Annotated in this window: 169 protein-coding genes, 6 tRNA genes, 1 other RNA gene and 19 pseudogenes (2 of these 195 running past the window's edge); 94 read left to right on the top strand and 101 right to left on the bottom strand. The window is 69.5% G+C overall.

The window, feature by feature from the left end; translation table 11 throughout:
- The 8 genes and pseudogenes from ACN28I_RS12350 to ACN28I_RS12315 all read left to right on the top strand — a co-directional run.
- On the top strand, window positions 1-1412 hold the 3' portion of the coding sequence (locus ACN28I_RS12350) for a type I polyketide synthase (protein ID WP_420942235.1). The gene continues 1177 nt to the left of window position 1, outside the view; only the last 1412 of its 2589 coding nucleotides appear in the window; its start codon lies off the left edge, out of view; the stop codon is at window positions 1410-1412.
- Window positions 1295-3469, top strand: a pseudogene (locus ACN28I_RS12345) (acyltransferase domain-containing protein); the annotation flags it as partial. The gene ACN28I_RS12350 and the pseudogene ACN28I_RS12345, both read left to right, overlap by 118 nt.
- A gap of 89 nt (window positions 3470-3558) precedes the next feature.
- Window positions 3559-6531 (top strand): SDR family NAD(P)-dependent oxidoreductase, encoded by a 2973-nt coding sequence (locus ACN28I_RS12340; RefSeq protein WP_420942234.1) that lies wholly within the window; start codon window positions 3559-3561, stop codon window positions 6529-6531.
- Window positions 6532-6606: 75 nt separating this feature from the next.
- Window positions 6607-7956 (top strand): polyketide synthase, encoded by a 1350-nt coding sequence (locus tag ACN28I_RS12335; protein ID WP_420948627.1) that lies wholly within the window; start codon window positions 6607-6609, stop codon window positions 7954-7956.
- Window positions 7844-12628, top strand: a pseudogene (locus ACN28I_RS12330) (SDR family NAD(P)-dependent oxidoreductase); the annotation flags it as partial. The gene ACN28I_RS12335 and the pseudogene ACN28I_RS12330, both read left to right, overlap by 113 nt.
- A 298-nt stretch (window positions 12629-12926) precedes the next feature.
- Window positions 12927-13883: pseudogene (locus ACN28I_RS12325) on the top strand (polyketide synthase dehydratase domain-containing protein); the annotation flags it as partial.
- A complete protein-coding gene (locus ACN28I_RS12320; RefSeq protein WP_420942233.1) occupies window positions 13837-16098 on the top strand; it encodes a type I polyketide synthase in 2262 nt (753 codons plus the stop codon). The pseudogene ACN28I_RS12325 and the gene ACN28I_RS12320, both read left to right, overlap by 47 nt.
- A gap of 7 nt (window positions 16099-16105) precedes the next feature.
- Entirely contained in the window at window positions 16106-18376 is a 2271-nt protein-coding gene (locus ACN28I_RS12315) for a type I polyketide synthase (protein ID WP_420942232.1), read from the top strand.
- Here the strand turns inward: ACN28I_RS12315 and ACN28I_RS12310 are convergent.
- The 7 genes from ACN28I_RS12310 to ACN28I_RS12280 form a co-directional block, all read right to left on the bottom strand.
- Window positions 18351-18854 carry a response regulator gene (locus ACN28I_RS12310; RefSeq protein ID WP_420942231.1) on the bottom strand — a complete coding sequence of 168 codons (504 nt, stop codon included), beginning with the start codon at window positions 18852-18854 and terminating at the stop codon, window positions 18351-18353. The two genes, ACN28I_RS12315 and ACN28I_RS12310, sit on opposite strands and share 26 nt — an antisense overlap.
- A 99-nt stretch (window positions 18855-18953) precedes the next feature.
- Window positions 18954-19469 (bottom strand): response regulator, encoded by a 516-nt coding sequence (locus tag ACN28I_RS12305; protein WP_420942230.1) that lies wholly within the window; start codon window positions 19467-19469, stop codon window positions 18954-18956.
- Window positions 19466-21667, bottom strand: coding sequence for an ATP-binding protein (locus ACN28I_RS12300; protein ID WP_420942229.1), 2202 nt, complete (start codon window positions 21665-21667; stop codon window positions 19466-19468). The genes ACN28I_RS12305 and ACN28I_RS12300 overlap by 4 nt, the downstream gene beginning before the upstream one ends.
- 267 nt (window positions 21668-21934) lie before the next feature.
- Complete coding sequence (locus tag ACN28I_RS12295) at window positions 21935-24133, bottom strand: ATP-binding protein (RefSeq protein WP_420942228.1); 2199 nt, start codon at window positions 24131-24133, stop codon at window positions 21935-21937.
- A 186-nt stretch (window positions 24134-24319) separates the two neighbouring features.
- Window positions 24320-25150, bottom strand: coding sequence for a hypothetical protein (locus tag ACN28I_RS12290; protein ID WP_420942227.1), 831 nt, complete (start codon window positions 25148-25150; stop codon window positions 24320-24322).
- Between the two features lie 14 nt (window positions 25151-25164).
- Window positions 25165-28197, bottom strand: coding sequence for a CehA/McbA family metallohydrolase (locus tag ACN28I_RS12285; RefSeq protein WP_420942226.1), 3033 nt, complete (start codon window positions 28195-28197; stop codon window positions 25165-25167).
- Between the two features lie 14 nt (window positions 28198-28211).
- Window positions 28212-29294: a hypothetical protein gene (locus ACN28I_RS12280; protein ID WP_420942225.1), complete on the bottom strand. Its 1083-nt coding sequence runs from the start codon at window positions 29292-29294 to the stop codon at window positions 28212-28214.
- Between the two features lie 76 nt (window positions 29295-29370).
- On the opposite strand from ACN28I_RS12280, the gene ACN28I_RS12275 reads away from it, so the two are divergent.
- Together ACN28I_RS12275 and ACN28I_RS12270 are read left to right on the top strand one after the other, a co-directional pair.
- Window positions 29371-30510 carry an acyl-CoA dehydrogenase family protein gene (locus tag ACN28I_RS12275; RefSeq protein ID WP_420942224.1) on the top strand — a complete coding sequence of 380 codons (1140 nt, stop codon included), beginning with the start codon at window positions 29371-29373 and terminating at the stop codon, window positions 30508-30510.
- Between the two features lie 151 nt (window positions 30511-30661).
- The gene (locus ACN28I_RS12270) at window positions 30662-32902 is read left to right on the top strand and encodes an ATP-binding protein (RefSeq protein ID WP_420942223.1); all 2241 of its coding nucleotides are present in this window, start codon (window positions 30662-30664) and stop codon (window positions 32900-32902) included.
- Window positions 32903-33028: 126 nt separating this feature from the next.
- Here the strand turns inward: ACN28I_RS12270 and ACN28I_RS12265 are convergent, their stop codons facing one another.
- From ACN28I_RS12265 to ACN28I_RS12255, 3 genes and pseudogenes are all read right to left on the bottom strand, one after another.
- Entirely contained in the window at window positions 33029-33496 is a 468-nt protein-coding gene (locus tag ACN28I_RS12265) for a hypothetical protein (RefSeq protein WP_420942222.1), read from the bottom strand.
- A 187-nt stretch (window positions 33497-33683) separates the two neighbouring features.
- A pseudogene (locus ACN28I_RS12260) lies at window positions 33684-33972 on the bottom strand (hypothetical protein).
- 62 nt (window positions 33973-34034) lie between these two features.
- A complete protein-coding gene (locus tag ACN28I_RS12255; RefSeq protein WP_420942221.1) occupies window positions 34035-34442 on the bottom strand; it encodes a hypothetical protein in 408 nt (135 codons plus the stop codon).
- 73 nt (window positions 34443-34515) lie between these two features.
- Between ACN28I_RS12255 and ACN28I_RS12250 the strand changes: the two genes are divergently transcribed.
- Complete coding sequence (locus tag ACN28I_RS12250) at window positions 34516-35163, top strand: SAM-dependent methyltransferase (RefSeq protein ID WP_420942220.1); 648 nt, start codon at window positions 34516-34518, stop codon at window positions 35161-35163.
- Window positions 35164-35211: 48 nt separating this feature from the next.
- Window positions 35212-35418 carry a hypothetical protein gene (locus ACN28I_RS12245; RefSeq protein WP_420942219.1) on the top strand — a complete coding sequence of 69 codons (207 nt, stop codon included), beginning with the start codon at window positions 35212-35214 and terminating at the stop codon, window positions 35416-35418.
- 23 nt (window positions 35419-35441) lie between these two features.
- Here ACN28I_RS12245 and ACN28I_RS12240 read toward each other — a convergent pair whose 3' ends face one another.
- From ACN28I_RS12240 to ssrS, 7 genes and pseudogenes are all read right to left on the bottom strand, one after another.
- A complete protein-coding gene (locus ACN28I_RS12240) occupies window positions 35442-36134 on the bottom strand; it encodes an SOS response-associated peptidase (protein WP_420942218.1) in 693 nt (230 codons plus the stop codon).
- A gap of 111 nt (window positions 36135-36245) precedes the next feature.
- A complete protein-coding gene (locus ACN28I_RS12235; protein WP_420942217.1) occupies window positions 36246-38204 on the bottom strand; it encodes a hypothetical protein in 1959 nt (652 codons plus the stop codon).
- A 33-nt stretch (window positions 38205-38237) separates the two neighbouring features.
- The gene (locus ACN28I_RS12230) at window positions 38238-39263 is read right to left on the bottom strand and encodes a hypothetical protein (protein WP_420942216.1); all 1026 of its coding nucleotides are present in this window, start codon (window positions 39261-39263) and stop codon (window positions 38238-38240) included.
- A 52-nt stretch (window positions 39264-39315) separates the two neighbouring features.
- On the bottom strand, window positions 39316-40578 hold the full coding sequence (tyrS, locus tag ACN28I_RS12225; RefSeq protein WP_420942215.1) for a tyrosine--tRNA ligase: 1263 nt from the start codon (window positions 40576-40578) through the stop codon (window positions 39316-39318).
- Between the two features lie 67 nt (window positions 40579-40645).
- A pseudogene (locus ACN28I_RS12220) lies at window positions 40646-41438 on the bottom strand (TIGR00282 family metallophosphoesterase).
- Window positions 41435-42058: a 5-formyltetrahydrofolate cyclo-ligase gene (locus ACN28I_RS12215; RefSeq protein WP_420942214.1), complete on the bottom strand. Its 624-nt coding sequence runs from the start codon at window positions 42056-42058 to the stop codon at window positions 41435-41437. Before ACN28I_RS12215 ends, ACN28I_RS12220 begins: the two are co-directional and overlap by 4 nt.
- A gap of 31 nt (window positions 42059-42089) precedes the next feature.
- Window positions 42090-42281: non-coding RNA, 6S RNA (gene ssrS / locus ACN28I_RS12210), on the bottom strand.
- A 240-nt stretch (window positions 42282-42521) separates the two neighbouring features.
- On the opposite strand from ssrS, the gene ACN28I_RS12205 reads away from it, so the two are divergent.
- From ACN28I_RS12205 to ACN28I_RS12195, 3 genes are all read left to right on the top strand, one after another.
- Window positions 42522-43379, top strand: coding sequence for a tetratricopeptide repeat protein (locus ACN28I_RS12205; protein WP_420942213.1), 858 nt, complete (start codon window positions 42522-42524; stop codon window positions 43377-43379).
- A gap of 4 nt (window positions 43380-43383) precedes the next feature.
- Window positions 43384-44325, top strand: coding sequence for a serine/threonine-protein kinase (locus ACN28I_RS12200; RefSeq protein WP_420942212.1), 942 nt, complete (start codon window positions 43384-43386; stop codon window positions 44323-44325).
- A 211-nt stretch (window positions 44326-44536) separates the two neighbouring features.
- A complete protein-coding gene (locus ACN28I_RS12195; protein ID WP_420942211.1) occupies window positions 44537-44707 on the top strand; it encodes a hypothetical protein in 171 nt (56 codons plus the stop codon).
- Between the two features lie 71 nt (window positions 44708-44778).
- Here the strand turns inward: ACN28I_RS12195 and ACN28I_RS12190 are convergent, their stop codons facing one another.
- The 10 genes from ACN28I_RS12190 to ACN28I_RS12145 all read right to left on the bottom strand — a co-directional run bounded on the left by ACN28I_RS12190 (window position 44779) and on the right by ACN28I_RS12145 (window position 58247).
- Window positions 44779-46029, bottom strand: coding sequence for an ISAs1 family transposase (locus ACN28I_RS12190; protein ID WP_420940826.1), 1251 nt, complete (start codon window positions 46027-46029; stop codon window positions 44779-44781).
- A gap of 241 nt (window positions 46030-46270) precedes the next feature.
- Window positions 46271-47419, bottom strand: a complete 1149-nt coding sequence (locus tag ACN28I_RS12185) for a cysteine desulfurase family protein (protein WP_420942210.1) — start codon at window positions 47417-47419, stop codon at window positions 46271-46273.
- Complete coding sequence (locus ACN28I_RS12180) at window positions 47416-48543, bottom strand: DHH family phosphoesterase (protein WP_420942209.1); 1128 nt, start codon at window positions 48541-48543, stop codon at window positions 47416-47418. Before ACN28I_RS12180 ends, ACN28I_RS12185 begins: the two co-directional genes overlap by 4 nt.
- 11 nt (window positions 48544-48554) lie before the next feature.
- Window positions 48555-49388 (bottom strand): deoxyribonuclease IV, encoded by an 834-nt coding sequence (locus tag ACN28I_RS12175; RefSeq protein ID WP_420942208.1) that lies wholly within the window; start codon window positions 49386-49388, stop codon window positions 48555-48557.
- 3 nt (window positions 49389-49391) lie between these two features.
- Window positions 49392-50228, bottom strand: a complete 837-nt coding sequence (locus tag ACN28I_RS12170) for a Fic family protein (RefSeq protein ID WP_420942207.1) — start codon at window positions 50226-50228, stop codon at window positions 49392-49394.
- A 130-nt stretch (window positions 50229-50358) separates the two neighbouring features.
- Window positions 50359-51693: an AAA family ATPase gene (locus ACN28I_RS12165; protein WP_420942206.1), complete on the bottom strand. Its 1335-nt coding sequence runs from the start codon at window positions 51691-51693 to the stop codon at window positions 50359-50361.
- Between the two features lie 81 nt (window positions 51694-51774).
- A complete protein-coding gene (locus tag ACN28I_RS12160) occupies window positions 51775-52722 on the bottom strand; it encodes a branched-chain amino acid transaminase (RefSeq protein WP_420942205.1) in 948 nt (315 codons plus the stop codon).
- Window positions 52723-52797: 75 nt separating this feature from the next.
- The gene (locus tag ACN28I_RS12155; protein ID WP_420942204.1) at window positions 52798-54219 is read right to left on the bottom strand and encodes a patatin-like phospholipase family protein; all 1422 of its coding nucleotides are present in this window, start codon (window positions 54217-54219) and stop codon (window positions 52798-52800) included.
- An 11-nt stretch (window positions 54220-54230) separates the two neighbouring features.
- Complete coding sequence (glnE, locus tag ACN28I_RS12150) at window positions 54231-57275, bottom strand: bifunctional [glutamate--ammonia ligase]-adenylyl-L-tyrosine phosphorylase/[glutamate--ammonia-ligase] adenylyltransferase (RefSeq protein ID WP_420942203.1); 3045 nt, start codon at window positions 57273-57275, stop codon at window positions 54231-54233.
- A 63-nt stretch (window positions 57276-57338) separates the two neighbouring features.
- Window positions 57339-58247 carry an AAA family ATPase gene (locus ACN28I_RS12145; protein ID WP_420948626.1) on the bottom strand — a complete coding sequence of 303 codons (909 nt, stop codon included), beginning with the start codon at window positions 58245-58247 and terminating at the stop codon, window positions 57339-57341.
- Window positions 58248-58466: 219 nt separating this feature from the next.
- On the opposite strand from ACN28I_RS12145, the gene ACN28I_RS12140 reads away from it, so the two are divergent.
- Entirely contained in the window at window positions 58467-58685 is a 219-nt protein-coding gene (locus ACN28I_RS12140) for a hypothetical protein (protein WP_420942202.1), read from the top strand.
- A gap of 160 nt (window positions 58686-58845) precedes the next feature.
- On the opposite strand, the pseudogene ACN28I_RS12135 reads toward ACN28I_RS12140, so the two are convergent.
- Together ACN28I_RS12135 and ACN28I_RS12130 are read right to left on the bottom strand one after the other, a co-directional pair.
- A pseudogene (locus tag ACN28I_RS12135) lies at window positions 58846-63019 on the bottom strand (response regulator).
- A gap of 124 nt (window positions 63020-63143) precedes the next feature.
- The gene (locus tag ACN28I_RS12130; protein WP_420942201.1) at window positions 63144-65450 is read right to left on the bottom strand and encodes a glycosyltransferase; all 2307 of its coding nucleotides are present in this window, start codon (window positions 65448-65450) and stop codon (window positions 63144-63146) included.
- A gap of 131 nt (window positions 65451-65581) precedes the next feature.
- Between ACN28I_RS12130 and ACN28I_RS12125 the strand changes: the two genes are divergently transcribed.
- From ACN28I_RS12125 to ACN28I_RS12115, 3 genes are all read left to right on the top strand, one after another.
- A complete protein-coding gene (locus ACN28I_RS12125; protein ID WP_420942200.1) occupies window positions 65582-67114 on the top strand; it encodes a DUF4912 domain-containing protein in 1533 nt (510 codons plus the stop codon).
- 9 nt (window positions 67115-67123) lie between these two features.
- Window positions 67124-68713, top strand: a complete 1590-nt coding sequence (locus ACN28I_RS12120; RefSeq protein ID WP_420942199.1) for a glycoside hydrolase family 57 protein — start codon at window positions 67124-67126, stop codon at window positions 68711-68713.
- A 158-nt stretch (window positions 68714-68871) separates the two neighbouring features.
- Window positions 68872-70323, top strand: coding sequence for a trypsin-like peptidase domain-containing protein (locus tag ACN28I_RS12115; protein WP_420942198.1), 1452 nt, complete (start codon window positions 68872-68874; stop codon window positions 70321-70323).
- A gap of 162 nt (window positions 70324-70485) precedes the next feature.
- On the opposite strand, the gene ACN28I_RS12110 is transcribed toward ACN28I_RS12115, so the two are convergent.
- Window positions 70486-71706, bottom strand: a complete 1221-nt coding sequence (locus tag ACN28I_RS12110) for a diguanylate cyclase (RefSeq protein WP_420942197.1) — start codon at window positions 71704-71706, stop codon at window positions 70486-70488.
- A gap of 803 nt (window positions 71707-72509) precedes the next feature.
- Here ACN28I_RS12110 and pgeF point away from each other — a divergent pair.
- The 9 genes and pseudogenes from pgeF (at window position 72510) to ACN28I_RS12065 (ending at window position 81352) form a co-directional block, all read left to right on the top strand.
- Window positions 72510-73283: a peptidoglycan editing factor PgeF gene (gene pgeF / locus ACN28I_RS12105; protein ID WP_420942196.1), complete on the top strand. Its 774-nt coding sequence runs from the start codon at window positions 72510-72512 to the stop codon at window positions 73281-73283.
- Window positions 73284-73365: 82 nt separating this feature from the next.
- Window positions 73366-74199: a tetratricopeptide repeat protein gene (locus ACN28I_RS12100; RefSeq protein ID WP_420942195.1), complete on the top strand. Its 834-nt coding sequence runs from the start codon at window positions 73366-73368 to the stop codon at window positions 74197-74199.
- Between the two features lie 22 nt (window positions 74200-74221).
- Complete coding sequence (locus tag ACN28I_RS12095; RefSeq protein ID WP_420942194.1) at window positions 74222-75466, top strand: LysM peptidoglycan-binding domain-containing protein; 1245 nt, start codon at window positions 74222-74224, stop codon at window positions 75464-75466.
- Between the two features lie 126 nt (window positions 75467-75592).
- Window positions 75593-76603, top strand: a complete 1011-nt coding sequence (locus ACN28I_RS12090) for a DNA-processing protein DprA (RefSeq protein ID WP_420942193.1) — start codon at window positions 75593-75595, stop codon at window positions 76601-76603.
- On the top strand, window positions 76575-76718 hold the full coding sequence (locus tag ACN28I_RS12085; protein ID WP_420942192.1) for a hypothetical protein: 144 nt from the start codon (window positions 76575-76577) through the stop codon (window positions 76716-76718). Before ACN28I_RS12090 ends, ACN28I_RS12085 begins: the two co-directional genes overlap by 29 nt.
- 8 nt (window positions 76719-76726) lie before the next feature.
- Window positions 76727-79350, top strand: a pseudogene (gene topA, locus ACN28I_RS12080) (type I DNA topoisomerase).
- Between the two features lie 127 nt (window positions 79351-79477).
- Window positions 79478-80233 (top strand): MotA/TolQ/ExbB proton channel family protein, encoded by a 756-nt coding sequence (locus tag ACN28I_RS12075; RefSeq protein ID WP_420942191.1) that lies wholly within the window; start codon window positions 79478-79480, stop codon window positions 80231-80233.
- 6 nt (window positions 80234-80239) lie between these two features.
- Window positions 80240-80761, top strand: a complete 522-nt coding sequence (locus ACN28I_RS12070; protein WP_420942190.1) for an ExbD/TolR family protein — start codon at window positions 80240-80242, stop codon at window positions 80759-80761.
- Entirely contained in the window at window positions 80762-81352 is a 591-nt protein-coding gene (locus tag ACN28I_RS12065) for an ExbD/TolR family protein (protein ID WP_420942189.1), read from the top strand.
- Between the two features lie 46 nt (window positions 81353-81398).
- Here ACN28I_RS12065 and ACN28I_RS12060 read toward each other — a convergent pair whose 3' ends face one another.
- Window positions 81399-81581, bottom strand: coding sequence for a TraR/DksA family transcriptional regulator (locus ACN28I_RS12060; protein WP_420948625.1), 183 nt, complete (start codon window positions 81579-81581; stop codon window positions 81399-81401).
- A 471-nt stretch (window positions 81582-82052) separates the two neighbouring features.
- Between ACN28I_RS12060 and trmFO the strand changes: the two genes are divergently transcribed.
- Genes trmFO through ACN28I_RS12045 form a run of 3 tightly spaced genes read left to right on the top strand, consistent with a single transcriptional unit; the run spans window position 82053 to window position 85955 of the window.
- Entirely contained in the window at window positions 82053-83408 is a 1356-nt protein-coding gene (trmFO, locus tag ACN28I_RS12055; protein ID WP_420942188.1) for a methylenetetrahydrofolate--tRNA-(uracil(54)-C(5))-methyltransferase (FADH(2)-oxidizing) TrmFO, read from the top strand.
- Entirely contained in the window at window positions 83405-85003 is a 1599-nt protein-coding gene (locus tag ACN28I_RS12050; RefSeq protein ID WP_420942187.1) for a gliding motility protein, read from the top strand. Before trmFO ends, ACN28I_RS12050 begins: the two co-directional genes overlap by 4 nt.
- Window positions 85004-85046: 43 nt before the next feature.
- The gene (locus tag ACN28I_RS12045; RefSeq protein ID WP_420942186.1) at window positions 85047-85955 is read left to right on the top strand and encodes a tyrosine recombinase XerC; all 909 of its coding nucleotides are present in this window, start codon (window positions 85047-85049) and stop codon (window positions 85953-85955) included.
- 68 nt (window positions 85956-86023) lie between these two features.
- On the opposite strand, the gene ACN28I_RS12040 is transcribed toward ACN28I_RS12045, so the two are convergent.
- From ACN28I_RS12040 to ACN28I_RS12030, 3 genes are all read right to left on the bottom strand, one after another.
- On the bottom strand, window positions 86024-86830 hold the full coding sequence (locus ACN28I_RS12040) for a transposase (protein ID WP_420942185.1): 807 nt from the start codon (window positions 86828-86830) through the stop codon (window positions 86024-86026).
- A complete protein-coding gene (locus tag ACN28I_RS12035; protein ID WP_420942184.1) occupies window positions 86817-87233 on the bottom strand; it encodes an IS110 family transposase in 417 nt (138 codons plus the stop codon). Before ACN28I_RS12035 ends, ACN28I_RS12040 begins: the two co-directional genes overlap by 14 nt.
- 296 nt (window positions 87234-87529) lie before the next feature.
- Entirely contained in the window at window positions 87530-88558 is a 1029-nt protein-coding gene (locus ACN28I_RS12030) for an Rpn family recombination-promoting nuclease/putative transposase (protein ID WP_420942183.1), read from the bottom strand.
- A gap of 161 nt (window positions 88559-88719) precedes the next feature.
- Here ACN28I_RS12030 and hslV point away from each other — a divergent pair.
- The 4 genes and pseudogenes from hslV to ACN28I_RS12010 all read left to right on the top strand — a co-directional run.
- A pseudogene (hslV, locus tag ACN28I_RS12025) lies at window positions 88720-89244 on the top strand (ATP-dependent protease subunit HslV); the annotation flags it as partial.
- Window positions 89245-89260: 16 nt separating this feature from the next.
- Window positions 89261-90659 (top strand): annotated as a pseudogene (gene hslU, locus ACN28I_RS12020) (ATP-dependent protease ATPase subunit HslU).
- A 35-nt stretch (window positions 90660-90694) separates the two neighbouring features.
- Window positions 90695-91930 (top strand): aspartate aminotransferase family protein, encoded by a 1236-nt coding sequence (locus ACN28I_RS12015; protein ID WP_420942182.1) that lies wholly within the window; start codon window positions 90695-90697, stop codon window positions 91928-91930.
- A gap of 212 nt (window positions 91931-92142) precedes the next feature.
- Complete coding sequence (locus ACN28I_RS12010) at window positions 92143-93120, top strand: hypothetical protein (protein ID WP_420942181.1); 978 nt, start codon at window positions 92143-92145, stop codon at window positions 93118-93120.
- On the opposite strand, the gene ACN28I_RS12005 is transcribed toward ACN28I_RS12010, so the two are convergent.
- From ACN28I_RS12005 to ACN28I_RS11990, 4 genes and pseudogenes are all read right to left on the bottom strand, one after another.
- A complete protein-coding gene (locus tag ACN28I_RS12005) occupies window positions 93121-94071 on the bottom strand; it encodes a hypothetical protein (RefSeq protein ID WP_420942180.1) in 951 nt (316 codons plus the stop codon).
- Window positions 94072-94073: 2 nt separating this feature from the next.
- Complete coding sequence (locus ACN28I_RS12000; RefSeq protein ID WP_420942179.1) at window positions 94074-95258, bottom strand: SDR family oxidoreductase; 1185 nt, start codon at window positions 95256-95258, stop codon at window positions 94074-94076.
- 23 nt (window positions 95259-95281) lie between these two features.
- Window positions 95282-95879 (bottom strand): annotated as a pseudogene (coaE, locus tag ACN28I_RS11995) (dephospho-CoA kinase).
- A 9-nt stretch (window positions 95880-95888) separates the two neighbouring features.
- Window positions 95889-96359 (bottom strand): hypothetical protein, encoded by a 471-nt coding sequence (locus ACN28I_RS11990; RefSeq protein ID WP_420942178.1) that lies wholly within the window; start codon window positions 96357-96359, stop codon window positions 95889-95891.
- A gap of 131 nt (window positions 96360-96490) precedes the next feature.
- Between ACN28I_RS11990 and ACN28I_RS11985 the strand changes: the two genes are divergently transcribed.
- From ACN28I_RS11985 to ACN28I_RS11955, 7 genes are all read left to right on the top strand, one after another.
- A complete protein-coding gene (locus ACN28I_RS11985; protein ID WP_420942177.1) occupies window positions 96491-96997 on the top strand; it encodes a cytochrome c3 family protein in 507 nt (168 codons plus the stop codon).
- A gap of 1 nt (window position 96998) precedes the next feature.
- Window positions 96999-97607, top strand: coding sequence for a ribosome biogenesis GTP-binding protein YihA/YsxC (gene yihA, locus ACN28I_RS11980; protein ID WP_420942176.1), 609 nt, complete (start codon window positions 96999-97001; stop codon window positions 97605-97607).
- Between the two features lie 48 nt (window positions 97608-97655).
- Entirely contained in the window at window positions 97656-99323 is a 1668-nt protein-coding gene (locus tag ACN28I_RS11975) for a DUF6178 family protein (protein ID WP_420942175.1), read from the top strand.
- A gap of 194 nt (window positions 99324-99517) precedes the next feature.
- On the top strand, window positions 99518-100804 hold the full coding sequence (locus ACN28I_RS11970; RefSeq protein ID WP_420942174.1) for an O-antigen ligase family protein: 1287 nt from the start codon (window positions 99518-99520) through the stop codon (window positions 100802-100804).
- Window positions 100794-101942, top strand: coding sequence for a glycosyltransferase (locus ACN28I_RS11965; RefSeq protein WP_420942173.1), 1149 nt, complete (start codon window positions 100794-100796; stop codon window positions 101940-101942). Before ACN28I_RS11970 ends, ACN28I_RS11965 begins: the two co-directional genes overlap by 11 nt.
- A 387-nt stretch (window positions 101943-102329) precedes the next feature.
- Window positions 102330-104189, top strand: a complete 1860-nt coding sequence (locus ACN28I_RS11960) for an ATP-binding protein (protein ID WP_420942172.1) — start codon at window positions 102330-102332, stop codon at window positions 104187-104189.
- Window positions 104190-104258: 69 nt separating this feature from the next.
- Window positions 104259-104945: a DUF4097 family beta strand repeat-containing protein gene (locus ACN28I_RS11955; RefSeq protein ID WP_420942171.1), complete on the top strand. Its 687-nt coding sequence runs from the start codon at window positions 104259-104261 to the stop codon at window positions 104943-104945.
- A 98-nt stretch (window positions 104946-105043) separates the two neighbouring features.
- Here the strand turns inward: ACN28I_RS11955 and ACN28I_RS11950 are convergent, their stop codons facing one another.
- From ACN28I_RS11950 to ACN28I_RS11935, 4 genes and pseudogenes are all read right to left on the bottom strand, one after another.
- Window positions 105044-105889 (bottom strand): hypothetical protein, encoded by an 846-nt coding sequence (locus tag ACN28I_RS11950; protein ID WP_420942170.1) that lies wholly within the window; start codon window positions 105887-105889, stop codon window positions 105044-105046.
- 32 nt (window positions 105890-105921) lie between these two features.
- Window positions 105922-107046, bottom strand: coding sequence for a quinone-dependent dihydroorotate dehydrogenase (locus ACN28I_RS11945; protein WP_420942169.1), 1125 nt, complete (start codon window positions 107044-107046; stop codon window positions 105922-105924).
- 5 nt (window positions 107047-107051) lie between these two features.
- Window positions 107052-108048, bottom strand: a pseudogene (locus tag ACN28I_RS11940) (adenosine deaminase).
- Between the two features lie 36 nt (window positions 108049-108084).
- Complete coding sequence (locus ACN28I_RS11935) at window positions 108085-108771, bottom strand: Smr/MutS family protein (RefSeq protein WP_420942168.1); 687 nt, start codon at window positions 108769-108771, stop codon at window positions 108085-108087.
- A gap of 546 nt (window positions 108772-109317) precedes the next feature.
- On the opposite strand from ACN28I_RS11935, the gene thrA reads away from it, so the two are divergent.
- The 3 genes from thrA to ACN28I_RS11920 all read left to right on the top strand — a co-directional run bounded on the left by thrA (window position 109318) and on the right by ACN28I_RS11920 (window position 113005).
- A complete protein-coding gene (thrA, locus tag ACN28I_RS11930; protein WP_420942167.1) occupies window positions 109318-111825 on the top strand; it encodes a bifunctional aspartate kinase/homoserine dehydrogenase I in 2508 nt (835 codons plus the stop codon).
- The gene (locus tag ACN28I_RS11925; RefSeq protein ID WP_420942166.1) at window positions 111822-112004 is read left to right on the top strand and encodes a PLP-dependent transferase; all 183 of its coding nucleotides are present in this window, start codon (window positions 111822-111824) and stop codon (window positions 112002-112004) included. The genes thrA and ACN28I_RS11925 overlap by 4 nt, the downstream gene beginning before the upstream one ends.
- Before the next feature lie 419 nt (window positions 112005-112423).
- Window positions 112424-113005, top strand: a complete 582-nt coding sequence (locus ACN28I_RS11920; RefSeq protein ID WP_420942165.1) for a hypothetical protein — start codon at window positions 112424-112426, stop codon at window positions 113003-113005.
- 12 nt (window positions 113006-113017) lie between these two features.
- Here ACN28I_RS11920 and ACN28I_RS11915 read toward each other — a convergent pair whose 3' ends face one another.
- Window positions 113018-113152: a hypothetical protein gene (locus ACN28I_RS11915; protein ID WP_420942164.1), complete on the bottom strand. Its 135-nt coding sequence runs from the start codon at window positions 113150-113152 to the stop codon at window positions 113018-113020.
- Between the two features lie 173 nt (window positions 113153-113325).
- Here ACN28I_RS11915 and ACN28I_RS11910 point away from each other — a divergent pair, with 173 nt between their 5' ends.
- Genes ACN28I_RS11910 through ACN28I_RS11900 form a run of 3 tightly spaced genes read left to right on the top strand, consistent with a single transcriptional unit; the run spans window position 113326 to window position 116277 of the window.
- Window positions 113326-114600: a DUF2254 domain-containing protein gene (locus ACN28I_RS11910; RefSeq protein WP_420942163.1), complete on the top strand. Its 1275-nt coding sequence runs from the start codon at window positions 113326-113328 to the stop codon at window positions 114598-114600.
- A gap of 10 nt (window positions 114601-114610) precedes the next feature.
- A complete protein-coding gene (locus ACN28I_RS11905) occupies window positions 114611-115141 on the top strand; it encodes a DUF421 domain-containing protein (RefSeq protein WP_420942162.1) in 531 nt (176 codons plus the stop codon).
- A gap of 26 nt (window positions 115142-115167) precedes the next feature.
- Complete coding sequence (locus ACN28I_RS11900) at window positions 115168-116277, top strand: AI-2E family transporter (protein ID WP_420942161.1); 1110 nt, start codon at window positions 115168-115170, stop codon at window positions 116275-116277.
- On the opposite strand, the pseudogene ACN28I_RS11895 reads toward ACN28I_RS11900, so the two are convergent.
- Window positions 116271-117937 (bottom strand): annotated as a pseudogene (locus ACN28I_RS11895) (ATP-binding protein). The gene ACN28I_RS11900 and the pseudogene ACN28I_RS11895 overlap by 7 nt on opposite strands.
- A gap of 168 nt (window positions 117938-118105) precedes the next feature.
- On the bottom strand, window positions 118106-118669 hold the full coding sequence (locus tag ACN28I_RS11890) for a hypothetical protein (RefSeq protein WP_420942160.1): 564 nt from the start codon (window positions 118667-118669) through the stop codon (window positions 118106-118108).
- 232 nt (window positions 118670-118901) lie between these two features.
- Here ACN28I_RS11890 and ACN28I_RS11885 point away from each other — a divergent pair, with 232 nt between their 5' ends.
- Together ACN28I_RS11885 and ACN28I_RS11880 are read left to right on the top strand one after the other, a co-directional pair.
- Entirely contained in the window at window positions 118902-120611 is a 1710-nt protein-coding gene (locus ACN28I_RS11885; protein ID WP_420942159.1) for an alkaline phosphatase family protein, read from the top strand.
- Between the two features lie 104 nt (window positions 120612-120715).
- Complete coding sequence (locus tag ACN28I_RS11880; RefSeq protein ID WP_420942158.1) at window positions 120716-121978, top strand: mechanosensitive ion channel family protein; 1263 nt, start codon at window positions 120716-120718, stop codon at window positions 121976-121978.
- Between the two features lie 10 nt (window positions 121979-121988).
- On the opposite strand, the gene ACN28I_RS11875 is transcribed toward ACN28I_RS11880, so the two are convergent.
- Entirely contained in the window at window positions 121989-122336 is a 348-nt protein-coding gene (locus ACN28I_RS11875; protein WP_420942157.1) for a DnaJ domain-containing protein, read from the bottom strand.
- Between the two features lie 76 nt (window positions 122337-122412).
- Window positions 122413-122745, bottom strand: a pseudogene (locus ACN28I_RS11870) (TerB family tellurite resistance protein); the annotation flags it as partial.
- Window positions 122746-122824: 79 nt separating this feature from the next.
- Here ACN28I_RS11870 and folD point away from each other — a divergent pair.
- The 3 genes from folD to ACN28I_RS11855 all read left to right on the top strand — a co-directional run bounded on the left by folD (window position 122825) and on the right by ACN28I_RS11855 (window position 125347).
- Entirely contained in the window at window positions 122825-123670 is an 846-nt protein-coding gene (folD, locus tag ACN28I_RS11865) for a bifunctional methylenetetrahydrofolate dehydrogenase/methenyltetrahydrofolate cyclohydrolase FolD (RefSeq protein WP_420942156.1), read from the top strand.
- Window positions 123671-123680: 10 nt separating this feature from the next.
- Entirely contained in the window at window positions 123681-124223 is a 543-nt protein-coding gene (locus ACN28I_RS11860) for a hypothetical protein (protein WP_420942155.1), read from the top strand.
- Between the two features lie 110 nt (window positions 124224-124333).
- Window positions 124334-125347, top strand: a complete 1014-nt coding sequence (locus tag ACN28I_RS11855) for a DUF3592 domain-containing protein (protein WP_420942154.1) — start codon at window positions 124334-124336, stop codon at window positions 125345-125347.
- A 16-nt stretch (window positions 125348-125363) separates the two neighbouring features.
- On the opposite strand, the gene ACN28I_RS11850 is transcribed toward ACN28I_RS11855, so the two are convergent.
- The 5 genes from ACN28I_RS11850 to metF form a co-directional block, all read right to left on the bottom strand.
- The gene (locus tag ACN28I_RS11850; protein ID WP_420942153.1) at window positions 125364-127430 is read right to left on the bottom strand and encodes a TonB-dependent receptor; all 2067 of its coding nucleotides are present in this window, start codon (window positions 127428-127430) and stop codon (window positions 125364-125366) included.
- A 206-nt stretch (window positions 127431-127636) separates the two neighbouring features.
- Complete coding sequence (locus ACN28I_RS11845; RefSeq protein ID WP_420942152.1) at window positions 127637-128065, bottom strand: hypothetical protein; 429 nt, start codon at window positions 128063-128065, stop codon at window positions 127637-127639.
- Between the two features lie 78 nt (window positions 128066-128143).
- The gene (locus tag ACN28I_RS11840; RefSeq protein ID WP_420942151.1) at window positions 128144-129031 is read right to left on the bottom strand and encodes an alpha/beta fold hydrolase; all 888 of its coding nucleotides are present in this window, start codon (window positions 129029-129031) and stop codon (window positions 128144-128146) included.
- A gap of 145 nt (window positions 129032-129176) precedes the next feature.
- A complete protein-coding gene (locus ACN28I_RS11835) occupies window positions 129177-129575 on the bottom strand; it encodes a hypothetical protein (protein ID WP_420942150.1) in 399 nt (132 codons plus the stop codon).
- Between the two features lie 11 nt (window positions 129576-129586).
- Entirely contained in the window at window positions 129587-130459 is an 873-nt protein-coding gene (gene metF / locus ACN28I_RS11830; RefSeq protein ID WP_420942149.1) for a methylenetetrahydrofolate reductase [NAD(P)H], read from the bottom strand.
- A 108-nt stretch (window positions 130460-130567) separates the two neighbouring features.
- Here metF and gcvT point away from each other — a divergent pair, with 108 nt between their 5' ends.
- The 6 genes and pseudogenes from gcvT (at window position 130568) to agmC (ending at window position 144190) form a co-directional block, all read left to right on the top strand.
- The gene (gcvT, locus tag ACN28I_RS11825) at window positions 130568-131653 is read left to right on the top strand and encodes a glycine cleavage system aminomethyltransferase GcvT (RefSeq protein WP_420942148.1); all 1086 of its coding nucleotides are present in this window, start codon (window positions 130568-130570) and stop codon (window positions 131651-131653) included.
- A 43-nt stretch (window positions 131654-131696) separates the two neighbouring features.
- The gene (gcvH, locus tag ACN28I_RS11820) at window positions 131697-132086 is read left to right on the top strand and encodes a glycine cleavage system protein GcvH (protein ID WP_420942147.1); all 390 of its coding nucleotides are present in this window, start codon (window positions 131697-131699) and stop codon (window positions 132084-132086) included.
- A gap of 83 nt (window positions 132087-132169) precedes the next feature.
- Window positions 132170-135074 (top strand): annotated as a pseudogene (gene gcvP, locus ACN28I_RS11815) (aminomethyl-transferring glycine dehydrogenase).
- Window positions 135075-135331: 257 nt separating this feature from the next.
- Window positions 135332-138466, top strand: a complete 3135-nt coding sequence (locus ACN28I_RS11810) for an HYR domain-containing protein (RefSeq protein ID WP_420942146.1) — start codon at window positions 135332-135334, stop codon at window positions 138464-138466.
- Between the two features lie 324 nt (window positions 138467-138790).
- On the top strand, window positions 138791-142324 hold the full coding sequence (locus ACN28I_RS11805; protein WP_420942145.1) for an HYR domain-containing protein: 3534 nt from the start codon (window positions 138791-138793) through the stop codon (window positions 142322-142324).
- Between the two features lie 108 nt (window positions 142325-142432).
- The gene (gene agmC / locus ACN28I_RS11800; RefSeq protein WP_420942144.1) at window positions 142433-144190 is read left to right on the top strand and encodes an adventurous gliding motility protein AgmC; all 1758 of its coding nucleotides are present in this window, start codon (window positions 142433-142435) and stop codon (window positions 144188-144190) included.
- A gap of 4 nt (window positions 144191-144194) precedes the next feature.
- Here agmC and ACN28I_RS11795 read toward each other — a convergent pair whose 3' ends face one another.
- Entirely contained in the window at window positions 144195-144341 is a 147-nt protein-coding gene (locus ACN28I_RS11795) for a DUF885 family protein (protein ID WP_420942143.1), read from the bottom strand.
- On the bottom strand, window positions 144338-144646 hold the full coding sequence (locus ACN28I_RS11790; RefSeq protein WP_420942142.1) for a hypothetical protein: 309 nt from the start codon (window positions 144644-144646) through the stop codon (window positions 144338-144340). Before ACN28I_RS11790 ends, ACN28I_RS11795 begins: the two co-directional genes overlap by 4 nt.
- 331 nt (window positions 144647-144977) lie before the next feature.
- Between ACN28I_RS11790 and ACN28I_RS11785 the strand changes: the two genes are divergently transcribed.
- The 3 genes from ACN28I_RS11785 (at window position 144978) to ACN28I_RS11775 (ending at window position 148613) form a co-directional block, all read left to right on the top strand.
- Window positions 144978-145199 carry a hypothetical protein gene (locus tag ACN28I_RS11785; RefSeq protein ID WP_420942141.1) on the top strand — a complete coding sequence of 74 codons (222 nt, stop codon included), beginning with the start codon at window positions 144978-144980 and terminating at the stop codon, window positions 145197-145199.
- Between the two features lie 45 nt (window positions 145200-145244).
- Window positions 145245-146342: a hypothetical protein gene (locus ACN28I_RS11780; RefSeq protein ID WP_420942140.1), complete on the top strand. Its 1098-nt coding sequence runs from the start codon at window positions 145245-145247 to the stop codon at window positions 146340-146342.
- A gap of 99 nt (window positions 146343-146441) precedes the next feature.
- Complete coding sequence (locus ACN28I_RS11775; protein ID WP_420942139.1) at window positions 146442-148613, top strand: hypothetical protein; 2172 nt, start codon at window positions 146442-146444, stop codon at window positions 148611-148613.
- A gap of 10 nt (window positions 148614-148623) precedes the next feature.
- Here ACN28I_RS11775 and ACN28I_RS11770 read toward each other — a convergent pair whose 3' ends face one another.
- From ACN28I_RS11770 to ACN28I_RS11750, 5 genes are all read right to left on the bottom strand, one after another.
- On the bottom strand, window positions 148624-150879 hold the full coding sequence (locus ACN28I_RS11770) for an ATP-binding protein (protein WP_420942138.1): 2256 nt from the start codon (window positions 150877-150879) through the stop codon (window positions 148624-148626).
- A gap of 133 nt (window positions 150880-151012) precedes the next feature.
- Window positions 151013-151195, bottom strand: coding sequence for a hypothetical protein (locus tag ACN28I_RS11765; RefSeq protein ID WP_420942137.1), 183 nt, complete (start codon window positions 151193-151195; stop codon window positions 151013-151015).
- 86 nt (window positions 151196-151281) lie between these two features.
- The gene (locus ACN28I_RS11760) at window positions 151282-152199 is read right to left on the bottom strand and encodes a cation diffusion facilitator family transporter (protein WP_420942136.1); all 918 of its coding nucleotides are present in this window, start codon (window positions 152197-152199) and stop codon (window positions 151282-151284) included.
- A 48-nt stretch (window positions 152200-152247) separates the two neighbouring features.
- Window positions 152248-153486, bottom strand: coding sequence for an energy transducer TonB family protein (locus ACN28I_RS11755; RefSeq protein ID WP_420942135.1), 1239 nt, complete (start codon window positions 153484-153486; stop codon window positions 152248-152250).
- Window positions 153487-153544: 58 nt separating this feature from the next.
- Window positions 153545-155302: a SpoIID/LytB domain-containing protein gene (locus tag ACN28I_RS11750; protein WP_420942134.1), complete on the bottom strand. Its 1758-nt coding sequence runs from the start codon at window positions 155300-155302 to the stop codon at window positions 153545-153547.
- 136 nt (window positions 155303-155438) lie between these two features.
- Here ACN28I_RS11750 and ACN28I_RS11745 point away from each other — a divergent pair, with 136 nt between their 5' ends.
- From ACN28I_RS11745 to ACN28I_RS11735, 3 genes are all read left to right on the top strand, one after another.
- The gene (locus ACN28I_RS11745) at window positions 155439-157067 is read left to right on the top strand and encodes a right-handed parallel beta-helix repeat-containing protein (RefSeq protein ID WP_420942133.1); all 1629 of its coding nucleotides are present in this window, start codon (window positions 155439-155441) and stop codon (window positions 157065-157067) included.
- Between the two features lie 122 nt (window positions 157068-157189).
- A complete protein-coding gene (locus ACN28I_RS11740) occupies window positions 157190-158335 on the top strand; it encodes a mannosyltransferase family protein (protein ID WP_420942132.1) in 1146 nt (381 codons plus the stop codon).
- A gap of 11 nt (window positions 158336-158346) precedes the next feature.
- Window positions 158347-158562: a hypothetical protein gene (locus tag ACN28I_RS11735; protein ID WP_420948883.1), complete on the top strand. Its 216-nt coding sequence runs from the start codon at window positions 158347-158349 to the stop codon at window positions 158560-158562.
- Here ACN28I_RS11735 and mrdA read toward each other — a convergent pair.
- From mrdA to ACN28I_RS11590, 29 genes and pseudogenes are all read right to left on the bottom strand, one after another.
- Window positions 158490-160408: pseudogene (gene mrdA / locus ACN28I_RS11730) on the bottom strand (penicillin-binding protein 2). The gene ACN28I_RS11735 and the pseudogene mrdA sit on opposite strands and share 73 nt — an antisense overlap.
- Window positions 160409-160426: 18 nt before the next feature.
- On the bottom strand, window positions 160427-161920 hold the full coding sequence (locus ACN28I_RS11725; RefSeq protein WP_420942131.1) for an MFS transporter: 1494 nt from the start codon (window positions 161918-161920) through the stop codon (window positions 160427-160429).
- Window positions 161921-162373: 453 nt separating this feature from the next.
- Entirely contained in the window at window positions 162374-164440 is a 2067-nt protein-coding gene (locus ACN28I_RS11720) for a hypothetical protein (protein ID WP_420942130.1), read from the bottom strand.
- 12 nt (window positions 164441-164452) lie between these two features.
- Window positions 164453-166141 (bottom strand): hypothetical protein, encoded by a 1689-nt coding sequence (locus ACN28I_RS11715; RefSeq protein WP_420942129.1) that lies wholly within the window; start codon window positions 166139-166141, stop codon window positions 164453-164455.
- Window positions 166142-166147: 6 nt separating this feature from the next.
- Window positions 166148-166375, bottom strand: a complete 228-nt coding sequence (locus ACN28I_RS11710) for a hypothetical protein (RefSeq protein ID WP_420942128.1) — start codon at window positions 166373-166375, stop codon at window positions 166148-166150.
- A 76-nt stretch (window positions 166376-166451) separates the two neighbouring features.
- Window positions 166452-168620: a hypothetical protein gene (locus tag ACN28I_RS11705; protein WP_420942127.1), complete on the bottom strand. Its 2169-nt coding sequence runs from the start codon at window positions 168618-168620 to the stop codon at window positions 166452-166454.
- Window positions 168621-168683: 63 nt separating this feature from the next.
- The gene (locus tag ACN28I_RS11700; protein ID WP_420942126.1) at window positions 168684-170048 is read right to left on the bottom strand and encodes a hypothetical protein; all 1365 of its coding nucleotides are present in this window, start codon (window positions 170046-170048) and stop codon (window positions 168684-168686) included.
- The gene (locus tag ACN28I_RS11695) at window positions 170045-170620 is read right to left on the bottom strand and encodes a hypothetical protein (protein ID WP_420942125.1); all 576 of its coding nucleotides are present in this window, start codon (window positions 170618-170620) and stop codon (window positions 170045-170047) included. The genes ACN28I_RS11700 and ACN28I_RS11695 overlap by 4 nt, the downstream gene beginning before the upstream one ends.
- Window positions 170617-171588 (bottom strand): baseplate J/gp47 family protein, encoded by a 972-nt coding sequence (locus tag ACN28I_RS11690; protein WP_420942124.1) that lies wholly within the window; start codon window positions 171586-171588, stop codon window positions 170617-170619. Before ACN28I_RS11690 ends, ACN28I_RS11695 begins: the two co-directional genes overlap by 4 nt.
- Window positions 171585-172082 (bottom strand): hypothetical protein, encoded by a 498-nt coding sequence (locus ACN28I_RS11685; protein WP_420942123.1) that lies wholly within the window; start codon window positions 172080-172082, stop codon window positions 171585-171587. The genes ACN28I_RS11690 and ACN28I_RS11685 overlap by 4 nt, the downstream gene beginning before the upstream one ends.
- A gap of 56 nt (window positions 172083-172138) precedes the next feature.
- Window positions 172139-172549: a DUF2634 domain-containing protein gene (locus ACN28I_RS11680; RefSeq protein ID WP_420942122.1), complete on the bottom strand. Its 411-nt coding sequence runs from the start codon at window positions 172547-172549 to the stop codon at window positions 172139-172141.
- Window positions 172549-173199 carry a hypothetical protein gene (locus ACN28I_RS11675; protein ID WP_420942121.1) on the bottom strand — a complete coding sequence of 217 codons (651 nt, stop codon included), beginning with the start codon at window positions 173197-173199 and terminating at the stop codon, window positions 172549-172551. The genes ACN28I_RS11680 and ACN28I_RS11675 overlap by 1 nt, the downstream gene beginning before the upstream one ends.
- A gap of 2 nt (window positions 173200-173201) precedes the next feature.
- Window positions 173202-173834: a phage baseplate assembly protein V gene (locus ACN28I_RS11670; RefSeq protein WP_420942120.1), complete on the bottom strand. Its 633-nt coding sequence runs from the start codon at window positions 173832-173834 to the stop codon at window positions 173202-173204.
- Window positions 173831-174364, bottom strand: coding sequence for a hypothetical protein (locus tag ACN28I_RS11665; RefSeq protein WP_420942119.1), 534 nt, complete (start codon window positions 174362-174364; stop codon window positions 173831-173833). The genes ACN28I_RS11670 and ACN28I_RS11665 overlap by 4 nt, the downstream gene beginning before the upstream one ends.
- Window positions 174361-175251: a hypothetical protein gene (locus tag ACN28I_RS11660; RefSeq protein WP_420942118.1), complete on the bottom strand. Its 891-nt coding sequence runs from the start codon at window positions 175249-175251 to the stop codon at window positions 174361-174363. The genes ACN28I_RS11665 and ACN28I_RS11660 overlap by 4 nt, the downstream gene beginning before the upstream one ends.
- Window position 175252: 1 nt before the next feature.
- Window positions 175253-176281 carry a hypothetical protein gene (locus tag ACN28I_RS11655; protein ID WP_420942117.1) on the bottom strand — a complete coding sequence of 343 codons (1029 nt, stop codon included), beginning with the start codon at window positions 176279-176281 and terminating at the stop codon, window positions 175253-175255.
- A gap of 3 nt (window positions 176282-176284) precedes the next feature.
- A complete protein-coding gene (locus ACN28I_RS11650; RefSeq protein WP_420942116.1) occupies window positions 176285-177622 on the bottom strand; it encodes a hypothetical protein in 1338 nt (445 codons plus the stop codon).
- 551 nt (window positions 177623-178173) lie between these two features.
- Window positions 178174-179025, bottom strand: coding sequence for a hypothetical protein (locus ACN28I_RS11645; protein WP_420942115.1), 852 nt, complete (start codon window positions 179023-179025; stop codon window positions 178174-178176).
- Between the two features lie 24 nt (window positions 179026-179049).
- Complete coding sequence (locus tag ACN28I_RS11640; RefSeq protein ID WP_420942114.1) at window positions 179050-179439, bottom strand: hypothetical protein; 390 nt, start codon at window positions 179437-179439, stop codon at window positions 179050-179052.
- 16 nt (window positions 179440-179455) lie between these two features.
- A complete protein-coding gene (locus tag ACN28I_RS11635) occupies window positions 179456-180829 on the bottom strand; it encodes a phage tail sheath C-terminal domain-containing protein (RefSeq protein ID WP_420942113.1) in 1374 nt (457 codons plus the stop codon).
- A 132-nt stretch (window positions 180830-180961) separates the two neighbouring features.
- Window positions 180962-181516: a hypothetical protein gene (locus ACN28I_RS11630; RefSeq protein WP_420942112.1), complete on the bottom strand. Its 555-nt coding sequence runs from the start codon at window positions 181514-181516 to the stop codon at window positions 180962-180964.
- A gap of 35 nt (window positions 181517-181551) precedes the next feature.
- Window positions 181552-182337 carry a VanW family protein gene (locus ACN28I_RS11625; RefSeq protein ID WP_420942111.1) on the bottom strand — a complete coding sequence of 262 codons (786 nt, stop codon included), beginning with the start codon at window positions 182335-182337 and terminating at the stop codon, window positions 181552-181554.
- The gene (locus ACN28I_RS11620) at window positions 182321-183055 is read right to left on the bottom strand and encodes a class I SAM-dependent methyltransferase (protein ID WP_420942110.1); all 735 of its coding nucleotides are present in this window, start codon (window positions 183053-183055) and stop codon (window positions 182321-182323) included. Before ACN28I_RS11620 ends, ACN28I_RS11625 begins: the two co-directional genes overlap by 17 nt.
- Window positions 183056-183081: 26 nt before the next feature.
- On the bottom strand, window positions 183082-183810 hold the full coding sequence (locus ACN28I_RS11615) for a glutathione S-transferase family protein (protein WP_420942109.1): 729 nt from the start codon (window positions 183808-183810) through the stop codon (window positions 183082-183084).
- A gap of 10 nt (window positions 183811-183820) precedes the next feature.
- A complete protein-coding gene (locus ACN28I_RS11610) occupies window positions 183821-186022 on the bottom strand; it encodes a molybdopterin oxidoreductase family protein (RefSeq protein ID WP_420942108.1) in 2202 nt (733 codons plus the stop codon).
- Window positions 186019-186450 carry an HYR domain-containing protein gene (locus ACN28I_RS11605; protein ID WP_420942107.1) on the bottom strand — a complete coding sequence of 144 codons (432 nt, stop codon included), beginning with the start codon at window positions 186448-186450 and terminating at the stop codon, window positions 186019-186021. Before ACN28I_RS11605 ends, ACN28I_RS11610 begins: the two co-directional genes overlap by 4 nt.
- 187 nt (window positions 186451-186637) lie before the next feature.
- Window positions 186638-187363 (bottom strand): annotated as a pseudogene (locus tag ACN28I_RS11600) (HYR domain-containing protein); the annotation flags it as partial.
- Window positions 187260-189608 (bottom strand): ELWxxDGT repeat protein, encoded by a 2349-nt coding sequence (locus tag ACN28I_RS11595; protein ID WP_420948624.1) that lies wholly within the window; start codon window positions 189606-189608, stop codon window positions 187260-187262. The pseudogene ACN28I_RS11600 and the gene ACN28I_RS11595, both read right to left, overlap by 104 nt.
- A 19-nt stretch (window positions 189609-189627) precedes the next feature.
- Window positions 189628-190143: an ELWxxDGT repeat protein gene (locus ACN28I_RS11590; protein ID WP_420942106.1), complete on the bottom strand. Its 516-nt coding sequence runs from the start codon at window positions 190141-190143 to the stop codon at window positions 189628-189630.
- Window positions 190144-190340: 197 nt separating this feature from the next.
- On the opposite strand from ACN28I_RS11590, the pseudogene purL reads away from it, so the two are divergent.
- A pseudogene (gene purL, locus ACN28I_RS11585) lies at window positions 190341-194238 on the top strand (phosphoribosylformylglycinamidine synthase).
- 36 nt (window positions 194239-194274) lie between these two features.
- Window positions 194275-195015 (top strand): phospholipase D family protein, encoded by a 741-nt coding sequence (locus ACN28I_RS11580; protein WP_420942105.1) that lies wholly within the window; start codon window positions 194275-194277, stop codon window positions 195013-195015.
- Between the two features lie 54 nt (window positions 195016-195069).
- Here the strand turns inward: ACN28I_RS11580 and ACN28I_RS11575 are convergent, their stop codons facing one another.
- Window positions 195070-195591: a hypothetical protein gene (locus tag ACN28I_RS11575; protein WP_420942104.1), complete on the bottom strand. Its 522-nt coding sequence runs from the start codon at window positions 195589-195591 to the stop codon at window positions 195070-195072.
- 319 nt (window positions 195592-195910) lie between these two features.
- Here ACN28I_RS11575 and ACN28I_RS11570 point away from each other — a divergent pair, with 319 nt between their 5' ends.
- Complete coding sequence (locus tag ACN28I_RS11570; protein WP_420942103.1) at window positions 195911-196462, top strand: hypothetical protein; 552 nt, start codon at window positions 195911-195913, stop codon at window positions 196460-196462.
- Window positions 196463-196619: 157 nt separating this feature from the next.
- Here ACN28I_RS11570 and ACN28I_RS11565 read toward each other — a convergent pair whose 3' ends face one another.
- The 3 genes from ACN28I_RS11565 to ACN28I_RS11555 form a co-directional block, all read right to left on the bottom strand.
- Complete coding sequence (locus tag ACN28I_RS11565) at window positions 196620-197138, bottom strand: Uma2 family endonuclease (RefSeq protein ID WP_420942102.1); 519 nt, start codon at window positions 197136-197138, stop codon at window positions 196620-196622.
- Between the two features lie 169 nt (window positions 197139-197307).
- Window positions 197308-198351, bottom strand: coding sequence for a M28 family metallopeptidase (locus tag ACN28I_RS11560; protein ID WP_420942101.1), 1044 nt, complete (start codon window positions 198349-198351; stop codon window positions 197308-197310).
- Between the two features lie 601 nt (window positions 198352-198952).
- A tRNA-Cys gene (locus tag ACN28I_RS11555) sits at window positions 198953-199024 on the bottom strand.
- Between the two features lie 131 nt (window positions 199025-199155).
- Between ACN28I_RS11555 and ACN28I_RS11550 the strand changes: the two genes are divergently transcribed.
- The 4 genes from ACN28I_RS11550 to fdxA all read left to right on the top strand — a co-directional run bounded on the left by ACN28I_RS11550 (window position 199156) and on the right by fdxA (window position 202384).
- A complete protein-coding gene (locus ACN28I_RS11550) occupies window positions 199156-200310 on the top strand; it encodes an acyl-CoA dehydrogenase family protein (protein ID WP_420942100.1) in 1155 nt (384 codons plus the stop codon).
- A gap of 96 nt (window positions 200311-200406) precedes the next feature.
- Complete coding sequence (locus ACN28I_RS11545) at window positions 200407-200760, top strand: rhodanese-like domain-containing protein (protein ID WP_420948623.1); 354 nt, start codon at window positions 200407-200409, stop codon at window positions 200758-200760.
- A 103-nt stretch (window positions 200761-200863) separates the two neighbouring features.
- Window positions 200864-201952 (top strand): aspartate-semialdehyde dehydrogenase, encoded by a 1089-nt coding sequence (gene asd / locus ACN28I_RS11540; protein WP_420942099.1) that lies wholly within the window; start codon window positions 200864-200866, stop codon window positions 201950-201952.
- A 96-nt stretch (window positions 201953-202048) separates the two neighbouring features.
- Window positions 202049-202384, top strand: coding sequence for a ferredoxin FdxA (fdxA, locus tag ACN28I_RS11535; RefSeq protein ID WP_420942098.1), 336 nt, complete (start codon window positions 202049-202051; stop codon window positions 202382-202384).
- Between the two features lie 105 nt (window positions 202385-202489).
- On the opposite strand, the gene ACN28I_RS11530 is transcribed toward fdxA, so the two are convergent.
- Both ACN28I_RS11530 and ACN28I_RS11525 read right to left on the bottom strand, forming a co-directional pair.
- Window positions 202490-203257 (bottom strand): hypothetical protein, encoded by a 768-nt coding sequence (locus tag ACN28I_RS11530; protein ID WP_420942097.1) that lies wholly within the window; start codon window positions 203255-203257, stop codon window positions 202490-202492.
- A 171-nt stretch (window positions 203258-203428) separates the two neighbouring features.
- Window positions 203429-203632: a hypothetical protein gene (locus tag ACN28I_RS11525; RefSeq protein ID WP_420942096.1), complete on the bottom strand. Its 204-nt coding sequence runs from the start codon at window positions 203630-203632 to the stop codon at window positions 203429-203431.
- Here ACN28I_RS11525 and ACN28I_RS11520 point away from each other — a divergent pair.
- Complete coding sequence (locus ACN28I_RS11520; protein ID WP_420942095.1) at window positions 203631-204545, top strand: hypothetical protein; 915 nt, start codon at window positions 203631-203633, stop codon at window positions 204543-204545. The two genes, ACN28I_RS11525 and ACN28I_RS11520, sit on opposite strands and share 2 nt — an antisense overlap.
- On the opposite strand, the gene ACN28I_RS11515 is transcribed toward ACN28I_RS11520, so the two are convergent.
- Window positions 204514-205677, bottom strand: coding sequence for an MFS transporter (locus tag ACN28I_RS11515; protein ID WP_420942094.1), 1164 nt, complete (start codon window positions 205675-205677; stop codon window positions 204514-204516). The two genes, ACN28I_RS11520 and ACN28I_RS11515, sit on opposite strands and share 32 nt — an antisense overlap.
- 82 nt (window positions 205678-205759) lie before the next feature.
- On the opposite strand from ACN28I_RS11515, the gene ACN28I_RS11510 reads away from it, so the two are divergent.
- On the top strand, window positions 205760-206233 hold the full coding sequence (locus ACN28I_RS11510) for a GNAT family N-acetyltransferase (RefSeq protein ID WP_420942093.1): 474 nt from the start codon (window positions 205760-205762) through the stop codon (window positions 206231-206233).
- Between the two features lie 147 nt (window positions 206234-206380).
- Here the strand turns inward: ACN28I_RS11510 and ACN28I_RS11505 are convergent, their stop codons facing one another.
- The 6 genes from ACN28I_RS11505 to ACN28I_RS11480 form a co-directional block, all read right to left on the bottom strand.
- A complete protein-coding gene (locus tag ACN28I_RS11505) occupies window positions 206381-207202 on the bottom strand; it encodes an ATP-dependent helicase C-terminal domain-containing protein (RefSeq protein WP_420942092.1) in 822 nt (273 codons plus the stop codon).
- Complete coding sequence (locus ACN28I_RS11500) at window positions 207199-208947, bottom strand: helicase-related protein (RefSeq protein ID WP_420942091.1); 1749 nt, start codon at window positions 208945-208947, stop codon at window positions 207199-207201. Before ACN28I_RS11500 ends, ACN28I_RS11505 begins: the two co-directional genes overlap by 4 nt.
- 38 nt (window positions 208948-208985) lie before the next feature.
- On the bottom strand, window positions 208986-209579 hold the full coding sequence (locus ACN28I_RS11495; protein WP_420942090.1) for a hypothetical protein: 594 nt from the start codon (window positions 209577-209579) through the stop codon (window positions 208986-208988).
- 97 nt (window positions 209580-209676) lie between these two features.
- Window positions 209677-210048, bottom strand: a complete 372-nt coding sequence (locus ACN28I_RS11490; RefSeq protein ID WP_420942089.1) for a hypothetical protein — start codon at window positions 210046-210048, stop codon at window positions 209677-209679.
- Between the two features lie 74 nt (window positions 210049-210122).
- Window positions 210123-210827: an HAD family hydrolase gene (locus ACN28I_RS11485; protein WP_420942088.1), complete on the bottom strand. Its 705-nt coding sequence runs from the start codon at window positions 210825-210827 to the stop codon at window positions 210123-210125.
- Between the two features lie 208 nt (window positions 210828-211035).
- Window positions 211036-211683, bottom strand: coding sequence for a HEAT repeat domain-containing protein (locus tag ACN28I_RS11480; protein ID WP_420942087.1), 648 nt, complete (start codon window positions 211681-211683; stop codon window positions 211036-211038).
- A 119-nt stretch (window positions 211684-211802) separates the two neighbouring features.
- Here ACN28I_RS11480 and ACN28I_RS11475 point away from each other — a divergent pair, with 119 nt between their 5' ends.
- The 20 genes and pseudogenes from ACN28I_RS11475 to rpoC all read left to right on the top strand — a co-directional run.
- Window positions 211803-212195, top strand: a complete 393-nt coding sequence (locus tag ACN28I_RS11475; protein ID WP_420942086.1) for a hypothetical protein — start codon at window positions 211803-211805, stop codon at window positions 212193-212195.
- 125 nt (window positions 212196-212320) lie between these two features.
- Window positions 212321-213643, top strand: coding sequence for an adventurous gliding motility lipoprotein CglB (gene cglB / locus ACN28I_RS11470; protein WP_420942085.1), 1323 nt, complete (start codon window positions 212321-212323; stop codon window positions 213641-213643).
- 65 nt (window positions 213644-213708) lie between these two features.
- Window positions 213709-214671: a RimK family alpha-L-glutamate ligase gene (locus ACN28I_RS11465; RefSeq protein WP_420942084.1), complete on the top strand. Its 963-nt coding sequence runs from the start codon at window positions 213709-213711 to the stop codon at window positions 214669-214671.
- A gap of 72 nt (window positions 214672-214743) precedes the next feature.
- Window positions 214744-215196: a hypothetical protein gene (locus tag ACN28I_RS11460; RefSeq protein ID WP_420942083.1), complete on the top strand. Its 453-nt coding sequence runs from the start codon at window positions 214744-214746 to the stop codon at window positions 215194-215196.
- A gap of 6 nt (window positions 215197-215202) precedes the next feature.
- Window positions 215203-216066, top strand: a complete 864-nt coding sequence (gene rlmB, locus ACN28I_RS11455) for a 23S rRNA (guanosine(2251)-2'-O)-methyltransferase RlmB (protein WP_420948622.1) — start codon at window positions 215203-215205, stop codon at window positions 216064-216066.
- A 128-nt stretch (window positions 216067-216194) separates the two neighbouring features.
- Window positions 216195-216267, top strand: a tRNA-Thr gene (locus ACN28I_RS11450).
- Between the two features lie 82 nt (window positions 216268-216349).
- A tRNA-Tyr gene (locus ACN28I_RS11445) sits at window positions 216350-216433 on the top strand.
- Window positions 216434-216441: 8 nt separating this feature from the next.
- Window positions 216442-216517: transfer RNA gene (locus ACN28I_RS11440), tRNA-Gly, on the top strand.
- A gap of 21 nt (window positions 216518-216538) precedes the next feature.
- Window positions 216539-216614: transfer RNA gene (locus ACN28I_RS11435), tRNA-Thr, on the top strand.
- A gap of 19 nt (window positions 216615-216633) precedes the next feature.
- The gene (gene tuf, locus ACN28I_RS11430) at window positions 216634-217824 is read left to right on the top strand and encodes an elongation factor Tu (RefSeq protein WP_420940614.1); all 1191 of its coding nucleotides are present in this window, start codon (window positions 216634-216636) and stop codon (window positions 217822-217824) included.
- A gap of 97 nt (window positions 217825-217921) precedes the next feature.
- Window positions 217922-218086, top strand: a complete 165-nt coding sequence (gene rpmG, locus ACN28I_RS11425) for a 50S ribosomal protein L33 (protein WP_108076707.1) — start codon at window positions 217922-217924, stop codon at window positions 218084-218086.
- 27 nt (window positions 218087-218113) lie between these two features.
- Window positions 218114-218189: transfer RNA gene (locus ACN28I_RS11420), tRNA-Trp, on the top strand.
- Between the two features lie 86 nt (window positions 218190-218275).
- Window positions 218276-218719, top strand: coding sequence for a preprotein translocase subunit SecE (gene secE, locus ACN28I_RS11415; protein WP_420942082.1), 444 nt, complete (start codon window positions 218276-218278; stop codon window positions 218717-218719).
- Entirely contained in the window at window positions 218719-219261 is a 543-nt protein-coding gene (gene nusG / locus ACN28I_RS11410; protein WP_257459029.1) for a transcription termination/antitermination protein NusG, read from the top strand. Before secE ends, nusG begins: the two co-directional genes overlap by 1 nt.
- Window positions 219262-219363: 102 nt before the next feature.
- A complete protein-coding gene (gene rplK, locus ACN28I_RS11405; protein ID WP_420942081.1) occupies window positions 219364-219807 on the top strand; it encodes a 50S ribosomal protein L11 in 444 nt (147 codons plus the stop codon).
- A gap of 39 nt (window positions 219808-219846) precedes the next feature.
- Complete coding sequence (gene rplA, locus ACN28I_RS11400) at window positions 219847-220560, top strand: 50S ribosomal protein L1 (protein WP_420942080.1); 714 nt, start codon at window positions 219847-219849, stop codon at window positions 220558-220560.
- A 414-nt stretch (window positions 220561-220974) separates the two neighbouring features.
- Window positions 220975-221494, top strand: a pseudogene (gene rplJ / locus ACN28I_RS11395) (50S ribosomal protein L10).
- An 87-nt stretch (window positions 221495-221581) separates the two neighbouring features.
- On the top strand, window positions 221582-221956 hold the full coding sequence (rplL, locus tag ACN28I_RS11390; protein ID WP_420942079.1) for a 50S ribosomal protein L7/L12: 375 nt from the start codon (window positions 221582-221584) through the stop codon (window positions 221954-221956).
- Between the two features lie 182 nt (window positions 221957-222138).
- Window positions 222139-226377, top strand: a pseudogene (rpoB, locus tag ACN28I_RS11385) (DNA-directed RNA polymerase subunit beta).
- A 104-nt stretch (window positions 226378-226481) separates the two neighbouring features.
- A protein-coding gene (gene rpoC, locus ACN28I_RS11380; RefSeq protein WP_420942078.1) for a DNA-directed RNA polymerase subunit beta' crosses the window boundary here: on the top strand, window positions 226482-230686 show its 5' portion. It continues 16 nt past the right edge of the window; the window shows 4205 of its 4221 coding nt (coding positions 1-4205); the start codon lies at window positions 226482-226484; the stop codon falls past the right edge of the window.

The following is a 230686-nucleotide window of genomic DNA, read 5'->3' as shown; positions in this document are numbered from 1 at the left end:
TCAAGGTGGCGCTCTCGATTTCGCGCCGGCTGGTGCCGCCGCACATGCTGCACGGGGAGATCAGCACCCGGATTCCATTTGGCGAGCTGCGGCTGAGCCTGCCGCAGCGGGTGATGCCGTGGCCCAGCGAGGACGAGCCCGCGACGGCGGGGGTGAGCGCCTTCGGTTGGGGCGGCACCAACGCGCACGTGGTGCTGGAGGAGTCGCCGGTGGGCCGCGAGGAGCTGCTGCCCCTGGCGGGGGAGAGCGCCGAGGAGCTGCTGGCCCATGCGGCGAAGGCGGAGGAGCTGCTGCAGCACGACGAGGAGCCGGTGTGCGTGCGCGACCTGTGCCGCACCTGGGCCCCGTACGCGGCGAAGGGAGGGCATCGCGCGGCCCTCACCTTCCGCACGCGCGCGGAGCTGGCCACGCTGCTGAAGTCCCTCCGGCAGGGCAAGCGCCGGACGGGCCTCCTCACGGGCGAGCCCGGGGCGGTGCCGCGCGTGGCCTTCGTCTGCGCGCCCCAGGGCTCGCAGTGGCCCGCCATGGGCCGCGAGCTGCTGGCCACGGAGCCGGTGTTCCGCGCCCGGCTGGAGGCGCTGGACACCACCTTCATGCCGCTGGCGGGCTGGTCGCTGGTGGAGGCGCTGAGGGATCCGCAGGCGCGGGTGCTGTCGGACGAGGACGCCGCCGAGCCGCTGACGCTGGCGGTGCAGGTGGGGCTGGCGGCGCTGTGGCGCGCCTGGGGCGTGGAGCCCGAGGTGGTGGTGGGCCACGGCGTGGGTGAAGTGGCCGCGGCGTGCATCGCCGGAGGCATGGAGGCCGCGGACGCGGTGTGGAAGGTGTACCGCGCCAGCCGCCTGCGGCAGTGGGAGCCGCTGCGCGACGAGCTGGAGGCGGCCCAGGAGAAGCTGTGGGAGCGCGAGGAGGGCGTGCGCTGGGTGTCCACCGTGGCGCGCGAGGTGGGGCCGGACGGCCGCTCCGGGGATGCGCGCTGCCGCACCATGCGCCAGCCGGTGCGCTTCGCCCAGGCGGCGGAGCGGCTGGTGGCCGACGGGGTCGACGCCTTCGTGGAGTCAGCCCGCACCCGGTGCTGTGCCGCCCGGTGGAGCAGCTCCTGCGCAAGGCCGGACGCACGGGCGTGGTGGTGGGCTCGCTGCGGCGCGACGAGGCGCGGGCCGCCCTGCTGGAGGCGCTCGGCGCGCTGCACGTGCAGGGCGTCCAGGTGCGCTGGGAGGCGCTGCCGCCGCCGGAGACGCCGGTGGCCGTGGTGCCCTCCGCGAAGCCGCCGGCCGTGGTGCCGGGACGCACGCAACTGCTGCCCCTGTCCGCGCAGACGCCCGAGGCGCTCGCGGAGGCCGCCCGCCGTGTCGTCGCCCGCCTGGAGACGCACCCGTTGTCGCTGCATGACGTCTGCTACTCGGCGTCCGTGACGCGCAGCCACCTCAACCACCGGCTGGCGCTGCTGGCCCACACGCCCGCCGAGGCCCGCGAGGGCCTGTCCGCCTTCCTGCGCGGCGAGGTCCGCCCGGGGCTCTCCGTCACCCGCCACGCGGATGGGCGCCACCAGCCCGTGGTGTTCGTCTTCCCGGGCCAGGGCTCGCAGTGGCTCGGCATGGGCCGCCGGCTCATGGCCGAGGAGCCCGTGTTCCGCTCCGCGCTCGAGCAGTGCGACGCCGCGCTGCGCCGCTTCGTGGACTGGTCGCTCATGGAGCTGCTGGCCTCGGACAACGCGGCGTGGATGGAGCGCATCGATCAGGTGCAGCCCGCGCTCTTCTCCATCCAGGTGGCGCTGGCCCGCTTGTGGCGCGCCTGGGGCGTGGTGCCCGACATGGTGGTGGGCCACAGCATGGGCGAGGTGGCCGCGGCGCACGTGGCCGGCGCCCTCGACCTGGTCGACGCGGCGCGCATCATCTGCCGCCGCAGCCTGCTGCTGCGCCGGGTGAGTGGCCAGGGCGGCATGGCCATGGTGGAGCTCACCCTGGACGAGGCGCGCGTGGCCATCCGCGGCCTGGAGGACTGGCTGTCCGTGGCGGCCAGCAACAGCCCCCGCTCCACCGTGCTCTCCGGCGAGCCGCACGCGCTCGCCCAGGTGCTGGAGAAGCTGGAGGCGCGCAACGTCTTCTGCCGCCGGGTGAAGGTGGACGTGGCCTCGCACAGCCCGCAGATGGAGCCGCTGCGTGAGGATCTGCTGCGCGCGCTGGAGGGCCTCGCGCCCCGGCGCGGCGAGGTGTCGCTCTTCTCCACCGTGACGGGCGAGGTGACGGACGGCGCGGACCTGGAGCCGGCCTACTGGGTGCGCAACCTGCGCGAGCCCGTGCTGCTCGCCCCCGTGGTGGAGCGGCTGGCCAATGACGGGCACTCGCTCTTCGTCGAGGTGAGCCCGCACCCGGTGCTGCTGCCCGCCATCGAGCAGACCATCGCCCACCTGCGCATGGAGGCCACCGTGCTGCCGTCCGTGCGGCGCGAGCAGCCCGAGCGCGAGGTGATGCTGGAGACGCTCGGCGGCCTCTACGCGGCGGGCCGGGACGTGGAGTGGAAGGCGCTGCACCCGGAAGGCGGCCGGCTGGTGCGCCTGCCGGACTACCCCTGGCAGCGCCAGGACTGCTGGTTCCAGCCGGGCGCTTCCCCCGTGCCCAAGGCGGGCCGGGAGGACCGGGCCCAGTCGCTGTTGGGACCGATGCGCCGCTCCTCGCTGCGCCCCGGGGCCTTCTTCTGGGATGTGGAGGTGGGCGCGCAGAACCTGCCCTGGCTGGGAGACCACCGGGTGCAGGGCACCATCATCCTCCCCACCACGGCGTACCTGGACTGGGTGACCACGGCGGTGCAGTCGGCGCTCGGCCCCGGGCCGTGGACGCTCGAGGACGTGCGCATCAACGAGGCGCTGGCGCTGCTCGGTGACGGCACGCGCCGGGCCGAGCTGCTGGTGGATGTGGGCTCCACGGGCGCCATCTCCTTCAAGGTGTCCAGCTTCATCCCCACGCCGGGCGGCAGCAGCGCGGAGATGTGGACGGTGCATGCCCAGGGACGCGTGCGCGCGTCGGACTCCAACGGACGCGGCGCGCTGCCCTTCGTGCTGGTGGACGACGTGCAGCGGCAGTGCTCCGAGGTCCGCCTCACCGAGGTGCACTACCTGGACATGGAGCAGCGCGGGCTGCAGTACGGGCCCACCTTCCGGGGACTCAAGGAGGTGTGGCGCCGGGACGGCGAGGCCGTGGGCCGCATCTCTGCCCCCGAGTCGCTCGGGCCGTCCGCCGACATGCATCCCGCGGTGCTCGACGCCGCGCTGCAGGTGCTGCTGGAGGCGCTGCCCGCCGGTGACACCACCTACGTCCCCGTCCGCCTGCGCCGCTTCGAGGTGCTGCGCAAGGGCACGCCCAAGTGGGCCTACGCGCGCCTGCCCGCCCCGGAGACCTGGCGCAAGGGCACGCCCCTCGAGGGCGACGTCGTCCTGCTCGACGGGCAGGGCGTGGCGCTCGCGGAGGTGGAGGGCCTGGAGGCTTCTCCGCGCTGCCCACGCGCTACGGCCGCGCCCGCTCCGAGCAGGACCGCTCGCTCTTCGAGCTGGCCTGGCGCCGCATGGGACTGCCCGCGGTGTTCGAGCCCGGCTCGGCCGAGGCGCCCTGGCTCATCTTCCAGGACGTGGCCGGCGTGGGCGCCTCGCTCGCGGACATGCTGGAGTCGTGGGGGGGCGCCTGCATCCGCGTGGAAGCGGGCTCGGGCCTGCGCAAGCTGGGGCCCCGTCACTTCGCGGTGACGCCCGGCTCGCGCGAGGACCTGCGCGCCATGCTGCAGCAGTGCCTGCCGTCCGGCGGGGCCTGCGCGGGCGTGGCGTACCTGTGGGGCCTGGACATCCCGGCTCCGGACATGCCGGGCGAGCAGGCCCTCGACGAGGCGGTGCGGGCCTGCGGCGGTGCGCTGCGCATCGTCCAGGAGGTGCTGCGGCTCGGGTGGAGGGATCCTCCGCGCCTGTGGCTGGTGACGCGCGGCGCCTATCCCGTGCAGGGCTCGCCCTCGACGGGTGCGCTCCAGGCCGCCCTCTGGGGCCTGGGCCGCGCGGTGGGTCACGAGCACCCGGAGCTGCGCTGCACGTGCGTGGACCTGGACCCGTCCTCGCCCCTGGTGGACGTGGACGCCCTGGGCCGCGAGCTGGCCGCGCGGGCCGAGGATGAGCAGGTGGCCCTGCGGTCCGGGGCGCGCTTCGTGGCGCGGCTCGTCCGGCGCTCGGGCGCGAAGGAGATGTTCATGGAGCCGCTGCTGCCCGCGGCGGGACGGCCCTTCCAGGTGGAGACGCCTCCGGCGGGCTCCTTCGGCGGCGTGTCCGTGCGCATGTCCGAGCGGCGCAAGCCCGGCCCGGGCGAGGTGGAGATCGCCGTCGAGGCCTCGGCCCTCAACTTCATCGACGTGATGAAGACGATGGGCCTCTACGTGATGAAGGGGAAGGGCGGGGCCCCCGGGGTGCCGCTGGAGGGCCTGCCGCTGGGGCTCGACTGCGCCGGCCGCGTGGTGGCGGTGGGCGAGGGCGTGACGAACCTGAAGGCCGGGGACGAGGTGGTGGCCTTCACTCCCTCGGCCATGGCCTCGCACGTCGTCACGGATGCACGCTTCGCCGTGCGCCGTCCCCAGGGGCTGAGCGCGGCCGAGGCCAGCTCCATCCCGAGCGTCTTCATGACGGCCTGGTACGCGCTGCACCACCTGGCGCGGCTGCAGAAGGGCGAGCGCGTCCTCATCCACTCGGCCGCGGGCGGACTCGGCCTGGCAGCGGTGCAGATCGCCCAGTCCCTGGGGGTGGAGGTCTTCGCCACCGCGGGCACGCCGGACAAGCGGGAGCTGCTGCGCTCCCTGGGCATCCAGCACGTGATGGACTCGCGCACGCTGGCCTTCGCCGACGAGGTGATGCGCCTGACGAACGGCGAGGGCGTGGACGCGGTGCTCAACTCCCTCTCCGGTGATGCCATCACCCGGAGCATGGAGGTGCTGGCGCCGGACGGCCGCTTCCTGGAGGTCGGCAACCGGGACATCCACGCCGGACGCGCGTTGGACCTGTCCCAGTTCAGCCGCCGCCTCATCTACGCGGCCATCGATCTGGTGGGCCTGCGCGAGCAGCGTCCGGCGCTGTGCGCGCGGCTGCTCAGCGAGGTGGTGGAGCAGATGGCCTCGGGCACGCTGAAGCCCGTGCGCCACCGCGCCTTCCCCGTGTCGCAGGCCTCCGAGGCCTTCCGCGAGATGGCCCAGGGCCACCACGTGGGCAAGCTCGTCGTCACCATGGATGACCCCGAGCTGCGCGTGGTGCCGCCGCGTCCGGGCTTCCGGGTGCGCGAGGACGCGACGTACCTCATCACCGGTGGCCTCGGCGGCCTGGGCCTGGAAGCGGCCCGCTGGCTGGTGGGGCATGGCGCGAAGAATCTGCTGCTCACCGGCCGCAGCACTCCCTCCGAGGCCGTCCAGAAGGAGCTGGAGTCGCTGCGCTCCCAGGGCGCGCGCGTGGAGGTGGCACGGGCGGACGTGGCGGACGCCCGGCGCCTGTCCGAGGTGGTGGCTCGCACGCGGGGGGACATGCCCCAGCTCCGCGGCGTGCTGCACTGCGCGGGCGTGCTCGATGACGGCATCCTGGAGCAGCAGGAGCCCGCGCGCTTCCGCACGGTGATGACGCCGAAGATTCAAGGCGCCTGGAACCTGCACATGCTCACCCGGGACGAGTCGCTGGACTTCTTCGTCCTCTACTCGTCCATGTCCGGGCTGTTGGGACTGCCGGGCCAGGGCAACTACGCGGCGGCGAACGCGGCCATGGATGCGCTGGCACACTACCGGCGCCAGCAGGGGCTGCCGGCGCTGAGCGTCAACTGGGGTCCCTTCTCCGAGGTGGGTCTGGCCGCGGCGCACTCCAACCGGGGCGAGCGCCTCGCGGGCCAGGGCATGGCGAGCTTCACCCCGCGTCAGGGAGAGATGCTGCTCGAGCGCCTGCTGCAGGAGGGCGCGGTGCACGTGGGCGCGGTGGCGCTCGACGTACGCCAGTGGCTGGAGTTCTTCCCGAGCGCGGCCTCGCTGCGCGTCTGGGATGAGCTGGCCGCGGAGCGGCATGGCGACCAGCGCGGGCGCTCCGGCTTCCTGCTGGAACTGCGGCGGGCCAACGTCAACGAGCGGGCGGGCAAGATGGAAGCCTACCTGCGCGAGCGGCTCGCCCAGGTGCTGCGGATCGATCCGTCGCGCGTGGGGCGGCACGAGCCCTTCCGCGGCCTGGGCCTCGACTCGCTGATGAGCCTGGAGCTGCGCAACCGCATCGAGGCCGCGTTGGATCTCAAGCTGTCGGTGACGCTGCTGTGGGCGCACTCCACCCTGGCGGCGCTGGCGGTGTACCTGCTGGATCAGCTCGGGCTCGCACCCAAGCAGAACGATGCACCGGCGCCCGCTGCCCAGACGGAGCAGTCGATCGTGATGAACCGGCCTCCCGCGCCCGCGGAGCCAGAGGCCCACCAGCTCGCGGAGCTGTCGGAAGGGAAGTTGCTCGAGATGGTGGATGACGCGCTGGCTGGTTGGGAGGACTCGAAGTGAGTGAGGATGTGAAGGACGAGCTCAAGCAGCGCCTGACTCGCGCGGTGATGGCGATGCAGAAGATGCAGGCCCGGCATCGACTCGCTCGAGCGGGCCCGCACCGAACCCATCGCCATCATCGGGATGGGGTGCCGCTTCCCCGGGGGGGCGGACACGCCGGAGGCGTACTGGGAGCTGCTGGCGGCCGGGCGGGATGCCGTCCGCCGCGAGCCCGCCTCTCGCCGCGTCAGCGCGGACACGGGGACGCCTCGCTGGGCCGGCTACCTCGAGGACGTGAGCGGCTTCGACGCGGACTTCTTCGGCATCTCTCCGCGCGAGGCCTCCAGCATGGACCCGCGCCAGCGACTGCTGCTGGAGGTGGCCTGGGAGGCGCTGGAACACGCGGGGCAGGACCCGGAGCGGATGGTGGAGACGTCCACCGGCGTCTACGTGGGGCTCACCGGTGACGACTACTACCGGCTGCTGCCCAACGAGCCGGAGCGCATCGACGCCTACTACGGCACCGGCAACGGCCACTGCTTCCCGCCCGGGCGCGTCTCGTACACGCTCGGGTTGCAGGGGCCGAGCCTCGCGGTGGACACGGCGTGCTCGTCCTCGCTCGTGGCCATCCACCTGGCCTGCCAGAGCCTGCGCTCCGGCGAGTGCTCCGTGGCGCTCGCGGGCGGCGTGAACCTCGTGTTGGACCCGTCCGTCACGGAGACGCTCCTGCGCATGCAGGCGCTGTCCCCGAACGGCCGTTGCAGTGCCTTCGACGCCCGGGCCAATGGCTTCGTGCGCGGCGAGGGCTGCGGTCTCGTCGTGCTCAAGCGGCTGTCGGACGCGCAGGCGCACGGCGACACCATCCTGGCGGTCATCCGCGGCTCGGCCGTCAACCAGGATGGACGCTCGCAGGGCCTCACCGCGCCCAACATGCTCGCCCAGCAGGCCCTGTTGCGGCAGGCGCTGGCGAGCGCGAAGGTGGACCCCGCGGCCCTCGGGTACATCGAGGCGCACGGCACCGGCACGCCACTCGGAGACCCGATCGAGATCGAGGCGCTCGTGGACGTGCTGGGCAGGCCCCGGCCGGACGGCTCGCGGTGCGCGCTCGGCTCGGTGAAGACGAACATGGGCCACCTGGAGGCGGCGGCGGGTATCGCCGGCCTCATGAAGGCGGTGCTGGCGCTCCAGCACGAGGCCATCCCCAAGCACCTGAACTTCAGCCGCCTCAATCCGCGCATCCGGCTGGAGGGCACTCCCTTCTTCGTCCCCACCGAGCTTCCAGCCTTGGAAGCGCGCAGCGGTGCCCCGGCTCGCCGGCGTGAGTGCGTTCGGCATGAGCGGGACCAACGCGCACATCATCCTGGAGGAGGCGCCGCTTCCCGCCCCGCCCGCGCGGACGCCCGCGCCCCGCCCCACGCACCTGCTGACGCTCTCGGCCCGGGGTGAGGAGGCGCTGGTGGCCCTGGCGCGCCGTCAGGCCGAGCACCTCACCGCCCACCCGGAGCTGGACGCGGCGGACGTGTGCTTCACCCTCAACACCGCCCGCACGCGCATGCCCCACCGGCTGTCCGTGGTGGGCGGCTCGACGCAGGCGCTGGCCGCGAGCCTGTCCGCCTTCGCCTCGGGCACGAAGCCGGAGCAGGTGGCCCAGGGCAAGGCGGGAAGCAGCCCGCCGAAGGTGGCCTTCCTCTTCACCGGCCAGGGCGCGCAGTTCGCCGGCATGGGCCGGAGGCTCTACGACACCTCCGACGTCTTCCGCGACGCGCTGGACCGGTGCGCCGCGCGGCTGAAGCCGAGGATCGACCTGCTGTCGGTGCTCTACCCGAGGGACGGAGCCCCGTCGCCCATCGACCAGACCGGCTACAGCCAACCGGCGATGTTCGCCCTGCAGTACGCGCTGGCGGAGCTGTGGCGCTCCTGGGGCGTGGTGCCGGACGCGGTGATGGGACACAGCGTGGGCGAGTTCGCCGCCGCGTGCGTGGCCGGCATCCTCTCGATGGAGGACGCGCTGGACCTCATCGCCGAGCGCGGCAGGCTCATGCAGGCGCTGCCCCCGGGCGGCGTCATGGCCATGGTGTTCGCCACCGAGGCGCAGGTGGCGCCGCTGCTCGCGCCGTACCAGGACCGCGTGTCCATCGCCGCGTACAACGGGCCGGGCCAGCTCTCCCTGTCCGGCGCGGCCGAGGCCGTGGAGCGTGTCACCTCGGCCCTGGAGGCCCAGGGCATCGCGACGCGCAAGCTCAACGTCTCGCACGCCTTCCACTCGCCGCTGGTGGAGCCGATGCTCGAGGCGCTGGAGGCGAGGGCGGCGCGGATGGCGCGGACGCCCGGAAAGCTGCCGCTCATCTCCAACGTGACCGGCCGGCCCGTGGGCCCCAACGAGCTGGGTGCTCCGGGCTACTGGCGCCGCCACGCGCGCGAGGCCGTGCGCTTCCAGGAGGGCATGGAGTCCCTGCGCGGGCTGGGCATCGACACCTACGTGGAGGTGGGCCCGCACACCACGCTGCTGGGGCTCGGCAAGGCCTGCCTGGGCGAGGGGCCCGAGTGGCTGCCCTCGCTGCGCAAGGGCAAGGATGACGTGGAGCAGCTGCTGGGCGTCCTGGGGCGTTTGTTCGTCCGGGGCCTGCCGCTGGACTGGCACAAGGTGGACCCCGAGCCCGCGCGCCGCAAGCTGGTGCTGCCCCGCTACCCGTGGCAGCGCCAGCGCTACTGGGCCATTCCGGAGGTGGTCTCCACCGGGAAGTCCGCACAGCTCGTGTCGGGCCAGGACTCCGCTCCGGAAGCGGAGGCCGGAACGAGGGGCGACCTGTTCGGGCTGGAGTGGCAGCCCCTGGCGCGTCCGGCGTTCGCTCCCGCACCGGCGAGCGGCACCTGGCTGCTGTTGTGCGATCGCGGCGGAGTGGGCGGGCAGCTCGCCACGAGCCTCGAGGCCCAGGGCACAGCCTGCGTGAAGGTGGACGCGGGCGATGCCTCGGCCCTGGAGCGGGTGTGGCGCGAGCGTTTCTCCGCGGCCTCGCCCTGCGCGGGCGTGGTGTACCTGGGCGGCCTGGATGTGACGGGCGTGGAAGGCCCGGGCATCCGCGACGCCTGCGCGAGCGTGGCCACCGTGCTGCGCGTCCTGGAGGAGGCGCCGGAGCCGGGTGGACGGCTCTGGGTCGTCACCCGGAATGCCCAGGCCCTGGGCACGAGCGGGGAGAAGGTGGAGCCCGCCCAGGCGCCGCTGTGGGGCCTCGGGCGCAGCGTGGCGCTGGAGAGCCCGAACCGTTGGGGCGGGTTGATCGACCTGGGCCCCGAGGAGGGCGCGCGGCAACTCTGGGACGAGCTGCGCACGGCACAGGACGAGGACCAGATAGCGCTGCGGGGCGGCCAGCGGTACGTGGCGCGGCTGGTGGAGCGCGAGGCTCCCGAGGCGCGGCCCGTGCCCGTCCAGGCGGAGGCCACGTACCTCATCGCCGGAGGCCTGGGAGCGCTCGGGCTCGAGGTGGCACGCTGGCTGGTGCGCCGGGGGGCCCGGCATCTCGTGCTCACCGCGCGCAGGGCCTTCCCGGAGCGCTCGGGATGGGATGCGGCCCTGGCCGAGGGCGGCGAGCTGGCCGAGCGGATCGCCGTGGTGCGCGAGCTGGAGGCGGCGGGCGCGAAGGTGCTGCTGGCTCAGGGGGACGTGGCGCTGCGAGACGACATGGCGGCCCTGCTCGCGCAGGTGCGTGCCTCGATGCCTCCGCTGCGCGGCATCGTCCACGCGGCGGTGGTGTCCTCGACGTCGCGGGTGCGGGACCTGGACGCGGAGACGATCGGCCGCGTGCTGGCCCCGAAGGTGGACGGCGCCTGGAACCTGCACACGCTGACGCGGGACGAGCCGCTCGACTTCTTCATCCTCTTCTCGTCCATCTCGTCGGTGTGGGGCTCGTCGGGCGTGGGGCACTACTCCGCGGCCAACAGCTTCCTGGATGCGCTCGCCGCGCACCGGCACGCGCTGGGGTTGGCGGCGACCAGCATCAACTGGGGCCTCTGGAGCGGCCGCGGCGCCGCCTCCGAGGAGCAGGGGCGCTGGCTGCGGAACATGGGCGTGGAGGTGCTGGACCGGGAGGCCGCGCTGAACTGGATGGAGCGGCTCGTGGGCTCGCGCGTGCCCCAGGCGATGGTGGCGACCATCCGCTGGGAGCGCTTCCTGCCCATCTTCGAGGCCCGTGGCCCCCGGCCCCTGCTGTCGCGGCTGCGCACCGAGGTGGCCGCGCAGCCCCGCGAGGCTCCGGTGGCGAAGCCTTCCACCGCCCCGGCACCCTGGCGCGAGGCTCCCTCCGCCACGGCCCGGCGCGAGGCGTTGCGCAAGCTGGTGCAGGACTCCGTGTCGCGCATCCTCGGGCTGCAACCCGGCCAGGCGCTGGATGCCGAGCGCGGCTTCAACGAAATGGGGTTGGACTCCATCATGGCGGTGGAGGTGAAGGAGCGGCTGCAGTCGTCGCTGGGCCTCCCGCTGCCGGCGACCCTGGCGTTCAACTTCCCGACGGTGCAGGCGCTCACCGAGCACCTCTTCTCGCTGCTCGAGACGGAGGCGCCCCGTGCGGCCGCGCCCGAGGCCCCCGTCCAGGCGGCCTCGGACGAGCCCATCGCCATCGTCGGCATGGCGTGCCGGCTGCCGGGCGGAGCGGACTCGCCGGAGGCCTACTGGCGGCTGCTGCGCGAGGGCACGGACGCCATCTCGGAGATTCCGGCGGACCGCTGGGACGTGGACGCCTGGTACGACGCGGACCCCGAAGCACCGGGGAAGATGTACGTGCGCGCCGGAGGCTTCCTGCGGGAGGTGGACCGGTTCGAGCCGCAGTTCTTCGGCATCTCCCCGCGCGAGGCGGAGAGCATGGATCCGCAGCAGCGGCTGGTGCTGGAGGTGGCCTGGGAGGCGCTGGAGCGGGCCGGCCAGGACGCGAGCGCACTGCGCAACACGCGCACGGGCGTCTTCGTGGGCATCACCACGGCGGACTACTCGCGCGTCATCCTCCAGGGCGCGCCGGAGGACGTGGATGCGTGGTACGCCTCGGGCACCTCGCTGAACGTGGTGGCGGGGCGCCTGTCGTACACGCTCGGCCTGCAGGGCCCGAGCCTCGCGGTGGACACGGCGTGCTCGTCCTCGCTGACGGCGCTGCACCTGGCCTGCCAGAGCCTGCGCTCCGGTGAGTCCACCCTGGCGCTGGCGGCGGGCGTGAACCTCATCCTCTCGCCCGAGCCGATGATGGCCGTCTGCAAGGCGCGGATGCTCGCGGCGGACGGGCGGTGCAAGACGTTCGACGCCTCGGCGAATGGCTTCGCGCGGGCCGAGGGCGCGGGCGTGCTGGTGCTCAAGCGGCTGTCGGAGGCGCGGGCCCAGGGGGATAACATCCTCGCGGTCATCCGCGGCACGGCGGTGAACCAGGACGGCGCGAGCAGCGGGCTCACGGTGCCGAACGGACTGGCGCAGCAGGCCGTCATCCGTCAGGCGCTGGGGAGCGCGGGCGTGAAGCCCTCCGAGGTGAGCTACCTGGAGGCCCACGGCACGGGCACCTCGCTGGGAGACCCCATCGAGGCGGAAGCCATGTGGTCGGTGCTGAAGGAGGGGCGCCAGGGGGGCGAGTCGCTGTGGATGGGCTCGGTGAAGACGAACCTGGGCCACCTGGAGTCCGCGGCGGGTGTGGCGGGCATCATGAAGGTGGTGCTGGCGATGCAGCACCGGCAGCTCCCGGCGCACCTGCACCTGAAGAAGCCCAACCCGCACATCGACTGGAAGGCGATGGGCGTGAAGGTGCCGGTGGAGCTGACGGCGTGGGAGCCGACGCAGGGCCGGCGCCTCGCGGGAGTGAGCTCCTTCGGTTTCAGCGGGACGAACGCCCACGTGGTGCTGGAGGAGGCGCCGCCGGTGCCCGTGCGGACGCGGGAGGTGGAGCGGCCGGAGCACGTGCTGGTGTTGTCGGCGCGGAGCGCGGAGGCCCTGCGCGCGCAGGCGGGCCGTTACGCCCAGGCGCTGGCGGAAGGCGGTACGGAGCTGGGAGACGTGTGCTTCACGGCGGCGGCGGGCCGCTCGCACTTCGAGCACCGGCTGGCGGTGGTGGGCGGCAGTGTCCGGAAGGTGCGCGAGCTGCTGTCGGCGGCGGAGGCGGGCCGGGAGGTAGACGGCGTGGTGCCGGGGCGAGCGGTGGGCGCGGCGCCGAAGGTGGCCTTCGTCTTCGGCGGTGAAGCCGAGGCCGGACAGTCCCTGGCCCTGGGGCGGGAGCTGTACGAGACGCAGCCCGTCTTCCGCGAGGCGATGGAGCTTCTGCGCGGCGGCCCTGAAGGGCGTGCTGGAGAAGCCGCTGGCGGAGGTGCTGTACGGCGCGGAGTCCGCGCTGCTGAAGGAGGAGACGTACGGCCGGGCCGCGGTGTTCGCGGTGGAGTGGTCGCTCGCGCGCATGTGGCGGGCCTGGGGCGTGGTGCCCCGGGCGCTGGTGGCGCGGGGCGTGGGCGAGTACGTGGCGGCGGTGGAGTCCGGCGTCCTCGGCCTGGAGGACGGGCTGCGGATGGCGGTGGGCAAGCTGCCCTGGGTGCACGCGGAGACGGGCACGACCGAGGGCATGGAGGCCCTTCCCCTGCACCCGGGCGAAGCGGAGTGGCCGCGGCTGTTGAAGATGCTGGGCGCGCTGTACGTGAAGGGCGTGGAAGTGGACTGGGCCGCCTTCGATGCTCCCTACGAGCGGCGCCGGGTGTCCCTGCCCACCTATCCCTTCCAGCGCCAGCGCTACTGGTGGCGGGGCTCGGCGCCTCGCTCGGCACCCGCACCCCGGCGCGAGACGGAGAGCCTCCCGCACTTCGGCCGCCGGCTGCGCTCCCCGGCACTGGACGCGCTCGTGTACGAGACGACCTACGCGCCCTCGCATCCGGGGCACCTCAACGACCACCGCCTCAACGGGACGCTCGTGGCGGCGGGGTCCTCGCACGTGTCGCTGGTGCTGTCGGTCATCGAGGACGCCTACGGCTCGCCCGCGTGCTCCCTGGAGAACCTGGCCTTCCCCCAGGCGCTGGTGCTCGCGGAGGACGAGGAGCGCACGCTGCAGGTCATCCTCTCGCCCCATGCGCAGGGCCATGCGTTCGAGGTGAAGTCGCTGGGCGACGCTGGCGGCGCGGAGAGCTGGGTACTGCACGCCAGCGGTGGTGTGCACGTGGGCCAGCCGGAACAGCCGAAGCCGTGGGGCTCGCGGGAGGAGCTGCTGGCCCGCTGCCAGGAGCGCATCTCGGGAGAGGACCTCTACCGGGGCATGAGCGAGAAGGGCTACACGCTCGGCTCGGGCTACCAGTGGATCCGCTCGGTCGCCCGGGCGGGGGATGAGATCCTCGGAGAGATGCGGTTGCCTCCGCTGCCTGACAGGCTGGAGGACTACCCGCTCTATCCGGGCTTCGTGGACTCGTGCTTCCAGGTGCTCACGAGCTGGACGCTGGAGCTTCCAGGCGCGGCATCCCGACGCGATGCTCATCCCCTTCAGCGTCTCGCGCTTCACCGTCTACCGCAGGCCCCGGGGCACGGTGTGGTGCCATGCCCGCGTCGAGGGCGGCGGGCGCGCGGAGGCGGGGGAGCTCATCGGCGGAGATCTGCGCATCTTCGACGAGCAGGGGTTGGTGGCAGAGATCGTCGGCTTCCGGGCCCGGATGGCGAACCGCGAGGCCGTGCGGCTCAGCACGCACTCGCGGCGGGAGGAGGCGCGCTACGAGGTCTCCTGGAAGCCCGCCCCCGAGGCCCGGCCCGTGGTTCCGGCTCCGCTGGCGGACAAGCGGCCCTGGGTGCTGCTGATGGATGCCCAAGGCGTGGGCGAGCGGCTCGGGCGCATGCTGGAGGAGCACGGCGCTCCCGTGCTCCGGGTGCGTCCGGAGGGCTTCGCGCGCGTGTCCATCGAGACCCTCGTGCCGGCCCGTTGCGCGGGCGTGGTGTACCTGTGGGGCATGGATCAGCGGCTCGCGGACGACGCCTCGGCGGAGTCGGTGCAGCGGGCCGCGCTGGAGGCGAGCGGTGGGGCCCTGCACCTCGTGAAGGGGCTGGCGGGCCGCGACGAGGCGCCCCCGGTGTGGATCGTCACCCGGGGGGCTCAGGCCGTGAAGGACACGCGGGAGGGCCTCGCGCTCGCGCAGGCGCCGCTGTGGGGACTGGGCCGGGTGATCGACCTGGAGCAGCCCGAGCTGCGCTGCACCCGTGTGGACCTGGACCCCGAGGACCTCGAGGGCAGCGTCCGGATGCTGTACGCCGAGCTGGGCAGCGGCGGCGGCACTCCCGAGCGGGAGGTGGCCTTCCGCGAAGGCGTGCGCCTGTACCCGGTGCTGCGCAAGGACACGGGCTCGCGCGCCGCCATCCCGCTCCGCGCGGATGCCACCTACCTCGTCACCGGAGGACTCGGTGGACTGGGCCTGGAGGTGGCGCGGTGGATGGTGGAGCAGGGCGCGCGTCACCTGGTGCTGGTGGGGCGCCGGGCTCCCTCGGCCCAGGCCTCCGAGGCGGTGCGTGCGCTCGAGCAGGCGGGCGCCCACGTCACCGTGACCTCCGTGGATGTCGCCCACGAGGCGGAGGTGGCGCGGATGCTCCAGGGGATCGACGCGAATTCGCCGCCCCTGCGCGGCATCGTTCACTCGGCGGGCGTGCTCGATGACGGGGCGATCCCGCAGCAGGACCTGGAGCGCTTCGAGCGCGTGATGACGCCGAAGGTGGCGGGAGCGTGGAACCTGCACCGGCTCACCGCGGGCCGGCCGCTGGACTTCTTCGTCCTCTTCTCCTCGGCCTCCGCGATGCTCGGTTCGCGGGGCCAAGCCAACTACGCCGCGGCGAACACCTTCCTGGATGCGCTCGCCCACGAGCGGCGTGCCCGGGGACTGGTGGCCCAGTCGCTCGATTGGGGCCCGTGGGCGGAGACGGGCATGGTGGGCGCGCCGGATGGCAGCCTGGCGCGTGCGCTGGAACGCCGGGGCATCCGGCCCCTGGCGACGCGGCAGGCCCTCACGCTGTTCGGCGAGGCGCTCGCGAGCGGCAGGCCCCAGTTGGCCCTCATGTCCGTCCACTGGCCGGTGTACCTGGAGGTGCTCGGGGCCAAGGGGCGCTCGGCCTTCTACGAGGCTCTGGCACCCGCGCGCCCGGCCGCCGGGCCGCACGCGGCCGTGGCTTCCTCGCAGCCGCGTCATCCCATCGCGGAGCGCCTGAAGGCGGCACTGCCCCACGAGCGTCCGCAGGTGCTGGCGAGCAGCCTCCAGGAAGAGGTCGCGCGCATCCTCCGCTTGGAGCCCACTCAGCTCGACTGGCGCCAGGGTTTCGCCGAGATGGGCATGGACTCGCTGATGGCCATCGAGCTGCGCAACGTGTTGCAGAAGGGGCTCGGCGTGTCCGTGCCCGCGACGGTGGCGTTGGATCACCCCACCATCGACTTCCTGGTGCAGCACCTGCTGGAGAACGTCCTGAAGCTCGAGGTGCAGGAGCCGAGGGCGAAGGCGCCGGAGACGAAGCCCGTCCCTGCGGCCGAGCCCGAGGGCCCACTCGCGGAGTCGCTCGACGCGCTGTCCGACGCCGAGCTGGCGCGGCTGGTGGCCGAGGATCTCGCCAAGGATTCGTGAGGCCGACATGTCCGAGGAGATCAACTACCGCCAGTTGTTGCAGCAGCAGCTCGTGAAGATCCGCAAGCTGGAGGCCCGGCTGGAGCAGGCCGAGGCCGCGCGCCGTGAGCCGATCGCCATCGTCGGGATGGCGTGCCGCCTGCCGGGAGGGGTGGAGCGTCCGGAGGACTTCTGGGAGCTCCTGGTGAAGGGAGTGGACGCCACCAGCGAGCTGCCTCCGGGCCGCTGGGACGCGGACGCCCTGTACGACCCGGATCCCCAGGCGAAGGGGAAGATCCGCACGAAGCGCGGGGGCTTCCTGAAGGAGGTGGACCGGTTCGACGCGCGCTTCTTCGGCATTTCCCAGCGTGAAGCGGAGAGCATGGATCCGCAGCAGCGGTTGGTGCTGGAGGTGGCCTGGGAGGCGTTGGAGCGGGCCGGGCACGCGGTGGATCGCACCCGGAAGGATCGGGTGGGCGTGTTCGTGGGGGCGATGAACAACGACTACGGGCAGCTCGCGCTGAACGAAGGGGGATTGGCGGCGATAGACCCTTACTTCATCGGCGCGCGGGCCAACTGCGCCATCTCCGGGCGGCTGTCGTACCTGTTCGGCTTCCAGGGCCCGAGCCTGGTGGTGGACACGGCGTGCGCGTCGTCGCTGGTGGGGGTGCACCTGGCCTGCCAGAGCCTGCGCAATGGCGAGTGCACGATGGCGCTGGCGGCGGGGGTGAACCTCATCCTGTCGCCGGAGGCGAGCGTCTACCTCTCGTGCAGCGGGGCGCTGGCGCCGGACGGGCGGTGCAAGACCTTCGATGCCTCGGCGGACGGGTACAGCCGCGCCGAGGCCTGTGGCGTGCTGGTGCTGGAGCGGCTGTCGGATGCGAAGGCGAGGGGCGCCAACATCCTCGCGGTCATCCGGGGCTCGGCGGTGGGACATGACGGCCCGAGCAGCTCGTTCACGGTGCCCAACGGGGTGGCGCAGCAGGCCGTCATCCGTCAGGCGCTGGAGGGCGCGGGAGTGAAGCCCGCCGAGGTGAGCTACCTGGAGGCGCACGGCACGGGGACGGCGATGGGGGACCCCATCGAGGCGGAGGCGGCGTGGTCGGTGCTGAAGGAGGGGCGCCAGGGCGGCGAGTCGCTGTGGCTGGGCTCGGTGAAGACGAACCTGGGCTATCCGGAGGCGGCCTCGGGGGTGGTGGGGATGATGAAGGTGGTGCTGGCGATGCAGCACCGGCAACTGCCCGCGCACCTGCACCTGAAGAATCCCAACCCGCACATCGACTGGAAGTCCATGGACTTGAAGGTGCCGGTGGAGCTGACGGCATGGGAGCCGTCGCAGGGCCGGCGCTTCGCGGGAGTGACGTCATACGGGCGGACGGGGACGCTGGCGCACGTGGTGCTGGAGGAGGCACCCGCGAGGCCGGAGGTGAAGCGGGAGGTGGAGCGGCCGGAGCACGTGCTGGTGCTGTCCGCGCGGAGCGAGGAGGCGCTGCGAGCGCAGGCGGGCCGTTACGCCCAGATGCTGGCGGAGGGCGGCACGGAGCTGGGCGACGTGTGCTTCACGGCGGCGGCGGGACGTGCGCACTTCGAGCACCGGCTGGCGGTGGTGGGCGCTCACGCCTCGCAGGTGCGCGAGCGCCTCCTGGCGGCGGAGGCGGGCCGCGAGCCGCGGGGGCTGGTGAAGGGAGGCCCCGTCACGTCCGCGCCGAGGGTGGCGTTCGTCTTCGGCGGGGAAGGGGCGTGGCCCGCGGACCTGGGCCGGGCGCTGTACGAGACGCAGCCCGTCTTCCGCGAGGCGCTGGAGCAGTGTGCGGCGGCCCTGAAGGGCGTGCTGGAGAAGCCGCTGGCGGAGGTGCTGTACGGCGCGGAGTCCGCGCTGCTGAAGGAGGAGACGTACGGCCGGGCGGCGGTGTTCGCGCTGGAGTGGGCCCTGTCGCGGATGTGGCGGGCCTGGGGCGTGGTGCCTCGCACGTCCGTGGGGCAGGGCGTGGGCGAGTACGTGGCGGTGGTGGACGCGGGCCTCCTCGGCCTGGAGGAGGGACTGAGGCAGGCGGTGGGCAAGGTGCCGCTGGTGCGCAAGGCGGAGGGAACGGTGGATGGCACCGAGACCCTCACCGTGCACCCGGGCGAAGCGGAGTGGCCGCGGCTGTCGAAGACGCTGGGCGCGCTGTACGTGAAGGGCGTGGAGGTGGACTGGGCGGCCTTCGATGCGCCCTACCCGAGGCGCCGGGTGGCCCTGCCCACCTATCCCTTCCAGCGCCAGCGCTACTGGCTCACGCCACCTGCTGGGCCGTCGTGAGGGTGAGCGCGAGCTGGCGCACCTCCTGGCCGTTGAAGGGCTTTCTCAGCTCCTTCAGCAACTGGAGGTCGCTGAACTCCTGGAGCAGCTCGCCCCACGAATAGTCGGAGTAGGCCGAGCAGAGCACCACGCGCAGCGAGGGCGCCACCGTGCGCATGCGCCGGAGGGTCTCGGCGCCGTTCCATCCCGGGGGCATCCGGTAGTCGAGGAACACCAGGGTATAGGGCCGGCCCGAGGCCAGCGCCTCGCGCACCTTGGCGACGCCTTCCTGTCCCTGGAAGGCCGAGTCCACCTCGAACTCCGGATCCACGGCGGCCGGGGCGCGGCTGGGGGTGGGGCCGAAGAGCGCCTCTTCCAGCAGATCCAGATCGTCCTGGCCGCGGCGCTGCTCGGGGATGAGGATCCGCCGGAAATCCGTGTGGATGGCCTCGGAATCATCGATGACGAGGACCCGTTTCTTGCTCGCGCACTGGCTCATGCAACCTCCTGGACAGCAGAGCCGTCACGGGAATTCCGAGGGGTGCCTTTGGGCAGAGGCTCGCCAGGGCGGCCCCTGGGTTCCAGGTAGGTGTCCTGCTCACCCCGGCGGGGGCGAGGTGTCCTTCGGCGTGCTGAGGGTGAGCGCGAGCTGGCGCACCTCCTGGCCGTTGAAGGGCTTTCTCAGCTCGCGCAGCGTCTGGTGCTCGCCGAACTCCTGGAAGATCTCCGTCCACGAATAGTCGGAGTAGGCCGAGCAGAGCACCACGTTGAGTGAGGGCGCGAACTCGCGCAGCCGCCGGAGCGTCTCGGCGCCGTTCCAGCCCGGAGGCATCCGGTAGTCGAGGAACACCAGGGTATAGGGCCGGCCCGACGCCAGGGCCTCGCGCACCTTGGCGACGCCTTCCTGTCCCTGGAAGGCCGATTCCACCTCGAACTCCGGCTCGGCGGAGGTGTTGCCGCGGCTGGGCGTGGGGCCGAAGAGGGCTTCCTCCAGCAGATCCAGATCGTCCCGGCCGCGGCGCTGCTCGGGGTTGAGGATCCGCCGGAAGTCCGTGTGGATGGCCTCGGAATCATCGATGACGAGGATCCGTCGCTTGTCCGTGGGGTTGCTCATGCGGTCTCCTGGGCCGGTAGATAGGGGAGTTCCAGCGTGAAGGTGGCTCCGTGTCCCGGGCCGTCGCTGTGGACGGTGAGTGCGCCGCCCAGCTCCTGGGCCGCCAGGGCGCTGGAGTGCAGGCCGAAGCCGTGCCCCTCCTCGCGCGTGGTGAAGCCGTACTGGAAGATGCGGGTGAGCATTTCGGGTGCGATGCCCATGCCGTTGTCATGCACCTGGATTCGCACCGGCTCATGGGCATGGGGGGGACAGTCCATGGACACGGTGAGAAGCCGTTCGGCCACGGGCACGCCGTCCATGGCGTACTTGCCGTTGCTCACCAGGTTGACCAGGATCATCAGCACCTTGTGCTTGTCGGTGAGCAGGGGAGGCAGGTCCGCCAGGTGACGCACCACCTTCACCTGGTGGCGGGTGAGCCCGGCCGCGTTGATGCGGATGGCGTCCTCCACCAGCCCCGCCAGGTGCACGGGCTCCTGCAACCGGGGCGTGCGCGCGTAGTTCTGCTGCACCTTCACGATGTCGCCCACGTGCTCGGTGTAGCGGCCCACATCGTCCAGCAGGGTGGTGATCTGCTGGCGCTCCTCGAGCAGGTTCCGGCCCAGCTTCTCGAGGAAGGGCACGACGTTCTTCCCGCGCTCGTCCTGGGCGAGGAAGGTGCCGGCGTCGGCCTGGTGCTCATCGAGGAGGTGGGCCACGCGGCCCACGTGCTCCAGGCGCATGCCCGTCATGCGCTCCTTGGCGAGCTGGGCCGAGGTGTAGACGCTGTTGAGCACGTTGCCCACGTTGTGCAGCACGTTGGTGGCGATCTCCGCCATGCCGGCGCGCCGTGCGGTCTGCACGAGCTGCATGTGGACGTCCTTGAGCTCGCGGGTGCGCTCCTCGACGCGCTGCTCCAGGCTCTCGTTGGCCTCGCGCAGGGCCTGCTCGCGGTGCTGGACCTCGTTGGCCATGTGCCGGAAGGAGCGGGCGAGCTGCCCCAGCTCGTCGTTGCGCGAGGTGTCCAGCTCCAGGTGGAAGTCACCGGCGGCGATACGGTCCGTGGCCTGGGTGAAGACGAGCAGCGGCTGGGTGATCTGCCGCCGGAGCACCCAGGCCATGATGGCCAGCTCCAGGACGAGCGACACGAGGCCGAGCAGCAGCACGTAGCGGGCGGCCGCGAGTGCGGGCTTCGTCACCATGCTCTCGGGGAGCACCGTGACCAGGTTCCAACCGGGACCCTGGAGCCGGGCCCTGGCGAGGTACTCGCCGTGCTTCGGGAGCTTCACCACCGTCCCGCCGGGCGGCAGGTTCTTCACGTGCTTGAAGACGTCATGCAGGTGGGCCCGCTGCTCCGCGGAGCCAAACCACGCGAGGGCGCCCCCGGGCTGCTCCTGCTTCGCGGCGTCCAGGATGTTGTAGACGCTGGTGGCGTCTTTCGCCGTCAGCCCGGGATGGGCGATGAGTTGCCCGTCATCGCGGAAGAGCACGTTGTAGGCCCCGGGCAGGTGGTTGTCACGGGTGCGGGTCACCAGCTCCTCGAGGAGCACGTCGTGGCTGATCGTCGCGGCATGGTGGCCGTCCAGATCCAACGGCGTGGAGACCGAGACCAGCGAGCTGTTTGCCACCGGATCGCCGAAGACTCCGGTCCAGGCCGTCTTGCGCTCCGGGTTGTTCTCCGGGCGGCTGATGGGGAAGAAGTCGAACTCGACCATCGAGAAGCCGGGCTCGGCGTCCTGGCACCAGGTGGGGCGCTCGGGCCAGTAGATGATGAGCGCCCCCTCGGGCAGCGTGACGTAGGTGTTCGCGAAGCGCGTGGAGAAGGCGGGTCCGAACCAGGTGAGCACGTCGTACGAGGCCAGCACCCGGCGCCGCAGGTCCTCGTCCACGTTCACGCCCCGGGGGACGAAGACGCCTGGCTGCCTCGTGCCGTCGAAGCCCTCGGGACGGTTGCGGATGGAGCCGTCGGGCAGCCGCACGAACAGGGTGTCGAAGCGGGCGCTCACGTCCTCCGGGCTCAGGGCCTGGATGCGCTCCTCCAGCGTCTTGCGCAGGACGGCGTGGTTGTCCTCGGCCAGCACGAAGATGGCCTGCTCGCGCTGGCTGTACTCCACGACATAGCGCTCCAGCCGGATGAGGGTCTCGGTGCGCAGGGTCTGGAGGATGTGCAGGTAGCTGAAGAGGGTGGCCAGGGTGATGACCACCGCGATGCGCACGCCCATCTTGAGGAGCGTCGAGCGGGCCAGCGAAGCACGAGGGCGCGCGGGGGCCGGCTGGAGGACCCCGCGAGAGCGGACCTCGTTCGGAGTGGAGTCGTGCGGGTCTGACGGGGGGAGAGCCACGCTCAAGGGGAGGGGTGCCAGAAGTCGAAGGAGTGTCGTGTTCCCGACAGGTGGCGGAACTGTAAAATTTTTGCCCTCTCCATGCACCACAAACCTCGACCTCTGCCCACAAGGCTGCCCGGTGGGCTCCCGGGGCCGAGGGTCCGCTCACGCCACCTGGGGCACGGCGAGGGAGGGGAGCTCCAGGGTGAAGGTGGCGCCGCGCCCTGGACCGTCGCTGTGGACGGTGAGCGAGCCCCCCATCTCCTGGGCCGCCAGGGCGCTGGAGTGCAGGCCGAAGCCGTGCCCCTCCTCGCGGGTGGTGAAGCCGTACTGGAAGATGCGGGTGAGCATCTCCGGGGCGATGCCCATGCCGTTGTCATGCACCTGGATGCGCACCGGCTCGTGGGGGAGCTGCTCCAGCTTCACGGAGAGGATGCGATCGGGCACGGGCACCCCGTCCATGGCGTACTTGCCGTTGCTCACCAGGTTGACGAGGATCATCAGCACCTTGTGCTTGTCGGTGAGCACCGGGGGCAGGTCCGCGAGCTGGCGCACCACCTTCACCTGGTGGCGGGTGAGCCCGGCCGCGTTGATGCGGATGGCGTCCTCCACCAGCCCCGCCAGGTGCACGGGCTCCTGAAGCCGGGGCGTGCGCGCGTAGTTCTGCTGCACCTTCACGATGTCGCCCACGTGCTCGGTGTAGCGGCCCACATCGTCCAGCAGGGTGGTGATCTGCTGGCGCTCCTCGAGCAGGTTCCGGCCCAGCTTCTCGAGGAAGGGCACGACGTTCTTCCCGCGCTCGTCCTGGGCGAGGAAGGTGCCGGCGTCGGCCTGGTGCTCATCGAGGAGGTGGGCCACGCGGCTCACGTGCTCCAGGCGCATGCCCGTCATGCGCTCCTTGGCGAGCTGGGCCGAGGTGTAGACGCTGTTGAGCACGTTGCCCACGTTGTGCAGCACGTTGGTGGCGATCTCCGCCATGCCGGCGCGCCGGGCCGACTGCACCAGTTGCAGGTGGACCTCCTTGAGCTCGCGGGTGCGCTCCTCGACGCGCTGCTCCAGGCTCTCGTTGGCCTCGCGCAGGGCGTGCTCGCGGCGTTGGATCTCATCGGACATCAGCCGGAAGGAGCGGGCGAGCTGCCCCAGCTCGTCGTTGCGCGAGGTGTCCAGCTCCAGGTGGAAGTCACCGGAAGCGACACGGTCCGTGGCCTGGGTGAAGACGAGCAGCGGCTGGGTGATCTGCCGCCGGAGCACCCAGGCCATGATGGCCAGCTCCAGGACGAGCGACACGAGGCCGAGCAGCAGCACGTAACGGGCGGCCTCGAGGGCGGGCTTCGTCACCATGCTCTTGGGGAGCACGGTGACGAAGTTCCAACCGGGGCCCTGGAGCTGGTCCACGGCGAGGTACTCGCCATGCTCCGGCAGCTCCACCACGGCCTGCCCCCGCGGACGGTTCTTCACCCGCTCGATGATGCTCCGCAGGTGGCCCTCGTCGGCCATGGAGCCGGGCTGCGAGATGCCCCCCTTCATCGCCATTCCGGGATACGCGATGACCTCGCCGTCCTCGCGGACGAGGACGTTGTACGCGCCGGGCAGGTGGTCGCTGATGGTGCGGGCCAGCAGCTCCTCCATGAGCACGTCCTGGCTGATCGACGCGACATGCTGGCCCTCGAGGTCCAGGGGGAGGGTGGACGTGGTCATGGATCTCCCGCTGACCTCATCCGTGTAGACCTCGGACCAGAGCGTCCGCCGCTCCGGGTTCCGCGCGGGCACGCTGGCGGTGAAGTACACCTGTTGGGTGACCCGGAAGCCGGGCTCGGCGTCATGGACCCAGGTGGCGCGCGCGGGCCAGTAGATGATGATGGGCCCCTCGGGCAGCGTGATGAAGGTGTCCGTGAAGCGGACGTGGAAGGCGGGCCCGTATTGGGCGAGCACGTCGTACGAGGCCAGCAGCCGCCGGCGCATGTCCAGGTCGACGGTGACGCCGCGGGGGACGAAGACGCCGGGCATCTTCGTGCCATCGAAGCCCTCGAGGCGGCTGCGGATCGTGCCGTCGGGAAGCTGCACGAACAGGCGGTCGAAGCGCGCGTCCACGTCCTCCGGGCTCAGGCTCCGGAGGCGCTCCTCCAGGGCCTTCCTGGCGACGCCGAGGTTGTCCTGGGCCAGCAGGAAGATGGCCTGCTCCCGCTGGCTGCGCTCCGAGACATGCTGCTCCAGTTGCGCGAGCGCCTCGGCACGCAGCGTGTGCTGCATGTGGAGGAAGCTGAAGAACGTCGTCAGGGCGATGACGACCGCGATGCGCGCGCCCATCTTGATGAGCGTGGAGCGGGCCAGCGGAGCACGAGGGCGGGAGGGGGGAGGCGGCATGAAGAGTTGGCCGCATGACACAGGGCCCGCCGCTGGAATTCCACCCTGAAGCGAGCGGGGGAGCTGCCCGCCTGGAGATATGCCGGGATGGGAGGAGGATGTCCTGGACATGTCCAGGACACAGGGGCTCCCCGGAGACAGAGGCCGGGCGAGCCCTGGGAGGGGCGCCCGGCCTCTAGCGGACCGTTACATCCGGTAGGTGAGCTTCAACCCGCCGATGGCGAGCGCGCGCTCGGCGCCGAGCACGGGCATGCTCGCGCCCAGCTCCGCGCCGAAGTGCTCGCCCGCGCGGAAGCGCAGCCCGATGGCGGGCGCCACGTAGTCGAGCACGGCCCGGTGACCGAAGTGCAGGTTGGCATCGAGCACGGCGGCGAAGCCGCTGCACAGCGCGTACTCGGTGCCCACGTTCATCAGGAAGCCGGCGCGGGGCAGGGCGGCCGCGGCCCCCAGGCCCATGTCCGCATCCACGCCCGCGTAGCCGTGCACCTCGAAGCGATTGGTGGGCCGGTACAGCACGGCGGCGCCCACCTCGGCGCCCAGCGTGCGCGTCCTCGGGCTGGCGAAGGACGTGGGGAGCTGCAGCCGCACGCTGGGGGAGAGCACGAAGGGCCCCCGCGTCAGCGCCATATAGGTGCCTCCGACGGTGAGCTGCCCCAGGTGCATCGTGGTGCCGGTGAGGCTGGCGTTCTGGACGAACTGGAAGCGCAGGGCCTCCAGCGTGGCGAACACCTCCAGGTCCGGGCGCACGGCGTAGCTGGCGGAGAGGAGGCCGGCCCCGGTGACGGCGCCGTAGAAGTTGGCCGTCTCGATGATGGCGCCACCCTGGACGCCGAAGCCCACCTCGGTGCGGGGGCAGGCGCGGCGGCCGGTGGCGACATCGGCGGACAGGAAGCCGAAGGTAATGGGGCCCTCGGCGAGCGCGGGGGCGATCCACTGCTCACACCCGCCCTCCGCGCGAGCGGTGGCGGGCAGCAGCAGCAGGACGGCGAGCGCGGAGAGCAGTCGGGACAGGTTCACGGTGTGCCCTCGATTCACTGGGCGGCCACGCCGGGGGCATCGAAGCGTCCGTTGCCGTTCCGGTCGAGGATGAAGGGGTTGGTGAAGGACATGGGGTAGCCGCCGGTGACCACCTGCGAGAAGTGGAACTGGGGATGCGCCTCGCTGGCGGGAGGGGCGGGGGTGCGCAGCGGGCCGTACTTGGAGCCCTCGGCGATGTCGGCGCGATCCACCTTGCCGTCGCCGTTGTTGTCGCTCGTGTCGGGGATGCCATCCGGCTTGTCGCCACCGGGGCCGCCGAAGTCGGCGGCGAGCGGCAGGCGGGCGCCGGCCTCCACCAGGAGCCACGCATCACCATTCACGCCGGCGAGCAGCTCGGACAGCGCGAGGCTCTTGTCGTAGCGCACGAGCTTGAGTTCGACGTTCTCGGTGCTGAGCGGATCCGCCGGGTGGAAGAGCTCCGTGCCGCTGAGCGTCTTCACGACGGTGCCGTTGACGACGATGCGCACCTCGTCCACGGGCACCCAGGGGGCGGCGGAGACCTTGAGGTGGAGCTTCGCGTCGGCCGAGGGGGCGAAGGGGGTGAAGCCGAAGCGGCGGTGCACACCGGCGGCTTCCACGGTGGCCTCGATGACGGGGCCGTTGGTGCCGAAGGACTCACCGGCCTTGAGGGCCTTGTTGAAGTGGGCGGTGTCGAACGAGAGGCCGGGAACGGCGCTGGTGTAGACGATGTTGCGCGGCACGCCCACGGTGTTGTCGGTGAGGCTGTGCGAGTCGCTGTTGGCGGTGCCCGCGGCGAACTGGCCCTGGTTGAGCGTGTAGAACCAGAAGGCGCGGTAGGGCAGCAGCATGTCGTTCTGCGTGCCGTTCATCACCTCCTGGGCGTGCTGGCCGTTGTTGGCGAAGCCGCCCTTGGGCGTGCGCACGTACATGCCGGCGCTGGTGCCGTCATCGCGCGAGGGCAGGTTCTTCGTCGTGTCGAGCGCGAGCGCGCGCGGGAAGCCCAGGTCGCGGCCGAACTCGGCGTCGGACCAGGGGTGGTTGAGCTGCACCAGGAGCTGATCGCGCAGGGCGGGCGAGGCGCTCTCCTTCACGCGGTCGAAGAGCTCACCGGGCTCGACGAGCTCGTCCGAGGGGGCGCCGTTGCGCGGCTTCGTCGGGTCGTACTCGAGCGGCCAGAAGTTGTAGTGGCCCACCACGAGGGGCACGGTGGAGCCGGGGCGCTTCATCCAGAGGATGTGGCCGGTGGTCTCCAGGCCCACCACGGCGCTCATCTTGTTCTCCAGGCCCAGGCTGCGCACCATCTGGGCGTAGTCGTAGATGACGTCGTGGTCGGTGGAGACGATGACCTCCGTGTCCGTGGCGGAGAAGGAGAGCACGCGGTCGTACTCGGGGATGGAGCTGTCGAAGCTGGCGCTGCCGTGCACGTGCAGGTCCGCGCCCACGGTGCCCAGGGGCTGGAGCGCCAGCTTGTGCAGGACGAGGTCCACGATGGTGTTCCCGGCGCCGAGCGTCACGGTCTCGCGGTCGAGGGTCCAGAAGGGGCCCTTGAAGGCGTAGAGGTGGAAGCGGCCCGCGGGGGCGTCCACGGTGGCGGTGCCGTTGCGCACGAGGAAGCGGTTGCACGCGGGCGAGGGGCCCGGAGGCGGACCCAGCCACGGCGCGCAGGTGCCGAAGCGGCCGTGCAGCGAGCCCTCGGTGTCCTTCAGGGTGGTCTCATCCACGGGGACGAGGAAGACCTCGGCGTCGAGGCCGAGGCCGGAGACCCAATCCACCACGTTGACGGTGAGGCGGGAGTGGGAGGAGACGGCGAGCGTCCCCACGTCGGCGTCCGCCTGCACGTTGTCGAGCTGGCGGTCGGCCACCTTGCGGCCGAAGGCGTGCAGCTCCACGACGTAGTCGCGGCCGGCGGGAACGCGGGCCTGGAAGCGGCCCTCCTTGTCGGGCGTCACCTGCGTCCAGGGGATGCGGGTGGCCGGGCCGGCGGCGAGCTCGCCCTCGCTGATGATGACGCTGACCTCGCGGCCCGAGGCGACCGGCGCCCCGTTGCGGGTCACCGTGCCCGTGAGCGTCACGTACTTCTCGCCGTGCAGCTTCTGCCGGGCCTCGAGGGCCAGGTCCGCGGCGGCGGCCACGTCCCCGCGCTCGGACACGGCGAGGAAGCGCTCGAAGACGAGGTAGTCGCGCGGCGGCACCACGGTGCGCGGCAGGCCCGAGGAGGAGATCTGATCGCTCTGGAAGCCCTCGAGCAGGTTCGCCTCGCCGCAGGCCACGTGGGCGTAGCTGGAGGCCGGGTCCGAGGCCATGGCGGCCGTCAGGTACGGGAACTTCTTGAAGGCGTCACCGATGGAGAGCAGGCCGAAGGACGGGTGCTGGTAGCCCGAGCCCGGCGCGGGCGTGAAGGGCAGGGCCTCGCGGCCGCTCCAGTAGAAGCCGTCCGCCAGCGCCCAGAGCTGCGGATCCACGGAGGTGTTGAGGACCTCCGTGCGCACGCGGATGCCGGGCTCGCAGGGGCGCATTTCGTAAAGGGTGTGGATGGGGAACTCGGGCTTGCCGTCGAGCGTGCCGCTGAGCTGCACCGCCACGCGGGTGGGGCGCTCGTCGATGATCTTCATCGACGTGTAGTGCGGGGCGTCCCCGGGGAGGATGCCCACCACCGGGAGCACTTGGTTGATGCCGTCGTTGTCCTTGCCGCGGGCGCTCAGGTCCAGCAGCGAGCCGCCGTTGGCATCCAACAGGTGCATGTTGCCGAGGCCGGAGATGACGGCCACCGCCCGGTCATTGCCCAGGAGGATGTCGCCGCGGGCGCCGAGGGCGTTGAGGCCGCCGGGCACGGTGTCGGCACCGGCGCCGGGGGCATTGCTGCCCACGCGCTTGTCCGAGGGGGTGAGGGTGCGCACCTCGAGCATCGAGCCGGAGGCGGCTTCACAGGAGTAGCTCAGCTTCTCGCAGGGGCTGGCGACCCGGCATCCTTCATCATTGCCGAGGCAGCTCTCCTTCTTGCAGCCGGCGAGCGTGAGGCCGATCAGGGCCAGACTCGCGGCCAGGAGGCGAAGGGGGGAGGACATGGTTGCTGCTTGTATCAACCTCCCGGGTGGTTCCTCCAGTAGCGCAAGCCGTGAGCGGCGTGGCAGGAGTCTCCGATGAGGTCCAGGTAGAGCTGGTACTGGGCCGTCTTGATGGACTGCATGTCCCGGAAGGCACCTGACGCGTCGAGCCGACGCACCGCGCCATCGAGCAGCGCGCGCGCTAGTTCCACGGCGCGGGCCTGCTCGGGGGTGGGCTTCCAACCCGTGTCCTCGCGGTAGCGGCCGAGCGTCTCGAGGAAGTGCCCGTAGAACTTCACCATCTGTATGAGCACGGGGAGGCGGTAGGCGGGCGGGGCGGAGGTGAGGGCGGCGTCGTACTGGCGGGACTCGGAGCCGAGCCGGTAGATGAGGACGTCCACCTGGGTATCGAGGCGGGCGCCCCAGGCCTTGCGCACCACGGGGTGGCGCGCGTAGCCGGCGACGGCCTGGAAGAGGTGCAGCCCGCCACAGGGATGCGCGTAGATGCCCTGCTTGCGCTTGGGCACCTGGGGCAGCCCGGCCTTCATGCCGGCCATCAGCTCCGCGTGCTCGCGCTCGAGCAGGGCCAGCGCCTCGTCCATCACCGTGGGGAGGCGGAACGTCTCTCCCGCGCCGTTGGTGAAGGAGGCGCCCGGGCGCAGGGCGTGCGAGAGGGCATCGAGCGTCCAGGCACCATGGGGCGAGAGGGCGGCGTCGTGGCGGAAGTCGCGCTCCAGGTCCTCCACGAGCGACTGGAGGGTGACGGGGCCCCAGCTCGCGCGGAGGGAGCGGGGGAGGGGATGGCCCGCGAGCAGCAGCGTCTTCACGAGGAGGTGGGGGTGGGGCTCCACGGGGGTGCCGTCGGCGGCGAAGGTGTCGAAGCGGAAGTCCGGGCCCTCGCGGCAGAGGAAGTCCGCGATGATGACGTCCGCGGCGCGGCGGCCATCGCGGGCCTTGAAGGCGAGGCCCTCGGCGGCGATGCCATGGGCGAGCGCCCAGGGGTTCTTCGGATCAGCGGCCCAGGTGCGGCATTGGGTGCGGAGCACCTCCTCGGCCGAGGGGCGTGCGGCCGGTGTGGCCGACAGGAGCGCGAGCAGCGCGAGGGTGACAGAAGTCATGAGTCGTCCTTGTCCGGGAGGACGGCCTTTGTACTATCGACCCACCCATCAATCATCCCGAGGAGCCACGACGACCATGCCGAACCCGTTCACCGAGGAGCATGAGGCCTTCCGTAAGACGGTGCGTACGTTCGTGGAGAAGGAGATGACGCCGCACGCCCTGGAGTGGGACCGGGCGGGCATCTTCCCGAGGGAGCTCTTCCAGAAGTGCGGAGAGCTGGGGTTCTTCGGCATCAACCACGATCCGAAGTACGGCGGCAGCGGGCTGGACTACTGGTACGTGACGGCCTTCACGGAGGAGCTGACGCGCAGCCGCAACGCGGGCGTGAACATGGCGCTGCTGGTGCAGAGCCAGATGGCCACGCCGATCATCAACGAGCTCGGCACGGACGAGCAGAAGCGCGAGTTCCTGGCGCCGGCGCTGGCGGGCGAGAAGATCGCCGCGCTGGGCGTGAGCGAGCCGGGAGCGGGCTCGGACGTGGCGAGCATGCAGACGACGGCGCGCGTGGACGGGGATGACTACGTCATCAACGGCTCGAAGATGTGGATCACCAATGGCACGCGGGCGGACTTCATCACGCTGGGCGTGCGCACGGGCGGGCCGGGGTACGGGGGCATTTCGCTGGTGACCTTCCCCACGGACGTGAAGGGCTTCACGGTGTCGAAGAAGCTCGACAAGGTGGGCAACCTGTCCTCGGACACGGCGATCCTCTACTTCGAGGACTGCCGGATTCCACGGCGCTACGTGCTGGGCGAGGAGAACGAGGGCTTCTACCACATCATGACGAACTTCCAGGGCGAGCGCCTGGTGGGCGCCATCTCGGCGGTGGGCGGGATGGAGCGGATGATTGAAGACGCGCTCGCGTACGGGAAGGAGCGGCAGGCATTCGGCAAGCCGCTCCTGGGCTTCCAGGTGTGGAGGCACAAGCTGGTGGAGCACATGGCGGCCATCGAGGCGGCCAAGCGGCTGACGTACCACGCGGTGGACATCTTCAACGGCAAGGAGAACGCGGTGCGGGAGATCTCCATGGCGAAGCTGTTCGCGGGAGACCTGGCGCAGAAGGTGGCCTACGACGTCCAGCAGTTCTTCGGAGGCATGGGCTACATCGAGGAGACGCACATCGCGCGGGCCTGGCGTGACATCCGGCTCATCACCATCGGCGGCGGCACCTCCGAGGTCATGAAGGAGATCCTCTCGAAGATGTCCGGCTTCTAGGCCGTCAGCGATTTCCTCACGAGAGGGGGGGCTTCCGGTGCCGTCCCTCCGGATCCTCGCATAGAGTCGGGCCGCCGCCGGCCGGACATGCCTCAGGGGGCCTCCTCCTTGGGGGTGCATGTATTCCGGCCGGTGTCCTGGACACCGACTCATGCCGCATGCTGCCTCCCCTGGCCCCCGCTCCTCGCTGGCCCGCTCGACCCTGCTCAGCATGGGGGTCCGCATCGCGCTGGTCATCGTCCTGACCACGCTCGTCAGCTACCTCCACATCCTCCGCTCCACGCGCACCGAGAGCTTCCAGCGGCTCGTGCACTATGTCTCCGAGCGCAGCCAGCGCGAGCAGGCCGTCTTCATCCTGGCCGAGGAGAACCATGCGCTCCTCAGGAAGGCCCTGGAGGAGCGCATCCGCTTCTGGCGCCAGAAGGACCCCGAGGCCCGCTTCGACAGTCTGTTCACCCGGTTCGAGGATGGCTCCATCCGCAACCGGCCCAAGGGGTTCGACGGGACGCGGATGCCCGGCGTCTTCGTGAACCGCGGAGTGACGGCGGACGTGGACTTCCGCCGCCGGCTGCTGGCCTCTCATGACGTGGTGGCCCAGTTCGGGCCCGCGCTCCGCGCGAGCTTCACCGACACCTACGTCATCCTGCCCGAGGGCGCGGAGACCGTGTTCTGGCCGGAGGCTCCGGACTGGTGCCAGGAGGTCGACGCCGATTTCCCGCTCGTCACCAGTGACTTCTTCGCCCTCACCCAGCCCGGGAACAACCCCCAGCGGCGGACGGCCTGGACGGGCATCTTCGAGGATGTGCCCTCCAAGCGGTGGATGGTCTCGGTCATCACCCCGCTGGACCTGGACGGCCGCCATGTCGCGACGGTGGGCCATGACGTGCTGCTCGACGAGCTGATGGCCCGCACCGTCAATGATCCGCTGCCCGGTGCCTACAACATCGTCTTCCGCGATGACGGGCAGCTCATCGCCCACCCCCAGTTGAAGATGGGGAGCGGCTCGGCCGTCTACAACCTCCTGGACCCGGTGAAGCCCGGTTCACCCCTGCGCCTGGACTCCGCCGAGAAGCATGCCCACCTGCGCGCCATCTTCGATCGGGTGCGCGGCCGCCAGCCCGGGCAGAACATGATGAAGCTGGCGGAGTATGACGAGTACCTCGCCGTGGCGCGGCTGGCGGGAACCGGCTGGAACTTCGTCACGGTGCTGTCCGGGCGCGAGGTGTCCGCGACGGCCTTCCACGCGGCGCGCTACGTCCCGCTCTTCGGCATGGCGTCGCTGCTGCTGGAGCTGGGCATCATGTATTGGATGCTCCGGCGGCACATCACCCGCCCGCTGCTGGCATTCTCCCGGGCGGCCACCCAGGTGGAGGCCGGGGATTTCCACGTCGAGCTGGACACGTCTCGGGACGACGAGCTGGGGCAGTTGGCCCAGGCCTTCCAGCGGATGGCCCACGAGGTCCAGCGGCGCGAGGAGGCCCTGCGCCACGCCAACGAGGGACTGGAGCAGCGCGTCGAGGAGCGCACCCGGGAGCTGAAGGAGCTCCATCAGCGGCTGGTGGACACGGCGCGGCGGGCCGGCATGGCGGAGGTGGCCACCCACGTGCTGCACAACGTGGGCAACGTGCTCAACAGCGTCACCACCTCGGCGCTGGTGGCCCGGGAGCGGCTGGACGGGTTGAAGCTCGAGCAGGTGGGCCGCGTGGTGGACCTGCTCGAGGCGCACCAGTCCGACCTGGCCCGCTTCCTCACCGAGGACGAGCGCGGGAAGAAGGTCCTGCCCTTCCTGCGCCGGTTGAACCGGCACATGAGTGACGAGCAACAGGTTCTTCGCGAGCTGCTCGACGATGTCGGCCGGTACACCGACCACATCGCCACCATCGTCCGGATGCAGCAGCGCCATGCCAGGACGCCTCAACTCCAGGAGGCCGTCTCCCTGTCGGTGCTGGTGGAGGACGCCCTGCGAATCAGCGCGGATGGGCTCTCCCGCTTCCACGTCCAGGTGGAGCGGAGCCTGGCGGATCTGCCTCTGGTGATGGCCGACAAGCACAAGGTGCTGACGATCCTGCTCAATCTGATCAGCAACGCCATCAACGCCATGGAGGCCCTGCCCGCCGAGCAGCAGCGGCTGCGCGTGACGTTGGAGCGCCCTTCGGAGCGCCTCGTGCGCATCGAGATCCGCGACCATGGGGTGGGCATCGCCCCGGAGCTGCTCACGCGCATCTTCCAGCAAGGCTTCACCACCCGGGAGGAGGGGCACGGCGTCGGCCTGCACTCCAGCGCCCTGGCGGCCCAGGAGATGGGGGGCTCGCTGAAGGCCCACAGCGAAGGGCCCGGACATGGGGCCACCTTCACCCTGGAGCTGCCCTTCCACCCGGCCGGAGAGGGCTGAAACGGGGCGGGCAGGGCGCCGGACCGGACCTTCCTCTTCCCCGAAGCTGACGCCCGAGGGTGCCGCCCGGCCGCGGCGCTCACCGTGCGCGGCGGCCCGGGCCTCGCCCGGTGCTGGTCGCCGGGCTTAGAACGCCTTGGCGCCCGTCAGGGCAATGCGGGCGATCTCGCCGCGGAGCGTCTCCTCGGTCTGCCCGTTCGCCCAGCCCGTATGGAGCGCCAGGGTGTGGCCCGCCGCCTTGTTGCCCGCGATCACCGCGGCCTGCTTCATGTTCGCGAAGACCTCCACCAGCCTGGCCTTGGTGAGCTTGCGGATGTTGCCCATCGTCGCATTGACGAGGCGGTCGATCTCCCCCTTCAGGACGGCCTCGGTCTGGCCCCGGGCCCACCCGCGGTGCGCCTCCAGATCCGTCGCCGTCTTGCCATCGGACACCTGCCAGGCGTTCTTGACGTAGGCGAACACGTTGGCCTGCTGCTCCTTGGTGGTCACCGGGCCCCCGGTGAAGAACGAGGTCTGCGCCTGCGCCTCTCCGGAGAACAGGAACAGCACACCCATCACCGCCAGCGGCCCGACAACGTGACGAAGCGAAACCATGGACTCTCCCCTTCATGTGTGGCGTTCGATACGGCGAGCCGCCGCACAGCAGGGCGCGTGCCAATCCGCGGGCCCCGGGGCCTCGGAGGCCAGGAGCCTCGGGCCTCTCTCCCCGCCGGGCATGGCGTCTCGGCTGGCGTGTCAATGACGCGTCAGCCGCGCCCCCTGACACGTCCAACCTCCCCACCTACTTCTTCTTGAAGAGGGACTCGGCGGCGGACAGCAGGGAGTCCTTGTTCTCCTTCTCGTGCAGGCCGCCCTCGCCAACCTGGAAGAGCTGCACAGAAGTTGGCTTCGTCCTTGTCCGAGGGCACCTCGGCGAAGGGCTCCTTGCACTGCTTGGCCACCCTGGGGTCGAAGTGGCGGCAGTTGCGGCAGGAGTGCACCTCCTCGCCGCAGTGGGGGCAGGTGTCCCGCCGTCCCACCTGGTTGCCCACGATGTCGAGTTCGCCTCCGCAGTGCGCGCAGCCCGGCATGCTCCACCTCCCGCTCAGGGGTGAGGCAGTGCATACCAGCGCGCTCCTCGCGCCGCGAGTCCCTAGGAGCGCGAGGGCCGGACGGTGGCTCCCAGGGGAACCGGCTCGGCGGCCTTCGCCTCCTCCAGCTCCTGGTGGGCCTCCTCCAACTCGCCATCCAGGCGGCGCATCAGGCTGAGCACCCAGGCGCTGGCCCCCGCCATCACGGCGAACATGACGCCCAGCGCCTGGCCGCGCTGCCACAGGTGGGCCCGCTCCAGCACCGCCCGGCGTTTGGCGAACGTCTCGAGCTGCTGGGTGGCGAGGGTGTCATCGAAGCTCTGGGCGAACTCGCTCGCCTGGGCCTTGCCGCGCTCCAGCAGCCAGTCCGCCTCCGAGCGCAGTTGCTCCGCGCGGTACCAGCACCCCGCCGCGCAGGCCGCGGTCAGCAGGGAGACGCACACCGCCGTCGTCACGCTGAACAGTCGCATCGCCCCTCCGGTCCGCCGTTTCACGGGTCCACGACAACCCGCCACTGCTCCGGCTTCCCGAAGACAGTAGCCGATGGTAGGGACCCCATCCGCCATGGGCAAGCCCTACCGTCCGAAAGACCACTATTTCAAGAAAGCCAAGCAAGAAGGGTTGAGGGCCCGATCCGCCTTCAAGGTGGATGAGATCCTCAAGCGCTACCCCTTCCTGAAAAAGGGCGCCACGGTGTTGGACCTGGGAGCCGCCCCGGGCGGCTTCCTGCAGATATTGGCCGACGCGGTGGGCCCCAACGGCCGGGTCATCGGGGTGGACATCGTCGCCATCCGGCCCTTCTCGCAGCCCCACGTGAAGACGGCGGTGCTGGACGTGCTGGCCGACGACTTCGACGCGAAGCTGAGCGCGCTCCACGACGGGCCCTACGACGCCGTCATCTCCGACATGGCGCCCAAGACGAGCGGCATCCGCACCACGGACGAGGCCCGCAGCCTGCGGCTGGCGCGCAAGGCGCTGGAGCTGGCCGTCACCCGGGGCCGTCCGGGCTCGGCCTTCGTGGCCAAGCTCTTCATGGGCGGTGAATTCGAGGAGTTCCGCGAGGAGGTGCGCGCCAGCTTCGAGGAGGTGAAGCTGGTGCGCCCCGAGGCCACCCGCGGCGCCAGCATGGAGGTGTACGTGGTGGGCCTGCGCCGCAGGGCACCGCCCGCCCCGGCCCCCGTGGCGCCGTGACGGGCCTCGTCCTACACTGGCGCCCGGCGCACGCCGGGAGGTAGGCACATGTCCGACCAGAAGCCCACACGTGGAAATGCCTCGCGCAAGGCGATCTCCGCGCTCGACGGGAACGACGAGTTCAGCGTCTTCTCGGTGGAGCCCGAGGCGCAGCGGCCTCCCGTCGCGCTCGAGCAGGACACCCAGGGCCGGCCCGATGACACCGCCGTGTCGTTCTCGGTGGTGCGCTTCTTCCGGAAGATCTTCGGCGACTAGCGGGCGGCACGAAGCCCCGGGTGTCAGCCCAGGAGCGTGGCCTGGCTGGCCACGCGCTCCACGCAGGCGGCGACGTCGTTCATGGGCGAGTTCACCACGCGCGCCACCTCCCAGGCCTCGAGGGGCTCGTCCTCGTTGGGCACGAGCAGGGGCTGGAGCACCGAGGCCTCCTGGGGCTCGGGGCGAAGCCAGAGCTGCTGGGCCTCGGGGGAGAGGATGACGGGCATCCGGTCATGGATGGGGGCCATGAGGTGGTTGGGGCCGGTGGTGATGAGGGTGCAGGTGCGGAGCACCTCGCCGGTGTCCGGGGCGGTCCACTCTTCCCAGAGGCCGGCGAAGGCCATGGGCCGGCCGTCCTTGCGGCGGAAGAGGTAGGGCGTCTTGGGCTTCGTGCTCTGCTTCCACTCGTACCAGCCGTCCACGAGCGCGAGGCAGCGCCGGCGCTTGAGGGCGGAGCGGAAGCTGGGCTTCTCGGCCACCGTCTCGCCGCGGGCGTTGATGAGCTTGTTGCCGATGGCGGCCTCCTTGGCCCACGAGGGGATGAGGCCCCAGCGGTAGGCATCCAGCATGCGCTCGCCGTCGTTGATGACCACGGGCATGAGCTGGGTGGGGGCGAGGTTGTAGCGGGGGCGCTCGATGGCGGTCCGGATGCCGGTGAGGGCGAACTCACGGGCGATCGCCAGGGCGGGGGTCTGGATGGTGACGCGGCCACACATGGGCCGCAGTATGCCCCGGGCGGGAGGGGGGCTCCACTGGCGTCCCGCCATGTACACCCCGAGTTCACGGTCTACTCGAAGGGGACGGTACTCACGGTGGGCCGCGAGTCGTCACCTTCCCCAGGTCCGGTTGCGGCGCGTCGACAACAGGGCCAGGGCCGTCAGCAAGACCAATCCGGCCAGGCTGCCATCGCCCGTGCTGCCGCAACTCCAACCCAACGGCGAGAATGCCTCATCGTCGCCTTGCCCTGGGTCCGTACCTGGACCTGCACCTGGACCTGGGCCTGGATTCGTCGGCTCGGGCTCCTCTTCGCCGGGATTGCTTGTATCTGGCGGCGCCAGGGGGAGTGGGCCCGTGCTGACCGTGACGGATTCATCGAAGAGGTTGCGGGCTATCAACTCGATGCGATAGTCGACCCCTGGTTTCGGGGTGATGTTGAAGGTGTAGGTCGTCGTCTCCGAGGGCTCCTTCAGGTTGTACACAATGGGGTTGGCCTGCTCGATCCCATTGGCGCGCAGGATCACCTCGAAGTTCACGTCCGTCTCCGCATCCGAAAAACCGGACCACGAAGCCGTGATGGAGTTTGGGTAGATCATCCCGCTCACGGTCCCCGCGACCGGCCCGGAGGTGTCCACCAGCAAGCGGAAGACGAAGGCATCCTCGCCGCCGTTCGCCGTGAGGTCAGCGCCGGTACCTGTCTGGAGCAACTCTTTGTCGGCGGTGGAGTGCCCGACGAACGTGAGTGTTCCCGTGGGGCTCGCGGCCAGCCCCCGCACGGACTCGGTGGTGTCGGTAGGCCCACCGACGTAGGAAGCCCAGACGAGCCGTGTCAGTGCCCAGTCCACCATGGCGACGAAGGCATCGTGCTGGATGGCTCCAGGGTTGAGCGTCGTATCAAAGGCCTTGCGGGCCAGAGTCGTGGAGGTCGTCCTCCCACCGACGTAGATGTTGCCCTTCGAGTCCGCCGAGGCATGGCCGTCCATGCGCTCGCCGCCCGCGCCGATCCGCTTCTGCTGCAGGAGGGCGCCTTTGTCGTCCACCCGGAGCATGTAGATCTCCTCTCCGGGGCGGGGATCCTTCGGGGGGAAGTTCGTGGAGAGGGTGTTGCCGATGATGGTGATGCCGCCGGGGAACGGCTGGTGGAGGATGTCCCGGACATCATCGATGTTGGCGCCGCCCAGGTACTCGAACCACATCAACGTCCCGTCCGCGGGATTCATCCGGGTGAGGAATCCATCGCTCTCTCCTCCGCCAAAGTCGATCAGGGGCGTGGGCATGGTCACGGAAGACGACGAGACCTTCCTGGCGACAACGCCTCCCACGTACAACTGGTGGTACGGGGGGGTGGTCGCCACCGCGAGCGCCTCGTCGAGGCCTGTACTCCCGAAGGTGGTGGTCCACAGGATGGTGGGGCCGCTGCTCGAGATGTCCACCTTGGTGATGAACGCCTCGCCAGCGCGGGTCCCCACGACGTACGCCACCTGCTCGTCCGGGAACATGGCGACATCATGACCCTCGTCATCGCCCGTGCCTCCCAGGTACATGAACCAGCTCAGCGTGCCATTCAACTCCAGCCGGGCCAGGAAGGCGTCCTTGCCGCCATGGTGGCCATGGCCTGTCGGTACGGGCACTCCCGTGTCGATGGACGCGGAACTGGTCGTACCGACGACGTACATGTGCTGCTCATTGGGGTGGTTGAACACCACCCTCCGAGCCACGTCATTGCCAGCACCACCAAACAGGCGTGTCCACACCACGCCTCCACTCACGTCGTATTTGGTGACGAAGGCGTCCTGACTCGTGCCGGCTCTGGGCGCGGCCAGGCTCCCAGGGAAGCGGGGAGCGTTCGTGCTACCCGCGACGTAGACCTCACCGTCCCTGTGCGACAGAATGCCGTACGCCGCGTCATCGGTGGCGCTGGTGCTCCCATCGGCCGCACTGCCCCCCAGGTAGGTGTTCCAGGTGATGGTACGGGCCGGGGCGCCCTGGGCGCTGGCCGGGTGCGGCTGTAAGGCGAGCGGAAGCAGGACGGCGACGATGGCTGCGGTGCGGAGGTGGCGAGCGGACATGTGCGTTCTTCCTCTTGTGCGGACTCTACTCCGTCAGTCGCCGCAGGTCGCCCGCTCGTTGGTGGGGTAGAGCGTGGCGATGCCGTAGGTGCCATTGCGCGTCCCGCACCAGATGCGCCACGAGGTGCCGCCGAGATCCGGCGCCGAGTACACGCCGCCCTCCTTCTTGGCCCCATCCCGCGCGCAGCAGCGGGCGAAGGCGCGGGTGCCCACGGCCACCATGGCCACCGGATCCTCCGCCTGCGCGAAGCCGCCGAGCTTCTTCTCGGCGCAGGACCACGGGGCCACACCGCGGAAGCGGATGAGGTACTGCGAGCCCTGGAGCGCCTTTCCACCGCGGGCCGGGCCGTCGAAGCAGAGCTTCCCCTCGGACTCGAGCTGGGCGTAGCGCGGCAGGTAGTGCAGCCCGCCGATGTTCTGCTCCAGCCACTCGTCGCCGCAGAAGACGTGGGTGAAGGCGTTGCGCGGCCCCGTGCTCACCCACAGGCCGGTGAGCCACTCGATGTTCCCCTGGCGCGAGCCCGGGCGGCCCGCCACGGACAGGGCCCGCTGGATGCGCGGGTCGTCATGGTGCGCGGCCATGAAGCGCTGCACGTCGCCGCGGCTCACCGAGGCGTCCGGCCGCGCCGGGCACATCCCGAGCACCTCGCGGTCCACCGGCTTGAGCGCGGGGAGCTGGCGGAACAGGGGCGGGTTGTTGCAGCGGGTCGCGCAGCCGGTGGCCTGGGGGATGTGGGCCGCCAGGGGCGCGGCCACGGGGGCCCGGTCCTTCGACGCCAGGAACGCACCGCTCATCCGCGGCTGCTCCGGCAGCGCCGCCGTGCCGTCGCACTTCACCCAGCCCTCGGCCGTGGCCCCCTTCACTTTGCACCACGCGCGTCCCGGGCCTCCCTTCTTGAGGACGGGATAGGCCTTGTCCGGCTCGACGGTGAAGACGACCTTCGTGGACTCGGGTTCCGCCACGGCCTCCAGCCGGGTGCCCGAGACGAAGGCACCCGAGGCCTGGGCTCGGAAGGGGAGGGTACAGAGGGCGATCAGCAGCAGGGTGAGGGTCCGCATGGGTCCACGCAGGATACCCTCACCCCGTCCCTCTCCCAGCGGGAGAGGGGTGTTACGCCAGCTTGATGCGCGCGGTCTTGTGCTTGCCTACCTGCACCAGGTACTCGCCCGCCTCCAGCTCGTGCTTCGGGTCCGTCGCCTTCTCCCCGTTCACCCGCACGCCGCCCTGGCCCATCAGCTTGCGCGCCTCCGTCACCGACGCCACCAGCTTCGCCTCCGCCAGCGCCTTCGCCAACGGCACCTTCGGCGCCCCGCCCATCCCCACCTCCACCAGCGGCTGGTCCTCGGCGACGATCTTCTTCTGCGAGTAGCGCTCCTCCCAGGCCTGCATCGCCTTCTGCGCCGACTCCGCGTCGTGGAAGCGCGCCGCCATCTCCTGCGCGAACCCCGACTTCGCCGCCTTCGGGTGCAGCTCCCCGCTCGTCACCTTCGCCTTCAGCTCGCCCAGCTCCTTGAGCGTCCGCGACGACAGCAGCTCGTAGTAGCGCCACATCAGGTCGTCCGTGATGCTCATCAGCTTGCCGTAGATCTGCTCCGGCGGATCACTGATGCCCACGTAGTTGTCCAGGCTCTTGGACATCTTGTCGCCGGTGATCTTCCCGTCGACCATCTTCGCGTCCAGGCCCTCGAGGATGGGCCCGGTCATGATGACCTGCGGCTCCATGCCCTCTTCCTTCATCAACTGCCGGCCCACCAGCAGGTTGAAGAGCTGATCCGTCGCGCCCAGCTCCACGTCCGCCTTGAGCGCCACCGAGTCGTAGCCCTGCAGCAGCGGGTAGAGGAACTCGTGGATGGAGATGGAGCGGTTCTCGCGGAAGCGCGTCTTGAAGTCGTCGCGCTCCAGCATGCGCTGCACCGAGTAGCGCGCCGCCAGGCGGATCATCCCCTCGGTGCCCAGCTTGTCCAACCACTCGGAGTTGAAGCGCACCTGCGTCTTCGACTGATCCAACACCTTGAAGACCTGCTCCTGGTACGTCTGCGCGTTGGCCTTCACCTCCTCGCGGGTGAGGGCGGGGCGCGTGACGTTCTTCCCGGAGGGGTCACCGATCAGCGCGGTGAAGTCACCGATGAGGAACACCACCTGGTGGCCGAAGTCCTGGAAGCGCCGCATGCGCGTGAGCAGCAGCGAGTGGCCCAGGTGCAAGTCCGGACGGCTCGGATCGAAGCCCGCCTTGATGACGAGCGGCTTGCCCTTCTCATACGAGCGCTCGAGTTTCTTCTTCAGCTCCTCGGGCACCTGGATATCCACGGTGCCGCGGGTCACTTCCTCGAACTGCTCCTGGGGGGTCGCCTTGCGCAGCGCGTTTTCGGACATGGCGCCGCGCAACCTACCCGAAAACGCGGGCAGGGTGACAAGCGACGTCGCTCGCCGGACGCGCCGCTCAGGTTCCCGGCAGGTGCTCGCGCACGCGCTCGATGCTGCGCGCCTTCCCCGTCTTGTCGTCCATGTCGATGATGACGCCCTGGACGTAGACCAGGTTCTTGGCCAGCTCGTAGGGGACGTGGCGCAGGGTGATGAAGCGCTCGATGGAGAAGCTCCTTCTTCATCCCGATGACGGAGTCCAGCGGGCCGCACATGCCCACGTCGGTGATGTAGGCCGTGCCGCCGGGCAGAATCCGCTCGTCGGCCGTCTGCACGTGGGTGTGGGTGCCCACCACGGCGGACACCTTGCCATCCAGGTGCGCGCCCATGGCGTTCTTCTCGCTGGTGGCCTCGCAGTGCATGTCCACCAGGATGCAGGGCGTCTGCTTGCGCAGCTCCGCCACCAGGTCCGGCGCCACCGTGAACGGGTTGTCCAGGGGCTTCATGTTGACGCGGCCCTCGAGGTTGAGCACCCCGAGCTTGCGCCCATCCGGCGTCTGGATGACGGTGGACCCCTTGCCCGGCGCTCCCTTGGGGTAGTTGGCCGGCCGCAACAGCAGGTTGGGGTTGTCCTGGACCCAGGGGAGGATCTGCTTCTTGGTCCAGAAATGGTTGCCGCTCGTCAGGAGGTTGACCTCACTGGCGAGCAGCGCTTCCGCGGACTCGGGGGAGATCCCGGCGCCGCCTTCGCTGTTTTCAGCGTTGGCGACGACGAGGTCCAAGGAGTGGCGCGCGATGAGCTTGGGGAGAAGGGTGCGCACAGCCGTCACTCCCGGCTTGCCCACCACATCGCCCATGAAGAGTACTTTCACGTGTCCAGGAAGTCCCAGTCGCGGTAGAGCCCGCGCAGTGTCTCCGCCTCGGTGACGACGAGGTCCATATCCACGTCGTCATTCGTGGTCGGCATGGTGTCGACGACCTGGTCGCCGAAGGCGAGCCCCACCCGGCGGCTGCGTGCGGAGGCCGCCTTCAGGGTGGCGTCGTAGTAGCCGCCGCCCCGGCCCAGCCGCTTGCCGTCGCGCGTGAAGCCCAACCCGGGCACCACGAACAGGTCGATCTGGTCCACCGGGATGAGCTCGGCCGAGTTGGTGGGCTCTCTGACTCCGAGCCTGCCTGGCTCCAGCTCCGCTTCGGACTTGATGGCCCGGAAGGACAAGATGCGTCCATGGACGTGGGACAGCGGGTAGCAGACGATCTTCTCGTCCTGCAGGGCCGCGATGAGGATGTCCCGCGTGGGCACTTCACCCCGAATGGGGGCGTAGAGCGCCACCGTCCTCGCCTTTTGGTAATAGGGCGTTGCCAGGAAACGTGCCTGAACCTTCAGCCCGCGCTCGTCGATGATATCCGGCGTCATCGCCTTGCGCCGCGCCGTCAGTTCCTCGCGCAACGACACCTTCCGAGCTGCCCCCTCTTGCGCCACCGTCTCGCTCACCTGCCCCGCTCCCGCCAAGAGTGAAGAAAAAAAGTCCCCCGCAGCATGGCCGTGTGCCTAGCGTCCATTGAACCCTAAAAAGCCAGGTGGGGTTCGAAGTCGTGGCTCCGTAGGCTTCCCTCTTCCCGTGAGGGGAGGGCTTGCTCATGGAACTCGAAACGGACCCCGTGATGGACGTATCGGTTCGAATTTCTGCTGGGCATCACGCGCCCCGCAGGGGACAACCCTTCTACCAAACTTCTCCTGACTACAAATACTTGAAACTCCTGGAGAAACCCAGGAATGCCTGGAGGAATGATAAGAACGCGGTGCGGATGGGTCAAGCCATTGCCGCGCGTTTACAAGGCAGGCGGCCACCTCCTATGATGGAGGGGCTCCCACTTCACCCATGGCGTCCGTTTCCAGAACAATTGGCCTCGCGGCCCTCATCGCCGCAGCCCCCGGAGCCGCCACGGCCCAAACCGTGCCTCAGGGGAGCTATCAGGCGGACGTGCTGGGCCGGGTGGAGCTGAGCGCCGAGCACGAGCGGCTGGTGGGCTACGCCACGGACGGTGGCCCCTGCCGCTTCAAGCCCCAGAGCCGGGTGTTGGAGGGCCACCTCCAGGGCGGCGTGCTGGTGGGGCAGCTCACCCTCTGCCTGGAAGGGGCGTCGTGTCCCGCGGTGGAGACCGTGCCCATCCTCGCCCTCTACAGCCCGGAGGACCGGTCGCTGACGGCCTATGTGCGGCCGCAGGCGGGTTGTCAGGCGCCGGTACTGGGCACGGGCGGTCTGCTGGTGCTGCAACCGGCGCAGGCGGGGGCGGCCCAGGCCCCGGTGCGTGGCGGGGCCCCCCGCATGGCGCGCCTGCGCATGGAGAAGCGCCACCCCGAGGCCGCCAAGGAGGCGCTGGAGCGGGGCAACCGGCTGCTGGGGATGAAGGAGTGGCGCGGCTCGGCGGCCGAGTTCGAGCGGAGCATCACCCACGACGACCGCAACTGGGTGGCCTTCTTCGGGTTGGGCACGGCCTGGTTGATGAGTGGCCAGGCCCCTGACGCCATCGACGCCCTGAACCGGGCGCGGACGCTCAATCCGCGTGAGCCGAGCATCCATTACCACCTGGCCTGCGCCTACAGCCGGCTGGGTGACCGGAAGCAGGCCCTGGCCCACCTGGGGCAGGCGGTGAAGCTCGGTTACGGCATCCCCGAGGGCACGCAGGATCAGGAACTGGATCGGCTCCTGGGCTCGGACGCGGCCTCGCTCAACAAGTACGTGGGGCTGCTCCAGCAGGCAGTCGCGAACAACAAGGCCTCTGCCGGAAGGCGGCAACAGACGGGACCCTGAGCGCGTGAGCACCTCTCCCACGCCGCGGATCCCCCGGATCCTCGGCAACTACGAAATCCAGTCGCAGCTCGGCAAGGGAGGCATGGCCGAGGTCTTCCGCGCCCGCGTCCGCACTGGCCCCCGCCAGGGCTGGACGGTGGCCCTCAAGCGGCTGTTGCCGTCCCTCACCCAGGATCCCGCCTCCGTGGCCCTCTTCGCCGCCGAGGCCCGGCTCACCAAGCAGTTGGATCATCCCAACATCGTCCAGGTGCTCGACGTGGGGGTGGCCGAGGGCCAGTACTTCATCGTCATGGACCTGGTGGACGGCCGGGACCTGGGGCAGATCCTCCGCCGCTGCAAGCACCGCGGCATCCACCTGCCCCTGGATTTCGGCGTCTATCTGGCTCGCACGCTGCTCGAGGCCCTGGCCTACGCCCACTCCGCCACCGGTCCCCAGGGCGAGCCGCTGGGCATCGTCCACTGCGACATCTCGCCCTCCAACGTGTTCATCTCGCGGTTGGGGGACATCAAGCTGGGCGACTTCGGCGTGGCCCGCCTGCGCGTGGACGGCGTGCTCCAGGGGGGCGAGGTGCTCGGCAAGCCCTACTACCTCTCGCCCGAGGCGCTGCAGGGCGCCATCGCCCCGTCGGTGGACCTGTGGGCCGCCACCGTCGTGCTCTACGAGCTGCTGACGCTGCAGCGCCCCTTCACCGGCACCTCCCCGGAAGAGGTCTTCACGAAGATCGTCTACCGGGACTACCTGCCGCCGAGCCTCATCCGCCCGGAGATCCCCGAGACGCTGGATGAGATCATCCACCGCGGCTTCGCGGTGAATCCCGAGGACCGGTTCGTCACGGCCGAGGCCTTCGCCGAGGCGCTGGCGCCGCATTACGACGAGCGCGTGGGCACGCCGCTGGCCATCGCCGCCGTGGTGCGCGGGCTGTTCGGAATCACCGACGTGAGGTGAAGCCTCCTCCTCCCTCTCCCTCCGGGAGAGGGCTGGGGTGAGGGTGCCAGGACCCCGGGTTGCGCCTGTGTAGGCTCCCTCTCCCTCCGGGAGAGGGCTGGGGTGAGGGTTTGCGCTCTCTTGCCTGCCCCGTCCCTGGATGCCGGTCCTCCGTCCCATGCCGATCTTCCCCCGCACGAGGCAAGCGCCAGCGCGCGAGGGAGGATTCGAGATGGCGACCGAGAAGAAGGAGCAGAAGCCGCAGGAGACCCGCGAGGCGGACACGGAGCGCAAGGTGGAGCGCGGGCCGGACAAGCCCCAGGAGTCCCATGAGGGCTCGCCGGGTTATGGCCAGCCCCCGGATGGCGTTCGCGAGAAGAAGCTCCCCGACCAGAAGTGGTAGGCGGGGGACACGGGGGAGGGGACAGGAAGACCCTCACCCCAGCCCTCTCCCAGAGGGCAGGGCGAAAGCATTTAAATATCGGAAGCTGCGGATTTCAGGACGCGAGCAAGATAGCCGGAGTCCCAGCCGGCTTTCTTGCGTTTGGTGGGCACGCCCTTCTTGCACGTCTTCTCGCGCCGCAGCAGCGTGAGGGCCATCCGACTGAGCAGGGCGAAATTCTGCGCCCCATTGTGGTCGCGGATGGGGCGTGAATCCTCGTTCATGCTCACGTCCAGGCTCCAGTGCAGGCCGTTCTCCACGCCCCAGTGCGAGCGGATGATTCGGGCCAGTTCCTCGGCCTGGGGCTCCAGGCTGCTGAGGTAGTAGTGCCACTCGCGTGTCGTCTTGCCGCCCTCGGTGCGCTCGCGCAGCAGCATGGCGGCTGACCTCAGGTTCACCCACGTGCTCGCGCTGGCTGGCGCCTGCTCCAGCTTCAACTCCAGCGCCCAGGCGCTGCGCACCTCGTGCCGGCCGTGCCCCGTGTCCTCACTACGGCTGTGCGACAGCTGCTGCACCTGTTGCTCGCCGATGCGCACCTGCCCCTGAGCTTGCTCGTCGTCCGCGCTGCGACTGGCTAAGTCACCCTGCCACTTCTTCTCCTCGGCAGTGCGTACCTGGGCGAATACCTCCTGCACATGCTCATGCAACGGCCCACGGTTGCCCTTGAGCGCCAGCACGTAGTCGGCCCCTGCCTCCACTATGGCCTGGGCCACCTTGGCCGTGCACCCGTTGGCGTCCACCGTCACCACCGCCCCCTTCAACTCCAGCAACTTGAGCAGTTGGGGGATTGCATTCACTTCACCAGGGGCTCCCTCCACGGCCGTTTGCGCCAACAGCAGCTTCTGCTCGCTGGCCCACACGTGCACCAGGTGCAGCACTGTGTCCTCCAGGCCCGTACCCAGTGCTCCGCGCACGCTCTTGCCGTCCACCGCCACCACCTGTGCGTTGAGGTCCCTGGCCAGCGTCTTCACCCACCTGCGGAAGCACGCCTCGAAGGCCCTTGGCTCCAGGGCGCAGAACACTCGGCGGAAGGTATCCTTGCTGGGTACTCCGTTGGGCATGTGCAGCAAGCTGGCCAACCAGTCCGCATGGGTCAGGGCGAACTCGTACACCGCCTCCCACTCGTCGGCCCCGCCAACCACCGCGCACAGCGCCATCGTCAACACGTTGTGCAGCGAGTGGAGCTTGCCGCGCTCCACTCGTGGGTCTTCCAAACTGCTGAAGTGCTGCCAGAGCAGGTTGAGTGCCTGCTTGCCTTGCTGGGTTTGTGCTGATGACTCCATGAGTGGGGCGAAGCATATGACTTCCGGCGTCGCCTCGCTCTCTCAGGTCATCCCGCGACTATTACTCCCTAAGTAGGCAGCCCGCCCTTTTCCCTGGCCTTCCCACCCTTAAATGCTTTCGCCCTGCCCAGAGGGAGAGGGGGCCTACACACAGATTCAACCCGGGGTCCTGGCACCCTCACCCCGTCCCTCTCCCGAGGGGAGAGGGGAGGTTGACGGGGGTTGTTGGTGTTGGGGGCCGTTACTCCAGGTTCAGGGCCCGGGCCCTGGGGACGTGGGTGGTCAGGGCTTCGACGACCCGGGCCACTTCTGCTTCCGTCGCCGCCGGACCCAGCGAGAAGCGCAGCGCTCCGTGCGCCTGTGCCGGTGTGAGGCCCATCGCCAGCAGCACGTGGGAGGGCGTCAGGGTCCCCGAGGCGCAGGCCGCTCCCGAGGAGACGCAGATGCCCTCCAGATCCAGGGCGATCAGCAGCGCCTCACCGTCCGCGCCGTGGAAGCACAGGTTGCTCGTGTTCGGCACCCGCGGCGCTCCCTCTCCGTTCACCGTCACGTCCGGGATGCGCGAGCGCACCTCCCGCTCGAACGTGTCCCGCAGTGCCTGCACCCGGGCCGCGTGCGCCGGCTGCTCCTCGTGCGCCAGCTCCAGGGCCAGCGCGAGCGCCTCCGCGTAGGGCACGTTCTGCGTCCCTCCTCGCAGCCCCGCCTCCTGATGTCCCGGAGTCAGTGCCTGCACCTCCACGCCCTTGCGCACCACCAGCACTCCGGCTCCCGCCGGCCCTCCGAACTTGTGCGCCGAGAGCGCCAGCAGATCCGCGTCCACCTCGCGCAGGTGCGCCGGCAGCTTTCCCACCGTCTGCACCGCGTCCGTGTGGAACAGGATGCCCCGCTGGCGGCAGGCCCGCGACAGCTCCGCCGCCGGCTGCACCACGCCCGTCTCGTTGTTCGCCCACATCAACGAGCACAGCACCGTCTCCGGCGTCAGCGCCTCCAGCATCGCGTCCAGCGGCACCCGGCCGTCCCGCCCCGGACGCACCCGCACCACCTCCGCGCCCAGCGCCTCCAACTGCTTCAGCGCCGCCAGCACCGCCGGGTGCTCGATGGCCGAGCTCACCACGCGCCGCCGCCGCGTCTCCTTCCGCGCGAGCCAGGCGCCCTTCACCGCCAGCGCGTCTGCCTCCGAGCCCGAGCCGGTGAAGCACACTTCCTTCGGCTCGCAGCCCAGCACGTGCGCCACCCGGGCCCGCGCCGCGTCCAGCCGCCCCCGGGCCTCGCGCCCGCTCCGGTGCACGCTGGAGGCGTTACCCCAACCTCCCTCGGCCCAGGCTCGCGCCAGCAGCGCGGCCACTTCCGGCCGCACCGGCGCGGCCGCGTTGTGGTCCCAGTAGATCACGGCGAGGGCGCGGACAGCAGCCCCACCGGACGCTCATCCGCGACTCCAAAGGCCTCGAGGAACCGGCGCACCAGCTCGCGCTTCACCGCCTTGCGCTGCGTCGCCTTCCCCGACAGCGGAATCCTCGCGCCCGCCATGCTGCCGTGGCCTCCCGACGAGCCGCCGTGGTCCTCGCAGATCTCCCGGATCAGCCGCCCCGCGTTCATCCGCCGGTCCTTCACCCGCAGCGACAGGAAGAGCTGGTTGCGGTACGTCGCGTACGCCAGCGACCACTTCATCCCCTCGAGGAACATCAGCCGCTCGGCCACCTCGGCCACCATGTCCGGGGAGTAGACCTCCTCCAGATCCGTCACGATGGCCGTGTCCCCGTACACCTTCGCCCGCTCGAAGGCCGTGTGGTAGAGCTGGAAGTACCGCGCGGGCAGCTCCGGGTGCTCGATCTGCCCCAGCAGATTCTTGTCCATCCGCGGGAACAGCCACAGGTACGTGTCGATGTCCGTCTGGGTCGTCTCGCGCCCCAGGTCCCGCGTGTCCGCCTTCAGCCCGTAGAAGAGCGCGGTGGCCACGTCCGTGGACGGCTCCATCCCGGCGGCGCGCAGGTACTCCACCAGCATCGTCGACGTCGAGCCGAAGTCTCCTCCCACGTCCGCGAAGGGCGACTCGAGGCTCTCGTTGCGCAGCGGGTGGTGGTCGATGACGATGTCCACCTCGCCCCTCAGGCGCGGCGGAATCGCGTGGTTGCCCGTGGGCGGCTGCGTGTCCACGAGCGCCAGCAAATCGTACTCGTCCAGATCCAACTGGGCGATGGGCACCACGGGCAGGCGCAGCACCTTCACGAAGGCGATGTTCTCCGCCCGGCCGATGATGCCGCCGTAACCCACCCGGGCCTCCTCCACGTCCGCACGCTCCTTGAGCAGCTGGGCGAGCGCCACCGCCGCGGCGATGGAGTCCGGATCCGGATTGTCATGGGTGAGCACGAGGGCCTTCTTGTGGCCCTTGGCCACCCGGAGCAGCCGCTCCAGCTTGGCGCGTGCCGGCAGGTTCGCGAGGCGTGGCGGCGGGGGCTCGGAGCCCTCTCCGCTTCCGGACGTCCTGCGGCTGTTGGCTGTCGGTGTAGCAGGCATGGGTGCTGTGTTTACTTCCTCCGGCCCATCGATTCGAGACGCTTGATGACTTCTGCGTAACGCTCGGGGAACGGGGTCTCCAGGATTCCAATGGTGTTGACGAAGCGGGCATCCTTCATCAGGCAGCGGAAAGGCGTGAGCCCGATCGCTCCCTTGCCCACTTCTTCGTGGCGATCCACCCGGCAGCCCAACGGCTTCTTGCTGTCGTTGAGGTGGATGCAGTGCACCCGCTCCAGCCCCAACACCCGGTCACACTCCTCCATCACCTCATGGTAACCGGCCTCCGTCGAGAGATCGTATCCCGCGGCGAACAGATGGCAGGTGTCCAGACAGATGCCCAGGCGCCCCGCGTCCGCCGTCTGGGAGAGCACCTCCGCCAGGTGCTCGAAGCGCCAGCCCAGGCAGTTGCCCTGGCCCGCCGTCACCTCCAGGCAGATGCGGGACTGGAAGCGCGGCGTGCGCGCGTGCACCTCGTCCAGCGCCCGGGCAATCAGCGCCAGCCCGCGCCGCTCGTCCGGGTGTCCACCCGGGTGGAGGATGAGACAGGGGATGCCGAGCCGCTCGCACCGGGTGAGCTCCTCGACGACGCAGTCCAGCGACTTCTCGAGCTGCGCCGGCTCCTCGGTGCCGAGGTTCACCAGGTAGCTGCCGTGTGCCACCACCGGCAGCCCCGTGCGCCGCACCTCCTCGCGGAAGGCGTGGCACTCCTCCTCGGTGAGGGGCGGGGCCTTCCAGCCCCGGGCGTTCTTCGTGAAGACCTGCAGGCTGCGCGCGCCATGCTCCTCGGCCCGCGCCAGCGCACGGCTCACGCCTCCCGCGATGGACTCGTGAGCCCCGACGCGCACGGCCTAGTTGATGGCCTTGTAGCGGCGGCTCATGTCCTTGAAGTACTTCACGCCGTTGTCCAACGAGTTCTCGATGGCGTCCATCAGCAGCGCGCGGAACACGCCCTCCGCGCCCCGCAGCGACTCGTAGTACCGCTGACGATCGATTGAGTGGATGATCGCCGGCATGTACCCGTTGCGCAGCAGCACGAGGTTGGTGAGCATCCGGCCCACCTTCCCGCTGTTCTCCGTGAACGGGAAGATCTGCATGAACCGGTGCTGCGCCACCGCCGCCTGCTTGATGGGGTGGAACTCGCGGAACTCGGCGCTGCCCGTGTAGTCCACCAGCTTCTCCAGCATCGGCTGGATCTTCGCCGGCTGGGCGATCTCGTGGAAGTACGTGCGGTGCAGGGGCATGTCCTTGCGGTAGCCGCTGCGCTCGCGCTCCTTGGTCAGCTCCTTCTCCGTGCGCTCACGCCGCTCGATGTTGGCGCGCGCCTGCTGCGCCTCCGGCGTGCTGCCGCACAGCAGATCGTGGATCCGCTTGATGGTGGTCAGCGTGATCTGCGTCTGCTTCTTGCCCGTACCCCCCGCCTCTTCGCGCAGGAAGTCGCACGCCGCCTTGTGGTTGCGCACCTCCAGCACCACGGGGATCATCGCCGGGTCCATGCTGGCCCGCTCGGGGAAGAGCGCCGACACCAGCTCCTGCTGGGTGTACACCGTGCCCTCGAGCGCCGCGTCATGGTAGATCCACGACATCTCGAACTTCTCGAGGAAGTCGCGGCTCTTGTCCTTGAAGATGCCAAGGTAGTCGCGCAGCGTTTCGTTCTTCTCGTCGATCTCTTGGTAGCGTTCCTTCACGGACGTGACGCTCCTTCACACCGGCTGCCAGCGGGACCGGCGGGTCGGGACGAAAACCCGGCCAGCGGGAACAACGGTTTCCTGATTGTAGAAATTCCAGCGGGTTAGGACAATTAAAACGCTACTTGTCTCATAGACTGACCAGGAAGACCTCGCATGCCTGGTCGAGCAGATCCTTGGAAAGCGCCGGAGCGATCTGCCGGTAGCGCGCCGCGTCCTTGATGAGCTGCACCAGATCTCTCGGGTGGCAGGCGCGCAACTGGATGTTGTTCGGCTTGTAGTAGTGCTGGAGCAGGTAGGTGACGGCCTGGTCCACGTAGGGGATGCCCGCCGCCTCGCACACCCGCGCGAAGATCTCCCGGTAGACCTCCTCGTCCGGGTTGTTCACTTCGATCTTGTACTTGATGCGCCGCAGGAAGGCCTCGTCCACCAGCTCCTTGGGATCCAGGTTGGTGGAGAAGACGAGGAGCTGATCGAAGGGGATCTCGAACTTCTTGCCCGTGTGCAGGGTGAGGAAGTCCACCCGCTTCTCCAGGGGGACGATCCACCGGTTGAGCAGATCCGTCGGGTGCACCTTCTGGCGGCCGAAGTCGTCGATGAGGAGCATCCCGCCATTGGCCTTCACCTGGAAGGGCGCCTCGTAGAAGCGCGCGGTGGGCGAGTAGATGAGATCCAACGTCTCGAGCGTCAGCTCGCCGCCCACGACGACGGCGGGGCGCCGGCAGAGCTGCCAGCGGTGATCCATCTCGAAGGTCGCCCGGCGGCCCGCCGCATCGCGCTCGGACTCGAGCGTGAGGGGGATGTGGTTGAGGGCGTCGAAGACCTTGATGATCTGGTTGTCGATCTCCAGACAGTGGGGGATGAAGACCTCGCCGCCGAACATGCGGCTGATGGCCTCGGCGAGGCTCGTCTTGCCGTTGCCCGGAGGGCCGTAGAGGAAGAGCGAGCGGCCCGAGTTGACGGCCGGCCCCAGCTTGTCCATCAGGTCCGCGTTGACGGTGAGGTGGGCGAGGCCCTGCACCAGATCCTCGCGGCTGATGACGGGGCTCTCCTCCGTCTGGGCGGTGATGAGGGCGTTGTACTGCTCGATGGGGACGGGGGCGGGGCCCACGTAGGTGCTGCGCTCGATGGCGCCCTTGGAGTACTCGCGGCCCTTCTCGGTGAGGATGAAGTCCACCGAGGCGCGCCCGAAGCCCTTGCCGCCGCGCAGATCCACCAGCTTCTCGGCGGTGAGGAAGTCCACCACGTGCTCCATGACGCCGGGCCAGGGCAGGCGCAGCTCCTGGGCCATGTCCATGCCGGTGGCGGTGCCCTGGTAGTACAGGTAGCGCAGGGCGATGTCCGAGAGCAGGCCGATCTTCAGGCCCGTCTCCTCCAGCGACTTGGGCTCCGGCGGAGCGATGTCGAGGATGGACGGGTTCTCGAGATTGAAGGGATTGGGGGCGGTGTCGTACTCGGGGCGCATCGGCTCCTGGTTCTAGCCGATCCGCCCCCCTTCCGGCACGTCCAGAGTCCCCTGGCTGCTCGGAGGCCCCTCAATCGCCCGTCAGACGTAGGTGAGCCACTCGACGTAACGCGGCTCCTGGCCCCGGACGGTGCGGAAGTAGGTCTCCTGCACATACTGGGTGATGGGGCCGGGCTTGCCGGTGCCCACGGTGCGGTTGTCCACCTCGCGCACGGGGGTGATCTCCGCGGCGGTGCCGGTGAAGAAGACCTCGTTGGCGATGTAGAGGGCATCGCGGGTGACGGTGACCTCCTCCACGGTGCGGCCCGAGTCGCGCAGAATCTTCAGCACCGTGTCGCGGGTGATGCCGTCGAGGATGGGGGAGGAGAGGGGCGGGGTCTTGATGATGCCCTTCTTGTTGACGAGGAAGAGGTTCTCGCCGGAGGCCTCGGCGACGAAGCCGCTGATGTCCAGGAGGATGGCCTCGTCATAGCCGGCGAGCACGGCCTCGCGCTTGGCGAGGATGGAGTTGACGTACTGGCCGGAGATCTTCCCGCGCACCATGTTCACGTTGACGTGCATGCGGGTGAAGGAGCTCACCTTGGCGCGGATGCCCTCGCGGATGCCCCGGTCCCCGAGGTACGCGCCCCAGTCCCAGGCGGTGACGGCCACGCGGGTGGGGTTGATGGCGCCCAGGCCCATGGCCCCGTCGCCCATGAAGGCGATGGGCCGCAGGTAGGCCCCGTTGGCGAACTGCTCCTTCTGCTTGCGCAGCAGCTCCAGGCACGCCTCCATGAGCTGCTCCACCGTGTAGGGCAGCTTCATCATGCAGATGTGGGCCGAGTCGAACAGGCGCTCGATGTGCTCGCGCAGGCGGAACACCGCCAGCCGGCCATCGTGGGTGCGGTAGGCCCGGATGCCCTCGAAGACCCCCAGCCCGTAGTGCAGGGCGTGGGTCATGACGTGCACCTGGCCTTCGTCCCATTTGATGAGCCTGCCATCGAGCCAGATCTGATCGGAGCGCGCGGCGTTGCCGGAGGTCGAGCTCATGAAGGGGTCCTCTTGGTGGGGAAAGGAGAGAGGACCCCATTCTTCCAGGAACTCGTTTGAATTCAAAGCAGTCCGTCACCCCAGGTGGGGGAGGGGGGAGAGCATGCGGGAGAGGAAGGGCATGTCCGCGCCGAGCTGCTTGCGGCCGTAGTGCATGGCCTTGGTCGCCAACTGGACGGAGGGCACCAGCTCCAGGGGGGAGAGGGTGGTGCCGAAGCGTTTGACGAGGTGGGCGTAGGGGAGGTTGGGGGCCACCGTCATGGCCGCGAGCCGTTGCAGGGGCAGCCAGAAGGGGGTGGTCAGCTTGGGGGCGAAGCCGTCCAGCGCGAGGAAGAAGGCGTTGCGCGTGCCGATGTTGCCGTGGTGCACCGCCTTCCAGGCGGCCTTCACCGGGAGGTTGTCCACGAGGCCTCCGTCCAGCAGCCGGAAGATGCCCTGCTCCTCCATCATCCCGTCCAGCAGGCCGCGCATGTGCGCGTCGTCGCGCAGCATGTCGTAGTGGATGACGCCGGGCAGGGAGGAGGAGAAGCCCGCCGCGTCGATCGCGTCGAAGCCGGCCGTCTTCTCGTCCGCGCCCAGGTGGAGCTTCACCATGATTTCCGGGCGGGTGAAGAACTCGGCCAGGGTGCCCATCGCCGCCTGGATGCGGCGCGCCACGCCCGTGGGGCTGAGCAGGCTCACCGGGCTCGTGCCCAGCAGGCGCTCGTAGTACTCGAGGGGCCTGGGCAGCATGCCGCGCCGGATGCCGCCCACCGCGATGAGCATGGGCACCGGCAGATCCTTCAGCCGCAGGCCCGAGTCCGGCAGGCCCGGCCCGGTGTTGAAGTAGCGGCCCAGGCCCGAGCGGAGGAACAGCCGCAGCGCCGCCGGCATCCCGTAGCGGTTCTCCGTGGAGATGAAGCGGAAGAGCTTCCGCCAGGAGAGGCCGCGGATGATGTTCACCAGCTCGCCCTGGTCGAAGCGGGCCATGCGCGAGCGCATCAGCATCAGGATGGCGCCCATGGAGGTGCCCGCCAGCAGCGACGGCTTGAGGCCGTGCTCGTCCAGCAGGCTCATCACCCCCAGGTACACGTAGGCCACGCCTCCGCCGCCGCCGGCCACGACGACGAGCGACTTGTGCCGCAGCTCGCGGTGGAGCACCTCCTCGGGCACGCGCCCGTGCAGGTGGTGGACGAGCTCGTCGCGCAGCTTGAGCACCGGGGCGCGGAGGTCGCGCACGTGCGGCACGAGCTGGTCGCGGGTGATGCGGCGCCCGCCGAGCAGCACCGGAGCGAGCCTGCGCGACACGTCCTCGCGCATGGGCGCCGTCCACGTTTCGACCGGGTGGTCATGGCCCTCGTGGCGGAGCTTGTAGAGGCGCGCCAGGGAGAGCGCGGTGCGCAGCACGGCCTCCTCGCGCGGGTCCAGGAGCGAGGGTGAGTCCACCGACGCGCGCACCAGGGCCAGCTCCATCTCTTCGAGCGGCCGGAGGATTTCAAAGCGTTGCTTCAGCAGCACGGGCAGGGGACTCAGGCACGGCGTGGGGCACGAAGGACGCGAGCATACACGTCCCGCACGCGGACGGCGCAGGCTCGATATTGGGCGAGGAACGTTTCTCCCGGCTCCGTGCCGAGGACGCCCAGTCTGCGCGCGAGCTGCGCCAGGGGCCGGCCTCCGGTGGGCATATGGGCCAGGGAGCTGGCGTGCACGAGCCGCAGCCGGTTCTCCACCCGGCGCAGGAAGAGGTAGCCCTGGCGCAGGGCCTCGGCGTCCTCGGGGGGGAGGAGGCCCTCGGCCTGGAGTCCCTCCAGCGCCGCCAGTGTGTTGGTGCCGCGGACCCGCGGGTGCTCCCGGCCGTGCACCAGTTGCAGGTACTGGACGGTGAACTCCACGTCCACCAGTCCGCCCTGGCCCAGCTTCGGGTTGAGCTGCTGGGCGTTCTCGTGGGCCAGCTCGCGCTCCATGCGCGTGCGCAACCGGTCGATCTCCGCCGCCGCATCCGGGGGGAGGGGACGCTCGTAGACGAGCGGGGCGAGCACCTCGTCCTGTACGGAGCGGAAGCGCACCGCGTCTCCCGCGGCGGGCCGGGCCTTGATGAGGGCCTGGCGCTCCCACAGTTGCGCCCGCTTCTGGTGGTGCTCGCGCAGGGCGTCCTGGCTCACCACCAGCGCCCCCTGGTTCCCCGAGGGCCTCAGCCGTGCGTCGATCTTGTAGAGGTGTCCCTCGCGCAGCTGCACCTGGAGCAGCGTCATGAGCCGCTGCACGGTCTTGGCGAAGTACTCGTGGTGGGAGACGGCGCCGCGGCTGCCCCCGCTCGTCTCGGCCTGGCCGTTGCCGCTGTAGACGAAGATGAGGTCCAGGTCCGAGTGGTAGCCCAGCTCGTACCCGCCCAGCTTGCCCATGGCGATGACCACCAGCCCCTCGCGCTGCCCGCTCGCGTCGAGCGGCAGGCCGTAGCGCTCGCGCTGCTCCTCCAGCGCCAGGAAGAGGCACTCGTCGAGGATGCCGTCCGCCACCGCCGTGAGCTGCCGCGCCACCTCCGGCACCGAGAGGTCTCCTCCAATGTCGTTGAGCCCGATGCGCAGCAGCTCCTCGTTCTTGAAGCGCGGCATCGCCCCGTGCTTCGCCTCCGCGTCCGGGTGCCGCCCCAGCCGGGCGCCCAGCTCCTGGCGGATGCGCTCGGGGGACTTCAGCGCCTCGTCGAGCTGCGCCTGCACCAGCGCGTCCAGCAGCTCCGGGTGCCGCAGGAAGATGCGCGAGAGGTAGTCGCTCTGCCCGAAGAGGTTGAAGAGGCGGCGGCTCGCCCGGGGCATGCCCGTGAGCAGCCGCAGGTAGCCCTCGGGTTGGTGCAGCCGCGCGAGGAAGTCCGAGAAGTGCAGCAGCGCCTGGTCCGGGTCCGGTGTCTGCGCCAGCTCCGACAGCAGCCGCACCGCCTTCACTCCCGAGCCCCCATCCGTGAAGGGCGAGTGGGGCACCCGGGCCAGCCGCTCCAGCTCGGCCAGTGCCCGCTCGGGGTCCGCGAAGCCCCGCTGGGCCAGTGCCTCCCGGCGTTGCTCCGGCGGCAGGTCCGGGTCCAGCGCGAGCGCCAGCAACGGCTCGTCGGGCACCTCGTCCCGCGCCGTCTGCCCCAGCAGCGTGTTGAAGGCCTCCAGCACGAAGCGCCGGTGCCGCTCCAGCTCGGTCCGGAAGGTCTCCCAGTCCGCGAAGCCCAGCGAGGTGGCCAGCCGGCGCCGCTCCCGCTCGCCCGTGGGCAGCGCCTGCGTCTGCCGCTCCTCCAGCATCTGCAGCCGGTTCTCCACCCGCCGCAGGAAGACGTACGCCTCCTCCAGCGCGTCCGCGTCCGGCCCCGAGACGAAGCCCGCACGCTCCAGCTTGCGCAGCCCCCTCATCGTCCTCGGCTCGCGCAGGACCGGGTCCTTGCCTCCCTGCAACAGCTGGAGCGCGGTGACGAAGAACTCCACCTCGCGGATTCCCCCGGGGCCCAGCTTCACGTCATCCGTGCTCGCCTTGCCCCGCATGTCGATCTGCGCCTTCAGGTCTCGCAGCCCGTCCACCGCCGACAGGTCCAGGCTCCGCCGCCAGATGAACGGCCCCAGCTCGCTCAGCAGCTCCTCCGCGAGTGTCGCGTCCCCGGCCACCGCCCGCGCCTTGGTGAGCGCCGCCCGCTCCCACATGCGCCCGAACGTCTCGTAGTACGCCAGCGCGGCGGACAGGGAGAGGACCATCGCCCCCGCTCGTCCCTGCGGGCGCAGGTTCAGGTCCACCCGGTAGCAGAAGCCCTCCGCCGTCACCTTCGCCAGCGCCTGCGTCACCGCCTCGCCCAGCCGCGTGTAGTACTGCACCGTGGGCAGTGCGCCCGACGTGCCTCCCGTGGTGTGCCCGTCCGCCCGATACAGGTAGATGAGGTCCACGTCCGAGCTGAAGTTGAGATCCTCGCCCCCCAGCTTCCCCATCCCCAGGATGCAGAAGCCCGGGGTGTCCGGTGTGCCGTATTTCGCTTGGAGCGAGCGCTCCGCCCAGGCGAGGGCCGCGCCGATGAGCGCCTCGGACAGGGCGGTCTGCTCCCGGCCCAGCTCCGACATGGGGGCGCGGAGGGCCGCGTCGCGCACCATGAGGCGCAGCAACTCGCGGTATTTGTAGCGGCGCAGGCGGCGGTACAGGCCCTCCGCGTCCGCGGGGGCGATGCGGCGCGTGGCGGACCAGGCCTCGCAGCGGTAGTGCTCCCGGGATTTCTCCCGCGTCAGTGTGCGAGAGCCCGCCAGCCAGCGCAGGAGTCCGGGCCTCGTGGTCAGCAGCCTCGGCGCGAAGGTGCTCGCGTGGAAGAGCGCCGGGAGCCAGTCCCACAGGCGGGTGAGGGTGGGTTCTGAAAGTCCTTGCAGGCCTTCACGGATTCGATCGAACGCCGCGATGATTTCGTCGGGTTCCGAGGTCCGCTTCGAGGCCTCGTGGAGGCGTTCGGCCAAGGGGACTCCGAGTGCCGCCGACAGGGCCGAGAGCTCCTTGGCCGCTCGCTTCGGGTTCTCGAAGCCCTCTGCCCTCAGCGTTTCCTCGGTCCAGGTCATCTCGACCCTCACCCCAGCCCTCTCCCAGAGGGAGAGGGGGCATACACGGGTTCAACCTGGGATTCTTGGCACCTTTCAGGCCTGTGCGATCTGCGCCAGGTTGCTCTTCGCCTTCTCGATGTCTCCCTCGTGCTTCAGCACCAGGTTCAATGTCGCCGCCACCATGTCCGCCGTCAGCGACTCCGCGTTCAGCAGCGCCAGGCTCTGCACCCAGTCCAGCGTCTCGCTGATCGACGGCGCCTTCTTCAAATCCAGCTTCCGGATCGCCGCCACCGCCTCCACCACCTGCTCCGCCAGCGTCCTCGACACCTCCGGCAGCCGCCTGCGGATGATCTTCAGCTCCCGCTCCCGATCCGGGAAGTCGATGTGCAGGTGCAGGCACCGTCTCTTCAGCGCGTCCGACAGCTCCCGCGCGTTGTTCGACGTCAGCACCACCCGCGGCACGTGCTTCGCCTGGAACGTCCCCAGCTCCGGAATCGTCACCGCGTTGTCCGACAGCACCTCCAGCAGGAAGGCCTCGAACTCCGGATCCGCCTTGTCGATCTCGTCCACCAGCAGCAGCGCCGGCTTGTCCGACAGCAGCGACTTGAGCACCGGCCGCGGCAGCAGGAAGCGCTCCGAGAAGAACACCGCGTCGCTCGCCGCCAGCCGGTCCGCCGCCTCCGCCAGCGTCCCCGTCCCCTGCACCATCTCCCCGATCTTGTCCTTCAGGAGCTGGGTGTAGAGCAGCTGCTTGGCGTACTCCCACTCGTAGAGCGCCTTCGCCTCGTCCAGGCCCTCGTAGCACTGCAGGCGGATGAACTCGCGCCCCAGCGCCTGGCACAGCGCCCGGGCCAGCTCCGTCTTGCCCACCCCCGCCGGACCCTCCACCAGGATGGGTTTCTGCAGCCGGTCCGCCAGGAAGCTCGCGGTCGCGATCTCCGGAGAGGCCAGATATCCCACCTGCTCGAGGCGCGTCTCCGCGTCCTCCACACTGCTCAGGATATGCGCTTGGGTCGAAGGGGAGGGGGTGGTCACGCTCCTCAACTTAACCGAAGGGTTTTCAGGCCACTGCGGCAAAAATGCCAGACCTCCAGCCCCTTCCACCCGCACTCGCCGGTTGCTCGCTGTGCAAGTTGCCGGAACAACTTGGGAAATGATTTCCCCACAATGGGCACGCGACGTGCAATAGAGCCGCGCATTCGTAGCTGGGAGGCGGCGGTCATGTCCTGGGTGTTGCGCATGGTGCTCGTGGTGGCGGTGGCCCTGATTCCGGGGGCCTTCATGCTGCTGGTCGCCTACGTCGCCACCCGGACCATGCGGCATCGCTGGCACCAGGCCCGCCTGCAGGCCCAGACCCAGGGGACCCGGGTGTCCTTCCGCGAGGTGGTCGCCACCGTGGAGCTCAAGGACCTCGTCCGTCAGGCGCGCGCCGCGCTCTGAGCCACCCGCCGTAGGTCCTTCCGAGACACCTCCCGGCCGCGCTCGTCACCAACTGGTCCGATTGTTGGACCAGTTGCTCGAGACCGCGCCCGGAGGGTCCTCCCGCCATCGAACGTCGGCCGCGCGCGGCAGGGGAGCCACGCGCGGCCGGTGAACCACACTACTTGTCGAGCTCGTCCACGAGCGAGGTCCAGTCGGCCTCGTCCGAGGCGCCGCCCGGGCCCGTGGGGATCTGCATGACCACGGTGCGGTCGGAGGAACCCTCCTCCTCGTCGGCGACGGGGGGAGGAGCCGCGGCGGCCTTCTTGGTGGCCACGGTGTTCTTCGCGGGACGGGCCGCCTTGGCCGGAGCGGCGGGAACGATGGTGTTCATCTGCGTGGCGAGCACGCTGTCGTCCTCGTCCGCCAGGGGCTTCGCGGTGACCGTGGACTTCGCGCCCGCGGCACCCGGGGAGGAGGGCGACTTCGTCTTGAAGCGGGCCAGCTCCAGCTCGGCGACCTTGAGCGCCTTGCTCTTCTCCTGCACCGACTGCTGCAGGCGGGTGATCTCCTGGGCCTTCAGGGCCTCGCGGCGCTCCAGCTCGGCCTTCTGCCGGTTGGCCAGCTCCTCGAGCTTCCTTCTGCTGCCGGGCCTCGAGCTCCTTGCGCTCCTTGGCGACGGCGGCGAGCTTGGTGGCGGCCTCGCTGACCTTGGCGTCGGCGGCGGCCACCTTGGCGTTGAGCTCCTTCTCCACGCGGCTCTTGGCTCCGGCGGCGTTCTCCACCGCGAGCTCCAGCTCCTGGATCTTCTTGGCCCGGGCGGTGAGCTGCGTCTGGGCCTCCTTGACCTTGGCGTCGGCCTCGGCGGCGCGGGTCTGCACCTCCTGGGTGAGCTGGGTGGCGCGAGCCTCGGCGCGGGACAGCTTCGCGGCCAGGTCGTCCGCGGCGCGCTTCGCCTCGTTGCGCTCCTGGGCCTGGGCCTGCTGGAGCGCCTGGAGCTGCGCCTGGGCCTCGGCGAGCTGGTTGGCCAGCCCCTCGCGCTCGGACTGCAGCTTGGACTGGGCGTTGCCGGCGGCCTTGAGCTGCTCCTCACGCGTGGCGAGCTGCTTGCGCGTGGTGTCCAGATCGCTGGTGAGGGCGGCGGCCTGCCGGTTGAGCTCGTCGGTGTTGCGCCTGGCCTGCTCCGCCTCCTCCTGACGGCGGGCGTCGAGCTGCTTGAGCTGCTCGGTCTTGGCGGCCACCTCGCGGCTGAGGGCCTCGCGCTGGCGCTCCTTCTCCTGCGTCACGCCCGAGAGCTTCTGGAGGGTGTCCGAGAGCTCCTGGCCCTTGGCGGCGACGTCCTTCTCCAGGAAGTCGATGCGGCGCTGGGACTCGGCGGTGAGCGCGTTGAGGCGCTCCTCCACCCGGTGGCGCTCGTCCTCGGACTCGGCGAGCTGCGAGGTGAGCTGGGTGACCTCGGCGACGCGGCTGCCCAGCTCCTGCTTGGTGAGGAAGAGCTGCTCCTCGAGCTCCTGGTTCTGGTCCCGCGTCTGGGCGAGCGTGGTCTCCAGTTCCGCCTGGGTGGCGGCGGCCTGCTGCTGGCTCTGCGCGTGGGAGGCCTGCTCGCCGGCGAGGGCCTCGCGCGTGGCGGCGAGGGCGCCCTGCGTCTCGGCCAGCTCGTTGCGCACCTGGCCGAGCTGCTCGGAGAGCTCCTCCTCCATGGCCGTCTTGAGGGCCTCGGTCTCCTGGAGGACGCCGCTGATGCGGGTGATCTCCGCGTTGGCGGCCTGCAGCTCGGTCTCGCGATCGGTGCGCTCCTGCACGGTGCGCGCGAGCTCGTCGCGGGTCGCCTCGAGCTGGCCCTGCGTGTCGGCGAGGGTGGCCTGGGTGTCGGCCAGCGACTGCGCGGTGGCGTCCAGCTCGCCCCGGGTGCCGGCGAGGGTCTCCTCGGTGGCGGAGAGACGGCCCTGCGTGTCGGCCAGCGTGGCCTGGGTGTCGGCGAGCGACTGCGCGGTGGCGTCCAGCTCACCCCGGGTGGAGGACAGGGCCTCCTCGGTGGCGGAGAGACGGCCCTGCGTGTCGGCCAGCGTGGCCTGCGTCTCCGAGAGCGTGTTCTGCGTCTCGGCGAGCGACTGGGCGGTGGCCTCCAGCTCGCCGCGCGTGGTGGCCAGCGTCTCCTCGGTCTGGGAGAGCGTGCCCTGGGTGTCGGCCAGGGACTGGGCGGTGGCCTCCAGCTCGCCGCGCGTGGTGGCCAGCGTCTCCTCGGTGGCGGAGAGGCGGCCCTGCGTGTCGGCCAGCGTGGTCTGCGTCTCCGAGAGCGTGCCCTGCGTCTCGGCGAGCGTCTGGGCGGTGGCGTCCAGCTCGCCCCGGGTGCTGGCCAGGGTCTCCTCGGTGGCGGAGAGACGGCCCTGCGTGTCGGCGAGGGTGGCCTGCGTCTCCGAGAGCGTGTTCTGCGTCTCGGCGAGCGTCTGGGAGGTGGCCTCCAGCTCGCCGCGCGTGGTGGCCAGCGTCTCCTCGGTCTGGGAGAGCGTGCCCTGCGTCTCGGCGAGCGTCTGGGAGGTGGCCTCCAGCTCGCCGCGCAGGTTGGAGATCTGCGTGTCGCGGTCGGCGACGGTCTCCTGGAGCGCCTGGATCTGCCCGTTGCAGCTCGGCCTCCAGGGCGTCCTTGGCGGCCTCCAGCTCGTTGCGAGCCTGGGTGAGGGCCTCCAGCTCGCCGGTCAGCTCGGCCTCGCGGTCGGCCAGGTGGGCCTTGACGGCCTCCACCTCGCCCTCCAGCTCGCCGATGCGCTCCATCTGCTGCTGGATGTTGGCGTTGAGCTCCGCCTCGTGGTGCTCGTTGCGGGCGATGGTCTCCTGCAGCTCGCGCTCGAGCGTGGCGACCTTCGCGTCGCGCTCCTCCAGCCGCTGGGTGAGATCGCTCTCCAGCGCGTCCTTGTCCTGCTGGAGCTGGTCGCGCTCGCCCGTCATGCGGGCCAGGTCCGACTCCAGGCCGGCGATCTGCTCGTTGAGCCGCGCCTCGAGCGCGTTGCGCTCCTCGGTGAGCCGCTGGATCTCCTCGTCCGACCGGGCGCCGTGCTCCTCGGCCGCGGTGGCGCGCGCCTCCAGGGCCCGCACGGTGGTGTCGCGCTCCTGCTCCGTCTGGGCCAGCCGCTCCTGCAGCGCCTGGATCTCCCCGCTCAGCTCGGCGTAGCGCTCGTCGCGCTCGCTGATGGTGCGGGCCAGCTCTCCCTCGACGGTTTCAATCCGCTGCTGGCGGCGGGCCAGCTCGCCCTCGTGGGCCTGCACCGTCTCGGAGAGCTTCTGCTCCTTGACCTCGAACTCGAGGGTGACGATGCCCAGGTGCTTCTCGAGCTTGTCGTACTCGTCGCGGGCCGTCTCCAGCTCACCGGCGCGGCGCGACAGCTCGTCATCGCGGCTGGACACCTCGCGGCGAAGGACGTTGATGTCCTTCTCCTTGGAGGCCACCACCTCGATGAGATCCTTCTCGGAGGAGAACTTCTGCAGGAGCAGGTCGTCGACGGTGGCGCCGTGATCGCGCTCCTTCTGCAGCATGGACTGCTGGGCCTCGTTGAAGCGCCGCAGCAGATCATCCACCTGCATCTTCAGGCCCTGCAGCTCCACGTCCTTCTCGTGGAGGCGGTCCTCCACGGACACGAGCTCGCGCTCGCGGACGTTCCAGATCTCCGAGATGCGGGCGATCTGCGCCTCGCGCACCTTGCAGCTCGTCGCGCAGGAGCTGAACCTTGCCCTCGGGCGTGCCCATCAGGTCGCGCCGCGGGGGCGGACGCTTGAGCTGGCGGGACTCGGCGAGCAGCTCGGCCTTGCGGTCCGCGATGGACTGGAAGGAGCGCTCGAGGAAACCGCGATCCTCCTCGGTGATGGCGCTGCGGCGCTCGCGCTTGGGCAGCTTCGGCGGGCCACCGGCGGGGGCGGGCGCGCCCTTGAGCGGCGGCGGCATGGGCGGAGGACCGTCACCCGAGAAGGTGGGGGCCTGCTCCTCCTCGGGGGGCATGATCCCCACGCTCATGGAGGCGAGCTTCTCCCATCTCGAAGGGGATGATGAGGTAGCCGTCCGCGGCGCCGGGCGTCTGGCGGTGCTGGTTCAGCCCCTCCACCCCCGTATCCGAGGACAGCAGCAGGACCCGGAGGTTCTGCCCCCACTTGCCCTTCTTGATCTGCCCGCACAGGGTGAAGCCGGATTGATCCGGTAGCTCGGCGCGGACGACGACGAGGTCCGGCCGGCGCTTCTCCATCTCACGCTGTGCGTCAGCGGCGGTGGCCGCCATGGCGGTTTGATAGCCCGCGCTCTTGAGCACGGTGGCCATGCTGAGGGCGAAGTCGTTCTGGCTTTCGACGATGAGGACGCGGCGCTCCATGCAGCCCTTTTACCCACGAAAAGTGCAGTGAAAACCGGCACATCCTAGCCGTGCGCGAAAGAGCTTGGAAAGTTTCCGTGCCAGGCTCGGTCGGTTGCCCCACGAGGAGGACGCGTCTCTCGGATTATGAGGGTTTGCCACGCGACACTCCCTGCACCTTGTTGGGCGCGGGAGGGGGACCCGGGTCCTCATCGCGGCCGGGCATGGTGGTGGGCGGCGTGTGCCGGGCGAACTGCGTGCCCTCGGGAGGGCAATAGCCGTGGGCGAGCTGGGCGAACCACGGGTTCAACCTCGACTCGGGCGGCTCCCTCGGCGGCGTCTCCGGCGTCTCCGCCTCGTGGATCTCCGCGCTGCTGATCTCCTCCGGCTCCTCCAGTGGGAGGGCGTCGGTAGGTGTAGGGACGCTGTCTACCTCTTGAATCTCCTCGGCCTCGGCTTCGGAGATCTCCTCGGGCTCTTCGCCCCTGGCGGGGGTGCGCGCCACGGCGGGAGGAGGGGCGGGGACTTCCAGCGGGGTGAGGACGGGCGGAGCCGCGGGACGGGAGCCACTGGGCGGTCTGGCCCGTGAAGGCAGCGGGGGCAGAGGAGGGATGGAGATCGACGGGCGCGACTTCTCCAGCAGGGGCTCGGCTTGACGGAGCACGGGCGGCTCCGGCGGGCGGGTCGCGGGCCGCTCCTCGCGGCGGGGAGGCAGCGCGGGAGGCCGGGCCTGGGCCGGTTCGGGAGCGGGGGCCGGAGCCGGAGCCGCGACGGGGGCCGGGGCCGGACGGTTCTCGGAGGAGACGGTCCGGTTGACCAGGCTCGGGCGGGCCGGAATGGGAGGCGGTGCGGCGGGCGGAGCGGGAGGTTCGCGCAAGGGCAGCCCCATGATGACGGGAGGTCCGCCCGACCGAACATCCTGCTCGGTCAGGGCATTGTCCCGGTCCTTGGACGGGGGCTCGCGCAGAGGCAGCCCCATGATGACGGGAGGCCCGTCGGGCCGTGCGGCCTCGGGCTCCGTCTTGATGAGCCGTGTGTCGAGGCCTTCCTCATAGAGGAAGTGGCCCGTGACGAGCGGCAGCTCCTCGCGCGAGGGGCCTTCCTGGCCCGGATCGGTGTCCGGGATGGGCTCGGTCTCGGAGGAGCTCTCGCGAGGGTGCGGGGCCGCGGCTTCCGGCTTGCCCGCGCTCACCGTCCCCGCGAGCGCGAGGATGCGGTTGGTGGGCGTGCCCGTCATCGTCGGGCTGAGCTTGGACTCGTCGGCGGCGGCCATCGGCACCGGGGACTTCCCGAGCAGGCCGTCATAGATGTCCAGGAGCTGGCCGCGGATGAGGCCCGCGTCGAGCCACTGCTCGGCATGGGCCCGGGCCTGTTTCCCGAGGGAGACGCGCCGTGGCACGTCCCGGGCCAGCGCGATGAGCTGGTCCGCGAGCGCCTGGGCGTCACCGGGCGGATAGAAGACGCCGGCCGAGGCGGGGACGAGCTCCCGGGCCACGGGGAGATCCGTGGCGAGCACCGGGCGGCCCGCGGCGAGGTACTCGGACACCTTGGAGAGGGCGCCGCCCTGCACGCGGTTGCGGTCCACGTCGTCCAGCGGCAGCACGCCCACGTCGGCGAGCGCGAGCACCTTGGCCACGTCGTCATGGGCCACGGGCGGTTGGAACTCGACGTGCTGCTTGAGGCCCAGCTCGGAGACGAGATCCTCCAGGTGCGGCTGCCAGTCCACATGGCGCGCGCCCACGAGGGTGAGCCGGACATCCACCTCCCGCACCGCGAGTGCGAGTCCCCGCAGCAGCCCGGCCAGTCCCTGCCAGGCCACCTGGCTGCCCAGGTACATCAGCCGCATGGGGGTGCCGTCCGGCAAGCCGAGCGCCTCGGGCGAGTAGGGCCCCAGGTCCACCGGGGCGCGCACCACCTGCACGGCGTCCTGGCCCACGCCCAGGGAGTGGATGAAGGAGCGCGTGGTGGGCGAGCCGGTGATGACCCGGTCCGCGTTCATCAGACAGAACAGCTCCTGGCGGCGGACCTTGGAGAGGAACTTCCGGTCCCCCTCCAGTTGCGGGTGCGTGTAGCGCAGCTCCTGCGAGGGGAAGCCCTGGGCCTCGTAGATGAGCCGGTAACCGTAGTCGCCCTTGAGCTCGCACAGGGCGTAGCCGCCGAAGGGGTCGGTGAAGTGGACGAGCGCGTACTCCTCGCTCTCGAGCTGGCGGCGCACGGCGCGCTCGAAGGACTGGATGCGCGAGGCCAGGTCTCCGGCGCCCACGGGCACCCGGAGCAGGCGCGCGCCCTGGTACTTCTCGATGTGCGAGTGGTCCGGCGTCTTGACCGAGAGCACCACCACCGAGAAGCGATCGGGCAACGCCTTCAAATACTCCGTCAGCCGCCGCGACGAGCCAGAAGGGCCGGGGAGGACATCGAAGCTGCACAGCAGCAGTCTGGGCAGGTCGCTCAAGACGGACCGGAGGATACAAACTCAACTCCCGCCTTGTCACCGCCCCTGGCGATTCCCGAGGTATGACCACGAACAGAAGTGAAATCGCTCGTTGACCCCCGGCCCCTGGCGACCTAAGCCGAGACCTGCCTATGGCCGATTTCAAGAGCGTCACGGTGGAGTACCTGCGGGAGCTCGCGCGTAAGCATCTGGGACGCGGGCATAGCAAGCTCAAGACCAAGAAGGACCTGCTGGCGGCCCTCGCGCAGCGGGTGCCCCGGCTCGCGAAGCTGGCGGGCGTCGAGGAGGAGGAGAGGGGGGCGGTGCAGGAACAGGCGCGCCCGGCGGAGCGGGAGACGAAGGAGCGGGGGTCGCGCAAGGCCCCGGTGGCTGTTTCGGCCGCCTCGCGCACCGGGAAGCCCGAGGACGGTCAGAAGGAGCCCTCCGCTCCATCGACCGCCCTGCCCGGCGACGATGACGAGAAGACCCCGGTCCACATCCCGCCGCGCCCCGCCGAGGTGGTCAACTTCCCGCCCAAGCCCAAGACGCCGGGCCGGATGTCGATGGACGAGGAGCCCACCCTCCCCGAGCCGATGGAGCCGCCCGCCCCGCCGGAGGCTGCCCCGCCGGAGGCCGCCCCCATGGTGCAGCATGCCGCGGAGCCGCTGGTGGAGGGCTTCTTCGTGGCCCGTGTGGCGGGTGAGGAGGAGGCTTTTCGCCACCACCTCACCGAGGCGCAGAACCGCCCGCCCCGGGAGGCGCTCGGCTCGCCGGACTTCGACGAGCGGCTCGGCGAGCTGCCGATGGACTATGAGGACGACACGGCCCTGCTGCTGGCGCGCGACCCGCGGACGCTCTTCGTCCTCTGGGACTTCAGCGCCGAGGCCCGGCGGCGCGCCCTGGACGGGCTGGAGTCGCCGCGCGCCGTGCTGCGCGTCTATGACGACTCCGACGTGCTGGTGCGGATGATCGACGTCGCGCTCGAGTCGCGCAGCTACTACATCCACGGGTTGCCGCCCGGCCACCCCTACCGGGTGGAGGTCCACTTCGTGGGCAGCAACGGCCGCGCGCGCCGCATCGGCCACTCCTCCAACCGTGTCTTCCTGCCGCCGGGGGGCCCGTCCGAGGACACCTCGGTGCGCTACCTGCGCATGCCGCCGGTCGCCATCCGGGGCGCCAACATGGCGTCGGTGGCCGCTACCGCGCCCACCCGGAACCCGCCCTACGAGGAGCGCGAGTACATCATCTGGCGCCGCGTGGCCCTGCCGGGCAGCGGTGGTTTCGAGGACATTCCCGAGCTCCATCGCGAGCGCACCGGCCCTGGCGGCTCGGGCGAGGGGCAGGACTACCTGCAGGTCCGCCGTGCCGAGGGCTCCTCCGAGCAGCCGTGGATGGGGTCCTGGGGTCCCTCCGGCTCTTCCGAGCAGTGGATGGGGTCCTGGGGTCCCGCCGGCTCCTCCGAGCAGTCGGGAGGGGCGCCGGCACAGGCCGGGCCCGCGGAGTCGTGGTGGATGCGTTCGCAGGGCCCGAGCGGCTCCTCCGAGGAGTGGATGGGCTCGCAGGGGCCGGCCGGCTCGTCCGCCGGGTCATCCGGCGAGTGGATGCAGTCGCAAGGGCCGGGTGGGTCCTCCGAGCAGTGGGTATGGGCGTGGATGCGTCCTTCGTCCTTCGGACCGGGCCGCTAGGGGAATGACATGAGTATCGGTTCGCTCGCGCTGGTCCTGCACGCCCACCTCCCGTTCGTCCGTCACCCCGAATACGAGGACTTCCTCGAGGAGGACTGGCTCTACGAGGCCATCTCCGAGACGTACCTCCCGCTGCTGCTCATCTTCGATCGGCTGGCGGACGAGGGCGTGCCCTACCGGGTGACGATGACGCTCACGCCCACGCTCGTCACCATGCTGCGCGACGAGCTGCTCATGGGCCGCTACGCGCGCAGGTTGGATCAGCTCTGTGAGCTGGGCGCGCGGGAGGTGCACCGCACCCAGAACGATCCCGTCTTCAGCCGGCTGGCCCACTTCTACCGGGACCACTTCGAGACGCTGCGCGGGGCCTTCCGCGAGCGCTACAAGCGGGATCTGGTGGGCGCCTTCCGCCGGCTGCAGGACGCGGGGCACCTGGAGATCATCACCTGCAACGCCACGCACGGGTTCCTGCCGCTGATGCAGCAGACGCCCGAGGCGGTGCGCGCGCAGATCACCGTGGCCGCCAACCACTACCGGCTCACCTTCGGCCGGGACGCGCCGGGCATCTGGCTGGCCGAGTGCGGCTACTTCCCGGGAGTGGAGAAGTACCTGGCGGCCGAGCGCATCCGCTACTTCTTCGTGGACACCCACGGCCTCACGGACGCCACGCCCCGGCCGCTGCATGGCCCCTTCGCGCCCATCTACACGGAATCGGGTGTGGCCGCGTACGCGAGGGATCCCGAGAGCAGCCAGCAGGTGTGGAGCTCCCAGCACGGCTACCCGGGGGACCCGGTGTATCGCGAGTTCTACCGGGACATCGGCTGGGACCTGGACCTGGACTACATCCGGCCCTTCATCCAGCCCACCGGGGATCGCAAGAACACGGGCTTCAAGTACTACCGGATCACCGGCAAGACGCAGGACAAGCAGCCCTACGATCCGGACGCCGCGCGCGAGCGGGCCGCCACCCACGCGGGCAACTTCCTCTTCAACCGCGAGAAGCAGTTCGAGTGGCTCGCGGGGAAGATGGGGGGCCGCAAGCCGGTGGTGGTGGCGCCCTACGACGCCGAGCTCTACGGCCACTGGTGGTTCGAGGGCCCGTGGTTCCTCGAGGCGCTCATCCGCAAGGTGGCCCAGGACCAGAAGTCGTTCCGGCTGGTGGCTCCCTCGGATGACCTGGCCGAGCACCCGGAGAACCAGGTGGCCACGCCGCCCCTGTCCTCCTGGGGCGCGGGCGGCTACGCGAACATGTGGCTGGATGGCTCCAACGATTGGATCTACCGGCACCTCCACCACTGCTCGAAGCAGATGGTGGCCCTGGCGAAGGAGTATCCCGATGCCTCGACGCTCAAGCGGCGGGCGCTCAACCAGGCGGCGCGCGAGCTCCTGTTGGCCCAGTCCTCGGACTGGGCGTTCATCATGAAGACCGGGACCATGGTGGACTACGCCGTGCGCCGCACGAAGGAGCACATCCTCCGTTTCCAGCGCCTGCACGAGCAGATCCGCAACGGGAGCATCGACGAGGCCTGGCTGGCCCACATCGAGAACAAGGACAACCTCTTCCCGGAGATCGACTACCGGGTGTACCGCCCGGCGTGAGGGGGGCTGGGGCGCTCGCCGGGCGGTTGAGGGTGTAGCGCCTACACCCCTTGTTCTCTTTGTCGGGAAGAGAAGGGGGGCTTCACTGTTTCCCAGTCGCGCGGGCAGGGCCGATCCGCCTTGCCTTGACGTCTTTCCGTCTTATTTCGGGAGAGACCATGATCAAGCGACTGAATGCCTCGCGGCGTGCCCTCACGGGCGCCCTCATCGTAGCGCTGCCGGTGCTGGCGAATGCCCAGACGGCGGCTCCCGCTGTCCCTCCTCAGCAGCCCGCCACCCGGGAAGCGCAGGCCCTGCCTTCGCTCGCCCCGCTGGTCGAGTCCGTGAAGGGGGCGGTCGTCAACGTGGACGTGCAGGCCAAGGCCTCCGGGGGCCTGGGGCAGGGGGAGAATCCCTTCTTCGATCGCTTCTTCGGGGGCGGAGGCAGGGGCCAGCGGCGCGAGCAGATCCGCCAGGGGTCGGGCTCGGGCTTCATCGTGGACTCCAAGGGCCTGGTGTTGACCAACAACCATGTCGTCGAGGGGGCGGTGGCCATCCGCGTGCGCCTGGACGACGGGCGCACCTTCGACGCGGACATCGTCGGGAGGGATCCGCTCACGGACGTGGCCGTCATCCAGCTCAAGGGCAAGGTGGAGAACCTGCCCACGGTGAAGCTGGGAGACTCGGACGCGCTGCGGGTGGGGGACTGGGTGGTGGCTATCGGCAACCCGTTCGGCCTGGCCTCGAGCGTGAGCAGCGGCATCCTCTCGGCGAGGGCCCGCGACATCCACTCCGGCCCGTATGACGACTTCCTGCAGACGGACGCGGCCATCAACCCGGGCAACTCGGGTGGCCCGCTCTTCAACCTGAAGGGCGAGGTGGTGGGCATCAACACGGCCATCGTGGGCGGAGGCACGGGCATCGGCTTCGCGGTGCCGAGCAACCTGGTGAAGGCGCTGGTGCCGCAGCTCGAGAAGGACGGCGCGGTGACGCGCGCGTGGCTGGGCATTGGCATCCAGGATCTGACGCAGGACCTGGCCAAGGCGATGCAGTTGCCGGTCAACGAGGGCGCGATCGTGTCCCAGGTGAACGACAACTCGCCGGCGGGCAAGGCGGGCATGAAGGCGGACGACGTCATCGTGGCCATCGACGGGCAGAAGGTGGGCTCGGGAGGCCAGCTCACGCGCACGGTGGCGCTGAAGAAGCCGGGCAGCACCTCCACGCTGGATGTCTTCCGGGACGGCAAGCGGCAGGCGCTGAAGGTGCAACTGGGAACGCGTCCGGACCTGGAGGGCCACAGCGTGCGCCCGCGGCGCGGCGCCGAGGAGACGGAGCAGTCCTCCAAGGCCCGCGTGGGCGTCTCGCTGAGCAACGTGGATCCGCGCATCGTCGAGCGGACCGGGCTGCGCTCGTCGCAGGGCGCGCTGGTGACGGACGTGCTGCCGGGCTCGCCCGCGGAGCGCGCGCAGCTCGAGCCGGGGATGGTGGTGGTGGAGGTGGATCGCAAGCCGGTGCGCAGCGCGGAGGAGGTGGCGAAGATCATCCGCAAGGCGCCCGCTGGCAGCACGCTGCTGCTGCGCGTGGAAGTACCGGGCAGCGGACGCTACCTGCGCGCCCTGCACATCCCGTAACCGAGGCCACACCACAAGCCCAAAGCCCCTGAGCCCACACCCGCGCAACACTCCCTCTCCCCTCGGGAGAGGGTCGGGGTGAGGGTATCGGGGTTCCCGAGTCCAGGCCCGTGCCACCTCCGTGTGGCGCGGGCCTTTTCACTGCGGGCCCATCCCGGGTTCCTACGCCTTGGCGATGCTGGGGGAGGCGGGATCGGTGGGGCGGGAGAGCCCGCGCTCGCGGCCGGGGTGCAGTTCCATGCCGGGCGAGTAGGAGGTGACGCTGTTCCGCCCGGCGCGCTTGCTGGCGTAGAGGGCGGCGTCGGCGCAATCCACCAGGGAGTCCTGGGAGGTGGCGTCGAGGGGCATGGTGGCCACGCCGATGGAGACGGTGATGTGGCCGCCGGGCTGGGTGGGGGCGGCGAGCTGGGGGGCCTCCACCACGGAGCGCCGGAGCTTCTCGGCCACCTCGAAGGCGTCGTCCTTGGAGACGTTGGAGAGCACCAGCATGAACTCCTCGCCGCCGTAGCGCGCGAGCGTGTCCACCTTGCGCAAGCGGGCGTGGAGCACGTCGCACACCTTGCGCAGCGCCTCGTCACCGGCGCGGTGGCCCGCGGCGTCGTTGAGCTTCTTGAAGTGGTCGATGTCCACCATGAGGATGGACACGGGCGTACCGAAGCGCTGGGCGCGAGCCACCTCCAGCTCCAGCCGCGCGAAGAGGTGGCGGCGGTTGGGCACCCCGGTGAGCGGGTCCGTCATGGTGAGCTTCACCGCCTCGGCGTGGAGCATGGCGTTCTTCACGGCCGTGGCGGCCTGATCGGCCACGGCGGTGAGCAGCTCCAGCTCCTCGGGGGCGAAGCTGGCCACCTCGGGGCGCCGGAAGTTGAGCACGCCGAGCACCGACTCCATGTGCACCATGGGGATGCACAGCACCGCCCCGCTGTCGTGCCCGGGCAGCAGCCCGTGCCGCGCGAAGGCGCTCGAGGAGTCCGTCACGTCCGGCACGTACACCACGCGTTGCAGCTCCGCCGCGCGCCCGCTCGCCCCTTCGCCGTGCTGCAGCGTCTTCCCTTCCAGCTCCGGGTGCTCCGGGAAGGTGCTCTTGACCTCCAGCAGCCCGTCTCCGTTGACGAGCATGATGGAGAAGTCCGGGATGTGGAGCCGCTCGGGCACCAACTGGGTGATGCGCGTGAGCAGCTCGGACAGCTCGATGGTGGAGTTGACCGAGCGCGCCACGTCGAAGAGCAGGGCCAGCTCGGCGATGCGCTCCTCCAGCTCCTCCTTGAGGGAGAGCTTCCACTTCGTCACCTGGAGATCGCGGTGGGTGTCGATCTCCTCGGCCTTCATGGAGGTGAGGCGCGCCAGCATGGCGTTGAAGGCCGCACCGAGCCGGGAGAAGCTCATCCGTGCCGCGCACCTCGGCGCGCACCAGGAAGTCGCCCTCCTCGGCGCGGCGCATGGCGGCGGCCAGCCGGCGCAGGGGCCGGGAGAGGAAGAAGTGCAGGGAGGTGCCGGTGGCGACGATCAGCATGGTGCCCAGCACCAGCACGGCCCCCAGCGCGGCGCCGAGGGCGTGGGTGAGCTCGCGGTGCACCACGGGCTCGGCCACGCGCAGGTGCACCATGCCCACGCGCGTCTCGTGGGCGCCCGGGTGACAGCCCTCGCACGACTTCTCGCCGAGCGAGCGGAGCACCTCCGTCTCATGGGCATCCGAGCGGGCCCACTGGGGCCCGGGGGCCGTGAGGCGCTCGGCGTCCGGGTGCACGGTGCCCACCTTGCTCGGGCTCACGGACCAGAGGATGCGGCCATCGGGGGCCAGGATGTTGAGCTCCTCCGTGGAGCGCAGCAGCCGGGCATCCGACTGCAGCAGCTCGGACACGGGGAAGTGGGGAGGGAGGCCCTCGGGCGTGGGCAGCCGGAAGGTGGTGCCGACGAACTCCGCGAGCACCATCGCCTCGTCGTGCGTGGCATCCCGGGCGGCGATCTGCGCCTCACGCCAGAAGTAGCCTATGCCGAGCAGGGCCGCGAGCAGACCGGGCAGGGCAACGCTCCAGAGGAGCTTCTTGCCGACGGTGTCGAGACCCAATGCCATAATGCCCCTGTAAGTTTCTCGGATTGTCAGATCGGCTGACGCACACTGTCAAACGGACACCGTCCGAAATCATTCGACGGTGTGATTGCATCAGAAGCCCTCTAGGAAGCCGCTCATGTCCGCACACCCTCCGTCATTGGTGACGTCCGCGCTGCTCCCCGTGCCCCATGGCTTCACCACCCGAGCGGGGGGCGTGTCCGAGGGACCCTATGCCTCGCTCAACCTGCGCTTCATGGAGGGTGACCTCCGAGAGCGGGTGGAGGAGAACCATCGGCGGCTGGCGGTGATGGCGGGCGCGGCGCTCGAGGCGCTGCACACGGTGAAGCAGGTGCATGGAGATCGGGTGGTGGAGGCGGCGGGCGCGGGGGAGGGGACGGGCGCGCTGCGGCCCCCGGAGGGCGAGGCGGACGCGCTGTGGACGGAGCGGCCGGAGCACTGGGTGGCGGTGGGGACGGCGGACTGCGTGCCGGTGCTGCTGGTGGACCCCGAGGGCCGGCGGGTGGCGGCGGTGCACTCGGGATGGCGGGGGACGGAGGCGCGCATCGTGGCGCGGGCGGTGGAGTCGCTGGTGGCCCGGGGCTCGCGGCCCGAGCGGCTGCTGGCGGCGGTGGGTCCCTCCATCCAACGTTGTTGCTACGTCGTCTCCGAGGACCTCGGCGAGCGCTTCACCGCGGGCTTCGGAGCGGAGGTGGTGCTCCGCGAGCGAGGAGACGTGCGCTTGGATCTCGCACGCGCCGTGCGTGACACGTTGCTGGGAGCGGGGCTGAAGGCGGCCCACGTGGATGTGCTCCCTCACTGCACCGCGTGTGATGCGGACCGATTCTTCTCGCACCGGCGTGACGCGGGCCGCACCGGCCGTCATCTCAATTTCGTGGTACACCGGTTCTGATCTGATCGGCGTCCGGGCCGATTTCTTGACGGTCTCCGACACCCCTTCCTATCCTTCCGGACGGATCCCCCCGAGGCTCGTGTTGGAGCACCGCATCATTCGCCGACTCTTCGCCATCGCGCCCCTGTGTGCGCTGACCGCCTGTGCCACCGCCGGCTCCGTCCAGTCCTCGGAGCTGGCGGAGCTCAAGGCCGAGGTACGCGCCATGCGCGAGACCCAGTCGCGTCTGGAGAAGCGGCTGGAGCGTATGGAGCTGCAAGCCAGCGTGAGCCAGTCGCGCGCCTCTGCCGTGGCCCGGGAGGGTTCGGCCCCCGCCGCGGCGCCGGCCGCCACGGCCTCGTCCGGTTCCGGGTACAGCACGCCGGAGCTCGCGGTGGTGAAGCTCAAGCCGCGCAACGAGCCCGCGCCTCCGCTGCCCACCCGGGTGGCCGTCGTCGAGCCCGCGCCCGACGACATGGAGATGTTCATCAGCTCCGCGCCCGAGGGGGACAGTGGCTCCGCCGCGGCCGAGGCCTCCGAGCCGCGCGAGGAGCTGGACGCCGCCGTGCTGGACGCCGAGTTCGAGCAGGCGGTGGCGGCGCTGCGCACGGGAAACGTGGAGGGTGGGGTGACGCGCCTGCTGGCCTTTGCCGCGGAGCATCCCCGCCACCCCCGCGCGGACAACGCGCTGTACTTCAGTGGGCTCGGGCAGATGGGGCTCAAGGACCATGCCTCCGCGGTGAAGTCCTTCGAGCGGCTCATCGCGAGCTATCCGGCCGGCGACGCCGTGCTGGACGGCATGCTGCGGCTGGCCGAGTGCCGGCTGCGGCTCAATCAGAAAGACGACGCGCGGGCGCTCTATACCCGCATCCTCACCCAGTTCCCGGGAACGGCCGCCGCCACGCAGGCGGAGCAGCGGCTCGCCTCCCTGCACTAGTTGTCCGAAAGGAAGTCCTCCGATGCGCTCGCGGATCTTCTCCTCGCTCCTTCTCGCCACTGTTCTCGCGCCGCACCCCGTGTGGGCGCAGGACGCGGAGGACCCGCAGGAGTCCGAGGCCGGCGAAGAGACCGAGGGGTCCGAGGTGATGGACGAGCAGCCCGGCCGGCCCCGGCGCGGTCAGATCGCCATTCCCCCGGGTCAGGGTGGCCGTGAGTCCGCTCCCGGCGAGGTCCACACCGTCGAGCGGGGCGACACGCTCTGGGACCTGTCGCAGAAGTACCTGGGCAGCCCCTGGTACTGGCCCAAGGTCTGGTCCTACAACCCGGAGATCGCCAACCCGCATTGGATCTACCCGGGCAACAACGTGCGCTTCTTCCCCGCGGGCGAGGAGGTCCCCTCGCGGGTGGAGGCGGGCCTGGGCCCGGCCCCCATGGAGATGGTGGCCGAGGCCGGTGAGGGCGCCGAGACCGAGATGGGCCCCGCCAGCGGCGAGGATCTGGTGACGGTGAGTGGCAAGCTCACCTACGAGCCCAAGGCGGCGCGCACGGTGATGACGCAGGGCTTCGTCACCGCGCGCGAGCTGGACGAGGCGGGCCGCATCGAGGGCGCCGCCACCGGAGCGGAGATGCTGTCCTTCCCGGACGTGGCCTACGTGCGCTTCAAGCGCAAGGCGGACGCGAAGCTCGGGGATCGCTACGTGGTGTTCCGCACCTCGGAGGCCGTGAAGCACCCGGTGACGGGCAAGCCTTCCGGCTACCTCACCGACTTCGTCGGCACCCTGAAGGTGGTGGCGCTGGGCGACAACTTCGTCAAGGCGCAGCTCATGGACACCTGGGACGCCGTGATGCGCGGTGACATGGTGGGCCCCTTCGGTGAGCGGCTGGTGGAGTCGGTGGTCCAGCGGCGCAACGAGAAGGAGGTCCAGGGCTACATCCTCACCGCGCTCGTGCCGCACCTGACGCTCACCGCCGAGCACCACTTCCTGGTCATCGACAAGGGCAGCGCGGATGGCGTCCAGATGGGCAATACCTTCACCATCATGCGTCCGGGTGACACCACCCAGCAGCGCGTGCTGGAGCTGGAGCTGCCCGGCGACAAGAAGAAGAGGGGGCCGGCGCTGCCCCTGGAGAACGTCGCCCTGTGCCTCGTCACCGAGGTGAAGGAGCGCACCTCCAACTGCGTCCTCACGTACTCCATCCAGGAAGTGGCGGCCGGGGATCGCGCGGTGATGCGCGTCAACGGGCAGCCCACGGCCCAGCGCTGAGGCGCCCCGCTCCCCCCACTTGCAGGGGACGTGCCGCTTGACCATCGCCAGTCCGGTGTTTATGTGTCCCGCCCCCAGCCCGTCGGACCCATCTTCTATATAGGTGGGCCCAGGAGGGGGTCGGGTATGGTGGACGTCACGACGGACAAGGACATGGCGGAGCGGCGTGCGCTCCTGGCACTCTGGGCAGTCCCCGGGCTCGGCCCGAGGGCACTGGAGCGTCTGCGCGCCTATGCCCGGGGTGAGCTTGCTCGCCTGGTGGCCTGTCCGGTGAGGGAGTGGGTGGGGGGGGCGCCTCTGCCCGTCCCCGTGCGCCGCCGGCTGCTGGAGGTGCCCGAGCTGGGCCCGTTGGCGGATCGCGTGCTGGAGCGCTGTGCGGCCGTGGGCATGGGCGTGGCCTTCCAGGGAGAGCCGGCCTTCCCGGCCCGGCTGGTGGGGACGGATGACGCGCCCCCGCTGCTCTTCTACCGGGGAGAGGTGGGTCCGCCGCGCCGCCGGGTGGCCATGGTGGGCAGCCGGCACCCGGATCAGGGATTCCTCCCCTTCGCGCGGACCTTCGCCCGGCAGGTGGCGGAGGGTGGGGTGGGCATCGTCTCCGGGGCCGCCGCCGGGGTGGACCGGGCCTGCCATTGGGGGGCGATGGACGCGGGTGGGGAGACGTGGGCCTTCCTCGGCTCGGCGTTGGATGAGTTGGACCCGGCCCAGGCGAAGCTGCTGCCGCACTTCCTGGCCCGGGGCGGAGTGTTCTTCAGTGAGCTGCCGCCTGGGGTCCGGGCGAGCACGACGACTTTTCCCCGGCGCAACCGGCTCATCTCCGGGGCGTCGGATGCGGTGTTGATCCTCCGCGCGGGGGCCGCCTCGGGCAGCCTCTACACGGCGGAAGCAGGACGAGCGCAGGGGCGGCCGGTGCTGGCCCTGCCCGGTGATGTGATGAACGAGGGGGCGGCCGGCTGCAACGCGCTCATCCGGGATGGTCATGCCCGGGCGTGCCTCTCCGTTCAGGAAGTCTGGCGGGCCGTGGGGTTCCATCCCCAGCGGGTGGTACCGCCAGGAGAGGGCTCGGCGTGGCAGGAAGAGCTTCTCGGCGGAAGCGAGGGGGGCCTACCAGGTGTTGGACAGGGTTCCCAGGTCATTTGATGAGGTGCTGGCCGGTAGCCGGCTCTCCCCCGCGGCGCTCACCAGCGCGCTGGTGGAGCTCGAGCTGTCTGGGCTCGTCATTCAGCATCCTGGAAGGCTGTACGAGAAGGTTTGAGGAGAATCATGGCGACGCGCACGAAGAAGACGGCAACGGCGGGCGAGCTGGAGGTCGAGGAGACGGCGGCCCCCAAGAAGGCAGCCAAGAAGCCGGCGGCGCGCAAGAAGACGGCCGCCAAGAAGAAGACGGCGGCCAAGAAGACCGCCGCCAAGAAGGCCTCCGCGCGCCGCAAGGGCGCTGACGGGGACCTGCCCACCGTGGAGGCCGACGCCGTGGACGGCGAGGCCACGGAATCCCCCAGGCGGGGCAAGGGGCCGCACTACCTCGTGGTGGTCGAGTCGCCCGCCAAGGCGAAGACCATCAAGAAGTACCTGGGCTCCGGCTACACGGTGAAGGCCTCGGTGGGCCACATCCTCGATCTGCCCAAGAGCAAGATGGGCGTGGACATCGAGCACGACTTCGAGCCCCAGTACGAGGTCATCAAGGGCAAGGAGAAGGTCCTCAACGAGCTGAAGAAGGCCGCCCAGGGCGTGGACAAGGTCTTCCTCGCGACGGACCCCGACCGCGAGGGCGAGGCCATTGCCTGGCACATCCACCAGCAGCTCGGCCACCACGATGCCTACCGGGTGATGTTCAACGAGATCACCAAGTCGGCCATCCAGGAGGCCATCGCGCATCCGCGCCAGCTCAGCCAGGAGAACTACGACTCCCAGCAGACGCGGCGCATCCTCGACCGGCTCGTGGGCTATCAGATCTCCCCGCTGCTCTGGAAGAAGGTCCGCCGGGGCCTGTCCGCCGGCCGCGTGCAGTCCGTCGCCGTGCGCCTCGTCTGCGAGCGCGAGGACGCCATCAAGGCCTTCGTGCCGCAGGAGTACTGGACGCTGGACGCGCTCCTCCAGGGGCCCTCCGGACCTCCGACCTTCAAGACGAAGCTGTCCCGGGTGGACGGCAAGAAGATGGAGCTGAAGGACAAGGCCACCACCGATGCGCTGGTGGCGGAGCTCCAGAACGCCTCCTTCGTGGTGTCCAAGGTGGACAAGCGCGAGCGGCGCCGCAACGCGCCCGCTCCGTTCATCACCTCCAAGCTGCAGCAGGAGGCGGCCAACCGGCTGCACTTCACCGCCAAGAAGACGATGGCGCTCGCCCAGCGGCTCTACGAGGGCGTGATGCTCGGCGGTGAGGAGGGCCAGACGGCACTCATCACGTACATGCGTACGGACTCCACCCGTCTGTCGGATCAGGCGGTGGCGGGGGTGCGCGACTTCATCGGCACCACCTACGGCGCGGACTACCTGCCCGAGGCCCCGGTGGTGTACCGCACCAAGAAGGGCGCCCAGGATGCCCACGAGGCCATCCGCCCCACGTCGCTCGAGTACCCGCCCTCGAAGGTGAAGGCGCACTTCGACGCGATGAACGACGACATGGCCGCGGACATGTTCCGCCTCTACGAGCTCATCTGGAACCGCTTCGTGGCGTGCCAGATGATGCCGGCCGTGTATGACCAGACGAGCGCGGACATCACCGCGGGCCGGGCCACCTTCCGGGCCTCGGGCTCCACGCTGAAGTTCCCGGGCTACCTGGCCGTCTACGGCGCCAGCCTCACCCCCGAGGAGGAGGCCGCCCAGGAGAAGGCGCGCGCCGCCGGCGAGGACGCCGACGACGACGGCGTGGGCGAGCTGCCCGTGCTCGACGAGGGCAACGTCCTCTCCCTGCAGAAGCTGCTCAACGAGCAGCACTTCACCCAGCCGCCTCCGCGCTTCTCCGAAGCCACCCTCGTCAAGGAGGCCTCGAGGAGCGGGGCATCGGCCGTCCGTCCACCTACGCCGCCATCCTCTCGACCATCCAGGACAAGAAGTACGTGGAGAAGATCGAGGGCCGTTTCCGTCCCACGGACCTGGGCGTCATCTGCAACGAGCTGCTCGTCAAGCACTTCCCCCACGAGCTGGACGCCGCCTTCACCGCCAGCATGGAGGAGAAGCTCGATCAGATCTCCGAGGGCGAGGCCAACTGGAAGGCCGTGCTGCAGGACTTCTACGCGCCCTTCAAGGAGACGCTCGAGAAGGCCGAAGCGGAGATGCGCGACGTCAAGCGCGAGGAGATCAAGACCGACGTGGCGTGCGAGAAGTGCGGCAACGTCATGGTGATCAAGTGGGGGAAGATGGGCCACTTCCTCGCGTGCTCGAACTACCCCGAGTGCAAGAACACCAAGGACTTCAAGCGCGACGCCGAGGGGAAGATCGTCATCATCGAGGAGGAGACGACGGACGAGAAGTGCGAGAACTGCACCAAGCCCATGGTGGTCAAGCGTGGCCGCTTCGGGAAGTTCCTCGCGTGCTCGGGCTACCCCGAGTGCAAGACGTCCAAGCCGATCTCCATCGGGGTGAACTGCCCGGACTGCAAGCAGGGCTACCTCACCGAGCGCCGCAGCCGCTTCGGGAAGATCTTCTTCGGCTGCAACCGCTACCCGGACTGCAAGTTCGCCGCCTGGGATCGGCCGCTGCCGGAGGCCTGCCCGAGCTGCCAGGCGCCCTACCTGGTGCAGAAGTACTCCAAGCGGGACGGCCCCTTCATCGCCTGCCCCAACAAGGAGTGCGACTACCGCCGGCAGATCGTCGAGCCGGAGGCCGTCGCCGCGGCGGCCGCCGCCACGCCCACTCCGGGCGGGGGCGACGCCTCCTCGGCCGCTTGAGAGGCTGAAAGTCCAAGGATTTCAGGGGCATGGCCTGCCCCTGGCTTGACACCTCCGAGGAGGGTCCTCTAGAAGTTCAGTGGCTGCCCCCAGGGCAGGCGCGGGCGTCGAAAGGACCCTCTTCGCGATGATTCCGATGATGAGCGAGCTGCTGGACGTGGTGCTGACCCAGGTCCCGGCCGCGGCGGAGGCCGTCAACGCGGCGCCGGCCAAGCTCGGCGTCGTGGACTCCACCATCAAGTTCTTCAAGGACGGCGGCCCGTTCATGTTCGTCAATCTGTTCTGGCTGGCCGCCGCGCTCGCGGTGGCCCTGGAGCGGATTGTCACGCTGATGTTCCGCTACAACCTCAACGCGCCGCCCTTCATGGAGCAGGTGACGAAGCTGGTGATGACCGGCAACGTGGACCGCGCCGTGAAGCTGTGCGCCGCCGCTCCCCACTCGCCCCTGGCCAAGATCATCCGCGCCGGCCTCACCCGCGCCAACCGCGGCGAAATCGAGGTCGCCAAGGCCGTGGAGGAGGCGCTGGTGGAGAACAGCCCCCACGTGGGCGCCCGCATCCCCTGGCTGTGGTCCCTGGCCAACATCGCCACCCTGGTGGGCCTCGTGGGCACCATCTTCGGTCTGATCGGCACCTTCCAGGCGCTCGGCAACGTGCCCGCCGAGCAGAAGCAGGCGCTGCTCTCGGACGGTATCTCCAAGGCGATGAACAACACCGCCTTCGCGCTCTCCATCGCGGTGCTCTGCATCATCTTCCACCTGTTCCTCACCTCGTACGCCAAGAGCATGGTGGAGACGATGGAGCTGCACGCGCTCAAGCTGGAGAACCTGCTGGCGCGCCGCGCCGCGGGCGAGACGCAAATCGACGAGGCCCGGGCCGCCTGAGGCGCCATGGCGTTCTACTACTCCAGGCGGAAGCTCAAGCCGCGTGAGGAAGAGGAGTCGGGGGAGCTGAACATCATCCCCTACCTCGACATCCTCATGAACCTCATCCTGTTCATGCTGCTGTCCATCAACGGGCTGGCGGCCTTCGGCATCGTCAACGTGAGCGCCCCCAGCTACGGCGGCCCCAGCACCACGGTGACCCCGGAGGCGAACCCGGAGCAGCCGCGCCTGGTGCTCAGCGTGCTCATCAGCAAGAAGGGCCACTTCATCAACAGCGAGAACGCCATCCTCGGCCAGGACGGCGCCCCCACCGTGCCGCTCGGGGCGGATGGCGCGTACGACTACGCGTCCCTCAACGCGCAGATGATGAAGATCAAGAGCGCCTTTCCCTCCGAGACCAAGGTGATCGTCGCCGCGGATCCGGAGATCCCCTACGACACGCTCATCCAGACCATGGACGCCATCCGCGAGACGCGCGAGAAGCCGCACCGCGTGCTCTTCCCGGACGTCACCCTGGGAGCCCTGTAGATGACGGCCCCGGGCGAGACGACGCAGCAGGTACCGGCCGACGACGAGCGGCTGCAGCGGCTGCGCTACCGCAAGGCCCTGGCGCGCAAGAAGCGCAAGGAGCGCGAGGCGGCCGGGGAGATCAAGGAGCTGAACATCACCGCGATGATGGACATGATGACCATCCTCCTGGTGTTCCTCCTGAAGTCCTTCGCCTCGTCCTCGGCGGCGATGACGGCCAGCGAGGACGTGCGCCCGCCGGTGTCCTCCACGCGCGCCACGCCCAAGGACACCGTCGTCGTCACCGTCACCCCCAAGAACATCCTCGTGGGGGAGAAGGAAGTGCTGCGGCTGTCCAGGGGGCAGATTCCTCCCGAGGCGCTCCAGGGCCGCGTGGTGACGGCGCTGGATGCTCAGCTCAAGAAGGAAGTGGAGAAGCTGAAGTACATCGCCGAGCGCAACCCGGCCGCGCCCTTCAGCCGGGAGCTGTCCATCATCGCGGACAAGGCGATCCCCTACGACATGCTGCTCACGGTGCTCTACACCGCCGGGCAGAACGAGCTGGAGAACTACCGCTTCGTCGTCCTCCAGGACGAGGGCAAGCCGCGGTAGGCCCCCGGTCTCCCGGAAGCCCCCGCGGCCCGTGCCTCTCGAGGCGCTAGAGGGTCGGCGTGGCCTGGTGGCCGCCGCGGACCTCCAGCTCGTGGCGCGTGGCGTCCTCCTCGCAGCGGATGGCGAAGGGCAGCGCCTCCAACCGCTCGATGGGGATGTCGTAGCCGCAGTCCACGCAGGTGCCGAAGACACCGGTGTCCATGCGACGCAGCGCGGCATCGATGAGCATCACCTCGCGCCGCTGCGCCTCCACCAGGCTGGAGAGGGTGTAGTCCGCCAGCTCCGCCTGGGCATTCTCCTCGTACTCGGGATCCCGATCCTGGTCCTTCAGCGCGGAGAAGCTGCACGTTGAGCCCCCTGCGTGGCCATCAGGATGTCCCGGCGGCGGCGCTGCAGGAGCTCGCGGATCTTCAGAACGTCGGTGGTTCGCTTCATGGCCTGTCGCTCCGTCAATGGTGCACTGCGTCGCCCGGCCGTATTTCCCGCGCGATGAACGGGGAAAACCTAGGAGCCCTGAGCAGGTAGGGAAACTGTTTCTGAAAACCCTACGTGTAGGATGGCCGGAGGGCGGGCGAGCGGGCAGGAGGCCGTCATCCGGGGGGTGGACATGCAGGAGCGGAAGGGTGGGACAGGGCGTGGGGGTCCTGCTAACAGTTGGCGGACGGGCCGAAACTGGCCCGTGAAGAGAGGGAGTCGGGACGTGAAGCTTCAGCGGGTGACGGTGATTGGCGGCGGACTGGCGGGCAGCGAGTGCGCCTGGCAACTGGCGCGGCGCGGAGTGCCGGTGACGTTGCGCGAGATGAAGCCGCAGCGGCGCTCGCCGGCGCACAAGTCGGATCAGTTCGCGGAGCTGGTGTGCTCCAACTCGTTGCGCTCGGACAATCCGGAGAGCGCCATTGGCCTGCTGCACGCGGAGCTGCGGACGCTCTCGTCGGTGATTCTGGGGTGCGCGGACACACACCGGGTGCCAGCGGGAGACGCGCTGGCGGTGGAGCGGGAGGCCTTCTCGGCGGCGGTGACGCGCTCGGTGCGCGAGGCCCCGGGCGTGGAGGTGGTGCCGGGCGAGGTGGACCAGTTGCCCGAGGGCGTGGTGGTGGTGGCCACCGGGCCGCTCACCTCGGACGCGCTGACGAGGGACCTCGAGCGCTACGTGGGGGCGAAGCTCTACTTCTACGACTCCATCGCCCCCATCGTGGCGGGGGACTCCATCGACATGAACATCGCCTTCCGCGCCAGCCGCTACGGCAAGGGCGGGGGCGACGACTACATCAACCTGCCGATGAACAAGGAGGAGTACTACCGGTTCATCGCCGAGGTGAAGGCGGGCCAGAAGCTGCAGCCGCACAGCTTCGAGGAACCCAAATACTTCGAAGGGTGTCTGCCGATCGAAGTGATGGCCGATCGAGGCGATGACACGCTGGCCTACGGGCCGATGAAGCCGGTGGGGCTGAAGGATCCGCGCACGGGCCAGGAGCCCTACGCGGTGGTGCAGCTGCGCATGGAGGACAAGGCGGGCACGTCGTGGAACATGGTGGGCTTCCAGACGCGCCTGACGTGGGGCGAGCAGAAGCGCATCTTCACCACGTGCGTGCCGGGCCTGGCCAACGCCGAGTTCCTGCGGATGGGGCAGATCCACCGCAACACCTTCATCGACTCGCCGAGGCTGCTGGACCGGGACTTGTCGCTGAAGGTGGAGCCGCGGCTGTTCTTCGCGGGACAGATTACGGGCGTGGAGGGGTACGTGGAGTCGGCGGCGTGCGGGTACCTGACGGCGCTGGCGGTGTACGCGCGGCTGACGGGGGGCGAGTTCGTCCCGCCGCCGGCCACGACGGCGATGGGCTCGCTCTACCGTCACGTGACGGGCGAGGCGCACCCGCCGGACTATGACTACCAGCCCTCGAACGTCATCTTCGGGCTGTTCCCGCCGCTGCCGGGGCGGGTGAAGAAGGCGGACAAGCGGGCGCGTTACGCGGAGCGGGCAAGGGCGGACCTGGCCACGTGGCTGCCGAGCGTGCCGCCCGCGCAGGAGCCGCAGGAGCACCAGGGGACCGCATGAACCGACGAAGCGTGATGGCGGGGGCGCTGCTGGCGCTCGCGCTGGTGGGGTGCAAGCGCGGCGAGGACAAGGGCGGCGGAGGAGGGCAGGGGAAGGCCCGGTCCGCGACGGCCGTGGGCGGGCTGGGCGTGATGCTGGCCGAGGGCCCGGCGGAGGATCTGCGCGTCACCGAGGATGGGCAGTTCGCCACGTACCTGACGAAGACGCGCAAGCCGACGGTGGAGGGGATTCCTCCGCAGATGCGGCTGGGCACGCTGTACGTGGTGCCGGTGACGGGCGGCTCGCCGCGCAAGCTGGGGGATGGGGTGACAAACGTGCCCGGGGGCATGCTCTTCACCCCGGACTCGAAGCACGTGCTGTTCCTCACCGGGTACAACCTGGCGAACCAGTCCGGGGCGCTGCACGTGCTGGCCCTGAGCGACCCGGCCGCCGAGCCCCAGAAGCTGGGAGACACGGTGGCGTACTTCCTGCCGAGCCCGGATGGGACGAAGCTGGCCTTCGTGGACGGCGGGGTGCTGAAGCTGGGGCCGTTGCCGTCGGGCCCCTTCCGGCAGGTGGGCGGCGAGGTGTCCAACGCGGAGTTCTCGCCGGACGGCACGATGCTGTTCTTCAAGCGGCGGCTGGCGGCGGCGGGCGGACTGCTGGCGGTGCCGGTGGAGCAGCCTCCGGGCAAGCAGGCCGAGCCGGTCAAGCTGGCGGACCAGGTGGGCGACTACGTGCTGTCGCCGGACTCCAAGCGCGTGGCGTACCAGGTGCGCACCCCCACGGTGTCGGGGATGTATGACCTGTACCTGGCGGACCTGCCGGAGTTGAAGGGCCGGAAGGTGGCCTCGGGGACGACGGCGTTCGCCTTCTCGCCGGACGCGAAGTGGCTGGCGCGCAACGACGGGGGCAAGCCGGAGGTGCTGGGCGACCTGTACGTGGGCCCGGCCTCGGGCGAGCCGGCGCGCAAGGTGGGCGAGCGCGTGAAGGAGGCGGCCTTCTCGCCGGACTCGCAGGCGCTGGGCTTCCTGGCGAAGTACGACCAGTCGGCGGGCGCGGGGCTGATGGGCGTGGTGGCCCTGCCGGACGGCGAGCCGAAGCTGGTGGGCAGCCGCGTGCCCAACTTCACGTGGGGCAAGGACGGCAAGTACGTGGCCTTCCTCTCGCGCTTCCTCAAGCCCATCTATTCGGTGGATTTGATGCTGTACCAGGTGGGCGCGGAGAAGGCGGAGAAGGCCCACCCGGGCGTGTTCGGCTACGGCTTCGCCCCGGGGGCGCTGGTGTTCCGCGCGGGTTGCATCCGCGAGGGCCGTGCCTGTGACTTCAAGGCGCTGCCGCTGCCCAAGCAGGAGCAGGCCCAGCCCCGGACGTGGCTGCAGGGCATCTACAGCTACAAGCTGTCCGAGGACGGCAACCGGATTCTGGCCACCTCGGCGCGGATGGACTCGGACACGTTCGACGTGGCCATCTACGACGTGAAGACGCAGGCGCGGAAGACGCTGGACCAGGGCGCGCAGCTGCCGGCGTACTTCGCGGGGCAGGATGACTCGCTGGCGGTGTACGTGCTGAAGGGCGCGAACGCCGGGGTGTACGTGGCGCCCGCCCAGCCGTGAGAAGCTTGCGGGCGGCCCGGTTGGGTCTACGCTGGGGCCGCCCATGAGCACCGCCGAGCTGTCGCCGCTGCTGGAGAAGTTCCGCGCCCACCTCGATGACGAGAAGGGCGCGAGCCCGCACACCGTGCGCAACTACATGATCGACCTGGTGGACTTCGAGCGCTACCTGGTCGAGCGGATGAAGCTGACACTGTTGTCGGCCTCGCACGCGGCCATCCGCGGCTACCTGGGGACGCTGGCGGTGGACCATGCGGCGTCGAGTCGCTCGAGGCGGCTGGCGAGCATCAAGAGCTTCTACAAGTACCTGGTGCGGCAGAAGTTGCTGCCGGGCAGCCCCGCGAAGCTGGTGAAGAGCCCGAAGCTGCCCAAGAGCCTGCCCAAGGTGCTGCCGGTGGACGAGCTGTTCGCCATTCTCGATATGCCGTCGCAGAAGACGGTGCTGGGCCTGAGGGACCGGGCGATTCTGGAGATCCTGTACGGCGGGGGCCTGCGCATCAGCGAGCTGTGCGGGCTGAACCTGCTGGACGTGGACCGGAGCGGGCGGATCATCCGGGTGATGGGCAAGGGCAGCAAGGAGCGCCTGTGCCCTGTGAACGCGCAGTCCATCCGGGCGCTGGAGGCGTACCTGGCGCGCCGGGGCGAGCTGCTGGCGGTACCGCGCGAGGGGCAGGACGCGGAGGCGGTGTTCCTCAACTACCGGGGAGGCCGGCTGACGCCGCGGAGCATCGGGAGGCACCTGGACACGTACGTGGTGCAGTGCGCGCTGCAGCGCAAGGTGAGCCCGCACGCGCTGCGCCACTCGTTCGCGACGCACCTGCTTGGCGGGGGGGCGGACATCCGGAGCATCCAGGAGCTGCTGGGCCACGCGAGCCTGTCCACCACGCAGCGGTACACGCACGTGAGCTGGGAGCAGCTCCAGCAGGTCTACGACGCCGCGCACCCGAGGGCCTGATTTCCCCCCGCGCCAGATCTCCCCTCTCCCCTCGGGAGAGATTCCGTCTGCTCCAGCAAGAGATTTTGTCATGTAGGTGTTGGGGAGGGAGGGGCTGGGGGAGGGAGGGGGTAGAGGAAAGGCTGGCGGCGCTTGGCGACGCTGTAGATGACCAGCAGCAGTTTGCGCATGCAGGCCACCAGGGCGACCTTCTTGCGCTTGCCGCGAGCCAGCAGCCGCTCGTAGTAGTCCTTGAGCAGGCCGTTGGAGCGCACGGCGGTGAGGGTGGGCATCCAGAGGGCGGCGCGCAGACGTGCGTCGCCAATGCGGCACAGGCCCTGGCTGGAGGGGGTGCGTTTACCGGAGTGGGAGACAGCCGGGGCACAGCCGACGAAGGACACCAGGGCGTTGCCGTCGGGGAAGACAGAGGCCGGGTCGCCCACGGAGGCCAGCAGGCGCGCCACGGTGGTAGGGCCCAGGCCGTCGATGCTGGTGAGCAGCGAGCCCAGCTCGTGCTTGTCCACCAGCAAGCCGATGTCGTCGTCTGCCTGGCGCAGCCGTTGACGCAGTCTGGAGAGGTCCTCGCAGGCGTACTTGACGCCCTGCTGGAAGGGGGCGGCATGGTGGGCGCCCACCGAGGCCGTGGCGGCCTGCTGGAGAGTGCGAGCCAGGGGAAGGCCGACGAAGTGGCGGCCGTCGGACTTGAGGTTGGAAATGGCCTTGAGACGAGCGTGAGCGAAGGCCTGGGCAGTGGGGTACTGGCAGAGCAAGGCACAGGCCAATTCGGTGTCGAGCTTCACGTGGCGGGTGAATTCGGGGAAGCCCAGGTCCACCAGCCGGTGCAGCTGGCGCAGCTTGACGCCGTGGTCCTCCAGCAGCCTGTCACGCAGTGACACGGCCTCCTTGAGCCTCGGCCAGCACGCTGTCGGGCAGGTGCGAGGACTGGAGGCGTTTTTCCTGGGCGAAGCGCGCGATGCTCAGCGCATCCAGGGCATCCGTCTTGGCTCGGCGCAGGTCCTCGCCAGCGTAGCGGTGGGTGCGTAGTGGATTGATGAGGGCCACCGCGTAGCCACGTGCCAGCAGGGCCGCCACCAGGTTGCGCCAGTAATGGCCCGTGGCCTCCATGGCCACCAGCACCTGCTCGGCCGGGCCCAGCGCCTGCCACAGTTGGCCATAGCCCTCCTGGTCCTCACTCACGAGCAGGGGTTTGCGCTCCACCCCTCCCTTGGCGTCCACTACTGCCACTGCGTGCTTCTCCGCGCCTATGTCGATACCGGCGTAGCGCTCGTACTGCTTCACCTGACTCCTCCTGGACGCAACACTCCGGGAGCCTCGAGCCCGATGTCCCTGCCCACCCTTGTCTATACGGGGACTGGCCGCGGGGGCCGCCCCAGGATTCCGTCCGGGCAATGAAACATCGGTCGAGGGCGCCAATCTCTCCCGCGAGGACTCAGCCTCCAGGGACGGTGCGGCGACCCTCTCCCGATTGCGTCGGCGCCTACTTACCTCAGAAGTCGCCGACTTGTCAGGTACATACAAGGGACGGGGTGAGGGTGCCACGTCTCCCAGGTTGAGCCCGTGGATACGGTGCGGTTTCAGCTCACCGGGTAGTCGAGCACGTAGGACACGGTGGCGGCGTGCAGCGCCCGATCGAACCAGCGGTCGAGAGTGGTCACGTCCGTGCACGCGAGGATGCGCTGCCGCTCTTCATCACCGACCGGCACGCCCCGCGCGGTGAGAATCCGAAGCACCGATTCGGCGCGCCCTTGAATCCGGCCCTCCTCCCGACCCTCCTCCCGCAACACTCTCTTCGCCGCTTCGGGTCCCCGCAGGATGAACTCTTCGGCCCAGCGATCCATCAGCGCCTCCGCTTGCTGTGCATCCATCACCGAATGTAGCACCTGCATCGCTGCCGCGCGGGTGCGCTTGCCCTCGATCAAGAGGATGTAACGGATGACCATCACCAGATACTCGGCTCCATCGGGGCCGGCCCGCACTTGCGCGAACAGAGCCGTCCAATCTGGTAGACGGTGGGCCAGATCCCCCGTGCGCCCGTAGCGCAGAACGAGCCACGCCAGCCGGGCGAGAGGTGGACCCGGACGCGCCATCAGCGCTTCGGCCCGCTCGGCCGTCAGGTCATCCAGCAGGTATTCGAAGCGTGGCACCAGCGCCCGCCAGCGCTCCCGTTGCTCGTCCTCGCCCGGCAGGTCGAAGAGTTCCTCGACGCATCGGGGCGCGGACCAGGCCCCCTCCGGCCCGTGGTACATGACGAGAGGGATGATGACCGGAAGCACCGTGTTCTCTGGATGATGTTGGCGCCAGTGCTCCACCTGTCGGACCACGTACCGCAGCATGCGCAGCGCCATCCACCGATCCACTGAGGACTGGTGCTCGAGTAACACGTAGAGCAGCAGCGGCCGGCCCTCGCGCAGGCGAGCCGTGAAGAGCAGATCACTCTCCGTCTCCCGCAGCTCCGGGTCCACGACGGAGCCAGACTCCCGGCGCAGGGATGACCAGTCCACCTCGGAGACGACATGCGCGGGCAGGACGGCGCGCAATTCGGCGGCGGCCCGCTCGGGGTGGCCGAAGGTGAAGCGCGCGAAGAGGTCATGGGGTCCGGGCATGGCGAGTCGCTCCGGAAGCATTTGGCGGGCCAGTCCGCCCCGGCCTCTCGAGGCCCCCTGAAGGGTACGCTGCGCGGCGCTACTGCCGGGGAGGGTGAAGGGGCGAACAGCCGCTCGGGGAATCGTGGAAACGTCCGCGTCCCCTTGTTAAACCCCCAGGCATGTTCCACGGCACCACCATCCTCTGTGTGCGCAGAGAGGCGAAGGTCGTCATCGCGGGTGACGGTCAGGTCAGTCTCGACAAGACCATCATGAAGAACACGGCGAAGAAGGTTCGCCGCATCGGCGATGGCTCCGTCCTCGCGGGCTTCGCGGGCAGCACCGCCGACGCCTTCACCCTCTTCGAGCGCTTCGAGGCCCGCCTCAAGGAGCACCAGAAGAACCTCGCCCGCGCGTGCGTCGAGCTCGGGAAGGACTGGCGCACCGATCGCTTCCTCCGCCGCCTGGAGGCCCTCCTCATCGTGGCGGACCGCGAGAAGACCTTCATCCTCTCCGGCGCCGGCGACGTCATCGAGCCCGATTACGGCATCGCCGCCGTGGGCAGCGGAGGCTCCTACGCGCTCGCCGCCGCCCGCGCGCTCATGACGCACACCCAACTGCCCGCCCGTGACGTGGCCACCCACGCCATGCAGATCGCCGCGGACATCTGCGTCTACACCAACTCCAACATCACCATCGAAGAGCTTCTGAGGGGCCATCACCGTGAGCAACGCACGCAAGATCCCCGCCTTCACCCCTCGCGAGGTGGTGGGCGAGCTGGACCGCTACATCGTCGGACAGAACGGCGCCAAGCGCGCGGTGGCCATCGCGCTGCGCAACCGCTGGCGCCGCCAGCAGGTCTCCGAGGACCTGCGCGATGAGATCCACCCCAAGAACATCATCATGATCGGCCCCACCGGCGTGGGGAAGACGGAGATCGCCCGCCGGCTGGCGAAGCTCGCCCAGGCCCCCTTCGTCAAGGTGGAGGCCTCCAAGTTCACCGAGGTCGGCTACGTGGGCCGCGACGTCGAGTCCATGGTGCGCGACCTGGTCGAGGCCTCCATCGCGCTCGTGCGTGACGAGGAGGTGGAGAAGGTGCGCGAGCGCGCCCTCGAGCTCGCCGAGGACCGGCTGGCCCAGCTCCTCTCCGGCAATGCGCCCGCGCGTCCGTCGGGCGGCATCGGCTTCATGGCGCCCCCGCCCCCGCCCACCGTGCCCCGGCTCGGGGACATGGAGCGCGAGAAGCTCCGGGCCCAGCTTCGCGCCGGCACGCTCGATGACCAGGAGGTGGAGGTGGAGCTCTCCGACAGCGGCTCCCCCACCTTCATGCGCAACTTCTCCGGCCAGGGCATGGAGGAGATCGGCGTCAACCTGCAGGATCTCTTCAAGAACATGCCCGGCATGAACCGCTCGCGCCGCCGCAAGGTGCGTGCCCCCGAGGCCCTCAAGCTGATGGAGCAGGAGGAGGCCGCCCGGCTGGTGGACACGGATCGCGTCAACCGCGAGGCGCTCGTCCGCGCCGAGACCGGCGGCATCATCTTCATCGACGAGATCGACAAGATCGCCAGCCGCGAGGGCGCGGGGAAGGGCTCCGGCCCGGACGTGTCCCGTGAGGGCGTCCAGCGCGACATCCTCCCCATCGTCGAGGGCTCCACCGTCAACACCAAGTACGGCCAGGTGAAGACCGACCACATGCTCTTCATCGCCGCGGGCGCCTTCCACGTCTCCAAGCCCAGCGATCTCATCCCCGAGCCTCCAGGGCCGCTTCCCCATCCGCGTGGAGCTGGATCCCCTCAGCGGAGACGACCTCGTCCGCATCCTGCGCGAGCCGCGCAACTCGCTCATCCGCCAGTACACCGCGCTGCTGGCCACCGAGGGCGTGCGTCTGGATTTTTCCGATGACGCCATTCTGGAGCTGGCCCGCATTGCTCAGTCCGTCAACGAACGCACCGAGAACATCGGCGCGCGGCGGCTGCACACGGTTCTGGAGCGGCTGCTCGACGATGTATCCTTCCATGCGAGCGAGCAGGGACCGAAGGATCTGCAGATAGACGCCGCCTACGTGCGCGAGCGCCTCGCCTCCGTGGTCCAGGACGAGGACTTGTCGCGTTACATCCTCTAGTCACCCCGGGAGTCCACGTGCCTCTCACTACGCCTATGAGAACACCCAAGACCGACGCCGCCGCCCCGCAGCCTTCCACCGCCAACAACGAGCAGTGGATGGAGAAGGCCAAGGCCCACCTGCTGCAGAACTACAAGCAGCAGCCCATCGTGCTCGAGCGCGGGTTGGGCTCGCGCGTGTGGGACGCGGATGGCCGCGAGTACCTGGATCTGCTCGGCGGCATCGCCACGTGCGCGCTCGGCCACTGCCACCCGGAGGTGGTGGTCGCGGTGAAGGCCCAGCTCGAGAAGCTCTGGCACGTCTCCAACGTCTTCTACTCGGAGCCGCAGATCGAGCTGGCCGGCCGGCTCACCGCCGCCTCGGGCCTGCAGCGCGCCTTCTTCTGCAACTCGGGCGCGGAGGCCAACGAGGCCCTCATCAAGCTGGCCCGCAAGGTCCAGAAGGACCGGGGCAACGCGGACCGCTACGAGATCATCACCTTCGAGAACTCCTTCCACGGCCGCACCCTGGCCACCGTCACCGCCACCGGCCAGACGAAGTACCAGAAGGGTTTCGAGCCGCTGCCCGCCGGCTTCACCCACGTGCCCTACGGGGACCTGGAGGCCGTGCGCAAGGCGGTGGGTCCGCACACCGCGGCCATCCTCGTGGAGCCCATCCAGGGCGAGGGCGGCGTGCGCCGGGCGCCCGAGGGCTTCCTCAAGGCCCTGCGCGCCCTGTGCGACGAGAAGGGCCTGCTGCTGCTCGTGGATGAGATCCAGACCGGCATGGGCCGCACCGGCAAGCCCTTCGCCTACCAGCACGAGGGCATCCTCCCGGACGGCATCAGCCTGGCCAAGTCGCTCGGCAACGGCCTGCCCATCGGCGCCATGCTGTGCACCGATGACGCCGGCAAGAGCCTGGTGCCGGGCACCCACGGCTCCACCTTCGGCGGCAACCTGATCACCGCCGTCGCCGCCAACGTCGTGGTGCGCAAGGTGACCGAGCCGCAGATGCTCCGCGACGTGACGCAGAAGGGCGAGTACTTCCTCTCGCGCCTGCGCGAGCTCCAGGGCCGCCTGCCCACGCTCGTCAAGGAGGCCCGCGGCCTGGGCCTGCTGGTCGGCGTGGAGCTCTTCCAGGACGCCGCGCCCTACATCGCGAAGTGCCGCGAGCTGGGCCTGCTCGTCAACGCCGCCGGCGAGAAGACCATCCGCTTCGCTCCGGCCTACACCGTCGCCAACGACGACCTGGACCACGGCGTGCGCATCCTCGAGCGCGCCCTGAAGTCCTGATCGCCCGCCGCACTCCGTCGGGGAGTGCACTCTCGGTCTCCGAGAGTGCATTTCTCGAAATTCGAGAAGTCTTTCGACGGACGGAACAGTACCTCCGTTCTGCAAAAATCCACCGATGGCGTTTGACGCGACACGGGGTAGAGCCTAGGATTTCCGTCGTTTTTGACGGTTTCCCGAGTTCCCTCGAAAGGGAGCCGTTCTGGAGGTTCCCGATGATCGCGCCTCAAGCCTCCATTGATATCGATCCGGGCCACGATGTCCTCCGGGCCAACCAGCTCATCGAAGCGGGTCTCTGGCTGCACCTGGGCGGGGACGCCGCGGGTGCGCGGAGCCTGTTCGTGCGAGCCCTGTCGCATGATCCGGACAACCGCCGGGCCCGGGAGTGGCTCACGAAGGGGGAGGGCGCGCGTACCGCCGCCCCGGTCACGGCGGCCCCGCCGCCGGCCGTGAGGCCCATGTCCCTGACGTCCGTTCCCTTTCTGGTCCCGCAGCCCGCGCTGGAGGTGAGCGTCGTCCTGCTGGACGAGGAGGAGGTGGCTTCCGAGGCCACGGCTTCGGGCCGCCACATCACCGCCGACGTGCTGGCCTTCCTCTCCGAGCCCCAGCCGCCTGCGCCCGTGGCCGCCCGGCCCGTGGCTCCGGCTCCCGTGGCCACCCGGCCCGTGGCTCCGGCACCCGCGCCCGTGGCTGCCCGCCCCGTGGCCGCGGCGCCCGTGGCCGCTCGGCCCGTGGCTCCGGCGCCCGCGGCGCTCCGGCCGGTCTCCGCGCCCGCGCGGACGCCCGCGCCCGTGCCCCAGGTGGCGCCACGCCAGGGGGTGCGGACGCTGTTGGTGGGAGTGGAGGATCTGCTCGCGCTGGGAGACGTGTCGAGCGCGATGGATCTGCTGGGCAAGGCCGAGCAGATGGCTCCGGGTGACGCGCGGCTGGCGTCGGCTCGCGAGCGCTGTGTGCGCGGGCTGCAGGCCTCGCTGGAGGCCAAGCTGGGGGACCTGAAGCGGGTGCCCACGCTCAAGCTGCGCATGGCGGAACTGATGAAGCTCAGCCTGGATCCCCGCGCGGGCTTCCTGCTGTCGCGCATCGACGGGAGCCTCAGCTTCGAGGCCCTCTTCTCCGTCTCCGGCATGTCCCGGTTGGACACGCTGCGCGTCCTGGCCCAGTTGCTGGACCAGGACATCATCGCCATCCGCTAGCTAGTTGTAGCGGAACACGCGGAATTCGTAGCCGCCCGTCTCGCCCTCGTCCGGGTACATGACGAGGTAGAGCGTGGTGGTGGTGGCCGCGCGGATCTCCACGAACGAGTTGCGCCAGGTGGCGAAGGGGTTCTTCACGTCCTCGCGGGTGAAGCCGGCCAGCGCGGGCACGACGCGGTCGGTGTTGAACTCGATCCGGTACGTGACGTCCTTCGTCACGGAGATGGCGAACCAGTCCTCGTCCTGCTCGTACTCGAGCCGTCCGAAGCGGTTGGTCGGCGTGCTGGTGCCGCCCACGTCCGGGACGATGGTGGTGGCCTCGGTCGAGCTGTCGCCGTGCTGATCCTCGCCCACGGGGGTGAGGGTGAGGGCGTACTGGCCGGTGCCGGCGGACGGATCGAAGGGCGAGTGGCTCACGCGCACGTAGTAGGGCGCGGTGGCGCGGGCCTTGAAACCCACCTGGGCCTTGGGCCGGCCGTCCTGCGAGGTGATCCACTGGCCGCCCTGATCGAAGATGTCCACGCGCGGCATGAGCGCGCCGGTGCCGGGCTCCACGGTGACGCTGTAGACGGTGCGCAGCGTGCCGTCGACGCGGAAGAAGTCGTAGTCGCCCACCGGCTCGATGCTCTGCTGGCGCTGCGTGGTGGCGTTGGAGGCCAGCGTGACGGCGCGCGACAGGCAGTCATCCGGCTCGGCGCTGTCGCCGGTGTGCTCGGGGCAGTTGAGGGCGGTGATGGCCTCGCACACGCCGCTGGGCCGCAGGACGGTGCCCTGCTTGCACAGACAGCGCGCGTTGCCGTCCTCGTTGACGCACCAGGTCTTGTCGCCCTGGGTGCAGGGGTTGGGATCGCACGGGTCGTCCTGGGTGTCCGGACCGTCGGTCACGAGGCAGCCCGTGCCGAGCACCGCGGCGAGGGGAAGGAACAAGAAGCGGGAGAGGGTGTGTCGCATGACTAACGGCTCCGACGGGCCTGGGTGCCCGTTTCTTCATCCACCGCGGGGGCGGGGTTTCGGTCCAGCGGATCCTCCACCTCGGAGGCCTGCTCGCGGCGCTGGCGGTACTGCTCGCGCACGTAGGCCACCAGCTGGTCGAGGTACGAGGAGAGGGGAGGGCAGCGGATGCCAGTGCCGTCCAGCAGCTCCAGGGTGTTGTGGCAGTTGTAGATGGCCAGGTGGTTGACGTAGCTGAGGGCGGCGCGCTGGGGGCGGGCCAGCTTCTCCAGCACGGGCAGGCGCATCATCACGTCCGCGGCGCGGGCCGAGAGGTTGAAGCGGGGCAGCTTCTTGTTGGCCTTCTCGGCGATGAGCTCGTAGACGCGGCGAGCGCTCATCGGGTTGGGATCCACCAGGTGGAAGGTGCGGCCCACGGCGCGTTCGTCGTGCGACAGGGCCCACACCGCGTTCACCACGTAGTCCACCGGCACCACGTTGAGCGGGGCCACGCCGTTGCCGGGCAGGGGCAGCGGCACCACCAGCGGGCTCGTCACCAGGAGGATGCCCAGGTAGTAGGGGCCCTCGAAGCGGTCGATCTCCCCCGTGCGCGAGTCACCCACCACGCTGCACGGCCGGAAGATGGTGGTGGGCAGCGTGGTGGCGGCGCGCTGGACGAGCTTCTCCGCCTGGAACTTGGTCTCCTCGTAGACGTTGCGGAAGTCCTGGCCGCAGTCCAGCTCGTCCTCGGCGATGACGCCCACGCGGCCGCCCGAGACGTGGCAGGAGGAGAAGTGGTTGAAGCGCCGCAGGTGCTCGCAGTCGCGCGCCAGCTCCAGCACGTTGCGCGTGCCGTCCACGTTGATGCGCCAGGCCGTCTCCTTGGGCACGCCCATGTAGAAGACGGCGGCCAGGTGGTAGATGTGCGTCACCCGCTCGCACAGCCGCTGGTACTCCTCGCCGGACAGGCCCAGGTGCATGTCCACGATGTCGCCGGTGAGCAGCTCCAACGTGGCCCCGGTGCCCTGCAACTGGGCGGCGAGCTTCTGCGCCTCCTTGAGGTGCTTGGGCTGCACCAGGGCGTAGACGTGGGCCTTGGGCTCCTCGCGGACGATGTGCTCGATCAGCCGTTTACCGATGAAACCCGGGTAGCCGGTGACGAAGTACGTACCGGCCTTGCCTCGGGCTTCCTTGCGCTTCTCGCTCATGGGCGGCGGAGCATACCCGTCCCTCAGCCGCGCGCGAGCATGGCGCGCCACACCTCTTCCACCTGGGCCCGGGTTGTCCCCAGATCTCCCGAGTTGTCCACCACCCAGGTCGCATGCTGGCGCTTCTCATCGAGTGGTAGCTGGGCGGCCAGCCGGGCCTCCGCCGCCGTCTCGTCCAGGCCGTCCCGCCCCATCAGCCGGGCCTTCTGCACCTCGCGGGGCACCCACACCAGCACCACCCCGTTCATCGCCGTGTGCAGCCGGTTCTCGATGAGGAGGGGGGCGTCGTAGATGATGCGCTCCAGGCCCCGCTCGGCGAGGCTCCTGGGTGCGCAGGAGGAACTGCTGGCCGATGAGCGGGTGGAGGAGGGCGTTGAGGGCGGCCCGCTCCTGGGCGTCCCCGAAGACACGCGCCCCCAGCTTCGCCCGGTCCAGGCGGCCCTCCGCGTCCAGGACCCCGGGGAAGCGCTCGGCCACGGCCTGGAGCCCGGGGGTGCCCGGCTCCACCACCTCGCGGGCGATGACGTCCGCGTCCAGCACCTCGGCGCCCAGCTCGCGCAACATCCGGCTCACGGTGCTCTTGCCCGAGGCGATGCCCCCGGTCAGTCCATAGATGTCCACGCGCGGGGCCTACTTCCCGGCCGGCTGGGGCGTGAAGATGAACGAGTGCACCGTCCTGCCGTCCTCGTTGAGGAACACGGCCAGCCCCAGCTTCGCGTAGTGCAGGTAGGTGCGGAAGTCGTCGGTGATCTTCTTCTGGTAGCAGGGGCCGCTGGCCGCCGCCTTGCCGGACGGGCAGGCATTGCCATAGGTGCTCTCCACCGACTCCTTGTCGATGACGGGGCCGGGGAAGACGTGGATTTGCTCGACGAGCTGCGTGCCCGGGTCCACCTTGAACTGCACCTGCTTGGTGCCCTTGATGGCCTGCTGGTTGAAGTAGGCGATGACCTCCTTGCCCTCGGCGGTGACGACGCGCGAGGGCTCTCCGAACCTCTGGATGACCTGCTCGCGCCTGGTCTGCCCGGGCTCGACTCCCTGCCACGGCTTGGCCACCGCGGGCGCGGCGGCGAGAAGCACGGCGACGATGGCGATGGTTTTCATCCTCGGAGGTGTAACGGATCCCCCCGCACCGTCTCAAGCTCCCCCCCGGCTTCGTCCGGGAGGTCACAAGAGCGCCAGGTTTCACACCTCCGCCTTGCCCCCTGGGGGGGCGTCTGCTAGTGACCGGACCGATGCGCGCTCGCGGCTCCTGGATCCTGTCCTTCGCCCTCGCCCTCGCTCTCTCCCCCTCCGGCGCCGCCCTGGCCGCCGACTTCCTCGGCCCGGAGAGCTGCAAGGGCTGCCACCCGGCGGCCTATGAGGCCTGGATGCAATCCAAGCACGCCCGGGCCGGCGACTCGCTCTCCGAGGCCCAGCAGAAGGACGCGCGGTGCCTCTCCTGCCACTCGCCGGACCAGGCCTCGCAGAGCGTCAGCCACGTCACCTGTGAGACGTGCCACGGCGGTGGGCAGTACTACTCGCCCAGCTACGTGATGAAGGACGCCGAGCTGGCCCGGCTGGTGGGCCTGGTGGACCCCTCGGAGAAGGCCTGCCGCAACTGCCACGACGCGTCCTCTCCCTCCCTCAAGCCGTTCAATTTCGTCGAGTCGCTCAAGGCCATCGACCACTGGTCGGCCGCGCGAACCGGCAAGCCGGCGCGGGCCGAGAGCCCCTCGCCCGAGCCCGCGAAGAAGAAATAGCGTGATCAAGATTCTCGACGCCCGTTTCATCACCACGGCGGTGGAGCCCAAGGGCTACCCCACCAGCCCCGCCCCCGAGGTGGCCTTCGTGGGCCGCTCGAACGTGGGCAAGTCCTCCATGATCAACGCGCTGGCCGGCCGCAGGAAGCTGGTGCGCGTCTCCAACACCCCCGGCCGCACCCGCGCGCTCAACTTCTTCGACGTGGACGTGGAGCGCGGCACCAAACGCCACACCGTGCGCTTCGCGGACCTGCCCGGCTACGGCTTCGCCAAGGTGAGCAAGTCCGAGCGCGCCGAGTGGCAGAAGATGATCACCTCCTACCTGGAGAAGCGGCGGGATCTGAAGATCGTGGTGAGCATCATCGACGCCGAGGTGGGGCCCACCCCGGACGACTTCCAGACGCTCGACTACCTGCAGGAGTCCAACCGGCAGATCATGGTCGTGGCCACGAAGATCGACCGGATGCCCAAGGCGCGCCGCAAGCCCCGCCTGCAGGCGATCGCCGACGAGCTGTCCCTCCCCCGGGAGGCCGTGGTGGCCTTCTCGTCCACGGAGAAGCTGGGCTTCGACGAGGTGTGGGACGCATTGCTGAACACCCTCACGGCGTGAGCCCCCGTTCTGCTCCCCGCCCGGGAGGCGCTGTGGTAGGCACGCGCCGTGTCCAAAGGAAACGGAAGCAGCGGCAACGGCAGTGACATCCAGCAGGCGCTGAACACCTTGCGGCGGCAGCTCGCGTCGCTGCCCGCGAAGAAGCGGCTGGATGCCCTCATCGAGTCGCGCGACGCGCGGGCGCTGGTGCGCTCGCTGCCCGCGGAGGACCTGTACTTCACCATCATGGAGGTGGGGCTGGCGGACTCGACCGAGATCGTCCAGCTCGCCTCGCCCGAGCAGTTCCGCACCTTCGTGGACCTGGGCGGGTGGAAGAAGGACGCGGTGGACCTGCACCAGGTGCTCACCTGGCTGCGCGCCGCGCGCGGGGACGAGGCCGAGGACTTCCTGCGCAAGCTGCGCAAGGTGGACACCGAGGTGTTCGAGCTCATGGTGCGCGAGTTCACCCTCATCCATGACCTGGAGGAGAACCCGGACGTCCACGTGGAGGGCGTGACGCTGGAGACGCCCGAGGGGCGCTACCTGGTGGAGTTCAAGGGCATAGAGGGCCCGGAGCTGGCGGCCATGCGCTCCATCCTCAATGACTTGATCGCCGACAACCCCTTCGAGGCGGTGCGCTTCCTCGAGGCCACGCGCTGGGAGGTGCCGGGCGAACTGGAGGAGTCGGCCTACCGTTTCCGCTCGGGGCGGCTGCAGGACCTGGGCTTCCCGGCCCTGGAGGAGGCGGCCCGGCTCTTCAGCCGGGTGGACACGGGGCCGGCACCGGCTCCGGCGGCCGTCGCGGCGCTCGTGGCCACGAAGTCGCAGCCGGACTACCTGGACGCCGCCTTCCGCGCCCTGGACGACGTGGAGCGGGAGAACCTGGAGGGCGAGCTGCGCTACCTGGCCAACGCCACGCTGGTGGCGGAGGTGGAGGATCCGGGTGACCTGGACGCCATCCGGCGCGTGGGTGAGATGGTGCGCGACTACCTGCTGCTGGGGCTGGAGCACCTGACGGGAGGAGACCCCGCGCGCGCCGCGCAGGTGGTGCGCGACACGGAGACCCGGCGTGTCTTCCAGGTGGGTTTCTCCCTGACACTGGCGCTCAAGTTCCGCGCGGACCGGCTGATGAAGCAGCCGCTGGCGCAGGTGGAGGGGGCGCCGCTGCTCTTCACGGAGGAAGCCGCCGCCATCGAGGCCCTGCGCCGCAAGCGCCCGCGCCGGACGTTGAAGGTGCCCGGGGCGGAGCCGGTCCCCTTCCGCTCGAGGCGCGAGGTGGCGGCCAGCGAGGAGGTGCTGACGCGGGCGGAGGCGCAGGTGGCGCTGCTGGGCGCGCTGCTCGGTGGCACGGAGAAGCGGGCGCGCGAGGTGCTGGCCCTCTTCGGCGTGGAGCCGCGCATCCTGGGCGTGGAGCGCTTCTTCGCCGCCACCGTGGCCCTGGCCCTGCTGGAGGGAAAGGTGGGGCCGAGGCCGGTGCCGTCGGCGCGACGGGACGAGCTGGGAGCCCTGCTCTTCGAAGGCACCCCCGAGGCCCCGCGCCTGCGCCCGGACGTGGCCGCGCGGGTGGTGGCGGTGCTGGAGCCGGCGGTGCCCGAGTCGGCCCGGCCCGAGCTGCGCCGGCAGGTGAATGCGACGCTCGCCCGTCTGCTGGAGGAGCTTGCTCCGTCCTTCCTCCAGGAGGGCAAGTTGAACCCCATCGCCTCCGTTCTCCTGCCCATCGAAGGCGGAGAGCCGTAATCCTTTCAGTCGTACCTCCCCGGGGTACCCGCCCCCCTGATCGCTAAGGCCTTGGATCCACGGGCCTTTGCCCGCGAGGGCCGCTGGCACATCGCCTGCTAGCGAATAGGGCGTCCATAGAGCTGTACCTATGGCCTCTGTGTTTCCGTGCTGACGAACGGAAGTGCTTTCGGGCTGGGCGGGAGGAGGACTGGATGGGGTTGGGCGACAAGGCGGAACGCCGGGACGTGGTGTCCTTCTATGCGCTGACCGCCTTCGCGGCGCTGCTGTACATGGTGCCGCAGGCGTGGATCCCCGCGCTGGCGCCGTTGCGGCTGGCGCTGCTGACATCGGGGGTGGCGGCGGGGTTGATGGCGCTGAGGCGGGTGGGGCGCGCGGAACCGCTCTACTTCGACGGCGTGCGAGGGGTGGCGCTGCTGTGCTTCGCGGCACTGGCGCTGGCCTCGATGACGTGGTCGGTGAACCCGGAGGTGACGCGCTTCACGGCCATCGAGCTGCTGAAGCTGACGGCCATCTACCTGACGCTGGTGAACGTGGTCACCACGCCCAAGCGGTTGGCGGTGGTGTGCGGGGCCGTGGTGGTGGCCTCGATGGTGACGTCGCAGGGCGTCATCCACACGTACTTCACCGGCACGCCGGAGACGCTGGTGGAGGGCTACCGCGCGCACTGGGTGGAGGTGTACGCGGACCCCAACCGCTCGGCGATGAACCTGGCGCTGGTGGTGCCGCTGGCGGTGGCCTTCCTGGCCCGCAAGGAGAGCGGCTGGCTGTGGCGAGGGGCGTGCGCCCTGGCGGTGGCGCTGGCGGTGGTGGCCATCGTCTTCACCTACTCGCGCGGTGGCTTCATCGGCCTGTCGGTGGCCATGGCCATCTGGGCGATGCGTGAGCAGAGGAAGCTGCGCTCGGTGCTGCTGGGCGTGGCGCTCGCGCTGGGCCTGGTGGCGTTCGCGCCCAAGAGCTACTGGGAGCGCAACCAGACGGTGGCCTCCTTCCAGGAGGACGCCTCGGCCATGGGCCGCGTGTACGCCTGGCAGGTGACGTCGCGCATCAGCCTGGACAAGCCGCTGCTGGGCGTGGGGGCGGGGGCCTTCCGCTACGCCTGGCACCTGTACGCGCCGCCCCAGGCCACGCGGGCCTACGTGGCGCACAACGTCTTCCTGGATGTCATCGGAGAGCTGGGCTGGTTGGGCCTGGGCCTCTTCCTGCTGTTCGCCGGGGGCGCGACGGGCGGTGCCTTCGAGGCCTCGCGCAACCCGAGGATCGGGTGGCTGGCCCGAGGGCTGGCGGCCTCCATGGCGGGCTACCTCATCTGTCAGTTGTTCGCCGGATACATCCTCTCCGCGCACCTGTACGTGCTGTTCGGCCTGGCGGCCTGCGCGCAGCGCATCGCCCGGGCGCAGGAGGCGGAGGAGTCGTCGAAGGTTCCAGAGGTCAAGGGTCGGCTGGTCGCGAGCTGGGAGGGCTCCAACCATGCGGCGTGAAGAAGTACGGATGGCGGAGGAACCCCTGCGCCTGGTGCAGTTCACCAAGTCGTTCCACATCGGAGGTACGGAAGTTCAAGTGGTGGAGTTGTTGAGGGGCCTGCCGCCCAGCTACCGCGTGCAGCTCGCGGTGCTGCAGGACCAGGGGCCGCTGATGGACTCGGTGCTGCGGCTCGGCTTCGCGCCGGAGGTGTTCCCGCTGCATGGCTCGCTGGCGCGGCCCAACTCGGCCCTGCAGGTGCTGCGGCTGGCGCGGTGGCTCCGCGGCCAACGGGTGGAGCTGGTGCACGCGCACGACTTCTACTCGACGATGCTGGTGGTGCCCGCAGCGAAGCTGGCGGGGACGAAGGTGATCGTCGGGCGGTTGGATCTGGCCCACTGGCACGGGCCGGCGCGGCGGGCCCTGCTGCGGAGCCTCACGCGGATGGCGGACCACGTGGTGGGCAACGCCGAGGCCATCCGCCGCATGCTGGTGGAGGAGGAGGGGATGCCGGCGGATCGGGTCTCCGTCATCCCCAACGGCCTGGACGTGGCGCGCTTCGACGCGCGGATGCGCGAGGGCTTGAAGGCCCCGCTGCCGGACACGAAGGGCGCGCCGGTGGTGGTGCACGTGGCGAACATGAACCACCCGGTGAAGCGGCAGGAGGACTTGCTGCGGGCGCTGGCGATGGTGCGCCTGAAGGGACAGGTGCTGCACGCCTACCTGGTGGGGGATGGCCCGCGGAGGCCGGAGCTGGAGCGGCTGGCGGGCGCGCTGGGGCTGAAGGACACGGTGCACTTCCTGGGGCACCGGGCGGATGTGCCGGCGGTGTATGCCCGGGCGGACTTCGGGGTGCTGTGCTCCACGGCGGAGGGCATGTCCAACGCGGTGATGGAGGGCATGGCGGCGGGGCTGCCCATGGTGGTGACGCGGGTGGGCGGCAACCCGGAGCTGGTGGCGGATGGGGAGCGGGGCCTGGTGGTGCCGCCCCTGAGGCCCCAGGCCATGAGCGAGGCCTTCGGCGTGCTGCTGGCGGACCGGGAGCTGGGCCGGCGCATGGGGGCCGAGGCGCGTGCCTTCGTGGAGCGCGAGCTGTCCCTGGAGCGGCTGGTGCGCCGGCACGACGTGCTGTACCGGCGGGTCGCGCGAGGCGGCTGAAGCCGCTTTTCCGGAGGCCCGGAGGGGAGTGGGGACAACCTTTCGGTGGTGTTGACTGGTGAACAGATGGCGGTTCCCCCCCCGAGGGAGCCCCGCCCACCCCGGAAAGAACGGGGAATCGCGAGCTTCCTGGTAACATCCTCCCCCGCTGATCGCGCCTGACACGCGTTGCGCGGGGGAGTCGCTGGCAGTGCCCATCCACACACTGGCTCGCCGTATCCCGTGGCTGCTCGCGGTGGCCGCCCCATTCCTCGCCTGCTGGCTCTTCATCGACACGTATGTCCTGCCCGCCCACGTCGAGCCGTACGTGCTGCACCTGAACGGGACGTGGAAGCTCCAGGAGGGCGAGGGCGAGGGGTGGGCGGACCCGGCGCATGACGACTCGGGGTGGGGGAGATCCGCTTCCCCGGGGGGTACTCCGCGCAGGGGTACCGGGCGAGCCAGGCCTGGGCGCGCAAGCGGTTCGAGCTTTCCCCCCAGCTTCGGGACAAACCCCTGCTCCTGATGCTGGGCGGGATGCGGACCAGCCGCGTGACGGTCTTCGTGAATGGACACGAGGTGGGCCGGACGGCCGAGTCCGTCCGGGGACTCAAGGGCGAGGTGGATGGGCTGGAGGCCTGGAAGGTGGACAGCCGGGAGCTGCGTCCGGGCTCCAATGTGCTCGCCCTCCGCTTCGAGTGGACGCTCCCCGGCAGCGATGGCGTGGTCGACGCGCGCATGCTGCTCGGGGCCCAGGAGCAGTTGACGCCGTACTACCTGCGCGCGAGTGACACCCGCCGGTTCTTCCAGAACGGAGCGCTCGCCCTCTTCGCGTTCCTGCTGGTGCTGCTGGGCATGTTCATGAGCCGGGAAACCGATCCCACCCGGCGTGCGCTGCAGCGCTCCACCTGCTTCGTGGTCGCCTCGGCGGCGCTCTATCTGGCCACCCGGACGGTGGCCCTGCTGGGCCTGAGGCAGTCCTCTCCCCTGACGTTCACGATGATCTCCCTCACGGTGGTGGGCATCGTCTGGGCGATGATGGAGTTCTCCCAGCACTATTGCCTCGGGCATGCCACCCGCTTCGGGAAGGTCCACCGGGCCGTCTGCGGGGTGGCCGCGGGCGCCTTCCTCGCGGTGTATGCGTTCGGCCCGCTCGCCGGGGCCATCCCGCTCTACCGGCTCTTCGCGCTCTACATCTTCGGGAGCGTGCTGTACGTGACGGTGCTGACGACGGCCACCGTGCTTCGCCGCAAGCGCGCGTCCGATCGGGTGTTCGCGGCGGCCGTCTACTGCATGCTCGGCGCCGGCGTCATGGATCTGCTCACCGACCTCTATGTGGTGCAGGCGCCGCGCCTCTTCTCGGTGGCGGTGATCAACCTGGGGCTGTGCGCGGGGATTCTGCTCATCGCGGACTTCATCCAGCTCAGCTACGTCAACGAGACGCTCTCGGCGAGCCTGACGCGGACGAACGCGGAGCTCGCGGTGGCGCTGGCGCGCGCCGAGGACGCCGCCCGGCTCAAGAGCGCGCTGCTGGCGGAGCGGCTGGCCTCGGTGGGCACCCTGGCCACCGGGGTGGCCCATGAGATCAACAATCCCATGGCCTATGTGACGGCGAACCTGGCGTTCCTCTCCAAGCAGTTGCCGGAGCTGGCCCGCTCCGCGGGGAGCGACGCCCCGGTGGGCGGTGAGCTGGCCGAGCTGGGACAGGTGGCCGCGGAGAGTCTGGAAGGTGCGCGGCGGGTCAACCAGATCGTCAAGGAGCTGAGGCTCTTCGCTCGCGGTGGAGGAGACGAGCGGTTGGAAGTGGTCGATGTGAGCGCCGTGGCGAAGAGGTCCTTGAACCTCGCGCTGCACGAGCTGGAGCAGCGCGCACGGATCGTCGAGGAGTTGGGGGAGGTGCCCCGGGTGCTCGGCAGTGAGTCACAGCTCGGTCAGGTCTGCCTCAACCTGCTGCTCAACGCCGGCCAGGCGATGACAGGGGGAGACACCGGCCGGAACGAGCTCGTTCTGCGCACGCGCCGGCGCGAGGATGGCTGGGTGGTGCTCGAGGTCACGGACACGGGCCGTGGGATTCCACCGGAGGATCAGCGCAGGTTGTTCGATCCCTTCTTCACCACGAAGCCGGCGGGCGAGGGGATGGGGATGGGCCTCTCCATCTGTCACGGAATCGTCAAGCGGCTGGGCGGGGAGATCCAGCTGGAGAGCGTGGTGGGGAAGGGAAGCCTGTTCCGGGTCGTTCTGCCCCCTCACGCCCCCCACGCCGCCTGAGCGGATGAAATCGTTTTTCCGGAGGCCCGTAGGGGAGGGGGACAACCTTCCGCCCACGAGGCCTCTGCCGTGAATATCGCCCTGTTGCTGATCCTTGCCGCCACCCCCGCCCCGCAGTCCTGGCAGTTCGAGACGGATGGCACCCCGAAGGTGAGCGTCTCCAACATCAACGGCTCCATCCAGGTGGAGGCCGTGAACGGGAAGACGGTATCGGTGGAGGCGACGCAGAAGGGCGGAGAGGCCGAGCGCGCGCGCTACCCCATCCAGGTGGAGCAGGACGGGGACGAGGTGACGGTGCGGATGTGCTGCGGCTCGTGCGAGAAGAAGATCTCCAACTGCAACAACCCGCCGGAGACGCACTTCGTGGTGAAGGTGCCGCGTGACTCCTCGCTGGAGGCGAGCTCGGTGAATGCGCCGGTGAAGGTGTCCGGCGTGGCGGGGGATCAGGAGGTGTCGGTGGTGAGCGGTGACGTGTCGGTGAAGGGCTCGCGGGGGAAGCTCGAGGTGTCCGCGGTGAGCGGCAACGTGGAGCTGACGCCCGAGGCGCTCGCGGACACCGAGGTGAGCACCGTGTCCGGCAACGTGAAGCTGAAGCTGCCCAAGGGCGCGGGCGCCAACGTGGAGTTCTCCTCCGTGGGAGGCAGCTTCAACGGCCGGAGCGTGAACCTGGGCTCCACCGAGCAGAAGTACGGCAACGGTGAGCACGACGTGGAGGTGAGCACCGTGGGTGGGGCGCTCGACGTGCAGGCCGACTGAGATTCGAAGTCGAAAAAAGAGAGAGGCGCTCGCCGGTGGAACTCCAAGGCTCCGGCGAGCGCCTTGCTTTTTTCGCGGAGCCTCAGGCCTGGGGGTGGTCAGTGTTCTCTGACCGGGCACTCCTCGACGCGCCCCATCTCGGGGCTCAGGGAAAGAGTCTTGGTATGACTCCCCTCGCGATCGCACTCACCATCGTCGCAGGTCTGCTGGAAGGACTGTGTCACCTTCAGGGTCCGGCCTTCCTGGGTGAACGAGCAGCTGGTGGTCTGGCCCGCGTACCAGGGAGAGCTCATGCAGAGGTTCTTCTGGACGGGAAGCCCCGCGGGAGGGAAGAGGGAGTACTCCGTGGTGCGGTAGTCTCCAGGCAGATCCACGCGGAACTCGGTGTCCCCGACCACGCAGGTGATGGGCTCGAAGCGCGCGCTGCCTGCCTTGCCGTCCGCCAGGGCCACGGCGACCTTGGCGTCACTCCGGGCCTGCTCTCCCCAGCGGAGGGCATGACCGTCCCTGGCGCGGATGTCCTTGTTGTGCTGCCACTGGATGGGGCGGCCTTCCGCATCGAAGTACAGGCGCTCCTCGTCCTTCTGACGTGCCTTGGTGGTGACGTAGAAGGCGAAGAACAGGGAGTCGCCCTTGAGGAAGAAGCTGCGCTCGACCTCGCCGCCCGAGTCACGGCTGTTGACCACGATCTTGCGCAGCCTGCCGTCCATCTCGTGCGTCATCTCCCAGGCCCGCAGCCGATGCCACTGCGCCCGGGCGGCCTTGTTCTTCCGGTCGATGGGGGCGGGGCCCTTGCTCGCCTCCTGGAGCCTGGCGAAAAGGGCACGGATTTCCTGGAGGCGCGGCTGGAGGTCGTTCTCCTCTTCTTCCTGAGCCAGGGCTCCGAAGGGAACGCAGAGGCACAGGAGCAGTGCGAGGAGCCGGTGGGCGGAGCATGGGATCATGGAGGCACCATGGACACGACGGGGTTTCGGGCTCAGGCCTGGGGGCGCAGGGGCTCGTGCTGGGGCAGGGCGGCCGGCGGGGCACCGCGGTGGTCCGCGCCGATGGCCTCGCTGACCGAGCGGAAGCCGTCCCGGGCCAGCAGCGGCCCCAGGCCCTCGAGCAACCGGCGCACCATGCCCGGGCCCTCGTAGATGAAGCCCGTGTACACCTGCACCACCGAGGCTCCGGCCCGCAGCTTCTCGTACACGTCCTCGGCGGTGAAGACGCCGCCCACGCCGATGATGGGCAGGGCGCCTCCGCTGCGCGCGTAGGCCCGGCGGATGACGGCGTTGGCCGGCTCGCGCACGGGCGCTCCGGACAGGCCGCCCACCTCCTTCGCCACCGGGTGCTCGAAGGGCCGCGCGAGGGTCGTGTTGGTGGCGATGATCCCCGCCAGCCCGCACGCGCGCACCACGTCCACCACCTCGTCCACCGCCTCCGGTGTGAGATCCGGGGCGATCTTCAGGAAGAGGGGCTTGCCCGGGGACACCTGCTCCAGCCGGGCCTTCACCGCCCGCAGGAGCGCGGTGAGCTGCTCGGGCTCCTGCAACTTCCGCAGGCCCGGGGTGTTGGGCGAGCTGGCGTTGATCACCACGTAGTCCCCGAGCGGGGCCAGCGTGTCCACGCACGCCACGTAGTCGTCCACCGCCTGCTCCAGCGGCGTGTCCTTGTTCTTGCCGAGGTTCACGCCCACCGGAGCGGGGTGCCAGGTGCGCGCCCGGAGGTGAGCGGCGGCGTTTTCGGCCCCGTGGTTGTTGAAACCCATCCGGTTGATGAGCGCGCGGTGCTCGGGGATGCGGAACAGGCGCGGCTTCGGGTTGCCCGGCTGGGGCCTCGGGGTGAGCGTGCCCACCTCCACGGCGGCGAAGCCGAGCGCCAGCAGCCCGTCCACGGCCTCGGCCTCCTTGTCGAGCCCCGCGGCCAGTGCCACCGGGTGGGCGAACTCCAGGCCCGCCACCTTCACCGAGGCGTCATAGGTGACGGAGCCGAGCGTCCGCGAGCGCATGCCGCGGCACGTCCCCGCGAGGTGCCCGAGCCAGCGCAGCAGGGTCATGCCCAGGCGGTGGGCACGCTCGGCGGAGAAGAGGAAGAGGAGGGCGCGGGCAAGGCGGTACATGGGACTCACGTGGGAATGAAGGAGTACTGGCGCGCCCAGGCGAGCGTCTGATCCACCTGCTCGGCGGAGAGGAGGCCGTTCTTCTCGACGAGCTCCACCTCGCGGAGCATGTCCGTCTCCAGCAGGTAGGTGCCGTCGGTGTTGATCGTGAACTTCACGCCCCGGTCCCAGAAGATGCGCATGATGTGCTTGAGCTCGTCGAGGCCCTCCACGGCGCGGGTGTGGAGGTTCGAGGTGGGGCACAGCTCGAGCACCACATCGCGCTCGCGCAGCAGCTTCATGGCGGACTCGTCGTAGGCGGCGCGGATGCCGTGGCCGATGCGGTGGGGCTTGAGCTTCTCCACCACGGCCATGACGCCCTCGGCGCCGGTGCCCTTCGTCTCCCCGGTGTGCACGGTGCACTTGAGGCCGGCCTTGCGCGCACGGGCGAAGAGGTCCTCGTACTGGCCCACCACGGCGGGCTCCAGCTCCAGCGCGTGCTTCTCCGTGCCGGCCAGGTCGATGCCGTACACGCCGCGGGAGCGGTACTTGATGGCCTTGTCCACGATGATGCTGTTGAGCCGGTGATCGAACTCGCGGGCCAGGCAGAAGATGAGGCCGGCCTTCACGCCGTACTCGAGCATGGCCCGGTCCATGCCCCGCAGCGCCGCGTGGATGATGTGGTCCAGGTCCAGCTCCGAGTTGAGGTTGCGCTTCATGGGGTTGAAGCGCAGCTCGATCTGCGAGACGCGGCTGCCGCGGTACTCCTTGCCGATGATCTCGTAGACGGAGCGCTCGACGGCCAGCGGAGAAGCTCTGGATCTTCTCCGTCCAGGTGTGGAGGATCTTCAGGTAGTCCTCGAGACTGCCCACCTTGCCGGGACGCGAGGTGATGAGCTCGACGAACTCGAAGTAGTCCCTGACGGGGAGCTTGAAGCCCTGCTGGTGCGCGAGGGACCAGAGGACGTGGGGAGCCACGGAGCTACCCACGTGGATGTGCAGATCGATGAGATCGCGTGCCATGGCGGCATGTATGCACAGAGCCGCCCGGCCGTCCAGCTACCTGCGGAGCAGCACGTAGACGGCGCCCGCGCCTCCGTCTTGAGGCCGTGCGGTAGCGAACGCCAGCACCGTCTTGCCGATGCTCTTCTGGCTCAGCCACATCCGGATGCTCTGCTTGAGGACGGGGATCTGATCCTGGGAGTTCAGCCCGCGCCCGTGGACGATGAGCACGCAGCGCTTGTGGGCGCGGCGGCTTTCATTGAGGAAGCGGTCCACGGCGCCCTTGGCTTCGGCCTGGGTCATGCCGTGCAGATCCAGGCGTCCCTGGAGCGAGAAGTCGCCCCGGCGCAGCGAGCGCAACAGGCGCGCGTCGATGCCCGGAGCGGCACCTTCGATGTACTCGTCGCTGCTGGAGAAATCGAAGTCGCCCTGGCCGGCCACGAGCTCGGCGAGCTCGGCGAGGGCCTCGGCGTTCTCGTCGATGATCTCCGGGAGGCGGGGGTTGGGCGGGGGAGGCTCGCTGCCGCGGTGGGTGAGCTGCTCGACGCCGTCCATGGCGGAGAGGAAGAGGGACATGTCGTCCTCCTCCTGGCCGCGCTTGGACTTGGAGGGCTTGGAGGGCGGGGGAGGCGCCTGGGGCTTCTTGGGCGGCTCGGCCTGCTTCTTCTTGAGCTCCGAGAGGGCGGACTTGAAGGGATTGTTGAAGCTTTCGCTCTTCTTCTTGGGGGAGCCGCGATCGCTCATGGTGGGACTGTAATGCGTCAGAGTGGGCCACAGTTCAACCCGGTTTCTCGCTCCCCGAGCCGGTGAGGGGCCCGGGCCCGTCTGGAGGGCTCAGGAGAACGCCTTTCCGAACATCCAGTGCGGAGGGTTCGTTGGAGGGAGCGCGCTATAGGGGCGGTACCCGCTGAGTCTCAACGGCTCCGCGTGGTTCATTCTGGTGATGTCATTGACTCAAAAGTAACCGGACTCAGGGTTGACAGCGCGGCATGCCGCCTGTATTTCCATCGCACTCGTCTGGAGAATTTCGTGCTCCGTCCTGTCACCCGAATGCCGATGTCCATGGAGGCCATGCTCATGCGTGGCCCGGGCATGCGCGCGTTCGCGGGAGGATGGGACTCCAGCCGTTTCTAGCTGAACTCCCCCTCTGAAGCGCCGCGGGTGCCCGGGTCTCCGTCCTGACTCCGCCCGCGGCACGGCTACGTTCCGAGCTCAGCTCCGACGTCCGCCTTTCGTTCCGCCGTGGGCTCCCGGTTCCTCGCCCCACGCAGTTCCGAAAGGAAGACATCCGTGAGCAGCAATTCCTCTCACCACGCCGGGAGCGGCCCGTGGTGTGTCTATAAATTCGGTGGTTCCTCTGTCGGCACGCCCGGACGGCTGCCGCGCGTCCTCTCCCTCATCTCCGAGGCCCAGCGCCCGCTCGCCGTCGTGGTGTCCGCGCTCGGCGATACCACCGACTGGCTCATCTCCGCGGCCAGCGCCGCCGCCCGGGGAGACGCGGCGGGCAGCGGCGCGGAGCTGGTGCGGGTCCGGAGCCTCGCCCGTTCCATCGCGGGCACGGTCCTCGAGGGCGTCGTCCTCACCGCGCACGAGAAGACGGTGGAGCAGCTCCTGGCCCCCATCGAGCGGTTGCTCACGGGCGTGGAGCTGACCCGGGAGTGCACGCCGGCCACGCTCGACGAGGTGCTGTCCGTGGGCGAGCGCATCTCCTCCGAGCTGGTCGCGCGGGCCCTGACGGCCCGGGGCATTCCCGCGCTCGCGGTGGATGCGCGCACCTTCCTCGTCACCGACGAGACGGCGGGCTCGGCCCGGGTGGACATCGAGGCGAGCCGCGCCCGGCTCACGCCGCTCCTTCCCGGGTGGGAGGGCAAGGTGCCCGTCATCACCGGCTTCATCGCGCGCTCGCACCAGGGGCGCACCACCACGCTGGGCCGCAATGGCTCGGACTACACCGCCACGCTGCTCTCGTGGCTGCTCGGGGCCCGGCAGGTGACGGTGTGGACGGACGTGCCCGGCGTCATGACGGCGGACCCCGCCCTGGTGGGTGACGCCTACCCCGTGCCGCGGATGACCTACGCGGAGGCCCTGGAACTGGCCCACTTCGGCACCCGCATGTTCCACCCGCGCACGATGATTCCGCTGCTCGAGAGCGGGGCCGCGCTGCACATCCGCGGCACCACCGAGCCGGACGCCCCGGGCACGCGCATCGACGCCGAGGGCAACCCGGATCCCCACCGGCCCACCAGTGTCACCAGCCTGGAGCGCCTGGCGCTGCTCCACGTCGAGTCGCTGCGTCCCACGCTCAACGAGCCGCTCGGGCATCGCGTGTTGCAGGCGCTCGAGGCGGCCCGTATCACCGTGTGGGGCGGCACCCTGTCCGCGCTGGCGCCCTCCATCTCCCTGGTGGTGCCCCAGGCGCAGGCGGAGCGGGCCCACGCCGTGCTCGAGGCGGCGCTGCGAGGGGAGCGCGAGCGTCGTGAAGTGCGCGTTCCTCCTCCCCACGCGCCGGTGACGCTGGTCACCCTCGTCGCCGAGTCCATGGGCCACCGGCCGAACGTGGCGGGCCGCTTCTTCCACGCGCTCGGGAACGTGGGCGTGAACGTGCGCGCCATCCTCCAGGGGGCCAGCTCGCGCAGTGTGTCGTGCGCCGTGGATGCGGAGGACACGGCCGTGGCGGTGCGCACCGTGCACAGCGCCTTCAACCTCAACGAGACGGAGATCAACGTCCTCCTGGTGGGGAAGGGGACGGTGGGGGGACGGTTGCTCGCCCAGCTCGCGGAGAACGCGAAGACGCTCAAGGCCCGGCATGGCGTGGCCCTGCGGTTGGTAGGCGTGGTGGACAGCCGCCGCGCGCTCTTCGAGCCCCGGGGCCTGCCTCCCGCCGAGGTCCACGCGAGGCTCGCGGACGTCTCCCCGGGCACCGCGTCTCCTCCGGACGTGAAGCCGCTGCTGGAGCGGCTGTCGCGCCTGTCCGTGCCGGTGCTGGTGGACTGCACCGCGGCGGACGGCATGGAGACGCTCTACGCGGAGGCCTTCCGGCGGGGCATCCACGTGGTGGCGGCCAACAAGAAGCCGCTCGCGCGCCCCTGGAAGGAGTGCGACTCCCTGCACGGCCTCGCCCGAGCGCACTTCCGCACCTGGCACTACGAGACCACCGTGGGCGCGAGCCTCCCCGTCATCGAGACGTTGAAGAACCTCGTGCGCACCGGGGACCGGGTGGAGCGCATCGAGGGGTGCTTCTCGGGTTCGCTCGGCTCCATCTGCCATGCGCTGATGGACGGCGTGCCGCTCTCGCAGGCGGTGCGGACGGCCCGGACGAACGGCTACACCGAGCCCCACCCGCGGGATGACCTGTCGGGCCTGGACGTGGCGCGCAAGGCCCTCATCCTCGCGCGCGAGCTGGGGCTGGAGCTCGAACTGGAGGACGTGGCCGTGGAGCCGCTCGTCCCGCCCGAGCACCTCCGGGAGGAGGACCCGGAGACCTTCCTGCGCACCCTGGGCTCGCTGGACGCGGACGTGAGCGCCCAGGTGTCCCGCTACCGCGCGGCGGGCAGGAGCCTGCGCTACCTCGCCCAGATACTCCCCAATGCTCCCGGAGGTCCCCGCGTGAAGGTGGGGCCGGTGGCGGTGGACGCATCGCACCCGGCCACCGGGTTGAAGGGCGCGGAGGCCATGGTGTCGTTCTTCACCGAGCGCTACCGCGAGTTCCACCTCATCGTCCGCGGCGCCGGCGCGGGCGGTGACGTCACCGCCGCCGGTGTGTTGGCCGACATCCTGCGCTGCCCCTGGTGGCGGTGAGCCTGGGGGCGGTGGAGAGCATCCTGTCCTACCCGGCCATGATGTCGCACGCGGCCATGCCCCGGGAGATCCGTCTCCAGCGGGGCATCGGGGATGGACTGCTGCGCTACTCCGTCGGCCTGGATGCGCTCGAGGACATCCTCGGGGATCTCGAACAGGCGCTCCACGCGGCGCGCTGACTTCGTTCCGGGCCCACACGTCGTACGGTTCCCACCGGGCTGTACAGGATTTCTCCCGCCTTCCCCCAATCAGCCACTTGCGACATCGAGGTGGGCGTTCCGGAAAGGTACGGGAATACATGGGTTCTGGATGAAGCCGCACAAGCGGCATCTGCGCAGGCGGCGGACGAAGCCGCACGCATCGTTCTGCGTGAGCATCTGCCGACTGCTCTGGCTTGTGATCAGTTCAGGAAACACATGGAGCGCATCATGAAGACCTCGGTGTCCGCTCGCATTCCGGGCGCCCGGGTTACCGGCTTCCAACGGGTACTCGTCTCCAGGAAGACGTTCCCCTGAGAACGAAAGCCCTCCGCCTCCTTCGAGGCGGTAGGAAGAGCGGCTGCCCGACTCGCACCGGAAGGGCGTGAGGAATCTCCCGCATGAAGCCGGAACCCTTCACCGACGCGCTCGTCCGACTCGTCCACTGTTACTACCCTTCTGGTCTGCGCAACGACGATCCTGGATACAGGGACTCGGATGAGAGCCAGCGCTTGACCCGGCTGCTCCTCGCTAACGTGCAGCCTTCGCCTGCCTGGAAGGGCTTCATCGGGCGGCTCGTCCAGGAGTTCCCTGGGTGCAACGTCTGGGACACGACCGTGCCCTATCATGAGCCTTGCACCAGCGTCCGGGTCTCCCTTTCGAACTCGATGCCGGATGATTCTCGGTACGACTGCGTCGTCGCCCTGCTGAGCCAACTGGCGCCGGTGTATGCCCTCTACGCTTCCCACACGCACAAACTCGCCACCACAGTGGAGTCCTGGTTTCGCTTTCCCCCGTTTCCCCCTGAGTTCCAGGCGCACGAGACGAAGCTCGCAGGGCTCATTGAGTCCACCTTCGGCTTCACTCGCTTGTCCAATGACGTCCTCCTCACTCCGGTGCCGGACCTCGTTCCGCGCACGGCCAACTACGGGCTCGGAGAAGCCTTACTCGTTGATTGCCTCTTCACCCGGGATCGCTGGTGATGGCCTCGGGGCTCACCGTCCGCGCAGCCGGAGGATCTCCTCGTAGGACTCGCGGATCTCCTGGAAGCGGCGGGAGGCCTGCTCGACGGCGCCCTTGCCGGGGTTGGCGATGCGATCAGCGCTGGGGACCTCGAACAGGCGTTCCACGCGGCGCGCTGATGCACGTTGGGCGAGCGCGCGGCTGATTGGCTGCCCACCAGCCGCCGGGAGGAGCGTCCCTGCAGAGCCGCACCGGCGGGAACAGTTTCCTGGGGGACACGGGACCGGCGCCGGGAAGCGCTGCGCGGCCAGGGAGCGGCATGCAGCTACGACTCACACGCATGGCCGAGCGCGTCGGGATGAGCTATTGGCTGGTCCCCTCGCTCTGCGTGCTCGTGGCCATCGGCCTCTCCCACGCCGCCCACGTGCTCGACTCCCACCTGTCTCAGGACGAGCACGCCTGGTACCTCTTCCGTGGAGGGCCCGAGGGTGCCCGATCGGTGCTCACCGCGGTGGGCTCCTCGATGATGACGTTCGCCGGTCTCGTCTTCTCCGTCACCATCCTCGTGCTGCAGCAGGCCAGCAATCAGTTCTCCCCACGTGTCCTGCGCACCTTTCTCCGGGATCGGCGGAGCCAGCTCGCCCTGGGCATCTTCGTGGGCACGTTCGTCTACGCCCTGCTGGCGCTGCGCACCGTCCGCGGCACGTCGGAGGGAATAGAGCCCAACGTGCCGTCGCTGTCCGTCTGGCTCGCGGTCGTGCTCTCCCTGCTGTGTGTGGGCACCTTCATCTTCTACATCCACCACGTGGCCCAATCCATCCGCGCCGTGGTCATCCTCACCCGCATCCGCGACGAGACGCGCCACACCCTGGAGCGGATGTACCCGGAGGGCATCGGCGAGGACACGCAGGAGCACCGCCTCGAGCGGCCCCCGGGACTCCCGTCACTTCTCGTGCCGTATCCCGGCTCCTCCGGAGTGCTCGTCACCGTGGACGAGGAACGTCTCTTCTCGTGTGCCCGGAAGGCCGGCATCACGCTCGCCCTGGTGCCCATGATGGGGGACTTCGTGCCCCATGGCAGCGTGCTCTTCGAGGTCTGGGGCGAGGCCGGGAAGCTCGATGTGGAGGACCTGCTGGATTCGGTCGCCATCGGCCCGGAGCGGACCCTTCAACAGGACACCGCCTTTGGCTTCCGCCAACTCGTCGACATCGCCGAGCGCGCGCTCTCTCCTGGCATCAACGATCCCACCACGGCCGTCCAGGCCATCGATCAGCTTCATGATCTGCTGCGCCGCATGGTGCTCCGGCGCTTCCCCACCCAGTCCCGCGAGGACGAGGACGGCACGGTGCGGCTGCTCTGCCCGCGTCCGGACTGGAGTGCCTACGTGCGGCTCGCGGTGGATGAGGTGCGCGAATACGGCGAGGGCTCCGTCCAGATTGCCCGGCGCCTGCGTTTCCTGCTGGAGGATCTGCTGCGGGTGGCTCCGGCCTTCCGCCGTGACGAGCTGGAGCGGCAACTGGCGCTGCTGGATGCCAGCGTCGGGCGTGCATTCCCGGATGGGCGAGAAGCCGAGATGGCCCACCGCGCCAACCCACAGGGGCACGGTCCCCACTGAGAGGAATGGCATGTTCTTCGATAGCTGGGCGGACCTGGGCCGTGTGGCACTCGTGGGCGTGTGCGCCTACGTGGCGCTGGTGGTCATGCTGCGCATCTCGGGCAACCGCACCCTCTCCAAGCTCAATGCCTTCGATCTCGTGGTAACGGTGGCGCTGGGCTCGACGCTGGCCACGGTGCTGCTGTCGAAGGACGTGTCACTGGCCGAGGGGGTGCTGGCCTTCGCCGTCCTCATCGGGCTCCAGTTCCTCGTCACCTGGAGCTCGGTGCGCTCGTCCCGGATCAACCACCTGGTGAAGTCCGAGCCCCTGCTGCTCTTCCACCAGGGGCACTTCCTGCCCGGGGCCATGCGCCGGGCGCGCATTGTCGAGCAGGAGGTGGTGGCCGTGTTGCGGCAGCAAGGCGTGGCTCGGCTCGACGCCGTCGAAGCGGTCGTGCTCGAGACCGACGGCTCGCTGTCCGTCCTCCAGCGGCCCGAGCAGCCGCCGGAGACGCTGTCCCATGTACGAGTGCCTGGTCCCGAGCAGCCGCTCCATCATTGAGGATGGACAGAAACGGGGGAAACGAGATGGCTTGGACACGTCCCACACTGGCGGGGGCCGCGCGCTTCAGCGGCAGGTGTCTGCTCGTCGCCGGCTTCGTCTTCGTCCTGGGCTACATCGTCAGCCGGCTGCCCCTGGTCTTCCTATCGGTGTTCGTGGCGCTGCTGTTGACCAGCCTCCTTCACCCCGTGACGGACTGGCTCGCCCGGCACCGCGTTCCGCGCACCCTGGCCGCGCTCGCCGCCGTGCTGCTCGCGGTGGTGCTCATCGGGGGGCTCCTGGCGTGGATCGTCCCGAGGACGGCCGCCCAACTGGCGGCGAACTCCGACATGCTGGCGCAGCGGGCCGAGTCGCTCGTGCGCTCGCTCACCCGGTTCCTGCCAGGAGAGCAGCTCACGCTGGACCAGTTGGGGGAACGGGCCGAGCAGTGGGTGGGGCAGCACTCGCGGACCATCACCACGGGGGCTGCCTCCGGTATCACGGCGCTGCTCACCGTGCTGAGCGGGATGCTGCTCTCGCTCGTCCTCACCTTCTTCTTCCTGAAGGATGGGGGCTCCCTGATGCGCGCGGCCCTCTCGCCGTTTTCGCCGGAGCGGCGCCGGCTGGCCCGTGCGGCCACGGGCCGGGCCTGGGAGACCCTGGGAGGGTGGGTACGTGGGACGGTGGTGGTGGCCCTCATCGACGCGGTGGGCATCGGCGTCGGGCTGCTCATCCTCGGGGTCCCCCTGGCGCTCCCCCTCGCGCTGCTCACGTTCCTGAGCGCCTTCGTGCCCGTCATCGGTGCGCTGATCGCGGGCGCGGTCGCGGTGCTGGTGGCGTGGGCCACGGACGGTACCCGGGACGCGCTCATCACCCTGGGCATCGTGCTGGCCGTCCAGCAGCTCGAGGGCAATGTCCTCCAACCGATGGTGATGGGCCGCGTCCTTCCGCTCCATCCCGCGATGGTTCTCCTCGCCGTCACGGCCGGAGGCCTGCTCGCGGGCATCGCCGGGGCCTTCGTCGCGGTGCCGCTGCTGGCCGCCCTCACGGCCGGGGCACAGGCCTTCTTCGAGGGGACCCGCGAGCCGCCGGGGAGCGGCGAGACGCCGCCGGAGGAACCGGAGGACGTGGACAGCCAGATGCCCCTCCCTCACTGAGGCCCCTTCTTCGACGCCTCCGGCGGTGGGACCTCCTTGCCGCGAGGCCGGGAGGGCAGGGTGAAGATGAACGCGGCGCCATTGCCGCGCCCCCCGCTCTCCGCCCGGATGGTTCCGCCGTGGGCCTCGACGATGGCCCGGCAGATGTACAGGCCCAGGCCCAGGCCACGGATCTTCCGGGCCGCGGCGGTGCGCGTGTACGGCGCGAACACCTCGGTCGAGGCTCCTGCGGCTGGAGGCCGATTCCGCTGTCCACGACCCGGACGCAGGCCTGGCCCTCGGCTTCCGTGACCGTCACCGTCACCTCTCCGCCTTCCGGGCTGTACTTGATGCCGTTGCTCACGAGGTTCGTCAGCACCTGCGCGAGCCGATCCGGATCCGCCTCCAGCTCGAGCGCCTCGGGCCCCCGGAGCACCAGCCGGTGTCCGCTCGCGCTCGCCTGCTGCTCCTCGATGATGCCCCGCACCAGCTTCATCAGATCGTGCCGCTGGAAGAAGAGGTTGAAGTGGCCGGCGTCGATCCGCGAGGCATCCAGGAGGTCCGACACCAGCCGCTCGATGCGCGCCGTCTGGTGGAGCAGCCTGCCGAGCGTCCGCTCCCGGGCCTCGGGCGACTGGCGCGCGGGGTCGCGCAGCAGCCGCACGGCGAGCAGCAGCGGCGTGGTGAGGTTCTTCATGTCATGGGCCACGGACGAGATGAACGTCTCGCGCCGCTCCCGCTCCGCCTTCAGCTCGCCCGCCATGGTGTTGAAGGCCTCGGTGAGCTCGTCCAGCTCGTCGCCAGTGCCCAGGAGCGAGCGTTCGATCGGAGACCACTCGCCGAGCTCGCCACGCCCGAGCGAGTGCGCATGCGCCACCAACCGCGAGACCCTTCCGGAGAGGTAGGCGGCCAGGGCCCAGGCGCCCCCGAGGACCAGGAGCGAGAGCGTCACGAACGCCGCGAACTGCTGCCGGAAGATCCTGTTCAGGTCCGCGAAGGCCTCCTGGGTGCCCCAGGTGACGCCGACGACCCATCCGTGCTGCACCGAAGGGACCACCGCGGCGATCCGCCGGTCCTGGCGGAAGAGTCCGGAGAATTCCGTGCTGAGCACCGGGTTGCCGGAGAGGGCCTGCTGGATCTCCGGGAGCCCGGAGAGATCCCGCTCCTCCCAGGAGGCTTCCTGCCGCGAGGTATGGAAGACGAGCCGCCCGCGGGGGTCGGCCACGAAGATGGCCTGCCCGGGCCGCAGGCCGATGTCGAGCATCCGCCGCGCGAGCTGATCGAGCCGCAGGCTGACGGTGACCACGCCCTGGATCTGCTTGTCCTCACCGATGATCGGTGCGGCGGCCACCACGGCGGGGCGCTTCACCGTCCTGCCGATGATGAGCTCCGACACCACCGGCTCTTTCGTCTGGAGGGCTTGTTGGAAATAGGGACGATCCGAGATGTCGAGCCCCACGGGCCCGGGAGTGGCGGCCGCGAGCGGCTTTCCCTCCAGGTCGAACACGCCCAGGTTGACCAGGTCGGTGCGCTCGCCCGCGAGGCGTTGGAGGAAGGCCTGGATTTCGTCCAGGTCCAGCTCCTGGCTGTCGGACTCGGCGGCGATCGCCTGCGCCAGCTTTCTGCTCTCCTGAAGCAACGCATCGACGAGCAGCCCCGACGTATTGGCGGTCTGGCTCATGCCGTTCAGCAGCGAGGTCCGGCGCATCTCGTAGTTCTCCTCGAGGCCGAACAGCAACAGCCCGAGGAGCGGCAGCAGGACCAGGGACACTCCGGCCATCACCTTGGTGCGTAACCGGATGCGGGGCATCTCATGCATGTACCCTCCGGGAATGGCGCTGCCAAGCACTCATGGCCGCGGCGGGCGTGCCGCCCCGCGTTTCCAGGCGGCGGGACGGCACGACGCCGCTTTCGTCAGTCGCGCTGGCGCGTGATGCGATCGGCCACCAGGAAGTTCTTCGTCCCCTCGAGCCTCTATCTCGAGCTGGGGATCGAGATCCCAGCCCAGCTCGCGCTCCAACTCGACGATGGGAACCGAGCGCACGGTGCCCGACACCACGATGTCCGTGTCCTCGCGCAGCCGCTGGACGTCCATCCCCTTGGCATTGGGAGGAATGATGACGGCGATCTCATCATCGAAGAGGCCGCCGCTCTCCAGCACGAAGGTGCGTGCGTCGAGCCACTCCTCGATCTCTCCCGCGACGGAGACCTGCTTTCCCGCGTGCTGGGCGATCTTGTCGTTGAGCTGCTCGACATTCATGGGGCTCGACTGAGCGGCCGCTGCTCGAGGTTGTTGGCCGGCCTCCTTGCCCTGGCTCTTGGCTCCCTGATCGGCGGCCACCGCCAGCGCGGGAAGAAACAGAAAACCCGCGGCCAGAGCGAAACGCCGCGCCTGCTTCCTGATTCGTGTCATGGCTCCTCCTCCTCCTCGACATGTTTCGTTTGTTCCCAAACAAAACCTATGGATGGAGGTTCCGTGCGGCAATACGAGCCAGGGGCTGGAGCGCACGCTGGAGGTCCCAGTCCTCGTGCGGAATCCGGGAGCTGGAGGGAGTGGACCCCGCGGGTGTCGCCGCTCCGACAACCGTCCGCCCCCTCCCTTGTACGAGGGCAGGGGGTCGGCTTCCCTGTGAGGGAAGGGTGCCATGGCTTCCAGACACGTGAAACGGTGGGGGGCAGTGGGCGCCGGGGTGGTGACCCTGCTCGTGGCCGCGGGCGCGTGGTGGTTGCTGCGCCCGGCCCCCCCCACGGTGGAGACGCTGAAGGAGAGCGTGGAGCTGGCCGCCACGGGCGGAGACCGCGTGCTGCGTGAGCCGATGCGTCCGCTCACCCCCGGGCCCCGCGTGCTCCTCTTCGCGCTCGATGGAGTGGGCGCCAACGAGTTCCACCAGGCCGTGCGCGAGCACGCCTCCGGTTCCATCCACACGCTGCTGGGCCCCAAGCGCGGCGAGCACCTCTTCGAGCACGGCTTCTCCGTCCCCGGAGCGTTGAGCATCCTTCCGTCGACGACGGTGGCCGCCTGGGCGTCCGTCTACACGGGACAGCCTCCCGCGCGCACCGGCGTACCCGGCAACGAGTGGTTCGCCCGGGACGAGGTCCGCTTCTACGCCCCCGCGCCCGTCTCCGTGAATGCGAAGGAGGACGTGCTGCACACCTTCACGGATGGGCTCGTGGGAAAGGCCCTGAAGGTGCCCACGCTCTTCGAGCTGGCCGACGTGCGGGCCTTCGTCAGCCTCGCGCACGTGTACCGGGGGGCCGACCTCTTCACCACCCCGGAGCCGCACGCCGCCGCGGACCTGCTCGTCGATTTCGCCCGTGGCCTCGTGGGGGCTCCGGATGTCGAGCGGGAGACCTACGCCGAGTTGGATTCCTCGTCCGTGGAGCACGTCCTGAAGACGCTCCGCGAGCACGGAGTCCCCCGCCTCCAGGTGGTCTACTTCCCGGGCGTGGACCTGTACTCCCATGTGGCCCCGGAGCCACTGGCGCAGCAGCGGCGCTACGTGCGCGAGGTGCTCGATCCGTTGGTGGGCCGCGTGCTGGCCGCCTATTCGGAAGCGGGAGTGCTGGAGGACACCTATGTGCTCTTCGTCTCGGATCATGGCCACACACCCGTGCTCGGCGATGACCGGCACGCGTTGTCCGCCGAGGGGGAGGACGAGCCCACCGCCGTGCTCGCGCGCGCGGGTTTCCGGCTGCGCCCGCTGAAGCTGGAGGTGGAGCCGCCGGAGCAGGATTTCCAGGCGGTGGTGGCCTACCAGGGCGCCATGGCCTACGTGTACCTCGCGGACCGCTCCACCTGTCCGAAGCCGGGCCAACGCTGTGACTGGAACCGCCCGCCCCGCCTGGAGGAGGACGTGCTGCCGGTGGCACGGGCCTTCTACCGGGCGAACATGACGGGGGAGGGCGCGGCGGACATGAAGGGCGCGTTGGATCTCATCTTCACCCGCGCGGGCCGTCCCGTGGGCGAGGACGCACCGCCCTTCCAGGTGTTCGATGGGGAGCGGCTGGTGCCCGTGCCCGAGTACCTCGCGGCCCACCCGCGGCCCGACCTGTTGGACCTCGCCAGGCGCATGGAGCAACTCGGCGCCGGACCGCGGGGGCACCGCGCCGGGGACGTGCTGCTGCTGACGCGCACGGGCCTGGAGCGCCCCATCTCCGAGCGCTACTACTTCGCCGGCCACTACCACTCCTGGCACGGAAGCCCCAGTGCCCAGGACAGCCGCGTCACCTTCATCGTCGCGCGGCCGGGTGAGGAGGGGGCCCGGGTGCGAGCACGGGTGGAGCCAGTCGTGGGGACGCAGCCCTCCCTGCTCGATGTCACCCCGCTGGTGCGGGAGCTGCTCGGGGTCCGGTGAGCGCCACTCGAAACGTCCTCCGGCTGGAGAAGTGCGTCCAGAGGCGGACGCTCCGCGCGGAAGTCACGGGCCTGCCCGGTTGGCGAGGACCAGACTCCGGGGGAATGCGACCGCCCAGGCTCCAGATCTCCCGGCGCTCCGTGCGCCGCCCCTCTCGACGAAAGCCCCGCCTCGGACGAGCGGTCGCGCGCCGTGCCGTGGTGCCGGTGCAGCAGGCCCGCTTCCGGCTGCGGACCTTCCGCAAGGCGTCGATCATCGCGGTGGCGCTGACGGGCCTGCTGCTGCTGCTGCTGGGACCGGCCGAGGAGGCCCTGGCACAGGATGGTGGGGTCACCGCCACCGCGGATGCCCCCGCGGACGCGCCCGAGGAGTCGAAGCGCCAGGTGCGGCCCGAGGAGGTGGCGCGCGAGGCGAGCGCCGAAGCGGAGCGGACGGTGCTGGGGGTGCGCCAGGGCTTTTTCAATGCGCTTCCCAAGCTCACCGTGGTCCTGGGGACGCTGCTGCTCACCTGGGTGGTGGCCCGCGGGATGCGAGCCCTGCTGCACAGGGTGCTGGGGCGCTGGTCCCGGGCGGAAGCCAGCACGGCGCTGGTGAGCATCTGCGTGTGGCTGCTGGGCACCGGCGTCGCGGTGAGCGTGCTGGCGGGGGACATCCGCGCGATGCTCGGCTCGGTGGGGCTGGTGGGTCTCGCGCTCTCCTGGGCGTTGCAGACTCCCATCGAGAGCTTCACCGGGTGGTTGCTCAACTCCTTCCAGGGCTATTACCGGGTGGGGGACCGTGTCCAGGTGGGGGACGTCTTCGGAGACGTCTACGCCATCGACTTCCTCTCCACCACGCTGTGGGAGCTGGGCAGCGCGGACCGGCCCGGCGCCGTGCACGCGGAGCAGCCCACGGGCCGGCTCATCACCTTCCCCAACAGCGAGGTGCTCACCGGCACCGTCGTCAACCTCACCCGGGACTTCCCCTATGTCTGGGACGAGCTCCTCGTCCCAGTGGCCAACGAGTCGGACCTGCGCTACGCGCTGGAACTGCTGCGCACTCTGGCCGTGGAGGTGGTGGGCCAGGACATGGCCGGCCCCGCTCACGAGTACGAGGCGTTGCTGCGCAAGGTCCGGCTGGAGACGAGCGTGGCGGACGCGCCCGAGGTCTACGTCTCCCTCGCCGACTCCTGGACGAATGTCACCATCCGCTACCTCGTCCACGCCCGGCAGCGCCGCAAGTGGAAGAGCCTGCTGGCCGAGCGGGTGATGGTGGAGCTCAACCAGCCGGCCCACGCTGGCCGGATCATCCCCGTGCTGCCACGCCAGCAGGTGCAGTTCCTCGGAGCGGATGGGCGGCCCACGGACGCGCCGGGGAGACGGGCGTGAGTGGTGGGGCTCACCGCCCGCGCAGCCGGAGGATCTCCTCGTAGGACTCGCGGATCTCCTGGAAGCGGCGGGACGCCTGCTCGACGGCGCCCTTGCCGAGGTTGGCGACGCGGTCCGGGTGGTGGGTGGCGGCGAGCTGGCGGAAGGCGCGCTTCACGTCCGCGTCGCTGGCCTCGGGGGTGAGGCCCAGCCGGGCGTAGTGCACCTGCCCATCGCCGAAGTGCCGCGCCGTGACGGAGCGGAACTCCTCCTCGGACAGCCCGAGCCCCTGGGAGACCCGGCGCAGCGTGTCCTGCTCGGCGCGCTGGAGGTGGCCATCCACGAGCGCCAGTCCATAGAGGGCATCGAGCAGCAGCATGCGCTCGGAGGTGGGGCTCGTCGCGGCAGGCGGCGGCGGCGTGCTCGAGGGACGGCGGGCGGGCGAGGTGCTCCTTGAGGTAGCGGGCGACGAGCCCGAGCGCGTCGGGGCCATACTTGAGCCGGTCCGCGAAATACTCGCGCACCACGCGCACCTCGTCGCGCACCACGTCTCCATCCGCGCGAGCCACCTCGATGAACAGGGCGCACAGGTGGCGGGCGAAATGGTCCTGGGCGGCGAACTCCTGGGGGGAGCGGGTGACGGGCTTGACGGTGTTCTCCGGCTCCGCGGTGTCGGAGGGAAGGAGGTTCAGCTCGTCGACCTGATGGCCCACCACGAGCCCGGCGATCACGAGCAGGACGATGGCCAGGGGTCCGCCGATCAACAGACCCACGGCCAGTCCAAGCATCGCTCCGAGAACTTTTCCAGGTGCCACGTTCGCTTCACTCCCTTGCCAGGAGGGAGTTTCGCATAGAGTCCGCCGCGCTATGGCCCAGTTGATCGACGGAAAAGCGGTGGCGGCGCGGGTGAGGGCGGAGGTGAAGGCGGAAGTGGAGAAGCTCAAGGCCGAGCGCGGCCTGGTGCCGGGATTGACGGTGGTCCGGGTGGGAGAGGATCCCGCCTCGAAGATCTACGTCACCGGCAAGAAGAAGGCGGCCGAGGAGGTCGGCTTCAACTCCTGGGAGCTGCACCCGGACGAGAAGATTTCCCAGGACGAGCTGTTGTCGCTGGTGGACAAGCTGAACAAGGATCCAGCGGTGCACGGCATCCTGGTGCAGTTGCCGCTGCCCAAGCACATCGACGCGGAGCGGATCATCTCGGCGGTGAGGCCGGAGAAGGACGTGGACGGCTTCCACCCGATGAACGCGGGCATGCTGTCGGTGGGCAAGCAGGCGCCGAGGCCGTGCACGCCGTTCGGCGTGATGCGGCTGCTGCGGGAGGTGGGGTGCGACCCGTCCGGCAAGCGGGCGGTGGTGGTGGGGCGCAGCAACATCGTGGGCAAGCCGATGGCGCTGATGCTGCTGGCGGCGGACGCCACGGTGACGGTGTGCCACCGCAAGAGCAACCTGGCGGCCGAGGTCGCCAACGCGGACATCCTGGTGGCCGCGGTGGGCGTGCCGGAGCTGATCAAGGGCGAGTGGATCAAACCCGGGGCGGTGGTGATCGACGTCGGCATGAACCGGATGCCGGATGGGAAGCTCAAGGGCGACGTGGAGTTCGACAAGGCGAAGGAGCGGGCCTCGTTCATCACGCCGGTGCCGGGCGGCGTGGGGCCCATGACGATCGCCATGCTGATGCGCAACACGCTCGAGGCGGCGAAGGCCTCGCTGTAATCCCCCCTCGATGGCCTTCCCCCTTCTCCCCCTCCTGGCCGGTGCCGCGGTCGTGTACATGGTCAATCGCCTCTCCTCGAAGTTGGAGCAGCAGCCGGCCATTGCCGGACCGCTCGTGCGGCGGCGCCTGCAGGAGCTGCGGCGCCGTCCGCTGCCTCGCGAGCTGGCGGTGCCCGCGCCGCGCCCCGACGTCTGGGGCGAGAACGGCTACCTCGCGCAGCCGCGCTACCAGGCGCTCTACAAGCCGCTCCTGCTGGAGGGGCATGCGGCCTGGGGCCTCGTCTACCACTACGAGTCCACCCACGACGGGGAAGGGCCCGACACCGTGGCCAGCTATGCGTGGCTGGACGCGCGGGGCGAGCTGCAGACGCGCCGGCTGAAGGAGAGCTACGACGGGATGCACGCGGCCCTCAGCCAGGGGAAGGGCGACATCATCCTCGACATGGACGCGAACCTGGAGGCCGACAAGGTCATCCTCGTCCTGCACGACCTGGCCTCGGGGCAGCACATCATCTACGAGGCCCTCCAGGCCGCTCCCAAGAAGGGGACGTGAGGCGCGCGCTGCGCGGCGATGAACTGGTGCGGCCGATGGTGGAGCCGCTGCTCGCCCGTCAGGGGAGCTGGTAACGAGGCTTCCTCCGGACGGCGCGGTAGGATGGAGCCATGCGTTCCCTCAACCTGGGATGCCTCGCCCTGATGCTGGCTCCCTTCGCGTTCGGCCTGGTGACGTTCGAGGCGGGCCTGCTGCGCAGCTTCTCCCTCGAGCTGTACTCGACGACCTACCCGAGCGTGATGGGGACGATCACCACCCGGGGGGTGGAGACGCTGCAGTACACCTATGAGGTGGAGGGGCGCACGTTCCAGGGGAACAACTACCAGTATTCCGTGCGGACCTCCTCCGACCCGGCGGCGTGGGCGGGGCCGGAGTTCCGCGTGGGCTCCCCCGTCCGGGTGTTCTACCGGTATGGCTCGCCCTGGGAATCGGTCCTGGTGAAAGGCGTGCAGGGACGCACGTTGCTGCTGCTGCTGGGGTTCACGCCGGTCAACCTCGCCTTGTTCGTGGGCCTGTTCCTGGCGGTGCGCTCGATGAGGAAGTCCCGGTTGGGAGTCCGGGTTTTCGAGCGGAACGGCCGCACGCATGTGCGTCTGACGGACAAAACCCCCCTCCTCATGGGGCTCGCGGGAGCGGGCGCGGCGGCCCTCGTGCTCTGCATCGCCGTGGGCGCTGTGATGGGGCTCGATGCGCCAGTGCCCGCGGTGGTGATGGCGTGGGGATTCGCGGTGGCCGCGGGCGTGGTGGCCGACCGGTGGTGGCAGGCGCGGCTCGACACGGGGCTCCATGATCTGATCCTCGACGAGCAGGCCCGGACCCTCTCCCTGCCGGCGACGCACGGACGCTCCACGCGGCGTGACGTGGAGTGGAGCGCCATCAAGTCCGTGCTCCTCGACAAGGAGACCCGCCGGAGCAGCAAGGGAAGCCTCTCCGAGAACTTCCGTTGCATGCTCCGTATCAACGGGGCGGGTCGCGCCGAGCTCGTGCGGGAATGGCAGGGTGACGCGGACCGGGCCGCGAACCTCGTGAACTGGTTGCAGGCCCGCCTGGGGCTCGACGAGTCTACCCTCGTGGCCCCGCGTGCCCCCGCCCCCGTGGCGAAGAAGAAGAAGGTCCGGTACTAGCGCCGGACCTCCATCCTCAGAAGAAGAAGCTCACGCTCGCCTGGGCGTTGAAGGGCGCGCCGGGGGTGAAGTGGAGATCCTCGCACCCCTCGAAGGCGTCCGCCTCGCCCGAGGGCCGGGTCCCCACGGGGCAGCTCTCCGGGCCCGTCTCGGACGGCAGCCGTGAGACGTTGGCGAACTGGGCCTCGCGCCAGGCGGTGTTGAGCAGGTTCTGCACGCTCAGGTTCACCTCGTAGAAGGAGCCCCGGTAGCCCAGCGTCGCGTCCACGCGGGTGAAGCCCTCGGCGGTGAGGAAGCGATCCTCGGTGGCGGGGCGATCGCCCAGGTGCAGCACGCCGAGCCGTCCGTAGAAGCCGCCCGGGTGCCGCGCGGACACGCCGCCGGAGAGGATGAGCGTGGGCGCGAGCGCCACCGCGTCACCGTTGCCGGCGTTCTGCACGTACGTGGCGCGCGTGAGGGTGGCGTCCGCGTCCGCGAAGAGCCACGGGAGCACCTCGAGCCGTGCCTCGGCCTCCAGTCCCTCGCGCCGGGTGGCGCCGCGCGCCTCGGTGGTGCCTTCGTCCCCCACCCAGACGAGCTCGCTGTCCAGGTCGAGCCGGAACACCGAGCCGGCCACGTCCAGCCGGCCGAACAGCCGGGTGCGAGCGCCGAGCTCGTACCCGCGCGCGCGCGTCAGCGGAGTCACCGGCTCCGGCAGGCGCACCACGCCGCGCGCGTCGTTGGAGTGAAAGCCGTGGCCGTAGTTGACGTACACGTCGGTGCCGGGGAGCGGCGTGAGGACGAGACTCGCCTTGGGCGAGACACGGGCGGCCTGCTCCACCCCCGAGGTCTTCGTGCCGGGCGTGGCCAGGTCCTCCCGGTGGTCCTCCACGTCGAAGCCGAAGGAGTCCGCGCGCAGGCCGAGCACCGCGCGCAGCCAGGGCGTGAAGGTGATGTCCTCCTGGGCGTACAGCCCGAGGCTGCCCTCGCGGATGCTGGCGTCCACCACGCGCTCCAGCCGCTCGCGGTCCCTGTCGTAGCTCAGCCCGTTGTCGATGGTGTCGCTGCGCAGCTGCGTGCCGAGCGTGGTGTCGAAGTGGATTCCGCCCCACTGGCGCCGGAAGCGGTACGAGGCGTTGAAGCCGAGCATCGTGCGCCGGTCGTTCTGCTCGATCATGTCTCCGTTCACCGGGTCGCGGCTGAAGAAGGTGAAGTCGGAGTAGAGGTTGAGCCGGTACTGCACGGCGTACGCCATGACGTTCACCTCACCGTCGTGGGTGAGGGTGCGCCAGGTGGCCTGGGCGCTGTGCCGCTGCGAGTTGCCGCCCTCGGCGCCGTTCAGTGTGGCGAAGCGATCCAACCTGCCGGCATTCACCTCGCGCAGGGGAATCTGGCCGCTCGCGTTCCAGCCGCTGCCGTAGGAGGTGAGCGCCAGCGCCAGCGTGGAGGTGGGGGAGACGTGGCGCGTCACCTGGGTGAGGAGGCTGTAGCGTTGCAACCGCTCGGGGTTGAGGAAGGGCCCGTTGGTTCCGTACACCTGCCCGGCCACCACGGGGCTCCAGCCCTCCACATCCGGGGCGGCGACGAAGAGTCCGCGCCAGGTGTCGAAGGAGCCGCCGCCCAGGGTGAGCTGGCTCGTCTCGAAGTCGCGGCGGGTCACCAGGTTCACCGCGCCCGCGGTGGCGAAGTCCCCGTCCTGCGCGAAATAGGGGCCCTTGCGCACCTCCACGCGCTCGATGAGCTCGGGGATGACCCAGTTGAGGTCCGCGTAGCCCTGGCCGTGCCCGTGGCTCACCATGTTGACGGGGATGCCGTCCACGGAGAGCGCCACGTCCGTGCCGTGGTCCGCGTCGAAGCCGCGCAGGAAGTACTGGTTGGCCTTGCCGCCGCCCGCGTGCTGCACGACGTAGAAGCCGGGCACCACCTGGAGGATGTCCGCCGGGCGCGGATGGGGGCGCAGCAGGAAGTCCCGGTCCCGCACCGTGGAGGACGAGGCCGCCGTGAAGGGCCGCCGTGCCGTCACCGTCGTCCGCATGTGCGAGGACTCCTCCGGGGGCCGGGGCGTGAGCGCCTCCGGTTCGGGGGCGGGAGGCGGGGGAGCCACGGGGGCCTCCAGAGGAGGAGGCTCGGCCGGAGCGGGGAGCACGGGAGCGTCGGAGGGAGCGGGGTCCTGCGCGAGAGCGGGAACAGCGCACACGAATGCGGCGATCGCGGCCAGAGGGGCCGCGCGAGTAGACAGCATGGGGGAACGACCTCGATGCGAGAGGGGGAACGAAGGAGACAGACCGGCGTGTGGAACGTCGGTGCCGCCTACGGGGCCTGAGGCATCGCGGTGGGGCGGAGCGGCGCACCCGGCTGGGCGCGCTCCTGTCCCAGGTGCCGGGCGCCGACTTCGACCCAGAACACCCGGAAGGGGGGCAGGGCGAGCGAGGGCAGCGCCACCGCCTGGAGGTGCTCGACACTGCCGGTGCCGTGCGTGTGGCCGGCCGGCTTGTCCGGGTGCTTTCCGTGTGGGCCCGCCGGGCCGTGCGAGTGCGGTTGGCTCTCGTCGTGCGGGGCGGGGGGCTCGGGCGCTTCAGCCCGCTGGTGGGAGACCCAGACCCGGGCCGCGGGCGCGGAGGAGGAGGGGAGTGCGCCACCGTGCCCGTAGATGGCGTGGAGCACCGGCGCGAAGGCGAGGCCATACACGGCCACCCACAGGCCGAGCCAGCCCAGATCTCGGCGGTCCTCCCTCGTCAACAAAACCGGGTGCTCCTCTTCGTGGCTGGAAAGTGCGCCTCCCCAAGCCACGAACGGGCCACTTTTGCAAGGCCCGCGCTACGAGCGCACGAAATCGCGCACGAGCTGGCTGACCTCCCGCGGCTTCTCCAGGGCGATCCAGTGGGTGCCGTCGGGGATGCGGTGGATGGTCAGGTTGGGCACCAGCTCCTTCAGCCCGCGCTGCCCGTCCGGAAGCAGGTAGGTGTCCTGCTCGCCATGGATGAGGAGCACGGGCGTCTGCACCACCAACTGCTCCGGCTTGAGCCCCTCCAGCAGGTTGCTGCCGCCCGGGTGGCCCTCACCGTCCGGCGGTCCCATCTTCGCCGCCCGGTAGTAGTTGAGCATGCAGGTGATGGTCCCCGGCTGCTTCCAGGCGCTGATCCACTCGGAGGTGTCCTCCTCCGACAGGATGGCGCCGTGGGCCCGGGCGTCATTGAAGACGGCCTGCTTGGGCCAGGCGAAGTCGTCGCCCATGATCTGCGGCTCGGCCTGCGGCGAGCGGAAGACGAGCATGTACTGGGCCGCGAGCTGCTGGCGGGGGTTCTCGCGCAGCTCGCGGTCGAACAGGGCGGGGTGCGTGATGTTGAGCGTGATGAACCGGTGCACCAGGTCCGGGTGGCGCAGCAGGAAGCTCCACCCCAGCAGCGCGCCCCAGTCCTGGCAGACGATGGACGCCTTCTTCAGCCCCAGGTGCTGGATGAGCCCGCGGATGTCCTCGACGAGGTGCTTGATGTGGTACGCCTCGACCTCCCGCGGCTTGGAGCTCAGGTTGTAGCCACGCAGGTCCAGCGCGATGACGAGGTGATCCTTCCCCAGCTCGTTGAGCTGCTTCTTCCAGGCGCCCCAGTACTCGGGGAACCCGTGAATGAAGAGGATCGGCTCTCCCGCACCATGCGTGACGTAGTGCAGGGTGACTCCATTGATGTCCGCGTAATGATGCTGCAAGGACCGACTCCCGGTGGGCTGGCTGGACGGCTGCGTGCGCAGGATAAGGCCGGCCGCCCCAGAGCGAAAGTCCGCTGTGACTGGACTTCCGGGCTCTTGCGTGGAACTCCCAGGGAGTGGCTTCGCGCCTCCTGGCGCGGCGCGGTCAGGTGAAGTGCTGCCGCACCTCGGGCATGCTGAGGACCCACAGCGTCCACAGGGCGAAGGGGAAGCCCAGGAAGCAGACCGGCGTGACGGGGGTGATGGCGGTGACCGCGCCCACCACCACCAGGCCCCACCGGCGCAGGCCGAAGGCGCTCCATGCCCCCACGATGGTCAGCAACCCAGCCAGGATGGACACGATCATCTTGAGCGGGGCCTCCCACTCGGTCTGCCCCCGCAGCGAGGTGGCGAAATCCGCCGGAGCGGGCAGCCAGCCCCGCATCACGGCCGCCATCACCAGGGCATAGGCGATGGTGATGACGCCCACGTTCATCAGCATGAACGCCGGGGGGCGCAGCCGCCGCAGCGCCGGCCAGCGCGGATCGCTCCGCGGAACGTTCAATCCAGGTCCACTCATGTCCGGGCCCTCAGGGCGCTCACGATCATCCGCGTCGCCGGAGACTTGTTGAGCGTGTAGAAGTGGATACCCGGCACGCCGCGCGACAGCAGCTCCATGCACTGCACCGTGGCATGCGCCACGCCGAGCTGCACCAGCGCCTCGGGCTGATCCTTCACCCGCTCGAGCTGCAGCCCCAGGCGCATGGGCACCGTGGCCCCGCACATGCGGGTGAAGCGCTGCACCTGCTCGTAGTTGGTGATGGGCATGATTCCCGGGACGATGGGCACGTTGATGCCGATGCGGCGCGCCCGCTCCACGAAGTCGAAGTAGAACGCGTTGTCGAAGAAGAGCTGCGTGATGACGAAGTCCAGGCCCGCGTCCACCTTCTCCTTCAAATGACGCAGGTCGTCGTCACGCGAGGCCGTCTCCACGTGGCCCTCCGGATAGCACGCCCCGCCCAGGCTGAAGTTGAAATCCTCCTCCCGGATGAAGCGCACCAACTCGGAGGCATGACGGAAACCCCCGGCCACGGGCTCGAAGGCCGTCTGTCCCTGGGGCGGATCCCCCCGGAGCACCAGCACGTTCTCCACCTTCGCGTCCTTCAGCCGATGCAGCACCTCGCGCAGCTCGCCGGGCGTGTGGCCCACGCAGGTGATGTGGGCCATGGCCTCGATGCCCGTCTCGCGCTTGATGCGGGTGACGAGCTCCACCGTCCTGTCCCGGGTGCTGCCACCCGCGCCATAGGTGACGGACACGAAGCCCGGCTCCAGCGGCGCCAGGTCCTCCAGCGTCTTCAGCAGGTTGGCGGTGCCCTCGTCGGTCTTCGGCGGGAAGAACTCGAAGGAGAAGCACGGGTTGGATGGATTCAAACGATTACGAATCTTCATGACGCGAGCAGTCTAGAACGTTCCAGGGGGTTCCCCGAGAGCCTTGATTGAGGGAGGTGCGCGGTTATAGTCCGCGCCGTTTTTTCACCCCCCTCAGGAGAGAACAGCATGGCCCGCCGTACGCCCCTCAACGAGGCCCATCGCAGGCTGGGCGGCAAGATGGTGGATTTCGTCGGTTGGGACATGCCGGTGCAATACACCTCCGTCATCGCCGAGCACGAGGCGGTGCGCAATGCCGTGGGTCTCTTCGACGTCTCCCATATGGGGGAGATCGAGTTCTCCGGCCCCGGGGCCCTCGAGACGGCCAACAAGCTCATCACCAACGATCTCTCCAAGTGCGCGGACGGCCAGGCCGTCTACGCCGGGCTGCTCAATGAGCAGGGCGGCTTCGTGGATGACGTGGTGGCCTACCGCTTCTCGCCCGAGCGGATCCTCATCGTCGTCAACGCGTCCAACAAGGACAAGGATTTCGCCTGGATGCAGGCGCGCGCCGAGGGCGTGAAGCCGGTGGACCGCAGCGACGACTACGCGCAGATCGCCGTGCAGGGCCCCAAGGCGGTGGGCCTGGTGCAGCGGCTGACCTCCGTGGACGTCTCCAAGGTGGGCACCTACCGCTTCACCGAGGGCCAGGTGGCCGGCGTGCAGTGCCTCATCTCGCGCACCGGCTACACCGGCGAGGACGGCTTCGAGCTGTACTGCGCGCCCGGTGACGCGGAGAAGCTGTGGGAGGCGCTCCTGAAGGAGGGCCAGCAGGACGGCGTGAAGGCCTGTGGCCTGGGCGCCCGCGACAGCCTCCGCACGGAGATGAAGTTCGCCCTCTACGGCAACGACATCGACGACCACCACACGGCCCTGGAGGCGGGGCTGGGGTGGATCTGCAAGCTGGACAAGGCGGGCGGCTTCATCGGCCGCGACGTGCTGGCGAAGCAGAAGGCCGAGGGTGTGAAGCGCAAGCTGGTGGGCTTCGAGCTGACCGGCTCCGGCATCCCCCGCCACGGCTACCCCATCCTCAAGGACGGGCAGCGGGTGGGCGAGGTGACCAGCGGCACCATGGGCCCCTCGGTGAAGAAGCCCATCGGCATCGGCTACGTGCCCACCGAGCTGGCGGCCGAGGGCTCGACCTTCGACGTGGAGATCCGCGGCCGTCCGGTGTCCGCCGTCGTGGTGAAGACCCCCTTCTTGAAGAAGTCCTGACGCAGTCCCAAGCCCTGAGCAGCCCTACCCGAGGAGCACGGACATGGCCGGCAACATTCCGCAGAACCTGAAGTACACGAAGGAGCACGAGTGGGCCCGCGTCGAGGGGTCCATCGTGGTGGTGGGTGTCACGGAGCACGCCCAGGAGGCGCTCGGTGATGTGGTGTTCGTGGATCTGCCCAAGGTGGGCGTCACCGTCACCGCCGGCAAGCAGTTCGGCGCCATCGAGTCCACCAAGGCCGTTTCGGATCTCTTCTCCCCCCTGAGCGGCAAGGTGGTGAAGGTGAACGACGCCCTCAAGGACAATCCCCAGACGATCAACTCGGACCCCTACGGGGCGGGGTGGATCATCGAGCTCGAGCCCTCGGACAGCAAGGAAGTGGCCGGGCTCATGGATGCCTCCGCGTACGGGGATCTGCTCAAGAATTCCTGATGTCCCCCGGGTCTGAATGAACGAACGAGGCCTGGGTGTTACCTGGGTCTTTTCGTCACACCCGCACTGCGAGTGCTCGAACTATGTCCTTGAACTGGAAATACCAGGAATCGTTCTCTGACCGGCACATCGGCCCGGATGAGAAGGAGCTGCACGGGATGCTGAAGACCGTGGGCGTGGGCTCGTTGGACGAGCTCATCGACCAGACGGTGCCCGCTGCCATCCGCTCGAAGGAGCCGCTGAAGCTGGCGGCGGCCGCCCACTCGGAGCACGACGCGCTCGCGGTGCTGGAGACCATCGCGGCGAAGAACCAGCTGCTCCGGTCCTTCATCGGGATGGGCTACTACGACACCCAGACCCCGTACGTCATCCTCCGCAACATCCTGCAGAACCCGGGCTGGTACACCCAGTACACGCCCTACCAGGCGGAGATCGCCCAGGGCCGCCTGGAGGCGCTGCTCAACTTCCAGACGATGGTGATGGACCTCACCGGGATGGAAGTGGCCAACGCGTCGCTGCTCGACGAGGGCACCGCGGCCGCCGAGGCCATGGCCATGGCGCTGCACACCAAGGGGGACGACAACGGGGGCGGCGCCTTCTTCGTCTCCGAGACCTGCCACCCGCAGACGATCGACGTGGTGCGTACCCGCGCCCAGCCGCTGGGCGTGGACGTGGTGGTGGGTGACCACCGCACGGTGGACCTGGGCGCCAAGAAGTTCTTCGGCGCGCTGGTGCAGTACCCGGCCACCGATGGCCTGGTGCACGACTACCGCGCCTTCGGCGAGAAGGTGCACGCGGCCAATGGCCTCTTCATCGTCGCCACGGATCTGCTGGCGCTGACGATGCTGACGCCGCCGGGCGAGTTCGGCGCGGACGTGGCGGTGGGCAGCGCCCAGCGCTTCGGCGTGCCCATGGGCTACGGCGGCCCGCACGCGGCCTTCTTCGCCACGAAGAACGCCTACACGCGCGTCATGCCGGGCCGCATCATCGGCGTGTCCGAGGACGCCCAGGGCCGCCGCGCCCTGCGCATGGCGCTGCAGACGCGCGAGCAGCACATCCGCCGCGAGAAGGCCACGAGCAACATCTGCACCGCGCAGGTGCTGCTGGCCATCATGGCCGGCATGTACGCGGTGTACCACGGGCCCCAGGGCCTGAAGGCCATCGCCGAGCGCGTGCACGGCCTGACGGTGCTGCTGGCGCGCGGCCTGCGCAAGCTGGGCTACGGCGCCAACTACGAGAACATCTTCGACACCCTCCGGGTGGAGACGGCGCCGCCGCACATCCGCGGCATCCTCTCGGCCGCCGAGGCCAGGGGGATGAACTTCCGCCGCATCGACGAGCGGGCCATCGGCGTGAGCCTGGACGAGGCCACCCGCCCGGCCGACGTGGAGGCCATCCTCGCCGTGTTCGCCGGCGCCAAGCCGCTGGGCTTCACGCTCGAGGAGCTGGGCCAGGACGTGCAGAGCAGCCTCCCCGAGGCCCTGCGCCGCACCAGCCCGTACCTCACGCACCAAGTCTTCAACAGCTACCACTCCGAGACGGAGATGCTGCGGTACATCCGCCGCCTCGAGTCGCGCGACCTGTCGCTCACGCACTCGATGATTCCGCTCGGCTCGTGCACGATGAAGCTCAACGCCACCGCGGAGATGATTCCGGTGACGTGGCCGCAGTTCGGCAAGATGCACCCCTTCGCGCCGAGCTTCCCAGGCGGCGGGCTACAAGGTGCTCTTCGAGCAGCTCGAGCAGATGCTGGCGAGCATCACCGGGTTCGCGGGCGTGTCGCTGCAGCCCAACGCGGGCAGCCAGGGCGAGTACGCGGGCCTGCTGGTCATCCGCGCCTACCACCAGAACCGGGGCCAGGGGCACCGCAACATCTGCCTGATTCCCTCGTCGGCGCACGGCACCAACCCGGCCACCGCGGTGATGGCGGGCTACCAGGTGGTCGTCGTCAAGTGCGACGAGAGCGGCAACATCGACCTGGCGGACCTGCGCGCCAAGGCGGATGAGCACAAGGACAAGCTGGCCGCCCTGATGGTGACCTACCCGTCCACGCACGGCGTGTTCGAGGAGGAGATCAAGGACATCTGCGCCGCCGTGCACGAGCGCGGCGGACAGGTCTACATGGACGGCGCGAACCTGAACGCGCAGGTGGGGCTGACGTCGCCGGCGAACATTGGCGCGGACGTGTGCCACATCAACCTGCACAAGACGTTCTGCATCCCGCACGGCGGTGGCGGCCCGGGCATGGGTCCCATCTGCGTGGCGAGCCACCTGGTGAAGTTCCTGCCGGGGCACGCGGTCATCACCACGGGCGGCAGCGACAGCATCGGGGCCGTGTCCGCGGCGCCGTGGGGCAGCGCGAGCATCCTGGTCATCTCGTGGATGTACATCGCGATGATGGGCGCCGAGGGCCTGACGAAGGCCACGAAGCTGGCCATCCTCAACGCCAACTACATCGCCGAGCGGCTGCAGGCGCACTACCCGGTGCTCTACCGCGGCAAGCGGGGCCGGGTGGCGCACGAGTGCATCGTGGACCTGCGGCACCTGAAGAAGACGGCGGGCGTCGAGGTGGAGGACGTGGCCAAGCGGTTGATGGACTACGGCTTCCACGCGCCGACGGTGTCCTTCCCGGTGGCGGGCACGCTGATGATCGAGCCGACGGAGAGCGAGTCCAAGGCGGAGATCGATCGGCTGTGCGACGCGCTGATCGCCATCCGTGGGGAGATCCGCGAGATCGAGGAGGGCAAGGCGCCCAAGGACAACAACGTCCTGAAGAACGCGCCGCACACGGCGCGGGTGATGACGGCGCCGGAGTGGAACCGGCCCTACTCGCGTGAGCAGGCGGCCTTCCCGGCGCCGTGGGTGGCCGACCACAAGTTCTGGCCGTCGGTGGGACGGCTGAACAACGTGCTGGGCGATCGCAAGCTGGTGTGCTCGTGCCCGCCGATCGAGGACTACATGTCCCCGGAGCCGTCCAAGGCGGCATGACCCGCGGGGGACTCGAATCCCCCGGCTTCACCCAGACAAGGGCCTCAGGTTCTCCGGAACCTGGGGCCTTTTGTCTTTCCGTGAGTCTCGTCTTCTCGCGAACCGAGAATCACTGCATCCATTCTCCATCCGTGCCGGATATTTCTGACAACCATGAATGCATACAACGTGATATTCCGCGTGTGACGGTATTCACGGTTCTTTCGGGTTCCAGCCTGGGGATTCAGCGCCAGGTCCGAGAGAAGGAGAGAGGCCATATGAAGCTCAGGCGCGGCACGCGGGGTTTCGCGCGGTGGAGTGGACAGGGACGTGGGCGGTTCTTCGTGGCGCTGGTGGCGCTGGCCACGGGAAGCGCGTGTGACAGCACGGACACGCAGCAGCAGCCCAACGCTCGCGGCTCGGCGAACCTGGCGGAGCGGTGTGAGGTGAAGCCGCCCTTCACGGGCCACTTCCAGCCGGAGCTGCAGTGGGAGTGGACGGGCAGCCCGGTCCTCCCCACGCACAAGCAGGTGATGATGCAGCCGGTGGTGGTGGACGTGAACCGGGACGGCACCCCGGACATCGTCTTCAGCTCCTTCGACGGCGACTTCTACAACACGGCCTACCAGAACGGTTACGACGGCAACTCCAACGGTGTGCTCCGGGCCATCAGCGGCGACACCGGGCTGGAGCTGTGGACGGTGACGGAGCCGGCGTACCGGGTGAAGCCCGCGGCCAGCATCGCCGCCGGTGACATCGACGGTGACGGCGCCGTGGAGATCTGCGGCATCCCGGAGAGCGGGCGCGGCATCATCTGCTTCGAGAACGACGGCACCTTCAAGTTCCGCTCGGCCGCGGACGCGTACGACTACAACGAGTGGGGCGGCCCCTCGCTGGCGGACCTGGATGGCGATGGTGCCGTGGAGATCCTCGACGGCAACCGCGTCTACAGCAACACGGGCGCCCTGAAGTGGGTGGGCTCCGACGGCATGGGTGGTGCCCTGTTCACCGGCCCCGTGTCCTTCGCGGTGGACCTGAACCACGACGGCAAGCAGGAGGTGGTCAACGGCCGCTCCGTCTACCGCCATGACGGCGTGCTCAAGTGCACCAACACGGAGATTCCGCACGGCTTCGCCGCGGTGGGCAACTTCGACAGCGACCCGGAGGGCGAGATCGTGGTGGTGGGCAAGGGCCTGGAGGACACCCACGGCCGGGTGAGCCTGCTGGACACCAACTGCGCGCTGCTGTGGACGCGCGAGGTGCACCTGACGGGCACGGACCTCCCGCTGCACGACAAGGCGGGCCACGGTGGCGCGCCCAACATCGGCGACTTCGACGGGGACGGCCAGCTCGAGATCGGCCTGGCGGGCGACTGGGACTACACGGTGTACGGGGCGGACGGCACGGTGAAGTGGTCCTTCCCCATCCAGGAGTACAGCTCGGGCAAGACGACCTCGACGACGTTCGACTTCGAGGATGACGGCCGGCTGGAGGTCATCTACGCGGATGAGCTGAAGCTGCGCATCTTCGACGGCGTGACGGGAGCGCTGCGCTGGGAGACGGCGCATAGCTCGGGCACCACGCACGAGTTCCCCATCGTCGCGGACGTGGACGGCGACGGCGCGGCGGAGATCGTCACGGTGGAGAACAACCACGCGGCCACCGGCTTCAACGGCGTGCGCGTGTGGCACGACAAGAACGAGGGCTGGGCCGGGACGCGGAAGATCTGGAACCAGCACGCCTACTCCGTCACCAACGTCAACAACGACGGAACCATCCCGGCGCGGCCTGCGAGCAACTGGCTCAACCCGAAGCTCAACAACTTCCGCTCCAACGTGGCCAACTACTTCGGAGAGGGCCCGAGCCCCTTCGCGGCGGCGGACCTGCTGGCCTCCGACGTGACCACGTCGTGCGACGGGTACGGCTCGCTGGTGCTCGGCGCGCGGGTGCGTAACCAGGGTGAGGCGGCGGTGGCCGCGGGAGTGAAGGTGGCCTTCTACAAGGGCAACCCGGCTTCGGGCGGCACCCTGCTGGGTGTGGCGACCGTGCCGGACGCGCTGCCGGTGGGGGGCTCCTCCATCGCCACCGTCTCCGTGGCGTCCACGGCTCACGGCGCCTCCGAGGTGTGGGCCGTGGTGGATGACGACGGCACGGGCACGGGCGCCACCTCCGAGTGCCGCGAGGACAACAACGGCTCCTCGGCCATGGGCAACCTGTCGTGCGTGACGACCCCGGCCAATCAGCCGCCCGTGGCCCTGTGCCGCGACGTCACCGTCAATGCCGACGTCTACTGCATGGGCAGCGCGAGCGTGGACAACGGCAGCTACGACCCGGACAACGGGCCGTCGCCGCTCTCCATCTCCGAGGTGCCCTACGCCTCCTTCCCGCTGGGCACGCACCCCGTCACGCTGACGGCTTCGGACGGTGAGGCGAGCGCCCAGTGCGTGGGCCGCGTCACCGTGGTGGACACCGCGAAGCCCGCGGTGAGCTGCCCGGCCTCGCAGGTGCTCGAGACGTGCTCGCCCGCTGGTGCCCCGGCCACCTTCGCGGCCTCGGCCACCGACAACTGCGGCCCGGCGCCCGTGAGCTGCTCGTACGCCTCGGGCTCCACCTTCCCGGTGGGCGAGACGGCCGTCTCCTGCTCGGCCACGGACGGCTCCGGCAACACGGCCTCCTGCGGCTTCAACGTGACGGTGACCGGCGACACCACGCCTCCGGTGCTGAGCTGCCCGACCGCCCCCGTGGTGGTCAACGCGTGCGGCGAGGGGGGCTCCACGGCCAACTTCTCCGTCTCGGCCACCGACAACTGCGGCGAGGTGGCCGTCACCTGCTCGCACGCCTCCGGCTCCGAGTTCCCCGCGGGCAACACCGAGGTGAGCTGCTCGGCCACGGATGCTTTCGGCAACACGTCCTCGTGCGGCTTCTCCGTCCAGGTGAGCGGGGCCAGCCCCTCCACGCCTCCCACTCCGGGCGCGGACCTGGGGACGGAGCTGTGGTCGCCCAACCACAAGTACGAGTACGCGCCCCTGCTGCTCTCCGAGTGCGCGGCGCCCGCGACGGATGCGTGCGGCAAGCCCCTCCCCCTGGAGAAGTACGGCCGCATCCTCCGCGTCACCTCGGACGAGGTGGAGGACGCCAACGGCAACGGTGACGGCCGGACCTGCGATGACATGGTCATCGTGAGCCCCACGTCCGTGAAGCTCCGCGCCGAGCGCGAGGGCACGGGGAATGGCCGCGTCTACACGCTGCACTACGTCGTCACGAACGACGCCGGCGTCTCCGCCCAGAGCAGCTGCCGCGTCCACGTGCCTCACGACCAGTCCGGCCGCGGCGCGGTGGACAGCGGCGTGAAGTTCTGCGTCGGCGAGGGCTGCCCCCCGGGTACCACCGAGGGGAGCTCGCTCTGCAAGTGAGTCCGTAGCCAGGTGAAGTTCGGGTGAAGTCGCGCGGGGCCCGGGACCGGTTGTCGGTCCCGGGCCCTTCGCTTTTGGACGACGTCGGGTCACGTCGTTCTATCTGGGGGCTTCTCTCACCTGCGGTGCCAGGACGGATCAGCCGCTACACCTGGATGGAACAAGTCTGTCATTGCCATCTTTGGTGTTCGTAAATAGATGGCACACATCTGCCTTCACAGTCTTTTCCGCTTACCGAGAATCAAGAGCAACCGGTACATTGGTCGAGCTTGGTTGCTTGGTGTTGAAACCGGGTCATGCCCGAAAGCGAAGGAGAGAAGCCAAATGAAACTCAAACGCAACACCCTGGTTCCCTCGGAGTGGCGGGGCCTGGGGCGTGAGCGGCTCTTCGTTGCGCTGATGGTGCTGGCTACGGGGGGAGCTTGCAGCACGTCGGCGTCGAAGGAGCAGTCCAAGGCTCGCGAGTCGGGAAAGCTGGCGGAGCGGTGTGAGGTGAAGCCGCCCTTCACGCCTGGCTTCAAGCCGAAGCTGCAGTGGGAGTGGACGGGCAGCCCGGTCCTCCCCACGCACAAGCAGGTGATGATGCAGCCGGTGGTGGTGGACGTGAACCGGGACGGCACCCCGGACATCGTCTTCAGCTCCTTCGACGGCGACTTCTACAACAACGAGATCAAGGAACAACGGAACCCCAACGTCGACGGCGTGCTGCGCGCCATCAGCGGCAACAACGGGACGGAGTTGTGGTCGGTGGAGAACTCGGAGCACCGGGTGAAGCCCGCGGCCAGCATCGCCGCCGGTGACATCGACGGTGACGGCGCCGTGGAGATCTGCGGCATCCCCGAGGATGGGCGCGGCATCATCTGCTTCGAGAACGACGGCACCTTCAAGTTCCGCTCGGCTCCGGACGCTTATGACTACAACGAGTGGGGCGGCCCCTCGCTGGCGGACCTGGATGGCGATGGTGCCGTGGAGATCCTCGACGGCAACCGCGTCTACAGCAACACGGGCGCCCTGAAGTGGGTGGGCTCCGACGGCATGGGTGGTGCCCTGTTCACCGGCCCCGTGTCCTTCGCGGTGGACCTGAACCACGACGGCAAGCAGGAGGTGGTCAACGGCCGCTCCGTCTACCGCCATGACGGCGTGCTCAAGTGCACCAACACGGAGATTCCGCACGGCTTCGCCGCGGTGGGCAACTTCGACAGCGACCCGGAGGGCGAGATCGTGGTGGTGGGCAAGGGCCTGGAGGACACCCACGGCCGGGTGAGCCTGCTGGACACCAACTGCGCGCTGCTGTGGACGCGCGAGGTGCACCTGACGGGCACGGACCTCCCGCTGCACGACAAGGCGGGCCACGGTGGCGCGCCCAACATCGGCGACTTCGACGGGGACGGCCAGCTCGAGATCGGCCTGGCGGGCGACTGGGACTACACGGTGTACGGGGCGGACGGCACGGTGAAGTGGTCCTTCCCCATCCAGGAGTACAGCTCGGGCAAGACGACGTCGACGACGTTCGACTTCGAGGATGACGGCCGGCTGGAGGTCATCTACACGGACGAGCTGAAGCTGCGCATCTTCGACGGCATGACGGGAGCGCTGCGCTGGGAGACGGCGCACAGCTCAGGCACCACGCACGAGTTCCCCATCGTCGCGGACGTGGACGGCGACGGCGCGGCGGAGATCGTCACGGTGGAGAACAACCACGCGGCCACCGGCTTCAACGGCGTGCGCGTGTGGCACGACGAGAACGAGGGCTGGGCCGGGACGCGGAAGATCTGGAACCAGCACGCCTACTCCATCACCAACGTGAACAACGACGGAACCATCCCGGCGCAGCCTGCGAGCAACTGGCTCAACCCGAAGCTCAACAATTTCCGCTCCAACGTGGCCAACTACTTCGGAGAGGGCCCGAGCCCCTTCGCGGCGGCGGACCTGCTGGCCTCCGACGTGACCACGTCGTGCGACGGGTACGGCTCGCTGGTGCTCGGCGCGCGGGTGCGCAACCAGGGCGAGGCAGCGGTGGCCGCGGGAGTGAAGGTGGCCTTCTACAAGGGCAACCCGGCCTCGGGCGGCACGCTGCTGGGCGTGGCCAGTGTTCCGGACGCGCTGCCGGTGGGCGGCTCCTCCATCGCCACCATCTCCGTGGCGTCCACGGCTCACGGCGCCTCCGAGGTGTGGGCCGTGGTGGATGACGACGGCACGGGCACGGGCTCCCTCTCGGAGTGCAACGAGGGCAACAACAACGCCTCCGCGATGGGCAACCTGACGTGCGCGGTGACGACTCCGGCCAACAAGCCGCCGGTGGCCCTGTGCCGCGACGTCACCGTCAACGCCAACACCGCCTGCCAGGGCTCCTCCACCGTGAACAACGGCAGCTACGATCCGGACAACGGGCCGTCGCCGCTCTCCATCTCCGAGGAGCCCTCCGGCTCCTTCCCGCTGGGCACGCACCCCGTCACGCTGACGGCCTCGGATGGTGAGGCGAGCGATCAGTGCGTGGGCAACATCACCGTGGTGGACACCGCGAAGCCCGCGGTGAGCTGCCCGGCCTCGCAGGTGATCGAGACGTGCTCGCCCGCCGGTGCCCCGGCCACCTTCGCGGCCTCGGCCACCGACTCGTGCAGCCCGGCGACCCTGTCGTGCTCGTACGCCTCGGGCTCCACCTTCCCGGTGGGCGAGACGGCCGTCTCCTGCTCGGCCACGGACGGCTCCGGCAACACGGCCTCCTGCGGCTTCAACGTGACGGTGACCGGCGACACCACGCCTCCGGTGCTGAGCTGCCCGACCTCTCCGATCGTGATCAGGGCCTGCGCCCCGAGCGGCACCCGGGTCAACTTCGCGACCTCGGCCACCGACAACTGCGGCGAGGTGGCGGTCAACTGCTCGCATCCCTCGGGCTCCACCTTCCCGATGGGCGAGACGGCCGTCACCTGCTCCACCCAGGATGCCTTCGGCAACGTGTCCTCGTGCGGCTTCTCGGTGGTCGTTGGTTCCACGGGCGGCGGCAGCGGTGGGGGTGACACCGATGACGACGACGACGGCGATGACGACGATGGCCACGGCCACGGCGGTGGTGGCCACGACGATGACGATGACGATGACGATGGCCACGGCCACGGTGGCGGCCACCACGATGGCGACGGCTGCGGCAAGAACCACGGCGGCGGCAAGAACCACGGCGGCGGCAAGAACCTCCTGATGCAGAAGGTCGGCTCCTTCTTCGGGGGCTTCGGTGGCGGCCACGGCAGCCACGGCAACGGCAATGGCAACGGCCACGGCAGCCACGGCAACGGCAACGGCAATGGCCACCACGACGGCTGCGGCGGCGGCGACGATGATGACGATGACGACGATGATGACAACGGTGGTGGCGGTGGCGACGAGGTGTGCGGCTACTGCAACGACGGCGCGCCTGTCGCCGGCGCGGACAAGGGCGTGCAGGTGTGGCCGCCCAACCACAAGTTCGTCACCATCTCGCTGTCCGAGTGCGCGCAGCCCGCGACGGACTCGTGCGGCAACACCCTGCCGTTGGACACGTACGGCCATGTGCTCCGCGTCACCTCGGACGAGGTGGAGGATGCCAATGGCAACGGTGACGGCCGCACCTGCGGGGACATGTCCGTCAGGGTGGGCAAGTCGTTCGTGCAGATCCGCTCGGAGCGCGAGGGCACGGGGGATGGCCGCGTCTACACCATCCACTACGCCATCACCAACGACGCGGGCCTCTCCACCGAGGCCACCTGCCGCGTGCTCGTGCCGCACGATCAGTCCGGCCGCACGGTGGTGGACAGCGGCGTGAAGTACTGCGTCGGCCAGGGGTGCCCCGAGGGCACCACCGAGGGCAGCCCGCTCTGCAAGTGAGTCAGTAATCGGGTGAAGGGGCGAGGGGCCTGGAACCGGCAGCCGGTTCCGGGCCCTTCGTTTTCGTCCCGGGATGATGCACCTGGGTTTCGGGTAGCATCCCAGGCCATGCGGATCTTCTTCCTCCTGCTCGTGGTTCTCGTGGCCGGTGACGGCCGGGCCGAACCGGACACCTTTGGTCTGGGAACGGGGAGGGACGGCTACCTGCGCCTCGATTCCGGGAGCCGCATCGTCAACCGCTATGCGCGCCTCATCGCCGATGCGCCCTCGGGCTCGAGCGTTCTGACGGTCTCGGACTCCACGGGCTTCGCCGCGGGAGACCTGGTGCTCGTCCACCAGTCCACGGGCCTCGCCGCGCCGGACTCCGGGAACCAGACGCCCCTCGACCTGGGGAGCGGCCAGGTGGGCCGCATCGAGTACGCGCGCGTGGCCTCGGTGTCCCCGGGCGTGATTCGCCTCACCGCGCCCCTGCTGTATGGCCGTGCGGGCAATCTGTCGCAGGTGGTGCGGGTGCCCGAGTACACCGATCTGGAGGTGCGCTCGGGGGCCTCGCTGCGCGCCGCTCCCTGGGATGGGAGCGTGGGCGGCATCCTCGCGGTCATGGCCACCGGACGCCTGCGCAACGACGGCCTCATCAGCGTGGACGGTGCGGGCTTCCGCGGCGGGGCCTTCCTCTCCCACGCCAACCTCAACGGGTGCACGGGCCTGGATGAGCCGGTGGCCAGTGGTGGCGCCTATAAAGGAGAGGGTCTGGCGGCCGGCCGCTTCGGCACGGCGTCCGGGCGCGGCAACCTGGCCAACGGCGGTGGAGGAGGCATCTGCCACAACTCGGGCGGGGGCGGCGGTGGGCACGCGGGGCTCGGAGGCCAGGGGGGCCGCTCCGCGCCCGCCGATGGCGAGCAGGACGTGGGAGGAATGGGCGGGGCCCCGCTGGTGTACCGGCCCTACGAGCACCTCGTCTTTGGCGGCGGCGGCGGAGCGGGGGAGGGCAACAATGATGGTGGAACAGGCGGCGGAGCCGGAGGCGGGTTGATGCTGCTCCGCGCCACGGAGGTACGGGGCTTGGGGCGCTTCAGCGCGGCCGGTGCCACTCCGCCTCCGACGCCCGGAGGTGATGGCGCGGGCGGTGGCGGGGCGGGCGGGGCCATCTCCATCCGGACCCGGGAGGAGATTGAGTGCGGTGCGGTGGAAGCTCCCGGTGGCGCGGGGGGAGACAACAGCGAGACGTCCTTTCCGCTCGCACCCGGCGGTGGCGGGGCGGGGGGCGTGGTGTTCCTCCAGGGAGAAGTCTTCGCGTGTTCGCGCTCGGTGCTCGCCGGAGCGCCCGGACGGATGGCGACGGATGGTGGCACGCACGGGGCCGGGCCCGACAGCGTGAACGCGGGCCCGGCCCTCGGCTCCGCGCAGGCTCTGTCCCGTCCGTTCGGCATGCCCTCCGCGCCCGTGCTGACGCTGCCCGCGGACGGAGCCCAGCAGGAGGGGCCGGGGCTCCACGTCGAGGGCCAGGCCGCCGCGGGGGGCCAGCGGGTTCTCCTCTTGCTGGATGGGGTGCTCCTGGCCCGGTTGGAGACGGGCGCCGACGGCCGCTTCGCATTCGACGTCCCCGAAGCCCTCCCCATGGGACACCACGAGCTGCGCGCCGTCACGGAGGAGCTCGGCGTGCACAGCCTCTCCTCCACGCCCGTCGGCTTCACGGCCGTGCCCCAGGGGAATGGTGGGGGGCCGCCCGGCGAGGTGCCGCCCGGCGAGGTGTCTCCCCTGGTGCTGTCGGTGGGCTTCGGCTGCGGGAGCGCTCCGGGCGCGGGTCTCGGGGCCGGGGCGGTGCTGCTGGCCGTGGTGGCCGCGCGCCGCCGCCGCAAGCCGTGAGCCCTCAGTCCCCGCCGAACATCAACCGGCGCACCACGGGCACGGGCGGGTAGCCGTAGGAGACGACGGCGTCGTGGAAGCGTTGCAGGCTGAAGTCCTTGCCCCAGCGCCCCTTCGCCTCCTGGCGCAGGTAGAGCGCCAGCTGGCTCACTTCTCAGGCCTGTGCAGGGCGCGGGCGCCACATCCCGGGCAGTAGCTCGAAATCCGGGTGAACTTCAGGAAGGCTTTGCAGATGGGGCATCTGCAGAGGACGAAAATGGAATAGCAGACGCTGGCGACGATCAGGAGGAAGGCCGGAGTCAGTACGAGCAGTGCCGTGGACTTTGGGAAGCGGCCCGCCAGGAGGATGAGTGGGAAGGCGGATGCGGTGAGGGCACTGACGATCTTGATGCGGTGATGGACCTGCGCGGTGATGTCGCGCGATGGCGCGGGAGGAGCAGCAGTGTCATTCGGCATGGCTCCATCCTATCACTCGAGCGTCACGGCCCCGCTCCTGGCCCCCATCGCCGCGGGAAGGGGAAAAACCGGGTGATTCCGGAAACGTGAGGAATCGGGATTGGCGGGAGATGGTTGATACACCCTCAGCGCGGGAGGCTTCATCCCCCCCCATTCCGAGGTCCATCATGTTTTCAGGTATCACCGCGCGCTGCCTGGCCGCCGTCAGTACGATGTCGCTGCCGGTGGGTTTGGCGCAGAGGTCGTCGAGGAGAAGCAGGAGCAGGTTCAGTCCACCGGGCAGGAGATCGTCGGCGGTACCGCCACGACGATCAGCGCCAACCCCTGGCAGGTGTCCCTGCAGACCAGCTCGGGCTTCCACTTCTGTGGCGGCTCCATCCTCAACGCCAACTGGATACCACCTGGGGCAGGGTGCCGGAGAAGAGCGAGCCCTCGAAGTGCGCATCGACGATGCGGCGCAGGGAGCGCTGGGCGGGGGAGAGCGCGGCGGCGTCCGCTTGGGAGGCGGGGCGCGAGGTGGCACGAGCGGACAGCAGGACGAGCAGCGCGGTGACGAGCGCGCGGGTGGACGGCACGTGCAATCAACACATCCCGGTATGTGAGCCTCGCCCACCCACGTGCCCGCGACAACCCGGGAGTCGAGGAGCAGGAGATGCACCCGAGCGTGGCCTTCAGCGTCGATGACACGGAGGACTGGGGACTGCCGCTGGCGGGCCCCGGCCTGCTGCTGGGCGTTCCGCGCGAAGGCCCCTGGCGCCACCCACCGTCCCTGCATGTCGAGGCCGCGCCGGACTACCGGTTGCGCCTGAGCAGCGGAGGGCAGCCCTTGCTCTGGGTGCGCATCGACTCCTGGTGGGACCGGTGCGGCTTCCTCCGGGGCAACGCCCACGCCCCCTGGGGACTGCCTTCGTTATCGGCGGCCGAGGTGCGGGAGGTGGCGCACGCGCCGGGGACGGACAGGTGGTGGGAAGCCTGGATGTGGCGCCTGGGGCGCGCGCTCGCGCAATCCGAGCATCCGGTGCTCCACGCGGGCCGTTGGTGCCTGCGTCCCCTCCGGGCCATTCCCGCCAGCGAGGCGTATCACTATCCCGTCAGCACGATGGAGTGGCGGTTCGGTCAGCCGCCGCTCCCTCCCCACTCACCCGAAGGCGTCCTCCGCTTCGAGCGCTTCCGGGTGGAGGCCTGGTCCTCCTACGGCGAGCCCTCGGAGGTCCGTACGGGGGCGATGATGCCGCTGCGTGCGCCTTCACCCGAGGACGATGGGCGGGTGAAGAGCTGGCGCAAGCGCGCCCGGGACGGGACGCTGCCTCCCGTGGTGCTGCTCTACGTGGACCTGCTCATGAAGTGGCTGGTGATCGACGGGCATGATCGCCTGCACGCGGCCCTGCTCGAGGGAGTCCCGCCGCCGCTGCTGGGGCTCTGGCCGGTCCACGAGGAGGTGTTGCCCGCGCTGCCCGAGAAGTACGAGGGCATCATGCGGGCGGCCGAGCACCACCTGCGCGCCGGGGCGACGCCCTCCCTCGTCGACAGGGTGAACCGCATGTTGCTGGTCAACTACGCGCAGCGCAGGCGAAGCACCGTGACCCGGGGCTGGCCGCTGAAGGGGGGACTCGAGGCCTGGCGGGCCGAGGTGCTCGCCTCGCGCCGGTGGAGCCCCTTCCCGGCGGACACCGAGGACTGGGAGTGGTTCGCGTAGTCAGACCAACACTCCGCGGTGCCCTTGCCGCCATGCCTCGCCGCCTCCACCTTGGCACCCGGAGTGTGTCCTGAAGGGCCGGCCGGACGCGGAGAGTGGATGATGGGGCGTGGGTGGGGGTGGGTCGCGGCGGCGGTGGTGTGTCTGACGTGGGCGTGTGGCCCCACCGTGGAGGAGGCCACCGGGGGGTTGCCGGGCACCGGACAGCCGCCTCCTGGGAGTCCGCTCCCGTCACCTGTCCGGCCGCCGACACCCCAAGGACCCTCGGCGTGCGCGGAGCATGACCTGGGCCGTGCGCTCCCGGTGCTCGTCACGGGCACCCTCACCGGTGGCTCCAATCATCACCGCGCCTGCAACTCCCAGACGTATGGAGATGGTGCCGACACCTCGTACGCCTGGACGGCTCCCGAGACGGCCCTCTACGTCTTCGACACCTCCGGCTCCACCTCGGGCGTCCTGCTCGATGTGCGGAGCGGGAGCTGCGACGGGCCGGTGCTCGCCTGCTCGCGCCGGGAGGGGCAGGGCTCCGGGTACGTGCCCCAGGCGCGGCTGCCGCTGAAGGCGGGTGAGACGGTGGCCATCTTCCTGGATGGGGGTGGCTCGCTCCACCCGGATTTCTCGCTGCGCATCGCGAAGGCGGCCCCCAGCGAGGCCGGTGCCTGCCAGGACGGGATGGACAACGACGGCGATGGAGCGGTGGACTGCGGCGACCCCGAGTGTGATGGGATACCCGCCTGCACCCCGAGCGTCTGCGCGGCGGTGGATCTCGGGTCGGCGCTCCCCGTGCGGCACGTCGGCACGACCTCCGCGGAGCATGTCCGCTTCGCTCCCTCGTGCGCTCCGGGTGGCCTGGGCTCCGAGCGCGTCCACTCCTTCACGCCTCCCCACTCGGGTCATTACGCGCTCAGCGTCCGGCGGCATGACTCGGAGGACGCGTTCCTCCCGATGCTTCACCTCCTGGCGGACTGCGCGGGAGAGACGGAACTGGCTTGCGTGCCCGCACAGGCCCACGCGACGGGCCGCTACCAGTGGCTCGAAGGTGGCAAGCCCGTCCTCCTCGTGGTGCGGGACACGGCGGGACGGGAGGCGGACTATGAACTCACCGTCACCCGCTATGTCGACAGAGAGGCCGGTTTGTGTGGGGACGGCCTCGACAACGACGCGGACGGCCGGCGTGACGCGGAAGACAGCGACTGCATCGGGACGTGCAGCCCCACGAGGTGCCAGGACCTGAAGGCGAGCTGCGGCGAGTACTCCGACGGTTGTGGTGGCACCCTCCAGTGTGGAAGCTGCGGCGAGGGGAGGACTTGCGGCGCGGTCATCCCCGGCGCCTGCGGGAAGTGCATCGTGGCCGCGGATCTGGGCAGCACCTTGCCGTTGCGGCACTCGGGAATGCCCGAGGGATTCCTCAACTACATCCCCATGCATGGCGAGGTCCTGTCCTCGACCTTCACCTGGACGGCGCCGCGCACCGGCGACTATGTCATCAGCAACGCCGGCTCCGGCGCCTCCAGCCGGCTGACGGTCCGCCTCGGGAGCTGTAACGGCCAGGAGGTCCCCGGCTCCCACCCACTGCTCCCGGACCGCTACTCCCTGAAGGCAGGAGAGACCGTGTACCTCACGCTCTTCGGCGATGGTGCGCGGCTCGGCTGGGTGGACAGCTACTACCACCTCCACATCACCGAGGCGGCGCCCGGTGGCGAGCAGGGCCACTGCGCGGACCGGCTCGACAACGACGGCGATGGGAAGGTGGACTGCCAGGACGCGGACTGCGGCGCGACTCCCGAGTGCCAGGGGCGTGCTTGCGCGGACGTGGATCTCGGCAACGCGCTGCCCGCGTGGGGCAGCACTCCCACGAGCCGGGGGTACAACTTCTTCCGTCCGAGCTGTGCCTTCGACAGCTACCCCGGCCGGGACGAGCGGGTGTACGCGTGGACCGCTCCCAAGGCGGGCCGGTATGTCTTCCACGGCCGCTGGCGCGATGGGCTGCTCTCCCTGCGCAACGGGTGTGCGGGCCCGGAGCTCGCTTGCGTCAACTTCCCCGGAGTTGGCCAGAAGCTCGAACGTGTGGTGCTGGTGCGCGAGATGGCACAGGGCGAGTCCCTCATCGTCGTCCTCGAGGGCACGGAGGGCGAGGACGAGCTACCGGTCGCCAACTCGGATCAACTGTTCGTCCACGAGTGGGCCCCCGAAGAGGGCCCCGGGCTGTGCGAGGACCAGCGGGACAACGACGGCGACGGCCTCGCGGACGAGCTCGACCCCGGTTGCTGACCGCGCCGTTCTACGCGGTCCCATGCCGCGTCAGCCGGACTGATTCGACGAAGGCGAGCAGTTCCTTGATGTCGAGGGGCTTCACGAAATGGTGGCGGAAGCCCGCCGCCTGGCTGCGTGCGTGGTCCCCGTCCAGGCTGTAGCCCGTGAGCGCGGCGAAGACGGGGCTCGACTCTCCCAGCCGCTCCCGGATGCGCTCGGCGACGCCATAGCCATCCACCTCGGGCAGGCCGATGTCGAGCAGTGCCACATCCGGACGGAACTCGCCGGCCCGGTTCAACGCCCCCTGGCAATCGTGTGCCACGGCCACCTCGTACCCGCTCAGGGCCAGCAGCTCGGCCAGGCTCTCGGCGGCGTCGACGTTGTCGTCCACCACGAGCACGCGGAGGAGGTTCCCGGGGTTCGTCGTGGCTCCGGCGGCGGCACGCTCCCGCTGGGTCTCCTGGGGGAGTGCCGCCTCGGCGTCCGTGTGCCTCGGCAGCCAGACCGTGAAGCGGCTGCCCAGGCCGGGCCCCTCGCTGTGTGCCTCGACCCGGCCGCCATGCGCCTCGACGAGACTCCTCACGAGCGCCAGGCCGATGCCCAGACCTCCTTCACTCCGATCAATCGTGCGAGCCCCCTGGACGAAGGGCTCGAAGAGCCGGGGGACGAGCTCCGGCGACAATCCCTGGCCATCGTCCTCGACGACGAGCGCGATGCCTCCCTCCTGCTCTCCGGCCCGGAGCTGGATGCGCCCGCCAGGGGGCGTGTACTTCGCCGCGTTCATGAGCAGGTTGGCGACCACCTGCGTCAGCCGGTCGGCATCCGCCAGCACCGGCAGGCCCGAGGAGGACACGTGGGTCTCGAGCACGTGATGCCGCTGCCTGATGAGCGGGGCCGCCGCCTCCACGGCCCGGACGGTCACGGCGGAGAGCTCGAGCGGCTCGCGGCGGAGCGACAGTTGTCCGCGAGCGAGCCGGGCCATGTCGAGCAGGTCATCCACGAGGCGGACGACGTGCCGGAGGTGCCGGGAGATGACCTCGTGCTCGGGTGTCTGCGCGAGGCCCCGCCTGCGGAGCACCTCCATCGAGGTGACGATCGGCGCGAGCGGGTTGCGCAGCTCGTGCCCGAGCATGGCGAGGAACACGTCCTTGGCCCGGGTGGCCTCGACGGCTTCGGCGCGTGCCCTCTCGGCGGTGGCGAGGTTCGCGTCCCGCTCGCGCTCGCGCTCCCGCAGCAGCAGTCCGGAGCGTTCCAGCGCTTCGCCCAGTTGTGCGAGCTCGCGCACGCTGGACGGCTCCATGTGGGGACGGTCTCCCCGCGCGAGCGCGGCCGCGGCGTTCGAGGCCTGGGTGATGGACCGCTCGAGCCGCCGGGAGTAGAGCCAGGCGCCGCCCGCGCTCGCGGACAGCAGCACGAGCCCGAGCCATCCGGCGGTGAGCATCGAACCGGTCACGGGTGCATCCAGGACCCGCCGGGGACTGACGATCGCCGCGGTCCAATCCGAAGGCTGGCTCCGGCTGAACGCCACGTAGACGGGCGCACCATCCATCGACACGTCGGAGTACACGCCCTCGAGCGAAGCGCGGGTGTTCTCCTGGAACGAGGGAGTGGCCCGCTGGCCGACGAAGCGCACGGGGTCGCGGGTGCGGGCCGCCACCATCCCCCGCGGGTCGACCAGCGTGCGCGTCCACTCCTCGTTCCCGGACGACGGGCTGGCCACGACTTCCGTGAGGGACTCCGGCGTGATGACGGCCGTGAGCACGTATCGGAGCACGCCGTCGCGCATCACCGGCACCCGGATGGGCAAGGCGAACGCCCGCCGCGGGCCCTTGCCGACGGCGAGGCCTCCGACGATGGGTTGGTGCGTCTCGAGGACGCGCGCGAAGCTCTCCTGCTCGGCGACCGGCGGGAGCGGGGCCCCCCAGGGATACGAGGTGTTGAGCAGCAACCGCCCGTCCGGGGAGATCAGCAGCACCTGCTTCCAGGCCGGCTGCGTGCGGCGCACCCGCTCGCACTCCGAGAGGAAGGACTCCAGCTCGCCTCGATCCAGATGGTCGGACTGGGCCAGGGCCTGGAGCGTCCGGATGGAGCCGGACATCTCCCGCTCGAAGGCCGTCGCGAGCGAGCGCGCTGAACGGACCACCCGCCGCTCGACGTCCTGGCGCTCCAGGCGCGCGAGCTGGAAGACCACGACCGCGGCGAAGACGACGGCGGGCAGGAGCGTGCCGACCGCGAGCCGGACGAGGTGCCAGCGGAGTGGGAGGGAAGGGGCCGGGGGGGACAAGGCGGGACTCGCGCGCACGGTATCTGGAGCACCGCGAGCCGCGCAAACACGGCTCAGCCACACTCCAAAGTTTCACAAGGGCACCCGTGTGGCAGCTCGCGCGTGAGGGCGTACGACGCGGGGAAGCGACGGCTCAGCACTGCGCCACGGGCGCCTTCATGGCGAAGAAGAGCACGGGGCGCACGAGCGTTTCGAGCTCGGCGTCGTACTGGCGTTGCTGGGCCGCGGCGGCTCGGAGCTCCCTCTTGCCCGAGAGCAGGTAGCTCGCGCCGATGAGTGCGAAGGTCGTGAAATAGATGACGCGTTCGATGTTCATGCCCCGGTAGGGTCCGCAAGGGGGCTTTGTGACGGAGTCCCGAGGGATGCCAGCGGAGCGGGCGGGCGGGCGGTGCCCCCCGGGGCTCACCGGGTGGAGAGGTGGGGCCGGGAGGAGGGGAGCCGGGCCGGCTCGACGTGCACCACCACGTCCACCACCTCGGGGAACTCCGCCTGTATCCGGGCCTCCACGGCGTCGGCCAGCTCATGGGCCTGTGCGGTGGTGAGCTGAGGATCCACCTCGATCTTCAGGTCCACGTACACCGTCCCCTCCATGCCCCGGCTGCGCACGTCGCGGCACGAGCGCACGCCCGGCACCTGGAGGGTGAGCAACTCCACCTTCTGCGGATTCAACCGCGCCGTGTCCGAGAGGATGCCCACCGCCTGCTTGACGATGCCCCACGCCACCCGGGCGACCACCACCAGCACGCCCAGCGTGACGATGCCGTCCGCCTTCGGGAAGCCCAGCCACACCAGCCCCATGGAGCCCAGCACCGCCAGCGTCACGCCCACGTCCGACAGCGTGTGCCGCGCGTCCGCCAGCAGCAGCGGGCTCCGCAGCTTCTCGCCCTGTTTGCGCTCGAAGGTGGTGACGGCCAGGTTGACCAGCAGCGTGCCCACCATCACCCCCGCCATGAGCGGGGTCACCGTGGGATGGCGGTCGTGCAGCAGCGAGTCCAACGCCATGCGCCCCAGCTCCAGCATGGCGATGCCGATCATCGCTCCGATGCCCAGCGAGGCCAGCGCCTCGAACTTGCCGTGGCCGTAGGGGTGGTCCTCGTCCGCAGGCTGGGAGGCCACGGACATGGCCACCAGGCCGAGCACGTTGGAGCCTCCGTCGATGAAGGAGTGCACGCCATCCGCGGTCACCGCGGCCGAGCTGCTCATCCATCCGATGACGACCTTGGCCACCGCCACGGCCCAGTTGGCCAGGAGGATGGCGGCGAGCACGTTGCGCACCTTCCGGTTGCGCTCGATCAGGGAGGAGGCGTCCACGCGGCGCACCCTAATTCCAACAACGCCCGTACGCGAGCCTCCCCGGCGTCCGGGCAATCAGTTGGGCTGACGGAAGAGCCTCATCCGGGGGCCGCCGCCCATCTCCATGAAGAAGCCGAACTTGAAGCGCACCTTGGAGTTGTCCTCCAGCAGGCCCGGCGGCGGGTTGGGGAAGGGCTGGGCCTTCTTGAAGGACTCGACGGCCGCCAGGTCCAGGAAGTCCAACCCGCAGCTCTTCTCGATGGTGATGTTCGCCACCCGCCCGTTCTCGTCCAGGGTGACGTTGACCAGGGTGTAGCGATCCTTGCCGCTGTAGGTCTGCCCCGTCGGATCCCTCCGCATCAGCGCCGAGTTGGGATCCCACTGCGTGCCCACGCTCTGCTTCACCCGGTTGAAGAAGCTGGCGTACTTCCACTCGCGGGTGTTGAGGTAGGTTCCGTCTCCCTCCTCCGCGTCCTTGAGGTGATCATTGGGCGCCCCGCCGATGATCTGATCCATCACCGCCTGCGAGGGCATCAGCCTGGCCATCCCCGGAGAGCCCATGCGGCCGGTGGAGCCCTCTTCGTCCGCATCGGAGCCCTGCTGGATGCGCAGCCGCTTGGAGTTGCCGGCGAGCTCGTCGCTCTCGTCGCGGTTGTTGACCTCCATGCCCGGGCCCGAGGCGTCGGGGTCCTGCTTGAGGGCGATCTCCTGCTTCTTCTTGGCCTCGGGCAGCTCGAAGGCGGACTTCTTGCCGCCCTCCTTCATGGGCCGCTCGTCCGCGCCCGTGCCGTTGTTGCCGGCGACCCGCGGAGCCGTCTCGTTGCTGGCGCCCGAGCCCTCACGGGACTCGCGCGCCGTCGTCCGCGGCATGGCGTTGCGGTAGAAGGGCGTCTGGTCCTTCGCGCGCGTCTCCTTCTCCACCTTGTTGTTGTGCTCGGCGAGGTATTTGGCGTCCGGCGCTTCCTGCTGGTTGCCCGGAGCCACGTCCACCACCTGACCCTTGGGCTTCTCCTCGGGCTTCTTCTCCGGCTTCTTCTGGCCGGGCGGGGAAGCCTGGGGGTTGGTCGGCTGGGGCCCGCGGTTCTTCGCCCACTCCTGGGCACTCATGGGGCGCATGACCACGGCGCTCGCCGGCTTGGGGGGCTTGGGCTCGGGCGGCAGGTTGAGCTGGATGTAGGCCATCAGCGACAGCAGGCCAACGAAGGCTCCGTGCGCCAGCAGGGCCAGGACGAGGGCAATGAGGTAGCGAGCGGGCCGTTCCCGCCTGCGCCGCCGCTTGTAAGCCTGCTCTGGAACCGAAGGACCCGTCGACACGCGTGGTGATGATAACCCCCGAGCCCGCCCCGTACTCCCGAGACGTTTTCAGGGTGACTTAATAGATAGGCGCGACCTCGGCACCGTTGAAGTAGAAACGGAGGATGTCCTGGTAGCGCTGCCCGGCCTCGGCCCGGCCGATGGCGCCCGTCTGGCACATGCCCACCCCGTGGCCCCAGCCGCCGCCCCGGAAGCGCCAACCGGTGAGGTGGCCCGCGCCATCCCGCTCCTCCTCCAACAGGGCCATGGCGCTGTTGAGCATCCCGAAGAGCCGGCGGATGTTCAGCTCGCCCCGGACCTGGGTGACGCCCCGCTCGCCCGCCACGGTGAGGGTGCGGGCCCGGCCGGACACACCCCGCTCGCCCAGGCTCAGCGCGTGCACCGGGCCCACCCCGAGGTGGGGGGTGAGCGCGTTCACCTGCTCCAGCGTGAAGCGCTTCTCCCAGCGGAACTTGCCCGCCCGCGCGAAGCTGGAGAGGCGGCAGGCGGCGGGCAGCTCCGTCCGCAGGTACTCCGCGAGCGCCCGGGGGGTGGGCAGGCCCTCCGCCGGGCCGAGGAGATCCGGCCTGCCGCGCAGGCTCGGGTTGGGGGGGCCGCCCCAGACGACGTCGTTGTCCTCCGTGTGGCCGCCGCACACCGCGCTGTACACCGAGTCCACCAGCTTGCCGTCCGAGGAGAACAGCCCCTGGCCCCGCGTGGCCTCCACCGCCGCGCTCGTGCTGGCCGCCTCGCCCGTGCGGCCCCGGTACACCGCGCAGTGCTGCTCGGAGCACAGGAGGTAGGGATCGGCCAGGTGCTTGATGCCCACCTTCGCCAGCACCTCGCCTCGCGCCGTCACCGCCTGCGCCTTGAGGGCCTCCGGGTGCGCCCGGGCGTAGATCTCCGAGGGCACCAGCCCCATGAGCAGCTCCTCCAGCTTCACCACGTTGACCACCGCCAACGTCCCGTGGCGATCCACCGAGAGCTGCAGCGTGCCCCGGAAGCTCCGGTCCTCGAAACCGTGGTTGTCGTAGCCGACGTCGTGCTCCACCTGCCGCACGTCGAAGCCGGCGCCGTCCAGGGTCTCCGCGTGGAGGTTGTCCTGCGCGAGCCCCACCACGTTGCCCGCCTCGTCCCGCAGCTCGAGGATGGCACGCGAGGGCGCGCGGACCTCCTCGAAGAGGGTGGTGCGCACACCGAACTGGCGCAGCAGCTCCGCCTGCCGCTCCGTGGCCCGCGCCGGGGTGAGCTCCTCGTCGAGCAGCAGCAGGTAGCGCCGGTTGTCGATGACCTTCCCGGCGATGCCATAGAGCACGCCGAGCACGTGGGCGCGCACCGCGACGCCCCGGGCCTGCCAGCGCGCCTGCACCTCGGCGAGCCCCTCCTTGTCCGCGAAGGGAAGCTCCTCGAGCTGGATGCGCGCGGACAGCTCCGCGGGCGTGCCGTCGGTGACGCGCACCGTCCAGACCGAGCCCGCCGGGGCCTCCAGCAGCCGCTCCGCCTCGCCGCCGAAGCGCAGCCGCATCCGCCCCTTGGGGGAGAAGCGCACCTCGCGGCGGCCCTGCATCAACCCGATGGGGACCTGCGGCTCACCGCCCCGGAAGTCCAGCCGCTTGAGCGCGTCCGGCGCGGGCAGCTCGCCAGGGGGCGGCGCCTCCAGGACCGGAGCGGGGGGCTTCCCCTGGAGGGCAGGTGCGGCGGCCGGAGTGGCGGCGGGGGGCGCGCGGGCCGCGGACTCGGAGCGGAGCGCCTCCGGGGACGGAGACGGCGCGGCCCGGCGCGGCGCGGCGCAGGTGACGAGGAGGATCGCGAGGAGTGGAAGAACGGCTTTGAGCAAAGCCCCCCGACGGTACCTGTGGATGGCGCTCACCGCCACCTCCTGTTCGGAGTCCAAGCAGGCAAGCAGGAGGGGTGGCGAATACCGGGACCCCGTACAGGGGTTCCCCCTGCTCATGAAAATCCAAGCAAGCAAGATGAGGAAGACTCCAGCGGCTCTCCTGGCCGCCTGCTCGCTGGGCCTGGGCCTGTGGGCCTGTGGCGGGACCGGGGGAATCGGTTCCGACGGGCAGCCCGGCATGCCGGAGAATGCTCCGCGCCTCAACGCGCCCTCGGCCGTCACCCGGCCGGGCGAGCCCGCGCCCATCGGCGCGCAGCCCGTGGCGAACACGCCCGTGGCGGACCTTCCTTCGCACGAGGGGCACTCGCCCATCGCCGAGCCTTCGCCGCAGCCGGCGCTTGCCGAGCCCCAGTCCCCCCCCGCCGCACCGCGCTTCACCCGGGAGTGGGTGGTGAGTGCGTCCGGGAGCGACTCCGGTGACGGAAGCGCGGCCCAGCCGTTCCGCTCCATCGCCAAGGCCATCTCCCTGGCGGGCCCTGGCGAAGTGGTGCGCGTGCTCGCGGGCACCTACGCCGAGCGGGTCGTCATCGGCGACAACGCCAAGGCGGGTTCCGAGGGGGCCCCCATCACCATCCAGGGCGAGGGCAAGCCGCGCATCGTTCCGGGCTCCGGCTCCGGCGCGCTCGTGCAGGTGCGGCGGCCGTACTGGATTGTGGATGGCTTCGAGCTGGACGTGCAGCGGCAGCCCGTCTACGCGGTGACCTTCCAGGGGAACGTGAAGGGCTCGACGCTGGCCAACTCGGAGCTGCACCACGGCACGCTCGGCGCCGCGGTCACCACGTATGACGGCGCGACGGGCGCGGTCATCGAGAACAACCACATCCACGGCTTCGTGAAGAACTCGGGCAACCAGGACTCGCACGGGGTGGTGGTGCAGCCGACGTCGCGCGACATCACGGTGCGCAACAACGACATCCACGACAACTCGGGTGACTCGGTGCAGTGCCTGGGGCCCGAGGGCTTCAGCTCGCTGCCGCCCGCGGATGGGCTGCTCATCGAGAACAACCACTTCTACTCCAACCGCGAGAACGCGGTGGACATCAAGACTTGCTACAACGTCACCATCCGCCGCAACAAGATGCACGGCTTCAAGCCGAGCTCCACGGCCAAGGGTGACGCGGTGGTGGTGCACTACTCGGCGCGTGACGTGATCATCGAGGACAACGAGGTCTACGACTCGGGCAAGGGCATCTCGGTGGGAGGCAACCACGAGGGGCCGGTGCCGAAGGGTGTGGTGGTGCGGCGCAACCGCGTCCACGACATCACGAAGCAGGGCGGTGGCGAGGGGACGGCCATCCGGCTGGAGAACTCGGAGGGCACGGTGCTGGTGAACAACACGGTGACGCGCGCGGACACCGCGCTCATCCTGGGGCATGGCACGGGCGGCGCCACGAGCAACCTCCAGGTGGAGAACAACCTCATCGCGGAGTCGGCGGTGGCGGTGAGCATCGGGAGCCAGCGGCCGGGCCTGAAGATGGGGCACAACCTGTTCCCGGCGGGAGCGCAGTTCAAGGCCAACGGGCAGCCGGTGGACCTGGCGGGCTTCCAGCAGGCGGCGGGTGACAGCACCTCCACCACGGGCAACGCGGGCGCGGCGCCGCCGGCCTTCGGACCGGACGGGGTGGCCGTGGACCAGGGCGCCAACGTGGGCCTGCCCTTCTGCGGCGGGGCTCCGGACATCGGCGCGGTGGAGACCGGCTGCTAGCCGCGGTTCCCTGAGTCCGTGAAAGAAGAGAGAAGGCCCGGTGTGGAGCGATCCGCACCGGGCCTTTTTCTTCGTGCGTTTCGAATCCGCGCGGCGGCGTGAACGGTGCGAGAGTGGGGGGCATGTCCGCCGATGTTCCCCTCTCTGGAAATGCCTCGCCCCCCACGGACGCGTGGTCCCGGCTGCGCGAGGTGGGCGCCCAGATCGCCTTTCCCGTTGGACTCTTCCTCTTCAGCCGCCTGGCGCTCTTCCTGATCGCCCGCGTGTCGCTCGCGCTGGATGGCCGGCTCCACCGTGCTCCGTTCCGGCAGGTGGGGACCGTGGGCCTGGAAGCCTTCTGCCGGTGGGACTGCGGCTGGTACGCGGAGATCGCCCGGCAGGGCTACGTCCGGCCCCAGGCCACCAACTTCTTTCCGCTCCTGCCCCTGCTCGGACGGCTCGTGCGGGCCGTCACGGGCCTGAGCCACGAGGTGTCGCTGGTGGTGGTGGCGAACGCCGCCGGACTGCTGGCGCTCATCGTGCTTCACCGCCTCTTCCGGGCGCTCGAGGGCGAGGAGGCGGCGCGCACCTCGTTGTTGCTCTTCACGGCCTATCCCTTCGCCTTCTTTCACTCCGCGGGCTACCCCGAGTCCGCGATGGTGTTCCTCACCGCGCTCGCGGTGGCGCTGAGCCTCCGGGGAAGGCATTGGGGCGCCGGGCTCACCCTGGGCCTGGCCGGGCTGTCGCGCCATCTGTCACTCGTGGCGGGCCTGGCCTTGTTCTTCCAGCAGTTGCGCTCGCGAGGCGGCGGCGTGCGGGCGCTGTGGCACCGTGACCTGCTCGCGCTGCTGCTGCCTCCGCTGCTCACCTCGCTCTACTTCCTCTACCTGTGGAGGACGTTCGGAGATCCCCAGCTCTGGTGGAAGGTCCGCGCGGAGGGGTGGTCCGGCGCCTGGGCGGGGCTGGGGCACTGGCTGCGGGGGAACTTCGCCCCGGAGGTCGGTCTCTACGTGGTGATCTCGTTCATTCCGGGCCTGGGCGCCTTGCTGCTCGTCCGGCACCGGCGCTGGTGGACGCTGGCCCTCTTCGCCATTCCCCTCATGCTCGTGTTGTGGACGGTGGGCCTGATGGGCCTGGGCCGCTACAGCGCCGCGGTGTGGCCCGCCTTCCTTCCGCTGGGCACCTGGCTCAGCCGTCATCCCGCGCTGCGCGGACCCGTGGTGCTCGGCTGCGCCCTCTTCCAGGGCATGCTCGTCTTCCTCTTCGTCCACTCCTATCCCATCAACTAATAGCCCTCGCGGTGGCGGTGGGCGTCTTCGGCATGGCCTCGGGCGAGGCACTGGCGGGTGTGGTGGGCCCGCTCATCGAGGTGCCCGCGCTCATCGCCTTCGTCTACCTCTCGCTGTGGCTGCGACGCCGTCTCTTCCCCGAGGCGGAGCCGCCTCAGCGGCCCTCCTCGAAAGTTCCAGCCGCGCGCGCCGCGTCCTCCTTCTTCAGGTCGAAGTACTTGCGGTAGATGGCCTGCGCCGTCGGAGCCGCATCCGAGCCGCCTTGGCCGCCGTGCTCGTTGAGCACCACGATGGCGAGGCCTCCGGCTCCTCCACGGGCGCGAACGAGGCGAACCACGCGTGGTGTCGAGACCAGTAGTCCATCTGGTGGGTTTTCAGTCGTACTGCCCCGATTCGCGCCACCTGCGCGGTGCCCGTCTTGCCCGCGATGACCACGTCCTCCAGGCGCGAGCGGAACCCGGTGCCGCCCGGCTCGTTCACCACGGCCACCAGGCCGTCCACGATCGCCTTGCGGTGCTCGGGCTTCATCTCCACGGTGCGTGCGAGCTTCGGTTCGAACTTGCGGATGACCTTGCCCTCGGCGTCCTCCACCGCCTCCGCCAGTTGGGGCACCCATACCTTGCCGCCGTTGGCGATCGCCGCGTAGACGAGCGCCAGCTGCAGCGGCGTGGTGTTGTCGTCGCCCTGGCCGACCGAGCTATTGAGCGCGGCACCCTTGGTGTAGCCACCGTCGCGCTTGTGCACGCGGTCGTAATACGCCTCGGTCGGCATGATGCCGGGGACTTCGCCCACCACGCCGATGCCGGTCGGCTGGCCGAGCCCGAACTCCTTGCCCACCTCGGCGATGGGGTCGAGCCCCAGCGTGTCCGCCACCTTGTAGTACCACGTGTTGCACGACTTCTGGAGCGCCACCTTGGCGTCCACCGGGCCGTGGCCGTGGTCCAGGTGGCAGCGCCACACGCGGCTGCCGAGCCGGTAGCCGCCGCCGCACGTGGCCGTGCTGTGGGTGTGGAACTTCCCGGAGCGCAGCGCGGCGAGGGTGGTGATGACCTTGAAGGTGGAGCCCGGGCTGTAGTGCTGCGCGGTGGGGCGGAAGATCATCGGCTGCAGTGGATCCTTCGCCAGCGCCTGCATCTGAGAGGCGGTGACGCGGCCGGTAAGCATGTTGGGGTCGAACGCGGGGCGCGACACCAGGGCCTTGATGAAGCCGGTGCGCACGTCGATGGCCACCACCGCGCCGGCCACGCCCGGGAAGGCCTTCTCCGCCACCTCCTGCAGCCGCATGTCGATGGAGAGCACCAGGTTGTTGCCCGCGTGCGGCTTCACCATCTCCCGGTCGATGAGGTTCTGCAGGTGGGGGATGCGCTGCCCGCGCGCGTCCACCACCTCCCGCCTGGCCCCGTCCACCCCGCGCAGCGTGGACTCGAAGGAGCGCTCGAGCCCCGCGCGCCCCACGAAGTCGCCGGGCTGGTAGGGCCGCTTGTTCTCCTCGTCCTCCGCCTGCCGCTCCAGCTCGCGGTCGGAGATCTCGTTCATGTAGCCGAGCACGTGCGCGAGCACCGTGCCGGTGCGGTAGGCGCGGTGGGGCACTGCCACCACGTCCACGCCGGGCATGCCGTGGACCTGCGCGGAGAGCACGTCCAGCTCGTCGCGCGACAGGTCGATTCTCACCGCCACCGGGCGGAAGGGCGCCTTGCGCCGGCCGGCGCGCACGCCCTCCGACGCCTTCTCGAGCGCCGCCTCGTCCCAGCCGAGCAGCTGGCCGAGCCGCGGCAGCACCTCCACGTCGCACTTCTGGCAGAAGGCCGGGGTGACGAAGACGTCGAACGAGGGGCGGATCTGCACCAGGAGCTGCCCGTTCGCGTCCTTGATCATCCCGCGGTCGGCGAGGATGCGCGTCTCCTTGACGAAGTTGGCGACGCTCCTGGCCGTGTACTCGTCGTGGCGGACCACCTGCAGCCGGTAGAGCTGCACGGCGAGCACGCCGAGGCCGAGGAGCATCGTCAGGCCCACCCACACGAAGCGCACGCGCAGGTCGCGCCCCGGCGCGTTGTGTCCGATCACCGAGCTCATCGCAGCGCTCCCTCGCTCTCAAGGAGCTGATGCATTCTGGTGCCGCGAGGTGACGGCCGCAAGCACGACGACCGCCGCGAGCAGCAGCAGCGCGGCGCCCGAGAGAAACGCGGTGGTGTAGCCGTGGCTCAGGGCCGCGCCGGCTCGTGCCAGCACATCCGGGTCGTGGGCGCTCAGCCCCTCGTGCAGCGTCTTGGCGGCGCCGGGCAGCCGCGTCTCGGCCGCGGTGAGGGAGATGGTGGTGAATACGGCCAGGCCCAGCGCCGCACCGAGCTGCTGCGCCATGTTGACCACAGCCGACGCGACGCCGGCCCGCTCCTCGCTGACGCCGTGGACGGCGGTGAGTGTCATCGCCACGGCGCTCAAACCCAGCCCCAGCGACGTGAGGAAGACGGCGGGCAGCACGTGCGTGGCGTAGGACGAGTCCACCGAGAGCATCGAGAGCCGGAACATGCCGGCGGCCCCCACGACGAGTCCCGGGCCGGCCACGGCCCGCGGTGCGAGGCGCTCGACCAGCTTCGAGCTGATGCCCGCGCCCAGGACGATGCCGGCGCTGAAGGGCAGCGAAGACAGGCCGGTCCGCACGGGGCTGAAGCGCAGCACCTCCTGCAGGTAGAGCGTCAGCAGGTAGAACGTCCCCATGAGCCCGGCGCCGACGAACAGCATGGTGGCGTAGGCGCCCGACCGATTCCTGTCGCGGAAGAGCGCAAGCGGCAGCATGGGGTGCTCGCGGCGGGCCTGGAGCGCAACGAAGAGGCTCCCGAGGAGGAGGGCCGCAACGAAGGCCCCGACGGTGAGGGCCTCGCCCCAGCCATGCTCCCCGCCGCGGGTGATGCCGTAGGCGAGCGCGAACATGGCGCCCGTCCCGCTCAGCGCGTCCACGGCGTCGAGCCGGCCGCGGTTGCGCTGCCCCTCCACGAGCGCCCGGGTGCCGACGAGCACGGCGAGCCCGATGGGTGCATTGATGAAGAACACCCACCGCCAGCTCAAGAGCCCGACCAACACCCCGCCGAGCAACACGCCGATGGTGATGCCGAGCGCGGACATCGCCCCGTAGACCGCCATCGCGCGGTTGCGTGGCGCGCCCACCGGGAAGGTGGTGGTGATGAGGGCCAGCGCGTTGGGGGCGACCAGCGCGGCGCCGAGCCCCTGGAGGCCGCGCGAAGCGATGAGCATCCCGGCATTGACGCCCATGCCGCCGAGCAGCGAGGCGAGGGTGAACACGCCGAGGCCGACCTGGAACACCCGGCGGCGGCCGTAGAGGTCCCCCACACGGCCGCCAAAGAGCAGCAGGCTTCCGAATGCAAGGACGTAGGCGTTGACAATCCACGGGAGGGTTGCGGCCGAGACGCCGAGCTCGCGCTGGATGCTGGGCAGCGCGATGTTCGCGATGGTGTCGTCGAGGACAAGCATCAGCTGTGCCGTCGCGATGACGAGCAGGGACAGGCCGAGCTTGCTGATGGCGGGCGTCCCCTCGGCCGGCGCGGCCAGGGTGGAAGCTTGGTTGGACATGGGAAACCCCAGAGGCCTGGCGCGCGGTGGCGCAGGCGGGATGAAGAACTCCTGCACTGCGTAGGGGGACGCAGGCCGTGATGAAGGCATTACACCTCGATGGGCTGTCGTGAGGCCGCGCTGGGGAGCCGCCGGGCTGTACACCCTGCCAGCGCCCTCGACGCGCCGGCCTACCGCTCGAGGGCCCGCTCCCTGCCCCCCCGCCGAGGCTCGCAGGGGCAACCGCAGCTCGCCTGGGTCCTCGGCCGAAGGGGGGCGCTGTAAGGCTCCCGCGCCCACTGCGTCCCTCACCGCCGGCCGTCGCATCGCCGCGCTCGAGGACACGCCCCGCCGCACGCTGTCAGGCCAGGAAGGGTAGGTCCTGTCAGGGGGGAGGTTCCGGCCGCGATGGCGAGCAACTGGTCCGATTGTTGGACCAGTTGGTACGCCGCGCGGCCGGAAGGCGCCCGGGGCTCAGAGGAGGACGAGGGTGGCCTCGACCCGCTTCGCCTCGCCTTCGTGGACGGTGAGGGCATCGAGGATCAGATTGGCGAAGTCCCGCGGCGCCTTCGCCTGCTTCTCCACGTAGGCCCCCAGGGCCGCGAGGCTGCCGCTGTAGTCCGAATGGACGAAGGACTTCCCGCCCTTGTTCTTCAGCAGGCACGCGAGGCCCTTCTCGAGGACGGTCTGGCAGAACTGATGCCACTCCGCGTTGCACTGGCTCCAGCACACCTGCTGCGAGTTCGTGCTGCCGTCCGGATACAGCGGCGACCAGGACTCGCCTCGTCCGATGTGCGTCGAGGAGGGCGGGAAGCCCGTGGCCTCCATGAAGAGCGTGCACGGGAAGCAGGAGGCGAGCTTCGTGGTGGCATCCCCCACGGCGATCTCGTGCGGCCGTCCTCCCTTGCCCTTGCCGAGCCGGGCCTCGTGCCAGCGCACGTCATAGACGGCCTGGATCATCCCGTGGGTGTACCCCACGATGTCCCGGCCCGGGACGAGCGGAATGCTCTCCTTGTCCATGTGCATTCCCTGCGTCTTCAGGGTGTCCTGCAGGGCCTTGGTGCCAATCATTCCCCACGTCTTCTGCGTCTCCCCCGGGCCCACCGGGACATCGATCGGCGTCGTCGGGTGCCACCGGCGCCCGTACCCGGACTGCGGCACGGTGTGGCGGAAGGTGCTCAGAAGTCCCGTCTGCCCATCCGGCCGCCCGGTGATGAACCCCGTGTACGCACCCCGGCCCTGGTATCCCAACGCCCAACGCTTGTGCTGCTGGTCCTTGGGGTCCTGGACCCAGATGTTGCCCACGGCCAGGTCGAAGAGCTTCTCGGCCGTCGTCCCCGTGGGGAACATGGGATTGCACCGCTCGTTGCTGCCAGCGGCCTCGTGCCCGCTGCCTCCAATGATCATGTTGCCAGTGGAGCCCTTCCGGTAGATCGGCGTGATGCCCACCTTCACCTGCTTCGTGGTGGCCATGCCATTGTTCTGCAGCGCGGCGTTCAGCTTGCTCACGATGGAGCGATGGAGCCGGAAGTCCGCATCGTCCTCCAGCGCCTTCTTGTTGTCCGGACGCAGGAGCGTCTCGTCCTTGATCTCGAAATCGAAGCTGCAGTCATGCCCGTTCGAGAGCCGCCACCACGCATATCCCAGGACCGCCGCGGTCATGATGACGTAGGAGTCCTGCTTGGGGTCGGTACTCGCGTCCAGGATGCCCTTCTGGTGCACCACATCGCTCATGGAGACTTCCTCCTTCGTTGTGAAGATTTCCGGAACCCTTCCCGGGCTCAGGGCCGCCGTACCTCGCGGATACGGCTCTCGGGCTCGGGCTCCCCGACGGCGACGAGCTGCTCGAGCTTCTCCGCGGATCAGGAACTCGGCCTGGGCACGGAAGAAGGGTGTCTCCTCGTGCTCCTCGGCACCGCGCGAGAGCCCCAGCAGGGTCACCACGGGCCGCCGCAGCCGGATGCGCACCCCGGAATCATCCGGTGCCGAGTCGTCCAGGTTGCCGATGTCCGAGGAGGCGAGCAGGGCCGCGGCCAGCGCGCTCGAGAGCAGCTTGTCCGCTTCCCCGTGCTCCCGCGCCCAGGCCCGCGTGACGAGGCTGATCTCACAGCGCCTGCGCTCGAGGAACCCATGGGCGCGCTCCCCGCGCAGGAAGGCCACCACCGCGATGTCCGCCTGCGCGGGAGGCCGGTAGAAGCGCACCGTGTTCCCCTCCAGCACGTACTGGTCGCCCTGGCGCAGCGGCCGGCCGGGAGGCGATTCCAGCTCCACCACCTCCCCCTGGATGTCCTTGGGGAGGGTGAAGTTCACCTGCTTGCCATTGGCGCTCCAGCGGTGCACTCCGGAGCGGAAGGCCACCTCCCGCCCGCCGGCCAGGTCCTCACCCTCGGGCAGGGCCAGCTTCAGGTTGAGGGCGCACACCTCGACGAGCCGCGAGACCGTGGAGGCGGGTCCCCGCGAGGGACCGGTCACCACGTCCACATCGCCGGGGAGCGCGGGCCTGAGCGCGTCATGGAAAAAGGCTTCGAGGGTGACCAGCATGATGGGCGGTCCTCACTTCGCGGGGGAGGGGAAGAGCGGATAGGCGTCGGCGCGGGGGATCGTCACGCGGAGTCCGGAGAGGGTGCTCTCCCCACCGGCGCCAGACAGGACGACGACCTCGAGCCTGGGCGGGGCGCCTGTCTTGGGCGTCACCGGGGGCGGAGGGAGCTTCCCGAGCGTGTGCTCGTCCAGGAAGACGCTCCCGTCCTCGTCAGGCGTCACGTCGAGACTCTGGCCGCCCCAGCGCAGCCGCACCCGGGGCGGCGGCGGAGGCTGGGCGGCGGGGGTTCGCAGGCGGGGGCGGGTGAATGCCCACGGTCCGCTGGCCTCGCTCTTCTTCGGCGAGGGCACCTCGCGGGGCAGCCAGGGACTGGTGTCTCCGGTGCGGTAGAGCGCGGTGCGGGGCACGAGCGGCCCCTCGCCGGGCGCGCTCCCCGGCTCGCCCAGGCTCCAGAGGACGGTTCCCTCGGTGACGGTGAGCACCGCCCACCAGGCCGAGTCGAGCGCCACGGGCTTGGGCAGCTCGAACGCCGCCCAGCGGTAGTCCCAGGGCGCGTCACCCGTTTCCTCGAGCGACAGCTCCAGCGGGGTGCCCTCCAGGAGTTGCTCTCCGGGCCGGTCGTACGCATCCGGGAAGAGGGTGAGGGTGCCCTTCACCTCGCGGGTGAGCGGGCGCAGGTGGAGGTCGAGCCCCACGAGCGGACCGCCCCCCGCGGGCGCGGAGAAGGACTGGGCGGCGGCGAACCCGGAGCCGCACCGGTGCGCCAGCGGGGGCTGGGGAGGTGGCCGGGGTGTCAGCGGAAGGTGCTCGTCCCGGAGCTGGTGCTGGATGCGGAAGCGCACCTCCTTCAGCTTCTGGCCCACGGGCACGTCGATGCTCGCGGACGCCTCGCCGTCGCGCACCAACGGGAGTGCCAGCGAGGACCCGCCACCGCTCCACTGCTGGACGACCGTGGCGGTGTCCAGGGTGAGGTGGATCTTCGTGAGCTTCGCGGGCGACGACGAGCGGAGCGTGAGCGTCACCTGGCCCCCCTTCAGCTCCGCGGGCCAGGCGCGCTGCAGGGCGGCGGTCAGGTCTTCCACCAGCGTCAGCTCCTGGAACGGCTGCAGGGGCGTCGCCTGATGGAAGAACAAGGTGCCCGGCTCGACGAGCACCGTGAGATCCGCGGGCCGCGCGGCGGCCTTCACCACGACGCCCGAGAGCTTCGTGGGGACCAGTACCTTGGGCTTGAGGGGATCCGCGGCGCTGGCGTCGACGAGCTCCATCATCAGCCGGCTCGCCATGATTCCCGGCAGGGGCTGTCCGTTGCCCCCCAGCGGGACGGTGTCCGAAGGCGTGGGCGGATACCACGGACCTCCCTCGGCGACACTGAGCCGAGCCTTGCCCGCCGGGCTGCCGGCGGGTGTCTGGAGTTGCAGGAACGTCAACGGCCGGCGCGCGCCCCAATCCAGACTGACCCACTCGATGGACTCGTCCTTCGAGAGCTGTTTCTTTCCGGTGCTCGTGGCGAGGGTGGCTCCGGGGACGACATCCACCATCACATCGTCCCCGGGAGCCTGAAGCGTGAGCGAGGCGCGCAGCAACTCCACGCCGGGCGGCACGTCGAGTACGAGGGTCCGGCCCGTGGAGTCCACGGGGGCCAGGGCCGGCTCATTCCTTCCCTTGTCATCCAACCTGGCAATGACTCGCGCGTCGCTCATGGGGGATCAGCTCTCCGCCGTCTGGGTTTCCGCCGGGGTGAGGGGCTCCGCGGCCTCGTGCGTGGGCGCGGGCTCCTGCTCCAGCACTTCGTTCAGGAGCTGCATGGCGCCCTCGATGCGCAGCATCGTCTGGGTGAGCTGGGCCCGCCGGGCCTCCAGCTCCGTGAGCAGCCGCTGGCCGGACTCGTACTCGGACTTCAGGGTGTTCAACCGGTTCCGCAGTGAGTTCTTCATGGTGATTGCTCTCTCGGGGTGAAGGCCCGGGGCGTACCCCGGGCCAGGCATTACAGAGGGGTGGAGCGCTCAGGCCTCACGGACCGATCGCGATGAAATGGAACTCACGGTTGGAGGGACTCCCGCCGCCATCACCGGTCTTGATCCGCGCCTGTCTGGCATTGGCGAAGACGATCACGGCGTTGTCCAGGGTGTTGCCTCCCGTTCCGTTGCCAGTGAATTGCTGGCTGGCCACCACGGTGGGCGGGCCGCTGAACGGTCTGTCGAAGGTGACATCGCAGAGACCGGGGGCGACCCAGGCGATCTTGAACCCGGCGCCCGCCGCGACGGCGTTGCCGGCCGCGATGGTGCCCCGGATGATCCGCACCGTCTCCGGGCTGCCCACCGCCCAGGCATCCTGGCTGATGATGTGGAGACGGCTCGCGGCGATGTCGACGTACTCATCCGAGGCGAGATCGCCCTGCTTGAAGTGGAAGCGGCCGTTGGAGCCTTCGATCCGGGTCCAGTAGCGTCCGCCGTGGTGGAACCGGAGGCTGGGGTAGACATCCTCTTTGCTCGTGTTGTGCTGAACCAGCTCCAGGAAGACGACCTTGCCTCCCTTGGGGAGCTTCCGCTCGACCCTGACGATGCCGTCGCCCCGGGACCGCAGGTTCAGGTCCTGGTGCTCGAGGGTGCCGGTGGCGTAGATGGCGTTGTAGCCAAACCCGATTCCCTGGGTGCCGTTGGTGTGCCGGAACTCCACGCCGTCGGCCTCGCCGAACTCACCCGTGACGTAGAGGGTCCGGCCCTTGGGGTGCGTGCCCGTGCGGGGGGCCCCCTGGATGTCCAGCTTCGACTGCGGGTCCGTCGTCCCCACGCCGATATCGCCGCCGGCCTTGATGTGAACCCGCGGGACCCCGTGGCCGCTGCCGTACTCGGCGTCGCCCCCGTCCTCGGCGATCTGGAAGCCCGTGGCCGCCGCTCCGTTCTCGCCCCGGAGCTGCCAGTTCTTCTGCCGGCTGCGGAACATCATCGCGGCCCCGTCGGTACCTCCGAGGGTGTTGATCACGAGCCCCAGACCCCAGGACTGGCCGCCCGACTGGCGTAGCTCCAGGTTGGCGTGGTTGTTCACCGGGTTGTCGATCGTGAGCCGCTTGTTGGGCGGCGCCGCCGTGCCGATGCCGACGGTGCCCGTGACGGCCTGGTTGCCGACGACCTCCAGCCGGTCCCAGAGCTTGACGACGCGGAGCTTGGCGGCCGTCATCCGGCCGAGGATCATCAGGGCGTCATGGTCCTTGGCGTTCTCGATGGCCGCGAACCCGGGGTTGTTACCGAAGCCGCTGTGGCCGTGCTCCGGTTGGGTGAAGTACAGAGCCGAGTTGCCGGCGTGGAGATCGCCTTGGACGGTGACGTTGCTCTTGCTCCACTTGAGGGCCACCGTCCTGCCGCCGTCGCTGGCGAGCTGGCCGCCCTGGTTGCCGAACACACGCGGGCCATCCGCGCTGGGCTCGAAGCCGATGCCGTGGAAGGCATCTCCCATCCCTCGCAGGAAGATCGGTCTGTCGAAGAGGGCAATGGCGCCATCGTTGCGCACCTCGAGGAGGTTGGCGCCCGCGGCGTTCGTCACCTTCAGCGCGGAGGCCGAGGCATCGCTGCTCGCGCCCCGGACCTCCAGCCGGGCCTTCGGGTCCGCCGTGCCGATGCCCGCGGTCCCGGAGACGGAGATCGGGCCGGTGATGGTGCCTCCCGCCACGGGCAGCTTCTGCTTCTCCAGGCTGGTGAGCCGCTCGTGCACGTCGACGTTCTTCACCGTCAGCGCGGCGGCGGTGATGGCGCCATCGTTGCGCACCTCGAGGAGGCTGTCGCCCGCGGCGTTCGTCACCTTCAGCGCGGAGGCCGAGGCATCGCCGGTCGTGCCCCGGACCTCCAGCCGGGCCTTCGGGTCCGCCGTGCCGATGCCCGCGTTTCCGGAGACGGAGATCGGGCCGGTGATGGTGCCTCCCGCCACGGGCAGCTTCTGCTTCTCCAGGCTGGTGAGCCGCTCGAGCACGTCGACGTTCCTCACCGTCAGCGCGACCGCGGCGTCCACCTGGTTCACCTTCAGCCGGGCGGTGGGCGCGATGGCGTCACCGTCGAGCTGGGCGCCGGCGTCTCCTCCCTCGTGGTTGTGGGTGTGGACGGCCTCACGCAGCTTGCGCTGCATGTTGTTCCAATCGTCCGCGGTGATCGGATCGCCAGGGTTGGCTTTGTAATAGGGGTCTGTCATGGCTTGAACCTCGAGGTGTCGAAGCGGGTGTGGTCGAAGAAACCGGACCAGGTGAGCCGGCCGTCATCCGGCGGTGTCACCTGCTCCGTGAGGGTGAGGGTGGGCCCGAACGAAGTGAGGGCGTCGGTGACGCGAAGCGCTTCCGCGTCCTGCTTTCTCGGGAAGGCGAGGGAGAAGCTCGAGCTGCGCGAGGCTCTCGCGCACGGAGACCGCCTCGGGTGGCATCGGCAGGGTGAGCTCGATGCGGGCGCGGACCCCGGCGGCCCGGCCGTAGTTCAGCGTGGCCGCGAGCTCCCGGACGAGGCCGGGCAGTCCTGGCACCTGCTTGTCCAGGTCCTCCTGCAGGAGGCGCGGAGGCACGTAGTCCGCCGGGATGCTCAGCGTGAAGGTCGCGGGGCTGCGCTCGATCCAGTCGAACTGGATGTCGGCGAGGGGCGCCTCCTCCTTGTCCGCGGCCAGCGCCAGGGCCTTGTCCAGCTCCGCCTGGGCGAGATTGCCCCGGAGGTAGGACGCGAGCTTCGTGCGGGTCAGCGTCTTGTAGCTCCAGCGGTTCGTTCCCAGCCTCAGCCGGGGCAGCTCCTGGTTCTTGTTGAAGATGGCGAAGCGGGAACCCGGGGCATCGAAGCGGGCCCGTGGGCCCAGTTCTTCCTGGCTGGTGAAGCGCGTGGGGTGCGCCACGATCAGCGGGGCGTCGGCTGGAAGCCCCTCGATCATGGGGGCGCGCTGATCGCGGAGCAGGAGCGTCTGCCCCTTGCGCACGCGTCCGAGGTACATGACATCCAGCCCGGACTCCTCGTGGTGGAGCACGGGAATGGAGATGTCCTTCTCGGCCGCCTTGAAGGCGATCTCCGGGATGGCTTCCTCCAGGCCGGTGTTGGCCGTGAGGAGCTGCTGGCCGGGGCCGATGCCGAGGAGCCGCGTCCGCATGGGCGTGAGCGGTTTGTCGGAGAGCACGACGCGCAGCGGCCGCGTCGTGCCGTCACCGCGTGGCACCTGGAAGAGCCCGACGGCGTCCTCTCCCTCCCAGGAGATCTCCGGCGGCTGTTGTGCCACGTACACCAGGGACACCAGCCGCAGGAGGGCCGGCGCGGAGCTCAGGCCGGAGCGGTGGATCTCCAGCATCGAGGCGATGCGCTGGCGGAAGTAGTCCGCGCTCTCGCCCCGGCGGGGCTCCAGGCCATAGAGCGCGCCCAGCCGGCCCAGCTCGGTCTCCGCCTTGTGCGCCAGCTCGTCCTCTGTCTCGAATCCCTGGGCCTCGAATCCCTGGGCGAGCCTGTACCAGCGCGAGCGCATGAGGCGCGTGAGCCCGAGCTCCATCTCGCCCAGCTCCTGGGCGAGGGTGTCGAAGACGAGGCGGATCTTCTCGCCGTTCTGGAGGGCGGGCGGGAGGTAGCCGACCATCCGCTGTGAGCGCTGGGCGGGTGTCATCCCTGGACCACCCTCTCCGCGCCGCTGAGCACCAGGCGCACGCCCCGGGGCAGGGTGTGCTTCTCCCCGCCGGTCTTCTGCAGCTTCACGGAGAGGCCGGTGTCCAGGGTGAGCTCCGCGGCGAGCAGCTCGTCCACCTGGGCCTGTGCCTTCAACGTGTCCTGGAGCTCGTTCCAGAGGAACTCCGCCTCGGTGCCGGGCGTCTCCTGGAGCTTCTGGGCGAGCCGGGCCGCGTACACATCCACCGCGCCGCGCACGGCCTGGAGGAGTTGCTCCGTCGTGCGCGTGTCGATGCTCGGGGTCGAGACGATCAGATCGAGCCGGTACACCGGGGGCCGCAGCCGGGAGATGCGCGGGGGCGTCATCGCCGGATCGATCGCCGCCATGTCCAGGGGCTCGAGCCGCCAGTCCCGCCCGGGTCCGTACTCGCGGCTCTTCGCCTCCTGCACGAGCACGGGCTTCTCGGGCGTGTCTCCCTCGCCGCCCCGGACGTAGGTGAGCACGCGCGGATCACTGACGTCGCGGACGGCCGGGTTGCCGAAGAGGACGGCCACCAGCTTGCGGCGGCTCACCGTCTCGCCCGCGGGGAGGCCCTGGGCGAAGCGGGAGAGTGACTGCTGGAGCTGCACGGCGCAGCCGGTCGAACGCGGCCTCGTCCATGTCCTCGTCCACCGGCTCCACCTGGAGCCTCGACGTCGAAGTAGACGGTGCGCGTGAACTGGAGCCGGACCTGGATGCCCGCGGCCTTGGTGTCGCGGATGGCCTGCTCCACCCGCAGCTTGCCGCTCGCGTTCCGATCGAAGTCGGGGTCGCCCACCAGCACGTCGACGACTCCGGGGGGCGCGTCCGGCGGCTCGCGCACCGTCACCTGCTGGACGCCCTGTTGGCGCACGGCGGCGGCGATGGCCTCGAGCGTGCCCTTCTCCCCATCCCGCAGGGCGGTGCGGGCCCGGGCGCGCAGGCTCTCGTCCGTCTCGTCCTCGCCCGTGCGGCGGATGGGGAGCCGGTTGGTCACGGACTCGATGCCCAGCACGGGCCGGGGCATCACCGTGAGCTTGCCGGCGTCGATGACCGGCAGCGCGTCCTTCGAGGGGGGCGCGTCCTCCTGGCGCTCCTGGACCCGGACGATGATGCGCGTCTCGCCCCGCCGGAGCACCGCGTCCTCCAGGGTCTCGAAGAGGGGCAGGGGCTTGGAGCCCGCGGACGTGCCCGTCACCACGCGGCCGGAGGGAATGCCGATGTCTTCCGGCGCGGGCGAGTTGCGGCTGAACTCGACCTCGCCGGTGAGCCGGCCCGCCCGGGCCCGCGTGATGCCCAGCACGGCGACCGTCTGCTCGAGCGCCGTGCCCTCGGCCGTGTCGAGGAAGCCCGAGCGGTGGGCCAGGTCGAGCGTGGCGTAGAAGGTCGCCATCTCCCGGGCGTAGGACTCCGCCAGGGTGCGCGCCATGCTGCCCGTGTTCGTGTCGACCCCGGGGCCCAGGTTGTCCAGCAGCCGTTTGACGATGCTGCTGAAGGAGTTGTTGGCCGTGAAGAGACTCAAAACGAAATCTCCCAGGTGAGCTTCATGACCATGTTGGCGCCGCGGTTGACCTGATCGAACCGCACGCGGTTGAAGAGGATGGGTTTGGCCTTGTCATTGCCCTGGGTGATCTGGATGCCCGCCTCGGTGAGGGCCTGGGGCCGGTCGCTGGCGCTCAGCTTGGGCAGGGGCAGGGTGGCCGTCACCGTGGCCCGGACGATGCTCGTGTCGCCGTTGGTGACGACTTCCACCTTGGGCGCCGGATCCTCGGCCTCGTCCACGAAGGTCTTCAGCGCGGCGTCCGCGATGTTGGCGGGCTCCAGGCCCGTGCCCACGGCGATCGTCCAACGTCTGGGCAGCGCGTCCGCCTTCCCCATGAGGAGGTGGGCGAGGAATTGCTTGCCCGCGGTGGTGATGAGGTTGTTGACACGGCGCTGCTCCACCAACGCTCCGTTCGTGTCGCGGAGCTCGATGGTCAGCACTCCGTTCAATCCCTGCTTCTCACTGAGGTCCATGGTGTTCTCCCGAGGCTGTCTGGTGTTGCGTGTGGTTTGGGGGTGAGCGGCGCGGCTCAACCGAGATCGAGCGAGAGGCCCAACTCCACCTCGTCGCCCGTGATGGCGCGGATGCCGGCGCGGACATCCACCGCTCCCGGCATGCCGGGGCGGGCGCTGACGCTCAGCGACGTGACTTCCTGGACGCGCGGGTCCTCCTTGAGGGCCTGGCGCACGTAGCGGCGCAGCAGCTCGAGGTTGGGGCGATCCAACGGCTCGCCGATGAGCTCCGCCACGCGGCTGCCGTAGCGCTGATGGCCGAGCTGCTCCAGGTGTCCCCGGTAGACGATCAACCGCATCGTCAGGGCCTGCACGAGGTTGTCTTTACCGCTCACCGGGAGGGCCCCGGTGTCGCCGCCCCAGTCCAGGTCGATCTCGCCCGTGTCCTTGAAAGCCAGCCGCAGGTCTGTCTTCAGCTCGTCCGCCATCACACCAACCTCCCGGGCGCGGCGGTCGCGGCGGGCGTGCTGGCAATGCCCGGGGTGACCTTGAGCCTCGTCATCATCTGGGTGAGCGCGTTGGACAGCGTCTCGGCGATGGCTCCCGCGAGGTCCGGCGCGTTCTGCCCGCGGATGCCGCCGGACTGGAGGAAGCCCAGGACGATGGGCTGGAGCATGGGTTTGGCGGGCGCCGCGCCCATGAGGCTGCCGGGGGCCGTGGTGGTGAAGCCGGCGATGGCCATGCCGGGCGCCACCATCACCTGCGTGGTGAAGAGCATGAGGGCCTGCTCGAGCGACTGGGCGATGGCCTTGGCCAGTGCGCCCTGCTTCTCCCCGTTGAGCTGGTTGGAGGCCAGCATGCCCGTGGCGATGGGCTCGAGCATGGACGCGCCGGGCCCACCGGCCGGGGGAGGCAGCAGCATGCCCGGGCCGGCGGTGCTCCCCGAGCCGGGCGGAGGGGGCGCCGCCGCGGGGATGCCGGGGGCCACCATGGCCATGGAGACGAAGAGGGTGAAGGCCTTGTCGCAGGTCTGACCCAGCGCGGCGGCCAGGTCCGGTGCGTTCTCCCCCCGCAGGCTCGCCGACTGCAGGGCGCCCTTGGCGAGGTTCTCGATTTCGGATGCGCTCGGAGCGGGCATGGCTATTTCGCCTTCACCGTCTGCGAGCCCTTGAGCGCCTCGCCCGTGAAGTAGCACTTGTGGCTCTTCTCGGTGATGACGCCGCTGCCGCTGCTGCCCAGGTCGATGTTCCCGGACGCGTCCACCTTGCAGTCCGTGCACTTGAGCTCGACGTTGCCGTCCACCTGGATGGTCAGGTCCGCCTTGCCCTGGATGGTGATGACGTCGTCCTGCTTGAGCGTCAGCACGTTCTCCCCGGCGGTGAGGACGATGGACTGATCCTTGTCGATGGCGATGGACGTCTTCCCGCCGGGAGGCGCCACCACGTGCCACTCGTCCGCCTCGTGCACGGGCGGGTTGACCTCGTCCGAGTAGAGCCGGCCCACCACGACGGGGCGGTTCGGGTCTCCTCCCACGTAGGAGAGGAGGACCAGCTCGCCCACGCGGGGGGCGCTCACCATTCCCACGTGCGGCGTGACGATGGGCACGCGGCGCAGCTCCAGCTCGCTCTCGCGCAACTTCACGTTGCACTCGTGGTTGTGCTCGTCGCCGTCCGCGTGGGGAAAGGCGCTCGTCACCACGCCGACGTCGCCCAGGCGCAGGGATGCGAGCTCGTCGCGGATGATGGCGCGGATGATGGTCACCAGGTCACTCATGTCAGTGCTCCCGCGGGCAGGGCCGGCGTGGGGGTGGCCGGCGCGGCCGGCGTGTCGAGCTTCTGCTGCATCTGCTTCAGCCTGTCGGAGAGCCCCTGGACGGACTTGCGCAGGTCCACGAGGGACTGCTCGGGCAGGTAGCCCTCGAGGACGATCTCCGCGGCGCGCCGCATCTTGTCCGCGAGGTCGATCACCGCCCCGGCCGCGTTGACCACGGGGACCAGCGCATCCAGCCCCATGTCCCGCATCTCCTCGCCCGAGGAGCCCGCCAGGTCCTTCACCGTTTCGAAGGCGGGATCCAGGGCCTCGAGGAAGCGCGGAAGCGCCGCCACCTGCTCCAGCTTCTGGATCCACCCCACGATGATGTCGAGCACCCGGGAGATCGCCTGGAGCCCCACCTTCACCGGCTGGCCGATGCCCAGCCGCTTCACCAGGTTCACCAGCGCCTCGACGGTGTCCGTCTCGAGCAGCTCCTTCAGCGCGGTGATGAGCCGGGCGATGCCATCGATGATGTCCGCCGTGGTGCTCATGACTTCAGCTCCGCTTCGAGCTGCTTGAAGGGCCCCAGCGGATCGAACCCGCTCATCGCCTCACCCAGCGACTTCGCCTCCGCGGCCACGCGCTGCAGCTTGGCGAGGAAGTCACCCGCGCCCGCGATGGCCTTGACGAGATCCATCGCCGCGCCGAGGTCGATGCCCTTGAGCATCTTCAGGAGGTTGACGCCCTCGGTGGCGAGCTTCTGGATGAAGCCGCCCAGGCTGCCGGAGTTCTTCAGCGAATCGAGGAAGCCGCCCACCGCTCCGGGGTTCGTCTTCCCGAGCGTTCCGACCAGGTTGCCGAAGCTCTTGCCGCTGAGCTTGTCCTGCGTCTGGGTGACGACGGAGCCCAGCTCGTCCGGGCTCAGGTGATTGAGCAGCTCGGGGTTGCTGTCGACGGCCTCCATGAGGGAGTCCGGGTTCTGCAGCACGCTGGCGGCGTCGGTGGAGCCCTGGGCCCACGTGGCGGCATCCTCGGCCACGGCCTGGTCCACGGCGGCCGTGCCCGCGTCCTCGGATGCCGGTGGCTCCACGTACTCCTTCACCTTCAGGAAGAAGCTGTAGCGGTTCTCATGGCCGGCGAGCTGCTTCACCTGAAAGTCGGCGATGAGCACGTCGGTGAGATCGGCTCCGGCGATGGCGTCCGCGGCGAACGACATCGGTGTGGACTTCATCTGCGCCAGACGCAGCTCCTCGAGGGCGCCCTGCGTGTCCTCGCCCAGGAGGATGCCCTCCATGACGACGGTGACGGGCTCGCGTCCGAGATCCTGGAAGACGCTGCCGGCCTGTCCCGGCACGCGCTGCTGCACCAGATTCCGGGCGTCCTCGGTGTAGATGGTGGTGAGCCCGATGAGCTCGATTTTTCCGATGCGTACGGCCATGTCAGAACTCCATCCGGGTGATGAATCCGGACCGGGCGCTCAGGGTGTGCCGCACCGCGCGCACCCGAAGCACCTTGCCGGAGGCCAGCGCATGCACCGCGTGCGTGGCGGGAATGTCATCGAACTCAACGAGGTCCCCCGGCTTCACCGCCGGGGTGCCGAGCACCTCGGCGAAACCGCGCAGGGGACGTGAGGCCAGCAGCTTCATCCGGGCCTCGGCCTGGGCCGTGGCGTCGTCGCCCGTCCGCACCGCTCCGTCGCGCACCTCCCGTGCGAGCTCGCCCTCGCTGCCGGACTGGACCTCGAGCTGTCCATTGAGGGCGGCCTTGCCGCTGACGGAGGACAGGTCGGCGATGAGCCAGTGGGACTTCTCGGAACCCTGGGTGCTCGCGGCGCCCTCGCCCCACACCACCACGCCGTCACAGGCCGGAGGGGTGCGCCGCAGCTCGATGCGCAGCACCTGCTTCCGGTACGTGAAGGTGTGGTCCGCCCCGCCTTCTTTCGGCGCGGCGAAGTGCACCTGGCCCGCGCCATCCGTGTACACGTCGAAGCCGCATTGCTCGGCCAGCCGCTGGATGTGGCGGAGCGCCCTCGGCCCGCGGTGGAGCACGTAGCTGGTGAACGTGGGACCGTCCTCGGTTGTCCCCGCGGTGGCCCCGGCCTGCTGCACCAGCTCGCTGACGATGGCGCCCGCGGTCGTCTGTTCGTACGCGCCGCTCACGTCGAGCTGCGCGAGCTTCGCCAGCGCATCCGCGCCCACGACGAACACCGTCTCCGGCGAGGCCTTCGTCTCCAGCACCACGCCGGTGAAGACGGTGACGCTTCCGTTCCCATCATCGAGCGAGATGGTTGTCTCGTCCCCGGGCGCGGGGGGCTCCGCGTCCGACGCCACCAGCTCCAGCCAGCAGCGGCCCCCCGCGCCATCCATGGTCAGCTCGCTCACGATCGAGCGGACGTGGCCGTTGCCCTGGCCGGCCTGGCTCGAGGCCTGGAACGAGCCGACCGTGACTTCGTAGGCGATCCCGGCCATGGCTCAGACCTCCACGCCGTGACGGCGTGCCGTCTCGCGCAAGATGTCGACCAGCGCGTCCTCCAACGAGCGCCGGTCCAGCTCCGCCTGAGGCGCGGAAGGCGCCGGGGGGACGTTGCCGTTGGATGTGTCGCGCCCGGAAGGCGAGGCCCGCTCCACGGCGGGAGCGGCGTGCGTGAGCTGTTGGAGGAGGCCCGAACCGGAGGGGGATGGGTACATGGGGATGGAGGGCGAAGACGCTTCAGGAGCTGGGAGGAAGGTGAGGCGGGTCCTGGAGGGGGTGCTTCGGGCCGGCAGAGGACTGGAGCCCGGGCCGGTGCTGGAGTGGGCGGGCGCGGGGACCTGCTCCGAGTTGCCGGTGGCGTGCGCCTGGCCGGTGAGCGGGTGGGTGCCGGAAGGAGGACGGACGGCCCGCGTGCTTCGCTCCGCGGGCGCGGCGGAGGACGGCGCTGGCCTCGAGACCTCCGAAACCGCGAGCGGAGCAGGGCCGTGGACTTCGATGCGAGGCACGGTGGGCCCGGACGAGGACTCGTTCGAGGCTTCACTCCCGAAATGGGGAGCGGTGTGCGTGGCCGAGTCCTGCTGCGCTCGGAAGGTGGCGGGCGCGCCGGACGGAGCGGAAGCCTGGGCCTGGAAGTGGGCGCCGGACAGGAGGCGGACGACGCGTGTGCTTCGCTCCGCGGGCGCGGCGGAGGACGGAGCTGGCCTCGCGGCCTCCTGGGAGACCGAACCGGGGGAGTGGGGAGCTGGCGCGGAGGCCGCGAGCGGAGCAGGGCCGTGGACTTCGATGCGAGGTACGGTGGGCCCGGACGAGGACTCGCCCGTGGCTTCACTCGCGAGAGGGAAAGCGTCGTGCGTGGCCGAGTCCTGCTGCGCTTGGAAGGTGGCGAAGTGGGCGGCGGGAAGGAGACGGACGACGCGCGTGCTTCGCTCCACGGACGCGGCGGAGGACGGAGCCTGTCTCGCGGCCTCCTGGGAGAGCGCACCGGGGGCGTGGGGGGCTGGCGCGGAGGCCGCGAGCGGAGCAGGGCCGTGGAGCTCGATGCGAGGCACGGTGGGCCCGGACGAGGACTCGCTCGCGGCCTCACTCCCGGTAGGGTGAGCGGTGTGCGTGACCGAGTCCTGCTGCGCTTGGAAGGTGGCAGGCGCGCCGGACGGAGCGGAGGCCTGCGCCTGGAAGCGGGCGCCGGACAGGATGCGGACGACGCGCGTGCTTCGCTCCGCGGGCGTAGCGGAGGACGGAGCCAGCCTCGCGGTCTCCTGGGAGACCGCACCGGGGGCGTGGGGAGCTGGCGCGGAGGCCGCGAGCGGAGCAGGGCCGTGGAGCTCGATGCGAGGCACGGTGGGCTCGGACGAGGACTCGCCCGTGGCTTCACTCGCGAGAGGGAAAGCGTCGTGCGTGAGCGGGGCCTGCTGCGCTCGGAAGGGAGCAGGCACATCTGCAGGAGCCGGGGCCTGTGCCCGTGCCGGAGAGGCCTGGCCGGTCGTGCCGGTGGTGGCAACGGGAGCGTCTGGCGTGCCACCCCGGGTCTCCACACGTGGAGGGGGCTGCGGCTGTGAAACGACAGGGGCGCGGGTGCTGGCTCCCAGGGCCTCGGTCTGAATGCGGGGAGCCTCGAGACGGGCCGTGGAGGGAACATCGCCCCGGAGCCCGGCGCGCGAGGCATTGGGCACGGACGAGGATCCATGTGCCCGCTCCACATTGGGGGCGGAGGGCGAGCCAGGCAGGGCTGGCGTGAACGCGGTGGCCGCGCTTCGCGTGGCGGTGGGGCGGGACACGGAGGTCTCTTCCGGGAGCCGGGCGCCGAGCTGGCGGGCGACGCCCTCCATGGCCCGCAGGGCCGGGCGGGAGATGAACGCGGCGAGCTCCCGTGTGGTGCTGGATGCGTGCATCACGTGTCCTCCACCTGGATGACGACCGCGTCGGGGTAATCGGAGAGGCCAGGCGTCCGGCGCGCCGGAGCCGGAGCCGGAGTGGGTGCGAGGGCTTCCGTCAGATGCAGGATCGCGAGCAGCCGATCGATCTCCGCGGCCGGTGCCGCCCACACCTGCGAGGGCGTCCAGCCAAGCGCGCGGCACAGGCGCAGCGTCGCCTGGGCCAGTGCACGGCCTCCGGCATCCGCGGCCTTCATCCGCAGATCCTCGTCGCGCGCACCGGCGGTATTGAGCTCGACGGCCGCGTCGAGCAGCCCGGCCGTGGTGGCTCCGTCCAACATCGACAACTCCACCCCCGCTGGCTCGAGGGCCACGACGGAGGCGGTGAGCATCGCGCGCAGGTAGCGCTCGAGGCTGAGTTCCATGGAGCCATCCGGACGAGGCGTGAGGCTCTCGTCCATGGCCCGCGAACGCTCCGAGAAGCTCCACGGGCGGAGCCGGACGCGAAGGGCGCCGATTCGCAGCCACCCATCCGGCTCCATTCGCGAGGCCGTCTCCCGGTTTCCACCGGTGGCCCACCACAGGGCCAACGGCGCCAGCTCCTCGAGGAACGGGTCCGGGACACCCGAATCGCGCAGCAGCTCGCGCGAGAAGTCCTCGTGAGCGAACTGGACCCCGTGCTCATCCGCCTGGGTGTGCCGCTCGAGCGCCCGCAGGTGCTCGTCGAAACGCCACAGGCGCAGCCGGACGCGCTCCCCGGCCGACGTCTCCACCTCCACCGGCTCCCCCCGGCCACCGAAGTGGACGGTGTAGCTCCGGCCGTCCACTTCGATGATCGAGGGGAGCGCGGTGGCGGCTTCCCCAGTCATGAGCACAGGCTCCCGTCCCATGGGCTATTCCTCGCGCACGCGGGTCGCGGTGAACGCGTACGTCGTGACACCGCTGCCGTGCGCATCGAGCTGGAAGGACTTGCCCTCGACGAAGCAGTCGTCGAACGACAGCGTCCGCGTCTCCTCGTTGCCCTCGGTGCGCTTGAGGCTCGACACGAGCTGGAACTTCGCGCGGTTCTGCAGCAGCGTGTCGAGCTTGAAGCTGGCCGAGCGGATCACCATCTCGCCCTGCACGGTGCGCAGGCCGAAGATGACATCCACCCGCTCGTTCGAGCCGATGGCCCGGATGTCCTCGCGCTCGGTGACGACACGGAATGCGAGGGACTGGAGCCCCTCGACGGCCTCACCATCGACGAGGATACTGCTACGGTTCGCGGAGAATACCGTTGGCATGTTTGTCTTTCCTTACTCAGACCTGGACCGTGATGGTCGCGTAGATGTAATCAATGGCACGCACGGGCCGGACGGCCATGTTCACGCGCACGATGCCCAGCGCGAAGTCCGCCTGAGAGGAATAGACCTCCACCTTGAAGGCGGGATCCTTTCCATCCGTGGAGGGGACGATGGCGCCATCCTTCTGCATCTGCACCAGCGCCTCGGTGAGCTTCTGCTTGAGCGCGTTGCGCCCGTCGGCGGTGTTGAGCTGGCCGATGAAGAGATCGCCGATCATCTTCATGGTGCGCACGGCCCGGTCCGCCACGCGGCGGACGTTGATCTGATCGCCGTCGGTGGTGAGCCCGCGCAGCACGATGGTGCCGCGGCCACGCTCGAGCACCACGGGCACCACGTAGCCCTTGAGCAGGGCCTTCTGGTCCTCCACGGACAGGGACGGCAGCTCGCCCAGCCCGGAGACGCGCTTGAAGGTGGGCGAGTGGAAGTAGGGCAGGTTGCCCACGAGTCCCGCCACCGCGCCCACCACGCCATGGGGGGCCACCATCACGAACCGGTCACTCACCAGGTTGCTGGCGAGCTGCACGTTCATCTCCGTGGTGCCCGCGTCCGGCACCTGGCCCAGGCCGATGCGGCCCTTGCACTCGTCGCTCAGGTTGTTGCAGTGGCTGATGACCTCGCCATAGACGCGCGTCACCTTCGCGGGGTCCGAGAAGTCCCGCAGGGCCGCGATGACCATGTCCACGTCCGGCTCGTCACGCAGGCGGCGGAGCGCGGCGGCGTAGTCATCGGCGGTCGCGTCCTTGCCTCCGTCCAGGGTGGCCTCGCCCGCCGCGGGCCAGCCGAGCGGCTTCGACTCGTCCACCTTCACGAACGCGGAGCCCGCCTTCAGCGCCGGGGCCAGGGACTTCAGGTCCTGGTTGCGGTGCAGCTCCAGGACGTCGTCCTTGTCGCCGCGCTTGCGCAGCACCTGCAGGTCGAACGAGATGCGCGCGTCGACGTTGGCCCGGTAGGAGATCCGGACGATGAGGCCGTTGGCCCAGGGACCCGCGGCGCGCGCCAGCAGCGCGACGCCGTCCTTGTTGTCCTTGCCCCGGGTGGCGTCCGCCGCGATGGCCACCTTCGCCGTGGCACCGGCGCCGGCGGGCAGCGGGGAGATGACCAGCTCGGAGACGCCGTTATCCAGCGCCTGCTTCGCCTCGGGGAGGCTGTAGGCGCTGCCGCGGCCGAGCACCTCCACGAAGCGCGACCAGTTGCCCGCCCGCACGGTCTTGCCAGGGTTCTCCTCGGTGAAACCGATGAGCCCCAGCACACCGGACGGCGCGAGCTGTTGAGGGAGGACTTCCTTGACGACGGTTACCTGGACACCAGGAATGATGAGGCCACTGGCCATGTGTTCTCCGAAACCTCAGGAGCGAGGGGGTGGATGGTCCTGCGAAGGGCGCAGGCTCCCCGGACCGCGCGCCTTGGCGGTGCACGCAATCCCTCTCAGGGCGCGCGGTCCTCTGCTTGGAATGGATGGGGGTTAGGCGGGCTTGGGGGCGGGCGTGGGCAGGCTCTTGAGGGTGACGGGAGCCGGCAGCAGCAGGGACTCGGTCTCCTTGACCATGTCCAGCGTCTTCGCGGCCAGCGTCGAGGCCTTGCCCGCGAGCGCCAGGCCCACGTTCATGAGCAGATCGATGATGGCGGCGATGTGGAAGATGCCCACGCCCACGAAGTCGACGATCACGTTGAGGAACCGGCGGCTCGTCTCCGCCATCTTCTGCGCGCTCTCGGGCAGCAGATCGAGCGTCGCCTCCACCAGGTCCCGGCCCGCGCCGAGCACGTCCGTGAACATCACCAACACCTTCTCATCCAGGAAGGGCTTGATGATGTCCTGCACCTTGGTGAGGATCTGCCCCAGGACCTCCTGGATCCTGGTGACCATCCCCTTGAGGGGATCCTTGAGACCGTTCAGCAGCGTGGTGTAGCCATCACCGCTGACGGCCTTGTGCAGCCGGTAGAGCGCCAACTCGGTCTTGAAGGCGACGTTGTTGACGGTGCTGAGGGTATTGGACACGTTCGAGACTGCGTCTGCCATTGCGACCCTTCCTTGTCATGGGGCGTTTCCGCCGCTCATGGAAGGAAGGACGCGTGCGCCGGAGCTTTGTGAAATGGGCGATAGAATGAGACGCCGAGGCAGTCCGGCTCCGTGGCCCCCGGGCGCCGCACCCACGTCGTCACCTGGCGGCCGTCTGCTTCCTCCTCGAGGGAGAACTCGACGGTGCAGGGCTCCAGTGGCAGGGGGGCGCACACCGAGCCGGTGAGCGTGTCCGCGCCCAGCTCGAACCGCAGGGCGATGGGGAAGGGGAGGACGTTGCGGAAGCGCAGATCCTTGTAGCCGTAGGCCACCGTGGCATCCGAGCCCAGCGGTGCGAAGCGCGTCTGCTCCGTGTAGATGTCCACCGAGTGGGCGTGCCGCTCCGTCACCCACAGGCCACCGCGCAGGGCGAGCAGGTACGTCAGCCCCGAGAGCTGGCACAACCCGCCTCCCACGCTCACCTCGAGCCGGCCTTGCACGAGGTTGCGTCCGGGCACGAAGCCCCGGCGCTTCGTGGGCCGCCCCACCAGGTTCCAGAAGGAGAAGAGCTCCTCGGGCCCCACGCGCACGTCCTGCAGCTCGCGGATGGCCAGGGCGAGGTTGTGCTTCTTGCTCTCCACGTGCGCCGACTGGCCGAGCGGCTGCGTGACGCTCACGTGCGCCGGCCACTCCCGCGCCTCGGCCCGGGACGGCTCCGAGCCGGTGGCCATCATCCTCCGCGCTCCCGAGCGGAGATCCCGCACCGTGCGACGGGCGGAGGCCACCCACACCCGGGCGGGCACCGGGACGAGCGGGCGGACGAGGTCAGTCCACCTTCTCAAGCTTCACCAGTTGATACGAGGCGAGGTGCTTCAGCGGCGTGCGGCCCAGCAGCACCTCCGCCGCCATGAAGGCCGGACGGGCCACGTGGGGCAGGCGGTGGATGGGCGCCAGCGCGAGGCCTCGCGACGCGGTGAGGCGCCAGTGGCCTCCTCCCAGCATCCGGAGATCCCGCGCCATCAGCTCGGTGCCTCCGTGCCAGCCGGTGGCCTGGTAGCCCACGAGCCGGCGGCGCAGCGCGTTGGGAAAGTCGAACACCATCACCCCGCCCGGGCGCAGCACCCGCCGGCACTCGTGGAGCACCCGGCGGAGGTCTCCCAGGTGCAGGTGCATGAAGAGGTGCAGGGCGAAGACGCTGTCGTAGCTGCCGCCGGCCGCGGGGATGCTCCAGGCCGGGGCGTGGTGGATGCGCTTGCCCGGCCAGCGCTCCCGGGCCCGCTCCACCATCTTCCCGCTGAGGTCGAGCCCCTCGCTCGCCAGGTCCAGGAAGCGGCCCGTTCCACACGCGAGATCGAGCACCCGGGGGCCCTGGAGCCACTCGCGCAGGGCCCGGCGCTCCAGGCCGTCCAGATAGGCCCCGTACGAGTTGCCGAAGCGGTCCGCGTCGTACGTCGGCGCGAGGGCGTCATAGTAGGCGACGATCTCGCGGGTCTCCGCGGACAGCTCCTCCGCGGGGGCCCCGGCCTGACTGCTGTCGACACCGGAAGTGTTCGAGCTCATCGGGTCGGGCCCCTGGGGAGGATGGGTCAAGCGGCCTGGGTCTCGGGCGGCTTCCAGTTCGCGAAGAAGCGCGACTTGAAGCGGGCGCAGTAGCGGACGAGGTTCTCCTGGGACAGGGTGTACTGCTTGAAGTCCGTGTCCACGGGGTTGGCGATGATGCTCACCAGGAACGAGTAGACCACCGCGTCGAAGGACGTGGGGGAGTCACCGAGCAGGTAGGGCTTGTTGCCCATGAGCGTCGCCAGCGCGGCGATGTCCTGGCGGGCCAGCGCCTGGACCTCCTCCATGTTGTGGCGGCCCGTCCCCTGGTCGTGGAGGATTCCCAGCATCTTCTGGCGCAGCGCCGACAGGGGCACCGGTCCACCGGTGACCGTGGGGACCATCGTCTCCACGATGGGCGTGTAGGCCCGCCAGCCGGCATCGTCCACCCACCGCATGTAGACGATGTACCAGTAGGTGCACTCCTCCAGCATGCGCCGGATGGTGTGGCCGATCGCCATCTGCTCCGGCGTCAGCTTGGCGTCGAGCGTGTCCCCGTGCTTCGTCTTGAGGTAGTCGATGATGAACTGGGAGTCGCCCATGAGCTGCCCGTCGAGCTCGACGTAGGGCACCTTGCCCTTGGGCGCCTTGAGCAGCTCGGCCATCTTCACCTGGTAGGGCAGGCCCACCATCCGGAAGTAGGCCTCCAGTTTGAAGCAGAAGGGGCTCAGGTTCGGGGTGCCCCAGGCCATGGGGGTCTGATAGAGGGTGATCATCGGTGGTGTCTCATCCAGTTGCGGAGTTCTGCTGTGGTTCGTTCGTTCGTGCTGATTCTACCGGCTCGACGCGGACGTGGACTCCGCTGAACGCCGCGTTGCCGCTGAGGGCATCCAACGCGCGGTCATCGGTCAGGTCATTGATGCTCACGCCCGCATGCTCCCCGGCGACCCGGAGCTGGACGCCTTCGCGCCCGTGTCCGTAGCCGTGCGGCAGGCTCACCACGCCCGGCATCATTTCGTCCGTCACGCTCACCGGTGCCTTCACCTCGCCGACCCGGGAGGCTATCACCGCTTCCCCGCCATCCCGAAGACCCAGCCGCCGGGCGTCCTCGGGGTGCACCATCAGCGTACATCTCGGCTTGCCTTTGACGAGCTGCGGCACGTTGTGCATCCACGAGTTGTTGTCCCGCAGGTGGCGCCGTCCGATGAGCAGCAACGCCCCGTCTCCGGTGGCGCTCGCGCCCTCGGGGAAGGTCTGGCGCAGGCGCTGGAGATCGGCCACCAGCGGCTCGGGGGCGAGCTGGATGCGGCGGTCCCGCGTGGCCAGGCGCTGGGGGATGCTCGGCTCGAGCGGCCCCAGGTCCACGCCGTGGGGCCAGGCCTTGAGGCTCGCCAGGCTCAGGCCCTTGCGGAAGGGACGGAGCTTCATGCCGTACGGGCCCGCGCGCAGCCCCAGGTCCAGGAGGCCATCCGGGCCGAGCGCCTTGAGCGCCCGGTACGTCAGCGCGCCGCGCACGCGAGGCTCTCCGCGCAGCGTCTCCAGCCGGTGCTTCAGCTCCAGGAAGAGCTCCCAGTCGTGGCGTGTGTCCGGGCCCGGCTCGAAGAGGGGCGGGGACCACTTCGCGGTGTTGCGCACCGCGAGCGCGTGGAAGGCCAGGTCGTAGTGGCTGCGCTCCAGCTTCGAGCTGGGGGGCAGGATGAGGTGCGCGTGCCGCGTCGTCTCGTTGATGTACGGGTCGATGCACACCATGAAGTCGAGCGACGCGAAGGCCGTGTCGAGCTGCCGCCCGTTGGGGGTGGACATGACGGGGTTGCCCGCGGAGGTGACCATGGCGCGGATGCGCCCGGGGCCCTCGGTGAGCACCTCCTCGCCGAGCGCGGCCACCGGCAGCTCGCCCGAGAACTCGGGCAGCCCGCGCACCCGGCTCCGCCAGCGGCCATGGCTGCCGCGGTTCATGGCCATGGCCTTGGGTCCGCCCACGATGTCGAAGGCGGGGCGCGTGAAGAGGGCGCCACCCGGGCGGTCCAGGTTCCCCGTCACGATGTTGATGACGTTGATGAGCCACTGGCACATCGCGCCGAAGGCCTGCGTGGAGACGCCCACGCGGCCGTAGCAGACGGCGGCCTCCGAGGCGGACAGCTCGCGGGCGATCCTCCGGGTGGTTTCGGCCGGCACGCCGGTGTGGGGCGCGGCGTGCTCGGGGGTGAAGCCGCGCGCCAGCTCGCGCACGGTGGACAGGCCCTCGGCGAACTCCGCGAGCCTCCCCAGCTTCGGGCCCGCCTCCTCCAGCAGGACGTGCAGGAGCGCGAAGAGGAAGAGCGCGTCGGTGCCGGGGCGGATGAAGACGTGCTCGTCCGCGACGTGGGCCGTCTCCGTCTTCCGGGGGTCCACCACCACCACCCGGCCCCCGCGCTGCTGGATGGCCTTGAGCCGGTGGCGCACGCCCGGCGCGCTCATCAGGCTGCCGTTGGAGGCGAGCGGGTTGGCCCCGAGGATGAGCATGTAGCGCGTGTGATCGATGTCCGGGATGGGGATGAGGAACTGGTGCCCGAACATCAGGTACGCGGCGAGCTGGTGGGGGAGCTGATCCACCGACGACGCGGAGAACTTGTTCTTCGTGCGCAGGGCCCGCAGGAAGAGCGGCAGGAACATCATCGCGCCGTGGTCGTGGACGGTGGGGTTGCCCACGTACACGCCCACCGCGTCCTTGCCGTGCTCGCGCTGGATGGCGTGCAGCCGCCGCGCCGTCTCGTCGAGCGCCTCTTCCCAGGAGATGGGCTGCCAGCCCGTGGCCGTGCGCCGGACGGGCTGCCGGAGCCGGTCCGGATCCTCGTGGAGATCCTGGAGCGCGACGGCCTTGGGGCAGACGTGGCCCTTGCTGAAGGGATCCGCTTCATCACCCCGGATGGAGGTGACGCGGCCCGCGGAGGTCTCGATGCGCAGGCCGCACATGGCCTCGCACAGGTTGCAGGTCCGGAAGTGCGTCATCGCGTGCCTTCGTGGGAGCGGCGGGAGGAGGTGCGGGTGCGGCGGCGGGCGGCGAGGGTCAGGAGCGACAGCAACCCCATCCATCCGGCGGCGCCCATGCTACCCGGAGCGGCGGAACAGCCACTGGACTTCTCGATGTGCACGTTGAAGGTGCACCGGGCCTCGTTGCCCGCGTCGTCCCGGGCCGTCACCTCCACGGAGGTGTCACCCTTCTTGAACACGCTGCCGCTGGCCGGAGAGAAGGTGATGGCGGGCGAGGCCGTCACCCGGTCCGTGACGGAGGGCTGGGGAAGCTGCACCGCCACCGGCCCCGTGGGGATGTTCATGTCCTGCGGGCAGGTGAGCAGCGGCGGCAGGGTGTCGAGCACCGTGACGGAGAAGCCGCACTCGGCCACGTTGCCCGAGGCATCCCGGGCCTGGACGCGCACGGGCGTCTCTCCCACCGGGAAGGTGTCCCCGGAGGCGTGGCTGAAGGAGAAGCTCGACGGTGGAGACGGTGTCCACCACGTTGGTCACGGTGAACTCCGCGGGAGCGCCCGAGGGGCCGGTGGCCTCGGCCTGGAGGCTGGCCGGGCACTTGAGCGTGGGCACCTGCGTGTCGCGGACGGACACCTGGAAGGTGCAGCTCGAGGTGTTGCCGGACCCATCCGTCGCCGTCGCCGTGACGGGCGTGTTGCCGAGCCCGAACCGGCTGCCGTTGACGTAGTCGTAGGTGACGGTGGGGCGGGAGACGTCCCCGTCCGAGGCCTCGGCGGGCGGCCAGGTGACGTCCGCACCGGTGGCGTTCTCGGCCTCGACGATCTGATCCGCCGGGCACGTCACCACCGAGGCCGTCGTGTCCTGCACGCGCACGGTGAAGGTGCACTGCTTGCTGTTGTTTTGCGCATCGGTGGCCGTCACCGTCACCGTCGTGTTGCCCTGGGGGAAGCGGCTGCCGGACGCGTGGCTCACGGAGATGACCGGGGCGCGGGTGACCGTGTCGGTGGCTTGCGGAGCCGGCCAGGTGAGGATCGCGCCGCTCTCGTTCGTGGCCTCCACCGTGGCGTTCGCCGGGCAGACGGGCTCCGGAGGCGTGGTGTCCCGCACCGTCACGGTGAAGGTGCACGTGTCCACGAGGCCCGCGGCGTCGCGCGCGGTGACGCGCACCTCGGTGTCACCGAGCGGGAAGAAGCCGCCCGGCGCATGGCTGTAGGAAAGGGCGGGCGGGAGCGCGGTGTCATCGTTGGCCGTCGCCTCCTCAAAGTCGACCCGCGCGCCCAGGAACTGCTGGGCCTCGACGGGCGGGACCACCGGGCAGGTGACGCTCGGGGGCGTGCTGTTGGTGAGCAGTGAGAGCGGCATCAGCCACGGCTCGCGCCCGCTCCGCCCGTTGCTCGCGCTGAAGGCGAGGGCGTCTCCGAAGAGGGTGAAGCCCGCGGGATTCGAGCCAAGCTGCCAGGGGGCGATGTCGTGCAGCACGAAGGTGCCCGCCTCGGTGCCGTCCGAGCGCCACAGCTCGGTGCCGCCCACGCCGTCGTTGGCGGCGAAGAGGAGCAGCTTTTCGACGGGGAGTGCGAAGAGCGACTCGGCGAGCACGCCGCTGCCCGCGCCCGGGAAGATGTCCTTGACGCGAACGGGGACGGGCTCCGTCGCGGTGGTGTCGAGCTTCCACAGCTCGCGGCCGGAGGTGCCGTCGTCGGCGGTGAAATAGAGCGTCTGTCCGAGCACCGTGAGCGCGGCGGGCCTGGAGCCCCCGCCCACCGTGGAGAAGCTCCTGGACGAGGACGGTACCGCTCTCGGTGCCGTCGGTCTTCCACAGCTCGGGGCCGAAGCCATCGCTCGCGGTGAAGTAGAGGACGCCGTCGATCACCGCGAAGGCGGAGGGCCCGGCGTCCAGGATGCCCGGGGCGATGTCCTTCACCAGCGAGGTGTTCGCCGCGGTGCCGTCCGTCTTCCACAGCTCGATGCCCGTGTTCTCCTCGTCGGCCACGAAGTAGAGGGTGCTGCCCACCACTCCGGCGATGTTCAGGACGGAGCCCATGCCCAGCCAGTCGCGGATCTCCGCCACGCGGGAGGTGTTCGCCTCGGAGCCCTCCGTCCTCCACAGCTCACGGCCGCCGGAGGCATCCCGGGCGATGAAGTAGAGGGCATCCCCCATGGGCGTGAAGCGCGAGGGGCGCGAGGACGGACCGCTCCCCACGGCGATGTCCTTCACCAGGGTGGTGCCCGCCTCCGTGCCGTCGCTCTTCCACAGCTCGATGTCGGACGTGGCGTCCTGGCCGGCGAAGAAGAGGAGGCCGCCGTGGGAGATGATCTCGATGGGGGAGCTGGCCGCGGTGGTGAGCTTGACGCTGGGGGTCACCCGGGTGGTGCCTGTGGGGGATCCATCCGTCTTCCAGAGCTCGAAGCCCTCCGCGAGCGACGGCAGGGCCGCGAAGTAGAGGGCTCCGTTGAAGGGCGTCAGGGCGCTCAAGCCCGTCTCCGGGGCGAGTTCGAAGGTGTCCTTGGGGACGATGTTCACGAGCGGCAGCGTGCCCGTCGCCGTTCCATCCGTCCGCCACAGCCGGGCGGCCGACTCCTGCTCGAAGGTGGTGAAGTACAGCCCACCCTCCCACGAGGCGAAGGGCGCGGGATTCGAGCCCCGGGTGGACGTCAGCTCGGTTCCGACGGGGACGGTGGTGGCCGCATCCCCCCGCGTCTTCCACAACGTAGGGAGCGGCGGGTTCTCGTCGGAGAGGCCCGTCCCCGGCGCGGTGGCCACGAAGTACACCGTGTCCCCCATGACGGTGAACGCCTTGGGGGCCGGGTCCGCGAGGCGGTCGCCCGAGAAGTGGTTGGTGCCGATGCGCCGGGATCCCGCGGGCGTGCCGTCGCTCGTCCACAGCTCATGGCCCACGCCCGGCTCGTAGCCGGTGAAGTAGAGCGTGCTCCCATGGGCCGTCATCAGCAGGGGGCCTTTGCCGCTCGCGGCCTTGAAGTCCACCAGCTTCGAGGTCCCCGCGGCCGTGCCATCCGTCGCGTAGAGGGCGCTCTCGACGTTGCCCGTGTCCCTCATCATGAAGAAGAGGCGCGTGCTCGTGGCGACGAGCGAGTCGGGCTTCTCCACGGAGTTGTTTCCGGAGACGAGCTCCAGGACGCGCTGAGTGCCCGCCTCGGTGCCATCGGTCTTCCACAGCTCACGCCCCGTCACGCCGTCCGTGGCGACGAAGTACACCGCGCCCTCGAAGGCGGTGAGCTGCACCGGGCTGGAGCCCGTCGCGCCCGGGAGGATGTCCTTGACGCGGACGGTGCCCGCCTCGGTGCCGTCGGTCTTCCACAGCTCGGTGCCCGCGGTGCCCTCGTTGCCCGCGAAGTAGAGCGCCCGGCCGGACCGGACGAGCCCTCGCGCCGCGGAGACGGCCGTGACGGTCACACTCGCGCCGACCCGCGTGGTGCCCTCCGGAGTGCCATCGGTGCGCCAGAGCTGCCGGGTGCCCCCGGGCGCGTTGACCAGGAAGTAGAGCCTCCCGCCGAGCTCGGTGAACGACTGGGGCTCGCTGCCGCCCGTGCCCAGCGAGATGTCCCGGACGAGCTTCGTGCCCTCCGGGGTGCCATCGGTGCGCCACAGCTCGGTTCCGGAGCTGCCGTCATTGGCGCTGAAGAGGATCCACCCGTTGCAGCTCGGCGAACTCCGTGGGCCGGGAGCTGTCCGGGCCGGGGAAGATGTCCTTGAGCAGGAACGTCCCCGACGTGGTGCCGTCCGTCCGCCACAGCTCCACGCCATGCTGCCCGTCCGCGGCGGCGAACCAGGTCAGTCCCCGCGAATGGAAGAACCGGGAGGGCGTCGAGCCGATGGGGCCCGGGACGATATCGGCCACCAGCGCGGGGCCCGTGGCGTCGAGCCTCCACAGCTCGGGCCCGGTGCTGTCGTCATTGGCCGTGAAAAGGAGTGTCGTCCCCGCGGCCGTGGGGGCTTCGGGGTAGCGCACCAGGGCGCGCTCGGCCTTCATACCCACGTCCAGGAGGGAGGCGGGACCTTCGCCCAGGGCCCGGCGGGTGGCCTTCGGCGCCAGCAGTGCCGGCTCCTCGCGAGTGGGAGCCGAGCAGGCCCCACCCAGCACCAGGATGCACAAGGCCGCCAGGATCGTGTTCGCTCTCACCATGCTGTTCCTCGGAGACTCCCCCGCCGGACACCGTGGTGCCCGGCCATGTCGAATCGGCGGCGGCATTCAACCATATCCGGACCCGGCCGAGGGCCCTCCGAGCACTCGGGGGAGGGCAGGGGAGACGGCTGGTTCCCGCTCCGGTGACGATCTCTTTCAGATGCAGGAGGGGGGCTGTGGAGATAAGAGGCGACTCCATGCTCACCCTGCGTGGTGCCCCCGCCCTCTCCGAGTTCCGTCTGGCCAAGTTGCTCGCTCGCTGCCGTGAGCTGGAGCCGGCCGTCGCCTCCGTCTACGCGGAGTTCGTGCACTTCATCGACGTCGCGGCGGCGCTCTCCGAGTCCGAGCGCGCCCTGATGGACAGGCTGCTGGAGTACGGCCCCCGGCTCACCCGCGGCGAGCAGCGCGGCAGCCTGCAACTGGTCATCCCGCGCCCCGGCACCATCTCGCCCTGGTCCTCGAAGGCCACGGACATCTTCCAGAACACCGGCCTGCGCGCCGTGCGGCGCATCGAGCGGGGCGTGGCTTGGTGGGTCGCTGACCGGGCGGGCAAGGCCCTGAGCCCCGAGCAACTCGCCCGTGTCCAGCCGGTGCTGCACGACCGGATGACGCAGGCCGTGGTGGGGCGCGAGGAAGACGCCGCCATCCTCTTCGCCGGGCACACGCCCCGGCCGCTCACCACGGTGGACGTGGTGGGGGGAGGCCGGGCCGCGCTCGTCACCGCCAACCGGGAGCTGGGCCTCGCGCTGGCCGAGGACGAGATCGACTACCTGGTGGCGCGCTTCACCGAGGCTCAAGCGCAACCCCACCGACGTCGAGCTGATGATGTTCGCGCAGGCGAACAGCGAGCACTGCCGGCACAAGATCTTCAACGCCTCGTGGACCATTGATGGGAAGCAGCAGGAGCGCTCGCTCTTCCAGTCCATCAAGAACACCTACGCGGCGAGCAAGGAAGGCGTGCTGTCGGCGTACAAGGACAACGCGGCGGTGATGGAGGGCTTCGAGGTGGAGCGCCTCTTCCCGGAGGTGGCCAGCGGCGAGTACCTCTTCCACCGCGAGCCCGCGCACATCCTGATGAAGGTGGAGACGCACAACCATCCCACGGCCATCTCGCCGCACCCGGGTGCCTCGACGGGCGCGGGCGGAGAGATTCGGGACGAGGGCGCCACGGGCCGGGGCGCGAAGCCCAAGGCGGGCCTGAGCGGCTTCTCCGTGTCCAACCTGCGCATCCCCGGCTTCGAGCAGCCCTGGGAGCAGGTCTACGGCAAGCCGGAGCGGATCGTCTCCGCGCTCGACATCATGATCGAGGGTCCGCTGGGTGGCGCCGCCTTCAACAACGAGTTCGGCCGGCCCAACCTGTGCGGCTACTTCCGCAGCTTCGAGCAGCAGGTGACCACGCCCGAGGGCGTCGAGGTGCGTGGCTACCACAAGCCCATCATGATCGCCGGTGGCCTGGGCAACATCCGGGACGGGCACGTGCAGAAGGGCACGCTGAAGCCGGGGGACAAGATCGTCGTGCTGGGTGGTCCGTCGATGTTGATCGGCCTGGGTGGCGGCGCGGCGTCCTCGATGACGCAGGGCACGAGCGCGGCGGACCTGGATTTCGCCTCGGTGCAGCGAGACAACCCGGAGATGGAGCGGCGCTGCCAGGAGGTCATCGACCGCTGCTGGGCGCAGGGCGAGGCCAACCCCATCCGCTCGATTCACGACGTGGGCGCGGGCGGCCTGTCCAACGCGGTGCCGGAACTCATCCACGACAACAACCTGGGTGGCCGCTTCGAGCTGCGCGAGGTGCCCAACGCGGAGCCCGGCATGGCGCCGGTGGAGATCTGGTGCAACGAGGCGCAGGAGCGCTACGTGCTGGCCATCGCGCCGGAGGACCTGGAGCGCTTCGCGGCCCTGTGCGAGCGTGAGCGGGCGCCTTTCGCGGTGCTGGGTGACGCCACGGAGGAGCAGGCGCTGACGCTGACGGACCGGCAGTTCGGCAACGCGCCCATCGACATTCCGATGGACGTGCTGTTCGGCAAGCCGCCGCGCATGCACCGGGACGTGAAGTCTCGGCCGCTGACGCACCCCGAGCTGAAGCTGGACGCGCCGGTGAAGGAGCTGCTGGGGCGGGTGCTGGGACACCCGACGGTGGCGGACAAGGGCTTCCTGATCACGATCGGCGACCGGACGGTGGGGGGCCAGACGGCGAGGGACCAGATGGTGGGTCCGTGGCAGGTGCCGGTGGCGGACTGCGCGGTGACGCTGTCGGCGCACGCGGGCTACACGGGTGAGGCCATGTCCATGGGCGAGCGCACGCCGGTGGCGCTGATCGACGCGGCCGCCTCGGCGCGCATGGCGGTGGCCGAGGCCGTGACGAACATCGCCTCGGCGCGGATTGGCAAGCTGGGGGATGTGAAGCTGTCGGCCAACTGGATGGCGGCGGCCGGCAGCCCGGGCGAGGACGCCAACCTCTACGCCGCGGTGAAGACGGTGGGCATGGAGCTGTGCCCGGCGCTGGGCCTCACCATTCCGGTGGGCAAGGACTCCATGTCCATGCGCACGGTGTGGGAGGAGAAGGGGGCTCGCAAGGCGGTGACGGCGCCGTTGTCGCTCATCGTGTCGGCCTTCGCGCCCGTGCTGGATGTGCGCAAGTCGCTGACGCCGCAGCTTCTCGAGCCGGGCGCGGACTCGCGGCTGGTGTTCGTGGACCTAGCGGGTGGCAAGCAGCGGCTGGGGGGCTCGGTGCTGGCGCAGGCGTATTCGCAGGTGGGCCCGCGCTGCCCGGACGTGGAGAGCCCCGAGACGCTGAAGGGATTCTTCACCGCGATGCAGGCGCTCAACGAGGCGGGCCTGGTGCAGGCCTACCATGACCGCTCCGACGGTGGCCTGCTGACCACGCTGGTGGAGATGGCCTTCGCGGGACACTGCGGCTTCGACGTGGACGTGGCCGCGCTGGGTGCGGATGCCGTGGCGGCGCTCTTCAACGAGGAGCTGGGCGCGGTGCTGCAGGTGAAGGCGGCGGATCTCCAGCGGGTGCGCGAGGTGCTGACGAAGCACGGGCTGGGCGCGCACACTCACGAACTGGGCCGGCCGGGCGCGGCGCTGACGGTGCGGGTGCGGCAGGGCGGCAAGGTCCTCCTGGAGGAGGACACGGTGGCGTTGCGCAAGGTGTGGTCGCGCGTGAGCTACGAGATGCAGAAGCTGCGCGACAACCCGCGCTGCGCGGAGGAGGAGTACGCCGCGAAGTGCGATCCGAGCGACCCGGGCCTGTCGGCGCGGCTCACGTTCGATCCGCAGGAGGACGTGGCGGCGCCGTACATCGCGAAGGGTGTGAAGCCCCGGGTGGTCATCCTGCGAGAGCAGGGCGTGAACAGCCAGTTCGAGATGGCGCGGGCCTTCATGCGCGCGGGCTTCACGGCGGTGGACGTGCACATGAGCGACATCCTCACCGGGAGGGTGTCGCTGAAGGACTTCACGGGCGTCGCGGCCTGCGGAGGCTTCTCGTACGGCGACGTGCTGGGAGCGGGTGGAGGCTGGGCTCGCTCCATCCTGTTCAACACGCGGGCCCGGGATGAGTTCGCCGCGTTCTTCGCGCGCTCGGGCGCGTTCGCCCTGGGCATCTGCAATGGCTGCCAGATGATGTCGCAGTTGCGCGAGCTGATTCCGGGCGCGGAGCACTTCCCGCACTTCGTGCGCAACGTGTCGGAGCAGTTCGAGGCGCGGCTGGTGCAGGTGGAGGTGGCGGAGAGCCCGTCGCTGTTCTTCAAGGGCATGGCGGGCAGCCGCATCCTCATCGCGTCGTCGCACGGCGAGGGGCGGGCGGAGTTCACCAGCGCGGAGGAGGCGGCGAGGGTGAACGGGCTGGGGATGGTGCCGGTGCGCTTCGTGGACAACCACGGGCGGGTGACGGAGACGTACCCGGCGAACCCGAACGGCTCGCCGCACGGAATCGCGGGCCTGACGTCGAAGGACGGGCGCGTCACCATCATGATGCCGCACCCGGAGCGGGTGAGCCGGAGCGTGACGTACTCCTGGTGCCCGCCGGAGTGGGGCGAGGACGGCCCCTGGATGCGGATGTTCCGCAACGCGCGCGCGGCGTTGGGGTAGGCTTGAAGGGCTCACCGCTGCATTTCAGGTTCTCTTATGGCCAAGTTCCTCGATACGACCGGCGTTTCGTACCATCTTCAGCAGTTGATCAATCGCGCCAACGATAAGCTGATCCTTCTCAGCCCGTATCTCAAGCTGAACGAGCGAGTGAAGCAGGCTCTGCTGGACCGGGAAGTATTCAAAACTAATATCAGGATTGTTTACGGTAAGAGTGAGCTCCAGCCGGAAGAAGCTGAGTGGATGCGGAAGGTCAAGTCCATCCGTCTCAGCTTCTGCAAGAACCTCCACGCCAAGTGTTACCTGAGTGAGAGCGAGGCCATCGTCACTTCGATGAACCTCTATGAGTTCTCGCAGGTCAACAATGTCGAGATGGGGATCTATATCAGTAAGGCGGAAGACCCTGTCCTCTATCAAGAAATTGTTGAGGAGGTGGGTCGCATCGTCCGAATGAGTGAAGATGTCCAAATCTCCATTGAGCGGGTGAAGCTAAAGGAGGCCCCAGTCGTGGTTTCGTCTCCTGGTCTGGTCAAGGCAAAGGCTGAGCAGGCCATCGCGTCCGAAAGCTCCGGGCACTGCATTCGTTGTGGGGATACGATCAGGCTCAATCCAATGTACCCATATTGCCGCGAATGCTATGACGATTGGTCTGGTGATGATGAGGAGCCCGAGGAGTATTGTCATATCTGCGGCAACGAGCATTCCTCGTCGAAGGTGAAGCCATCCTGTTATCCTTGTTTCAAGGCGAACCGGAACAAGCTGGAGTGGCCCGCTGCCTGAGCAGATTGCTGGGATCAATGCGACCCTGAGCTGAATGGCGAGTCTGGCCTTGGCTCAGGACTCGCCATCCTTCCAGTTTAGGATGTCGGCGCTGGAGGACAGTTCGGCCGAATACGGGCCGTCTGGATTCGTGAAGAAGGCGTTCTCGAGGCGCTGCTGGGTCTGTGCTCGGAAGAGCCACCGGGCCACGGTGGCTCCTCGTGAACCGAGTTCCTTCGGCGCTCGCTCCGGTGTGTAACCAAAAGCTTCGACCAGGCGTGCGAGGTGGACGTCCGCTGCCGGGGTCGCGGTGCGCTCCCAGGCCGAGAGCAGGGAACCCACGTCGTCGAAGAGGCGGACCGCCCAGCCAAGGACTTCCTCCGCTTGGACCAGGAGGCTGCCCACCTCTCGGGTGAGGAGCAGGTCCCAGAGCGCCTCCAGGTAGGCCCGGATCGCGGCGCGCTCCTCGTCGGGCCAATCCTTCCACCCCGCATAAAGGATCTTCTCCGCGACGAGTTCCGCGGAGACAGCACCCAACTCCTGGAACGGGAACAGCTCGAGGATTCGCGGCAGGAAGTACTTGAAGTCGCTCTCCATTCCCCAGGTGGTCATGGCCTTGAAGGCATAATGGCCGAGGCTCTCCCCGGTGTGCGCTCGCAGAGGTGTGGCCGTGAGCCGCGCCATCTCCTCCTCACTCACACAGTGCGAGCAACCCATGACCGGTCCATCAGGCGCGTACCGGGCGAAGGCGCCGTAGAGCGCCTCAATGGCGGTCTCGAATGCACTGCTTCGGGGTGCTCCAGTCTGGGCCATGTGCTGGAGCTTCACAGGGGGAGGTAGGCCGTATCAACGTCCGGCGTGGCCCCACGATTGACGGCATGGCGAAGCTCCGCCGATCCTGCTCAGCGGAGGATCCATGTCCCGTCACGTGCTGATTGCCGTGCTGTGCCTGTCGCTCACCGCCTTCGCTGACACTCCGAACCGCTTCGAGCCGCAAGAGTTGTCCAGCGAGGCGGTCGTGACCTTCGTCCTGACCTGTTCCGAGAAGGTCAAGAAGTCCGACGCCAGCATCGGCGAGGTGCAACGCCTGAGCTTCTGCTCGTGCGCGGCCGATGCGTTGCGTCTGCGGCACAAGCAGCAGGGGAAGGACAAGGCTCCGAGCGCCGAGGATCTTCAGCGCTGCGCGAACGCGCTCACCCGATCATCGCCGGAGGAAGTCGCTGGACAGATCCAGAAGCAGCCGGTGCAGTCGCCGTCAGACCTCAAGGCGGCGCCCGCCTCCACGCAGCCTGATACGTCTCGGAGCGCGGGCTGGGATGACTCGGAGGACACCTCTTCGTCGGAGTCTCCCAGCAGCGTCGAGCCCGCGCGAAGCTGCTGCAAGGTGTGCACGAAAGGCTGTCCCTGCGGAGACTCGTGCATCTCGTGCAGCAAGGTCTGCCGCAAGGGTCCCGGCTGCGCCTGTTGAGTCACGCCGGTGTGGGGAGCCGTACTTCCAATTCAATCAACGGCGCCGGTGTCAGGCGGTGCGCCGCTCATGCAGCATCCGACGGTAAGAGCGGCCGTACCCAAGATGCCCCGTACACTCGGGCACCCTGGCGAACAGACGAATCCAACACCCGGTCCTACTCGGCCCAGACGAGCGCCAGATCGAGCTCGAAAGCCTCGAAGGGCTCGGCGCGGACCCGCTCGTCTCCGGCGGCGGAATCGACGAGCAGCCAGTGGCGCCCCTCAAGTCGGAAGATCTCGAGCGTCTGGGCGACCGGGTCCACGTGCCACACGTTCCGCACGCCTTCCCGGGCGTAGATGCGCATCTTCTGGATCTTGTCGATGCGTCGCGTGCTCTTGGAGAGCACTTCGCATACCCAGTCCGGGGCGAGATCGTAGTGTGCCGGGGCGTCATCCCCTCCGACGAGCCGGGGCAGGCGCTCGCGCTTCCATCCGGCGATGTCTGGCACGAGCTTGTCTGGCCGGGGGCCGAGGTGCAGTTCCGGCTCATCAAGGATGACCCACCCGCCCGGGCCTCCTTGGCCGTACCTGAAGGGCATGGTGAGGATGGCACCCAGACCTGATGCTGCGCCGGTGTGCGGGCGGGCCGGGCGAGGGCTGACGTGCAGCTCGCCGTTCAGGATTTCCGCCACCATCTCAGGGGGAACCGCCTGGAAGGCCGCCTCGACGGACGGGGCGTTTCGCTCGGTAGACGGGGGATCGGGAGGACGACTGGGGGCCATGTGAGGAGATTTCAGCATGCCCCTCGCCCTGTGCAATCCCGGAGCCGCCGGGGCGTCACCGCCCCGACGGCCGTGGAGCACCTCAGCGCGTCGCGGGGCCCACGGAGGCATTGGCCTTCCGTCCGCGCTTCCCAGACGTCCAGTCCTCGTAATGGCCGAAGCTCTTCATCTGCTGGCCCAGGTCCGTGGTGCGGACCAGCTCCTCCACCTGGGCGCGCGATTGGCGCGGCAGCTTCGCCTCCATCTGCGCGAAGCCGTACGCCAGCGCCCCCGTGATGGCCGTGTTGAGCCGCAGCTGCTGCGGATCACACTTGTCCAGCTCGTCCGAGCGCGCGTGGTAGTTCGGGCCGTAGAGGGCCGGCTCCTGGTTGGCCACCAGGTTGGGCACCCCGTGCAGCATGAAATCGAAGTTGTCCGTGCCCACGATGGGCACGTCCACCTGCGTGAAGGGGCCCAGTCCCTTCACCGGCTCGAGCGCCACGTCCACCAGGGGCGGCAGCTCGGGGCGGCCTCCCGTGAAGAAGCCGTTGATGCGCCCGCAGCCGATGTCGAACGAGGACGCCATCACGTGCTTGTCCAACTCGGCCGCGTGCGCCTTCACGTAGCCCTCCGAGCCGAACATGCCCTGCTCCTCGCCGTTCCACAGCGCGAAGCGGAGGGTGCGCGCGGGTTTGATTCCCAGCCGCTTCATCTGCCGCGCCACGTCGATGAGCGCCACCACGTTGGCCCCGTTGTCCAGCGCTCCCGTGCCCAGGTCCCACGAGTCCAGGTGCGCGCCGAGCACCACCACCTCGTCCGGGCGCGTGCTGCCGCGGATCTCCCCGATGACGTTGTAGCTCTCGTACGCGGGCCCGATCTGGAGATCGAGCTCGGCCGTGAGCGTCAGCGCCTTGCCCGTGCGCAGCAGGCGCTGGGCTCGCAGGGCTCCGTCCCGCTCCATCACCATCATCGGCCGCGTGTTGCGCATGCCCACCGACACGTTGTGCCGGTAGAGCAGGTTGTTGGGCCGCGAGCCCACGTACACCACCCCCGCCACGCCCGCCGCGAACGCCCGCTGCTCGATCTCTGCGGCCTCGGCGTACTCGCGGAACAGGTCGTCCACGTTCTTCAGCTCCGTCGTGTCCACGAGCAGGAACGCGCCCTTCGCCTTCTCCCCGAGCGCCTGGAGGCTCCTTCTCCGTGCCCTTGCCCGCGTCGAGCAGCGGTGCCGTCAGTCCGCCCTTGGGCGTGGCGGTGGAGAAGGGCATGGCCGCGATGCGCGGCGAGAACTCCAGCCCCTTGCCTCGCACGGTGGCGGACGCCGAGCGCTCCAGCCACAGGCTCGGCATCTGGAAGGGCTCCTTGCGTGCCTCGACGCCCGCCTCACGGAAGCGCGCGAGCGCCCAGTCCACCGAGCGCAGATTCGCCGGCGAGCCCGTGGCCCTTCCGCCCACCTCGTCCACGAGGGACTGCAGATCGCTCATCAACGGCGTGTCCCCGAGGAAGGCGGAGACGAGCCGCGCCGCCTCGGCCCGCGAGGCGTCCGGGGTCTTCGCCGCGGGCTTGGAGGGCCCGGCCGCCAGGGCCGGCGCACCGAGGAGGGACAAGGACAGGAGGGAGGACAGCAGCCGACGGGAGGAGACAGTGCTCAGGCAGGGGCTCCAGGAAGAGTGGAGCGGCCATCCTGCCAGAGTCCGGAAACACGAAGGCCCGATGTGAACCGGAGTCCACATCGGGCCTTTGCTGTGAGGCGCCACCCGGATTCGAACCGGGGGATGAAGGTTTTGCAGACCTTTGCCTTACCACTTGGCTATGGCGCCGCGAGAAGCGTGTACCGCCTTATATGAACCCGAAACAGCCGGGTCAAGACAGGAGAGAGGGGGGCGTGCGTATCCGTGTCCGGTAGCATCCCGGGCGAGCGGTCTCGCCAGCCACCGGAGGAACGTCAATCATGCTGCAGGGTTACGGGCTGTACCAGGAGGAGCACGAGGCCTTCCGCCGCACCGTCCGGGCGGTGGTGGAGAAGGAGCTGAAGCCCTTCGCCTCCCAATGGGAGGAGCAGGAGGAGTTCCCCCGGGCGCTCTTCACCCGCTTCGGCGAGCTGGGCTTCCTCGGCCTCAAGTACCCGGAGGCCTACGGGGGCTCCAACGCCGGGGAGCTCTACGAGGCCGTGCTGCTCGAGGAGATGGGGCGCTGCGGCTCGGGCGGGGTCGCCGCGGGTCTCGGGGCCCAGCACACCATCGCCACCGGCCCCCTCCACAAGTTCGGCACCGAGGACCAGAAGCAGCGCTTCCTCGCTCCGGCCATCCGGGGAGAGAAGATCGGCGCGCTCGGCATCACTGAGCCCCATGGCGGCTCGGATGTGGCGGGCCTGCTCACCACCGCCCGCCGTGACGGGGACCACTACGTCGTCAACGGCTCGAAGACCTACATCACCAACGGAGTCCGGGCCGACTTCGTCGTGCTGGCGGTGAAGACGAAGCCCGATGCCGGGCACAAGGGCCTGGCGCTGCTGGTGGTGGAGAAGGGCACGCCGGGCTTCTCCGTAGGGCGCAAGCTCAAGAAGCTCGGGTGGCGCGCCTCGGACACCGGGGAGCTCTTCTTCGAGGACTGCCGGGTGCCCGCGGCCAACCTGCTCGGCGGCGTGGAGGGGCAGGGCTTCTATCAGATCATGGGCAACTTCCAGTGGGAGCGCCTGTCGCTCGCCTTGGGGGCGCTCGGGGCCATGGAGGAGATGCTGGAGGTCGTCATGGCCCACGTGAGGGACCGGCGGGCCTTCGGCCATGCGCTCCACGAGTTCCAGGTGGTGCGGCACCGGATCGCCGAGCTGGCCACTGAATTCGAGGCGGCGCGCCAGCTCACCTACCACGCGCTGCGCCTGCACGTGGGGGGCGAGTACGCCATTGCCCAGACGTCCATGGCCAAGAAGGTGGCCACCGAGACGGCCTGCCGGGTGGCCGATGCGTGTCTCCAGCTCCATGGCGGCGCTGGCTACATGATGGAGTACGACATCCAGCGCCACTGGCGAGACGCGCGCCTGGGTCCCATCGGCGGGGGCACCAGCGAGATCATGAACGAGATCATCGCCAAGCAGCTCGGTCTCTAGGCGGGCGCGGTGGGGGGTCGGGCGGGCAGGCCCGGGGAAGGGAATGGGGGGGCTCCTCGTTCTGCGGGACAGACACCGCAGCAGGAGGTCCGGGTGGTGGATCCCCGTATACCTTGTTCCGAGCTCTATGTACGGCTCGGAGACGAGGAAGTGCTCGTGCTCGACTGCCGTGATCCCGAGGATTGGGATCGCTACGGCCTGCATATCCCTGGTGCCCTGTGGATGCCCTTCGAGGAGATTCTACGGGACGCGGAGGTGCTCCCCGACGACGAGCTGATCGTCGTGTGTGGGTGTTCCCCGGACGGCTCCGATGCGCGCCGGGCCTGCCGCCTGCTCAACCACAAGGGGCTCCAGGCGGTGTGCCTGGACGGTGGCCTCCAGGGGTGGATCACCCACGGGCTGCCGACCGAGAGCCACATGTCGGGGGCCTCGGCTGGCGGGTTGTGCTGAGCCCTGGCGGGGCAGGCGCTCGCCGCGGTGCGTAGAAGTCCGGCGCCAAAGGGTGTAAAGGACCCGCCATCTCTCGGCCCCCAGAGAAAGGGAGTCTGACACCATGGCCAAGCTTCGCGCTGTCCTCATTGGCGCCACTGGACTCGCCGGCCAGCAGTTCATCGCCGCGCTGAAGGATCACCCCTCCATCGAGCTCACCGGGCTGGCGGCCTCGCCGCGCTCGGCGGGCAAGGCCTACGCCGAGGCGCTCCGGAGCTCCAACGGGATGACCGCCTGGTTCGTCCCCGAGGCCCTCCCCGAGTCGATCGCGAAGATGAAGGTGGTGAGCGGTGAGGAGGTCCAGGCCAAGGACTACGACATCGCCTTCTCGGCGGTGGAGTCGGACGTGGCCAAGGAGATGGAGCCCCGGCTCGCGCGGGACATCCCCGTGTTCTCCGCGGCCAGCGCCTTCCGCTACGAGGCGGACGTGCCGCTGCTCATCCCCCCGGTGAACGCCGACCACGCCCGGCTGGTGCGCGAGCAGCAGAAGCGCCGCGGCTGGAAGGGCTACATCGTCCCCATCCCCAACTGCACCACCACCGGCATGGCCATCACCCTGGCCCCGCTGGCCGAGCGTTTCGGCATCAAGTCGGTGCTGATGACCTCCATGCAGGCCATGTCCGGCGCGGGCCGCTCGCCCGGCGTCATCGGCCTGGACATCCTGGACAACGTCATCCCCTTCATCCCCAAGGAGGAGGAGAAGGTCCAGGTGGAGACCAAGAAGATCCTCGGCACGCTGGACGCCGCGGGGGGCGCCATCACCTCCCATGACGTGCGGGTGTCGTGCACCTGCACCCGCGTGGCGGTGATGGAGGGTCACACCGAGTCCGTCTTCGTGTCGCTCGCCCGCAAGGCCTCCGTGGAGGAGGTGGTTCAGGCGATGCGCGAGTGGCGGGGCGCCGAGGTGTCCCGGAACCTGCCGTCCGCGCCGCCGCGCTGGATCGAGGTGCTGGAGGATCCCTTCCGTCCGCAGCCCCGGCTGGACCGGGACACGCACGCGGGCATGGCCACCACGGTGGGCCGGGTGCGCGAGGACGGGGTGCTGGAGAACGGCTTCAAGTACCTGCTCGTCTCCCACAACACGAAGATGGGGGCAGCCAAGGGAGCGATCCTGGTAGCCGAACTGATGCGTGCCCAGGGGCTCCTGGGGTGAGTAGGCTCAAGGGGTACTCCATTTAAGGCGTGCCCCCCCCGTTCCAACCCATGTACTGTGCGCGCGCGCACGGACTCAGTCCAAGAGGAGATTTCAATGGCGTACGTGGTTACCGAGCCTTGCATCAAGTGCAAGTACACCGACTGTGTCGAAGTCTGTCCGGTCAACTGCTTCTACGAAGGCTCCAACTTCCTGGTCATCCACCCGGACGAGTGCATCGACTGCGGTGCGTGTGAGCCGGTGTGCCCGACCAAGGCGATCTTCCCCGAGTCGGATCTGCCCTCAGAGTACTCCGAGTACAAGGCGCTGAACGCGCAGTACTCCACGCAGTGGCCGAACATCGCGGAGAAGAAGGCCCCCCTGCCCGAGGCCGAGGAGTTCAAGGACAAGAAGGGCAAGCGGAACATGCTCGAGGCCAAGCCCGGCAAGTAGGTCCGCCGCCCCGTGCGCCCTCTCCGCTGGAGAGGGGGTGGGGGAGAGGCGCCCGAGGCCCTCCGCCGAGAGGCGGCAGGGCCTTTCGCATGTCCGGAGTCCGGCTCAGGAGGCCAGGAAGGCACTGAGCTTCAGCCCGCGAGCGGACAGCTCGTCGCGAATGCGCTCCAGGTCCTTCTGGGGCAAGCGCCCGCGGCGCCCCTGGATGCGCAGGGACACCTCCCGTTCGCCCGTGCGCTCCACCTCCACGGTGGCGTCCAATGCTCCACCCAGGCGCATCGCCAGCGCGGGCCGCTGCGACTTCACGAACACCTCGATCTGCTCGATGAGCTCCAGGGCCGCCTGCACGCGGAGCTCCGGGGATGGCGTCTCCATGGCCGCCCCTCCGGCACCTCCCGGACGGGCGCCTCCCGCGGCGGCGAGGGCCTCCACCGAGGGGAGCGAGGTGGGCGTCTCCGGGCCCGGCGAGGGGGGCGCGGAGCGGGGTGACACCGGCTCGGCGCGCGGCTCCCGGGCCAGCTCCCGGGCGATGAGGTCGGTCACGCGTTGCTGAACCCGCTCCTGGTGCGTCTGGTGGGCGTCCCCGCGCACGTCCCGGAGCCGGTGGGCCTCGGCGTTCAGGCCCTGGCGGACCAGGCCGAGCTGCTCGGTGCTGGCGAAAGCGCCGCGTTGCGGTGTCCGCGCCAGCCCGGTGGCGGCCAGGGCTCCGGTGGTTCCACGGAGGGTGCTCACGGAAGGCCGGGTGGCCTGCCCTCCCCGGAGGGGGACCTTCGCCGCTGCCTCCGGGGGGGACTTCTTCAGCACTTCCTGGAAACGTTCCTTCTCCGAGGCCGGCCGGGCCGGCGCCGCCTCCTGGTGTCCGTCGACCTTCATGAGATCCCTCGCGGTGCTGGGTGGGACCCGAGGGGGAGCACGGCCCATGCCAGGGGGCACTCGACGGAGGATGCCGGGGGTGGACTCCCGGGCCGTGGACGGGAAGCTCACGGGCGGGACGCCTCCCCCCGGCGAGGAGGCTCCGGGCGGAAGGGGCGGCGCGCTCCGGAGTTACCGGCTCGGCTGGCCGAAGGCGCCCGACTGCGCCGGGGCCGAGCCCATCAGATCGTTGACGGCGAGGGGGCAGCGGGCCACGGCGTTGGGATCGGCCAGCATGTTGCCCTGGGACCAGTTGCGGTCCTGGAAGATGAGCCCGTCGCGCAGCTCCAGCTCGTCCACCGCCTTCTTGAAGCCCCAGAAACGTCCGCGCACCATGAGCTGGGTGCCCTTGGGGATGCGGCTCAGGTCCAGGTACTGCTGGGGTGCGAGCTTCGCGGTGATGTTGACGGAGAAGCGCTTCTTCGGCGTGCCGAAGGGGTTGAGCTTCTCCCTCGTCGGCGGCGACCGGGTACCACACCAGCTTCGCCACGGCCGTGGGCGTCTCGGGCTCCTCCTCGATGACGGGCTGGCCCCGGCGCTTCTTGGGCGCCTTCTTCTTCTTGGGCTGCTCGATGTCGAGGTCGATCAGCTCCAGGCCACCGAAGGCCACCTGCCGGTCGAGGTAGCTCTCGCGGAACATCTTCTCGGCGGAGCGGGCGGCGGTGGCGTTGGCGCGGCGGACCTCGATTTCATAGCGCTCGCGCAGGGCGGGCAGGGTGAGGAAGAAGCTGTCGATGGGCTGGAGCCCCTCGGAGAGGAAGCGCAGCTTGCCCACGTCGATGGTGAGCACCACGGGCCCGAGGGCCGCCGCGGTCTGGAACCAGTTGGGGGGCAGCTTCCGGTCGATCAGCACGCGGCGCACCATGGCCACCAGGTACGCGTTGGCCTGGAAGCGCTGGGTGCTGAGCTGGGTGTTGAGCGCGTGGACGAGCAGGGGGTCCAGGTAGAAGTTCTCGTCACGCTTGTGCAGCAGGGGCGCGGTTTCCCCGAGCAGCGTGAGCAGCCCGCCGAGGAGCTGGGCGCAGTTCGGGTCCTTCGTTCCCTGGGAGAGGGCCTGGTACACGCCGGTCCTGAGGAAGCGGCGGTCGAAGTCCTCCTCCTTGAGGTTGGGCACGTCATTGCCGGAGCCGAAGAAGACCTCCGGTTGGGCGGCGGCGGGGAGGGAAGTGAGGCTGAGGACGAGTGCGAGGAGAGCGGATCGCATCGCGCGAAGGGTATCACGCCGGGAGGCGGGGCTTCTCGGGAGTGATGCGGAGGACGATCGCGGCGGCGGCGAGCTCGAGGACGGCGGCGGCGGCGAAGAGGCGGTGTCCGCCGAGCCAGTCATAGCCGGCCCCGGCGGAGGAGTAGCCCACCAGCCCACCGATGCCGAAGGTGATGGCGGCGAAGAGGCCCTGGCCGGAGGCGCGCAGGTGGGGAGGGACGCGGCGGACGACGATGGCGATGCTGGCCACGTAGAAGGCGCCGAAGGACAGGCCGTGGAGCAGGGAGAGGGCCGCGATGAGGATGGGCGAGGTGGTGACGGAGAGCGCGGCCCAGCGCAGGGTGCTGGCGGCGAAGGCGATGGCCAGGAGGTCGCGGGGGGAGATGCGGTCGGCCACGCGGGGGTAGAAGAGCATCACGAGCACTTCGGAGGCGACCCCGAGCCCCATGGCGATGCCCACCACCGAGGGGGGCAGTCCGAGCGAGCCGACGAAGATGGAGAAGGTGCCGTGGTAGGGGGCGCAGGCGATCCAGTGGAGGGCGCAGGCGGCGAGCAGCCAGCGCAGCTCCCGGTCGGCGAGGAGCTGGAGCCCGGCGAGGGGGTGGACGGGCACCTGGGCGGGGGGCCCGCCAGCGTCACGGAGGGTGAAGCTCCAGAGGGCGAGCGCGGTCAGGAGGGCGAGCGCGGTGACCACGGTGGCGTGGCCCACGGACTCCACGGTGAGGCCGAAGAGGGTGGAGGAGAGCACGAAGCCGAGGGAGCCGAAGAGGCGCAGGTGGGAGTAGGAGCCACCGGTCCGGGCGATGTGCTGGAGGGCGAGGGTGTCGAGGAGGGGGGTGATGGAGGAGGCGAAGAAGGCGTAGGCGGCGAGGGCGAGGACGAGGGTGGGGAAGCGGTCGACGAAGAGGAGGGGGATGAAGCCCACGCACGCGCCGCAGCAGACGAGGTTGAGGACGCGGTTGGGGCGGCCGGTGCGGTCGGCGAGGTGGCCCCAGAAGTGGGGAGCGCCGAGGGAGAGCAGGGGGCTGAGGGAGAGGAGGAGGCCGACCTGGGAGACGGAGAGTGTAAGGGATTTCAGGTAGGCGGGGAGGAAGGGCAGGACGATGCCGGTGATGCTGAAATAGAGGGCGTAGAAGCCGATGAGGGGGAGGCGTCCGGTGGCCTGGATGGGGAGCATCGAGTCGGGGGGGCGCTTAGCACGCCCGGGGTGCCTTTTCGTCTGTTTGACCCGCCAGGATTTGTGTACGGTGGCTCACGCCATGTCGAACCCGGAGACCCCACAGCCCGTCAGCATTGCTCAGATCAAGACCGAGGCTGAGTTGTTTCAGGCGCTCGCCATCCGTGAGGTGGTGTTCATCGAGGAGCAGCACGTGCCCGAGGGCATCGAGCGGGACGCCGAGGATGCGAAGGCGTACCACGTGCTGGCGTTCCAGGGCGGGCACGCCATTGGGACGGGGCGTCTGGTGATGTTGACCGAGCCGCCGCCCGGTGAGAAGGGGACGTGGGGTCAGATCGGGCGCATGGCGGTGCTGAAGGCGCACCGGAAGGCGCGAGTGGGCGCGATGCTGCTGACGTCCCTGGAGGACGAGGCACGCCGGCGTGGAGTGAACGGGATCATGCTGCACTCGCAGCTCTACGCGCTGGAATTCTACAAGAAGCAGGGCTACGAGCCGATGGGCGCGATCTTCCAGGAAGCGGGAATCGAGCACCTGGAGATGCGCAAGAAGCTGTAGCCAGACCACCCCGGCAAAAACCCCTCTCCCCTCGGGAGAGGGACGGGGTGAGGGTGCCACGGCTCCCAGGTTGTGCCCGTGTAAGCTCCCTCTCCCTCTGGGAGAGGGCTGGGGTGAGGGTCTACGCCGTCACCCACAATACCCCGCTCAAATCCGCCGTCCCCGCTCGGCCGGAGTCTGCGCATGGCGCGGATCCTCGGGCCAGCTGTGCTTCGGGTACTTCCGGCAGAGCTCCTTGCGGAGGGACGGATAATGCCGCTCCCAGAACCCAGCGAGGTCGGTCGTCACCTGCACGGCCCGCATGTTGGGGGCGAGCAGATGGAGCACGAGGGGAACCCTGCCGGCGCAGACGCTGGGACCCTGGGCCATGCCGAAGAAGTCCTGGAGGCGCGACTCGACCCAGGGGGGCTTGCCGGGCTCGTAATGGACCTTGGCGGTGCGGCCACCGGGGAGGGAGACCTTCTCGGGGGCGTGGTTGGAGAGAAGCCGGGCCTGCTCAGAGGAGAGCCGGGAGTACAGCGCGTCGAGCAGTGAAACCCCCTCGAGGTCGGCGAAGCTCCTCGCTCCGGCGCACAGGGAGGCGAGCGAGTCGCGCATGAAGGCGTCGTCGACGGAGGGGAAACCGGCCTCGGGGAAGGCCTGGGCGAGCAACGCGACGCGGGTGCGCCACTGCAGGAGGGCCTCGGGGTCGGCGAAGCGGCCGGGGCCGGCGGCGAGGGCCTGTTCCACGAGGACGCGAGCAGCCGCCTCGGAGGGGGGAGCGGGCGCGCGGGTCTCCTCGAGGACGAGATTGCCGTAGGCGAGGCGGGTGATGCGCTCGACGCGCTTGGAGGAGGGGTTCCACTGGAGGGCGTCGACCTCCTCGAGGGCATCGGGGTACAGGTCGAGGAGCCACTCGGGCTCGACGGCGCTGGCGATGCGGATGATGGCGCCGCGGCCGGGACGCTCCTCGGCGTCGATGGCGATCATCGAGCTCGGGCTCCTGGACGACGCTGACGTCGGAGAGCTGGGCGGTGCCACCGCCGAAGAGGAGGAGCCTCGGGGGAGCGGGCCTTGCGGCGGCGGGCGACGCGGTCCGGGTAGCCGGCGAGCGCGCTGAGCATGAGGGCCTGCTCCACGTCCTCGGGGCGGGAGGGCCGCTGCCCCTGCTCGCGGACGGCGCGCCGGAGCTGGCGCTGCACGCGGTCCACGGCCTGCACGGCGCCCTGCTCGAGGGAGAGGGACTGCACGCGGCCGGGGGAGAAATTGGAGCGCTCGGCCTGGCGGAAGCGCTCGAGCAACTCCAACAGGTCCGAGGGCCCGGCGACGACGTTGGCGGCGCGGCCGGGGCCGGAGAGGTTGGTGCGGGCCTCGCGGCGGATGTCGCGCTCACCGACGAGGGCGGCGAGCAGGGCCGCGTCGGCGCCAACGCCGCGCTTCTCGCCCTCGACGATGATGCGGGCCTGGCGGGGGTGGAGGGGGAAGCGCAGGAGGCGCTGGCCGATGGGGGTGACGGTCCCATTGGGGGCCACGGCACCGAGGCGGCGCAGGAGACTCTCGGCGGCCTCGAGGGAGGCGGCGGGAGGGGCCTCGAAGAAGGGGAAGGAGGCGAGGTCGGTGATGCCGGCGGCGCGGAGGGAGAGGACGGTCTCGGCCAGGTCCATGCGGCGGACTTCGGGGGCGTCCTGGTCGGGGCGGCCGTCGAAGTCGTGCTGGGTGTAGAGGCGGAGACAGTGGCCGGAGCGGGTACGGCCGGCGCGGCCGGCGCGCTGGGTGGCGGAGGCCCGGCTCACCTTGGAGAGCTTGAGGATGGGCAGGCCGGACCAGGGCGAGTGCGAGGCAACGCGGGCGAGGCCGGTGTCGATGACGGCGGCGACACCGTCGATGGTGACGGAGGTCTCGGCGACGTTGGTGGAGAGGATGATCTTCCGGCGCGAGCTGCGGCGCACGGCGCGGTCCTGCTCGGCGGGAGGCAGGTCGCCATGGAGGGGCAGCAGGTCGATGCCGTGGCGCCCGGCGAACTCGGAGCAGGCGTCCATGGCGCGGCGGATCTCCCCGGCGCCGGGGAGGAACACGAGCACATCGCCGTCGAGACCGTTGGCGTGGAGCCGCTTGATGCCGGAGAGGACCTGGGCATCGAGGTAGCGGTCATCGGCGGTGGGGAGGTACTCGAGGCTGACGTCGAAGCGGCGGCCCTCGGAGCGGAGGGTGGGGCAGTTGCCGAGGTAGGCGCTGATGGGGGCGGCCTCGAGCGTGGCGGACATGACCACGAGCTTGAGGTCGGGGCGGGGGCCCTGCTGGAGGCGGCGCAGGAGGGCGAGCGAGATATCGGCGGAGAGGTGGCGCTCGTGGAACTCGTCGAGCACGACGGCGCCGACATCGCGGAGGGTGGGGTCGGAGAGGAGACGGCGGCCGAGCACGCCCTCGGTGACGAAGGAGAGGCGGGTTTTCGGGCCGCGGACGTCCTCGAAGCGGACCTGGTAGCCGACGGTCTCGCCGACGCGCTCGCCGATCTCCTCGGAGACGCGCTGGGCGGCGAGGCGGGTGGGGAGGCGGCGGGGCTGGAGGACGACGATCTCCTTGCCATTGCCGAGGCCGGCCTCGAGCAGCGCGCGGGGAACGCGAGTCGTCTTGCCGGCGCCGGGAGGGGCCTCGAGCACGAGCGAGTTCGCGCCGCGCAGGGTGGCGACGATCTCGGGCAGGAGGGGGTCGATGGGAAGGGCGACGTCGGCCATGGCCGAATCCTCTTAACGGTGGCCCGGGGCCACTGCTTTCAGGCCGGCTCCGAGGGGGACTTGGAATCGTTCTTCTTGCGCCCGCGCTTGGAGGGCGCCTTCGGAGGCTCGGCGGCCGGGGGAGCGGGAGTGGGCTCGGGATCCTGCGGGGCCTCGGGAGCGGGAGCCGCGGCGGCCTCGGGAGGAGGAGGTGCCTCGGCCGGAGCGTCGCTGGAGACAGATGCGTCGCCAGGGGACGCCGGCTCGGCGGGAGCGGCCCCGGAGAGCGCCGCGAGCTCGGCCAGCTCGGCGGCACTGGGCTCGGCGGAGTCGGTCACGAGGGGGATGGCCTCGGTGGCCTCGGGTTCGGAGGGAGCGGCCTCGGGAGCACCCAGCTCGGCGGGGTCGATGAACGGGAGCCCGCGAGCGGCGCGCTTGCGCGGCTTGGCGGCGAGGCCGGAGTTCTCGAAGGCATCCTGGATGGGGGCGAGGGAGGCCTCGGCGAGGCACCGGGCCTGGCGGAGGGCGACATCCAGCTTCTTGCCGAGGGCGATGAGCTCGGCGCGAAGGGGAGCGGCCTGCTCGTGGGGGAGCTGAACGGGGGCGAAGCAGGCCTGCCAGGTGGCGTAGGCGGTGGCGACCTGGTCGAGCACGGGACGGACGAAGGAGAAGTCGTCGCGGGCGAGGATGCGGGAGACGTAGGAGGACTTGAGGCGGCGCTCGTAGCCGGAGCCGAACTCCTGGAGGGCCTCACGGGAGGCGCGGCGGAGCTGGGGGAACTTGAGGTGGGGGAAGAGGGCCTCGATGACGGGGGCACGGCTGCTGGCGCAGAAGGTGATGCCGGCGTGGAGCTTCTCGAGGGAGTCGACCCAGAGGTTCTGGAGGGTGAAGGCGAACTCCTCGCGGACCTCCTCGAGGCTCGGGGAGGTCGCGGACCTTTTCGAGGAGTGCGGGGGCGGGGGCGCGCTCGGTGCGGACGATCTGGATGGCGGTGGCGAGCCACTCCTTCTCGCGCTCCAGACCCGGGCGGCCCGCGAGCAGCTCGTCGGCGGCGGCGAGGCGCGAGTCGATGGCCTCGGCGAAACGGACGAGATCGTAGGCTTCGAGGGTGGACAGCGACATGGGGAGGGGCCTCCTCGGGACCTGGAGCGGGGCGGCGGGAGATACCACACCCTGGGGAGGGAGGGGGGCGGTGCTCAGCGGCCGTCGAGCAGGACGGCGAGCGCTTCGCGGGCCGTGAAGTCAGGGAAGGCGTAGTCGGCGCCGCAGGAGAGGAGGGCCTCGGGGGTGAAGCTGCCGGTGCCGACACCGATGCAGGTGGCGCCGATGCCCTTGGCGGCGGCGACATCCTTGGGGGTATCGCCGATGACGACGACGCGGCACTCGGGGAGGGGGACGCCGAGCTGGGAAGCGCCGGACTGGGCACCGTGGCGGATGAGCTCGACGCGGTCCTCGTGATCGCAGCCGAAACCGCCGAAGGAGAAGCGGTCGTGGATGCGGACGCGCTCGAGCTTGATGCGAGCGCCCTGGCGGACGTTGCCGGTGCCGAGCCCCACGGCGAAACCGGGGCGGGAGAGGGCGGCGTCGACGGCCTCGCGCATGCCGGGGTGGAGGCGGTAGTCGCGCTCCTCGACGAGGGGGACCTCCTGGGCGAGGTGGTGGAGGTAGGAGTCGATGACGGCGGAGATGGCGTCGGGGGAGGGGTGGACGCCGATGATGTCGAGCGCCTTGCGGACGATGGCGCGGTCGGTCATGCCGGACATGCTGAAGGAGTCACAGGCATCGAGGCGGCCGTGGAGGGCCTGGAAGGCGAGCGCCATGGAGCGTCGGCCGGCACCGCCGGTAGTGACGAGGGTGCCATCGATATCGAAGAGGAGGACGGTGGGGCGCATGGCCCCCATCTAACGGAAGGCCGGAGCCGATGCGAGAGCCTGCTCACTTGCCCACCAGAAGATCCCAAGTCCCAGGGTCCCACCGTGCCCCTCCTCTCCCTCGCCCATCGGGAGAGGGGACGGGGGTGAGGGTGCCACGTACCCCGGGTTGAACCCGCGTCAACTCCCTCTCCCTCTGGGAGAGGGCTGGGGTGAGGGTCTGCGCGAGCCAGGGGGACTACGGCTCGATGTAGCTCAGCCCCTGCTGGATGGCCTCGCGGACGGCGCGACTCTCCTCGAGAGGAAGCCGTTCCTCGAGGGCCTTACGGACCTCGGTACCACCCACACGTCCGAGAACCTGGGCTGCGGTGGCGCGCACCTGCTCGTTGGGATCGGCGAGGAGGGGGGCGAGGACGGGGATGGCCTCGAGACCGGCGCGGCGGCCGAGGGCGAGGGTAGCGGCGGCGCGAACGGAGGAAGGCTGAGAGGTGCTGCGCAGGAGTTCCTGGAGGCGCAGGGAGGCGTCGGGGTGGGCGACGACGGCCATGGCGGCGACGGCGCGGGAGCGCTGGGGCTCGGAGGCCTTGGGGTCGCTGGCGAGTCCGAGGAGCGCGGAGAGGGCCTCGGGACCGAGCCGGGCCCAGTCGGCTTCACGAGGGAGGGCCTCGGGCTTGTCGAGCAGGCGGAGGATCTCCTCCTGCAGCGTGCCGCGGGGCTGCGGCGCACTGGGAGAGGAGAGCGGCATCAGGGCGGCGGAGGCCTGGCCGAGGTGGGAGGAGCCCGTGAGGAGCAACGCGGCGAGCGCACAGGTGGACGCCAGTGACGAAAGCCACGGACGGCGGTGCGAGGCGGTGCGAGCCGGGGAGGGCTGTGGGGAGAAGGGCATGGGGAAGCTCCCTCGTATGGACATCAAGGGAGCCCGTTTATAGGCCGGAGAGCGGGGTGGATTCGACGCACCCCGAGTGCCTTTTGCTGAAAGTGGATTCTTGTATTGTCGCGCGCCTTATGGCCGGCCGCGTCTTCTTCTTCCTACAGCACGCCACGTATGAGCCCGCGTTCCAGGCCGCCTCGATGGGAATCACCGCGGCGGCGATGGGGGACGAGGTGTATTTCGTCTTCGCCTTCGATGCCCTGCGGGCGTTGGTGAGGGGGAGCTTCGGCCTGCCGCACACGGAGAAGGAGTTGTCGGAGAGTGCGAGGGCGGAGGGGTTGGGGGTGCCGGTGCCGGCGCGGATGCTGGAGGAGGCGCGGGCACTGGGAGCGAAGCTGGTGGCGTGCGACACCACGGTAAGAATCTGCGGATACGCGCCTGACGAGCTGAAGGGGACGCTGGACGAGGTGATGGGATTGGCGTCGTTGTGGAGGCTGACGGCAGGTGCACGCACCCTTGCCCTCTAGGTAGGCACTGGATTGGCGCTGGCCGAGGGTGCGCGGGAGAGGGTATCCTCGGTGCGCTTTCGGGGCCGGACCCTGGTGAGCGCGGGGGGATCCCGCGCGTGATTCCGAGGAGCGATTCTAAATTTATGCGCGCCAAGCTGACTCTCCTGAGGGCCCTCGTGTTGGGCACCATTGGTGGTGTACTGGCCACCGGTTGCCAGACGTATGACTTCGAGCCGGTGGAGCCGCTGGCCATCTCGCAGACGACGGAGACGCGCGACATCCGGGCACGCAATGCCAAGCCGAACCTGATGATGCTGGTGGACACGTCCGGTTCGATGACGCTCCCGGTGAACGAGAATCTTCGGGATTCGTCGGGGGTGTACGTGTGCCGGCGGGGTGGCACGTCCACCGGTGAGATTTGCGGCATGAGCGATGCCTTCCCGTGCGACACGGGCGGCGCGGCCCCGGGCAGGTGCCCCACGCGTTGGACTTCGCTGCAGCATGCGATGGGTTCCTTCCTCACCAGCAGCGGCTCCATTGCGCGCATCGGACTGGCCACCTACCCGGACCTGAAGTCGGGCAATGCCTACAATTGTGGTGGCACGACCGGACTCACCGTCCCTCTGCCGACCACGGACTCGGATGACGCGGCCACGCTCGCGGCCAATGCCGCGGAAGTGAACAGCAAGCTGCAGGCGATCAAGAACACCTCGTCCACTCCGGGCGTCCAGAAGCCCGTGGGCGGTACGCCCACCAACGAGAGCCTCCAGTACATGCTCTCGCTGCCGGAGCTGAAGACGGATGCCCGCTCCAACTTCGTGCTGCTGCTGACGGACGGCCTTCCCAACTGCAACGGGCAATTCCCGACTCCCTACCCGAACGCGAGCTGCTCCTGCACGCTGGGCACCCTGAGCGGCACGTCCCTGTGCTCGTACGATCCGTACGACAAGCTGGGCTGCCTCGACAATACGGGCTCGGTGGATGCGGTGAAGGCGCTGAAGAAGGCGGAGATCCAGACGATCGTCGTCGGCTTCGGCGCGGAGCTGGCCACCGGAGCGGGCACGGACGTGCTCAACGCCATGGCCCAGGAGGGTGGCTTCTCGCGTACCTGCAAGGTGAACGCGGACTGCGGCACGGGTGACACGTGCGATACGGCCAGGGGCCTGTGCGGCCGCCGTTTCTACCAGGCGGCCAACGCGGACGAGCTGGCGGCGGCGCTGCGGGCCATCAGCGAGACCATCCAGGAGACGGATCCCTGCCTGCTGACCTTCGCTGCCGGCCAGGCGCCCACCTCGCAGGAGCTGGTGGTGGTCTACGTCAACAAGGAGCGCCTCTCTCCGGGTGCGGACACCTGGACCCTGACGGCCGGGGGCCTGCGCTTCACGGGCTCCACGTGTGAGCGCATCAATGCCTCCACGTCGGCGAACCCGGTGAGCATCGAGGTTCGCGCCGTTCAGCAGCGGTAGCCTTCGGGGCGGCTTTACGTGGTGAGGGGCCGGGGCTATGTCTCCGGCGCCCTCCCTGGCCGCCCATGAAGATCACCATCCTCTCGCGCTCCGCCTCCATTTCATCCACCAAGCGTCTGGTCGAGGCCGGACGCGCGAGAGGGCACCAGGTGCGTGTGCTCAACCCGGTCCGGGTGGAGATGCACCTGGATGGGCAGCGCGCCAACCTCTACTACCGGCGCCGGAAGCTGTCCCCGTGCGACGTGGTCATCCCGCGCATCGCGCAGTCCATCAGCAACTACGGCCTGGCGGTGGTGAACCAGTTCGCCATGTGTGGGGTTCCACTGGTGAACACGGCGCGGGCCATCGCCGAGTCCCGCAACAAGATGCGCTCGCTGCAGTTGTTGTCGGCGCACGGCATCGACATCCCGGCGACGGTGATGGCGCGTGACGCCGCGGACCTGAAGGCCATGGTGGGCCTGGTGGGCGGCGTGCCGGTGCTGGTGAAGCTGCTACAGGGCCAGGAGAAGCACGGGGTGATGGTGTGCGAGAGCCTCCAGTCCTTGGAGGCGGCGCTCGAGGCCATCCTCGGGCTGGGGCACAACCTGGTCATGCAGCAGTACGTGCAGAACAAGGGGCAGGACGTGCGGGTGGTGGTGGTGGGAGGCCGGGCGGTGGCGGCGGTGCGGCGCCGTCCGAGGTTCGGCCGGATGTCCTACACGCTCAACCGGGGAGCCCGGCTGGAGCGCATCGAGCTGACGGAGTCCCAGCGGAAGGCGGCGGAGCGGACGGCCACGCTGGTGGGGTTGGAGGTGGCGGCGGTGGACCTGCTGGACGTGCAGGAGGGGCACCCCAAGGTGTTCGAGGTGAACAGCTCACCGGCGCTTCCTGAGATGGAGGCGGCCACGGGGCTGGACCTGGCGGACATCATCATTCAGCGCGCCGAGGAGCTGGTGGCCGGAGGTCCGAGGGTGGGACTGCCGGAGCCGCAGCCCGGGGGCCCGTCGAAGCGCAAGCGGACGCCCAAGGCCTCCGCGGGCGAGGTGTGAACAGAAAGAGGTCCCCGGACGTCGGAGGGTCGGTGATAGGGTGCCCCCGCTTTTCCGTGAGGAGAACGAACCATGCTGCACTTGCGACGCATCACTTCCCTGGCCGCCGCGCTGGTGGCCCTTGCCAGCACCCAGGTCCTCGCCGAGGGGCAGGTGGATCCGGCCACCCTCTATGAGGTGAGCACGGAGGGCACCTCCACCCAGGTGAAGGCGGGGGAGCAGGGCGTGTTCGTGCTGTCCATCAAGAGCAAGGCGGGGGCCCACGTGTCCGATGAGGCGCCGCTGAAGCTGGAGCTCAAGGGGGGCACGCAGCTCGCTCCCGCGCAGGAGAAGCTGGCGCTCAAGGACTCGGTGGCCAAGAAGGCGGCGGGGCAGCAGTTCGTGGATCCCCGCTTCGAGGTGCCGTTCAAGGCCACGGCGGCCGGCAAGGGCACGCTGGAGGCGAAGCTGACCTTCTTCATCTGCACGGAGAGCCTGTGCGCCCGTCAGCAGAAGACGTTCTCCCTGCCCGTCGAGGTCCTCTAGTCCGTGGTGCGCCAGCGATCGTCCAGGGGCAGTGAGCGCGGGGAGCGTGGGGAGCAGCGCGGGGAGCGTGGGGGAGGGCGCGAGCGCGTCGGAGAGCGGGAGCGGAGCGAGCAGCGCTACGTCTACGGGGTGAACCCGGTGCTCGAGTCCTTGCGAGCGCACGCGGAGCGGGTGGAGCGCCTCTTCGTCACGGAGGGGCAGCTCGCCGCGAAGGCGGCGGCGGAGATTTTCAGCCGCGCGAGGGACGCGGGCATCCGGGTGGAGCGGGTGCCCCGGGAGCGGCTGGCGGCCATGGCCGATGGGGGGGTGCACCAGGGCGTGGTGGCCGAGCTGCGGGGCTTCGAATACGCGGAGCTGGAGGATCTACTGGAGGCGGCCGAGAAGAGCGGGCGGCCTCCGCTGCTGGTGGTGCTGGACGGCATCCAGGATCCGCACAACTTCGGGGCCATCATCCGCTCGGCGCATGCGATGGGGGCGCACGGAGTGGTCATCGCCAAGGACCGGGCGGTGCCGGTGACGGGGGTGGTGGCCAAGGCTTCCGCGGGGGCAGTGGAGCACTGTCCCGTCGCGCGGGTGGTCAATCTCTCGCGGACCCTGGAGGAGCTGAAGGAGGCCGGGGTGTGGATCGCCGCGGCGGATCCCCATTCGACCCAGCCCCTGTGGAGCGCCCGGCTGGACGGGCCATTGGCCCTGGTGGTGGGGGCCGAGGGAGCAGGCGTGCGCCAGGGGGTGCTGGAGCACTGTGACTTCCGCCTCGGGATTCCGATGCTCGGTCAGGTCGGTTCCCTGAATGCGTCCGTTTCAGCGGCGATTCTGCTATACGAGGCCGCTCGGCAGCGGGGGACGGCTCGTCCCGGTGCCGGGAGTTGAACCGTCCGGATCAAACCGCTTGACTTGAACGGCAGGGACTTCTAAAAGGGCGCGCCTCGACGGGACGGGCGGTTGGCGGTTCCGGTCGGTGGGACGGGCGGGTAGGGGACGCAGCCGGAGTGATGGATGCCGGTGTAGCTCAGTTGGTAGAGCACCTGATTTGTAATCAGTAGGTCGCGGGTTCAAATCCCGCCGCCGGCCAGCACGGGGCCGCGGATGAGGGCCCGGGGCAAAAAAGCAGTAGGAAGAACAGTGATTTCACGGTAGTTGAGGACAGCGTTGCGGAGGGGTACCCAAGTGGCCAAAGGGAGCAGACTGTAAATCTGCCGGCTCTACGCCTTCGTTGGTTCGAATCCAACCCCCTCCATCCGCATCGCGGGAATAGCTCAGTTGGTAGAGCGTCAGCCTTCCAAGCTGAATGTCGTGGGTTCGAGTCCCATTTCCCGCTCCAGTGTTGTAGTCGCAGGTACAAGCCCTGATAGCTCAGTTGGCAGAGCGCATCCTTGGTAAGGATGAGGTCACCAGTTCAATCCTGGTTCAGGGCTCCATTTTTTTTCGGGGAGCGTTATGTCCAAGGAAAAGTTCGACAGAAGCTTGCCGCACGTCAACATCGGCACCATTGGCCACGTTGACCACGGCAAGACGTCCCTCACGGCGGCCATCACCAAGGTGCTGGCGAAGACCGGCGGCGCGACCTTCCTCGCGTACGACATGATCGACAAGGCTCCCGAGGAGCGCGAGCGCGGCATCACCATCTCGACCGCGCACGTGGAGTACAAGACGAAGAATCGTCACTACGCCCACGTCGATTGCCCCGGCCACGCCGACTACGTGAAGAACATGATCACGGGCGCGGCGCAGATGGACGGCGCCATCCTCGTGGTGTCGGCCGCCGACGGCCCGATGCCCCAGACGCGCGAGCACATCCTGCTCGCCCGCCAGGTCGGCGTCCCTTACATCGTGGTCTTCCTGAACAAGGTCGACATGCTGGACGACCCCGAGCTGCGTGAACTCGTGGAGATGGAAGTCCGCGACCTGCTCAAGAAGTACGACTTCCCGGGCGACACCATCCCCATCGTCCCGGGCTCGGCCCTCAAGGCGCTCGAGGGTGACACCTCGGACATCGGCGAGCCGGCCATCCTCAAGCTGATGGAGGCGGTGGACAGCTACATCCCCACCCCGCAGCGCGCGACGGACAAGCCCTTCCTGATGCCGGTGGAGGACGTGTTCTCCATCGCCGGCCGCGGTACGGTGGCCACCGGCCGCGTCGAGCGCGGCATCATCAAGGTGGGCGAGGAAATCGAGATTGTCGGTATCCGCCCCACGCAGAAGACGGTCGTCACGGGCGTCGAGATGTTCCGCAAGCTGCTGGACGAGGGCCGCGCGGGCGACAACATCGGCGCGCTGCTGCGCGGCCTCAAGCGTGAGGACCTCGAGCGTGGCCAGGTGCTCTCCAAGCCGGGCAGCATCACGCCGCACACCAAGTTCAAGGCGCAGATCTACGTGCTCTCGAAGGAAGAGGGTGGCCGTCACACCCCGTTCTTCAAGGGCTACCGCCCGCAGTTCTACTTCCGCACCACGGACGTGACGGGCACGGTGAAGCTGCCCGACAACGTCGAGATGGTGATGCCTGGCGACAACATCGCCATCGAGGTGGAGCTGATCACCCCTGTGGCCATGGAGAAGGAGCTGCGCTTCGCTGTTCGCGAGGGTGGCCGTACCGTGGGCGCCGGCGTCGTGGCCGAGATCATCGCCTAGTTGGCTGACGGGCTTCCTGCCCGTCCCAACAGGTGGTTAACCCCGAGGGGGGAGCTGTGATAAACGGCTTTCCCCTCGTGCTTATCGAGTTCAAGTCATGCCCAAGGGTAATCGCAGCATCATCTCGCTCGAGTGCACGGTGTGCAAGGAGCGGAACTACTACACCACCAAGAACAAGCGGAAGAGCCAGGACAAGCTCGAGTTGAGCAAGTTCTGCCCCCGCGACCGGAAGCATACCGTCCATAAGGAAGGTAAGGTCTAGTTCGGCTGTTGTGGTCGGGTGTTCTTTAGGCCAGTAGCTCCAACGGTAGAGCAGCGGTCTCCAAATCCGCGTGTTGGGGGTTCGAATCCCTCCTGGCCTGCCAGTTGTTAGTTGCAGGGACCCTCGGTACCCACGTACCGGGGGTCCCTGTGTTTCCGGGATCAGGCAGTACTCAGTCAGCGAGGAATCATGGCAGCGGCATCCGAGGCCAGCCAGCAGGCGAACCGTTCGGGGATGGACCCGAAGCGGCTCGTGGTCATCTTCTTCCTCATCGCGGGTCTCATCTTCGCGCTCTTCCTCGAGCACGTCTGTGGCCTCATCTGGGCCCGGGCCGGCTGGAGCGACCCCGTCATCATCGACGGTGTCGACTGGAAGGTCTCCACCCTGGTGGGCTTCCTGCTCGCCGCGGGGCTCGTGGTGGGCGTCTACATGTACCCCAGGACTCACGCCCTCTCGCTCGAGGTCGCCTCCGAGCTGATGAAGGTCACCTGGCCTTCCTGGGCGGAGACCAAGGCGTCGACCGTGGCGGTCATCGTCGCCTCCGTCGTGGCGGCCGTGCTCCTCTTCTGCATCGACACCCTCGCCTACAACCTTATGGTTGAGTGGATACCCGCCATCTGGGGGAAGTTGTAATGGCGATGAAATGGTACGTGGTCCACACCTACTCGAACTTCGAGAACCAGGCGAAGAAGAGCCTGGAAGAGCGGATCCGTCTCGAGGGGTTGCAGGAGCTGTTCGGCGAAATCCTGATTCCGATGGAACAGGTCGTCGAGATGGTGAAGGGCGAGAAGAAGACGTCCCGGCGCAAGTTCTTCCCGGGCTACATCTTCGTGCAGATGGAGCTCAATGACCGCTCCTGGCACCTGGTGAAGAACACGCCCAAGATCACCGGTTTCCCCGGTGCGGCCCAGAACGAGCAGCCCACGCCCATCTCCGACAAGGAAGTGGCCCGGCTCACCTCGCAGATCTCCGAGGGTACGCTCAAGCCCAAGCCGAAGGTGCAGTTCTCCGACGGCGACACCGTCCGCGTCATCGACGGCCCCTTTGCCAACTTCAATGGCACGGTGGAAGAGGTCAACGCCGAGAAGGGCCGCGTGAAGGTGCTCGTGAGCATCTTCGGCCGCGCCACCCCGGTGGAGCTCGATTTCATGCAGGTGGAGAAGACCACCGGCTAGCAGTCTTCCCCAGCGCGCGAGCGCTCGGGGATACCCAGGGTGGGAGGGCCGCCCGTCAAGCGGCCCGTTGGAACCACCGTCTCGAAAGGCAGTCCTCAGCAAATGAAGAAGGTCACAGGACAGGTCAAGCTGCAGATTCCCGCCGGTAAGGCGAACCCCGCTCCTCCGATCGGCCCCGCGCTCGGTCAGCAGGGCGTGAACATCATGGAGTTCTGCAAGCAGTTCAACGCCAAGACCCAGGCGGAGGCCAAGGAAGGCCTGATCATCCCGGTCATCATCACCGTGTATGCGGATCGCTCCTTCACCTTCATCCTGAAGACGCCTCCCGCGGCCGTTCTCATCAAGAAGGCGGCGGGCCTGCACACCGAGAAGAAGAAGGGCTCGGGCGCCAAGAAGCCGGGCAAGGAGAAGGTGGGGCAGATCACCGAGAAGCAGCTCGAGGAGATCGCCAAGAAGAAGATCGAGGACACGACCGCCGGTTCTCTGGACGCCGCCAAGCGCACCATCGCTGGCACCGCGCGCTCCATGGGCATCGAAGTCGTCTGAACCCTCCACCTCCACCCCTTCTGAAACAGGATATTTCACATGCCTCAGACCGGTAAGAAGTTCCGCGCGTCCGTCGCGAAGGTGGACCGCAACAAGCGCTACACCGTCGCCGATGGCTTCGCGCTCCTGAAGGAGACCGCGGCCCTTCGCGGGACCAAGTTCGATCAGACTGTCGAGGTGGCGCTCAACCTCGGCGTGGACCCGAAGCACGCGGACCAGATGGTCCGTGGCGCCGTGGTCCTCCCGCACGGCACGGGCGCCACGGTTCGCGTGGCCGTGTTCGCCAAGGGCGAGCGTGCCACCGAGGCCGAGGGTGCCGGCGCCGACGTGGTGGGCGCCGACGAGCTGGCCAAGCGCATCGAGGGCGGCTTCCTCGATTTCGACACCGTCATCGCCACCCCGGACATGATGGGTGTGGTCGGCCGCCTCGGTAAGGTGCTCGGTCCCCGTGGCCTCATGCCCAACCCGAAGGTGGGCACGGTGACCATGGACGTGGCCAAGGCCGTCCGCGACGCCAAGGGCGGTAAGGTGGAGTTCCGCGCCGAGAAGGCCGGTATCGTCCACGTCAAGGTCGGCAAGGCCTCCTTCACCCCGGAGAAGCTCGCCGAGAACTTCAACACCCTGGTGGACCTGGTGATGAAGCTCAAGCCGGCCACCGCCAAGGGCGTCTACCTCAAGGGCGTGGCCATCTCCGCCACCATGAGCCCGGGCATCAAGATCGACACCAACGAGATCCTCGCCCGCCACCGGTAGTCAGAAGTAGGGCAGGGGAATCGTCGGTTCAGACGGAGGGGGGCCTCTCATCTGGAGGGCCCCCTTCGTCGTCTGATTGACGCCCGCAGTCATAATTTGCTGGACGTTTCGCGAAGCCGCGGGTATAGCGCCCCGGCTTCTGCAATTGAAGCGCCACGTCGATGAGACGGCGCGCTTCAAACATCCCTGGTCCCAGACAGCAGGGATCCGGGGTGGGACTCGTGCCCTCCGTTGGCAACCGGACAACCGGTCGGAGCCACGAAGACCACCCAGGGTTCAAACGACTCGAAAAGTCGCCCTGCCGAGACTGGAGGTGCGGTGTGGTGCCTTCCGGGGCTCCTCTCGCTCTGCCACTTGCGTGGCCCAGGTAATCCAGCCCGCCTTCGGGTGGGTGTCGTAAGGAGGTGAAACCAAGTGATCAAGAGCGAGAAGGAAGAACTGATCAAGGAGCTCAACGAGAAGTTCTCGAGGGCTCAGACTGCCGTGGTCGCGGAGTTCTCCAAGCTGAACGTGGAGACCGTGACCAAGCTGCGCAAGAAGTTCCGCGACGGCAAGGTGGACTACAAGGTCCTGAAGAACACGCTGGCCAAGCGCGCCGCGAAGGGTACCCCGGTGGAGGTCATCGCCGAGGACTTCGTGGGGCCCGTGGCCATCGCCATCAGCTACGACGATGTCGTGGCTCCGGCGAAGATCCTCGTGGACTTCATCAAGGACCTGGAGACCATCAAGGTCCGCAGCGCGTCCGTGCAGGGCCGCCGCGTCGACGTCGAGGGCGTGAAGGCCCTGGCGAAGATGCCCGGTCTGACCGAGCTTCCGCGCCCAGCTGCTCGGCATGCTCAACCAGCCTGCCGGCAAGCTCGTTCGCACCATCGCGGCCCCCGGCTCCCAGCTGGCCCGCGTGCTCCAGGCGAACGTGGACAAGCAGCCCCAGTAATAGCCCCCAGTAGCAAGCCCACCGCAAACCTCTGGCCTTTTCCTCCGCGTGCGGAGGCAGGCCGCTAGAACAAGAAGGACATTGACAATGGCCGCTGACCTGAATTCGATTGTTGACCAGCTCTCCACCCTGACGGTGATGGAGGCCGCCGAGCTCGTGAAGCAGCTCGAGAGCAAGTGGGGCGTCTCCGCCGCCGCCGTTGCCGTGGCCGCTGGCCCCGCCGCTGCCGCCGCCGCCCCGGTCGAGGAGAAGACGGAGTTCAACGTCATCCTCGCCGACGCCGGCGCGAACAAGATCAACGTCATCAAGGAGATCCGCGCCATCACCGGCCTGGGCCTGAAGGAGGCCAAGGACCTGGTCGAGGGCGCCCCGAAGACCGTGAAGGAGGGCGTCAACAAGGACGACGCCAAGAAGATCAAGGACCAGCTCACCGCGGCTGGCGCCAAGGTCGACATCAAGTAGTTGTTGTTTCTCAGGTAGGCGACGGGTTTCGGAAAATTCCCGCCGCTTCCTGACCGGATGAGCAGGCCGGCGTGCCCGGAAGGGGTGCGCCGGCTTTGCCCTTTCCGTATCTCTAAATTTTCCGCTGCCGCTGCGCGTTACCCAATCTCGCCCCGCCAGAGATTGCTCGCCCCGGAGTTCGAATGCCGACGCAGATCCAGAACAACTTCCGAGTGCGGAAGACCTTCGCGAAGATCGCGAAGACCATCGACATTCCCAACCTCATCAATATCCAGAAGCAGTCCTACGAGAAGTTCCTCCAGGCTGACATCCCGCCGGAGAAGCGTGAGGACATCGGGCTTCAGGGAGTTTTCAAGTCGGTTTTCCCCATCCGGGACTTCAACGAGACGTCCTCGCTCGAGTTCGTCAGCTATCACCTCGAAAAGCCCAAGTACGACGTGGATGAGTGCCACCAGCGTGGCATGACCTACTCGGCACCCATCAAGGTCGTCGTGCGCCTGGTCGTATGGGACAAGGACGAGGAGACTGGCGCCCAGTCCATCCGCGATGTGAAGGAGCAGGAGGTCTACTTCGGCGAAATCCCGCTGATGACCCAGAACGGCACCTTCATCATCAACGGGACCGAGCGCGTGGTGGTCAGCCAACTGCACCGCAGCCCGGGTGCCTTCTTCGACCACGACAAGGGCAAGAGCCACTCGTCTGGCAAGTTGCTCTACAACGCCCGCATCATCCCGTACCGCGGCTCGTGGATCGACTTCGAGTTCGACCACAAGGACATCCTGTACGTCCGCATCGACCGGCGCCGCAAGCTGCCGGCCACGGTGCTCATCCGCGCCCTGGGCGCGGTGGCCGACACCGCCAAGAAGAACCCGCTGGAGTTCCGTGGCTCCACCGAGGAGATCCTCAACTACTACTACGCCACGGAGACCATCTACCTCCAGAGCAACACCGACTTCGAGAAGTCGGTGGAGCTGGAGCTGCTGCCCGGTCAGCGCGCCACGCGCGACATCAAGACGAAGACGGGCGACGTCATCGTCAAGAAGAACCGCAAGTTCACCCGCGCCGCCATCAAGAAGCTCGAGGCGGCCAAGATGAAGACGCTCCCGATCGACGCGGACGAGCTCTTCACCAAGGTGTCCGCCTACGACGTGGTGGACGAGAACACCGGCGAGGTCATCCTCGAGTGCAACGAGGAAGTCTCGCAGGAGAAGATCGACGAACTCCTCAAGCGCGACATCAAGGAGTTCAAGGTCCTCTTCATCGACAACCTCAACGTGGGTCCCTACCTGCGTGAGACGTTGATGCTGGACAAGATCGAGTCGCCCGAGCAGGCGATCATGGAGATCTACCGCCGCCTGCGCCCGGGTGATCCCCCGACGCCGGAGACGGCCACCAACCTGTTCAGCAACCTCTTCTTCAACCCCGAGCGCTACGACCTGTCCAAGGTCGGCCGCCTCAAGCTGAACTTCAAGTTCGGCCTCGAGGAGCCGCTCGACGGGCAGATCCTCACCAAGCGCGACATCCTCGAGGTCATCCGCTACCTGGTGGACCTCAAGAACGGCAAGGGTGTGATCGACGACATCGATCACCTCGGCAACCGCCGTGTGCGCGCGGTGGGCGAGCTGCTGGAGAACCAGTACCGCATCGGTCTGGTGCGCATGGAGCGGGCGATCAAGGAGCGCATGAGCCTCCAGGAGATCGAGACGCTCATGCCGCACGATCTGATCAACGCCAAGCCCGTGACGGCGGTCATCAAGGAGTTCTTCGGGTCCAGCCAGCTGTCGCAGTTCATGGACCAGACGAACCCCCTGTCCGAGGTCACGCACAAGCGGCGTCTGTCCGCCCTCGGGCCCGGCGGCCTCACCCGCGAGCGCGCGGGCTTCGAGGTGCGCGACGTGCACCCGACGCACTACGGCCGCATCTGCCCCATCGAGACGCCGGAAGGTCCGAACATCGGCCTCATCGCGTCGCTGTCCACCTTCGCTCGTGTCAACGAGTTCGGCTTCGTCGAGACGCCGTACAAGAAGGTGGAGGCCGGCTCGGTCACCGGTGACGTGGCCTTCTACTCCGCGCTCGAGGAGGAGAAGCACACGATCGCCCAGGCCAACGCCGAGACCGACAAGAAGGGCAAGTTCGTCAACGCCCTCGTGTCCTCTCGCCGCGGCGGTGAGTTCGTCCAGGCCAAGGCCGAGGAAGTGGACCTGATGGACGTGTCCCCGAACCAGCTCGTGTCGGTGGCCGCCTCCCTCATCCCGTTCCTCGAGAACGACGACGCCAACCGCGCCCTCATGGGCTCGAACATGCAGCGCCAGGCCGTTCCGCTGCTGCGCACCGCCGCTCCGCTCGTGGGCACCGGCATCGAGGCGATCGTCGCCCGCGACTCCGGCGTCACCTGCGTGGCCCGGCGCGACGGCATCGTGGAGAGCGTGGACGCCAGCCGCATCGTCGTGAAGGCGGACTCCGCTACGGGCGCGTTCGACATCTCCAGCGAGGTCGACATCTACAACCTCCTGAAGTACCAGCGCTCCAACCAGAACACGTGCCTCAACCAGAAGCCCATCGTCCGCAAGGGCGACCGGGTGCGGAAGGGTGACGTGATCGCCGACGGTCCCGCGACCGAGACCGGCGAGCTCGCGCTGGGCCAGAACGTCGTCGTCGCGTTCATGCCGTGGCAGGGCTACAACTTCGAGGACTCCATCCTCATCTCCGAGCGCATCCTCAAGGAGGACGTCTTCACGTCCATCCACATCGAGGAGTTCGAGTGCATCGCGCGCGATACCAAGCTCGGCAAGGAGGAGATCACCCGCGACATCCCGAACGTGGGTGAGGAGGCCCTCAAGGACCTCGACGAGAGCGGCATCATCCGCATCGGCGCCGAGGTGAAGCCTGGCGACGTGCTCGTGGGCAAGATCACTCCGAAGGGCGAGACCCAGCTCTCCCCCGAGGAGAAGCTGCTGCGCGCCATCTTCGGTGAGAAGGCCGGCGACGTGCGCGACAGCTCGCTGCGCGTGCCCCCCGGCGTGGTGGGCACCGTCATCAACGCCAAGGTGTTCAGCCGCAAGGGCGTCGAGAAGGACGAGCGCGCCAAGCAGATCGAGTCCATGGAGGAGGCCAAGCTCCTCAAGGACCAGAACGACGAGATCAAGGTCCTGCGCGACAGCGCCTACGGCCGCCTGCGTCTCATGCTCCGCGGCAAGGAGATCCAGGGCAAGCTCGTGGACGACAAGGGCAAGATCCTCCTGAAGAAGGGGGACATCGTCTCCGACGAGCTGCTGGCCACCGTCCCGTACAAGTACTGGACGGAGATCTCCGTCGGCGATCCGCTCGACGGCAAGCTGCGCGACATCCTCCGCAACCTGGAGGAGACGACCGAGGCCGTGAAGCTGGCCTTCGGCGAGAAGATCGCCCGCATCAAGAAGGGCGATGAGCTCCGCCGGGCGTCATCAAGATGGTGAAGGTGTACGTCGCCATCAAGCGCAAGCTGGCCGTGGGCGACAAGATGGCCGGCCGCCACGGTAACAAGGGCGTCGTCTCCCGCATCCTCCCCGAGGAGGACCTGCCGTACCTCGAGGACGGGCGTCCGGTGGACATCGTGCTCAACCCGCTGGGCGTGCCCTCGCGCATGAACATCGGGCAGATCCTCGAGACGCACCTGGGCTGGGCCGCCAAGGGTGTGGGCGAGCAGTTGCAGCGCTACATCGAGGAGAACTACAGCGGCGAGAACCTCAAGAAGCAGGTGAAGACCGTCTACGACGACAAGGCCTTCGGCGAGTTCGTGGACACCCTGTCCGATGACGAGGTTCGGAGCCTGTGCAGCCGCCTCAAGCGGGGCATCCATGTCGCCACGCCGGTGTTCGACGGCGCGCGCGAGACGGAGATCCACTCCCTGTTCGACGAGGCCCGCCTGCCGCGTACCGGCCAGATGGTGCTCTTCGACGGCCGCACCGGTGAGCCGTTCGACCAGAACGTCACCGTCGGCGTCATGTACATCCTCAAGCTGCACCACCTGGTGGACGAGAAGATCCACGCCCGTTCCATCGGGCCCTACTCGCTCGTCACGCAGCAGCCCCTGGGCGGCAAGGCCCAGTTCGGCGGCCAGCGTCTGGGAGAGATGGAAGTGTGGGCGATGGAGGCCTACGGCGCGGCGTACACGCTTCAGGAGTTCCTCACCGTCAAGTCCGACGACGTGGTGGGCCGCACGCGCATGTACGAGGCGATCGTCAAGGGCGACAACGTCCTCGAGTCCGGTCTGCCCGAGTCGTTCAACGTGCTCCTCAAGGAGCTTCCAGTCGCTCGCGCTCGACGTCGAGCTGCTGGAGAGCGCTCCCCCCGAGCGCCAGCGCTCCTTCTCGGGAGACTTCGGCGGTGGTGGTGGTGGTGGCGATGGCGAGGACCGGGTGAAGACCGGTACCGAGGCCTAGTCCAGCGTGCTTGACCCCCGGCGCCCGCTCCCTCAGCGGGCGGGCGCTGGCGGCCAGGCGAAACGAATTCGCGCTCACGCGCTCAGAAGAAATTCGGAGGCACCGTGAAGGACATTTTCAACTTCTTCGAGAAGCCGAAGGATCCGCTCTCGTTCAACGCCATCCGCATCGCGCTGGCGTCGCCGGACAAGATCCGGCAGTGGTCTCACGGCGAGGTCAAGAAGCCGGAGACGATCAACTACCGCACCTTCAAGCCGGAGCGGGACGGCCTGTTCTGCGCCCGCATCTTCGGACCGGTGAAGGACTACGAGTGCAACTGCGGCAAGTACAAGCGCATGAAGCACCGTGGCGTCGTGTGCGAGAAGTGCGGTGTGGAGGTCATCCAGTCCAAGGTGCGCCGTGAGCGCCTGGGCCACATCACGCTCGCCACGCCCGTGGCGCACATCTGGTTCCTCAAGTCGCTGCCCTCGCGCATCGGCAACCTGCTCGACATCACGCTCAAGGAGCTCGAGAAGGTTCTCTACTGCGAGAGCTACATCATCATCGACCCCAAGGCGACGCCGCTGCAGCGCGGCGAGCTCGTCAGCGAGGAGAAGCTCCACCGGCTCTACGAGGAGCACGGTGAGGAGTCCTTCTCCGCCGGCATGGGTGGCGAGGCCGTCCGCGAGCTGCTCAAGTCGATCGACGTGAACCGGCTGTCCGAGGATCTCCGCCGCGACATGCGCGAGACCAACTCGGAGGCCAAGAAGAAGAAGTACGCCAAGCGCCTCAAGGTCGCCGAGGCCTTCCGGATGTCCGGCAACAAGCCGGAGTGGATGATGCTCGACGTCATCCCCGTCATCCCGCCCGACCTGCGTCCGCTCGTCCCCCTGGACGGTGGCCGCTTCGCCACGTCGGACCTCAACGACCTGTACCGCCGCGTCATCAACCGCAACAACCGCCTCAAGCGGCTGCAGGAGCTCAACGCCCCTGACATCATCATCCGCAACGAGAAGCGGATGCTCCAGGAGGCCGTCGACGCGCTGTTCGACAACGGCCGCCGCGGCAAGACGATCACCGGCCCCAACAAGCGGCCGCTGAAGTCCCTCTCCGACATGCTCAAGGGCAAGCAGGGCCGGTTCCGTCAGAACCTGCTCGGCAAGCGCGTGGACTACTCCGGCCGCTCCGTCATCGTGGTCGGTCCCGAGCTGCGCCTGCACCAGTGCGGCCTGCCGAAGATCATGGCGCTCGAGCTCTTCAAGCCGTTCATCTACAACAAGCTCGAAGAGAAGGGCTACGTCACCACCATCAAGAGCGCCAAGAAGATGGTGGAGAAGGAGCGTCCCGAGGTTTGGGACATCCTCGAGGACGTCATCCGCGAGCACCCGGTCCTCCTCAACCGCGCCCCGACCCTGCACCGCCTCGGCATGCAGGCCTTCGAGCCCGTGCTCATCGAGGGCAAGGCCATCCAGCTCCACCCGCTGGTGTGCGCCGCCTTCAACGCGGACTTCGACGGTGACCAGATGGCCGTCCACGTGCCGCTCTCCATCGAGGCTCAGATGGAGGCCCGCGTGCTGATGATGTCCACCAACAACATCCTCAGCCCCGCCAACGGCAAGCCCATCATCGTCCCCACGCAGGACATGGTGCTCGGCATCTACTACATGACCCGCGCCCGCGAGTTCGCTCACGGCGAGGGCCGTGTGTTCTCCTCGCCCGACGAGGTGCGCGCCGCGTACGATCACGGCGAGGTGCACCTCCAGGCCAAGGTCGTCTGCCGCATCCTGGGCAAGCGCAAGGAGACCACCGTCGGCCGCGTCCTCCTCTGGGACATCGTGCCGCGCAAGGTGGGCTTCGACGCCATCAACAAGGTGCTCGACAAGAAGTCGCTCGGTGGCCTGATCGACCTCTGCTACCGCCTCACCGGTGAGAAGGAGACGGTGCTGCTGGCCGACCGCATCCGGTCGCTCGGCTACACCAACGCCACCCGCGCCGGCATCTCCATCGCGCTCAAGGACATGATCATTCCTGCCAAGAAGCAGGAGTTCCTGGACTTCGCGCGCAAGGAAGTGGCGGAGATCGAGAACCAGTACCTCGAGGGTCTGATCACCGACGGCGAGCGCTACAACAAGGTCATCGATATCTGGGCGGAGATCACCGAGAAGGTGGCCGCCGAGATGATGCAGCAGATCTCCCAGGACGAGGCCGTGGGCGAGAAGGACGGCAAGCGCGAGGTGCGCAAGCAGCCGTCGTTCAACCCCATCTACATCATGGCCGACTCCGGTGCCCGCGGCTCCGCCCAGCAGATCCGTCAGCTGGCCGGTATGCGCGGCCTGATGGCCAAGCCGTCCGGTGAAATCATCGAGACCCCCATCACGGCCAACTTCCGTGAAGGCCTCTCGGTGCTCCAGTACTTCATCTCCACCCACGGCGCCCGTAAGGGTCTCGCGGACACGGCCCTCAAGACGGCCAACTCCGGTTACCTCACCCGCCGTCTCGTCGACGTGGCGCAGGACGCCATCATCAACGAGTACGACTGCGGCACCATGGACGGTCTGTTCATCGGCGCCCTCGTCGAGGGCGGCGAGATCATCGAGCCGCTCGGCGAGCGCATCCTGGGCCGCGTGGCCCTCGATGACATCCTCGACCCGGTGACGAACGACGTGCTCGTGCGCGCCAACGAGGAGATCGACGAGGATCGCGTCAAGCGCATCGAGAACAGCGGTCTCGACAAGGTGAAGATCCGCTCGGTGCTCACCTGCCAGGCCAAGCGCGGCATCTGCGTGGAGTGCTACGGCCGTGATCTGGCCCGTGGCCGCAAGGTGTCCGTGGGCGAGGCCGTCGGCGTCATCGCGGCGCAGTCCATCGGTGAGCCGGGTACCCAGCTCACGATGCGCACCTTCCACATCGGTGGTGCGGCGACGCGGCGCGCCGAGCAGTCCAGCCTCGAGAACCGCAACGCGGGCACGGTGAAGTTCTCCGGCCTCGCCACGGTTCAGAAGAAGGACGGCAGCCTGGTCGCCATGAACCGCAACGGCGAGCTCGTCATCGTCGACGAGACCGGCCGCGAGCGCGAGCGCTACCAGGTCATCTACGGCGCCCGCATCCTCGTGAAGGAGGGCCAGAAGCTCGAGGCCGGCACCCTGCTGGCCGAGTGGGACCCGTTCGCGATTCCTCTGCTCACCGAGGTGGGCGGCACCGTGCGCTTCGAGGACATCATCGAAGGCGTCACGATGAACGAGTCGCTGGACGAGGTGACCGGCCTCAGCCGTAAGACGGTCGTCGAGTCCAAGGATCCCGAGGCGCGTCCGCGCATCACCCTGCGCGATGAGGAGGGCAACACCAAGAACCTCATCTCCTCCAAGGCTCCGGCGAGCTACTTCCTGCCCCAGGGCTCCATCATCACCGTCAACGACGGCGATGAGATCCACGCGGGTGAGGTCATCGCCAAGGTGCCTCGCGAGACCACGAAGACCAAGGACATCACGGGCGGTCTGCCCCGCGTGGCCGAGCTCTTCGAGGCGCGCAAGCCCAAGGATGCCGCGGCCATCGCGGAGATCGACGGCGTGGTGTCCTTCGGCAAGGACACCAAGGGCAAGCGCAAGCTCATCCTCACCCCCGAGGTGGCCGGCGAGCTGCGCACCGACCTGGCCAAGGAGTACCTGATCTCCAAGGGCAAGAACATCAACGTGCACGCCGGTGACCGCGTCAAGGCCGGCGAGGCGCTGATGGAGGGCTCGGCCAACCCGCACGACATCCTCAAGGTGCTCGGTGAGAAGGCGCTGGCGGCCTACCTCGTGGATGAGGTGCAGGAGGTCTACCGGCTCCAGGGCGTGAAGATCAACGACAAGCACATCGAGGTGATCGTCCGGCAGATGCTCCGCCGCGTGCGCGTCACCGACGTGGGCGACACCAGCTTCCTCGTCGACGAGCAGGTCGAGAAGTACGTGTTCGAGGAGGAGAACGAGAAGGTCATGGCCAAGGATCAGCGTCCCGCCGTCGGCGAGCCGCTGCTGCTCGGCATCACCAAGGCCTCGCTCTCCACCGAGTCGTTCATCTCGGCGTCCTCCTTCCAGGAGACCACCAAGGTGCTCACCGAGGCCGCCATCAACGGCAAGGTGGACTACCTGCGCGGCCTCAAGGAGAACGTCATCATGGGCCGGCTCATCCCCGCCGGTACCGGTCTGCCCAACTACAAGTATCTCGACATCGAGGTGGAGAGTCAGGCCGACGAGATCGCCGACATGGAGGCCGCCCTGGCCGCCGGTCTCGGCGACGACATCTCCCCGAGCCTCCCGCCCACCGGCGGCCGGCCCGAGGGCTCCCAGAC

It is taken from the genome of Archangium gephyra, assembly GCF_049060025.1.
Classification (GTDB): Bacteria; Myxococcota; Myxococcia; order Myxococcales; family Myxococcaceae; genus Archangium; species Archangium gephyra_A.
The sequence above is the reverse complement of the archived record's forward strand: the minus strand, read 5'-3'. Positions and strand labels throughout refer to the sequence as shown.

Bases quoted from the DNA above. Each gene is read 5' to 3' on its own strand.
- ACN28I_RS12340 (WP_420942234.1), top strand. From the start codon at position 3,559: ATGGGACTGCCCGCGGTGTTCGAGCCCGGCTCGGCCGAGGCGCCCTGG.
- ACN28I_RS12320 (WP_420942233.1), top strand. From the start codon at position 13,837: ATGAGATCCTCGGAGAGATGCGGTTGCCTCCGCTGCCTGACAGGCTGG.
- ACN28I_RS12315 (WP_420942232.1), top strand. From the start codon at position 16,106: ATGTCCGAGGAGATCAACTACCGCCAGTTGTTGCAGCAGCAGCTCGTG.
- ACN28I_RS12310 (WP_420942231.1), bottom strand. From the start codon at position 18,854: ATGAGCCAGTGCGCGAGCAAGAAACGGGTCCTCGTCATCGATGATTCC.
- ACN28I_RS12305 (WP_420942230.1), bottom strand. From the start codon at position 19,469: ATGAGCAACCCCACGGACAAGCGACGGATCCTCGTCATCGATGATTCC.
- ACN28I_RS12300 (WP_420942229.1), bottom strand. From the start codon at position 21,667: ATGGGCGTGCGCATCGCGGTGGTCATCACCCTGGCCACCCTCTTCAGC.
- ACN28I_RS12295 (WP_420942228.1), bottom strand. From the start codon at position 24,133: ATGCCGCCTCCCCCCTCCCGCCCTCGTGCTCCGCTGGCCCGCTCCACG.
- ACN28I_RS12285 (WP_420942226.1), bottom strand. From the start codon at position 28,197: ATGTCCTCCCCCCTTCGCCTCCTGGCCGCGAGTCTGGCCCTGATCGGC.
- ACN28I_RS12280 (WP_420942225.1), bottom strand. From the start codon at position 29,294: ATGACTTCTGTCACCCTCGCGCTGCTCGCGCTCCTGTCGGCCACACCG.
- ACN28I_RS12275 (WP_420942224.1), top strand. From the start codon at position 29,371: ATGCCGAACCCGTTCACCGAGGAGCATGAGGCCTTCCGTAAGACGGTG.
- ACN28I_RS12270 (WP_420942223.1), top strand. From the start codon at position 30,662: ATGCCGCATGCTGCCTCCCCTGGCCCCCGCTCCTCGCTGGCCCGCTCG.
- ACN28I_RS12265 (WP_420942222.1), bottom strand. From the start codon at position 33,496: ATGGTTTCGCTTCGTCACGTTGTCGGGCCGCTGGCGGTGATGGGTGTG.
- ACN28I_RS12255 (WP_420942221.1), bottom strand. From the start codon at position 34,442: ATGCGACTGTTCAGCGTGACGACGGCGGTGTGCGTCTCCCTGCTGACC.
- ACN28I_RS12250 (WP_420942220.1), top strand. From the start codon at position 34,516: ATGGTAGGGACCCCATCCGCCATGGGCAAGCCCTACCGTCCGAAAGAC.
- ACN28I_RS12245 (WP_420942219.1), top strand. From the start codon at position 35,212: ATGTCCGACCAGAAGCCCACACGTGGAAATGCCTCGCGCAAGGCGATC.
- ACN28I_RS12240 (WP_420942218.1), bottom strand. From the start codon at position 36,134: ATGTGTGGCCGCGTCACCATCCAGACCCCCGCCCTGGCGATCGCCCGT.
- ACN28I_RS12235 (WP_420942217.1), bottom strand. From the start codon at position 38,204: ATGTCCGCTCGCCACCTCCGCACCGCAGCCATCGTCGCCGTCCTGCTT.
- ACN28I_RS12230 (WP_420942216.1), bottom strand. From the start codon at position 39,263: ATGCGGACCCTCACCCTGCTGCTGATCGCCCTCTGTACCCTCCCCTTC.
- tyrS (WP_420942215.1), bottom strand. From the start codon at position 40,578: ATGTCCGAAAACGCGCTGCGCAAGGCGACCCCCCAGGAGCAGTTCGAG.
- ACN28I_RS12195 (WP_420942211.1), top strand. From the start codon at position 44,537: ATGGCGACCGAGAAGAAGGAGCAGAAGCCGCAGGAGACCCGCGAGGCG.
- ACN28I_RS12190 (WP_420940826.1), bottom strand. From the start codon at position 46,029: ATGGAGTCATCAGCACAAACCCAGCAAGGCAAGCAGGCACTCAACCTG.
- ACN28I_RS12180 (WP_420942209.1), bottom strand. From the start codon at position 48,543: ATGCCTGCTACACCGACAGCCAACAGCCGCAGGACGTCCGGAAGCGGA.
- ACN28I_RS12165 (WP_420942206.1), bottom strand. From the start codon at position 51,693: ATGCGCCCCGAGTACGACACCGCCCCCAATCCCTTCAATCTCGAGAAC.
- ACN28I_RS12160 (WP_420942205.1), bottom strand. From the start codon at position 52,722: ATGAGCTCGACCTCCGGCAACGCCGCGCGCTCCGATCAGATCTGGCTC.
- ACN28I_RS12140 (WP_420942202.1), top strand. From the start codon at position 58,467: ATGTCCTGGGTGTTGCGCATGGTGCTCGTGGTGGCGGTGGCCCTGATT.
- ACN28I_RS12125 (WP_420942200.1), top strand. From the start codon at position 65,582: ATGGCCGATTTCAAGAGCGTCACGGTGGAGTACCTGCGGGAGCTCGCG.
- ACN28I_RS12120 (WP_420942199.1), top strand. From the start codon at position 67,124: ATGAGTATCGGTTCGCTCGCGCTGGTCCTGCACGCCCACCTCCCGTTC.
- ACN28I_RS12115 (WP_420942198.1), top strand. From the start codon at position 68,872: ATGATCAAGCGACTGAATGCCTCGCGGCGTGCCCTCACGGGCGCCCTC.
- ACN28I_RS12110 (WP_420942197.1), bottom strand. From the start codon at position 71,706: ATGAGCTTCTCCCGGCTCGGTGCGGCCTTCAACGCCATGCTGGCGCGC.
- pgeF (WP_420942196.1), top strand. From the start codon at position 72,510: ATGTCCGCACACCCTCCGTCATTGGTGACGTCCGCGCTGCTCCCCGTG.
- ACN28I_RS12095 (WP_420942194.1), top strand. From the start codon at position 74,222: ATGCGCTCGCGGATCTTCTCCTCGCTCCTTCTCGCCACTGTTCTCGCG.
- ACN28I_RS12090 (WP_420942193.1), top strand. From the start codon at position 75,593: ATGGTGGACGTCACGACGGACAAGGACATGGCGGAGCGGCGTGCGCTC.
- ACN28I_RS12075 (WP_420942191.1), top strand. From the start codon at position 79,478: ATGATTCCGATGATGAGCGAGCTGCTGGACGTGGTGCTGACCCAGGTC.
- ACN28I_RS12070 (WP_420942190.1), top strand. From the start codon at position 80,240: ATGGCGTTCTACTACTCCAGGCGGAAGCTCAAGCCGCGTGAGGAAGAG.
- ACN28I_RS12065 (WP_420942189.1), top strand. From the start codon at position 80,762: ATGACGGCCCCGGGCGAGACGACGCAGCAGGTACCGGCCGACGACGAG.
- ACN28I_RS12060 (WP_420948625.1), bottom strand. From the start codon at position 81,581: ATGCTCATCGATGCCGCGCTGCGTCGCATGGACACCGGTGTCTTCGGC.
- ACN28I_RS12050 (WP_420942187.1), top strand. From the start codon at position 83,405: ATGAACCGACGAAGCGTGATGGCGGGGGCGCTGCTGGCGCTCGCGCTG.
- ACN28I_RS12045 (WP_420942186.1), top strand. From the start codon at position 85,047: ATGAGCACCGCCGAGCTGTCGCCGCTGCTGGAGAAGTTCCGCGCCCAC.
- ACN28I_RS12030 (WP_420942183.1), bottom strand. From the start codon at position 88,558: ATGCCCGGACCCCATGACCTCTTCGCGCGCTTCACCTTCGGCCACCCC.
- ACN28I_RS12015 (WP_420942182.1), top strand. From the start codon at position 90,695: ATGAGAACACCCAAGACCGACGCCGCCGCCCCGCAGCCTTCCACCGCC.
- ACN28I_RS12010 (WP_420942181.1), top strand. From the start codon at position 92,143: ATGATCGCGCCTCAAGCCTCCATTGATATCGATCCGGGCCACGATGTC.
- ACN28I_RS12005 (WP_420942180.1), bottom strand. From the start codon at position 94,071: ATGCGACACACCCTCTCCCGCTTCTTGTTCCTTCCCCTCGCCGCGGTG.
- ACN28I_RS12000 (WP_420942179.1), bottom strand. From the start codon at position 95,258: ATGAGCGAGAAGCGCAAGGAAGCCCGAGGCAAGGCCGGTACGTACTTC.
- ACN28I_RS11990 (WP_420942178.1), bottom strand. From the start codon at position 96,359: ATGAAAACCATCGCCATCGTCGCCGTGCTTCTCGCCGCCGCGCCCGCG.
- ACN28I_RS11985 (WP_420942177.1), top strand. From the start codon at position 96,491: ATGCGCGCTCGCGGCTCCTGGATCCTGTCCTTCGCCCTCGCCCTCGCT.
- ACN28I_RS11970 (WP_420942174.1), top strand. From the start codon at position 99,518: ATGGGGTTGGGCGACAAGGCGGAACGCCGGGACGTGGTGTCCTTCTAT.
- ACN28I_RS11965 (WP_420942173.1), top strand. From the start codon at position 100,794: ATGCGGCGTGAAGAAGTACGGATGGCGGAGGAACCCCTGCGCCTGGTG.
- ACN28I_RS11950 (WP_420942170.1), bottom strand. From the start codon at position 105,889: ATGATCCCATGCTCCGCCCACCGGCTCCTCGCACTGCTCCTGTGCCTC.
- ACN28I_RS11945 (WP_420942169.1), bottom strand. From the start codon at position 107,046: ATGTACCGCCTTGCCCGCGCCCTCCTCTTCCTCTTCTCCGCCGAGCGT.
- ACN28I_RS11935 (WP_420942168.1), bottom strand. From the start codon at position 108,771: ATGAGCGATCGCGGCTCCCCCAAGAAGAAGAGCGAAAGCTTCAACAAT.
- ACN28I_RS11920 (WP_420942165.1), top strand. From the start codon at position 112,424: ATGAAGCCGGAACCCTTCACCGACGCGCTCGTCCGACTCGTCCACTGT.
- ACN28I_RS11910 (WP_420942163.1), top strand. From the start codon at position 113,326: ATGGCCGAGCGCGTCGGGATGAGCTATTGGCTGGTCCCCTCGCTCTGC.
- ACN28I_RS11905 (WP_420942162.1), top strand. From the start codon at position 114,611: ATGTTCTTCGATAGCTGGGCGGACCTGGGCCGTGTGGCACTCGTGGGC.
- ACN28I_RS11900 (WP_420942161.1), top strand. From the start codon at position 115,168: ATGGCTTGGACACGTCCCACACTGGCGGGGGCCGCGCGCTTCAGCGGC.
- ACN28I_RS11890 (WP_420942160.1), bottom strand. From the start codon at position 118,669: ATGACACGAATCAGGAAGCAGGCGCGGCGTTTCGCTCTGGCCGCGGGT.
- ACN28I_RS11885 (WP_420942159.1), top strand. From the start codon at position 118,902: ATGGCTTCCAGACACGTGAAACGGTGGGGGGCAGTGGGCGCCGGGGTG.
- ACN28I_RS11880 (WP_420942158.1), top strand. From the start codon at position 120,716: ATGCGACCGCCCAGGCTCCAGATCTCCCGGCGCTCCGTGCGCCGCCCC.
- ACN28I_RS11875 (WP_420942157.1), bottom strand. From the start codon at position 122,336: ATGCTGCTGCTCGATGCCCTCTATGGACTGGCGCTCGTGGATGGCCAC.
- folD (WP_420942156.1), top strand. From the start codon at position 122,825: ATGGCCCAGTTGATCGACGGAAAAGCGGTGGCGGCGCGGGTGAGGGCG.
- ACN28I_RS11860 (WP_420942155.1), top strand. From the start codon at position 123,681: ATGGCCTTCCCCCTTCTCCCCCTCCTGGCCGGTGCCGCGGTCGTGTAC.
- ACN28I_RS11855 (WP_420942154.1), top strand. From the start codon at position 124,334: ATGCGTTCCCTCAACCTGGGATGCCTCGCCCTGATGCTGGCTCCCTTC.
- metF (WP_420942149.1), bottom strand. From the start codon at position 130,459: ATGAAGATTCGTAATCGTTTGAATCCATCCAACCCGTGCTTCTCCTTC.
- gcvT (WP_420942148.1), top strand. From the start codon at position 130,568: ATGGCCCGCCGTACGCCCCTCAACGAGGCCCATCGCAGGCTGGGCGGC.
- gcvH (WP_420942147.1), top strand. From the start codon at position 131,697: ATGGCCGGCAACATTCCGCAGAACCTGAAGTACACGAAGGAGCACGAG.
- ACN28I_RS11810 (WP_420942146.1), top strand. From the start codon at position 135,332: ATGAAGCTCAGGCGCGGCACGCGGGGTTTCGCGCGGTGGAGTGGACAG.
- ACN28I_RS11805 (WP_420942145.1), top strand. From the start codon at position 138,791: ATGAAACTCAAACGCAACACCCTGGTTCCCTCGGAGTGGCGGGGCCTG.
- agmC (WP_420942144.1), top strand. From the start codon at position 142,433: ATGCGGATCTTCTTCCTCCTGCTCGTGGTTCTCGTGGCCGGTGACGGC.
- ACN28I_RS11790 (WP_420942142.1), bottom strand. From the start codon at position 144,646: ATGCCGAATGACACTGCTGCTCCTCCCGCGCCATCGCGCGACATCACC.
- ACN28I_RS11775 (WP_420942139.1), top strand. From the start codon at position 146,442: ATGATGGGGCGTGGGTGGGGGTGGGTCGCGGCGGCGGTGGTGTGTCTG.
- ACN28I_RS11765 (WP_420942137.1), bottom strand. From the start codon at position 151,195: ATGAACATCGAACGCGTCATCTATTTCACGACCTTCGCACTCATCGGC.
- ACN28I_RS11745 (WP_420942133.1), top strand. From the start codon at position 155,439: ATGAGGAAGACTCCAGCGGCTCTCCTGGCCGCCTGCTCGCTGGGCCTG.
- ACN28I_RS11740 (WP_420942132.1), top strand. From the start codon at position 157,190: ATGTCCGCCGATGTTCCCCTCTCTGGAAATGCCTCGCCCCCCACGGAC.
- ACN28I_RS11725 (WP_420942131.1), bottom strand. From the start codon at position 161,920: ATGTCCAACCAAGCTTCCACCCTGGCCGCGCCGGCCGAGGGGACGCCC.
- ACN28I_RS11720 (WP_420942130.1), bottom strand. From the start codon at position 164,440: ATGCTGGTCACCCTCGAAGCCTTTTTCCATGACGCGCTCAGGCCCGCG.
- ACN28I_RS11715 (WP_420942129.1), bottom strand. From the start codon at position 166,141: ATGAGCGACGCGCGAGTCATTGCCAGGTTGGATGACAAGGGAAGGAAT.
- ACN28I_RS11710 (WP_420942128.1), bottom strand. From the start codon at position 166,375: ATGAAGAACTCACTGCGGAACCGGTTGAACACCCTGAAGTCCGAGTAC.
- ACN28I_RS11705 (WP_420942127.1), bottom strand. From the start codon at position 168,620: ATGACAGACCCCTATTACAAAGCCAACCCTGGCGATCCGATCACCGCG.
- ACN28I_RS11700 (WP_420942126.1), bottom strand. From the start codon at position 170,048: ATGACACCCGCCCAGCGCTCACAGCGGATGGTCGGCTACCTCCCGCCC.
- ACN28I_RS11685 (WP_420942123.1), bottom strand. From the start codon at position 172,082: ATGGACCTCAGTGAGAAGCAGGGATTGAACGGAGTGCTGACCATCGAG.
- ACN28I_RS11680 (WP_420942122.1), bottom strand. From the start codon at position 172,549: ATGGCGGACGAGCTGAAGACAGACCTGCGGCTGGCTTTCAAGGACACG.
- ACN28I_RS11675 (WP_420942121.1), bottom strand. From the start codon at position 173,199: ATGCCCGCTCCGAGCGCATCCGAAATCGAGAACCTCGCCAAGGGCGCC.
- ACN28I_RS11670 (WP_420942120.1), bottom strand. From the start codon at position 173,834: ATGAGTGACCTGGTGACCATCATCCGCGCCATCATCCGCGACGAGCTC.
- ACN28I_RS11665 (WP_420942119.1), bottom strand. From the start codon at position 174,364: ATGAGCACCACGGCGGACATCATCGATGGCATCGCCCGGCTCATCACC.
- ACN28I_RS11660 (WP_420942118.1), bottom strand. From the start codon at position 175,251: ATGGCCGTACGCATCGGAAAAATCGAGCTCATCGGGCTCACCACCATC.
- ACN28I_RS11655 (WP_420942117.1), bottom strand. From the start codon at position 176,281: ATGGCCGGGATCGCCTACGAAGTCACGGTCGGCTCGTTCCAGGCCTCG.
- ACN28I_RS11645 (WP_420942115.1), bottom strand. From the start codon at position 179,025: ATGACTGGGGAAGCCGCCACCGCGCTCCCCTCGATCATCGAAGTGGAC.
- ACN28I_RS11640 (WP_420942114.1), bottom strand. From the start codon at position 179,439: ATGCCAACGGTATTCTCCGCGAACCGTAGCAGTATCCTCGTCGATGGT.
- ACN28I_RS11635 (WP_420942113.1), bottom strand. From the start codon at position 180,829: ATGGCCAGTGGCCTCATCATTCCTGGTGTCCAGGTAACCGTCGTCAAG.
- ACN28I_RS11630 (WP_420942112.1), bottom strand. From the start codon at position 181,516: ATGGCAGACGCAGTCTCGAACGTGTCCAATACCCTCAGCACCGTCAAC.
- ACN28I_RS11620 (WP_420942110.1), bottom strand. From the start codon at position 183,055: ATGAGCTCGAACACTTCCGGTGTCGACAGCAGTCAGGCCGGGGCCCCC.
- ACN28I_RS11615 (WP_420942109.1), bottom strand. From the start codon at position 183,810: ATGATCACCCTCTATCAGACCCCCATGGCCTGGGGCACCCCGAACCTG.
- ACN28I_RS11610 (WP_420942108.1), bottom strand. From the start codon at position 186,022: ATGACGCACTTCCGGACCTGCAACCTGTGCGAGGCCATGTGCGGCCTG.
- ACN28I_RS11590 (WP_420942106.1), bottom strand. From the start codon at position 190,143: ATGGTGAGAGCGAACACGATCCTGGCGGCCTTGTGCATCCTGGTGCTG.
- ACN28I_RS11580 (WP_420942105.1), top strand. From the start codon at position 194,275: ATGGCCAAGTTCCTCGATACGACCGGCGTTTCGTACCATCTTCAGCAG.
- ACN28I_RS11575 (WP_420942104.1), bottom strand. From the start codon at position 195,591: ATGGAGAGCGACTTCAAGTACTTCCTGCCGCGAATCCTCGAGCTGTTC.
- ACN28I_RS11570 (WP_420942103.1), top strand. From the start codon at position 195,911: ATGTCCCGTCACGTGCTGATTGCCGTGCTGTGCCTGTCGCTCACCGCC.
- ACN28I_RS11565 (WP_420942102.1), bottom strand. From the start codon at position 197,138: ATGGTGGCGGAAATCCTGAACGGCGAGCTGCACGTCAGCCCTCGCCCG.
- ACN28I_RS11550 (WP_420942100.1), top strand. From the start codon at position 199,156: ATGCTGCAGGGTTACGGGCTGTACCAGGAGGAGCACGAGGCCTTCCGC.
- asd (WP_420942099.1), top strand. From the start codon at position 200,864: ATGGCCAAGCTTCGCGCTGTCCTCATTGGCGCCACTGGACTCGCCGGC.
- fdxA (WP_420942098.1), top strand. From the start codon at position 202,049: ATGGCGTACGTGGTTACCGAGCCTTGCATCAAGTGCAAGTACACCGAC.
- ACN28I_RS11530 (WP_420942097.1), bottom strand. From the start codon at position 203,257: ATGAAGGTCGACGGACACCAGGAGGCGGCGCCGGCCCGGCCGGCCTCG.
- ACN28I_RS11520 (WP_420942095.1), top strand. From the start codon at position 203,631: ATGAGCTGGGTGCCCTTGGGGATGCGGCTCAGGTCCAGGTACTGCTGG.
- ACN28I_RS11525 (WP_420942096.1), bottom strand. From the start codon at position 203,632: ATGGTGCGCGGACGTTTCTGGGGCTTCAAGAAGGCGGTGGACGAGCTG.
- ACN28I_RS11515 (WP_420942094.1), bottom strand. From the start codon at position 205,677: ATGCTCCCCATCCAGGCCACCGGACGCCTCCCCCTCATCGGCTTCTAC.
- ACN28I_RS11510 (WP_420942093.1), top strand. From the start codon at position 205,760: ATGTCGAACCCGGAGACCCCACAGCCCGTCAGCATTGCTCAGATCAAG.
- ACN28I_RS11505 (WP_420942092.1), bottom strand. From the start codon at position 207,202: ATGATCGCCATCGACGCCGAGGAGCGTCCCGGCCGCGGCGCCATCATC.
- ACN28I_RS11500 (WP_420942091.1), bottom strand. From the start codon at position 208,947: ATGGCCGACGTCGCCCTTCCCATCGACCCCCTCCTGCCCGAGATCGTC.
- ACN28I_RS11490 (WP_420942089.1), bottom strand. From the start codon at position 210,048: ATGTCGCTGTCCACCCTCGAAGCCTACGATCTCGTCCGTTTCGCCGAG.
- ACN28I_RS11485 (WP_420942088.1), bottom strand. From the start codon at position 210,827: ATGGGGGCCATGCGCCCCACCGTCCTCCTCTTCGATATCGATGGCACC.
- ACN28I_RS11480 (WP_420942087.1), bottom strand. From the start codon at position 211,683: ATGCCCTTCTCCCCACAGCCCTCCCCGGCTCGCACCGCCTCGCACCGC.
- ACN28I_RS11475 (WP_420942086.1), top strand. From the start codon at position 211,803: ATGGCCGGCCGCGTCTTCTTCTTCCTACAGCACGCCACGTATGAGCCC.
- cglB (WP_420942085.1), top strand. From the start codon at position 212,321: ATGCGCGCCAAGCTGACTCTCCTGAGGGCCCTCGTGTTGGGCACCATT.
- ACN28I_RS11465 (WP_420942084.1), top strand. From the start codon at position 213,709: ATGAAGATCACCATCCTCTCGCGCTCCGCCTCCATTTCATCCACCAAG.
- ACN28I_RS11460 (WP_420942083.1), top strand. From the start codon at position 214,744: ATGCTGCACTTGCGACGCATCACTTCCCTGGCCGCCGCGCTGGTGGCC.
- tuf (WP_420940614.1), top strand. From the start codon at position 216,634: ATGTCCAAGGAAAAGTTCGACAGAAGCTTGCCGCACGTCAACATCGGC.
- rpmG (WP_108076707.1), top strand. From the start codon at position 217,922: ATGCCCAAGGGTAATCGCAGCATCATCTCGCTCGAGTGCACGGTGTGC.
- secE (WP_420942082.1), top strand. From the start codon at position 218,276: ATGGCAGCGGCATCCGAGGCCAGCCAGCAGGCGAACCGTTCGGGGATG.
- nusG (WP_257459029.1), top strand. From the start codon at position 218,719: ATGGCGATGAAATGGTACGTGGTCCACACCTACTCGAACTTCGAGAAC.
- rplK (WP_420942081.1), top strand. From the start codon at position 219,364: ATGAAGAAGGTCACAGGACAGGTCAAGCTGCAGATTCCCGCCGGTAAG.
- rplA (WP_420942080.1), top strand. From the start codon at position 219,847: ATGCCTCAGACCGGTAAGAAGTTCCGCGCGTCCGTCGCGAAGGTGGAC.
- rplL (WP_420942079.1), top strand. From the start codon at position 221,582: ATGGCCGCTGACCTGAATTCGATTGTTGACCAGCTCTCCACCCTGACG.